This window comes from Sphingomonas sp. BLHR8 (genome assembly GCF_056821725.1).
Genome location: NZ_JBPDIM010000001.1, coordinates 55,664 through 277,227 on the forward strand (window position 1 = coordinate 55,664; position 221,564 = coordinate 277,227).

Here is a 221,564-nt window from a genome sequence, read left to right on the forward strand (position 1 = left end):
CTACAATTTCTCGGTGGGCGTGCGCGTGGAGGATCGGCTGCAGCTGACCTTTGGCATCCGCAATCTGTTCGACACCGACCCGCCCTTCGCTATCACCTACGACAGCAACACCGGCGCGGGGTCGAGCTGGGAGCCGCGCGTCGCCGACCCGCGCGGCCGCAGCTACACCATTCAGGCGCGCATCGACTTCTGATCCGGCGGGGAAGGGGCGGCGATGAACCGCCCCTTCCTTCCCCGGTCCGTCAGGCGTTGTTCCGGTCGGATGCGGGCGTCAGAACGCGCGCGGCGATGTCCTGCGCGATTCGCACCGGACGCAGCGTGTCGGCGGAAATGCAGCACCAGCTCGAGCGCACTTCGGCCAGCACCGTTTCGCCGCGGCGGATGACCGTGTCGTAAAAGGCGCGCGCGCCTTCGATGCGGTCGAGCACCACCGTCGCGATCACCTCGTCGTCGAGAAAGGCGGGGCGGCGGTAGGTGATCTCGTGCTTCAGCGCGACCCACAGGTGGCGGGCAACGTCCACGGGCGGCGCGATCCGCCGCCAATGTTCGAGCACCGCCTCCTGCACCCAGCTCAAATAATGGGCGTTGTTGACGTGCCCCATGAAATCGATCGCGTCGGCGCCGACGCGGATCGGATGCGCATGGTCGCGCGCGCTCGAAAGCGGCGAGGGGAGTTCGTCGGCCATTGCTACTGACATTAAGGTCAACAACTGCTCCGGGGAAGCCCCGTTGCGACGAAATCACCGCGCAAGCATCGGCCCCAGTGGCTTGCCGGCGAGGATATGGACATGGAGGTGCGGCACTTCCTGCCCGCCATGCCCGCCGACGTTCGCGAGCAGGCGATAGCCGGGTTCGACCAGCCCCGCCTCGCGCGCGACGCGTCCGACCGCACGAACGAACCCGGCGATTTCCGCCTCGCTCGCGCGCGCGGCGAAATCGTCCCAGCTGACGTAGGCGCCGGTTGGGATGACGAGCACGTGATGGGGCGCGACCGGGTTGATGTCCTCAAAGGCGAGCGCATGATCGTCGCGATAGACTTCGCGGCAAGGGATCTCTCCCCGCAGGATCTTGGCAAAGATGTTGTCGGGGTCATAACTCTGCGTGGCGTCGATGGGCATGATCGTCTCCGCTGAAGGGGGGAGTGTAGGCGCACTGTCGCTGCAAGCGCGCGTTGAACGGTGGAATCGCTTGTCACCTCTCGCCCGCCGGCTTGCAACGGCGGAGCATCGCGCTTGCTCCGTCGCGGCGGTTCTGGAACAAGGCGCCAGCGCGACGCACGGCGACAGGCCGGCGCGGGGGGAGTGACACATGGACCGGAAACTGACGCTCTACATCCTGATCGGGATGATCCTCGGCGTCGTGGTCGGTTTCGCAGTCAATCAGTTCGTGCCTGCGGGCACGCCAGGGTTCGATTACTGGACCAAGAGCTTCAAGCTCCTCAGCGACATTTTCCTCAATCTCATCAAGCTGCTGGTCGCGCCGCTGATCCTGTCGACCATCGTCGTCGGCATCGCGCACATGGGCGACAGCACCGCGCTCGGGCGCATCGGCTTTCGCGCCATCGCCTGGTTCATCACCGCGAGCTTCATTTCGATCGGGCTCGGCCTCCTGATGGTCAACCTGTTCCAGCCCGGCGTCGGCGCGGCAATCAATATCGGCCCGCAAGCGGCGAGTGTGGGAGAGGTCGCGCACCAGTCCGATTTCTGGAGCTTCATCCTCTCCGTCTTCCCCAAGAACGCGTTCGAGGCGCTGGCCACCAACAACATCCTCCAGATCCTCGTCTTCGCTCTGTTCGCGGGCGTCGCGCTGTCGGCGATCGGGGAAAAGGGCGCGCCGCTGGTGCGCGGGGCGGATGCGCTCGCCGAACTGATGCTGCAGATCACCGCTTATGTGATGCGCTTTGCGCCGTTCGCGGTGTTCGGGGCACTTGCTGCGGTGGTGGCGCGCAACGGGCTCGGCATCCTCGGCACCTACCTTGAGCTGCTGCTCGAATTCTACCTGTCGCTCGTCATCCTGTGGGTGCTGCTGCTGGGGATGGGCTTCATCTTCCTGCGCCAGCGCATCTTCACGCTGATCCGCTACATTCGCGAGCCGCTGCTGATCGCGTTCTCGACCGCCAGCAGCGAAGCGGCGCTGCCCAAGCTGTTTGAGCAACTCGACCGTTTCGGCGTGCCGCGGCGCATCTCGGGCTTCATGCTGCCGCTGGGGTACAGCTTCAACCTCGACGGTTCGATGATGTACATGAGCTTCGCGACGCTGTTCATCGCGCAGGCCTATGGCATCGACCTCAGCATCGGCACGCAGATCCTGATCCTGCTGACGCTGATGGTGAGCTCGAAGGGGATCGCCGCGGTGCCGCGCGCGAGCCTTGTCGTCATCACCGCGACGCTCGGCATGTTCGGGTTGCCGGTGGAGGGAATCGCGCTGATCTTTGCGATCGACCAGTTCCTCGACATGGGGCGCACCGCGACCAACGTGGTCGGCAACGCGGTCGCGACCAGCGTCATCACCAAATGGGAAGGCATGCTCGAGGTCCCGACCGACCCCGACGAAGAGCCCCCGCATGCGCCGAGCCACACGGCGGCGGGCGGCCTGCGTGGGCTCGACCTCGACGCGGCGTTCATCGAGGACGAGCGCACGCGCAAGCTCTGACCCGATGCCGACGCGCCACCCAAGCATCGTCATCCTGACCGGCGCGGGGGTCAGCGCCGAAAGCGGGATCGACACGTTCCGTTCGGCCGGCGGGCTGTGGGAGCGGCATCGCGTCGAGGATGTCGCGACCCCCGAAGCCTTTGCGCGCGACCCCGATCTCGTCCTGCGCTTTTACGATATGCGACGCGAGAACATCCAGCGCGCGCAGCCCAACGCGGCGCATGAGGCGCTGGCGCGGCTCGACGCCGAGTGGCCGGGCGAGTTGCTGATCGTCACGCAGAATGTCGACGACCTGCACGAACGCGCCGGCGCTCGGCGGCTGATCCACATGCATGGCCAGCACCTCACCGCCTGGTGCACCGCCTGCAACGCGCGGCCGGAGTGGCGCGCGCCGTTGATCGATCGCCCGCCTTGCCCGGAGTGCGGCGAAGCAGCGCTGCGTCCCGACGTCGTCTGGTTCGGCGAAATGCCCTACGACATGCCGCGCATCGAACGCGCCATCGCCAGCTGCGACCGGTTCGTCTCGATCGGGACGTCGGGGGCAGTCTATCCCGCTGCGGGCTTCGTCCGCTGGGCAAGGGCGGCAGGGGCGGCGACGCTTGAACTCAACCTCGAGCCGAGCGAAGGCACGCACTGGTTCGACGAGGCGCGCCACGGCCCGGCAACGGATCTCGTCCCGGTGTGGGTGGCGGAGGTGTTGGCCGCCACCCCTTTACATTAGCGTCGCGCCGGAATTGATCCGGGGCTGGGCTTCTACAGCGCGGTCCGCAGAAGAAAGCTCAGGCCCGGATCAAGTCCGGGCCGACGATGGGGGGTGTTACGGGTGGGGCGGGCTGAAGCTCCCGAGCTATTACCCGTTACTTAGGTCGACCTGAACGTGGTCGCCGGCTTCGCCGCGCTTCATGGTGATGCCGGTCAGCATCTTGAAATAGCCCTTGGCGCCCATGTCGGCGGTCCAGATTTCGGCATCGTCGAGGTCGTAGCGCAGGAGGAGGAGGTTGGGGTCGTCCTTGCCGCCTTCGTACCAGGTCTCGACGCTGTTGTTCCACAGCTTGTCCAGCACCGCGCGGTCGGTCTCAGCGGTCAGCGTGCCGTGGATGCAGGCGAACATCTCGTGACCCTTCGACACGAACTGCGACATCGCCATGCCACCGGGGGCAAGCCGGTTGTCCTTGGTCGTGAAAAACCAAAACGCGCCCTCGGCATCCTTGTCGAGCTGGGCGTTCATCGGGATCGCGTGCTCATGCGCATCGGTCCGAGCGACCATGACATAGGGGCTGTCGGCAAGCGCTTTCCAGAAGTCCTGCTTGATGTCGGTGGTCATGCCGTCGCGCTCCTCGTGTGGTTCCAGTCGGTGGACCAACGCACGCACGGCGAGGGCGTTGCGCCACCCAGGCCCTCAAACCTCCCGGCGCTTTGCGCCTCCTTCCCTCTCCCACGGGGAGAGGGAGGGCCCCGCGCGGAGCGCGCGAGGGTGAGGGCAACGGCGCTTGCCTCACGTAGCGCTCCGGCCTAGCCGGAGGGCCAAGGGCGCCTCGCAGGGGAGCTGCCCACGCGGGGGGGGGGGGGACGACATGGCGATGCAGCCGCTGGCGTGGGTGTCGCTGGGCGCCTATTTCGTGATGATGCTGGCGCTCGGCTTTTATGCCTGGCGAAAGGCGAACGCCGATGCCGAAGGGTACCTGCTTGGCGGGCGCGACCTTGGTCCGGCGGTGACCGCGCTTTCGGCGGGGGCGTCGGACATGTCGGGCTGGCTGATGATGGGGCTGCCGGGGGCGGTCTATCTGGGCGGGATCAGCGCGGCGTGGATCGGCATCGGCCTCACCATCGGCGCTTGGGCGAATTATCGCGTCGTCGCCGCACGGCTGCGCACCTATACCGAGCTCGCGGGCGATGCGATCACCATCCCCGACTTTCTCGCCGCACGCTTCGGCGATCCAGGGCACCTGCTGCGGCTGGTGAGCGCGGGGGTGATCATCCTGTTTTTCGCGCTCTACTGTTCGGCGGGCATGGTCGCTGCGGGCAAGTTCGGCGTGGCGGCGCTGGGGCTTGATTACCTCTCGGGCGTCGCACTCGCGACCGGGGTGGTCATCCTCTATGTCCTGTTCGGCGGCTTCCTTGCGGTCAGCCTAACCGATTTCGTGCAGGGCACGATCATGTTCGTCGGGCTGGTGCTGGTGCCGCTGGTCGCCATCGGAACGGTCGGCGGCTGGGGCGAGCTCGGCCCGGCGCTGCGTCAGGCGGAGGATGGGCAGGGCCTGCTGCCCGGCGCGCTGACCGCGCTGATCGGCACTGGCGGGGTGCTCGGCGTCATCAGCGCGGCGGCGTGGGGGTTGGGCTATTTCGGGCAGCCGCACATCATCGTGCGCTTCATGGCCATCCGCCGCGTCGCCGACCTGCCCACCGCACGGCGCATCAACATCGGCTGGATGGCGGTGAGCCTCGCGGGCGCGGTGCTCACCGGGCTGATCGGCGCTGCGTGGGCGGCGCGCGGCAACCCGGCGCCGGCGGACCCCGAAACCGTGTTCATCATGTTCTCGCGCGTGCTGTTTCACCCGCTGGTGACCGGCTTCCTGCTCGCCGCGATCCTCGCGGCGATCATGTCAACGATCAGCTCGCAGCTGCTGGTGACGGCCAGCTCGATCGCCGAGGACGTCTATCGCGGCATCGTCAAACCGACTGCGAGCGAGCGCGAAGTGGTGCTGCTCGGCCGGGTGGCGGTAGTGCTGGTAAGCGCGGTGGCGGGCTGGCTCGCGCTCGATCCGGAGCGATCGATCCTCGGGCTCGTTTCCAACGCGTGGGCCGGGTTCGGTGCGGCGTTCGGCCCCGTCATCATCGCTGCGCTGTGGTGGCGGCGGACGACGCGCGCAGGGGCGCTCGCCGGGATGGTGGTCGGCACGCTGGTCGTGGTCGGTTGGATGGCCGCAGGCCTTTCCGACACGATGTACGAGATCGTGCCCGGCTTCATCGCCGCATCCATCGCCATCTGGCTGGTCAGCCGCATGACCCCGCCGCCTTCGCCCGAGACGGTCGCGCAGTTCGACGAGGCGATCGGCATGGCGCAGCGCGGGGTGACCCCCGCCAACGCATGACCGCGCTGACGCTCAACGGGCGCGCGGTCGACATCCGGCTCGATCCGGCGACGCCGCTGGTCTTCGCGATTCGCGAGGCGGCGAACCTCACCGGCACCAAATACGCCTGCGGCACCGGCGACTGCGGCGCGTGCACCGTCGATATCGACGGGCAGGCGGTGATGAGCTGTCAGGTGACATTGGGCGCGTGCGAGGGCGCGGGGGTCACGACGATCGAGGGCCTCTCCCCCGACCGCAGTCACCCGGTGCAGCTCGCTTGGGAGGCGGAGCAGGTGACGCAGTGCGGCTTCTGCGATCCCGGCTTCATCATGGCCATCGCGGCGCTGCTGCGGCGCAACCCCGACCCGAGCGAGGCGGAGATTGCCGCGCTCCCCAACCTTTGCCGTTGCGGCACTTATCCCCGCGTGCGGCTGGCCATTGCGCGGGCGCGGGCGATCATGGCCGGGGAGCGCGTCACCCCCAGCGCCGCGGCACCGGGCACGCGGCTGGAGGATGCGGCGAGGGCGGCACCCGCGCTGCAGCCGAGAGGGGAGTGAGGGTTTGCCGACCCATCGTCATGCTGAACTTGTTTCAGCATCCGTGCGCTGCCCTTTGCCGCATGGACCCTGAAACAAGTTCAGGGTGACGGGGGTTGGGGGTGCATGGGAGAGCGCATGACCGACAGTTACACCCCGCCCGAAGTCTGGACCTGGGAGCCCGCCGAGACGAACAAGTTCGCAGCAATCAACCGCCCGACCGCGGGTGCGCGGCACGAGGCGGTGCTGCCGGTCGGCGAGCATCCGTTCCAGCTCTATTCGCTTGGCACGCCCAACGGGCAAAAGGTCACGATCCTGCTCGAGGAGCTGCTCGCCGCGGGACACGCCGGCGCCGAGTACGACGCCTGGCTGATCGACATCATGGCGCTCGACCAGTTTTCCAGCGGCTTTGTCGGGGTCAATCCGAACAGCAAGATCCCGGCGCTGGTCGACCGCTCCGGCGCCGAGCCGGTGCGGGTGTTCGAATCGGGCGCAATCCTGCTCCACCTCGCCGAGAAGTTCGGCGCCTTCCTGCCGGCCAGCGGCGCCGCCCGTGCCGAGGTGCTGTCGTGGTTGTTCTGGCTGCAGGGCGCGGCGCCGATTCTCGGCGGCGGGTTCGGGCATTTCTACGCCTACGCCAACGAAAAGCTGCGCTATCCGATCGACCGCTTCGCGCTGGAGGTGAAGCGGCAGCTGTCGGTACTCGACGGCCAGCTCGCGGCGAATGAATATGTCGCGGGCGCGGACTACAGCATCGCCGATGTGGCGATCTGGCCGTGGTACGGCGCGCTGGTGAAGGGCAAGGTTTACAACGCCGGCCGCTTCCTTTCGGTCGAGGAATATCCCCACGTCATTCGCTGGACCGACCAGATCGCGCAGCGCGCGGCGGTGAAACGCGGCCGGATCGTCAATCGCACCGAGGGCGGGCGCACCTTGCGCGAACGCCACAGCGCCGCCGACATCGACGCTGCGCTGGCGTAGGCCCCCCTCGTCACATTAGCTTGTTTCAGGGTCCACGCGGCGAGGCTCCGCCGTGGATGCTGAAACACGTTCCGCATGACGACAGGGGGCTTGTGAGCAACGGGGGCGGAGCGTCCCATAGCCAACCGCGCCGCCTTTTCTCCGCAGCTCCCGGCCGCTATCGCCGCCGCATGGCCAGCACCTCCCCGCTCGATGTCGTGGCGCTGACGCAGGCGCTGATTGCCGCGCCGTCGGTCACGCCCGCGCGGGGCGAGGTGTTCAACGTGCTCGAAGGCGCGCTGATCCCACTCGGCTTTGCGGTGCATCGCTTCGTCGATGGCTATGCGCCCGATGGCCCGGTCGAGAATATGCTCGCGACGCGGGCTGGAGGGGCGGCGCACCTTGCCTATGCCGGGCACCTCGACGTGGTGCCTGCGGGGGAGGGGTGGACCGGCAGCGCGTTCGAACCGCGCATCGCGAACGGCATCCTCTACGGTCGCGGGGCGAGCGACATGAAGGGTTCGGTCGCCGCCTTCGTCGCCGCGGCAGCGGCGGTGCCGGTGGAGGCGTTGACGCTGACGCTAATCATCACCGGCGACGAGGAGGGACCCGCGGTCCACGGCACGCGCGCGCTGATGCGGCACATGGATGCGCTCGGCATAGCGCCCGACGCGATCCTCACTGGCGAGCCGACCAGTGTCGCGCGGCTGGGCGATACGCTTAAGCTCGGGCGGCGCGGGTCGGTCAACATCTGGATCACCGTGCCGGGGCAGGAGGGGCACGTCGCCTATCCGCACAAGGCCGACAACCCGATCCCGCGGCTCGTCGCGATGCTGGCGGAGATCGACGCGCTGGTGCTGGATGAAGGAACGGCGGCATTCCAGCCTTCGAATATCGAGGTCACGACCATCGACGTCGGCAATCCGGCCGCCAACGTCATCCCGGCAGAGGCGCGCGCACGGTTGTCGATCCGGTTCAACGATCTGCACCGCGGCGAGGAACTGGGGGCACGCATCGCCGCGATCGTCCATCGCCACGACCCGCGAGCCACGGTGGAGGCCAAGGTCTCCGGCGAAGCCTTCCAATCGCGCCCCGGCCCGTTCGTGGACATGGTTGCCGCCGCAATCCGCGACGTGACCGGGCTCGAGCCCGAACGTTCGACCAGCGGCGGCACGTCGGATTCGCGCTTTCTCCACACGCTCGCGCCGATTTGCGATTTCGGGCCGCCGAACGCGACGATGCACAAGCGCGACGAGGCGATCGCACTCGACGATCTGCACGCGCTGGTGGCGATCTATCGCCGGCTGATCGAACGCTTTGCCGAGGGGCCGCGCAGCAGCACATAGACCGCGCCGGGGCCGCCGTGGCGCGGGTGCGCGGGGCGGACCGACAGCACGCGGTCGCCGAAGGGCCCGTGCGCGAGCCAAGCCTCGAGCTCTCGTCGGATGGCGCCGCGCGGCGCTTCGTCGGGGCTGCGACGCTTGCCCGCGATCACCAGCAGCACGCGCACGCCGTCGCCGATCGCCCGCTCGATCGCGCGGTGAAGGTGCGCGTGGGCGCCCGCCAGCGTTTGTCCATGGAGGTCGAGCGTGCGTTCGACCTCGACTCGCCCGCCGCGAAAGCGCCGCTCCCAATGGCCGTCGGGCGCGGCGTCGATGCCGCGAGTCGGAGGGAGCGCGCGCGCCGGGGGCGGCAGCGGCGGGGGCGGCACGCGCCCACGGACGCGTTTGGGCGGCGGCGAGGGAGGGGCAGGGGGCGGGGGTGGGGCCGGCGCGTCGCGGGGGCCAGTAATAGCCAGCGGCTTCACGTCAGCAACGACGCGGCGCCACAGCCGCTCGCCCGCTTCGTCACGCGAGCGCGCCATCGGCTCAGTCGGGCGCGGTGAGGCGGGCGACGCTCACCTTGGGCAGCAGCATCAGAGCATCGCCGCGCGCGGACATGCCGCCGGCGATACGCGCGGCTTCCGCGCCCGCGCCCCAGAAGGTGTCGAAGCGGTTGGCGCCGCGGATGGCGCCGCCGGTGTCCTGCGCGATCCACAGTCCTTCGACCGATGCGGTGGCGCCTGGCTCGGCGCGCAGCCACACGGGCGCGCCCAACGGCACGAAGGCGGGGTCGGCGGCGACGCTGGCCCGGGCGCGCACGGGGACGCCGAGCGCACCGATCGCGCCTTCGCCCTCCAGTTCGCGGAAGAAGACATAGCTCGGGTTGCGCTGCATGATGCTGCGCCCGCGATCGGGCTGCGCGCTCAGATAAGCGACGATCCCCTGCATCGTCGCCTGCCCCGGCTGCAGCGTCCCCGCCTCGCGCAACACCCGGCCGATGGCGACATAGTCGCGGCCGTTCTGCCCGGCATAGCCGATGCGCATGACCTGCCCGTCGGGCAGGCGGAGGCGGCCCGAGCCCTGCACCTGGAGAAAGAACAGCTCGATCGGGTCGGCCGCCCAGGCCAGCTCCAGGCCTCGGCCCGCGAGCGCGCCAGCGTCGATCGCCGCGCGGTCGTGATAGGGGACGAGTCGCTTACCATCGACCCGCCCGCGCACGCGCCGGCCCGCCAACTGGCTGTTGAATGCGCCCAGATCGACCTCGATCAGGTCCGTGGGCACGCGGTAGATCGGGGTGTCGTAACCGGGCGCGCGGCTGCGTGATGCGCGGATTTCCGGCTCAAAATAACCGGTGAAGAAAGCGCGCCCGTCACCGACGCGCACCGCGGCGAAATGATCGGCGAAGAAGGCGCGGGCGTCGGCTGCGATCGTCGCCGCCGCGCAGACCGGCGCCCAATCCTCGCGCTGGGTCAGCCCACTCGCATCGGCGCGGCGCAAGAGCGCAGGGCAGCTCGCGCGAAAGCTTGAAAGGGCAGCATCCGCATTGTCGAGCGATGGCAGCGGCGCCCGCGCTACCCCGGCGGCGGAGGCGGAGGCCGGGGGAGGTGCCGTGGACGTTGTCGGCGCCGGTGTCGCAGCGACACCTGTCTGAGGCGGCGGTGTGCGGGGCGAAATGCAACTCGACAGCGCGAGCATTACCGCCGTCACGACCAACGCCCGCCATCGCACGCCCGCGTCACCGCGCACCGCGGTCAGCCCGCGTCGGTTTCGTCGAGTCGCCAGTCGGGACTTGAGTCGCCCACGCGCCGCACGAAGCTCCATACGTCTTCGGTGACCACGGCGTCGGTGAGCGAGCCGGCGATAACCTTGCCTTCGGCGTCGCGCGTCACTGCGGCGATGTCGGCAACAAAATGCACCACCAGCCGAGCCAGTCCCCGATCCACCGACGCGTCCACGATCACCGCCTTTTCGATATAGACGACGCGGTTCTCGAGCGTCTCGCCGCGCGCCTCTCGTGCCGAGATCGCGGCGTCAAACGCTGCGTAGCTTTCGGGCGTCGTCAGCGCTTGGAGCGCATCGCGATCGCCGCGCCAGAATGCCGCGAGAATGAGCTTGTAAGCCTCGCGCGCGCCGTGGACGAAACGCCCTACGTCGAAGCCGCGTTCGGCCTGCAACAGCGCGCGAATGCCAAGTTCCGCCTGCGGCTCATAGACGGTCGGGAGTGGTGCGGCCGGCGCGGTCTGCTTGCCATGATCGGCGGTGCCTGCCCGCAATGCGGCGGCCGGCGCAGTGCGAGGCGCCTCATCCCGCCGCGGGAGCAGCGGCGTATCGCTATCCTGACCATGTTTGCCGAGCACCGCCCACAAACGCATGCCGAGGAACGCCGCGATCATGGCCAGAATGATGATGGTCGTGGTCATGAAACCCTCATGCGCTCGCTCGCCACGCTCCAGACGCGCACCGGCGGATTCAGGATGTAGGCGATGTGCGGGCGTGATTCAAATGCGAGCGTGCGAGAGGGGCGTTCTGACCTCGGCGACCCCGGCGGGCATTTGCAGGCCCACGTCTCCGCTGCTACGGCGCGCGCGAATTCCGGCGCGGCCTCCACGCGCCGCCCACGCTTCATAACGGACGCTTGATCATGGCTGAAGACACCGCCGCCGACCTCCCCTCGCAGAACGGCGGCCAGCCCAACGGCCTCGACGATGGTCCGGCGATCGGTCTGATCTCGCAATATGTGAAGGACCTCTCGTTCGAGAACCCGAGCGCGCCGCAGGTCTATCAGTGGACCAGCCAGCCGAACATCGATGTGCAGTTCGGCATCAGCGCCAATGCAGTGGCTGACGGCGTGCATGAATCGGTCATCAAGATCGACATCAGCGCCCAGCATACCGAAGGTCCGAGCTTCGTCATCGATCTCAGCTACGCCGGGCTGTTCGGGGTGCGCAACGTGCCGGCCGACCAGATTCAGGCATTCATGCTCGCCGAAGCGCCGCGCATCCTGTTTCCGTTCGCCCGCCGCCTCGTCGCCGACGCCGTGCGCGATGGCGGTTTCGCGCCGCTGCTGCTGGACCCGATCGACTTTCACGGTCTCTACCTCGCGCAACAGCAGCAGATGGCGGCGCAGGCAGGGGACCAGGGCGGCGACAATGGCAACGGCGGCGGCGGCGATTTCGTCGACACGCAGACCTTCGGCAACGCCTGATCGACAGGGCGGCGGCGCGCCCAGCGCCGCTTCGCCCGCCTGAGCGCGCGAGCCCATGTCGCTCATCCGCAAACTGGGTTCGGTCGGCGGGCTGACGCTGGTCAGCCGCGTGCTGGCGTTGGTGCGCGATTCGCTGCAGGCGAGTTACGTCGGCGCGGGGTTCGCCTCCGACGCCTTCCTCGTCGCCTTTCGCCTTCCCAACATGTTCCGCGCGCTGTTCGCGGAGGGCGCGTTTGCGGCGGCCTTCGTCCCGCAGTTCAATCGCAAGGTGGCGGAGGGCGGGGGACTCGCCGCCGGGGTGGACTTTGCGAGCCGCGCGCTTAGCGTGCTGCTGCCAGTGCTGGTGGCGATGACCGCAGCCATGATGGTTGCGGCCTGGCCCCTCACCTACGCGCTGTCGGGCGGTTTCAACGACCCGACGCAAGAGCAGTTCGCCTACGCGGTGATGCTCTCGCGGGTCACCATCCCCTATCTGCTGATGATCAGCCTGGTGTCGCTGCTCGGCGGCATCCTCAATTCGCTCGACCGGTTCTGGGCCAACGCAGCGGCACCGGTGCTGCTCAACGTGGCGATGATCGCGGGGCTGGTGCTGTTCAGGGGCGACACGCCCTACGAGACGGCAACGGTGCAGGCGCTGTCGGTCACCGCGGGCGGCGCGCTGCAACTGTTGTTCATGATCTGGGCGACACGCCGGGCGCGCGCGTCGCTCAAGCTGCAACGGCCGGTGTTCGACGGCGAGATGCGCGAGCTCCTGCGCAAGATCCTGCCCGTCGCCGCGGGGGCGGGGATCAATCAGATCAACCTGCTCATCTCCACCGCGCTCGCCGGAGCGTTGCTGGCGCAAGGGTCGATCAGCTACATTTACTACGCCGACCGGCTGAACCAGCTGCCGCTGGGGCTGATCGGCATCGCGCTGGGCACGATCCTGCTGCCGACGCTGTCGCGCCTGCTTGCGAATGGCGACGAAACGGGGGCGATGGAGACGCAGAACCGCGGGGTCGAGCTCGCGCTGCTGCTGACGCTGCCGGCGACGGTCGCTTTCCTCACCATCCCACAGCAGATCGTGCGCGGGCTGTTCCAGCATGGCGAGTTTACGGCCGCCGACACGCAAAGCGCGGCGATGGTGCTCGCCGCGTTTTCGGTCGGGCTCCCCGCCTACATCCTCGTGAAGCTGTTCACGCCGGGCTATTATGCGCGGCACGATACCGCGACACCGGTCAAGTTCGCGAGCTGGTCGGTGCTGCTCAACATCGGCGCCAACCTCGCGCTCATCCCGACCATCGGCGTGCTCGGCCCGCCGCTGGCGACGGCCCTCGCGAGCGTGCTTAACCTCAGCCTCCTCTACCGCGGCCTCGCGCGGCGCGGGCATTTCGCGATGGATGCGAGCCTCAAGCGCCGCCTGCCGCGCCTCGTCCTCGCCGCGCTGGCGATGGGCGTCCTTCTCTGGGCGATCGGCGACCGCTTCGACCCGTGGCTCGGCGGGCGGCTGGTCGAGCGCGGGCTGGCGCTCGGCGCCCTGGTCGGGTCGGGCGTTGCCATCTATGCCCTGGCGGCGCTGGCGTTCGGCGCGGTGCGCGTCGACGAGATCAAGGCGATCCGTCGCCGCCGCGCGCCCGCCACGCCCGCCCCGCCACCACAGGAATGACCATGCGCATCGTTTCGGGCATCCAGCCCACCGGACAGCTCCATCTCGGCAATTATCTGGGCGCGATCCGCAACTGGGTGGCGATGCAGGATGCGCATCCGGGGGAGTGCCTGTTCTTCCTAGCCGACCTCCACGCGATCACTGTGCGGATGGACCCCGCCGCGTTGCGGGAGGGCGTGCGCGACATGGCGGCGGCGCTGATCGCGAGCGGGATCGACCCCGCGCGCTCGATCCTGTTCAACCAGACGCGCGTCCCCGAACATAGCGAGCTGCAATGGCTGCTGATGTGCACCGCTCGTATCGGCTGGCTCAACCGCATGACGCAGTTCAAGGAAAAGTCAGGCAAGGACCGCGAAGGCGCCTCGATCGGCCTCTACGCCTATCCGGTGCTGCAGGCGGCCGATGTGCTCCTCTACCGCGCCACCCACGTTCCGGTGGGCGAGGACCAGAAGCAGCATCTCGAGCTCGCGCGCGATATCGCCACCAAGTTCAACCTCGACAGCGGCACGGAGACGTTCGTCCTGCCCGAACCGATGATCCCCCCGACCGCCGCTCGGGTCATGAGCCTGCGCGACGGCAGCGCCAAAATGTCGAAGTCCGATCCGTCCGACATGAGCCGCATCAACCTGTCCGACAGCGACGATGCGATCGCGCAGAAATTCCGCAAGGCGCGCACCGACGCCGAGCCGCTGCCCGGTGAGGCGGCCGGGCTCGCCGAGCGGTCCGAGGCGCGCAACCTGGTCGGTATCTACGCCGCGCTGGCGGGGGAGAGCGCGGACGCGGTGTGCGCGCGCTTTGCGGGGCAGGGGTTCGGCGCGTTCAAGCCGGCGCTCGCCGATGTCGCTGTCAGCGTAATCGGTCCGATTCGCGACCGCTACGTCGCGTTGCGGGATGACGCTGCTGCAATTGACGCGCATCTCGCGGCGGGGTCGGAGCGCGCTCGCGAGGTTGCAAAACCGACGCTGGCCGCGGCGCAGGCGGCGCTGGGGCTATTTGGCGCAAGCTAGGTTCCGGCACGCGTTCGGACATTCAACAACGGTTCACCGCGCATAGGGCACGTTTTGTGCAAGTCGCGCGTTGGTGCGTGGACCGTGATTGCGCAGCGGGCGGGGTTCTGCGCGCATCGAGGGGTTGAGTGTGATGTCGATCGTTACCCGTATCAAGACGGCGGGTCGGACCGTCCAAATCGTCGCCGGCGCACTCGCGCTCGGAACGCTGACTGCCTGCGCGACGCCTGGCTTCAATGCCGATGTGTCGCGTTTCTCGCGCATGCCCGTGCCGCAGGGCCAGACTTTTACGGTTGTTCCGCGCGACAACGCGATGGCCAACAGCCTCGAGTTCCAGAGCTACGCCGGCCTCGTCGCGCAGGCGATGGAGCGGCAGGGCTACCGCGTGATCGCGCCGGGGGCGAACCCTGACATGGTGGTGAAGATCGCCTATGGCGTCGACCAGGGCCGCGAGCGTGTGGTGAGCGACGCCGGTTGGTCGGACCCCTTCTGGGGTCCGGGCTGGGGCTACAACAGCTATTACAGCCGTCCCTACATCGTGCGCACGCCCTACGGCTACCGCTACGTCCGCGGCTTCTATGATCCGTTCCTCTATGGCCCGATGTTTGGCGACTATGGGCGGGTGCGCAGCTACACCGTCTACACCAGCGGCCTCGACATGGCGATCGAGAGCCCTGGCGGCGAGCGACTGTTCGAAGGTTCGGCGGAAGCGGTGTCGCGGACGAACGACCTGACGCGGCTGGTGCCGAACCTGGTGCAGGCGATGTTCACCGGCTTCCCGGGCAACACCGGCGAGCGGGTTCGCATCACCGTGGCGCCGGATCCGGTCGCCCGGCGCTAAGTCTCCGACCGTTTTGCTATCAAGGGGCGCGGTGGCGAAAGCTGCCGCGACCCTTTCTTTTGCGGATTAGCTGACCAGCCCGGCGCGGATGCGGCGGATGTCGGCGTCGAGGTCGGCATCGCCGGCGCGCAGCGTTTCGATCGTGCGGATGGCATGGATGACAGTCGAATGGTCGCGCCCGCCGAAGCGCCGGCCGATCTCGGGAAAGCTGCGAGGGGTCAGCTCCTTGGCGAGATACATCGCGACCTGCCGCGGCCGGGCGATGGCGCGGGTGCGCCGCTGCGAGGCCATCTCCGCCTTGTCGAGGCGATAGTGGGCGCAGACCGCCTTCTGAATCTCTTCGATGGTGATGCGTCGTGCGGCATGGCGCGCCTGATCTTCGAGCCGGGTGCGCGCGAAATCGAGCGTCACCGCTTCGCCCGTCAGCGTCGCATAGGCGATCAGCTTGTTGAGCGCGCCTTCGAGTTCGCGGACGTTGCGCGGGAAGGTGGCGGCGATCCACGCGAGCACGTCCTCGCCAACATTGGCGCCTCGCTCGGCATTCATGGCGGCAAGGATCGCGTGACGCAGCAGCTCGTCGGGCGCGTCGATATCGGCGACAAGCCCGCCGCCCAGCCGCGAGGCCAGCCGGGGATCGACGCCATCGAGCAGATGCGGCGCGCGGTCGGCGGCGAACACTAGACGCCCGCCGCCCGCAGTCACCTCGTCGATGGTGTGGAGAAGCTCGGCCTGAGTCGAGGTCTTGCCGATGACGAACTGCAGATCGTCGATCAGCAGCAGGTCGGTAGCGCGCAGCCGCGCCTTGAAATCGAGCGTGTCGCCAGCGCGCATGGCGGCGACGAACCCGATCATGAACTTCTCGGCGGACAGCATCGTCACGCGCGCATCCGCGTCACGCTCGATCGTGGCGGCAGCGATGGCGTGGAGGAGGTGCGTCTTGCCCTGACCGGTGTCGCCGCGGAGGTAGAGCGGCGCGAACGCCGGACGCTCCGGTGCTGCCATGCGCCGCGCCGCATTGGCAGCGAGAATGTTGCTGCGTCCGGTAACGAAGCGCGCGAAGCTGAGACGCGGGTCGACCTGCGGCGCGGGCGCGCGGGGCGGCGTCGGCGCGTCGCCGCGAATCGCGATGCTCGTCGCACCGTCTCGCGCCGCGACCGAAACCTTGATCGCCAGGATATCGCTGCGCTGCTGGCGCCATGCGAGCAGCAGGCGGTCGAGGAAACGCGCTTCGATCTGCTGCCCGGTGAATGCCGACGGGGCTGTGAGTTCCAGCGTGCCGGTGTCGTCAAGCGCGCCTAACTTCACATGTTTGAGCCAGTGATCGAAGGTGCGCGCGCCAAGGTCACGGCGCAGCCCGGCGGCGACCCCCTGCCACTGCGCGGACAAGGCCGCTGCGGGGCCGGCTTCGGGCGCCACCAAAGCCGTCATCCCTGTCGAGAGCAGGTCTTCACTCATAGTCTCCCGACGTCCTCCCACCGCGACCGCATCCGCCCCCTCCGACGGATTTTGGTCACAACCCGACCCGCCCAGGCCAACCGTGTCGGCCTCGGTCGATGGTCGCCCTATTGTTCGTGGCACGTCCCTGGCGCGGTCGGCGCGGGGTCGGTGCAGGGGGTTTGTAGGAAGGGATTTCAGAGTCGAGCAAGCGTGCCGAGCGTAAAAAATCTGAAATAAAGTCGTTGACGCGGATTCGCGCCGGGTTGCTGCTGAAGTGTCACAACGTGCTGATGTTGATCAGTTTTCACAAACCCTAACGATCCGGGGAGCGCTCGAATCGCGTGACTCCCGACCGTGCCGGATGGTGGCCGACCGACCCGAACGAATGTTCCACGAGAGCAGGGGAGGGACCAAAAAGCGAACCGCCGGCGCACCTGTGGGGTGGCCGGCGGCAGAGCCTCTTTCGAGGCGATTCGGATTGTCGCAGGGTCGGCCCCTGCGTGGTCGATCAGGCGAGCGAGCCGACCGCCTTGGTCAGACGCGAGAACTTCCGCGCGGCCGTGTTCTTGTGAATGACGCCCTTGGCGACGCCGCGCGCCATTTCCGGCTGCATCTGCGCCAGCGCAGTCGTCGCTGCCTCCCGATCGCCGGCGGCGAGTGCCGATTCGACCTTCTTCACCATCGTGCGGATGCGCGACACGCGCGTTTTGTTGACAATGGTGCGGCGCTCGTTGCGACGGATGCGCTTGCGCGCCTGGGGCGTATTGGCCATCGAATCCTCAAGAAGACGGTATGAACTGGGCGGGCGCGGGCCCGACGGGCCACGACAAAGTGGACACGCCCTGCGCTCGCGAAGCCGCGCCCTTAGCGGCCGACCCGCCAGAGGTCAATGAAAAGCCGCGGCAAAGCCTAGCGCTGGCATCGGGCGCACCAGAAGGTCGACCGCCCTCCCTGAACGAAGCGGGCAACCGGCGCAGCGCAGGTCGGGCATGCCTGCCCCTCGCGGCCATAGACCCGCCATTCATGCGCGAAATAGCCAAGCTCCCCGTCAGGCTGACGATAATCGCGGATGGTCGACCCGCCGACCTCGATCGCTCGGACGAGCACCGCTTTGATCGCACTCGCCAAGTCGTCGAGCCGCGCACGCGATATGCGCCCGCCCGCACGCTTCGGCGAGATATGCGCGAGGTGCAGCGCTTCGCAGACGTAGATATTGCCGAGTCCCGCGACGATGCGCTGGTCGAGCAGCAGCAGCTTGATGGCGGCGACGCGGCCGCGCAGCGCTTGATGAAGATAGGCGCCGTGGAACGCGTCCGACAGCGGTTCCGGCCCGAGCGCGGCGAATGGCGTGAACGCCGCCTCATTTTCGCCCTCGACCAGATCGACCGAGCCAAAGCGACGCGGATCGTTGAGCGCCACCCGGGCGCCACTGTCCATGGTCAGCACCAGATGGTCATGTTTGTCGAGCGGCGCATCGTCGGCGATCCCGGTCCGCCACCGTCCCGACATGCCGAGGTGAAAGATCAGGGTCGCGTCGCGGTCGGTGGCGATGATCCCATATTTCGCGCGGCGGCTGATGGTCGTGATGGTCGCTCCCGTCAGCCGCTGCGCGAGACCGTCGGGAAAACTTCGCCGCAGGTCTGCGCGCCGCACCTCCACCGCGGCGATGCGCTGACCCTCCAGCAGCGGGCGCAGGCCCCGGACGGTGGTTTCGACTTCGGGCAGTTCGGGCACGCCGCCGCCCTAGCAGGATGGCGGCGCGAGCCAATATCGCGCTCGACCCGTCACGCTTCCGTGTCTATCGGGCTTTCTATGTCAGAAACGGTATCGTTCGGTCACGAACAGGTGGCGCCCGAGGAAAAGACGCGGCGCGTCGGGGGGGTCTTTTCCCGCGTCGCGCGGCGCTACGACATCATGAACGATGCCATGTCGGGCGGCATGCATCGGCTGTGGAAGGACCGCTTCGTCGCGCAGGTCAATCCGCGTCCGGGCGAACGCATCCTCGATGTCGCGGGCGGGACGGGCGACATCGCCTTTCGCATGGCGGCGCGCGGCGCGGACGTGACCGTCAGCGACATCAACCCCGACATGCTCGCCGTGGGCATGGAGCGCGCGGGCAAGCGCGGCATCTCCGGCCTCGTCTGGCAGGAGGCCAATGCCGAGGAGCTGCCGTTCGCGACCGATCATTTCGACGCCTACACCATCGCCTTCGGTATACGGAATGTGACGCACATCGACCGCGCGCTGGCGGAGGCCCGGCGCGTGCTGAAGCCGGGCGGGCGGTTCTTCTGCCTCGAATTTTCGACCAGCGAATGGCCGGGGTTCAAGGAGAGCTACGACGTCTATGCGCGCAACATCGTGCCGCGCATCGGCGAAGCGATCGCGCAGGATCGCGATAGTTACCAGTATCTGGTCGAATCGATCGAACGCTTCCCGACGATGGAGGCGTTCCGCGCGATGATCGAGGAAGCCGGTTTCGTCCGCACCCGCGTGACTCCGATCCTCGGCGGGCTGGTGGCGATCCATTCCGGCTGGACGCTCGACTGATGCGCAGCGGAGACGTGCGGGCATGACCCGCCCCGCCACGCATATTGCGCGCCTGCTGCGCTGGGGCCGGGTGCTCGCCCGCCATGGTGCGCTGCGCGGGATCGAAGCGTCGCCGACGACGCCCGCGCCGGTGCGGAGGCTTACGCGGATCGCCCGCTTCGGCACCATCCAGCCGCGCGAGCCCGATTATGCCGCGGCCTTTCGCGCCATCGGTCCGGCGGCGATCAAACTCGGGCAAACGCTCGCCACGCGCCCCGACGTGATCGGCGAGGCGGGCGCGCGCAACCTCGTTTCGTTGCAGGACAGTCTGCCGCCGGTGCCCTTCGACGAGGTGCGCCCGCATATCGAATTCGCGCTCGGGCGACCGCTCGAGGCGCTCTATTCCGCGTTCGACCCCAATCCGGTGGGGTCGGCCTCCGTCGCGCAGGTGTATCGTGCCACCACCACCGACGGCCGTGAGGTGGCGGTGAAGGTGCTGCGCCCCGGCGTCAAAGAGAAGTTCGCGCGCGACATCGACACCTATGAATGGGCGGCCGCGCATCTCGAGGCGATGGGAGGCGAGGCCAGGCGGCTGCGTCCGCGGCTGGTCATCGCCAATTTCAAACGCTGGACACTGCGCGAGCTCGACCTGCGCCGGGAGGCTGCGTCGGCATCCGAGCTGTCCGAAGCGGCCGTCGCGACCGAAGGCTATCGTGTGCCCGCGGTCGACTGGGACCGCACGACGGGCAGTGTGCTGACGATCGAATGGATCGACGGCATCAAGATCTCCGATGTGGACGCGCTGCGCGCCGCCGGCCACGACCTGCCGCTGCTCGCGCGGCGACTGGTCAATGCGTTTCTGCGCCAGGCGATCGCGGAGGGGTTCTTCCACGCGGACATGCACCAGGGCAACCTGCTCGTCGCGCATGATGGCACCATCGTCGCCATCGATTTCGGCATCATGGGCCGGATCAACCATCAGGCGCGGCAGTGGCTCGCGGAAATCCTGTTCGGATTGATCACCGGCAATTACCGCCGCGTCGCCGAGATCCACTTCGAAGCGCAATATGTCCCTGCACACCACAATGTGGAGGAATTCGCGACCGCGTTGCGCGCCGTGGGCGAACCGATGCGCGGCAAACCGGTGAGCGAGCTGTCGGTCGGCATGATGCTCGACGGCCTGTTCGCCATCACCCGCGATTTCGACATGGAGACGCAGCCCCATCTGCTGCTCCTCCAGAAAACGATGGTGATGATCGAGGGCGTCGCCACCAGCCTCGACCCCACCATCAACATGTGGGAGACCGCCGGCCCGTTTGTGCGCGAATGGATGCGCGGTGAGCTGGGGCCGGAGGCGCGGCTCGCCGATCGTATCCGCACTGACCTTGAGACGATCAATCGCATCCCCGGCCTCCTCCGCCGGCTCGAGGATGCCTACCCCCCCGCCGGCGGCGCCCCCCCGCCACCGCCGCTTCCCGACGTGCCACTGATGTGGGAGCGGCGGGAGGCTGGCGTCGCGTGGTGGCGGTGGCTGGCGGTAGCGGCGCTCGGTGCGGGTGTCGGCGCGGCAGCGGTGGCGCTGCTGACCTAGCTTAGCTTTTCAGCGGCACGGTCTGCTGGTGCTGCACGACCTGCCAGTCATGATCGCCGCAGCGCTGATAGGTGCTCGTCGCATAGCAGGCACATTGCTCGTCGCCGCGAGTTGCTTCGACATGATAGGCGCAGACGATCATGCCATATTCGGGGCGCGCGATGCGCTGGTCGGAGAAGCGCACGTCCTCCCAGCGCGGCGTGTTGCTGACGGCATCGATCGCCTGTTCGCCGGACACCACATAGGGTTCGGCCGGGACGACCATCAGGCAGTCCTTGCTCACGAGCTTTTCATAGACGTCGCGGCCTCCCTTCCACAGGCTTTCCTCGGTCGACCAGAGCCGCGCATCTTCCATCAGCTTTACTCCATTTGATCTGTGCCGCGGCAACGGGCGACGGGGGAGGTTCCGCTTGGCATTCGGCGGTGCGATGGGCATGATCGATGCGCATTCCAGGAGACCCGACCATGAACGCTCCGATCCGCAAGCGTCCGACCAACGTGTCGCTAGACCCGGCGCTGGTCGACGCAGCGCGCGAACATGGTGTCAACATCTCGCGCGTCTGCTCCCAGGCGCTGGAGGCCGAGGTGCGCCGCGCACGCGAAGCGAAATGGCTTGAGGAGAATCGGGAAGCCATCGAGGCAACGAACCGTTGGGTTGACCAAAATGGCCTGCCCCTGGCCAAGTACCGGATGTTTTAGTTGGCCCGGCACGACGTGAGACGGGAGAAAGGCGGCGATGTGTTGCTGCTGGACTGTCAGGCAGATGTGCTCTCGCACCTGCACACGCGCTTCGTTGCACCGTTGCTGCCCGATGACAGCGCGCCCCGCATGGAGCGCTTCCAACCGATCTTCGATTTCGGCGGCGAACGCCTTTACCTGGCCACACATTTAGCAGCGAACGTCAATGTTCGGGTACTTGGGGAAGTCATTGGCTCGCTCGAACATGAGCATGATCGCATCATGGCGGCGTTCGACATGCTGTTGACGGGGGTGTGATGGCGCGCGTGTTGCTGATCGTCGGCGGGGGGATTGCCGCTTACAAGAGCGCCGAACTCGTGCGTGCGCTGCGCAAGCGGGGCGACACGGTGACGCCGGTGCTGACCCGGGGCGGGGCGCAGTTCGTAACAGCGCTGACGCTCGGCGCGCTCGCGGGGAGCCGCGTCTATATCGACCTGTTCGACCTCAAGGACGAGGTCGAGATGGGGCATATCGAGCTGTCACGCAGCGCCGATGCGATCCTCGTCTGCCCGGCAACCGCCGATCTGATGGCGAAGATGGCCGCCGGCATCGCCGACGATCTCGCCACGACGTTGCTGCTCGCAACCGACGCGCCGGTACTGGTGGCGCCCGCGATGAACGTGCGCATGTGGCAACACCCGGCCACGCTGCGCAACGTGGCGACGCTGCGCGCCGACGGCGTCGCCGTTATGGAGCCCGATGTCGGCGCGATGGCCTGCGGCGAATATGGCCCCGGACGACTGCCGGAGATCGAGCGCATCCTGACGGATCTGGACGCCGTGCTGGAAAAGGGCGCGCCGCTGCGTGGGTCGGAAGGCGTCTCCGCGCGCTTGGCCGGCCGGCACCTGCTCGTCACCGCCGGACCGACGCAGGAACCGATCGACCCGGTCCGCTATCTCGCCAACCGATCGAGCGGGAAGCAGGGTTTTGCCATTGCCGAAGCCGCGGCGCGAGCGGGAGCCAGGGTGACGCTGGTCGCGGGACCCGTCGGCCTCCCGACCCCCGCCGGGGTCGATCGTATCGATGTCGAGACCGCGGCGCAGATGGCGGCCGCGGTCAACCGCGCGCTCCCCGCCGATGCCGCGGTGATGGTGGCCGCCGTCGCCGACTGGCGCCCGGCGAACGCCTCCGCTTCCAAGCTGAAAAAGAATGGCATCGCGCCCGCGCCGATCGCGCTTGCGGAGAACCCGGACATCCTTGCGGGCTTGGCGGACTCGCCGCTGCGCCCGACCTTGGTCGTCGGCTTTGCCGCGGAAACCGACGATGTGCTCACACACGCGCAGGCGAAACTCGCGCGCAAGGGGTGTGACTGGATCGTCGCCAACGACATCCTCGCCGACCCGATGGGGGGCGAGCGCAACCGCGTCCACCTCGTCACCAAGGATGGCGTTGACAGCTGGGACCGGCTGCCGAAGGAGGAGGTCGCCCGCCGCCTGATCGACAGGATCGCCGATGCCCTTGGACATGTTGCCCGCGACTGACGTCGTTGCTCCGGACCTTCCGATCATGCGCCTACCCAATGGGGGAGGGCTGCCGCTGCCCGCTTACGCGACCGATGGCGCCGCGGGGCTCGACGTGGTCGCGGCGGAATCGCTGACGCTGCGGCCCGGGGCGCGCGCCGCGGTCGCGACGGGCCTCGCGCTGGCGGTGCCACGCGGGTGGGAGGTGCAGGTCCGTCCGCGCTCCGGCCTGGCGCTCAAATATGGCATCACCTGCCTCAATACTCCCGGCACGATCGACAGCGATTATCGCGGCGAGGTCAAGGTGATCCTCGCCAACCTCGGCGACGAGCATTTCGAGGTGAAGCGCGGCGAGCGGATCGCGCAGCTCGTGCTCGCCCCCGCGCCGCAAGCGCGGGTGCTGGAGGTCACGCAGCTCGACGCGACCGCACGCGGCAGCGGCGGGTTCGGCTCGACCGGCCGCTGACCGAGCAGAGCACAGAGCCATCCTCAGCGACGACGAACTCGACCGCTACGCGCGCCAGATCATCCTGCCCGACATCGGTGCGCGCGGGCAGGAGCGTCTGCGATCGGCGCGAGTGCTCGCGATCGGGGCGGGCGGAATCGGCTCGACCGCGCTGCCTGCGCTGGTCGGCGCCGGGGTGGGGCTGTTGCGCGTCGTCGATCCGGATGTCGTGGACGTAAGCAACCTTCACCGCCAACCGCTCTTCACCTCCGCCGACGTGGGGCGCGCCAAGGTGACGGTCGCAGCGGAGCGCCTGTCGGCGATCAATCCGCTCGTCGCGATCGAAGCGGTGGAGCGGCGGGCCGAAACCGCAACTCTGCCCGCGCTGCTCGATGGCATCGACCTCGTTATCGACGGCAGCGACAATTTCGCCACCCGGCTCGCGGTGAGCGATGCCGCGACTGCTGCGCATATTTCGCTGGTGAGCGCCGCGGTCGCGCGCTTCCAGGGACAGGTCGGCACCTTCACCGGCTGGCTGCCCGACCGACCCTGCTATCGCTGTTTCGTCGGCGATGCCCACGACAGCGACGACTGCGACACCTGCGCCGACCAGGGCGTGCTGGGGGCGATGGTCGCGATGGTCGCGGCGTTCGGCGCGCTCGAGGCGGTCCGCCACATCACCGGCTTCGGTGAGAGCGCGGAGGGGAAACTCCACATCATCGATGGTCTCGAGCCCCATTGGAGGACGATGGTCCTTCCGAAGGACCCGGCCTGTCGGGGCTGCCGATCCGCCTAGCGCAGCGTCGCGAGCGCCTGGTCGAGGTCGGCGATGAGGTCGGCGGGATCCTCCAGTCCGATCGAGAGACGGATGAGGGGGCCGCCGGTCCAGCGACACACCGTCCGCCGGGGATCGGCCGGGATGGCGAGGCTTTCATACCCGCCCCAGCTGAAGCCGATGCCGAAACGCTCCAGCGCATCGACGACCGCGTCGCGCTGTGCAGGACTGGTGTCGGCAAGCGCAAAGGCGAACAGCCCCGCAGAGCGAAGAAAGTCGCGCCGGTAGAGGTCATGGCCAGGCGCGCCGGGGAGGGCGGGGTGGAGCACCGTGGCGACCGCCGGGTGGGCCCGCAGCCACTCGGCGACGGCGAGGCTGCTTGCGGCATGGCGGGCGAGCCGGACGTCGAGCGTACGCAGCCCGCGGAGCATCAGCGCGCAGTCGTCGGCGCTGACCGATTGACCGAGTTCGTACGCGACCTCGCGCACGCGCGGCCAGAGATCGGGCGTGACCGTCAGCGATCCCATCAACGCATCCGAATGACCGCCGACATATTTGGTGAGGCTGAGCATCGCGATGTCCACGCCATGCTCGATTGCTCGAAAGCCGAGCGGCGACGCCCAGGTGTTGTCGATCATCGTCGCTACGCCCGCCGCCCTTGCCGCGGCGACGATGGCGGGCACGTCCTGCACCTCGAACGTCAGGCTGCCCGGGCTCTCCACCACGATCAGCGCGGTATTCGCCTGAATCAGCGCGGCAATATCGCTGCCCACCGCAGGGTCGTAGTAGCGCGTGGCGACGCCGCCCCGTTTCAGCAGGCCATCACAGATGGCCCGCGTCGGTTCGTAGGCGGAATCGACCACGAGGATGTCATCGCCCGGCTTGGTCATCGCAATCAGCGCGGTCGCGATCGCGGCAACCCCGCTCGGGAACAGCAGCGTCCCTGCGGCGCCGGGCTCGAGCTCTGTCAGCGCATCGCACAACGCCCACACGGTCGGCGTGCCGCGACGGCCGTAATAAAGCTTGTCATGGGTATCGCGGCCGCGGTCACGTAACGCTGCAACATTGTCATAGAGGATGGTCGACGCGCGCCAGACTGGCGGATTGACGATGCCGCCGCCAATGCGCTCGTCATGCGTCCATTCGTTGCGGCGCCCTGCGTTGGCGAGCCGGGTCGCGAGCCCTTCGCCCGCGCGATCGTCGGCCACGGTCAGGCGGCGGGGCCGGTCGCCTTCGGCGTGGCGGGGTCCATACCCCATTCGGCCCAGCTCCCGTCGTACACCGAGACGTTTTCGTTGCCGAGGAGGTGGGCGCCGAATGCCACCACGCTCGCGGTCATGCCGCTGCCACAGGTCGCGACGATCGGGCGCACGGGGTCGACGTCGGCGTCGGCGAAGGCGGCGCGCAGCGCTTCCCCTTGCTTCCACGTGCCGTCCGCATTGAACAGCTGCGCGTGGGGGAGGCTGCGCGAGCCGGGAATGTGGCCGGGGGCGATGCCCGGGCGGGGATCGCTCTCCTCGCCGGTAAAGCGCTTCGCGGGCCGTGCGTCAACGATCTGCGCGTCGTCACGACCGCCCTTCACGAGGTCCGCGACCTGATCCTTGGTCCGCACCGCACCCGCGTCATGCCAGGCGGTGAAATGCCGATGGCGAAGCTGCTGGTTACCGCTCTCCAGCGGCCGCCCTTCGGCGCGCCATTTGGCGAGACCGCCGTCGAGGATCGCCACCGAATGCGCGCCGAACAGTTTGAGCAGCCACCAGGCGCGCGCCGCGCTGTTGAGCGGGCTGTCGTCGTACAGCACGATGCGGCTGCCATCGCCAAGGCCGAGGCTTTGCATCCGGCTGGCGAACTTCTCCGCCTTGGGTGCCATGTTCGGAATGTCGCTCGTGCCATCGGTGAGTTCGCCGAGGTCCATAAACACCGCGCCGGGGATGTGCCCCGCCTCATACTCTGCGCGCGCGTCGCGATCGCCGTCACCCATGAAGCGCGTCGCATCGACCACGCGGAGGTCGCTGGCGCCCAGTTCCTTGGCAAGCCATTCGGTGGAGACGAGCGATTCCATGGGCCAACCTCGATCAATGAAAGACGCGTTTGTCCTATGGCGCGCACGGGACCTTGGCAAGAAACGCCACGCCGCACGCGCAGGCCATCACGCCACGCGTCCGATGCCGAGATCGCGCTGTGCCACCGCGTCGTAGCGCTGCGGACCCTGGTCGAGACGGAACGGAGCGAGCTTGCCGGTGCCCGCGCTGCCGCCCGCCTCACGCCCGATCACAAAGGCGCGGCCGACCTGCCCGTCGAGCGGCGCGGCGTCGGGGCCGTGGCCGTAGCGGACGTCGACGCCGACCAGCGGAATGGCGACCAGTCGCCCTTCAAGCGTAACGGGTTTCAGCGCATCGAGCGGCGCGGCGAGTTCGCCTTCGATCCGCTGCACGCCTCCGGCCCCGATCCGATCGATGCGATGATGCGCCGCCCCGTCATCCTGTGCGAACCAGCCGGCGATTCCTTGGGGATGCGAACCGCTGCCGGCGAACAGGCCGATGCGGACGCGCACGCCCTCCGCTGCGACTGCGCCGTCGTTCGCAATCTCAATCATATAGCGCGCGCGCAGGTTCATCAGCGTTGATTGTGCGTCGATCGGCTGAAAGCGAATCCGCAGGTCCGCGCGGCGGGGTGAGCCAACGCTTGCGGCCGAAGTCGGCGCGCTCGCCGGGACGGGCTGGCGCGGCGTCAGGCGCGTGGTGACGTGACCGGGGTCGGCACGCCTTGGCTCGACGGCCGGCGCGGGAGCCGGCGCGACGGCGATCGGCGAGGGAGGTACATTCGCTTCGAGCGCCGGAGGTGACGCCGGCTCCGCGTCCGGTTGGCGCCTCCGCCGACGCGCGACAACGACCCCTGCGACCGGCAGCGCCAGCAAGGCAAGCCACCAGGGCGAAAAACCGCCACCGTCGTCCGAAGGCGAGGCGAGGTCGGTGGTGGCCGCGGGTGCGGATGGTGCTTCCGGCACCGCCGCGGCGGGGAGCGACGGGACCGGGGCGGATGGCTGCTCTGCGCCCGGCGCGGCGCTCTGCGGCTGCGGCTGCAGCTGGGCCGGGGCAGGCGTTCGCTCGATGGGAGCAGCGCGCGAGCGATCTTGCGCGGTGTTGGCCGGCGGCGCGGCGCGTGGTCGCGATAATCTGGTGGTCGGCACCGCCTCCGGCGTCAGGTCAGGCCGAGCAGCGACGGGAGGGGGCGCTGGCGTGGCGGGCGGCGTCGGGCGCTGGGCCGGGAGAATGATCGGTGCCGGCGCCGGGGTCGGATTGGCGGGCGGCGGCGCGATCGCGCCATCGGGCGGCCCCTGCACCTGCTGGGCTTGCGCCGTGCCGATGCCGACGATCAGGAACGGCAGGGTGAGAGCGGTCAAGGGCAAAACAAGGCGCACGATCGCGATGGATACCTCAAAGCGGCCGGGACCATCGGTCGAACGGGCGGGATGGAGCGATACGAAAGCCTGCCGGTCTCGCCCATCGTCGCGCGCCGCCCGGCACGGTGCGGTGACAGGCGATGCGCGTGCGCTTAAAGCGCCGTCATGGTCAACCCCCTCCCACCGCACCCGGCGCAGTTTCCGGGCGCCATGCCGCCCGATCCGCCTGCCGCCCCCACCGCCACCCCGGCGCCGCGCTTTCTCGGCCAGCAGGTCGCCGCGCCGGTTTCTCCGGAAGAGGCGCAACTCGATTACGTGCCGAACCCGCGGGCCGACGATCTTTATTGCGTCCGCTTTGTCGCGCCGGAATTCACCTCGCTCTGTCCGGTCACCGGCCAGCCCGACTTCGCGCACCTGGTGATCGATTACGCGCCCGCGACAACCATCGTGGAGTCCAAGTCGCTGAAGCTGTTCCTGACCAGTTTCCGCAACCATTGCGCCTTTCACGAAGCGTGTACCGTGGGGATCGGGCGGCGGCTGTTTGATGAGATGCAGCCGCGTTGGCTGCGCATCGGCGGCTACTGGTATCCGCGCGGCGGCATTCCGATCGATGTGTTCTGGCAGTCGGGCGCGCCTCCCGAAGGGCTGTGGGTGCCCAACCAGGGGGTCGCCCCCTACCGCGGGCGCGGTTGAAGGCGTTCGCTCGCTGACACTGAAAAGCGCGAAAAGGCGATTGCGTCGCGCGAACTTCTGATTAGGGTCGCCCGCCAAAGTGACGGGCGCGCACAGTCTGGCTGTTGGCTGAAGCGCGCCGGGGGAGACAGTAATGATTTTCGATCGGATCAAGCCGCTCGACGCGATCCTGGCGACCGCTGAGAAGAAGTCGCTCAATCGCTCGCTGGGCGCGTTCCAGCTGACGATGCTCGGCATCGGCGCGGTGATCGGCACCGGTATTTTCGTGCTCACCGCCGAAGCCGCGCAAAAGGCAGGCCCGGGCATGATGATCAGCTTCATCATCGCCGGTGTCGTCTGCGCGGTGGCGGCGCTGTGCTACGCTGAAATGGCGTCGATGGTGCCGGTTTCGGGCTCCGCCTACACCTACAGCTATGCGGTGATGGGAGAGCTGATCGCGTGGATGGTCGGCTGGGCGCTGATCCTCGAATATGCGGTCGCGGCGGGCGCGGTCAGCGTCGGCTGGTCGGGCTACATGATCGGCTATCTCGAACATTTGCTGGGCACCGACATATCCGATGCGCTGACGCTGGGGCCGTTCGACGGCGGCGGCATTAACCTGCCCGCGATGGCCATCGCGCTGCTCGTCACCCTGCTGCTGATCCGCGGGACCAAGGAATCAGCAACCATCAACGCCATTCTGGTCGGCGTGAAGATTCTCGCGCTGACCGCATTCATCGTGCTCGCCGTTCCGGTCATGAACATGGAGAATTTCGAGCCGTTCAGCCCGCTTGGCATCGGCGGCATCAGCGCCGCAGCAGCATCGATTTTCTTTGCTTATGTGGGCTTCGATGCGGTCTCGACCGCCGCCGAAGAAACCAAGAACCCGCAGCGTAACATGCCGATCGGCCTGATCGGCAGCCTCGCCATCTGCACCATCTTCTACCTGCTCGTCGCCGCCGGCGTGATCGGTACCGTCGGCGCGCAGCCGGTCGGGGTCGCCAACGGCCACGCGCTCGAACCCGGCAGCCGCGAGCTCGCCGAAGCCTGTCGCGCGATGGGCGATCAGGCGGTGGTCTGCTCGAAGGAAGCGCTGGCGTGGACGCTACGTGAAATCGGCTGGCCGCAGATCGGCAATCTCGTCGGCCTCGCCGCGATCCTCGCGCTGCCGTCGGTGGTGCTGATGATGATGTTCGGCCAGACGCGCATCTTCTTCACGATGAGCCGCGACGGCCTCCTCCCCGCCGCGTTCAGCCGGATCCACCCGAAGTATGGCACGCCGCACTTCATCACGGTCATTACCGGCATCGCGGTGGCGCTGTTCGCCGGGTTCTTCCCGGTCGGCCAGCTTGCCAACATCTCGAACTCGGGGACGCTGTTTGCCTTCGCGGCGGTGTCGATCGCGGTGCTGATGCTGCGCCGCACCGACCCGAACCGTCGGCGCCCGTTCCGCACGCCGTTGGTCGGGCTGGTCGCGCCGCTGTCGATTGCGGGTTGCGCTTACCTGTTCTGGAGCCTCGATCAGAAGAGCAAGGTGTTGTTCGCGATCTGGGCGGCGATCGGGCTGGTGGTGTACTTCATCTACAGCCGCAACCGCAGCCATGTCGGGCAGGGCATTGTCGACGTGCCGGAGGACGACGCCGACGTTCCCCCGCAGCCCGTCCCGCCACTCCCGGGCATCCACACCCCCGGCGGCAAGGACGCCTGAGCCAAGGCGAGCGACGTAGCGAACGCTCCGTCGCGCTCCTGCCAACGGCAGGACGCCGCAGGCCGGCCGAGGGGCAGGGCAAACCCTGCCCCGTCGACGTCACGGGATTTGCTCCCGTGACGGCCTCCGCCCCCGATCGTAAATATCTCGCGCGTCAGGCGACGCCGCTCAGCTGGGCTCGCCCTCGGTGAGAAGCTTCCTGACGAAGCCGATCAGCCCCTGCTGGCGGCTGCGCTTGAGCCGCTCGGCGGCGAGGATCGCCGCGACGTCGGCGTAGCAACGTTCGACATCGTCGTTGACCAGCACATAGTCATAGCCGTCCCAGTGCGACACCTCGGCCGCGGCGCGGCCCATGCGGCGGGCGATGACTTCCTCCGCATCGGTGCCCCGCCCGCGCAGGCGACGGTCCAGCTCGGCCATCGACGGCGGAAAGATGAACACCCGCACGACGTCGCCGCCCGCCTGCTGGTAGAGCTGCTGCGCGCCCTGCCAGTCGATGTCGAACAGCACGTCGCGCCCGGTCCTGAGCGCGGCCTCAACCGGCGCGCGCGGGGTGCCGTAGCGGTGATCGAAGACGTGCGCCCATTCGAGGAACTCGCCGTCGCCGACCATGTCTTTGAATCGCGCGAGGTCGACGAAATGATAGTCGACGCCGTCCTGCTCGCCGGGCCGCGGCGGGCGCGTGGTGGCGCTCACCGACATGGTCAATTGCGCGTCGCCAGCGAGGAGCTTCCTGGAAATCGTCGATTTTCCCGCCCCCGACGGCGACGACACCACAAACAGAATGCCGCGACGGCGGAAATGGTCGGGGTGGGGCGCGCAGTCCATGCGACGCCGAGCCTTGGCGCGGGGGAGGCGCGAGGTCAATGTCGGCGCGGTCCTCCCCGGGACGGGGGAGGACCGCTGCCGCCCTAGAAGCGCAGCGCCGCGACGCGCCGCACGCCCTCCAGCCCGCGGATCGCCGCGAGGACGCTCTCGGGCACATGCTGGTCGATCGACAGCAGCAACACCGCTTCGCCCCCAGCCTCGCGCCGGCCGAGGTGGAAGGTGCCGATGTTGACGCCCGCTTCGCCCAACGCGGTGCCGATGCGGCCGATGAAGCCGGGTGCGTCGTCGTTGACGACGAACAGCATTTCGTCTGCCAGCTCGGCTTCGATCTTGATCCCGCGCAGCTCAACGAGGCGCGGGGTATCTTTGCCGAACACCGTCCCCGCGACCGACCGTTCGCCGCCCGCGCCCGCCGATCCAACGCGCAGCAGCGTCGCATAATCGCCCTCGCGATCGTGGCGCACCTCCTTGAGGTCGATGCCATGTTCGCGCGCAAGGTGCGGCGCGTTAACCATGTTCACGCTCGCCGACCACACCCCCATCAGCCCCGCGAGCACGCCCGCGACGATCGGCTTCTGGTTGAGCGCGGCCGCGGCGCCTTCGGTCTCGACCGACACCGCGGTGACGCCTTCGCCCTCGAGCTGGCCGACCAGTCGCCCCAGCTTTTCCGCCAGCGCCATGTACGGCTTCAGCTTTGGCGCCTCTTCCGCGCTGAGGCTGGGGACGTTGAGCGCGTTGGTGATGCCGCCGTTGAGCAGATAGTCGCTGATCTGCTCCGCCACCTGGATGGCGACATTGACCTGCGCTTCGTCGGTCGACGCGCCGAGGTGCGGCGTGCAGATGAAGTTGGGGGCGCTGAAGAGCGGGTTGTCGGGGGCGGGGGGCTCGCTCTCGAACACGTCCAGCGCCGCGCCCGCGACGTGGCCCGAATGCAGCGCCTCCGCGAGTGCGGCTTCGTCGATCAGCCCGCCGCGCGCGCAGTTGACGATACGCACCCCACGTTTCATTTTCGCCAGCGCCTCGCGAGAGAGGATGCCGCGGGTCTGGTCAGTGAGCGGGGTGTGCAGCGAGATGATGTCCGCCCGCGCCAGCAGCGCGTCCAGCTCCACCTTCTCGATCCCCAGCTCCACCGCGCGGTCGGGGGAGAGGAAGGGGTCGTAGGCGATGACCTTCATCTTGAGGCCCTGCGCGCGGTCGGCGACGATCCCGCCGATGTTGCCCGCGCCGATCAGCCCCAGCGTCTTGGCGCTGAGCTCCACGCCCATGAAGCGGTTTTTCTCCCACTTGCCCGCCTTGGTCGACGCGTCGGCCTCCGGCACCTCACGGGCGAGCGCGAACATCATGGCGATGGCGTGCTCGGCGGTGGTGATGGAGTTACCGAATGGGGTGTTCATCACCACCACTCCCTTCGCCGACGCGGCGGGGATATCGACATTATCGACGCCGATGCCGGCGCGCCCGACGACCTTCAGCCGGTCGGCGTGGGCGAGGAGGTCGGCGGTCACCTTGGTCGCGCTGCGGATGGCGAGGCCGTCGTAATCGCCGATGATCGCTGCCAGCTCGTCCTTGGACAGGCCGGGTTTTTCATCGACGGCGACGCCCCGCTCGCGAAAGATCGCGGCGGCTCGGGGGTCCATCTTGTCGCTGATGAGGACGCGCGGTTGAGTCATTTTCTTACTCCGTCTCCCTTGAGGGGAGGGGGCCGGGTCGAGGGTCCTTGCCGCTCCGTCCGGCCCGTTGTTGTCGAGGTTGGTGAGAGGCCCTCACCCAACCCTCTCCCGGGGGGAGGGGGCTTTTTGGTCAGCGCACCTGGCTCCACGCCCAGTCGAGCCACGGCCCCAATGCGCTAATGTCGGCGGCGTCGACCGTCGCGCCGCACCAGATGCGAAGGCCCGGCGGCGCATCGCGGTAGCCGGCGATGTCGTAGGCCACGCCCTCCTCCTCGAGCAGTGCGGCGAGGCGTTTGATCGTGCCCGCGTCCGCGCCCTCGACCGTCAGGCAGACGCTGGTAGTCGACCGCGACGCCGGGTCGCGTGCAAGGTGGCCAAGCCAGTCTCGTTCGCGTACCAGCGCATCCAGCGCCTCGGCATTGTCCTCACTGCGCGCGATCAGTGCGTCGAGCCCGCCCAGCCCCCGCGCCCATTCGAGAGCGAAGATCGCGTCCTCCACCGCCAGCATCGACGGGGTGTTGATCGTGTCGCCCTTGAACACGCCCTCGTTGAGCGCGCCCTTCGCCATCAAACGAAAGACCTTGGGCAGCGGCCAGGCGGGGACGTAGCTCTCCAGCCGTTCGATCGCGCGCGGGCCAAGGATGAGCACCCCGTGCGCGCCTTCGCCGCCGAGCACCTTTTGCCAGCTAAAAGTGGCGACGTCGATCTTGTCCCACGGGAGGTCATAGGCGAACGCCGCGCTGGTGGCGTCCGCGAAGGACAGCCCCTCGCGGTCGTTGGCGATCCAGTCGCCATCCGGCACGCGCACGCCGGAGGTTGTGCCGTTCCAAGTAAACAGCACATCGTTCGACCAGTCGACTGCGCTGAGGTCCGGCAGATCGCCATAATCAGCACGGATGACGGTGGGGTCGAGTTTCAGCTGCTTGACCGCGTCGGTCACCCAGCCCTCGCCGAAGCTTTCCCACGCGAGCGCGGTGACGGGGCGCGCGCCAAGCATGGTCCACATCGCCGTTTCGAACGCGCCGGTGTCGCTGCCGGGGACGATGCCGATGCGGTGCGTGGGCGGCAGCCGCAGCAGCTCGCGCATCAGGTCGATGCAATAGCCGAGCCGCTCCTTCCCGATCGCGCTGCGATGCGAGCGGCCGAGCGACTGGGTGGCGAGCTTTTCGGGGGTCCAGCCCGGCGGTTTGGCGCAGGGACCGGAGGAGAACCACGGCCGCGCAGGACGCACGTCGGGCTTGGGGGGAACGTCAGTCATGTACGACTCTCCTTGCAGAGAGCCCGCGCGGCGTTGGGACCGCGTGGCCCGTCGACCGGAGTAGGGCCTTCGAACGCGTTGTCAAATGCGGCTGATCGCTGGCGGAACCGGGGCGGAGCCTGCGCGCTGTGCACCTGTGCCGCGCGAGGGGCGTTGGGGCACCAAGGGAGACGATAAATGGAACAGCGCGGGGATGAAGTACGGGTCACCACGACCGAAGCGAGCGGCGGTCGCAAGCTCGGCGTAATGCGTTGGGTGCTCGGCATTTCGATCGTGCTGGCGGCGATCGCCATGTTCCTGATCTTTGCCGGCGGGACGCAGTCCGTCGGCTGATCCAACGGCGGGCGGGGTGCCACCCCGCCTTTTCCTCTTCGCCATGTTGGATTAGGGCCGGAGGCATCTCCCCCATTCGAGCGAAGAGGATACGCCCATGACCGCCACCCCGCAGGACAAGCTCGGCGCGCGATCGACGCTCGAGGTGGGCGGCCGCACCTACGATTATTACAGCATCGACAAGGCAGCGAGCGCGCTGGGCGGCGACCCGGCGCGGCTGCCTTTTTCGCTGAAGGTGCTGCTCGAAAACCTGCTGCGCTTCGAGGACGACGGGTTCACCGTTTCGACCGATCATATTTCGGCGCTGATGAACTGGGCGGACGATCCCGTCACCGGCCAGGAGATCCAGTATCGCCCGGCGCGCGTGCTGCTCCAGGATTTCACCGGCGTGCCATGCGTCGTCGACCTAGCCGCGATGCGCGACGCGATTGCGCGGCTCGGCGGCGATACGTCGAAAATCAACCCGCTCGTCCCCGTGCACCTCGTCATCGACCACAGCGTGATGGTCGACGAGTTCGGCCACCCCAAAGCGTTCGAGCGCAACGTCGAGATCGAGTATCAGCGCAATCTCGAACGCTACGACTTCCTCAAATGGGGTTCGAAAAGCCTCGACAAGTTCAACGCGGTGCCGCCGGGGACGGGCATCTGCCACCAGGTTAACCTCGAACATATCGCGCAGTCGGTGTGGACGCATGAGGACGAGAGCGGCCGCACGCTTGCCTACCCCGACACCTGCGTCGGCACCGACAGCCACACGACGATGGTCAACGGCCTCGGCGTGCTCGGCTGGGGCGTCGGCGGGATCGAGGCGGAGGCGGCGATGCTCGGCCAGCCGGTGAGCATGCTCATTCCCGAAGTGGTCGGCTTCAAGCTGACCGGCGCATTAAAGGAAGGCGTGACCGCGACCGACCTCGTGCTGACCGTCACGCAGATGCTGCGCGCCAAGGGCGTCGTCGGGCGCTTCGTCGAATATTACGGCCCGGGTCTCGACGCGCTGACGCTCAGCGACCGCGCAACGCTGGCCAATATGGCGCCCGAATATGGCGCGACCTGCGGCTTCTTCGGCATCGACGACAAGACCATCGACTATCTCCGCCTGACCGGCCGCGAAGAGCAGCAGATCGCGCTTGTCGAAGCCTATGCCAAGGCGCAGGGACTGTGGCGCCACGCCGACATGGAAGACCCGGTCTTCACCGACACGCTCGAGCTGGACATGGGGACGGTGGTGCCGAGCCTCGCCGGGCCGAAGCGCCCGCAGGACAAGGTTGCCCTGACCGAGGTGGACGAGACCTTCTGCAACGACCTCCACGCGACCTACCAGCGCGACCGCAGCAACCGCGTCGCCGTCACGGGCACCGATCATGACGTGGGCGATGGAGACGTCGTCATCGCGGCGATCACCAGCTGCACCAACACCTCCAACCCGGGCGTGATGGTCGCCGCGGGGCTAGTGGCAAAGAAGGCCAACGAACGCGGCCTGAAGCCCAAGCCGTGGGTCAAGACGAGCCTCGCGCCGGGGTCGCAGGTCGTCACCGACTATCTCGTCAAGGCTGGGCTGCAGCCGCACCTCGATGCGATCGGCTTCGACCTCGTCGGCTATGGCTGCACCACCTGCATCGGCAATTCCGGTCCGCTCGCCGAGCCGATCAGCAAAGCGATCAACGAAAACAACCTCGTCGCCGCGTCGGTGCTGTCGGGGAACCGCAATTTCGAAGGGCGCGTCAGCCCTGACGTGCGCGCGAACTTCCTCGCCTCGCCGCCGTTGGTGGTCGCTTATGCGCTCAAGGGCACGGTAGTGACCGACATGGTCGCGACGCCAATCGGCATCGGCAGCGACGGGCAGCCCGTGTACCTCCGCGACATCTGGCCTACCAACCAGGAGGTCCACGACACGATGACCGCGGCGATCGACCGCGGCATGTTCCAAGCCCGCTACGCCAACGTCTATCAGGGTGACGAACATTGGCGCGCGATCGAGGTCGAGGGGTCCGACACCTATAGCTGGCGGGCGGGCTCGACCTACATCGCCAATCCGCCCTATTTCGAGGGCATGACGATGACCCCCGAAGCGGTGAGCGACATCATCGGCGCCAAGCCGCTCGCCATCCTGGGCGACAGCATCACCACCGACCACATTTCGCCGGCGGGCTCGATCAAGCTCGACAGCCCGGCGGGCCAGTGGCTGACCGAGCATCAGGTCGCGCGCGCGGACTTTAACAGCTACGGCGCGCGCCGCGGGCATCATGAGGTGATGATGCGCGGCACGTTCGCCAACATCCGCATACGGAACGAGATGGTGCCTGGCGTCGAAGGAGGCATGAGCCGCTACGGCAGCGAAGTCATGCCGATCTACGATGCGGCGATGAAGCATCGCGACGACGGCACGCCGCTCGTGGTCGTGGCGGGCAAGGAATATGGCACCGGCTCCTCGCGCGATTGGGCGGCGAAGGGCACGCGGCTGCTCGGCGTCAAGGCGGTGATCGTCGAAAGCTTCGAACGCATCCATCGTTCGAACCTCGTCGGCATGGGCGTGTTGCCGCTGCAGTTCGTCGACGGCGCGACGCGGCAGACGCTCGGCCTCACCGGCGACGACAGCTTCACCATCCGCGGCGTCGCCGATCTGAAGCCGCGCCAGCGGGTTGAGGTTGAAGTGACGCGCGCCGACGGCACGAGCTTCAGCTTCCCGGCGCTGTGCCGCATCGATACCGAGAACGAGCTCGAATATTTCCGCCACGGCGGCATCCTGCACTACGTGCTTCGCAAACTCGCGGCGTAAGCAGGCGACGGGGGGGAGAGCAATGGACAACGGGGTCGGTGACGAACAGGGCGCCTCGCCGGGCGCGGACACGCTCATCTACGCCGATCTCGCGCTCGACGCCGCGGCGCGGTCGGAGCTCGCGAAGGGGGCAGTCGGTGAAGCGGTGAGCTTCGTTTCGGACAAGCAGGCCGACGACCCGCATGCGGTGCGCGTTCTCAGCGCGCGCAACGTCGATCTCGGCGCGCTCGACGCGCATCGCGAACTGGTGCGGCGCCGGCTCGATCGCGGGCAGCCGGTCACCGTCGAGCTGGCGGAGCTCGGCGACGACCGCGCGACGCTGCGGATCGACCTGGATGGGCGCGAGCGCAGCGCGGTCGGTCGCATGCGCGACCCGGTCCCTTACGACACGACGCGTCCGCCGCGGCAGGCGATGCGTGGCTGGAACGGGATCCTTCTGTTCGGCGGGCTCGCGGCGGCCCTTGTCCTCGCGATCTACTTTAACATGCCAGACCGGACATCGGCGCCGTTGAGAACGGTACCCGCCGAATCGAGCGGCTCGACTGCACCTTGAGTAGCGAGGCTCAGGAGAGCGCCGGCACGCTCAACCGCTGGTGGTGGTTCTTCCGTCGGCGGTGGGACCGCTCGCAGCGTCAGCTCGACCGCAGCGACGTCCTCGCCAAGGTCGCGAGCGACAGTCGCCTGACCGGCCGCTTCGTCCTGATGACCGTGGCCGCGGCGGGGATCGCCGTGCTCGGCCTGATCCAGAACAGCGTGGCGGTGGTGATCGGTGCCATGCTCATTGCCCCGTTGATGGACCCCATCATGGGTCTGGGATTCGGCATCTGTGTCGGCGACACGCGCTTCATTCGCCGAGCCGGCTCCACTTTGCTGATCGGCGTTGCCCTATCGATCGCCGTTACCGCGCTGATCGGCTGGGCCTCGCCCCTCGACGGCGTGACAAGCGAAATCGCCGCCCGCACCCAGCCGACGTTGCTCGATCTTGTCATCGCTCTGCTCGGCGGCGTCGCGGGCGCCTATGCGGTGGTCAAAGGGCAGCAGGGGCGGATGATCGGCGTCGCGATCGCCACCGCGCTGATGCCGCCGCTGGCCGTCGTGGGCTTTGGCCTTGCAACGCAGCGCTGGTCCGTGGCGGGCGGAGCGGCGCTGCTGTTCGCGACGAACTTTGTCGCCATCTCGCTCGTCACGACGATCGTTGCGCGTATCTACGGATTTCGCAGCAGCGATACGCCTTCGGCGCGCTGGCAGGGGATTGGCATCCTCGCCACCTTCGCCGTGCTCGCGACGCCCCTCGCGCTCGGTCTGTCGCGCATCGCCTGGACCGAGCGCGCGCAGGCGCAGGCCGATCGCGCGATCAAGGCGGCGTTTGGCCCACGCACGCGCGTCTCCGACCTCGCCGTCTCGCGCGATGGCGATGCGGCCGCGGTTCGCGCAACCGTGCTGACCGCGCAGGCGGAGCGGGTCGACCCGGACGTCGTGAAGGCGGAGCTCGAGCGTGAGTGGGGGCGGGAGGTGATGGTCGATCTCACCCAGCTGCGGGTCGCCAGTGCCGCAGCGCTGGAGCAGGTCGAGACGGCGCTCGCCAAAAGCGATGGCGCGGCCGCGCGCAGCCTCAAGGCTGATGGTGTGCGCGTTGCGCTCGCGGCAGTCGCCGGGGTGACCCCGGACGAGGTGCTCGTCGACAGCTCGGCGCAGCGAGCCATCGCACAGGCTGCTCCGGTAGCGGGCGCCGACCTCTCCTTTTACCGCGAACTTGAGCGGCGCGCGGCTGCGCAGGCGGGCACGGGCTGGGACGTCCGCCTCACGCCGCCGAGGCTGGAGCTGGAGTCGATCCCCGCTGCCAATGCCGACGGCCATGCAGAGGCGGTGGCTTTGGCGGCGTGGGCGAGCCAGCGAACCGGCGCGGCCCTCGAAATCGGCCCGGGCCCGCGCGCCGAGGCGCTCGCGGCGGCCGGGGCGAGGGTGGTAACCCGCGCCGGCGCATCGCCGACCCGCCCCCGCTGGGTCGAAGCGCCGCCACCCGCCGCACCTGCAGAGGCTGCGGCCCGGGCCGACAGGGAGCCGACGAAGGAATGATCAGGTTTGGAACGACGCGCTATGACAAGCGATTTCTGTCACTAGCGCCGAAGTTCCCCGTTTCGGTTCTTGGCCTGCCCGTCTTCCTAAACCTCGAACACAAAGCGAAGACAAAGCAACGGGTGCCCCTGGGCGATTCTACAGCAACCACTCGACCGGCAGCCGGGACAGGGTCGAGACCAGCAGCCGGCTCCAGACGGTTGTGCCCGGCTCGGTTCTATGCACGACCGTGCGGTCACCACGCCGTTCTACCCACTCGAGCTCGCCAGTGTCGTCGAGGCGAACCTGGTAGGCCGCGCCCGGCAGGGCGGCGCGGAGGCGCTGTTCGACGAAACCAGTCAGTTCGGGACTGTCGATAACAAAGCCCAATTCGGTGTTCAGCTGGGCGGAGCGGGGGTCCAGATTAAATGACCCGACGAACAAACGCCGCCCGTCGACGGTGAAGGTCTTGGCGTGAAGCGCCTGGCCGCCTCCTTGCGGCACGCCGCTCGTGGAACCTGCCCCGCTGCTGTCGGACCCACTCCCGCTTCCGCCCGAGCGCCAGCCGCGCTTCGCCGCGACGCCGCCAGCCTCCCTCTTGAGTTCCCAAAGCCGAACCCCAGCGCGAAGTAGTGCCGTCCGGTCGCCGGCATAGCCGGAATGGACGACCGGCACGTCCGTGGACTCATAGGCATTGGTGACGACTTGCACCGCTGCGCCTCGGCCGGTCACCGTGGCAAGCCGTTCAATCAACGGCTCGGTTGGTACGAAATAGCCGGATACGAGCCCTAGTCGCTCACGAGTGACCCCAAGTATTTGCTCGAGCTGCGTGATGAGCAGGTCGCTGCGTTGGGCGCGGCCGAGCGCCTTGCTGGGGTCGTCGCTGACCAGCGTGACGGGCGCCCATGTCAAAGGCATCCTCCCGCTCGAAAGCTGATCTACAAGGCCGGTCTCACGCAACGCCTCCAGATAGGCCTGCGCGACCGGCGTGGTTCGGTCCGCCCGTCTGAGCGGTGTTCGCACGGCGTCCGCAGCGAGGATCCGCTCGGCCGGGTAGGAGGAGGCGCTGTTCCAATAGGCATCGAAATCACGTGACGTTGCCTGCACCACCGGGCCGACAGCCAGCGTGTCGAGATCGACGAACAACGCTCCCCCGCCAGCCCCGAAATATTCGTCCCCGATGTTCCGGCCACCGATCACCGTGACATGATTGTCGACCGTGAAGGATTTGTTGTGCATGCGCCGGTTGAGGCGACCGAAGTCGGCCACCCAGCCAAGCAGGCGCGGCGACCGCACGGTAAACGGATTGAACAGACGCAGCTCGATATTCGGATGCGCGTTCAGCCTCGCCAGCAGCGGATCGAGCCCGGCCGTGTTGTTGTCGTCTAGCAGCAAACGCACGCGTACCCCGCGCTCCGCGGCTTTCAGCAATTCGTCGAACAGCAGCCCGCCGGTCAGATCGTCGTGCCAGATATAATATTGCGCATCGATGCTCCGCTCCGCGGTGCGGGCGAGCAGCATGCGCGTGGCAAAGGCTTCCCTTCCGTCCGCCAGGAGCCGCAATCCGGACTGATCTGGGTGCTCGGCGATGCTTTGCTTGATCGCCCTCCCCAAGATGCCGTCCTGGTCTGCCGAAACGGCAAAGGTCGCCTCACGCCCCGCGAGCGATGGGAGAGGGTTCAGCAAACGAACGACCACCACGACCGCGATCAGGCTTGCGACGGCCGCGCCGGACCAGGCCAGCCAGAGTTTCAATCCGGCCGCCCCAGTGCGTTTTCGAACGCGTCCAAGAGCCACGAGGTGGCCGGGCCGGGGAGGTGCGCTTTTCGCCAGAGAGCGTGCAATCGGTAATCGACGCTCGACCCTTCGGACAGGTTGAGGATCTTCAATCGGCCGCTGGCCAGATCGTCTTCGATCAAGTGCCGCGGCATGTTTCCCCATCCGCTCCCACCGATGAGCAACTGTCGCTTGGCCGCCAGGTCGGCGAGCCGCCATGTGCGCGGGCTGAGGACAGAGAATTCCTGACCCTCGGTGAAGGAGGAGCGATCGGTCAGCACCAGTTGCAGATAATTGTGCGCCTGGCCGGACGGGATGACCGTCGCTTTCGCCAGCGGGTGATTGGGCGATGCGACCGGAACGAGTTCGATCCGACCGATCTCCCTGCGTTCGAGGTCTGGACGATCGAGGATCACCGGGCCGGCAATGGCAAGGTCGGCACTTCGTTCGATAACATGGGCGGCAACGGCGCCCAGAGCCTCAACGTGAAGATGCAGGTCGGTCAGAGGAAAGAGTTGCTGAAATTCGTGGAGGATGGCGGAGACAGGTTTGAGCGGTACCATCACATCAAGCGCGATCGATACCTCTGTTTCGATCCCGGCATGGATGCTCCGCGCCCGTGCAATCAGGCTTTCGGCCTCATTTACGACTGCCCGTGCCCCGGCCAGCAGCGAACGGCCGGAAGGCGTTAAGTGCGGCCGCCGCGAACCCTGCCGATCGAACAGGACAACGTCCAACTGCGTTTCCAGAGCGGCGATACCATAGCTGATAACCGACACTGCCCGGCCGAGCTTGCGAGCCGCTGCATTGAAGCTGCCCTCGTCGTGCACGGCCAGGAATATACGCAACTGGTCGAGCGTCGGTTGACCAATATCCACTATTCAATTCCATCGAACAACAGCGTCGACTTTATCCGAGTTTTCCGGCCACGCGCAATCGCCATATTGGAGTTCGAGACATTGAACTCTGTGAGGTTGCTATGATCGAGGTGAGGAAATTCGAGACGCTCGGCGCCGCCAATCACGGCTGGCTCGACGCCCGCCATCATTTCTCGTTCGCCGGCTATCACGATCCTGCGCGCACCAATTGGGGCAGTCTGCGCGTCTGGAACGACGATGCCATTGCGGCCAAGTCGGGCTTTCCCGCTCACCCGCACAGCGACATGGAGATCATCACCTATGTTCGCGAAGGCGCGATTACGCATCGCGACAGCATGGGCAATGAAGGGCGCACCGAGGCCGGCGACGTCCAGGTGATGTCGGCCGGGACGGGCGTGACCCATTCCGAGTTCAACCTGGAAGACAGCACCACTCGCCTGTTCCAGATCTGGATCATCCCTGACGAACGCGGCGTCGCTCCGGGATGGGGCGCTCGACCGTTTCCGAAGGACGAGCGGGCGGGCCGCTTCGTGACGCTCGCTTCGGGATTTCCCGAAGACACCGACGCTCTGCCGATCCGCGCCCACGCCCGTGTCCTAGGCGCGACCCTACGTTCCGGCGAAAGCGTCACGTACGAAACCTCGCCAGACCGGCACCTCTATCTCGTCCCGGCAACCGGCGCGATCCGGATTGACCAGGAAGTGGCCCAGGCCCGCGACGGCGTCGCCATCACCGGGCTCGACCGCTTCACCGTGACTGCCATCGACGACAGCGAAATCGTCATGGTCGATGCTGCCTGACACCCATGCACTCATTTCTTTGAAAGGACCGTACCATGTCGAAATCATTCAAGGTAGCTGTCGTGGTCGGCAGCCTGCGCAAGGACTCGATCAATCGTAAAGCGGCGAATGAGCTCATCCGCCTCGCACCGGACCATCTGCAGTTCGATTTTCTCGAGATCGGCGACCTGGCGCTGTACGACGAGGATGTGGAGGCGGCGGGCCCCCCGCAGCCCTGGACCCGGTTTCGCGATCAACTCTCGGCGGCCGACGCGGTCCTGTTCGTCACCCCCGAATACAATCGCTCGGTGCCTGCGGCGCTCAAGAACGCCATCGACGTCGGCTCGCGGCCCTACGGCCAAAGCGCTTGGTCCAAAAAGCCGGCGGCCGTGATGTCCATATCGCCGGGCGGGATCAGCGGTTTCGGCGCCAACCATCACCTGCGCCAGTCGCTGGTCTTCCTCGACATGCCCGTGCTCCAGCAGCCCGAAGCCTATGTCGGAAACGGGTTCGACCTGTTCGACGAAGCCGGTCGGCTGAAGAACGACGGGACGGAAAAGTTCTTCCAAAGCTTCATCGAAGCCTTCGCCCAATGGATTGCCCGGACTTCAGGATAAGTCGCCGACCGGCGGTCGCTGCAAAATTCAAGGAGTAGCCCCATGACCCGGATGCCCGCGCTGTTCATCGGCCATGGGAGCCCGATGAATAGTTTGGAGACGAACGGCTACACCAGTTCGTGGCGCTCATTCGGGAAACGGCTCCCCCGTCCCCGGGCAATCCTCGTGGTCTCGGCGCACGCCGTGACCGCGATGCCCCGGCCTCGGACAATCCACGACTTCTACGGCTTCCCCAAAGAGTTGTTCGAGTTTGATTACTCCGCGGGGTCGGCAATCAGTCAGGCTACGCCGCGAGCAAGCACGGCGTCGTTGGCCTTACGCGCAACAGCGCGATCGAATACGGGCAGTTTGGCATTCAGATCAACGCCATCGCGCCGGGCGCGATCATGACTCCGATGGTCGAAGGATCGCTCCGGCAGATGGGTGGCGACGATTGGGAAGAGGTCGGCAAGGACTTCGTCGAACCCAACCCAATGAAGCGCTTCGGCAAGCCGGAGGAAGTCGCAGCGCTGGTTGCGTTCCTGCTGTCCGGGGAAAGCGGGTTCATCAACGGCGCCGTCATAACGATCGACGGCGGACAGTCCTACAAACATTAGTGTGGGGAGCTGCTCAGCGATTCTGGTGGGCGGTGACGGGCTCGAACCGCCGACCCTCTCGGTGTAAACGAGATGCTCTACCAACTGAGCTAACCGCCCGCGCCGCCCCCTTTGCCGGGCGCTGCGCGGGCGGGCAAGCCCTGCGTCAGATTGTCAGGCGCGCGTCGTGCAGGCGCGCGAAATATCGGTGCATCGCGTCGGTCGCGCCATCGGACAGCGCAACATAGATGCGTCGTCCGTCGAGCGGATCGCTTTGCCGCACGAACAGCCCGGAATCGGTCAGCGTCTTGATCCACCGCAGCGCGGTCGTGGCAGGGACGGCGGCGGCAATGCACAGCGACGACACCGACACGCGCAGCCGGTCGAGCTTTGCGGCATAGAGGTCGAGCAGCATGTCCCACGCGGGGTCCGCAAACAGCGCGCTGTCGAACAGTTCATCGCGCATGCGGCGCTGCCGGATCACCAGCCGGACATCGCCCGGCGTCACCGTGGCGCGAGCGTGGGCTTCGTCCTGTCCCTCGTAAGCGCGCGATGGGCTTTCGACCTGACAGTCCTCGATGAAGGGGGATGGCGGCGCTGCACTGCGCGCGGGCATGGGAGGGGGCGAGGGGTCCATGCTCATCCGGGCGAGCATGCGCGAGATGCGCTGCACTTCGTCCTGCAGGCTGCGGATCTCGCGGTCGCGATCCTGCGCTTCGACCGAATGGACGACACCGCGCGCCACGCGGAGCCGGTCCGCCAGCACGATCTCGATCTCGACAGGCGATGGATCGACGAGCAGGCTCACGTCATCGGACGCGTCGAACGCGGCATAGACGTCATCGAGACGTTCGATCGGGCAACTGACACACAACGGCAGCGCTTCTTCGAGCTGGCGGGCAGCGACTGTCGCCAGATCGGAATGCGACGTGCGATCGAGATCGAGCCACGCGACATCGCCGACCGGCCCATACGCAGCCTGATCGACGGGATGTTGGTTGAAGGCGATGCCAAGCCCCGCAGCGACGTCCGCGACGAGCGTTCCGTCGCCGTCGGCCCACAGCGTCAGCGACGCGCTTCGCACCGACGGCGCCCCTGCTCGGTTCAGAAATGGATTGGCAGCGGTCGTCGCCCCATCTTGCAGCATATTGGTCCCCTTTGGCGACGTTTGGTCCACGCACGCGCCAAGCCGGTGACTAACCGGATCCGGCGCGTTGGGAAGAGCGGGAAGCGGTCACGATATCGCCAGATTGAACCGGGTTGACGCGCGTTCCCGCGGAGCGCGGTCCGAAATGGACTATTTGCGCGCCACTGCCACACCTTTGCCTAGCGCGAGGACGTGGGCCCACTCCTCGTCGGTGAAGGGGACGACCGACAAGCGCGACTGTCGCACGAGCTTGTTATCCGCCATCGCCGGGTCGGCCTTGATCGTCGCGAGCGTGACCGGCTGACACAGCCGCGCCACGGGTTCGACCCGCACGGCGACCCAGGGGCTGCCGTCGCCGGCGGTCGGGTCTGCAAAGGCCGCTTCGACGATGCGCATCACGCCGACGACCTCCTTGCCGATCACGCTGTGATAGAAAAAGGCTTCGTCGCCGACCGCCATGTCGCGCAGGTTGCGCGCGGCGGCGTGGCTGCGCACCCCGTCCCACATCCCGTGCCCTTCGCGCACCAGATCGTCCCAGCTGTAGGCGTCGGGTTCCGATTTCATGAGCCAGTGGGCCACGGTCATTGCCTCCCCATATTGCCTGGAACGCCGGTTGCAGACGCGGCCCCGGCCGCCGCCGCCACCCCCGGCAAGGGCCCGACCCAATGGTCGAGGACGTAGGTCGCGCCGTTGCGCGTCTGGATATGCGTATCCCCCATCGTCGCGGTCGAACCGTCCGCGAGGGTGACGCGCAGCAGCGGTCCGTCGAGGGCGATCGTTACGTTCTCGCCCGCCCGGTTGCTCAGGACGAAGGGCATTGTCCCGGCGGCGCGGATTGCGCTCTTGAGTTCGTCGGCGCGCCAGGTGCGGTCGAACGACAGCCGGCGCATCGCGATCGCGGCGGCCGGGCCGGATGCCGCCGCCAGCGCGCGACGTTGCGCTTCGTCCATTTGCGCGAAGGCGGTATCGCGCGGGGCGAGCAACGTTGCCTGGGCCATGCGAGAAAGGCTCGCGCCCTCGCCGCTGTCACGCAGCAGGCGGTTGATCGTGGCGAACTCCGGCAGCGCCAGCGCGGCGACGACATTGGCCGGTTCCTGCGCCCGCGGCGGGGCGGGGCGGGGCGGGCGCGCAGCCGCTGCGCGCCGCGGCTCAGGCACAGGTTCGGCTTCCGTCGCCGGCGCGCCGCTGCACGCGCTAAGCGCCAGCGCGAGCCCGACCAGGCCGGTCATCGCGCGATGCTTGCGCCGGGCGAACCGGGCGTTAGGGGTCGTGACGTTCACGCGCCGCTCTTGCCTCGCGGCGCGTCGACAGGGAACCCCTGACCATGACCGATGTCGCGATGAACTCTGTTGAAGGCGCAGACGCGGTGCGCGCCGTCCCCGTTCTGTCGCTCGACGGGATGGACGACGCCACCTTCGCGCAGGCGTTCGGGAGCAGCTTTTCCACCTATGGCTTTGCGATGGTGAAGGATCACGGGCTCGATCCGGCGCTCGTCGATCGCGCCTGGGCGATGACCAAGGCCTATTTCGCGCTCGATGACGCGACCAAGCGCAAATATCACATCCCGGGCACCGGCGGCGCGCGGGGCTACACCCCGTTCGGGACGGAGATCGCCAAGGGGGCGGAGGTCGTCGACCTCAAGGAATTCTGGCACGTCGGCCGAGACCTGCCCGCCGGCCATCCGCTCAGCGGGCAGCAGCCCAACAATGTCTGGCCAAGCGAGGTGAACGGTTTCCGCGAAACGCTGGAAGCGATGTTCGCCGAATTCGACCGCGTCGGCGCGCGCCTGCTGGCGGCGATCGCGCGCTACCTCGACCTCGATCCCGACTGGTTCGTGGAGCCGACGCGCGACGGCAACAGCGTGCTGCGCCTGCTCCACTACCCCCCGGTCGAGGGTGGAGCGGTCGGCATCCGCGCGGAGGCGCATGAGGACATCAACCTCATCACCCTGCTGCTCGGCGCGGAGGAGGCGGGGCTCGAAATCCTCGAGCCCGACGGCAGCTGGCTGCCGGTGAGCCCGCCGGAAGGCGCGCTCGCGGTCAACGTCGGTGACATGCTGCAGCGGCTGACCAACCATCGGCTGCCGTCGACGACGCACCGCGTGCGCAACCCGGACGGCGCACGCGCCAGCCACAGCCGCTACTCGATGCCGTTCTTCCTGCACCTGCGCTCGGACTTCCCGATCGCGACGTTGCCCGGCTGCATCGATGCCGAACATCCGAACCGCTACCCCGAACCGATCCTCGCCGACGACTATCTGCAGCAGCGGCTGCGGGAGATCGGGCTGATCAAATAGCGCCGCGCGTCAGAGGTAGGCGAAATCGCGCGGATAGCCGCGCAGGTTGGCGCCGCCATCGACGCAGATCGTCTGTCCGCTGACTTCCTCGGCGCGCGCGAGGTACAGGACAGCGTCGGCGATCCCCTGCGGCGTCGAGAGGCGCTCGAGCGGCATGTGCGCGACCAGCCGCTCCATGCGTCCCTCCTCATAGTTATGCGCGGGGAGGGTGACGCCCGGCGCGACCGCGTTCACCCGCACATGCGGGGCGAGCGCCACCGCCAACGTGCGGGTCGCCTGCCACAACGCCTGTTTGGAGATGGTGTAGCCGATCTGGTCGGGCACCGGCATCGCCACACGCTGGTCGAGGATGTTGACCACCGCGCTGCCGCCCCGCCCAGCAAGGCGCCGGGCGAGCAGCACCGGCGCGATAGTGTTGACGGCCAGCGTCTGGGTCAACGTCTCCGCTTCGAGCCGGGACACCTCATCCTCCGCGAATATCGAGGCGTTGTTGACGACCAAGCGGGGCGTGCCCAGCCCTTCGCTCACCGCATCGAACAGCCGATCCGGCCCATCCGGCTCGGCGAGGTCGGCGAGGAACAGCTGTGGCGACTGGCCCGCGTCGGCGAGTGCGGCGACCAGAGCGGGGTCCAGATCATGCTGGTGCCGCGCGTGCAGCGCCACCGTCCAGCCGGCCCGCGCAAGCGTTGCGGCAATCGCCGCGCCGACGCGCTGCACCGACCCGGTGACGAGCGCGACGGGGCGGGGCTTGCTCACCGGCGGTACCTTTTGAGGCGGATGCCGATGCGCTCGCGCGCGGTGGCGATGGCGAGCTTCACGATCCGGACCTCCACCGACATGACGCGGTCGTCCTGCATGAACAGCGTGTCGATGATATGGTCGGCGACCGCCTCGACCAGCGTGAAATGCCCCTCCGCCGGCAGCGATGTCATCACCGCGTGGTGAAGGTCCATATAGTTCTTGGACGCGCTCAGCGGCGTCGTGGGCGCATAATGGTCGGCCACCGCGAGCTCGGCGGTTACGTCGATCCGCAGCGGTTGGGGAAGGTGCGTCTCCTCGGAATAAATGCCGGTGAGCACGTCGACCTCGAGGTCGCGCACCTCGAGCAGCAGGTGGTCTTCGCGATCGGTCACGAGCGGGCGCATTCTTTCCTGTCCGCGCGCGTGACAAGCTGTCCCGCGCTCCCTAAGCGCGAGCGCCTTTAGCGGTGGGGTGCGCGCTGGTCGAGATCACTTCCCTGGAACACGCCGCGCCGCATGAGGTCGAGGCGCTGCTGGATGCGGCGTTCGGCGTCGATCGGCGGACGCGCGCGGTGTATCGCGTGCGCGCTGGACTGGCGTGGCTGCCCGACCTCTCCTTCGCCGCAATGCACGGTGCGGATCTAGTCGCCAGCCTGCAAAGCTGGCCCGTGCGCTTGGCCGGCGACGGCGCGAGCGTCACGCCGCTCGTGCTGGTTGGTCCGGTGGCGGTCGCCCCGGCAATGCAGGGGCGCGGCCTCGGCACCGCCCTGATGCGTGCGCTGATTGCGGCGGCGAAGGCTGCGGACACACCACCGCTGATGATGGTCGGGGATCCCGAATATTATGCGCGCTTCGGCTTCTCCGCCGGTGCGACGCGCGGCTGGCGCCTGCCGGGATCGTTCGAGGCCCGACGACTGCTGGCGCGCGACGCGCCTGACGGGCGCAGCGGGATGCTCGTCGGCGGCTGGTGATCCCGCCCCCCTCGCGCCACGGCGCAGGCTCGGCTAAGCCCAAGCGCATGAGCGCCGACACGCCCGACTTCGCCGCGAGCCCGCTCGCCGATCTGCTCGCCGCAGCCAACCGGCCCGGCGCGTCGGTCGATCAGTGGAACCCCGAACATTGCGGGCAGATCGACATTCGCGTCGATGCTGCCGGACGCTGGTTTCACGAAGGTAGCGAGATCCGCCGTCCCGCGCTGGTCAAGCTGTTCGCGCGCGTCCTGCGCCGCGAGCCCGACGGCACCTACGTGCTCGTCACCCCGGCGGAGAAGATGGCAATCGAGGTCGAGGATGCGCCACTCGTCGCGGTCGAGGCGCGCTTCGATGGAGCGGGTGAGGGCGCCACGCTGACGCTTCGCTGCGCCACGGGCGAACTGGTGGCGGTCGACGACGCGCATCCGCTGACTCTGCGCGATGGTCCGGCGGGGCGGCTCCCCTACCTGCATGTGCGCGGTCCGCTCGACCGCGCGATCGAAGCCCGACCGACGCGCTCCTGCTACCTCGACCTTGCGACTCACGCCGATGCCGAGGGCATGGTGTGGAGCGGCGGGCGGCGCTGGGCGGTTGGCGATCCGGCGTGAGTGCGCTTGCTGCGGAGCTGTCGCGCCGGCTCGCCCTCTCCTCCACGGCGCCGCTGCACGAGGGCGATTCGGGCGTGGCGCCCGCGTCGTTGACGCCAGCGGCGGTACTGGTCGCCTTCGTCGAGCGACCGCGCCCGCATCTGCTGCTGACGCGGCGCCAGCCTCACTTGCGGCGGCACTCCGGGCAGACCGCCTTTCCCGGCGGGCGCATCGACCCGTCCGACCCCGACGCGGTTGCCGCTGCGTTGCGCGAGGCGTGGGAGGAGGTGGCGCTGTCGCCCGACGCCACGCACGTCGTCGGCACCGTCGCGCCTTATCGCACGGGGACAGGCTTTCACGTCACGCCGGTCATCGCGGTGATCGCCGCCGACCTGCCGCTCGCGCCGCAGGAGAGCGAGGTCGCGCACATCTTTGAAGCGCCCGCCGACCGCCTGTTCGATCCAGCGCATCAGATCGCCCGCTCGGCCATTTGGGAGGGGCGCGAGCGCCACTATTACGATATCGCCGTGGGGGAGGAGCGCGTGTGGGGCGCGACCGCGGGTATGATCCGCAACATCGGCGCCGCGCTCGGCCTCGACCGCGATCCGGGGGCGCTCAACCGGGCGGTGATCGGCGCGTGACCGGTCTGCCCGCCGCCGCGTGGCGCGAAGATCCGGCGCTCCACCGCACGCTCGAAGCGCTCACCGATGCGCGGTTCGGGCGGCCGCGCGCGGTGGGCGGGGCGGTGCGCGATACGCTGGCCGGGATCGCCGTCACCGACGTCGACCTCGCCACGCCGCTGCGCCCCGACGAGGTCGTGCGCCGGCTGGAGGCGGCGGGGCTGAAGGCGGTGCCCACCGGCATCGCCCACGGCACGGTCACGGCTGTGGCGGACGGAAAGCCGTTCGAGGTGACGACGTTGCGCCGCGATGTCGCCACTGACGGGCGCCGCGCGACGGTCGCCTTTGCCGACGACTGGGCGGAAGACGCGCAGCGGCGCGACTTCACGATCAACGCTATGTACGCCGACCCGGTGACGGGCGAGCTGTTCGATCCCGTCGGTGGCCGCGCCGACCTCGCCGCGGGGCGGGTGCGCTTCATTGGCGACGCCGCCACGCGGATCGCGGAGGACCATTTGCGCATCATGCGCTGGTTCCGCTTCGACGCGCGCTTTGGCGGCGGCGAGGGCGATCCGACGACGGAGGCGGTCATCGCCGCCCATGCCCGAACGCTGCGCGCTCTGTCGCGCGAACGCGTCGCCGACGAGCTGTTGCGTTTGCTCGCGCTGCCCGACCCCGCTCCTGCGGTTGCGCGCATGGCGCGGCTCGGCGTTCTTGCGGAAATCGCAGGCGAAGCGATGCCCGATGGCCCCGCCCGGCTCGAGCGGCTGGTGCGCGCTGAAGCAGCGGCACAGGTCGAACCGGACGCGCTGCGGCGGCTGATCGCGCTAGGGCCGGCCGATGCGGAACGCGCCGAGGGGCTCGCCGCCCGGCTGCGGTTGTCGACCCGGCAGCGCAAGCACATCGCCGCGACCCTGTCGGTGTCGGACGCGATGGGCGGGCGCGAATTGGCCTATCGCAACGGTGCGGGGGTCGCGCGCGATGCTGCACTGTTGCGCGGTGATGCGACCGCTGCCGCCGAGCTCGCGGCGTTCGAGCCGCCGCTTTTCCCGCTACGCGGCCGCGACCTTATCGCGCGCGGGGTGCCGGCGGGACCGGAGGTGGCGCGGCTCCTCAAACAGATCGAAGCGGCGTGGATTGCTAAGGGTTTTCCCGGGTCGGACGGCACCGCAGCCCTGGTCGACGCCGCGCTGGGTCAGGCGGCGACGGCGCGGTAGGCGTCGTGCGCGCTCAGCGGGCGCGCGAACAGATAACCCTGCCCCTGATTGCAGCCGAGTTGCGCGATTTCCCGCGCCACCCCCTCGCTCTCGATCCCCTCCGCCGTGGTCCGCATGCTGAGCGCTGACGCGAGATGCTGGATCGTGCGGACGATCGCCCGCGCTTCGTCGCGCGTGTCGACATCCCTGATCAGACTGCGGTCGATTTTCAGCGTGTCGATCGGCAGCCGCGCGAGGCTCGCAATGTTGGAATAGCCGGTGCCGAAATCGTCCATCGCCACGCCGATGCCGCGCAGCGCGAGCGCTCGAAACACCTCCGCCGCGCGGTCCGGATCGGTCACCACCGCGCTTTCGGTAATCTCGACGATCAACCGGTCGGGCGCGACCCCGGTCGCCTCAGCCGCGGCATCGACCGCCGCCGGCAGGTCGTCGCGCAACAGCTGCAGCGGCGACACATTGACGGCAACGCGCGTGTCGACCCGGCCGCCCGCCGCCGCATCCCAGCGACCGAGCGTCGCCAGCACATCGTGCAGCACCTGCCGGCCCAGTTCGACGATCAGCCCGCAGTCCTCCGCCACCGCGACGAATTCACCGGGCGGCACGGCCCGTCCATCGCGCGTCCAGCGAGCCAGCGCTTCGAAGCCGACGATGCGGCGCGAGGGGAGGTCGACCAGCGGCTGATAGGCGCAGACGATCTCCCGCCGCTCCAGTGCGCTGCGCAGTGCCGATTCGCAGTCGAGCCGCGCGCGCGCCTCCGACTGCTCGCCACGCGCGTAAAAGGCGGGCGCGAGACCCGCCTGCTTCGTCGTCTTCAGCCCGATCTGGGCAAAGCGCAGCCAGTCCTCGGGTCCGGTCCCGTCCTGCGGCGTCAATCGCGCGAGCCCACCGACCGCCGCGTCGATGCTGATGCGCAAGTCGCCGATGCGGAACGGATCGTCGAACAGCGCGCGCATGCGGCCGGCAAGCGTGGCGGCGTCCTCACCATCCACTTGCAGCAGCAAGGCAAATTCATTGCCTCCGATGCGCGCGAGAATGTCGCTTTGCCGGAGCGCGCGGCGCAACCGATTGGCCACCGCCAGCAGCAGTTCGTCAGCGGCGAGCGGGCCGAGGCTTTCGTTGATGCGGCTGAAGCGGGCGAGGTCGACCAGCAGCAGCATATGGCCGCCGTCCGCCACGCGCGGGGCCGCCATCGCCTCGATCAGCGCGGCGCGGTTGGGGAGGCCGGTGAGGTCGTCGCTCAGCGCTTCGCGCCGCAGCGCCGCCTCGCTGCGCCGCTGGCGCGTGAGATCGTTGAGCGCGAGGAGCACGCGGCCGTCGTTGAGCGTCCGCAGCGACACGTCGAAACTGCGCCCGGTCGGCCCCGGCTCCTCCCAGACGAACTCGTGCGTGACCGTCGGGCTGTGCCGACGGGGCATGTCCATCACCGCGCGCACGATGCCGGCGTGCGTTCGCCCGTCGAGGCCGCCTGCGCACAGCCCTTTGAAGGCGTCGTTCGCGGCGACGATGCGCGCGCCCGCCTGATCGGCCAGAGATAGGTCGAGGATCGCGCATGCACCCGGGAGCAGGCGCACGGGCACGGTCAACTCGCCGGTACGCCGCAAATACCTTTGAAGGTCGAGTTGACCTGGAAGTCCCATCGCGCCGCAGTCTTGCGCCAAACTGGTGAATCACCTCCTCGGCGAGATGGTTAGCGCACGGTCAATCGAAGCGATGGTCGCGGGGAAAGCCCGTCGGTGCGATGCGGCCCGCGCCGCCCCGCGCAGTGCGCCAGGGCGTGAGGTCGGCTTCGGTGCGGGTGCGTCCTTCGGCCCCGCCCATCGTCCATGAGAGGCCGTCTTCGAGCCGCAACGTGCGCGCGTCGGCGAGCCCACCGTCACGATAGCGTTGCAGCATGACGCCTTGACCGCGCGCCATCTCCGGTAGCTCTGCCAGCGCAAAGACCGAAAGTTTGCGGTTGTCGCCGACCACCGCCACGGCGTCGTCGCCCGGCGCGACCGGTCGCACGACGCTCAGCCGCGCGCCGGCGCGGGGGTTCACGACCTGCTTGCCCTTGCGGGTTTCGGCGATGCAATCGGCGGCGCGTACGATGAAGCCGTGGCCGCTGGTGGCAGCGACGAGCAGGCGGGTGTCGCTGCGCGGGCTCGCGGCGAGCATGGCGACGATGGCGCCCTCGCCTTCGATGTCGGCGAACAGCCGCACCGGCTCGCCAAAGCCCCGTCCGCCGGGGAGCTTGTCGCCCGCCAGACTGAAGCAACGCCCCTCCCCGGTGAAAAGTAGGATGCGATCGGTCGTCTGCGCGGTCGCCGCAAAGGCGAGCGCGTCGCCTTCCTTGAATTTGAGGTCGGCGGAGCGAGCCGCGTCGACATGTCCCTTCATCGCGCGCACCCAGCCGCGTTTCGACAGGACCACGGTGATCGGCTCGCGTTCGATCATCGCCTCGAACGGGATCTCGCGCGCCGCCGCGGCTTCGGCGATGATCGTGCGGCGCGCGCCGAGCGCCGTTTCCGGGCCATATTCCTCGCGCAGTTTGGCGAGGTCGCGTTTCATCCGCGTGCGCTGGCGCGCCGGGCTGTCGAGCAACGCCGCTAGGTCGCCGCGCTCTTTGATGAGCGCGTCGCGCTCCTTGATCAGCGCCATCTCCTCGAGCTTGCGCAACGACCGCAGACGCATGTTGAGGATCGCTTCGGCCTGGCGGTCGGTCAGCTCGAATTCCGCCATCAGCAGCGGTTTGGGTTCATCCTCGTTGCGGATGATCTCGATCACGCGGTCGAGGTTGAGGTAGGCGATGATATAGCCGCCGACGAGCTCCAGTCGGTCGTCGATGCGCGCGATGCGATGGCGCGTGCGGCGGACGAGCACCTCGAACTGGTGGGCGAGCCATTCGCTCAGCACCTGCTTCAGCCCCATCACGTGCGGGGTGCGTCTGGCGTCGAGCACGTTGAGGTTGAGCGGCAGGCGCGTTTCGAGGTCGGTCAGCCGGTAGAGCGACTCCTTCAGCACCTCGGCATCAACCGTGCGGCTGCGCGGCACGAACACGATGCGCAGGTCCTCGGCGCTCTCGTCGCGCACGTCCTCGAGAATCGGCAGCTTCTTGTCGGCGATGATCTGCGCGATCTGTTCGATCAGCTTGCCCTTGGCGACGCCGTAGGGGATTTGCGTCACGACCAGCTGCCAGGCGCCGGGGCCGTCGCCCTTTTCGGGCGTGTCGGTGAAGCGCGCGCGCACCCGGAACGATCCGCGCCCGCTGGCATAGGCGGCGGCGATGGCGGCGGGGCTGTCGACAATCTGCCCCCCGGTGGGGAGGTCGGGGCCGCGCACATGCTCGAGCAGCGCTTCCAGCGGCGCGTCGGGCTGGTCGATCAGCAGTGTCGCCGCGTCGATCAGCTCGGCGGCGTTGTGCGGGGGGATGCTGGTCGCCATCCCCACCGCGATCCCGCTCGCGCCGTTGGCGAGGAGGTTGGGGAACAGCCCCGGCATCACCTCGGGCTCGTGCTCTTCGCCGTTGTAGGTCGCGCGAAAATCGACGGTGCCTTCGTCGAGCCCGGCCATCAGGTCGATCGCGACCTTGGTCAGCCGTGCTTCGGTGTAGCGATAGGCAGCAGCATTATCGCCGTCGATGTTGCCGAAATTGCCCTGTCCGTCGACCAGCGGGTAGCGCAGGGCAAAATCCTGCGCGAGCCGGACCATCGCATCATAGGCGGCGGTGTCGCCGTGCGGGTGATATTTACCGATGACTTCGCCAACGATCCGCGCACATTTCTTGTGCCCGGTGGCGGGGTCGAGCCGCAGCCCGCGCATCGCCCAGAGAAGGCGGCGGTGGACCGGCTTCAGACCGTCGCGCAGGTCCGGCAGCGAGCGAGCTGTGATCGTGGAGAGCGCGTAGACGAGATAGCGGTCGCTGAGCGCGTCATCGAACGGCGTATCGGCAATGCCGGGCCCCGCCGGTTCATCCATCGGTTCTTGCGTCAGCACCCCGTCCATCGTCGCGCGGCACTAGCAGCGGGGGGCGGCGGGTCAATGCGAAGGCGGCAATTGGCCGCCTCCGCCCACATTCGCTTACTCGTCGGTCAGGCGCGGACCTTCCGCATCCTCCTCCTCGATCGCCTCCCCGTAAGCGTCTTCCTCGTCGTCGTGTGCAGGTTCACCGCGAAAGGCGCCATAATCGATGCGGCCCGAGCTCACCATCTGGTTCATCGTATCGACGAGGTCGGGCGCATCGCTTGGAGCGACGTCGTAACCGCCCGACACCTTTTCGCTGTCGACCGTGGGGTCCCCGCCCTCGATATTGGCCAAAGCCTCGTCGGCGACCGTCTGCGCCTGGCGGTCCTCATCATATTGTTCGTCGTTGGTCGTTTCATGGGCGAGGCCCGGGCGCGGATCGTTCATGGAAAGCTCCTTCGCCCGCTCAACCGCGCACAGGCGCCGTCGTTCCCTTTATCCGGCAGCTTGCGCGGTGGAGTGCCCACGCTATCGTCAGGGCATGACTGCTCGCTTTGCTGCACTGCTGGGTGCCCTCTCGCTATCCGCGTCGCCCGCCTTTGCCCAGGCACCACAGGCGGCTGCGTCCGCCCCGGGCGCGCAACTGGTTCCGACGGGCCGCTGGGTGCTCGACGTGGGCGAAACGCAGTGCACGATTTCGCGAGCCTTTGGCAGCGTTGAAGCGCCCATCACGCTGCGACTGGCGCGAAGTGTGGCGCCTGGGCTGATCGACACCGTCGTAGCCGGAGCGCCGCTCGCGCCGCTCACCACGGAGGTGGCGGTTCGCACGCGGTTCGGGGATGGAGCGTCCTTCGTATCGTCCCGCGGATATTCGATGCGCGTAGACGGTCCGCCCCGGCGGCTCGTGCGCTGGTACCTGTCCGATACGGCTTTCGCGAACCAGGATATCACGATGGACGTGGAAGCCGGGTCGGTGCGCCTGGTCTTCAATCAGGCCCAACTCCGTGCGGCGATCCGCGCGCTGAATAACTGTCAGGCCGATCTCCGGCAGCACTGGAACATGTCCGAAGACATGTTCGCCAGAGCGGAGGCTCCATGGACGGGGACTACGCAAACCCCCGGGTTGGCGACGGGGTCGAGGTTGCAGGATCACCTCACCTATTCGCCGGGTGAGCCGACGCCTGGGCGACCGCAGCCAAGCAGAAATCCGCTCGAATGGGTAACCTCGGACGACTTTGGAGACAATGAACGGCCTGGCCAAATGACGGCGTATCTGCTCGTTGGCACCGACGGGCGGGTTGCGGACTGCACCGTGTCGCGCGCCACACCCGACGCCATTCTCACAGCCCGGACGTGCCTGCTGATGCGAGAGCGGGCGCGCTTCCGGCCCGCGCGTGACGCTGCGGGGCAGGCCGTCCGATCGGTCTACTACCAGCGGATACAGTTCCTGCGCGAAGGCCATTAATCGGCGATCGGCAGGTGCTCAGGCGCGAGGGGCGGCACGTCGTTTCACCGCAAGTGACGCTGCGCACGACGCGGCGGGGCCGCGGTGGGGGCGCCGTCCGGCCCCCCCCCCGCGCTTTCCTTATAGCTTGGACGTCAACTCCGGAACGATGGTGAACAGATCGCCGACCAGGCCGACGTCCGCGACCTGAAAAATTGGCGCATCGGCATCCTTGTTGATGGCGATGATGGTCTTGGAGTCCTTCATCCCGGCGAGATGCTGGATCGCGCCGGAAATGCCGATTGCGATATAGACCTCCGGCGCGACGATCTTGCCGGTCTGGCCGACCTGATAGTCGTTTGGGACATAGCCCGCGTCGACCGCAGCGCGACTGGCGCCGACGGCGGCGCGCAGCTTGTCGGCGAGCGGGACGATGAGCTCGGTGAACTTGTCGCCGGACGTGAGCGCCCGGCCACCGGAGACGATGACGCGCGCGCTGGTGAGCTCCGGGCGTTCCGACTTGGCAAGCTCCTCGCCATCGAAGCGCGACAGCCCTGCATCGCCCGCCCCCGAAACCTGCTCGACCGTGCCGCTCCCGCCCTCACGCGAAGCCTTGTCGAAGCCGGTGGTGCGGACGGTGAGCACGAGCTTGGGATCACCCGCCTCGACCGTCGCGATGGCGTTGCCGGCGTAAATCGGCCGCTTGAACGTCCGCTCGCCTTCGACGGTGATGATGTCGGAGATCTGCATCACGTCGAGCAGAGCAGCGACGCGCGGCGCAATATTCTTGCCGGTGGTCGTCGCCGCCGCGACGAACGCGTCGTGGTGGCTCATCTGATCGGCAATCAGCGGGGCGACATTTTCGGCGAGGTCGTGGGCGTAGGCCGCGTTGTCGGCGACGTGGACCTTGCCGACGCCGGCGATTTTCGTCGCCGCATCGGCCACCGCACCGACGCCTTGGCCGGCCACCAGCAGGTGGACTTCACCGAGCTGCGAAGCGGCGGTGACGGCCGACAGCGTCGCGTCCTTGATCGCGCCGCCCTCATGCTCGACCCAAACGAGAGTCTTCATGGTCATGTGTTCCTGTCCGAGAAGGGGGAGGGGGCGTCAGGCGACGCCGAGCGACTTCAGCTTGGCGACCAGCTCGTCGACCGAACCGACCTTGCCGCCGCCTTGGCGAACGGGGGGTTCGTCCACGCGAAGCGTCTTGAGGCGCGGGGTCACGTCGACGCCGTAGTCCGCCGGCGTCTTCGCCTCCATCGGCTTGGCCTTCGCCTTCATGATGTTGGGCAGAGACGGATAGCGCGGCTCGTTGAGGCGCAGGTCGGTGGTGACCACCGCCGGCATGGTCAGCGTGACTGTCTGCAGGCCGCCGTCGATCTCGCGCTTCACGGTCACCTGATCGCCCGACACGCTGACTTCATTGGCAAAGGTGCCTTGCGGGCGACCGAGCAGCGCGGCGAGCATTTGACCGACCTGGTTCGAGTCATCGTCGATCGCCTGCTTGCCGAGGATGATCAGTCCCGGCTGCTCGGCGTCAACGACCCCTTCGAGGATCTTGGCGACGGCCAGCGGCTCGACCTCGGTGTCGCACTGGACGTGAATGGCACGATCGCCGCCCATTGCGAGCGCGGTGCGCAGCGTCTCCGCCGACTTGGCCGGACCGATCGAAGCGACGACGACTTCGGTCGCAACGCCCTTTTCCTTGAGCCGCACCGCTTCTTCGACGGCGATTTCGTCGAAGGGGTTCATGCTCATCTTGACGTTGGCGAGGTCGACGCCGGTGCCGTCCGACTTCACCTTGGGTTTCACGTTGTAATCGAGCACGCGCTTGACGGCCACGAGGATCTTCATGGGGTCACTCCGACGATGGTTCGGGCGGAAAGGGTCACAGCGCTGTGCCGCGAAAACTGCGGGCGCGCCAGCCCCTGCCGGTGATGCCGCGCAGGTAGTTGACGTTCACGTCAACGTCAACCGCAGGTCAGCTGCCTGCGCGATTGCGATAATCGAGCCGAGGCGGGTTGTCGCCGAGTAGCGAGCGATAGGTGAAGTTGGGCCCGCGCCGCTGCTCCAGCTCCGCCTTGGCCGCCGCCAGCGTGTCCGGGCTGGTCATCAACTGCGCCGCGGTCAGCGCCAGCGTGCGTGCCGCAGACCTCGCGCCGGTGAGGCCGATGCGGCTGCCGCTCGCCGCCACCGCCTGCCAGCTGTGCGCGGCGGTGCCCGGCGCCCAGGTCGCGACCGCCAGCCCGACGGTGGGTGTGGTGTAGCTGACGTCGCCCACGTCGGTGGAGCCGGTGCCGGGCTCACCCACGCTGTAGGGGCCGATCCCGTCGGGGAGCGTGATCGCGGCCGACCCGAGGGTTGGCGTGATGCGGCTGATGAAGGCGCGCTCCTCCGCGCCCCACTGAGGCGCACCGACGCGGCGCAGGTTCGCATCCATCACGCGCCCGAGCGTGTCGTTAGGGAGGAGGTCGAAGGTGCCGCCGACCTGATCGAAGCGCACTTGCGTGCCCGTTCCCGTCGCCGCGCCGTTGGCCGCCGCCTGCACCCGCTCGAAAATGGCGCGCACCTGGGCCTGATCCGGGTGGCGGACGTAGTAATAGACCTCGGCCGACGCCGGCACAACGTTGGGCGCCCGGCCGCCATCGGTGATGACGTAGTGGATGCGGGCCTGCGGCGGGACATGCTCGCGCATCAAATTGACCATCATGTTCATCGCCTCGACCCCGTCGAGCGCAGAGCGACCGCGCTCCGGCGCAGCTGCGGCGTGGGAGGCGACGCCGGTGAAGCGGAACTTGCCCGAGATGTTGGCGAGCGCCGTCGTCTGCGCCGCATGGGTCGCGCTGTTGGGGTGCCAGTGCAGCATCGCGTCGACATCGCGCGTGTGACCGCCGCGGACGAGAAAGACCTTGCCCGACCCGCCTTCTTCCGCGGGCGAGCCATAGACGCGGATTTCACCGGCGATGTTGTTGGCATCCATCCACTGTTTGACGCCGACCGCCGCGTTGACCGACGCGGCACCGAACAGATTATGGCCGCAGGCATGGCCGGCATCGCTCCCAGCGCGTGCGGTCTGCGCCGCATCCGCTGTCTGGCTCAGCCCGGGCAGCGCGTCGAACTCCGCCATGATGCCGATCACCGGCCCCGCGCCGCGGCGGTAGCGGGCGATGAACGCGGTCGGCATGCCGGCAACCCCGGCCTCCACGGTGAAGCCCGCGCGGCGTAGCTCCTCCTGCAGCAGCGCCGAGGAGCGCCGCTCCTGGAAGCCGACTTCAGCCGCGTCCCAGATCGCCAGCGCCGCGCGGTCGATGTCCGCATCGCGCGCCGCCATGCTGGCGATGATGGCGTTGGCCTGCGCATCGGGCAGCGGTCCCGCAACGGCCGGGGCGGCTAGGATGAGCGTGAGGGCGGCAGCGGCAAGGCGGGGCATGAACGTCTCTCTCTCCTTCGGTCTGAGCCACAGTGTCCTGCATTAGGCTGATCCGCAACCTCTCCCGAAGTGCGATCGCGGCGTGCGTGCGCTATTGCCGGGCGATGACCGAAGCTCGCCACACCCTGCAGCGCCCCGCCCGCCCAGCACTCGCCATTCGCGTGACCGAGGGGGAGGGGCCGACGGTTGTCTTCCTGCCCGGCTACGCCAGCGACATGGCCGGGTCGAAGGCGGAGGCGCTGGCGGCCTGGGCGGCGCGGAGCAGGCGACGGTTCGTGCGCTTCGACTATGCCGGCTGCGGCGAATCGGCCGGGTCCTTCGCCGACGAGACGCTGGTGAGCTGGAGCGACGATGCACTCGCGGTGGTGGAAGCTCATGCGGGCGAGGGGCCGGTAATCCTCGTCGGATCGTCGATGGGCGGGTGGCTGATGCTGCACGCAGCGCTGGGGCTGGGGGACCGCGTCGTCGGGCTGGTCGGCATCGCCGCTGCACCGGACTTCACCGACTGGGGCTTCGACGCCGAGCAGGTTGCCATGATCGAGCGCGATGGCGAGCTCCGCGAAGCCAATCCCTATGGCCCGGAGCCGACCCTCACGACGCGCGCGCTGTGGCGGTCCGGGGCGGCGTTGCGACTGTTGGACGGGGAAATCGCGATCGATGCGCCTGTCCGACTGTTGCACGGCGACGCTGACCCGGACGTGCCGCTGGAAGTTGCGTTACGCCTCGCAAGCGCGCTGCGTTCAGCGGACGTTGTGACGAGCGTGGTCAAGGGCGGCGATCACCGTCTGTCGGGCGAGCGCGATCTCGCGCGCCTGATTGCTACTGTCGAGAGCCTGTCATGATCGCAGCCCTGCTCATCGCCGTTCAAGCCGTGCCGGCGTTGCCCCCGCCCACGGCGACGACGGCTCCGACACGGACGCTCGGCGTGCTGGACGCGGACGAGCAGCGCCGCTGCCGACGCGCTGCAGAGGAGGACCCGGCCGGGGGGCTGGTCGCGGCCAATGACTGGCTGCGACGCGGTGGCGGGTTCCTCGCCCGCCAGTGCCTCGGCGTCGCGCAGCATCTCGCTGGACTCCACGACGCGGCGGAGCGCAGCTTCGCCGACGCGGCGCGCGAAGCGCAGGCCGCGGCCAATGCTGACATCGCTGCCGCGATGCTGGCGCAGGCCGGGAACGCCGCGCTCGCGGCCGGGCGAGCGGCGGAGGCGCGCGGCCATTTTGACGCAGCGCTTGCCGGCAGCGTGCTCGCGGGTGTGACGCGCGGCCAGGTGCTCGTCGATCGGGCGCGGGCGGCAGTGGCGCAGGGTGATGTCGCCGCCGCGCGCACCGATCTAACGACCGCCACCGAACTCGCGCCGCAGGACGCCACCGCGTGGTTGCTGCGCGCGACGCTCGCCCGGCGAACCGGAGATCTCACCGGCGCGCAGGCCTCGATCCGCACCGCCGCGGGGCTCGCGCCGCAAGACCCCGCGGTCGCGCTGGAGGCTGGCAACATCGCCGCGGCAGCCGGCGATGCGGCAGCGGCACGAGCGAGCTGGCAGAGCGCGGTGTCGATCGGCGGTGCGAGCCCGGCGGTGGAAACCGCGCGGCAGCGGCTCGCGGAACTGACCCGCGCCGTTCCGGCGACGGCCAGCGTGCCGGCGCCCGCGTCCGCTGCGCCACCCCAGCGGTAGTCGCTCTCACCTTGGCGCTTCCGGCAGCGCTGCTATGGTGCGGCGGCCATCCCGCAGCGGAGCCCGCCAGCCATGCTACAGTACCTCCACACGATGCTCCGCGTCTGCGATCCGGACGCGAGTGTCGGCTTCTTTCGCCTGCTCGGTCTCGAGGAGGTGCGGCGGATCGACAATGCCGCGGGTCGCTTCACGCTCATCTTCCTCGCCGCACCGGGCCAGGCGGGCGTGGCCGAGGTCGAGCTCACCTACAACTGGCCGCCGGAGGAAGGTGGGCCGTGCGAGGTCTATAGCGGCGGCCGCAATTTCGGCCATCTCGCCTATCGTGTCGACGACATCTACGCCGCGTGCCAACGGTTTATGGACGCCGGAGTGACCATCAACCGCCCTCCGCGCGACGGCCGGATGGCGTTCGTCAAAAGCCCGGACGGTATTTCGGTCGAGCTGCTGCAAGTCGGCGAAGCGCTCGAACCCGCTGAACCCTGGGCTTCGATGCCCAACAGCGGCACGTGGTGATGCCGATCGAGGTCCTCCGCATTCCGGCGCTGACCGACAATTACATCTGGCTGCTGCACGATACGGAAAGCGACGCCTGTGTCGTTGTCGATCCGGCCGAGGCGGATGTTGTTCTGACCGCAGCGAACGCGCGCGGCTGGCGGGTCGGTGAAATCTGGAACACGCATTGGCACCCCGATCACACTGGCGGCAACGCGGCGATCAAGGCCGCGACGGGTGCGATCGTTCGCGCACCCGCCGCCGAGGTCGCGCGCATCCCGACGACCGATGTGGCGCTGAACGACGGCGATGAGCTCCCTTTGGGCGCGCATCGGGCGGCGGTGCGGGCCGTGCCCGGCCATACGCTCGGTCATATCGCCTTTCACTTCGCGGCGAGCGGCCAGCTGTTCATCGGCGACACGTTGTTCGTGATGGGCTGCGGCCGGCTGTTCGAAGGAACCCCGGACCAGATGTTCGCCGCGATGCGCTGGATCGAGACGCTGGACGATGCAACCACCATCTATTGCGCGCACGAATATAGCCTCGCGAACGCCCGCTTTGCGGTGGGCGTCGAGCCGGGCAATGCGGCGGCCGTCGCCCGCCTCGCCGAGATCGAGGGCATTCGCGCGCGTGGGGAGCCGACCGTGCCCACCACGCTCATGCAGGAGCGTGCCACCAACCCCTTTCTACGCGCAGCCACGGTTGCGGAATTTGCCGCGCGACGAGCAGCAAAAGACGCCGCTTGAGCGTTCATCGCTGCGACAGTGAAGTTGGCGCACGTTCGCGTCGGGGACAAGCGGAGCGAAGAACATGAAACGGCTGGGATTTCTGACAGCGGGCCTCGGCGCCGCCCTTGTGCTCGGCGGGTGCGCCTATGGCGATCGGTCCGTCGATCAGAACGTGCTGACGCCGCAGCAGCTGGCGGTGCTCGATCGCGAACTGGGCGGTAAGGTCGCCGGCGAACCGGTCAGCTGCATCCCCACGACGATCGCCAACGATCTGGTTCGCGTGTCGGACAACATCCTGCTGTACCGGGCGGGCCGCAATCTCGTTTACAAGAACGAACTGCCGGGCCCGGGTTGCCCTGGCCTTGCCCGTGACAACGACATCATCGTCTCCGACGTGCGCGGGCCCGGGCCATGCCGCGGCGACATCTTGCGGCTGGTCGACCGTGGGAGCGGCATCGGCGGCGGGAGCTGCGTGCTGGGGTCGTTCGTTCCCTATCGAACCCCCAACTGAGCCGGGCGGCGCAGTCTAGGACGCACCACCCGCGCGCTGTCGCAGCCAGTCGAGCAGGAGCGCCTCAATCCGTTTGCGCGGCATGTCGTTGAGCAGTTCGTGACGCGCGTCCTTCACTAGTTCGAGGTGCTTGTCCCCGGCGGGGAGACGATCGAACAGGTGCTGGCTCTCGCGCGCGTCGGTGTAGCGGTCGGCGGTGCCGTGGAGGATCAGCGTGGGCACGCGCCACGCCGCCGCGCCATCGCGAACCTCCTGCGCGGCAATCAGCGCGCTCACGCCGGTCAGGGCCGGGATGCGGCGTTGGAACACCAGCGGGTCCTGCCGGTACGCCTCGACCGCGCTCGGGATGCGCGAGATGCCCGATGCGTCGCCTAGCGATACGGTGCCAAGACCGGGCGCGACGCGTGCGAGCATCTTTGCCACAGCCCGCAGAGGAAGCGGCGCGGCGACGGGCAGGGCGGGCGAACTCAGCACCACGCCTCGAACGTTGCTGGCGTCGCGGGCCACCGATAGCGCGGTGACGAGACCGCCGAGCGAGTGACCGAACAGGAACAGCGGCCGGCCGCGGGTCGCGAGCTCGGCGCGCGCCTTGCGTTGTGCCTGCGCCATCGCCCCCACGTCGGTCACGCCGCGGTCGCCGGGTGAGCGGCCATGCCCGATCATGTCGAAGGCAAAGACGTCGAAGCCGATGGCGTTCAGTTCGGGCACCAGTCTAGAGAAATGATCGACGTAACGCCCGGCATGCTCACCAAAGCCATGCTGCAACAGTAGGGTCGCGCGCGGGTTGTCGGCCAGCCAGTGATAGCCGAACAGGCCGTCCGGCGCCTCCCACCACTCAGCGCCCGCGGGCGTCGGTGCGGCGGCCTGCGCAGCCTGCGTCGTCAGCCGCGCCTGTTTGCGTCGGTGGGCGAGGATCCCTGCTCCAACCGCGCTCGCGGCGAGGCTCGCCATTAGCATCATTCGCGCCGGCGAACGTCGCGCCATCCTCGATCCTTTCAACTCTTGCGTTTGATCATTGAGAGAAACTTGCTGACGGGATGCCGGCGACTTGGCAAGACGGCGTCCGCAACGAGGATTTTCGACATGAATGAAGTCGCGACGCGCGGGCAGATCAGAATGGGGATGGCGCGCTGGCTGCTCGTCCTCGTGCCGCTGATCGTCGGACTGGGCAGCCTGATGGGCTATCTGTCGAACAGCGGCTACGGCAATCGCTGGTTTGCTGCGCTCGACCTGCCATGGTTCACGCCGCCCGGCTGGGTGTTCGGTCTGGTCTGGCCGATCCTCTACGTGATGATGGCCGTCGCGCTGGCGCTGGTCGTGACGGCACGCGGCGCGCGCTGGCGCGTCCCCGCCATCGCGGCGTTCGTCGTGCAATATCTCCTCAACCTCGCCTGGTCGCCGTTGTTCTTCGGCGCGCGACAGGTGAGCGCTGCGCTGTGGCTGCTGATCGTCATCTGGGTCGCTGCGCTGGGGACGACGCTGTTGTTTGGCCGGGTTCGCAAGACGGCGGCATGGCTGATGGTGCCCTACCTTGCGTGGCTGAGCTTTGCCGCCCTGCTCAATTTCACCATCGATCAGCGCAACCCCGCCGCCGAAACCCTTGTCCCGCCCGCGGCGCAAGCCGATATCCGCTGACGCCCCCCAAGGAGATTGACGCGATGCAGTCGCAGAACCGGTTTTTCGACGATCTTTCCAAAGTGCTTAACGGCGCAGCCGGCACCTTCGCGGGCGTGGCGCGCGAAGTGCAGGACGTGGCGCGCGAACGTGCGCAGGACTTCGTCGGCGGCGACTGGGTCCGGCGCGAAGAGTTCGAGGTGGTGAAGGACATGCTGGCCGCGACGCGAGCGGAGCTGGCGACGCTGCGCGCCCGGGTCGATGGCGCGGGCGCCACCACCGGTCCGGCGCACGCCGACCCGATGACGCCGCCCCAGACCTCCACCGAAGCGAGCGTGATCGAGGAACCGGGCCCGACCGAGTCCGCCGAAGGGCGCGCGCCCGAGGGCAGTTGACACCTGCGACGGCGAACGTCGCGCATATTTGCGCGGCGTGCGCCGAGGGCTATCATAGGCGGCGATGAACGACCCCTACGCCGACCTTTCCGAACATGATCCCGGCGAGCCGATCGAGGTGATCGAAAGCCTTTCGGCCGCCAGCGGCTGGCCCTACGAGCGTGTGGCGGACGACGAGTTGGTCGTCACGCTCGAGGGAAGCTGGGGCAAATATGAGCTGCGCGCCGTATGGGGGCGGGGCGTCGATCGCATCCTGCAATTGATGCTGTTCCCCGACCTCAAGCTGCTCGACGATCGCCGCAGCGCGCTGGCCGAAACATTGGGGCTCATCAACGAACATCTCTGGCTCGGTCATTTCGAGCTTTGGTCGCACGGCGATCTCGTCGTCTACCGCAACTCCGTGCTGCTTGCCGAGGATGGCACGCTGTCGCCGAACATGGCGGACACGCTGATCGGCGCCGCGCTCGAGGAGGCGGAGCGCTTCTTCCCCGTTTTCCAGTTCGTCCTGTGGGGCGGCAAGTCGCCGGCCGAGGCGATCGCTGCGGCGCTGATCGAAACGCGGGGCGAGGCGTGAGCGAAGCGGCGCTCGCGGCGTGGCCGCGACGAATGGTGTCGATCGGCTGCGGCAATATGGCGGGCGCGATGCTCGCGCGCTGGCTCGAGGTCGGGATGCCGGCCGACCGGGTCGAGGTTGTTCGCCCGTCCGGCGCTCCGGTGGCGGACGGCGTGCGCGTGGTGCAAGGCCATACCGAACTGCTCGACGGCCGCAGCACCGACGTGATCCTCATCGGCACCAAACCCCAACTGTGGGACGAGGTGCGCGATGCGGTTCGCGCCCTCGCGACGCCGGACAGCCTGATCCTGTCGATCATGTCGGGCGTCCGGCTTGATCGGCTCCGCCAGGAATTACCCGAAGGCTCCGTCGTGCGCCTGATGCCCAACCTCCCCGTCCGCTACGGCTCGGGGGTGGTGGCGCGGCTCGGCGATGGCCGCGGCCAGCAAGCGTTGCTGCTGAGCCGGCTCCTGTCCCCGCTCGGCCACGTCGAAACGGTCACCGATGAGTCGGTGTTCGAGGCTGTGACGGCGTTGGCGGGTTGCGGCCCGGCGTTCGTTTACCGCTTTGTCGATGCGCTGGCGGATGCGGGTGCGGATCTCGGCCTCGCGCCGGACCGGGCGGCGGCGCTGGCACGGGCAACGCTGATCGGCGCCGCCGCGCAGCTCGGCGCCGACTCGCAGGTCTCGCCGGCCGAACTGGCCGACCGCGTCGCCAGCCCCGGAGGGTCGACCCGCGCCGGTCTCGATCGGCTGGATGCGGATGCATCACTGTCGCGACTGATCGCCGAAACCTTGCGTGCAGCGCGCGACCGGAGCCGTGCGCTCGGCTGACACATCGCTCTGATTGACCCCCACGCGGGCGTTACCTAACGCCGCGCTCATGTCCGATGCCTCTGGCTTGTTTGCCCGCGTAGCCCATCCCGCGCCCGTCGCAGCCGCCGAGCGCGGCGCGCGCATCGCCGATCCGGGGTTTGGCAAAGTCTTCACCGATCACATGGCGCTCGTGCGGTATAATCGCGAACGGGGCTGGCATGACGCGCAGATTACCGCGCGCGGCCCGATCGCGCTCGATCCCGCCGCGGCCGTGCTGCATTACGCGCAGGAGATTTTCGAGGGGCTCAAGGCCTACCGTCTGGCGGACGGCAGCATGGCACTGTTCCGCCCCGATGCGAACGCTGCGCGCTTCGCCGCATCCGCCGAGCGCATGGCCATGCCGGAGCTGCCACGCGACCTGTTCCTGGGGTCGATCGAGGCGCTGGTCGATGCCGATCGCGACTGGTTCCCGACCTGCGAGGGCGGCAGCATCTACCTGCGCCCGTTCATGTTCGCATCGGAGGTGTTCCTGGGCGTGCGTCCCGCGAACGAATATCTGTTTATCACGCTCGCGGTGGCGTCGGGCGCCTATTTCAAGGCGGGGGCGAAGCCGGTGCGCCTGCTCGTATCGTCGCGCGACAGTCGCGCTGGCCCGGGCGGCACCGGTGCCGCCAAATGCGGCGGCAATTACGCGGCCAGCCTGCGGGCGCAGAGCGACGCGATCGCGCGAGGGTTCGACCAGGTCATCTTCCTCGACGGGGCGGAGCATCGCTGGATCGAGGAACTGGGCGGCATGAACCTGTTCTTCGTCATGGCGGACGGGAGCATCGTCACGCCCGCGCTCAACGGATCGATCCTTCCCGGCATAACCCGCGACAGTCTAATCACGCTCGCGCGGGATCAGGGCATTACCGTCCGCGAAGAGCGGTATGCCATCGACCAGCTGCGCGCCGATCTCGAAAGCGGGGATTGCCGCGAAATCTTCGCCTGCGGCACGGCGGCGGTGGTGACTCCCGTGGGGCACATCGCAGGCGACGGGTGGGCGTTCTTGGTCAGTGGCGGCGAACCCGGCGAGGTGACGCTGCGCCTGCGTCGCGCCCTCACCGACATCCAGTCGGGCGAAGCGCCGGACCCCCACGGCTGGGTCCATCGCATCTGATTCAGGCCAGCGGCGTTACCAGGTCGCCGTTTTCCTTGCGATATGGCTCGCGTAGCGGCGGATCGAGGATCTCCAGCACCTTTTCGATCGGCCGACACAGGCGGGTGCCCTTCGGGGTCACCACGATCGGCCGTTCGATCAGGATGGGCTGGTCGAGCATCGCCTGGATGAGCGCATCGTCTGTCAGCTGAGGGAGGTCATAGCCCAACTCGGCCAGCGGCGTACCCCGCCGCCGCATCAGGTCCCGCGGCGCCATGTCCATCGCCTCGAGCAAGCCCTCGAGCTCTGCGCGCTTCGGCGGGTTCTCAAGATAGAGGATGACCTCTGGTTCGACATCCGTCGCGCGGATGATCCCAAGCACGTTGCGTGACGTGCTGCAGCCGGGGTTGTGGTAGATTCGCGTCGCCATGATGGGCTTAACCCCCCAGCGCGGTCGAGGTTCACTGCTTGCGCGCGGCGCCTCACCTGATGCAATGCGCGGCCATGTCCGCACCGCTCGTCAGCGCCGCCTTTGACCCCGCCCCCTATGTCGACGCTGCAAAGGTTTCGAAAGCCTGGCCGTTCGAGGAGGCGCGCAAGATCATCCAGCGCTATCCCGACGGCAAACCGGGTGGCGAACCGGTCATTTTCGAAACCGGCTACGGACCGTCCGGGCTGCCGCATATCGGTACCTTTCAGGAGGTGCTGCGCACCACGATGGTCCGCCGCGCCTATGAAACGCTGGTTCCAGGGGCGAAGACGCGGCTGATTTCGTTCAGCGACGACATGGACGGGCTGCGCAAGGTGCCCGACAATGTGCCGCAGCGCGACATGCTCGCCCAACATCTCGGTCGACCCCTCTCCGCGATTCCCGACCCGTTCGGCACCCACGAAAGCTTCGCCGCGCACAACAACGCCCGTCTGCGCGCGTTTCTCGACCAGTTCGGCTTCGATTATGAATTCAAGAGCTCGAGCGAGGCGTACAGGAGCGGCGAGTTCGACGACCAGTTGCGCGAAGTGCTGCGCCGGTGGGACGCGATCCTTGCGGTGATGCTCCCGACGCTGCGGGAGGAGCGTTCCGCGACCTACGCGCCGGTGTTGCCGATCTCCCCGACCACCGGCCGCGTGCTTCAGGTTCCGGTCGAGGTGGTCGACGCCGATGCGGGAACCGTGCGTTTTCAGGACGAAGACGGCAGCACGATCGAGCAGTCGATTCTCGGCGGCCGCGCCAAGCTGCAGTGGAAGCCCGACTGGGGCATGCGCTGGGCGGCATTGGGCGTCGATTACGAGATGTATGGCAAGGACCTCACCGACAGCGGCGTACTCGCCGGGCGCATCGCCAAGATCCTCGGAGGACGGCGGCCGGAGGGCATGATCGTCGAGCTGTTCCTCGACGAGCGCGGTGAAAAGATTTCGAAGTCCAAGGGCAACGGGCTGACCATCGACGAATGGCTGTCCTACGCGCCGCCAGAGAGCCTCGCCGCCTATCTCTACCGCGAACCGAAGGCCGCCAAGGGCCTGCACGTCGGCCTCATCCCGAAAGCGGTCGACGATTATGAATCGCTGCGCGGCAACTGGGCGGAGCAGGCGCCCGACAAGCGGCTCGGCAATGCGGCACACCATGTCCATGGCGGCGTGGTGCCGGGCGAGGGCCTGCCGGTCAGCTACGCGCTGCTGCTGAACCTCGTCGGCGTCCTCGGCGCGGGGGCCAGCGTCGAGCAGGTGAAGGCGTACCTCGCGCGTTACCTGCCAGGTGCGGCGCCCAGCGTCCGCCTCGACGCGTTGATCGGAAACGCCATCGCCTATCACCGCGACGTGATCGCGCCGACGCTGCATCGGCGCGCGCCCACGGCGGCGGAGGCTGGGGCGCTACGCGCGCTCGATGCGGCGCTGGCAGAGTTGGGCGGGGGCGCCGATGCGGAAGCTTTGCAGAACGCGGTCTATGCTGTGGGCAAGGATGAAGCGCACGGCTTCGCGACGCTGCGCGACTGGTTCCGGGCGCTTTACGAAACTCTGCTCGGGTCCGAACAAGGCCCGCGCATGGGCAGCTTCATCGCCCTCTATGGCGTCGAGAATACGCGCCAGCTGATCGCCGAGGCGTTGCCGCAAAGCGCGTAACGCACCCCGCCCAGACGTTCGAAGCGCGGGGCCGTCATGGGCGTGAAGCCCATGACGTCGAAGGGGCCGGCTGCGCCAGCCCCCCGGCCGGCCGGGGCGGTCCGCTTTCGCGGATCGTCCAGTAACCTGCGTTACTGTCCTCCGCCCCGGGCGATCCAGCGGTTGATCTTGGCTTCGAGCACGGGGAGCGGCAGGCCGCCGGTGCCGAGCACCTGCGCGTGGAAGTCGCGGATGTCGAAGCGCGACCCAAGCTCGCTCTCCGCCTTGCGCCGCAGCCGCTGGATGGTCAGCGCGCCGATCTTATAGGCGAGCGCCTGCCCCGGAATGGCGATGTAGCGTTCGACTTCGGCGGTCGCGTCGGTGCGACCCATGTCGCTGTTGGCGAGCATATAGTCGATCGCCTGCTCGCGGCTCCATCCCTTGGCATGGAGGCCGGTGTCGACCACCAGCCGCATCGCGCGCAGCATCTCGTCCGACAGCGTGCCAAAGCGCTGATAGGGGTCGGTGAACAGCCCCATCTCGTAGCCGAGCGTCTCAGCGTAGAGCGCCCAGCCTTCGACATAGGCGGTGTTGCCGCCGAAGCGCATGAAGTTCGGCAGCGCCTCATTCTCCTGCGCGAGGCTGATCTGGAAGTGATGCCCCGGCGCGCCTTCGTGGAGGTAAAGCGTGGTCATCCCCGGCGTGGTGCGGCTGGGAAGATCGTAGGCGTTGAAATAGAAAGTGCCGGGCCGCGAACCGTCGGGGGTGCCACTGTCGTAGCTGCCGCCCGCCTCGAACCGTTCGCGGAACGGCTCATAGGGCCGAATTTCGAGCGCCGAACGCGGCACCTGTCGGAAGAAGCGCGGCACCAGTGCGTCGACCTGCCGGCCGATGTCGACATAGCCTTGGGTCAACGCTTCACGCGACGATTTCTTGAACTGCGGCGCGGTGCGCAGATGTTCAAAGAATGCGGGAAGTTCGCCCTGGAAACCGACCTCCCGCCGGACCTTGTCCATTTCGCCGCGGATCCGCGCCACTTCGCTGAGGCCGAGGTTGTGGATCTCGTCGGCGCTCATGGCGAGTGTTGTCGATGACCGGATACGCTCCGCGTAGGTCTGCGGGCCGCCGCGCATCGTCGACAGGCCGACCGTCGCGCGGGCGTGGGGAAGATATTCGTCCGCTAGGAACGTGCGCAGCTTGCGTAGCGACGGGAAGATGTTGCGGTCGATGCTGTCGCGCAGCTTCGCCGATTCGTCGACCCGCTGCGCCGCGGCGAAGTCGGCCGGGTAGCTTTGGGTCGGACCCCAGTAGGGCGAATCCTCCAACCGCTGCGCAAGCTGCGTATCGAGCTGGCTGATCATGTTGCGAACGGTCAGCTGCGATTCAACGACGCCGCTCGAGAGCCCCTGCCGCATGCGGGCGATAATCGCGTCGATGATCGCAGGCACTTCGGCATGGCGGGAGAGATTGTTGGCATAATCCTGCGCGGTGCGGAACGGGGCGCTGCCGCGGCCGCTCGCCAGCATCGGATAGCTCGTCTGGAAGCCGTAGAAGTGATTGATCGGCCGCACGACGCTGTACTGAAACAGTTCCGGCTCAAGCTGTCGCAGCGTTTCCTCGCGCTCATACGCGAAGACGTCGTAGGCGAGCTGGTCTGTTTCGGTGAGCTGTGCACGGTTGATTTGGCGCAGCGCCGCCAACTCCTCGCGCGCGGCGCGGCGTTCGGCGTCGTAGTGCGCATCGCTGTACATGTCGCCGAGCGAAGAGCCGAAGCGCGCGTCACCGCGATACAGGCCGGCGATCGGATTGCGCTGAAGCATCGCCTCGTCGCTCGCGGAGAACAGCGCGAACAGGCGGTCATGCGGCGACGTCGCAGCTGTTTCGTCAGCGGTGGTCGCGGCGGTGCGGGCAGGCTGAGTCGCGACGCACCCCGCCAGCAGCGCCAGCGGAGAGATGAGGGCGAGGGTCAGAGGAGCGCGCATCGATCGTCCTTTGCAGGAGGGGGTCACGCGCTGCTCTAACCCGTCGCCGTCATTTGCATAGCGGCAAGATGCGTGCCGTATTTCAGCCGCCGATCGACGTCCCGCCGTTGGGATGGAGCATCTGCCCGCTCATGTAGCTCGAATCGTCGCAGGCGAGGAACAGGAAGCAGGGCGCGACCTCATTGGGTTCGCCAGGCCGCTTCATCGGCGTGTCTTCGCCGAAGCTTTCGACCTTGTCCGCATCCGCGCCGCCCATCGGGTTGAGCGGGGTCCAGATCGGACCCGGCGCGACGCCGTTCACGCGAATTCCCTTCTCGGCAAGGTTCGCCGCGAGCGAGCGCGTGAAGGCTGCAATTGCGCCCTTCGTTGCGCTGTAATCGAGCAGGTTCTCCGAGCCGCGGAAGCTGGTGATCGACCCGCAGTTCACGATCGCGCTACCCTCCTTGAGGTGCTCGAGCGCCGCCTGGACGAGGTAGAACATGCCGAAGACGTTGGTGCGGAATGTCCTTTCGAGCTGCTCCTGCGTGATCGCGCGAATGTCCTCCGCCGGATGCTGCTCGCCCGCGTTGTTGACGAGAACGTCGATGCTGCCCCAGCGTTTCACGACAGCCTTGACGAGCTTGGCGCAGGCCTTTGCATCGCCGACATCGGCCTGCATGGCGACGCCTTCGCTGCCCTCCGCCTCGACGATGCGCACGGTTTCGTCGGCGTCGGCCTGCTGCGTGTGATAGACGACCGCGACCTTGGCGCCTTCGCGGGCGTAGAGTGCCGCGACCGCACGGCCGATGCCGCTGTCGCCGCCGGTAACGATCGCCACCTTGTCCTTGAGCCGGCCCGAGCCGGGGTAGCGCGGCTCCCATTTCGGCTGCCGCGCCATCGAGCTTTCCGGGCCGGTGCTCGACCCGTCCGGTCCGCCCTTCCTGCGTAGCTTCTGGGCGTCGGCCTTTTTCCCGCGCTTTTCTTCGGGCGTCTCGCCGACCTTCCCCCCGCGGGGCTGGGCGCGTTTGATCTGCTTGTCAGTATTGCTGCTCTTGTCCTTGGCCATGTCCGTCTCCACGCTGCTTCATGGGTGAGCGCGGGAGCTGGCGTCCGGTTCCCGCCTTGCAAGCGGGGCATCGAACGCACACGACATCGGCATGACCGATCTCCATCCGATGCTCGAAGCGGACCGCGGCCAACCGGCGGTCACGATCACCCTCGTCGACAAAGAGAGTTTCGATGCGTGGCGTGCCGGGCTTTCGACGCGTCAGCGCGCGACGGTGGAGGCGCAGCAGTTCAAGGCGGAGGGTTACGCCCATGCCATCGTGCCCGACACCAACGGCGACGGGTGGAGCGTCGCCGCGGTGGTCGCGAACACCAGAGAACTGTCGAGCTGGTGCATGGCAAAATTGCCGCGCGTGCTTCCCCCCGGACGCTATCGGCTTGCCGAAGGGGCATCGCCCGGTCCGGCGATGTTCGGCTGGCTGACGGCGCAGCATCGCTTCGAACGCTATCGCAAACCGAAAGATCGCGGAGCCGACGGGCCGCGCATCCTCGTGACCCCCGACGTTGCCCGCATCGACGAGACTGTGCGCGAGGCGGCGGCGGTGATCGCGGTGCGCGATCTCGTCGACACTCCCGCCAATGATTGCGGCCCCGAGCAGATCGAGGCGATCGCGCGCGACCTTGCCGCCAAGCATGGCGCCGATTGTACCGTCCTGCGCGGAGAGGCGCTGGAGCGGGAGGCGCCGATGATCGCCGCGGTCGGGCGGGCGGCTCCGAGCGGGCGAGCGCCGCGGCTCATCGAGCTGATGTGGGGCCGCGAGGACCATCCGCGTGTCGCGCTGGTAGGAAAGGGTGTCACGTTCGATACGGGCGGGCTCGATATCAAGCCGTCGGCGGCGATGGCGCTGATGAAGAAGGACATGGGCGGCGCGGCGCACGCGCTGTCGCTCGCTCGGCTGGCGATGGTAGCGCGACTGCCGGTGCGGCTGCATCTGCTGCTCCCGGTAGCTGAAAATGCCATCGCGGGGGGCGCGATGCGGCCGGGCGACGTACTGACCAGCGCCAAAGGCACCCGGGTCGAGGTGGACAACACCGACGCGGAGGGTCGCCTGATCCTCGCCGATGCGCTTCACCGCGCGAGCGAGGCGGGGGCGGAACTGATGATCGATTTCGCCACGCTCACCGGCGCGGCGCGCGTGGCGTTGGGGCCGGATCTGCCGGCGTTGTTCGCCAACGACGATTCGCTCGCCGACGCGCTGCTCGCGGGAGGCAAGGCGAACGACGACCCGCTGTGGCGCATGCCGCTGTGGGACGGGTATCGTGACATGCTGAAAGGTCAGGTGGCCGACCTCACCAACGCGCCCGCCGGAGCCTTTGCCGGCGCGGTGACCGCTGCGCTGTTCCTTCAGCATTTCGTGGGGGAGGGGATCGCCTGGGCGCACCTCGACACCTACGCGTGGAACCCGCACGATCGGCCGGGGCGGCCGAAGGGCGGTGCTGCGGGCGGGCTGCGCGCTGCCTGGGCCATGCTCCGCGACCGTTATCCCTCGCGATAGCCCGACGCGCGACGCAACCCGCGACGTCATGGAACGTTGGTCAGGGACAGGATGCCGCAAGCTTTGCAGCCACGGCGTCGAGGGGAGAGGTGAGGCCACGGGGCGATGAACAATATGGCGTGGATGCGTGCGCTGGTTCGCATCATCCAATCGGATCTTCCGGATCTCACGAACCGCCAGCTTGGCATCATGCTCAGCGTCGCCCTGACCGCTGGCCCGCACACCGTCCGGGGTCTCGCCCAGCGGCTTGGCGTGTCCAAACCCGTCGTAACCCGCGCCTTGAACAAGCTGGCCGCGCTCGGCTATCTGACCCGCCACCGCGATCGAGACGACGGGCGCAATGTGCTGGTCGAGTTGACGCAGGCGGGGAGAGTTTTTCTTGAACGGTTCAATCAGCTCATCGGCGGCGAGCCCGCAGTCGCCCGCGCCAGCTGAGTCCCCGCCCGAACGTCAGCGTTACCACCTTACCGGACCGTCGCGGGAATATGACCCCACGGTTCAGGCGATCCGGCCCGACCTCGCCGACATTGCCGAAGCGCATCATCATTTCGCGCCTCATTATGCCAAGCCGCTGGCCTTCGTCGTCACCCGGCCGACAAGCCTGCGCGCGGTCCCGGGCACGGACGATGTCGTGGCGGAGCTGGCGGAGGGCGATGTGGTGATGGTGCTCGACGTCACCGCGGAATGCTGTTGGGGATACGATGCCGCCCGGCATCGCGTAGGCTATGTCCCTCGCGCCGACGTTCGGCCCCACGAGCTACGGCCCGACGACGGCTGTTCGTGACCGCGCGGGTCTTCATCGACGGTGCGGCGGGGACGACCGGACTCGACATCGCCGAGCGTCTGTCCGGCCGCGCCGACATCGAACTGGTGGCCATCGCCGATGATTGCCGCAAGGACGCCGCGGCGAGGGCCGACGCCATGCAGGGCGCGGACGTCGCGATCCTGTGTCTGCCCGATGCCGCCGCGCGCGAGGCCGCCGATCTCGCCGCGCAGAGCGATGTCCGGCTGATCGACGCGTCGAGCGCGCACCGGGTCGACCCCGCCTGGACCTATGGCTTTCCGGAGCTTCGCGTAGGCCAGCGAGCGGAGATCGCGGCGTCGGCGCGGGTAAGTAACCCCGGATGCTACGCCATCGGTTTCGTGTCGCTGGTCGCGCCGCTGGTCAGCGCGCGCCTCCTGCCTGCGGACATTGCCCTCTCGTGCCACGCGGTCTCCGGATTTTCGGGCGGAGGCAAGGCGCTGGTCGAACGCTATGCGAACGATCGGACGATTGCCTGGCGCGGCTATGCGTTCACGCTCGATCACAAGCATCTGCCGGAAATGCGCGACCGGGCCGGCCTTCATCGCGCGCCCCTGTTTGCCCCGGCGGTGATCCCGGCGCACCGCGGGATGATCGTCGAAGTGCCGCTGCTGCGCGCCGCCGACGCGCGGATCGCGCCCCCGGACGAACTGCTGTCGGCATGGTGCGCGCACTACGCCGACGCGGCGACGGTGCGGGTCGGCGGGCTGCTGAGCGAGGGCGAATTGCTCCTCCGCGACGACGATCCGCCTACGGACCGTCTCGACATCGCCCTGTTCGCATCCGCCGACGGGCTCGACGTGCGGCTCGTGGCGCGTCTCGATAATCTGGGGAAGGGTGCAGCGGGCAGCAGCGTCCAGAACCTCAACCTGATGATCGGCGCCGAGGAGACGTGCGGCCTGCGGCTGTGACCTTCTGTTCATTCAGTCGCGCGACAGTCGCGGCGGCATAGCTTTCCGACTCGAACCGGACGGTCAACGCACGGTGTGGGAACATGCGATGATGAAGACTCGATGGCTGTTGGCCGCGCTTGCCGCGGCGAGCGCCCTAACCCCGGCCATAGCTGCGGCACAGTCGACCGGTGAAACGCGCGACAGAGCGGAGGCCAGGGCGGGGCGGGGCGACCGCGCCCGCGATTGGCGCGAAGGACGGATCGAACGGCGCGCGCCTGATGCCAGCGTCGCTCCCGCATGGACCCGGCCGGAACGCGGCCCGGTTCCGTCGATCGAAAACGCGCCGCGTTCGCCGCAGGCACAGCGGGAGCGTCCGTCCTGGCGGGGCGGCACCTGGCGTGGCGACAGCGGTGCGCCGCAGAACCCCGGCGCAAGCGCGCAGGCGCAGGATTGGGCAGCGCAACGCCGCGGCGGGTGGCGCGGCGACGACCGCCAGCCGCGCGCGAACGATGGCGCTCCGATCGGCGGCGGGTTCATGAACGACCGCTTCCGCGATCTCGCCCGCCAGCGCGACCCGCAGAACGGTCAGTATGACCGCAACAACAATGGTCAGTGGGATCGGTTTGAAGGTCGTCGCGATGACCGCCGTGACCGCGACACCAGCAACTGGCGCCGCGACCCACGCTACGGTTCGCCCCAGGGCTCCGTCTACGACCCGCGCTACGGCTCGCGTTACGGTGGTTATGACCCGCGCTACGGCTCTAATCACGGCACTGGCTGGAGCCGCGACTGGCGGCGGGACAGCCGCTACGACTGGTATGGCTATCGTCAGCGGTACAGCAATCTCTACCGGCTCCCTCGTTATTACGCGCCTTATTCCGGTTACGGCTATCGCCGGCTTTCGATCGGGTTGACGCTGGGATCGGGGTTCTTCGGCAGCCGATATTATATCAATGACCCGTGGGCCTATCGACTGCCACAAGCCTACGGCCCCTATCGCTGGGTGCGTTACTGGGACGATGCGTTGCTGATCGACCTGCGCAGCGGGCGCGTCGTCGACGTCGTGTACGGCATCTTCTGGTGAGGCAACGCTAGATCGAAAGGGGGGCGGGCGAATCGGTGCCGCCCCCTTTTCTTTTGCCGCAGCCCTCGTAACCTCCGCGCGCAAAGAGAGGGGGAGGGGTTCAATGCGTCAATGGACTAAGGCGGGTGTCGCGGCCGTCGCAGCGCTCATCGCGAGCAGCGCTGCACAGGCGGAGACGGTTATTGTCCACGCGGGGCGAGTCATCTCCGATCCCGCCGCCGCACCGCTGGGGCCGTCGACGATCACCGTCACCGATGGCCGCATCGTGTCGATCGCCAACGGGTTCCAACCTGCGCCCGACGGGGCCCGGGTCGTCGACCAGCGCAGCCGCACCGTCCTGCCTGGCCTCATCGACCTGCACGTCCATCTGACCGGCGATCCGTCAGGAGATTTCTGGCGCGAGGCGGTCGATCCTGACGAATGGGGGGTCGTGCTCGGCGTCCGCAATGCGCAGCGGACGCTTCGCGCGGGCTTCACCACCGTGCGCGAGGCTGGCTCCGCGCGTCAGACCGCGTTCGTGCTGCGGCGGGGAATAGACGCCGGTGTCATCTCCGGCCCACGCATCATTGCGGCAGGGCCGGCGCTGTCGATCATCGGCGGCCACGGCGACGTCACCGGCTTTCGCGAAGACGTGATCCATGCGCTGTCGAGCGGGTTCACCTGCACCGGCGCGCAGGAGTGCGCCGCCCGCGTGCGCGAAGCATCGCGCGCCGGTTCGGACGTGATCAAGGTCACCGTGACCGGTGGCGTCCTGTCGCAGCAGGGCCGCGGGCTGGAGGCACATTTCACTCCGGAGGAACTGTCGAGCATTGTCACCACCGCCCACAGTCTCGGCCTTCGCGTCATGGGCCACGCGCACGGCGCGCGCGGGATCGAGGCGGCGGCGCGGGCCGGGTTCGATACGATCGATCACGGCACGTTCCTCGACGATGCGGGCGCGCGGGAGATGCGGACGCGGGGCGGCTACCTCGTGCCGACGCTGCGCGCGCTGACACAGGTGCGAAGCGGTCTCGGGCGCAACATCTACACCCCCACGGTCGAAACGAAGATCCGCGAAACGCTCGAGCATCTCGGGCGCAATGTGCAGGCGGCGCGGCGAAATGGCGTGCCGGTGGCGTTCGGCACCGACGCCGGCGTATTTCCCCATGGCGAGAATGGACAGGAGTTCCAGCTGCTGGTCGATGCCGGCATGACCCCGCGGGAGGCACTGGTCAGCGCCACCACCACCGCCGCTCGCGCGCTCGGCATGGAGCGGGAGATCGGCCGACTGGCGCCGGGTTACGCCGGGGACATGATCGCAGTCGATGGCGATCCGCTCACCGACGCGCGCGTGCTTGAACGCGTGCAGTGGGTCATGGCGCGGGGACGGACGCCGGATCTCAGCGCGGTCCGATAACTTCAGAGTGGAGGGGGGCGCGGCGTGTCAGGGCGGGGAGGCGCGGCGTTCCACCTTGTCTTGCGCGGCGCCCCCGCCTAGCCGGGCGCCATGCATGATATCCGCTTCCTTCGTGACGATCCCGCGGCGTTCGATGCAGGGCTTGCCCGCCGGGGCTTGCCAGCGCAGGCGAGCGAGCTGGTCGCGATCGACGCGGAGCATCGCGCCAAGCTGACGCAAGCGCAGGAATTGCTCGCCCGCCGGAATGCCGCGTCAAAGGCGATCGGCGCCGCAAAGGCGGCGCGCGACGAGGCGCAGGCGAGCGCCTTGATGGCCGAAGTTGCGGAGCTCAAGCAGACGCTCCCCGCGCTGGAGGCGGAAGCGGAACGGCTTGGTCGCGACCTGCATGACCGCCTCGCCGCGCTCCCCAACCTCCCGGCGAGCGATGTGCCGGAGGGTGAGGACGAGAGCGGTAATGTCGAGCGGAAACGGTGGGGCAAGCCGGGCGCGTTCGACTTCACCCCCCAGGAGCACGCCGACTTCGCCCCCGCGCTGGGCCTCGATTTCGAGGCCGCGGCTAGAATGTCGGGCGCGCGCTTCGCCTTCCTGTGGGGCGACCTCGCCCGCCTCGAACGCGCGCTGGGGCAATATATGCTCGACATGCAGGTGCGCGAGGCGGGTTATACAGAGTGCGCCACGCCGCTGCTGGTCCGCGACGACGCTGCCTATGGCACCGCGCAGCTGCCGAAATTTCGCGAAGACCTGTTCCAAACGACTGACGGCCGCTGGCTGATCTCGACCGCGGAAATGTCCCTCACCAACGCGGTGCGCGAGCGTATTCTCGAGGCGGGCGAACTGCCGCTGCGGCTGACCGCGCTCACGCCGTGCTTCCGTTCAGAGGCGGGGGCGGCGGGGCGCGATACGCGCGGCTACATCCGTCAGCATCAGTTCTGGAAGGTCGAGCTGGTCAGCATCGTCGCCCCCGAGGACAGCGATGCCGAGCATGAGCGCATGACCCGCGCCGCCGAAGCGGTGCTTGAATCGCTCGAACTTCCTTATCGCCGTATGCTGCTGTGCGCCGGGGACATGGGCTTTTCCGCGCGCAAGACCTACGACCTGGAGGTGTGGCTGCCGGGGCAGGGCACCTATCGCGAGATTTCGAGCTGCTCCAACGTCGGCGATTTTCAGGCGCGCCGGATGGATGCGCGATACCGCCCGGCGGACGCGAAGGGCACCGCGTTCGTCCACACGCTCAATGGTTCGGGTCTTGCCGTCGGACGCACGCTGGTGGCGGTGCTCGAAAATTATCAGCAGGCCGACGGCAGCGTCACCATCCCGCCGCCGCTGCGCCCCTATATGGGCGGCGTCGAGCGCCTCGAGCCACGGAGCTGAGCAACCGATGCGCATCCTCCTCACCAACGACGACGGCATCCACGCCCCCGGCCTCAAGGTGCTGGAAGAGATTGCCGCGCAACTCAGCGACGATGTCTATGTCTGCGCGCCGATGGAGGAGCAGTCGGGCGCTGGGCACTCACTCACTTTGTCGCGCCCCGTGCGCGTGCGGCGGCACAACGATCGGCGCTGGTCGGTGTCGGGCACGCCCACCGATGCGGTGATGATGGCCATCGGCGAGCTTATGGGCGAGCGACCGGACCTCATCCTCTCGGGCGTCAACCGGGGCGCAAACCTCGGCGATGACATCACCTATTCGGGCACGGTCTCCGCTGCGATCGAAGGCACGCTCGCGGGCATCCGCTCCATTGCGCTCAGCCAGGTTTACGCGCGGCAGGGAATGGGCGACCGCGTGCCTTTCTCCGTCGCCAGCACGTGGGGCGCCCGCGTGCTGCGCCCGCTGCTCGACTATTCTTTTCCCGAACGCACGCTCATCAACATCAACTTCCCCGCGTGCGAACCGGACGAGGTCACCGGGGTGCGCGTCGTGCGGCAGGGCTTTCACGATTATGGCCGCGGCTCGATCGTTCGCGGCACCGACCCTCGCGGCTACCCTTATTTCTGGTTCGGGCTGCACGGGATCGAGCACACCCCGGGGCAGAACACCGACCTCGAAGCGATCGCCGAGCGAACCATCGCGGTGACCCCGCTGGGCGTCGATCTCACCCACGATGCATCGATCGGGGCGCTGACGCAGCGCATGAGCGAGGCCGGCTGAGCGATGAAGCGCCGCGTCACCCCGCCGCGCAAATTCAGTCCGCTCAAACGCGCGACGAACATTCCCGTCTGGGCGGATGTCGCGGCGCGGCTGGGGCTGGTGCTGTTTTTGATCGGCATCGTCGTCGCGGTGCACTGGGCCGACCGCGAAGGACTGAAGGACAATCACGACAATGTCGTGAGCTTCCTCGACGTCGTCTATTTCACGATGATCTCGATCACGACCACGGGATTTGGCGACATCGCCCCGATATCCGACCGGTCGCGATTGATCGAAGCGGTCATCGTGACGCCGATCCGCATGGCGGTGATCTTCGTCTTTGTCGGCACCGCCTATACCTTCGTCATCAAAAAGAGCTGGGAGAAATGGCGCATGGCGCGCATCCAGAAATCGCTCTCCGGCCATATCCTCGTGCTCGGCTTCGGCGTCAGCGGCTCCGAAGCGGTGCGCGAACTGATCGCGCGTGGCACCGAAGCGAGCAACATCGTCGTGGTGGAACGCGATCCCGAACGGCTCGAGGAGGCGGTGGCCATGGGCTGCGTCACGCTGGAGGGCGATGCGACGCGCGACGAAACCCTGCTCGACGTGCGCATCGAAACTGCGAGCGCGGTACTGGTGAGCGCGGGCCGCGACGATACGGGCATTCTCATCGTGCTCACGGTGCGGCACCTTGTCCCCACCGTCCCGATCACCGTCGTGGTGCGCGCGGCGGACAATGAATTGCTCGCGCGCCAGGCGGGGGCGACGACGGTGATCAATCCGGTGAGCTTCACCGGACTGCTGCTGGCCGGATCGGCGCAGGGGGAGCATGTCAGCGACTATCTCGCCGACCTCGCCTCCATCTCGGGCGATGTGCAGCTGGTGGAGCGCGAGGTGCGCCCGGAGGAAGTCGGCCGCAGCATCGACGAACTCACCGGCCGCGGGCGCGGCATGCGCATTTACCGCAGCGGACGCATGATCGGCTTCTGGGAACATGAAGCGCAGATGCTTCAGACCGGCGACCGCGTGGTCGAGGTGCTACCAATCAAGGGACCGCTCTAAGCCATCAGCTGCGCAGCGAGCGTGGCTGCGGCGTTGCGGATGTCGGGCACAGCCGTCACCTCCCACCAGCGCCCGCGCGTCGGCGGACCGATCAAGTAGAGCCACGGCACGCTTGCGCCTTCGCAGTCGACGCGCGGCTCTGTTCATCGCAGGCGATGCCCAGTCCGAGCGGGTCAGGCACGATCGCACCCTCTCCAGCGAGCTGCTCGATCAGCGCATTCCCTCGCCCGAATTCACTGCCCGCGCCGGTGCAACTGATGATCCGCGCAACAATCGCAGTTCCTTCGCCGCCGCCACGGCTTGCCCAACGCACGCGCACACCATCGCCGCTTTGGCTCACGGCCGTCAGGCGGCCCGCCCACACGCGCAGCGCGCCGTCGGCGATCTGCGCTTCGATCGTCGCCGCGACATCGGGGGCGAGGCGGTGACGGTGCACATCCCACCATGGGCGCAGGTGGCGAAGAAAGCGGCGACGGGTCGCATCGTCCGACTCTTCGCAGGCGGTCTGCGTGACCGGTCGCCACGCGTCGATCACACAGCGCCAGTCCGCGGCGCGCGACGCGGCCCGCGTCTCCCGCAGCATCAGCGACAAGGCACGTGGCGCAGGTGACGGCGGGTCGAGCGGCGGCTCGGGCGCGATTGCGTGCGCGCGCGGCAGCAACCCTCGCCGCGACAGCGCCCTAACCTCGCCTTGGTGTCCGCGCGTTGCCAGCGACAGCGCGAGGTCGACCATCGTCAGCCCTGTGCCGAGCAGCAATACCGGCGCATCGGTCGCAAGCTCGTCGAGCGCATCGGGCGCCCACGGATCGGGCGCGTACGACTCCAGCGGCAACGCGGCGTCGGCGATAATCGCCGGCGTATCCGGCGGCGCGTTGCCGGTTGCGACCACCACCACATCGGCATGCAACGGGGCTCCGCGATCCAAGGTCAGCGCCGCCGCGCCACCATATCTCGCCGCAACGACCTGCGCGTCGACGTGGCGCAGGCGGCCGTCGCTGCGGGCGACCAGCGCCGAAAAATCCTCCGCCAGGTAGCGTGCGTAGTTGGGCCTCGGAGCGAAGTTGTCGGCGACCTTGTGCGCAGCGCACCAGTCTCGGCGAACGCGGCAACCTCGCGTGCGTCGTTGCCCATCCGCGGTTGCGGCACGTTGAGCCGGTGCCACGCCTCCGCACGACCGTAAGCGAGCCCGGCGCCGACCGGCCCCGGTCCGATCACCGTCACGCGGACGTGCGGGGCTTCGATCAGTCGTCGCGCCAGCGCTAGCGCAGAAAAACCCGCGCCGACGATCGCGCCATGCCGCGCAGGCGCGCTCAGATCACCCAGGAGAAGCTGTCCGCGCCCTTCGCTCCGGCCTGCAGCCCGCGGGCGGCAGCGCGGCGCGTCATGTAGCCATACAGACCGACGACCGTCTTGCTCGCCGCATCGACGAACAGCGCCGGCACGACCGCATGAACGAGGCAGCGCACGCCGCCGGAGATCATCTTCACGCCAAACATGCCCGCGGTGCGGGCGTGCTCTCCATAGCTTTCGCCGATGGCCTCCGGATGTGCGATGAAGGTGCGGTGCAACAGGCTCATGACGCTATGAGATAGAGTTACACGCCCGCACGACGCAAGCGGCTTTCGTCACACCGGGCGCGTAAGGCGACGATGTGACATTTGGGCGCGAGCGCGTTACAGGCGGTCGCCTGCCATGAATCAGATCACCCTCCCCACGCCGCCCAAGGTCGGCCTGGTCAGCCTCGGCTGTCCGAAGGCGCTCGTCGATTCCGAGCGCATCCTGACGCGTCTGCGCGCCGATGGCTACCAGATGTCGCCCGATTATGCCGGGGCCGACGTGGTGCTGGTCAACACCTGCGGCTTCCTCGACAGCGCGAAGGAAGAAAGTCTCGAAGCGATCGGCGAGGCTATCGCCGAGAATGGTCGCGTCATCGTCACCGGCTGCCTGGGGCGCGAGGCTGAGGTGATCCGCGCCCGTTTCCCGCAGGTGCTCGCGATCACCGGCCCCCAGCAGTATGAGAGCGTGGTCGGCGCGGTGCATGAAGCCGCCCCGCCCGCGCTGTCGCCCTACCTCGACCTCATCCCGCAGGCGCGCGGCGATCTCGATGCGGCGACGATGAAGCTGACGCCGCGCCATTATGCCTATGTGAAAATCGCGGAAGGGTGCAATCACAGCTGCGCCTTCTGCATCATCCCCGACATCCGCGGCCGCCTCGCCAGCCGGCGGGTCGATGCTGTGCTGCGCGAATGCGAAAAGCTGGTTGCGGCGGGCACGCGCGAGCTTCTGATCATCAGCCAGGACACCTCCGCCTACGGGGTCGATGTGCGGCACGAGCCGCGCACTTGGCGGGGCCTGGAGGTCCGCACGCACATGACCGACCTCGCCCGCGCGCTGGGCGAGCTGCGCTGCCCCGACGGCACGCGGCCGTGGGTGAGGCTGCACTATGTCTATCCCTACCCGCATGTCGACGCAGTCATCCCGCTGATGGCCGAGGGGTTGATCACGCCGTACCTGGACATCCCGTTCCAGCATGCGAGCTCGTCGGTGCTGCGCGCGATGCGTCGCCCGGCAAACGAGGCGCGCGTGCTCGAACGCATCGCCGCATGGCGTGAGGTCTGCCCTGACATCGCCATCCGATCGTCGTTCGTGGTCGGCTTCCCGGGCGAAACCGAGGCGGACTTTCAGTATCTTCTCGATTGGCTCGAGGAAGCGCAGCTCGACCGCGTCGGCGGCTTCCGCTTCGAACCGGTCGAGGGCGCCGCGGCGAACCTCCTTCCCGACCCGGTGCCCGAGCCGGTCAAAGAGGAGCGCTATGCCCGGCTGATGGAGGTCACCGCTCGCATCAGCGCCGCCAAGCTCGCCGCCAAGGTCGGCCGGGTGCTGCCCGTCATCATCGACGAGGTGGGCGAGCCGGACGAGGACGGCAGCATCGGCGCCACCGGCCGCAGCCAGGCCGACGCGCCGGAGATCGACGGCCACGTCTACCTCCGCGACGTCGCGCCCACGCTCGCGCCCGGTGACGTGGTGCCCGTGCTGGTCGAAGACGCCGACGCGCACGACCTGTACGGAGCGGTGGTGGTCTGACCCGCCTAAGCGCGAGACCCCTCGCGATCTCACACCCGCCATGCTGAACTAGTTTCAGTATCCCCCGCTGGCAGTGCGGCATGGACCCTGAAACAACTTCAGGGTGACCGTTTCGTGGGAATTGCACCGTTCGCACTCGACGGTTGCATGCTGTGGTCGGACACTCTTGCATCGCCTCGCCAGTCGGTTACGCTCCACACCGCCCCCCTGAAAGGGGCTGGAGGACGACCATGGCCGAAGCCGACCCCGCCGCGCAGTTCAGCGCTTCTCGCGATCCGCATACGGTATCGCCTGTAGATACCGATGTTTTGATTGTCGGCGCGGGCATCTCCGGCGTCGGCATGGCGGTGCACCTGGGGCAACGCTGCCCCAACGAACGTTACATGATCCTCGAACGGCGCGCCGACCTGGGCGGCACGTGGGACCTGTTTCGGTATCCCGGCATCCGCAGCGACAGCGACATGCACACGCTCGGCTACATCTTCGAGCCATGGCGCGAAGAAAAGGCGATCGCCGACGGGCCGAACATCCTCGCATACCTCAATCGCGTTACCGACGAGCGGGGGGTGCGACCGCATATCCGCTTCCGCCACACCGTCGTCGCTGCACGTTGGTCGAGCGCCGAGGCGCGATGGTCGGTCGAGGTGGACGTCGAGGCTGAGGGCGCAGCCCCGCGGCGCGAAACCATCACCGCGCGCTGGCTTTACATGGGGTCCGGCTATTATGACTATGACCAGGGCCACGACCCGGTGTTCGAAGGGCGCGAGGATTTTCAGGGCGACATCATCCATCCGCAGTTCTGGCCGGAAAATTACGACTACAGCGGCAAACGCATCGTCGTGATCGGGTCGGGGGCGACCGCGGTGACGCTGGTGCCCAACCTGACCCGCGGCGGTGCGGCGCATGTCACTATGCTGCAACGCACGCCCACCTGGTATTTCATCCGGCCGTCGGAGGACCGCTTCGCCAACACGCTACGGCGGTTCCTGTCGCCGGAGCTCGCTTACAGGCTGACGCGCTTCAAGAATGTGCGGCTGCAGAACTACGGCTTCAAATTTGCCCGCTCCAAGCCCGACAAGATGGGCGAACGCCTGCTCGCCGGGGTACGCGAGGGCTTGGGCGAGGAAAAATATAACGCCGCCGACTTCACTCCGCCCTACGGCCCGTGGGAGCAGCGCCTGTGCCTCGTTCCCGACAACGATTTGTTCGCGGAAATCCGCGTCGGCCGCGCCGATGTCATCACCGATCACATCGAATGCTTCACCGCGACGGGCATTCAGCTGATGTCAGGTCGCCATCTCGACGCCGACGTGATCGTCACCGCCACCGGGCTCAAGCTCGCGGTGGCGGGGAAGGCGGCGTTCGAAGTCGATGGCCGCCCGGTCAGCTGGCACGATCATTTCTACTACAAGGGCACGATGTTCTCGAACATCCCGAACCTGTCGCTGGTGTTCGGCTACCTCAACGCGAGCTGGACGCTGAAGGCGGACATCGTGTCGATCTTCACCTGCCGCGTCATCAACGAAATGCGGGCGCGCGGAGCGGATATGGCGGTGCCCGAGCTCTCCGAAGCCGATGCTCAGGCCGACGACGTCGTGTTCGATTTCTCGAGCGGTTACGTCCAGCGCGCGCTCGATATGCTGCCGCAGAATGGTGCGGCCGACCCCTGGCGCCTCAACCAGGATTATCTCCACGACCAGTGGCTGTTGACGAAGGCACCGCTGAACGACGGCGCTCTGAAGTTTCGGGACGCCGGTGCCGGTCCGGTGCCCCACGTTCCGGTGCGCGCCGCCGACAGTGCCAGCATGGCGGAGGCGGTCCCCGCCTGAGGCTGGATGCAACGGGCCCTCCCGACGCGATGGCGTAGGGAGGGCCCGTTGTGCGGTCGCGCTGCGCCGAGTGGAGGCGCCAGCGGCGCGAACCGCGGGGGGGGGGGGGGCCGGGTCAGTCCTTCGCGCTGGACCGGCGCGCCAGCCGACCGCGTGCGATCAGACCGGCGGCACCGACACCGAACAGAAGGAGCATCGGCGGGGCCGGCACGTCGGTGGGCGTATCGCCGCTCGAACTGCCGCCCGACGACGAGGACGACGACGAACTGCTGCTGCTTGAGCTGCTGCTCGACGAGGACGACGACGAACTGGTCGTGCCGAAGCTCGACGAGGTCGAGGTGATCCCGGACGAGGTCGACGTCGATCCTCCCGAGGACGTCGATGATCCGGTCGAGGTCGAACCGCCGCTCGATGTCGTGCCGAAACTCGACGATCCGCCCAGGCCCGACGAGCTGCTGCTGGACGAGGAGCTGGAGGACGAAGAGCTCGACGACGACGAAGAGGACGTGCTCGACGACCCGCCCGTGGAGGTGGACACGCCCCCGGTCGAGGTCGACACCCCGCTCGAGGTCGACACACCCCCGGTGGAGGTCGACACCCCGCTCGAGGTCGAGACTCCGCCCGTCGACGTCGATACGCCACCCGTCGAAGTGCTCACGCCGCTCGACGTCGATACGCCGCCCGTGGAGGTGCTGACTCCGCCCGTCGATGTCGACACACCGCCGGTGGAGGTGCTCACCCCGCCGGTCGAGCTGGTCGAGCTGATCCCACCGGTCGATGTGCTGACGCCGCCCGAGGTGCTCGACGATGTCGACGAAACTCCACCGGTGGAGGTCGAACTGCCACCGCTCGACGTCGAGGTGGAGCTGCCGCCACTGGAGGTGGAGGTGCTGACCCCGCCAGTGGAGGTTGACGTCGACCCGCCCGTCGACGTGAGGCCACCGGTCGAGGTCGAGGTCGAGCCGCCGGTCGACGTCAGGCCGCCGGTGGAGGTCGAAATCGAGCCGCCGCTGCTGGTGGAGGAGATGACGATGCTACCCCCGCCGCCGCCACCGCCGCCGCCAAAGAAGCCGCCGATGAAACCACCGACCAGCCCGCCGCCAAAGCCGTTGCCGAAACCGCCGCCGACCACCACCGGCACGCCGCCACCGCCCCAGCTGTACGGCGGCGCTTCACTACGCATCGGGAAGCTGGGCGCTGCGGCATAGGGGACGCGCGTCACGGTCGGCTGGCCGGGGTAGATGGTCCGGCGGGTCACCACGCGCCGCACGCGCTGAACGCTGCGAGCGCGAGGCACGCTGCGGGCGACGCGGCGCACCGTGCGTGCCTTGGGCCGGGCCTGAGCGACACGGGCACGCACCCTCGGCGCTTCACGCACAACGCTGACGCGGGCCTTGCGCTCCACGGGTTGTGCAACATGCACCGCGCCGCCACCCACCAGGGCACCACCGCACGTGCAGGCACATAATCTAGCTAGCGCGCTCCGAACCGACATTTTCGAATCCAATGATCCATGATGATCGTGGTGAGACGATCGCAGGTCGGGACTGCCCATGAGGCAAATACCCTGCAACGCCCTTAACCAAATCCCGGCGAAAAAGACAGCATCGCCCGGCAAAACTTTGCTGTTTGCGCGAGCAGATGTGTCGATTCAGGACTCGTGCCATTCTCGACTCGACGCAGCGCTTCCAGATTCCGGCGCTTGCGGGGGGTGGGACCATCGTCTAGGCGCCGCATCGCCCATCTGCCTCCGGCGGGCAGGCAACGGGAGCCGAGGGATGAGTTCGAGCGCCAAGCGAAAGCCGGGGGGCGGGGCCCTCGACGGTCCGGCCGCCGACGCCATGGCCGGTGATGATGGCTACCGGCCCAGTGCGGACGAAGAATTCATGAACGAACGCCAGCAGGCGTTCTTTCGACAGCTCCTGACCAACTGGAAGCGCGACATCGTCACCGAATCCGAGGCGACGCTGGCGCAATTGCAGGACGGTCCGATGCGTGAGCCGGACCTCACCGATCGCGCCTCGAGCGAAACCGATTGGGCAATCGAGCTGCGCACCCGCGATCGCCAGCGCAAGCTGATCGCCAAGATCGACGCGGCGCTGCGCCGGCTCGATGAAGGCGAATATGGTTATTGCGAAGTGACCGGCGAACCGATTTCGATCGGCCGCTTGATCGCGCGACCGATCGCGACGATGACGCTCGAAGCGCAGGAGCGGCACGAACGCCAGGAGCGGGTCTCCCGCGACGACTGACGCGAAAGCGTGCATCGATCGACCCGTTGGGCTAAGGCCCGCGGCGATCATGTCCGTCTTCGACCTGCAGCTGCCCGAGCCGCTCCATGCGCGCCGGATTGTCGTCGCCATGTCCGGCGGGGTGGATTCGAGCGTGGTGGCCGCGCTCGCGCACGCCAGCGGCGCGGAGGTGATCGGGCTGACTCTGCGGCTCTATGACAGTCCGTCCGGGCCGCGTCGCCCCGGCGCTTGCTGCGCTGGGGACGATATTCGCGATGCGGCATCAGTGGCCGGTCGGCTGGGCTTTCGTCATCATGTGATCGACCATGCCTCGGCATTCCATAGCGACGTCCTCGAACAGTTCGCCGACGCCTATCTCAGCGGGCGGACGCCCATTCCCTGTGTCAGTTGCAACGAAGGGCCGAAATTTACCGATCTTCTCGCCTACGCCCGCGAACTGGGTGCGGATGCCCTGGCGACGGGACATTATGTCCGCCGCGTGGTGGGGCCGGGCGGGGTCGAGCTGCATCGGGGGAGCGACCCGGCGCGCGATCAGAGCTACTTCCTATTCGCGACCACGCGCCCGCAGCTCGACTATCTGCGCTTTCCGCTGGGGGATTTGCCCAAGTCGCGCGTGCGGGAGATTGCCGCCGAGCTGGGGCTGCGCGTTGCTGCGAAGCCCGACAGCCAGGACATCTGCTTCGTGCCCGACGGCGATTATGCCGCGGTGGTCGATCGAGTGCGCCCCGGACGCATCGTGCCGGGGCCAATCGTCACCCGCAGCGGCGAGCGTATCGGCACACATCGCGGGATCGTGCATTACACCGTGGGTCAGCGGCGGGGACTGGAGATCGGTGGCCTCAGCGAACCGCTGTACGTGATCGCCATCGACGCTGCGGCCAATGCGGTGATCGTCGGCCCGCGCGAGGCGCTGGCGGTGCGCAGCGCACGGCTCGTCCGGTTCAACGCGCTGGCCGCGGCGGATGAGCTTGCCGGCCCGCTCGAGGTGAAGGTGCGCTCGCTCGCCAGGCCAGCGCCCGCGCGGTGGGACGGCACTCACGTTCACTTCGCCGCGCCCGAATATGGCGTGGCGCCGGGGCAGGCGGCGGTGCTGTATCGCGGCGACCGGGTGCTCGGCGGCGGGTGGATCGACGGCACCGAGCCGTGGGCGGGTGCAGCTCAGTCGGTGTCGAGCAGGCAGCCGGTTCCGGCGACGTAACGCGCCCGCGCGCTGGCGAGCAGCGGCACGCTCGCCTCGACCCCGGGCGGATTCGTCGTCTCCTCGATCGAGACCAGCGCCATGCCGGGTTCGAAGTCGGTCGCGCAGCTCGCAAGGTCGCGGCCCTGCACGAAACGGCAGGAGCAGCCGATCCGCGCGCCGTAATTGGCGCCAGTCTGCGCCTGCGCCAGCCAATAGGGTCCGCGCGCGATCAGCAGGGCGACGACCAGCAGCGCGATGAGCAATGCGATCATGCGCATGTTCGAGCGACGGGTTGAGGCGGAAGCGGGGGCTGGGCTACGCACCGGCGCCATGAACCGCAAAGCAATGATCGTGGCAAGTGGCGTCCTGCTGGCGACCGCCCTCGGCGGTTGTGGGGGCGGCACCGTCGCGCCGGCCGCGGCGCCGCGCGTGCTGACCGCGGAGGCGGCGCTCAATGCAGCTTCCCGCGCCGCGATCGAGCAGCTGTTCGCCGATCCCGCGACGATGGGCGAAACCCGTGCCCTGCTGGTGCTGCGCGACGGGCAACCCATCTACGAGGGCTATGGCGCGGGATTTGGTCCCGACAGCCGCCTGATCAGCTGGTCGATGGCCAAAAGCATCACTGCGGTGATGGTCGGGCAACTGGTCGCCGATGGGCGGCTTGCGCTCGACGAGCCGGCGCCGGTGCCGGCATGGCGGCGGCATGGTGACCCGCGCGGGCGGATCACGCTGCGGCATTTGCTGCACATGTCTTCCGGGCTCGACCATGTGGAGGAGAGCGATCCGCCGTGGAACGCGGACACGGTAGCCATGCTGTTCGGCGGCGAGGCGGACGACATGGCCGGCTTCGCCGAAGGCAAGCCCGCGGTGGCGACGCCGGACGAACGCTTCGTCTATTCGAGCGCCACCAGCGTGATCCTGGCGGACATCGTCGCCCGCGCACTGACCGACAGCGACGACCCGGGCGTACGGCGGCAGGCGGTGCTCGAATTTCTGAACGGTCGGCTGTCGGGGCCGCTCGGCATGACCAGCCTCGTTCCCGAATTCGACGCGAAGGGCACGATGATCGGCGGGTCGATCATGCACGCGACCGCGCGCGATTATGCAAAGTTCGGCGAGTTCCTGCGGCGCGGCGGGGTTACACCCGACGGAACACGGTTGCTGCCCGAAAGCTGGGTCCGGTTCATGCGCACGCCGTCGCCGCGCGATGCCGGCTATGGCGGGCACATCTGGCTCAACCGTCCGCGCCCGACGAGAAGCGAACCGGCGCTGTGGCCGGGGCGGGGACCGGCCGACCTGTTCGCCTGCATTGGCCACCAGGGGCAGTATATCATCGTCAGCCCGTCGCAGCGGCTCACCGTCGTGCGGCTCGGCATTTCGACGGACCAGCAGATCCCGAACGTCCGCACCGCGCTGCAGCGAGCGATTGCCGGTCTCTAGGCGAGCAGCCGACCCGCGATCACGGTGACCGCCCCGCCAGTCAGGACGACGCGGTCTCCGTCCACGCGGCATCCGACATAACCTCCACGCCGGCTTGCCTGATAGGCGAGCAGCCGATCGCGACCGAGCCGCTGCGTCCAATATGGCGCCAGCACCGCGTGAGCGGAGCCGGTCACCGGGTCTTCGTCGACCCCCGCGGCGGGCGCGAAGACGCGGCTCACGACCTCCGCCGGACCGGCACGGTCGCAGCCGGCGGCGGGCGCGGTGGCGATGTTGAGCGTGTCGCCGAACGCCGCCAGCGCAGCGAAGTCGGGTGTCAGCGCCAGCACCTCGTCCGCGGTGGCATAGACGAGCAGCGCGTAGCCGGCCGGATGGTGAAGCGTCTCGACCGGAGCGCCCCCCATCGCTGCGGCCATGGCGGACAAGGGCGTCGGATCGGGCGGGTAGGCTGGGAGGGACATGGCATAACCACGGCCGTCGCGCGCCACCTCGAGCAGCCCGGCGCGGCGCGTGGCGAAGCGCACGTTCGGGCGATCGGGCTCGTCGCAGAGGTGGACGTGCCCCGCTGCCAGGGTCGCGTGGCCGCAAAGCGCGACCTCGCAGGTCGGGGTGAACCAGCGCAGTTCATAGTCGGCATCGGCGGAGCCATCGGGCACGGTGAAGGCAGTTTCGGAAAGGTTGTTCTCCGCCGCCACCGCCTGCAACCACGTGTCGTCGGGCCAGGCGTCGAGCGGCACCACTGCCGCCGGATTGCCGCCGAACGGCTGGTCGGTGAACGCGTCGACCTGAACGAAGCGGTGAGAGGCGGGAGTCATCCGACCATCCGCGCCGGACCGTGGAGATAGCCCTCCGACGGTTCGTAGTCGATGGTGTCGACGTGCCCTTCGGGATCGGGGTGGATGATGATGTTGACCCCCGGGAAGGCCGCGTGGAGGCGGGCTTCGACGCGGTCCATCACCTCGTGCGCGGCGGCGACGGTCATGTCGTGCGGCAGCCACAGGTGCAGCTGGACGAAATCATGCGTGCCGCTGGTGCGCGTCCGCAGATGGTGGATGCCGCGCGCTTCAGGCTCCTTGAGCGCGACCTCGATGAAGGCGCGCTTGCGCTCGGTCGACCATTCCTTGTCCATCAGCTGGTCGACGACCTCGCTCGCCGCGCGCCACGCGCCCCACAGCAGCCAGAGCGCGATGAGGACGCCAAACACGCCATCGGCGCCGGTCAGCCCGCCCCAGGTTTCGAGCGCCAGCGCTGCGATCACCGCGAAGTTGAGGAGGAGGTCGGAGCGATAATGCAGGCTGTCCGTCGCGATCGCCACCGACGCGGTGCGCTTCACCACACGCGTTTGATAAGCGATCAATCCCAAGGTCGTGAAGATTGCCAGCACGGAGACCGCAATGCCCGCTTCGGGTGCGCCGACGCTGCCCCCTTCGATCAGCCGATTGACCGCGCGCCAGCCGAGAAACAGTGCAGAGATGCTGATCAGCACCACCTGCACCATTCCCACCAGCGCCTCCGCTTTGCCGTGGCCGAAGCGATGATCCTCGTCCGCAGGGATGGCGGCGATGCGCACGCCGATCAGTGTGATGACCGACGCGACGAGGTCGAGTGTCGTATCGGCGAGGCTGCCAAGCATCGCGGTCGAGCCGGTGCGCCACACCGCCCACAGCTTCACCAGCCCGAGCAGCGTGGCCACCGCGACGCTCAGCAATGCCGCGCGGCTGGTCAGCGCGCCGCGTTCGGTGAGGTCACCGGGGGCGTGGGTCGGCGTCACGGATAGAGCAGGCCGCTGCGCCACGGCGCGTGCACGTCGGCGCGCTCGAAGCGGCGGCGCTCGTGGAGGCGGTGCTCGCGATCGAGCCAGAATTCCATCGCGCGCGGGGTCACGCGCCAGCCCGACCAGCGCGGCGGGCGGGGGACGTCCTGACCCTCGAAGCGGGCCTGCACCTCGGCGAAGCGCGCCTCGAACGTTGCACGGTGGTCGAGCGGTCGCGATTGTTCGCTCGCCCACGCGCCCAGCTGGCTGTCGCGGCTGCGGCTGGCGAAATAAGCGTCGGCTTGGCGCTCGGCGACCGGGGCGACGGGGCCTTCGATGCGGATCTGGCGGCGCAGGCTTTTCCAGTGAAACAGCAGCGCCACTTCAGGGTTGGCCGCAAGCTCCGCGCCCTTGCGACTGTCGAGGTTGGTGTAGAACACAAACCCGCCGCCCTCACCCTCGTTGGGGCCGTGGCCCTTCAACAGCACCATCCGAACCGACGGTCGGCCCATCGCGTCCGCCGTGGCCAGCGCCATCGCATTGGCATCGTTGATCTCGCTCGCGCGCGCCTCGGCGAACCAGCGGTCGAACAGCGCAAAGGGTTCGGCGGAGTCGGCAAAGGGATCGATGGCGGTCATATTGCGCGCTTTAGCGCTGTGCCTCGGGCGGGTCGAGCGGGGGGCGACGGTCAGGCCATTGCCCCCCGCGCGGGCAGGCATTAGCTGTACGCGCATGGCTGCCGACCCCTATACGCTGCTCGGCGTGTCCCGCACCGCGAGCGATGACGAGATCAAGAAGGCGTATCGCAAGCTCGCCAAGCAGCTGCACCCCGACCGCAACAAGGACAATCCGAAGGCGGCGGAGCGATTTTCGCAGGTGACCGGCGCTTACGACCTCCTCTCCGACAAGGACAAGCGCGGCAAGTTCGACCGCGGGGAGATCGACGCGGACGGCAACCCAAGCTTCGCGGGCTTCGGTGGCGGCGGCTTCCCCGGCGGCGGCGCGCGTTATTCGACGCAAGGCCGCGGCGGCTATGCGGGCGGGCCGTTTGCGGGGAATGCGGGAGAGGCCGACTTCGGCGGCATCTTCGACGAGCTGTTTGGTCAGGCGCGCGCCCGTCAGCGGGCGCAGGCGGCGCCGCCACGCAAGGGCGCGAATGTCGCTTATCGCCTGGCGGTGAGCTTTGTCGACGCGGCTCGGCTCGCCCCGCAGCGCATCACGCTGGGCGACGGTTCGACGGTCGACCTGAAACTTCCGGCAGGGGTCGAGACGGGAACGCAGATGCGGCTCGCGGGCAAGGGTGAGGCGGGGACCGGCGGCAAGGGCGATGCGCTGATCACCGTCGAGATCGAGCCGCACGCGCATTTCCGCCGCGACGGCGACGACATCCGCCTCGACCTTCCCGTGACGCTCAAAGAAGCCGTCGAGGGTGCATCGGTGCGCGTGCCAACGGTGGACGGCGCGGTCATGCTGAAGGTGCCGGCGGGGTCCTCCTCCGGGCGCGTGCTGCGCTTGAAGGGCAAGGGTTTCACCCGCAAGGGCGGCGCGCGCGGCGACCAGCTCGTGACGCTCGAGATCGACCTCCCGGCGGGCGATGCGAAGCTTGCGGAGTTCGTCGCGGGCTGGGACGACTCCCGCGACGTTCGGGCAGCGCTCGGGTGAGCTTCGCGCCGAAGGGCGGGGATGGGGGAGGGCGGCATGAGCGCGCCTGAGAGTCCGGAAGTGCTCGAGGATCTCGCCACGGACCGCGAGGTCATTGCCACCGAAGCCATCACTGCCGAGGTTCAGGCGGAGGTGTGCGAGGAGTTCGCCGCCCGAGGCCGCTCGCCCAACTCGCCTGAAGCGCGGCGCGAAGCCGCGCGGCGGGTGGAGGAGGAGCATCGACGCCGCCACCGCAAGCGCGTCATCGCCCGCGTGCGCCCTGGCACCCGCCCGTTCGAGATCACCAAACGCGTGCTGACCGGCGCCTATTTCGACGGCTTCATTCACGCCGGCAATCTCGCCTACATGGCGCTGATCGCGCTGTTCCCCTTCTTCATCACCGCGACCGCGCTGATGAGCGCGTTCGGGCGGACCAACGAAGGACTGCACGCGCTGCAAGTGGTGCTCGACACGATGCCACCCTCGGTCGCCGACACGCTCGAAAAGCCGGTGCGCGACGTGCTCGCCGGGCGGAGCGGGCTGTTTCTGTGGCTTGGCGCGGCGATCGGACTGTGGACCGTCGGCAGCCTCATCGAAACCATCCGCGACATCCTGCGCCGAGCCTATGGCACGACCGCGCGCAAAAGCTTTTTCGCCTATCGCCTCTATTCGATCGGCATCATCGTCGCGGCGGTGCTTCTGCTGCTGATTTCGTTCAGCCTGCAGGTGGTGACGACCGGTGTGCAGCAGCTGATGGAGCGCGTGCTGCCGCCCGAGCTCGACGCGTTCGGTGCCGTGGCGCTGTCGCACGGCCTGTCGGCGGGGGGGTTGTTCGTGTCGCTCTACCTGCTGTTCTACTCGCTGACCCCCTCCACCTATCGCAAGCGCCGCTATCCCAAGTGGCCGGGCGCGCTGGTCACCACGCTGTGGTGGGTGGCGGTCACGCTGGCACTCCCGCCGTTGCTGGCGAGCATCCTCAATTACGATAGCACCTACGGCAGCCTTGCGGGGGTGATGGTCGCGCTGTTCTTCTTTTATCTCATCGGTCTGGGCGTCGTCGTCGGCGCCGAACTCAACGCCGCGCTGGCGGAGACGCCGGAGGAAGCGCAGAACTGGATCGGGCAGCACGACGAGCGGTCCCGGAAGACGAAAACGACGGAGACGACGGCATGAGCGATTTGATGGCGGGCAAGCGCGGGCTGATCATGGGCCTCGCCAACGATCGCAGCCTCGCCTGGGGGATCGCGCAGGCGCTTGCGCGTGAGGGCGCGGAGCTCGCCTTTTCCTATCAGGGGGAAGCGCTCGAAAAGCGCGTGCGGCCGCTGGGCGAGAGCCTCGGCGCCAGCATCTTCCTCGACTGCGACGCTGGCGACGCCGCGTCGCTCGATGCGACCTTTGCCGCACTGAAAGAGCAATGGGGTGAGCTCGATTTCGTCGTCCACGCCATCGGCTATTCGGACAAGAACGAACTGCGCGGGCGCTATGTCGACACCAGCCTCGACAACTTTTTGATGACCATGAACATCAGCGCCTACAGCCTCGTCGCCGTCGCCAAACGTGCGAGCGCCATGATGCGCGAAGGCGGCTCGATCCTGACGCTCAGCTATTATGGCGCGGAGAAAGTCATCCCGCACTACAACGTCATGGGCGTCGCCAAGGCGGCGCTGGAGGCGAGCGTGCGCTACCTCGCCAACGACCTCGGCCCCGACGGCATCCGCGTGAACGCGATCAGCGCCGGCCCGGTGAAGACGCTCGCGGCGAGCGGCATCGGCGACTTCCGCTACATCCTCAAATGGAACGAACTGAACGCGCCGATGCGCCGCACGGTGACGATCGAGGACGTCGGTGGCGCCGGGCTTTACCTCCTTTCCAACCTCTCGAGCGGTGTCACCGGCGAGGTGCACCACGTCGATAACGGCTATCACGTCGTCGGCATGAAGCAGGAGGACGCACCGGACATCGCGCTGGCATGAGCCACAACAGCTTCGGGCACCTCTTCCGCGTCACCACCTGGGGCGAGAGCCACGGGGCGGCAATCGGCGCGGTGGTGGACGGGTGTCCGCCGGGGGTCGCGCTGGGCGAGGCGGACATTCAGCCGTGGCTCGACCGGCGGCGACCGGGCAGCTCGCGCTTTACCACGCAGCGGCAGGAGCCTGACGCGGTGCGCATCTTGTCGGGAGTGTTCGAGGGGCGCACCACCGGTACGCCGATCAGCCTGGTGATCGACAATGTCGACCAGCGCTCGAAGGATTATGACGCGATCGCGGGCGCCTACCGGCCCGGACATGCCGACTACGCCTATGACGCGAAATACGGCCATCGCGACCATCGCGGCGGCGGGCGGTCGAGCGCGCGCGAGACGGCGATGCGCGTCGCCGCGGGCGCGATCGCGCGGAAATTGCTTCCCGGCGTGACGATCACCGGCTGGGTCGCGGAGATCGGCGGCGACGCAATCGATCCGGCGACGTTCGACGCAGACGAGATCGAGCGCAACCCCTTCTGGTGCCCCGACGCCGCAGCCGCGGCGCGCTGGGCCGAGCAGGTCGATGCCGCGCGGTGCGCAGGCTCCTCGCTCGGCGCGGTGGTCGAGGTCGAGGCGCGCGGAGTGCCCGCCGGCTGGGGCGCGCCGATCTATGCCAAGCTCGACGCCGAGATTGCGCACGCGATGATGGGCATCAACGCGGTCAAGGGGGTGGAGATCGGCGACGGGTTCGCCGCCGCGCGCCTCACCGGCGAGGACAATGCCGACGCGATGCGCCCCGGCGCCGACGGCGCGCCGACATTCGACAGCAACCATGCGGGCGGGATCGCGGGGGGCATCTCCACTGGCCAGCCGATCCGCGTGCGGGTCGCGTTCAAACCGACCAGCTCGATCCTCACCTCCATGCCCAGCATAACCCGCGACGGCGCGGCCGCCGAGGTACGCACCACCGGGCGCCACGACCCTAGCGTCGGCATTCGCGGCGTGCCCGTGGTCGAGGCGATGCTCGCGCTCGTCCTCGCCGACCATCGCCTGCGCCACCGCGCGCAATGTGGAGAATGATGATGCGATCGATCCTGCCCTTGGCGCTGACGTTGCCCGCCCTCGTGCTCGCAAGCTGTGATCGCTCGGCGGAGACGTCGACCACTACGACGACAGTACAGCGAACCGAAGGCGACGCCGGACGTGAGGTTGGCGGGACTTTGCCGCCGGCGCCGCCGCCCCCGACGCCCGTGAGCGCGCCGCCCGCCGGACCACGCCCGTTCGAACGCCTGACGGCCGACGGGATCGGCGATTTCACCCTCGGTGCGAAGCTCGACGATGTCCGGCGCGCCATCCCGGCACTCAAGGTCGACGAGGCGATGGACGGCAGCGTCTGCCGGTATATCAACGACCCGCGTCGCGAAGGCGTGTGGGCCATGCTCGGGGCGGGGGATCGCATTGTCCGCGTCGACATCGACCGTCGCGACGTCGCCACCGACCGAGGGATCCGTGTCGGCTCGACCGAAGCCGAAGTGCGCGCAGCCTATCCCAACCTGACCGTCGAACCCCATACTTACGTCGAGAACGCCAAGTATCTTAAGGTTCTCGGTCCCGAGGGCACCGATGGACTCGTCTTCGAAACCGACGCGAACGGCCGCGTAGAGCGATATCGCGTCGGTCGCTGGGACGAAGTGCAATGGGTCGAGGGCTGCTCATGAAGGCCCACGGCGCTTCTCGACGCCGCTGCGAACGCTTAGCGCATTAGCGACGAGAGGAGTTTTCATGCGCAAGTGGCATCGCTGGTTTGGCCTGGTGGCCGGCCTGTTTTTGTTGGTCATGGCGATCAGCGGCACCGTCCTTCAGTTTCACGAAATCGAGGAAGCGACAGAACGGGAGGAACCCGCGGCGTTATCCCAGGTCGCGATTGCCGATCCGGGCGCTGCGATCGCGCGCGCGGCTGCGCTCGCTGGCGGCGGCGATGTGGCGGAGGCGCTGCTCAAGGGTGGCGAGCGCGGCCCGGAGGTCCTGCTGCGGCGTGTCGGACAGACCGACTGGCAGCGCGTCGACCTGTCAGCGGGAACGGTGAGCCCCGGTCTCGCCCCGGGGGCGCGGCCCCGGCCCGAGGGCTTCAGCGCGACCCGCCTTGCCAAGCAGGTTCACACGGGCGGCATCCTCGGGCTGCCGGGGCATATCTTTGGCCTGCTGTTGGCGGCGGTGCTGATGTTCTTCGTGATCAGCGGGTTCAAGATGTGGCTCGACCTGTATCGCGCCCGCAAGGCGCGCGGGCGCGGCGAGCTGTTCTGGGACTGACGCACGCGATCTGGCCGGAGAGTGGCGTTGGGGGATTCCCCTTGCGCCTCTCCCCGGCTAGAGCCGCGCGCGATGGTTAATCCCGCTCCCCCTGCGGGCCGGTTCGACGGCAGCCTTCACCGCTTCCCGGTGCGCGTCTATTTCGAGGACACGGACCTCTCGGGCGTCGTCTACCACGCCAACTATCTCCGCTTCATGGAACGCGCGCGGTCGGACATGCTCGAGCGTGTCGGCATCGATCAGCGCGCGGCCTATGAAGCGGGTGACGGCGCCTGGGTGGTGACCGACATCGCCATGCGCTTTCTGTCGCCAGCGCGCCTCGGTGACGCGATCATTGTGGAAAGCCGCACGCGCCGGGTGCGTGGGGCCAGCGTCGAGATCGAACAGCGCATCGTCCGCGACCGCACACGGCTGATCGACGCGCGGGTGACGGCGGCCTTTGCCTCCCCCACCGGTCGCGCACGGCGGATGCCGCCCGGATGGGCCGACGCCTTTCGCACAGTCATTGCTGACGAGGAAACATGACCCAGCCCAGTCTTGCACTCGATGCGGCGAGCCTGTCGCCGATAGCGCTGTTCTTGCAGGCCGACATCGTCGTCAGAGCGGTGATGATCGGGTTGTTGCTCGCGTCGGTGGCGGTGTGGGTGGTAATCCTCGTCAGCGGCTGGCAACTGCGGCGCGCCCGGCGCGAGACCGAGCGGTTCGAACGCGATTTCTGGAAGGCGAGCGACGTCGAAGGCTTTGCCAAGGAGGCGGGCGGGCGTGACGTTGCGGCGGCGCGGGTCCTGCAGGCGGGGCTGGCGGAGTGGAAACGCTCGACCGCGCGCGGGGTGGTGGACCGCGCGGGCGTGCGCGAACGGCTGCTTGGCGCGCTCGACAGCGCGACCGCGCACGAAGTCGACCAGCTTGGCGAGCGGTTGAACCTGCTCGCGACGGTCGGGTCGGTAGCGCCGTTCGTCGGCCTGTTCGGCACAGTATGGGGGATCATGCGCAGCTTCGCCGCGATCGCCGGAGCCAAGGAGTCGAGCCTCGCGGTTGTCGCGCCGGGCATCGCCGAAGCGTTGTTTGCGACCGCCATCGGCCTGTTCGCGGCGATCCCGGCAGTCATCGCCTACAATCGGTTCCTGCACGCGCTCGGGCGGATCGAGAGCCGGCTCGGACGCTTCGTCGACGGGTTTCACGCGATGATGAGCCGCGAGCTCGAGCGCAGCTGATGGCGATGGGGCTCCACGGCGCCGGATCGGCCGGGCGCGGGCGCCGCGGTCGCGCCAGTCGCCGCGCGCCGATGGCGGAGATCAACGTCACGCCGTTCGTGGACGTCATGCTGGTGCTGCTGATCATCTTCATGGTCACCGCGCCGCTGCTGACAGCGGGGGTGCCGGTGGATCTGCCCGACAGCAACGCGCGCCCCCTGTCGCAGCCCGAGGAACGACCGATCGACATCGCCCTGGATGCCAACGGGGTGTTGTTCGTCGATGAGATGCCGACCGACCCCGGCAACCTCGCGATCGCGCTGGCAGCGCGGGTCGAAACGGCGGAGAGCGGGCGAACACCGGCGGTAACGCTGCGCGCCGACAAAGGCCTTCCTTACGAGCGGGTCATGGCGGTGATGGGTGACATAAACCGCGCGGGACTGACGCGCGTCGCGCTGGTCACCACGCGTTCAGCGGCCACGCCGTAGCGGCTGGCCATGGCGGGGGAGCGAGGCAGCCGCGTACGTCGCGAATGGCCGGTGTGGGCGGCGGTGATCGCTGCGCATGCCGGGATTGCCGTGCTGCTGTCGACGAGCTGGCGCGACCAGCCGCCGCGCAAGCTCGAAAATGCGCCGATCGCGGTCGAGATCGTCGCTGAGGCGGCGCCCGTTTCGACCGCGCCCGACCCGAGCCCCGCCGCTCCCCTGAGCCAGGGTTCGCCCGATGGCGAGCCGGTGACGACGCCGCCGGACGAGCTGCCGGTCGAAGCGCCGACGCCTGCACCGCCGCCGCCCGCACCGAAGCCGTCAACGCCGCCGCCGCCTGCCGAGGCTCCCGCTGAACCGAAGAAGCGGCCGGTGCCGCCCCGGCCGGCGCCGCAACGCCCGACGCCCCCGCGGCCCGAGGCGAAAGCTCCCACGCCAGCGCCGACCCCCCGTCCAAGGCCTGCTCCAGCGCCGCGGGCACAGCCTGCGCCGACGCCGCGCCCTCAACCGGCCCCCCCGGTCGCCAAAAAGGCGGCGCCGCAACCCGCCCCTCGGCCTAACCGGAGCCCCGCGCCGACGCCGAGCCCGCGGCCCGTGGCAAAGGCGCCGACCCGACCCGCGCCTGCGCCGACCGCGCGATCGGCTCCCCGTGCGGCCCCGACCGCGAACAGCAGCGCGCGATCGACCGCATCGTCGGCATCCCGCGCGCCTGCCTCGCCGCGCGCAACCCCCCGACCGGTGGGCGACCCGCTCGGCGACATCGCGCGTTCGGTGCGCGCAACGCCGGCCCCCCGCGCAGCGAGCGGCACCCCGGCACAGGCGACCGCGGCGACGGTGCGCCGGGCCATCTCGACCAGCATCAATGCCGAGGTCGCGCGGCCGTGGGACGCCTGCCGCGTGTCGGGGGTCGATGTCGATCGGCTGCGCACGGCGGTGGTGTTTCGACTGACCGAGAGCGGCGCGCTCGACCGGGTGGTCAGCGTCACCACGCGCGGCGTGAACGACAGCAACCGCCCGCAAGTCGCGCGGTTCGAGGAGTGCGCGCGGCGGGCTATCGCGCTCGCGGCACCGTTCAACCTTCCGCGCGAGCATTACAGCTACTGGCAAACCTATACGCTCGACTTCGAGAAATGAGGGAATTGATGCGCTTACAGGGCTCTTTCGCCGTGATTGCCGCGCTGATCGGGACGGCTGTCTCGGCCCAGCAGACGGAGGTGGCTCCGCCGCCGGCGGAGGCGACGCAGCAGCCCGCGCCGCGCGAAACGGTGCGTGGGACCACGCAGACCGCCGAGCGCACCGCCATCCTTATTCCAGCGTTCGCAGGCGGCGCCCGCGGCGGGGAGGGCGGTGAGATCAGCGGTGCAGCGGTCGCCGGCGTCGTCGCCGCGGACCTCGAACGGTCGGGGCTCTATGCTCCGCGCGGGCCGTCGGGGCTGCCCGCCGTATTGCGCGGCGAAGTGACCGCACCGCGCTTCGACCAGTGGCGCCCGAGCGGGGCGGAGAGCCTGGTCCACGGCTTCGTTCAGCAGGACAGCGCGGGCAACATGACCGTCGGCTGCTACCTCTACGATCTCGCGCTCGGCGCCGAACTCGTCCGGCAGGGCTATGTCGTGCAGCCGCGCGACTGGCGCCGCGCCGCGCACCGCTGCGCCGACGCAATCTACTCCCGCCTGTCGGGAGAGTCGCCGTTCTTCGACAGCCGCATCGCCTATATCGCCGAAAGCGGGCCCAAGGATCGCCGCGTCAAACGCCTCGCGATCATGGATTCGGATGGGGCGAACCACCGTTTCTTGACCAATGGCCAGTCGATCGCGCTGACCCCGCGCTATTCGCCCGACTACAGCCGCATTGCCTATGTCAGCTATCTCGGCGCGATGGCGCGGGTGTTTGTCTATGATGTGGGCACTGGGCGCCAGCGCGCGGTGTTCGAAAGCCGCAACCCGACCTTTGCGCCGCGCTGGTCGCCGGACGGGCGCAGCCTGCTGTTTTCGATGGCGGTAGCGGGCAACACCGACATCTATCGCGTCAGTGCCGACGGGGGCGCGCCGCAGCGGCTGACCAACTCGCCCGCAATCGACGTCGGCGGCAGCTTCTCCCCCGACGGCCGCCGCATCGTGTTCGAAAGCGACCGTTCGGGCGGGCAGCAGCTGTACGTCATGAACGCCGATGGTTCTAACCAGCAGCGCATCAGCTTTGGCAGCGGGCGCTATGCGACGCCGGAATGGAGTCCGCGCGGTGACCTCATCGCCTTTACCCGCATCGCGGGCGCGTTCCGCATCGGGGTGATGACCCCGAACGGCAGCGGCGAGCGATTGCTCACCGACGCCTGGCAGGACGAAGGGCCGACCTGGTCGCCCAACGGCCGCGTCATCCAGTTTTTCCGCACCTCACAGGGGCGGGAGGGCCGGTCGAGCATCTATCAGGTCGACGTGACCGGGGTGAACCTGCGGCAGGTGCCGACCCAGCTCGACGCATCAGACCCGGCCTGGGGCCCAGTGCAAAACTGATTGAGGAGAGAGACCATGCCCCATCACACCCGCCTGCTACTCGCCACCACGGTCGGCGCAGCGCTGATGCTCGGGGGGTGCGGGCGCACGCGCGTCGCCTCCGCCGACCTGCCGCCGCCGGTGAGCGCCGACCAGACCGGCCAGAGCGGCGATGTCCTGAGCGGTGGCGCGGGCGATGGCGGCTACCTCGCCCCGCGCACCGGGCCGGGAAGCCAGCAGGATCTGATCGCGCAGGCCGGGGCGGACAGCGTCTATTTCGAGCTCGACAGCTCGACGCTCGACGAGACCGATCGCGCGACGTTGCAGCGGCAGGCGCAGTGGTTGCAGCAATATCCGCGCACGCGGGTGACCATCGAGGGCCATTGCGACGAACGCGGCACGCGCGAGTATAATATCGCGCTGGGTGAGCGGCGTGCGACCGCGGCGCGCAACTACCTCGCGAGCCTGGGCGTCGATGCGTCGCGCATGCAGGTCGTCAGCTACGGCAAGGAGCGCCCGATCGCGCTCGGGTCGGACGAGGCGAGCTGGGCTCAGAACCGCCGCGCAGCGACGATCACCATCTCTTAAAGCAGCACGTCGACGGCGTGGATCACCACGCCGACGAGGCCGCCGACGAGCGTGCCGTTGATGCGGATATACTGGAGGTCGCGGCCAACCGCGCCCTCCAGCCGCTCTGTCACGGTGCTCGCGTCCCAACTGCGGACCGTATCGCTGATCAGGCGCAGCGCATTTTCGCCGTAGCTGTCCACCGCGCCGATCGCAGCACGGCGGGCGAAGCGATTGATCGACGTGCGCATGCGCGGGTCGTCGGTGAGCATCGCGCCAATGTCCTTGAGCGCATCGCCCAGCCGCCCGGCCATCAGCGCATCGGGATTGCGCGCAGCCTTGAGCAGCGCCCCCCGCGCCTGTTCCCAGAGGCCATCGAGCCAGCGCGTGACCGCCTGATTGGCGAGCATCTCGTCGCGGATCTGTGCCACGCGGGCCTGCATCGCTGGGTCATGCTGCAGCTCGTCGGCGAGCCGGGCGAGCCGCGCTTCGATCTGGCCGCGGAAGGGGTGGTAGGGGTCCTCGGCCATCGCGGCGGTCAGCTTTTGCAGGCCGGCGATGATGCGGTCGGCGATCACCGTGTCGAGCGCGGCGACGCGGATCCAGGTGTTGCTGTTGTCGCGCACGACCTGGCGGATGGTCGCCTCATTGTCCTCGAGCAGCTTGGCGAGCCACTTGACCGCGGCGTCTAGGACGGGCCGGTGGCGACCGTCGACCATCGCGGCCGCCAGCGCCTGACCGAGCAGCGGCGCGACGTCCATCGCGCGAATCCGGTCGGCCACCGCACCTTTCAGCATGCCGCCCAGCCGCGCCGGATCGAGGCTCGCGAGCGCATCCGCGATCATGCGCGACGCCCCTCCGCGCATCCGCCCGGCATCGCCCGACGGCTGGCTGAGGAAGCGGCCGAGCGCCCCGGCCACATCGACATGCTGCATCTTGCGCGCGATCAGGCGGGGGAGGAGGAAATTCTGCTTGATGAACACGGCGAGCGTATCGCCAATGCGGTCCTTGTTGCGCGGCACGATGGCGGTGTGCGGGATCGGCAGCCCGAACGGATGCCGGAACAGCGCCGTGACCGCGAACCAGTCGGCGAGGCCCCCGACCATTGCGGCTTCCGCAAAGGCGCGGACGTAGCCGACGGCGGGGTGGGCATCCTCGTAAAATGAGGTTCCGATGAATACCGCGGCAGCGAGCAGCAACAGGCCCGTCGCCACTGCGCGAATGTCGTGTGCGCCGTTTTGCGTCGGCATGGCGAGCGCCACGCCCCCCGCATCGAGGCGCACACGGGGGGGCGGGGGGGCGGTCATGCGATGGCTTGTGCGGCAGGACGGCCCGCCCCGCAACTACTCCGCGGGCTGAAGACGCTGACCCTCACGTTCCATGTTCAGTCGGTCCTGTGCGTCGTCGCCCGGCTTGAAGGTCAGCAGGCGTCGCTGCAGCTTGGGCCCGATCCGCGTTTCGAGGCCGATCGCGAGGCTGAACAACGCCGGCACGATCAGCAGGGTCAGAAGCGTGGAGACCAGCAAACCCCCGATGACGACGATTCCCATCGGCTGACGCCAGGCTCCGTCCGATGATAGTGAGAGCGCAGTCGGAACCATGCCTGCGGTCATGGCGACCGTCGTCATGACGATCGGCTGCGCGCGTTTATGGCCCGCGTCCATGATCGCCGTGAATTTGTCGACGCCCTTGCTAATCTCCTCGAGCGCGAAATCCACCAGCAGGATCGAGTTTTTGCCGACAATGCCTAACAGCATCAGGATGCCGATATAGACCGGCAGCGAGATCGGCATGTCGAACAGCATCAGCGCCAGCATGCCGCCCAGTGGGGCCAGCAGCAGTGAGAACATGTTGACCAGCGGCGGCATCAGGCGCCGGTACAGCAGCACCAGCACCGCGAACACGAGGCCCAGCCCCGACAGCACGGCGACGATGAAGTTCTGGATCAGCTCACCCTGCCATTTGGCCATGCCAAGCGTCACCTTTTCAACGCCGACAGGCAGATTGCGCATGGTGGGGAGGGCATCAATGCGCTTCCAGGCATCACCACTGACCACCCCGGGGGCGAGGTCGGTGCCGATCGTCACCCGGCGCGCCATGTTGGTGCGCTCGATCCGCGTCGGGCCGGAACCGTAACTGATCTCCGCGACCAGTTTGAGCGGGACCGACCCGCCGGTGGTCGTCGGAACCTGCAAATTCTCGATCGTCGCCAACCGGGTTCGTGCGTCTTCGGCTAGGCGGACGCGGATCGGCACCTGCCGGTCCGAGAGCGAGAAGCGCGCGCTGTTCTGATCAATGTCGCCGAGCGTGGCGATGCGGATCGCCTGGCTGAGCGCCGCCGTCGACACCCCAAGATTGGCCGCGAGATCGAGCCGTGGACGCAGCAGGATTTCGGGTCGGCGAAGGTCGCCGGAGATGCGCGGCGCCACCAGCTCCGGCACGCCTTCCATCTCGGCGAGGATTTTTTCCGCGGTCTCCTGCAGCAATACAGGATCGTCCCCGCCGAGCGTGAGGTCGAGCTCGCGCCCGGTGAAGCCGCCAAACTGCGAACGCACGCTGACCCGCGCGTCGGGGATCTGCGCCAGCTTGGGCGCGAGCTCGCGCTCAAACTCGAAGCTCTTCTTCGTGCGATCCTCGTCCAGGCGGGCGACGACCGACCCGCCGCCAACCCAGATGCGACTAAACAGCGCGTCGACCTCGGGTTCGCCCCGCAGCAATGTCTCGACGCGACGTACTGCCGCCGTGCTTTGAGCGAGGGTCGAGCCAGGTGCCATTTCGACGCGGATGAGGCTTTCATCGGCGTCCTGCGCCGGCTGGAACGTCTGAGGCACGATGAAGAATGTGCCGATTGTCAGCGCCAGGCAGGCGACCGCGCCGACCACGACCCAGCGGCGATGCGACAAGGTCCAGCGCAGTACCTTCATATACTGGTCCATCAGCCAGCCTTCGCCGTGGCTGGCGTGGCCCTTGGCCTTCAGGAAATAGGCCGCGAGCATCGGCGTCACCATCCGCGCAACCGCGAGGCTCATGAGCACCGATGCGACGACGGTCAGGCCGAAGTTCTTAAAGAATTCGCCCGAAATCCCGGGCATCAGCCCGACCGGCAGGAACACCGCGACGATGACCGACGTCGTCGCCAGCACCGCCAGCCCGATTTCGTCGGCGGCGTCGATCGACGCCTGATAGGCGCTTTTGCCCATCCGCATGTGGCGGACGATATTCTCGATCTCGACGATGGCATCGTCGACGAGCACGCCCGCGACGAGGCCAAGCGCAAGCAGGGTGAGCCCGTTCAGCGTGAAACCGAACAGCTCCATGAACCAGAATGCCGGGATCGCCGACAGAGGGATCGCGAGCGCGGAAATGATCGTCGCACGCCAGTCGCGCAGGAAGATGAACACCACCAGCACCGCGAGGACAGCGCCTTCGATGAGCGCGGCCATCGAGCTTTTATATTCCGCCCGGACCGGATCGACGTTGTTCTGCAACGGTTCGAAATGGACCTCCGGGTTGCGCTCCTCAAGCTTGCGAAGCGCCTCGCTCGCGGCGTCGAATACGGTGACGTCGCTTTCGCCCTTGGCGCGCTGGAAGCTGATCGAGAGGACCTGCTGCCCGTTGAAAGTCCCGTAGCGGCGCTGTTCGCCGTAGCCATCGCGCACGTTCGCAATGTCGGCGAGCTTGACTGTCCGGCCGCCGCCGACCGCGATCTGCGTCTGGCTCAAATCATAGGCGTTGCGGGCATTGCCGATGACGCGGACCGACTGTTCGCTGTTGGCAATCTCCGCCCGTCCGCCGGCCGCATCGAGGTTCACCTGGCGCAGCTGCTGATTGACTTGCGCGGCCGTGATGCCGAGGCTGGCGAGCTTCGCCGCGTCCAGGTCGACGCGAATCTCACGATCGACGCCGCCGTTGCGCTCGACCGCAGCCATGCCGGGAACCGCCAGCAATTCACGCGACACGACGTTGTCGACATACCAGCTCAGCTGCTCGAGCGTCATCGACGTCGATACGACCGCAAAGGATCCGAGGTCGTTACCGCTGGTATTCTGGCGCGAGATATTCGGCTCGAGGATGCCTTCGGGAAGGTCGCCGCGGATTTGCTGGATGGCGTCGCGAATGTCGTTGACGGTGCGGTCGATCGGCGTGCCGATGTCCATTTGGACCATCGTCATCGAATTGCCTTCGCTGATGGTCGAGTTCAGCTCGTCAACACCCGGGATGGACCGTAGCGCGCTTTCGACGCGCCGCGTCACCTGATTCTCCAGCTCAGACGGCGCTGCGCCCGGCTGGCTGATCTGGACGATCGCCACCGGAAAATCGACGTCGGGCTGCCCCTGCACCTCGAGCTTGTTGAAACTGACCAGCCCGGCGATCGTCAGCGCCAAGAACAGCACGATCGGCGGAACCGGGTTCCGGATCGACCATGCGGAAATATTGCGGAAGTCCATCGGTCGAGCTGACCTTTATCGCTTGCGCTGCGCAGGTGCCGCTGCCGCGGATGGGGCGGGCGTCGACGGGCTCTGCGGTGATGACGGCGCCGCCGCGGCTTCCCGCACCGGCACGACCGTCTGGCCGACAGTCAGGAAGGGCGCGGCGGACTGGACGATCGCTTCGGTGCCATCGAGGCCTGCGGCAATTGCGACCCCATTGTCGGTAACGGTGCCGATCTGCACGTTGCGGCGCTCGACCTTGTTGTTGGCGCCGACGATGTAAACGTAGCTTCCGTCGTCATCCGATTGCACCGCCGATTGCGGAAGGAGCGGCGCGTTGGCCCCGCCGGCCATGATACGCGCCTCCGCAAAGCCACCCGGTCGCAATCCGGCTGCGTAGGGGACGGCAATTCGTGCCGTCCCCTGCCGCGTCGCCGGGTCGATGATCGGCGCGATTTGCCAGACCTGGCCGTTGAAGCTGCGATCGCTGCCGACCGGCGTGATTTCGGCGCGGACACCGGTCGAGATGGCGGCAAGGTCGCCTTCGCTGACCTGCGCGCGCATTTCCATCTCTCCGCCGCGCGCGATCCGGAACAGGACGCCGCTACCGGGGCTGACGACCTGCCCCGGTTCGACCGAGCGCGACAGGACCAGGCCGTTGTCGGGCGCGCGAATGTCGAGACGACCGGTGCGCGCCTGGGCTTCGGCGAGCTGCGCCCGCACGACATTGACTCGCGCCGCTGCAGCGTCGCGCTGTGCGGTCCGACGTTCGATGTCGGCGCGCGAGACGAACCCGCGTGCAACGAGCTGCGACGCGCGGGCGAGTTCTGACTGAGCGAGATTTGCGTCGGCCTGTGCCACAGCAATCTGCGCCCGCAACTGCGCGAGCTGCTGGGTCTGCACCTGCCGGTCGACGGTGGCGAGCACCTGGCCGGCGCGCACCCACTGGCCGGGTTCCACCCAGACACGCGTGACCTGACCGCCTTCACCGGCGACGCCAACCGGCATCTCACGTCGGGCCGCGAGCGAGCCGGTGGCGGACACGATGCGTGCGACCTGTGTCCGGCCAGGCACGATGACGGTTACGCGCGGCGCTGTCTGCCGTCCCTTTCCGGCATCACCGCCGGCTTTTGAAACGGTCGTTGTCGTTGTGCTGCTCGTTTCCGTCCGCTCGGCGGGCTTGGCGAACACGAAATAGCCCGCGACGAGCGCGGCGGCCACTGCGGCACCGATCCCCGCTCGCTTGATGCTGCGCCGGCGTCGCGCCACCGCAGCCGGGTTGTCGGCGTTGGTGATGCCCGGCGTTTCGGTGGAGAGCGGCTCGGCGCTGATCGCGCTCGGTTCGTAGTTCATGCCCGGACAGAACCTTGTGGAAGCAGGGAGACCAACTTGGTCGGCGTGTATTATAGCCCTAAATCACCACCCGCAAGCCGGCAATGCAGAAAGGGCGATCGGTTCCCGATCGCCCTTTCTCTATCCTGTCTGTCAGACTGGTGGTGAATTAACGCACCGACCCGCGACGGACGAGGTTCACGATCGCCAGCAGGATCAGGGCGCCGATAAAAGCGCTGATCAGCGACATAATGTCAAAGGCGTTGTTGTTGATCGAGTTGCCGCCGATCAACGGGCTGATCAGGTAGCCACCAACGAACGCTCCGACGATGCCGACGATGATGTTGAGGAAGATGCCCTGCTGCGCGTCGGTACGCATCACGATGCTCGCGAGCCAGCCAATGATCCCGCCGACAATGAGCCAAATAATGAAGTTCATGCTAACCCTCCTTGCGACCCCCTATTTCACCGGGCCGGATTGCACCATCCACATCCTGTGGAAGTTGCCGGAAAAACGTATCGTCGCCGAAACGGTTCCGCCAGTCGCAAGTGCAACGATTTGATACGAGCTGCGGGGATGAGCTTTTGTTCGTGGATCGCTGGTCAGTACCGCTGCATGCGATCGTAAAGATCGCGATACTGCCGGATGCGCGTTACCCGCAGCCCGGGCATGCCGGCACGATCGATCGCGCGCTGCCAGCCGGCGAATTCCTCAAGCGTCAGCGAATAGCGCGCGCATGCTTCGTCGACGGTGAGGAGACCGCCGTTCACCGCCGCCACCACCTCTGCCTTGCGTCGAACGACCCAGCGGCGCGTCTCAGGCGGCGGCAGGGTTTCAAGCGTGAGCGGTTCGCCGAGCGGTCCGATGACATGTTCGGGGCGGATGGACGAGTCGTGTTTCATAATGTCCTCGGCAAACGTGTCGCAGCATCCTCGTGGAGCGCTGGGTCGACGTCGGTCGTAGCGGCGGGCGCATCAACCGGGGTTGAAGCGCGATAGTTAACGGTGGCTTCAGCCTGACAGCTGGTTCCCGTGACGGTTGCCGACTTCGGCGGGAGGAACGAGCCGCTGCGGACGTCGCGCCCCATCGTCAGCCGGGCCCGGGGCGGGTGGAGACCCGCCGCCCTGCGCGCGAGCGCAAGCACCGTGGGGGTGGCACGGCGCTGCTCGGCGACCAATGCGCGCAGCAGGTCGAAGGGCACCGATTCAAGGGCGTCCGCCCGGTCACTGTCGACATCCGGAAAACGGCTAATATGCATCCCGCGACCATTAGCCGCAACATGCTGAAGGGAGAGTAAAGGCCCGCGCCGTAACCGGGTTCACCCGGCGACCGAGCGGGCCCGAAAGATCATCAGCGGCGGGAAATCTGATCCTTGAGCTGCAACTTCATCTTCTTCAGCCGCGCGATAAGCCGTTCGTCCGGTCGCGGCCGGGCTGCCTCGGCGGACAGTTCGGCGTCCACCTCGGCATGGCGCGACTTGAGCGCGCTGAGGTGAGAATTCTGGGCCGCGGACATGCTCATCGAAGGCGTCTCCTTGCTGGCGATCCGCTCCGACAGTCGAAGCGGCCGGATCGTGCACCGCGCTCGGGAGCGACTGGGCTCCATCGAGTCGCGTTCACGGCCGTCACGGAAATGAAACACGGATCGCTGGCGATGTCTCCCTTGTTTTCGGTGGCGGTGCGACCAGCCGCCATGCGCGGTCGCCAGACGGTGACGCTTGCCCGACGGCGGGGCGACGATAGGGTGCCGCCGCATGACCGCCGACGAACTCGAACGCCGCCTGGAGCGACTGCGGAGCGAACATCGCGATCTCGACACGGCGGTTGCGGCGATTTCCGGTCAGGCCAACCCCGACATGCTCGCGATCGCGCGCCTCAAGAAGCGCAAGCTCCTGCTGCGCGACGAGATCGCGTGGATCGAGGATCAGTTGGTTCCGGACATCATCGCATGATGGACCCATCGCTGCGGTCGGCAATGGTGGAAAGCCTTCATCACGAGGCTTTGGACCTCGCCCAATCCGTGCGCGACTGGTTCACGTCCGCGGCGTCGCCGCGGACGGACGGAGTTCCGCATGTGTTCGATGGGTGGGCGGGGCAGAGTGATCGCGAACTGGGTGTCCTGCTGTCCTGCGAATCCCTCCGCCTGACCAGCCGCCTGATGCATGTGATCGCGTGGACGATGGAGCAGATGAGCGAGCCGCACGACAGCGTGCCGGAGGCGGTAGCGACGGCCGACGAAGACACGCTCCAACGTCTGCCCGGTCCGGTCCGAACGATGGTTTCCGCGTCGCTCCGATTGCACGAACGGGCGGTGCAGATCGCATGCCCCCAAGCTGAGGTCGCCGCAGGCGCTCCCGCCCTCCAGTCGCTGTTGGCTGCCAGATTGAACGACCTTCACGCGAACTAAATGCCGCGCGGGGTTGATCGGCAGGGCATTTTTCGCGACGGTGCCCATCGTTTGATCGCGAACCGTCGCGAAGCAGGCGCGCTGCGGCGCCAAGAGCGTGGTGTTTTGAACGAGTTGCAATCCCTCGGCACCGTCCGCCGCCTGCGTCACCCTGCATTGCCGAGCGTTGCCCTTCGCGCGCTGCTCGGTTCGGTCGCGGTCGGGTGCGCACTGACCGGCGCCAGCGCGAGTGCGCAGACCAGCGCGAGCTCGCCGCAAGCTGAGGCGCCGCCGCCGATCGACCCGGACGCCCCGCTCCCGCCGTTGGCCCCGATCGGAGACGATCCGTTCGGCGATCTCGACCCGAACGCGCCGCTCGCGGAACTCCCGGCCGTGCCAGGGCTGCCGGAGGTGGCATGGCCCGATCCCGCAGCTCCGATCCCGCCGCTGCAGCCGCTTACGCCGCCGCAGCTCGCGAACGAAGGGGCCGTGTCCAATCTGCCGGGCAGCGCCGAGGACCCGCTGGTTGCGCAGCTTCCTCCGCCGGTCGACGGGAGCCGCGCCGCCGAGGCGGGAGAGGTGGTGCCAATCCCGCCAGCGGTGAAGCTCGCGCCGCCGTCGGATGCGCCAACTCTCGACGCCGACGAAACGCAGACCGCGGTCGCGCCCATCGGCGAGACGCGGCGTTATTCGGTCGCCGTGCAGGGCTTCGCCGACCTGCCTGAGGAGGATTGGCTGGAGGAGCGGTTCGACGAATTGTCCGCGTTGCGCGCGGCGGACGGCGACAGCGCGAACGGCGCGCAGATCAACCGCCGACTGCGAGAAGACATCGAACTCGCCACGCAATTGTTACGCAACGCCGGATATTATGATGCCGAGGTTGCCGCGGAGGTCCGCCGCTCCGGTGATCGCTGGCAGATTGTGCTGAACAGTGAGGCGGGCCGGCAATATATCTATCGCGAAGTGACCGTGGCCGGCCTCGACGCCGCCGGCGAAGCGGAAAGCTCACGGCTTCGGCCGGCGTTCGGCAATCCGATCGGCGATCCGATTGCGGTCGGCGACCCGATTGATGCCGACATCCTGATCGGCAGCCAGAAGAACCTGCGCTACGAGATGCGCGAGACGGGTTATCCTTTCGCCGAGATCGGCGAGGAGACAGTGGTCGTCGATCACGAGACGTTCGACGGAACGCTCAACCAACCCGTCACGCCGGGCGCGCGTCTGCGTTTTGGCGAAATCATCGCCGACGACGGGGGTCTGCTGGGTTCGCGTCACCTGCAACAGATCGCGCGCTTCTCGCCCGGCGAATGGTATCGGGCCTCGAGTGTCGAAGATTTGCGGCGCGCGCTGATCGCGACCGGGCTGGTCAGCTCGGTCGAGATTGCGCCGCGAGCGGCGATCGATGGCGAGACCGTCAATCTCAACGTCGGCATCACGCCGGGGCCGCAGCGCACGCTCGCGGGGCTGCTGGGCTACTCCACGGGTCAGGGGTTGCGGGCCGAAGCGAGCTGGGAGCATCGCAACCTGTTCCCGCCGGAAGGCGCGCTGATCCTGCGCGGCATCATCGGTACGCGCGAACAGCTCGCCAGCGTCACCTTCCGCCGCAACAATTGGCGCGAACGCGATCGTGTGCTCACCGCGCAGGCGCTGGTTAGCAACATCGAAAGCGACGCCTTCACCGCGCAGACAATCCACCTGTCCGGCCGCATCGAGCGTCCATCGACGCTGATCTACCAGAAGATCTGGTCCTGGGCCGTCGGCGCGGAAGTGCTCGGCACCGACGAACTGGCGTTTGTGCCTGCGCTCAATGGCGAAGCAAAGCGGCGTTATGTCATCGCCGGGGCGTTCGGGTTGGTCAGCTACGATCGGTCGAACAGCCTGCTCGACCCCACGCGCGGCTTCCGCCTCACCGCGCGTCTGGCGCCGGAAATCAGCTTTCTTCAGGGAACGTTCGGCTACGTCCGGGGACAGCTCGACGGCACCTATTACCGGCCGATCAATGATCGGATTGTCCTCGCCGGGCGCGCGCGCGTGGCGGGCATCGTCGGTGCATCGCGCGACGATATTGCGCCGTCGCGACGGCTCTATGCGGGTGGCGGCGGTTCGGTGCGCGGATATGGGTATCAGCGGATTGGCCCGCTTGCGCCCAACGGCCGCCCGATTGGTGGTACGAGCCTGATCGAGGTCGCTGCCGAGGCGCGTATCCGGGCGTTCGGCAATTTCTCGATCGTGCCGTTCATCGACGCGGGCAATGTGTATCCGACCGCGCTGCCGAGCTTCTCCGATCTCGGTGAAATGCGCTTCGGCGCAGGGATTGGCGTGCGTTACGCGACAAATTTCGGCCCGATCCGCGTTGACCTCGGCACGCCGCTCAACCCGCGCCCGGGTGACAGCCGCATCGCCGTATATGTAAGCCTGGGGCAGGCGTTCTGACCATCGACGCCGCCCCCATGTCCCCGCTCGACCAACGACCCGCACCGGCTGAGCCGCCCGCGGTGCGACGTCGCCGCGCGCGAGCGGTGCGCTGGCTGCTGATCGCTTTGGCGGCGCTCGCGGCGCTGGTCGGGGTGGCCTATTATGGCGCCGACAGCAGCGTCGGACGGCGCTTCCTGACCGACCGTATCGCAGAGATCGCGCCGGAAAGCGGGCTACGCATCCGCGTCGGCCGGATCGAAGGGTCGATCTACAAGGACGCCGTGCTGCGCGACGTGCGGCTCTACGATCCGAACGGCCTGTTCGCGACAATTCCAGAGGCGCGGCTCGACTGGTCGCCCTTCGACTTTCCGATCCGCCGCCGGCTGACGATCGATTCGCTGGTCATCCCGACCGCGGACATGGTGCGTGTCCCCGAACTCAATCCGGGTGACCCCAACAAGCCGATCCTACCCGACTTCGACATCCGCATCGGCAACCTCGTCGTCGGGCGGCTCAATCTGCCGGCGACGATCACCGGACGGCCTGAGGTCGCTTCGCTTCGTGGGCGCGCCGAAGTGCGCACGGGGACCGCCGATATCGACGTCGACGCCCGGGTTGAGCGCGGCGACATGCTGGCTGGCAAGCTCCTCGTCGCCCCCGATCGCGGCGATTTCGACATCGACGCTCGCATGACCGCGCCCCGCGACGGCGTGCTCACCAACATGCTCGGCATCCAACGGCCGATCGATGCGATCATCCGGGGTCAGGGCCGATACCGCGACTGGCGCGGAGCGCTGCTTGCGGAAAGCGAGGGGACATCCATCGCGCGGCTCCAGCTTGGTGCCCAGAGCGGTCGATACACCGCCGTCGGACGGGTGCGGCCGGATCTGTTCACGACCGGTGTCGTGCAGCGGCTCACCAGCGGCGGGGCGGCGGTCGACATCGACGGGCGGTTCGAACGGCGCCGGTGGACGGGACGGTTCAACGCGGTGTCCGAGCAGCTGACGCTCGACACCGACGGCACGGTCGACCTCGCCAACAATCGTCTGTCGGGTTTTTCCGCGGATGCGTGGCTGCGTCGTCCGCAGGCGTTGGTGCGGAACCTCAACGGCCAGAACATCCGCCTGTCGGTTCGTGCGGACGGGCCATTTCAGGGTCCGCGCATCGACTATCGCGCAACAGCGGCGTGGGCGTCGCTCGGCAATATTCGCGGGGATCGGATCACGGCGCAGGGGGAGGGCGTGGTCGGTCGACTGGCGACCCGCTTGCCTTTGTCGCTGCGGGTCGCCCGGGTCACGGGCGTCGGGACGTTCGCGGAACGGATTGTTGCCGATTTGCGTGCGGATGGCGTGATCCGGATTGTCGGTCAGACGCTTACCACCGACCTGATGCGCATTCGCGGCGCCGGGATCGACGGGCGCATCGGACTGACCGCCAATCTGCGGACCGGGGTCGCGCGCGGAGCTTTTGACGGAGCGTTGCCGGGTCTCGAAATCCCGGGGCTGGGGCGCATCGACCTCGTTACCTCGCTCACCGGACGGCAGGATCGTGGGCTGGCGTTCGCGGGGCGGGCACGGGCGACGGTTCGCCGGCTCGACAACGGCTTCCTCCGCACGCTGACCGGCGGGCTGCCGGTGGTGGAGGGTGACCTCAACTTCGGCACCGATGGAGTGGTGCGCTTCCCCCGGTTTACCGTGCGCTCGCCGCTGCTGAACCTGACCGGCAGCGGGTTGCGGCGGGCCGACGGGACATTTCAGTTGAGCGGACGCGGCCGCCACGCGCGTTACGGCCCGGTCGTGGCAACGCTTGACGGACCGATCAATCGCCCGCGCGTCCGACTGCAACTTGCCAACCCGTTGCCCGCCGCAAAGCTTGGCAACATCCGGCTCGACCTCGTACCGCGCGCGGACGGATTTGACTTTACCTCCAGCGGGCAATCGTTGCTGGGACCGTATCAGGCGTCGGGGCGCATCCTGCTGTCGCAGGGCCCGGTCGTCATCGATCTCGCCCGGCTTGCGGTCGGCGGCACGACCGCACGGGGCCGCATCTCGGTGGTGAGCGGCGGGCTGGTCGGACCACTAACGCTGGCGGGCGGCGGGCTTGACGGCACGGTCCGGCTGGACGTGCTGCGCGGGGTGCAGCGCGCCGCGCTCGCGCTGGCGCTTTCCAATGCGCGCTTCCCCGGACCGCCCGAGATTTCGGTCGCGCGCGGGCGTGTGGACGGCTCGTTACTGTTCGACCCGCGCGGCCTCGCCGTGCAAGGCCGTTTCGATGGCAGCGGCGTCCGTTATGGTACGACGAGCTTCGACCGGTTTGTGGCCGACGCCAATCTCGTCGGCGGGCGCGGTCCGGTTCGCGCGAGCTTCGTCACGGGTGGCAACCGCCTGCTGTCCCTGCGCGTCGCGGCCGACGTGACGCCGGATCGCATTCGCGCCTTCGCCGCGGGCACGCTCGCGCGGCGCCCGATCCGCATGGTCAACCCGGCGAACATCGTGAAGGTGCGCGGTGGCTGGCGGCTCGAGCCGGCGGAACTGGTGTTCGAGGGCGGGCGGGTGCGCGTCGCCGGGACGAGCACCACCGCGGGTCTGGATGTCGACGCGACGCTTCAGAACTTGCCACTGAGCCTCGTCGCCGCATTCCGGCCCGACCTTGGGCTCGACGGCCGGGTCAGCGGAACGGTGAACTATCGTAGCCTCGGCGGGCTTCCCACCGGGACCGCTCAGCTCAACCTCCGCAATCTGACCCGGGCAGGCCTCACCGACGGGAGCGGTCCCGTCGACGTCGGCCTCAACGCCGCGCTGTCCGAAACCGGCGCAGCAGCGCGCGCGGTCGTGTCACGCGGCGGAACGGTCATCGGCCGGGCGCAGGCGCGAGTGGCGCCGCTCGCGCGCGGCGGCGACATCATCGCGCGGATTACGAATGCGCCGCTGCAGGCCCAGCTGCGCTACAATGGCGAAGCCGGGGTGCTGTGGCGGCTGACCGGTATCGAGAATCTGGTGATGTCGGGGCCGCTCGGAATTGCCGCCGACGTTACCGGCACGATTCGCGATCCGCGCATCCGCGGGGCGATGCGGACGAGCGACGCGCGCTTTGAAAGCATCGCCACCGGGACGATCGTCACGGGCATCAGCGCGGTCGGACGGTTCGATGGCTCACGGCTGCAGTTGCGCAACATCTCGGGCTCGACGCGCGGGGGTGGTACCGTCACCGGCGAAGGCGATATCGACCTCGCCGCCGCCAACGGGTTCGGAATGGACATGCGGCTACGGGCAACGCGCGCGTTGCTGATCGAACGTGACGACCTGACCGCGCGCGTGACCGGGGCGGGACGTCTGCTCAGCAACGGCGCCGGCGGCACTCTGTCGGGCAACTTCAACATCGATGAGGGCACTTACGTGCTCGGCCGCGCGACGGCGGCGGAGGCGTTGCCGGTCATCAACGTCATCGAACGCAATGCGCGCAATGGGTCGCGCCAGGCGGCGCGCGCATCGACGCCTTGGCGGCTCGATGTCGTGGCTCGAGGGACCAACAGCCTGCACGTGACCGGCATGGGCCTCGACAGCTGGTGGTCGACCGACGTGCGCGTGCGCGGACCTGTGAACGAGTTCGGGATTTTGGGCACGGCGGAGCTGGACCGCGGCGATTACACCTTTGCCGGGCGCCGGTTCGAGCTCACCACCGGGCAGATTCGTTTCACCGGCTCGACCCCGGTCGACCCGGCGCTCAACATCGTCGCCGAAGACGACATCAGCGGCATCGACGCGCAGGTTCGCGTGCGCGGCACCGGCCAGCGCCCCGAGATCAGCTTCACTTCGTCGCCCGCGCTGCCCGAGGACGAGCTCCTCTCGCGCATCCTGTTCGGCAGTTCGATCACCGACATCAGCGTCACCGAAGCGGCGCAGCTCGGCATTGCGCTGGCGTCGCTGCGCAGCGGCGGGGGCGGGCTCGACCCGATCAACGCAATCCGCCGCGCCGCCGGGCTCGACCGGCTGCGCATCCTGCCTGCCAACACCGAGCTTGGTGCCGGGACGAGCATCGCCGCCGGTAAATATCTCACACGGCGGCTGTTCGTGGAGGTCATCACCGACGGCCAGGGGTACAGCGCGACGCGGGTGGAATTCCAGGTGACGCGCTGGCTGGCGATCCTGGGCGCGATTTCGACGCTCAACAACGAAAGCATCAACGTCCGTATCAAGCGGGACTATTGATGCGTCCCAACCGACCCGACCTTGCCATCGCGGGCGGCGGCCTCGCGGGCGCGCTTGTGGCGCTCGCCTTCGCCAAATGGCGGCCCGAGGTTGAGGTTGCGCTGTACGAAGCGGGGCCGACCTTTGGCGGCAATCACATCTGGTCATTGTTCGACAGTGATCTCTCCGGCGACGCGCGCGCGCTGGTCGAGCCGCTGATCGTCGCGCGCTGGGACAGCTACGACATCGCTTTTCCGGATCGGCGACGGACGTTGCCGACCGGTTACGCCAGCATAACGTCGGAGCGACTGGACGCGGTGGTGCGCGAGGTGCTGGGGGCGCGTGCGCTGAGCGGAGTGATCGCGTCGCCGGAGGAGGGGGAGCTAAAGCTCTTGGGGGAGACGCTGCCCGCCGCCGCCGTGCTCGACGCGCGCGGGCCTGGGGTGGATGACCAGCGCTTTGACGCCGGGTGGCAGAAGTTCGTCGGCCAGATGCTACGGCTAGAAGTGCCGCACGGCCTTACTCGCCCAATCGTCATGGACGCGACCGTCGAGCAGATCGACGGTTATCGCTTCGTGTATGTGCTGCCGTTCGGGCCCGACACATTGTTCGTGGAAGACACATACTACAGCGACACGCCCGACATCGACAGGCTGGCGCTCCGGCAGCGCATCGCCGACTATGCCACCGCGAGAGGTTGGCGCATTGCCAAGATCGAGCGCGAGGAAAGCGGCGCGCTCCCCGTCACCAAGGGCGGGCGGTTCGACAGCGTCTGGCCCCATCGCGATCGCATCGCTCGCGTCGGTGCCCGTGCGGGCGCGTTCCACCCGACCACCGGCTATTCGCTTCCCCGCGCCGCCGAAACGGCGGTTGCGCTGGCGAAGGGATGGCCTTTCGACAACCTCGCCGCGACCACGCGCACCATGGCGGAGGCGCACTGGAACGGCGGCTGGTTCTACCGCCTGCTCGACCGCATGCTGTTCGACGCCGCGCCGCCCGAACAGCGTTACCGGGTGCTCCAGCATTTCTACCGCCTGCCGGTCGATGTCGTTGAGCGATTTTATGCGGGCAAAACCACGCGCACCGACGTGCTGCGCATCTTGTCGGGGCGTCCGCCGGTGCCCATAGCAGCGGCTCTCCAGACGATGATGAGGCGATAATGGGTACGGCCGGCGGAAGCCAAGCGATCGTGGTCGGTGCAGGCTTCGGCGGCCTCGCGCTCGCCATCCGGCTGCAATCGGCGGGGATCGCCACCACCATCGTCGAAGGCCGCGACAAGCCGGGCGGGCGCGCCTACCACTGGAAACGCGAGGGCTTCACCTTCGACGCCGGGCCGACGGTCATCACCGACCCCAACTGCCTGCGCGAGCTATGGGCGCTGACTGGTGCGGACATGGCCCGCGACGTCGAGCTGATGGAGGTCAAGCCCTTCTACCGCCTGACTTGGCCCGACGGCTCCGCGTTCGATTACACCAACGACGAACGGACGCTCTACGACGGCATCGCGCGCTTCAATCCCAAGGACGTCGAGGGCTACCGCCGCTTTCTCGATTATAGCGCGGGGGTGTATGAGGAGGGCTACGTCAAGCTCGGCCACGTCCCGTTTCTCGACTTTGGCGCGATGATCAAGGCGGCTCCGGCGCTCGCCAAATATCAGGCGTGGCGCAGCGTCTACGGCATGGTCAGCGCCTTTATCGAGGACGAGCGACTGCGTGAGGCGTTCAGCTTTCACACGCTGCTGGTCGGCGGCGACCCGCGCAAGACGTCGAGTATCTACGCGCTTATCCACAAGCTCGAGAAAGACGGTGGCGTCTGGTTCGCCAAGGGCGGCACCAATGCGCTGGTCGCCGGGATGGTCGCGCATTTCGAGCGACTGGGCGGTGTCCTCCGGCTCGATGACCCGGCGGTGGAGATCGTGACCGAGGGCGATCGCGCGACCGGCGTCGTCACGCGCAGCGGCTGGCGCGGTCCGGCGAACATGGTCGCCACCAACGCCGATGTGATGCACAGCTATCGCGATCTCCTGAAGGGGCATCGCCGCGGCGCCAAGGCCGCGCGCGGGCTCGCGCGCAAACGCTGGTCGCCCTCGCTGTTTGTGGTGCACTTCGGGTTGAAGGGCGACTATCCCGACATCGCGCACCACAGCATCCTCTTCGGGCCGCGCTATGCCGGGCTGCTCGATGACATCTACAATAACGGGGTGCTGCCTGAGGATTTCTCGCTCTACCTCCACCACCCGACTGCCACCGACAAGGATATGGCGCCGCCGGGGCACGCGACCTTCTACGCGCTCGCCCCGGTGGGGCACATGGGCAAGCTCGACATCGACTGGAGCGTGGAGGGGCCGAAGCTCGAACGCCGCATCATCGACGCGGTAGGGGAGCGCTGCGGCATCGCCGACATTCATGAGAAGGTGGTGACGAGCTTTCACTACGCGCCGCCCGACTTCGGCCGCGACCTCAACGCGTACCACGGCAGCGCCTTCAGCCTCGAGCCGTTGTTGTGGCAAAGCGCCTGGTTCCGCACCCACAATCGCGACGATGTGATCGGCAACCTCTACTTCGCCGGCGCCGGCACGCACCCCGGTGCCGGCATTCCCGGCGTGGTCGGCAGCGCCAAGGCGACCGCTCGGCTGATGATTGGCGAGCGGGTGCCGGCGTGAGGCGGCTCGCGGTCTATTGCGGGTCGGCGACGCCGGAAAACCCGCTCTATATGGCGCTTGCGCATGAGGTGGGGCGGACGCTGGCGGAGCGGGGGATTGGCGTCGTTTATGGCGGCGGGCGGCTGGGGCTGATGGGGGCGGTGGCGGATGCGGCGCTGGCTGCAGGAGGCGAGGTGATCGGGGTGATCCCCGAAGCGCTCACCGGTGCCGAGGTGGCGCATCGCGGGTGCACCGAGCTGCACGTCGTGCCCGGCATGCACGAGCGGAAGAAGGCGTTCACTGACCTCTCCGACGGTTTCGTCACCCTCCCCGGCGGGGTGGGGACGATGGACGAGCTGTGGGAGGCGATCAGCTGGGCGCAGCTCGGCTATCACAACAAGCCGGTCGGCCTGCTCAACGCCGCGGGTTTCTATGACGAGCTGATCGGCTTCTACCGGCACATGGCGGAGGTCGGTTTCGTCCGCCCCGCGCACCGCGACATCATGATCGTGCGCGACACGCTGCCCGACCTGCTCGACGCGATGGCGAGCTATCGACCGCATCGCACCATCTTTGCGATGAGCGCGGACGACCTGTGACCGCCGCGCCGCCCGCGACGCTGGATCGGGCGGCGCTGGTCGCCTTCGCCCGCGACAGCATCGCGCGCGGTTCGCGCAGCTTTCGCTTCGCGAGCAAGCTGTTCGATCCCGTCACCCGGGAGCGCGCATGGCTGCTCTACGCCTGGTGCCGCGCCTGCGACGACATTGCCGACGGGCAGGACCACGGCGGCAACATGACCCCGCCGACCGACGCCGAAGCGGCGGAGCGCGCCGCGCGGGTGCGCTCGCTCACCGACCGGGCCTGGGCGGGGAAACCGACCGGCGAACCCGCGTTCGACGCGCTCGCGCAGTTGCGCCGAGAGGTGCCAATCGAGCGCCGCTTCATCGATGCGCTGCTCGAAGGGTTCGATCGCGATGCCGACGGCTGGCGACCGCGCAGCGAAGCGGATCTGTTCTCCTATTGCTACAATGTCGCCGGATCGGTCGGCTGCATGATGGCGCAGGTTATGGGGGTATCGGCGACCGACGAGGACACGCTCGACCGTGCCTGCGACCTCGGCATCGCCTTCCAGCTTGCCAATATCGCGCGCGACGTCGCTGAGGATTACGCCGGCGACCGGCTCTACCTCCCCGAAGAGTGGCTGACCGACACCGACATCCCGCCGGGGATGCATATGCACCCGATGTATCGCAAGCGGCTGGCGGTAATGGCCAAATGGCTTGCTGAGTACGTCGACATGTACGAAGCCTCTGCCCGCATCGGTGCTGCGCGGCTGCTGCTCCGCTCGCGCTGGGCGGTGCTGTCGGCGGCGGGCATCTATGGCCGCATCGCGCGCGAGGTGCATGCCCGCGGCGAAAAGGCGTGGGACCATCGCGTCACCACCAGCAAGGCGGAAAAGCTCGAGGATGTCGCCCGTGCCGCGGTGCGCGCGCTGCGACCACGGGCGACGACGCGCGAGGCCCGCAGACGCGTCGACCTCTGGACCCGTCCGCGCTGACCGGTCGCGCCGACCCGTTCGTCTTGCGCAACTGACATCAAGTCGAAATGCTCGGCCGCCATCGGAACTCTCGTCGCCCCCTTCCGTTCGCCTTCCCGAGCCCGGCGGACCGCTGGTGCGACCCATCCCAAGGAGAGAAACATGAGCGACGCCCCCGAAAGCCTCGAGGACATCTACGAGCACGAACTCCAGGATTTGTGGTCGGCCAATGACCAGATGAAGAAGGTCGTCGAGCAGCTCGCCAAGAAGGCGACCGACAGCGACCTCAAAAACCGGCTCGAAAAGTCGGTGCAAGGCATCCAGAAGCACACCGACACGATCAAGTCGCTGCTCGAAGACTTCGGCGGTGAAGTCTCGAAGGAGCATTGCAAGGGCATGGAAGGCCTCTGCAAGGAAGCTCTCAAGCATGCCGTCGAGGAAGACATCGACGACGGCGCGGTGCGCGACGTGATCATCATCGCCCAGTATCAGCGCATGTGCCACTATGGCATCGCCGGCTTCGGCACCGCCAAGGCCTATGCCGAAGCGCTGGGTGAGGAAGAGGCGGCAGAAACGCTCGAGCAGATCACCGCCGACATCTACGACACCGACGAGAATATGTCGCAGCTCGCCGAGATGTGCGTGAACCTGCGCGCGGCCGACGAAGAGGGCGACGCGGAGGATTGATCCCCTCGCACCCACTGCGGCTGTAGGGCAGGGCGGGGGGCAACCTCCGCCCTGTTCGTATGTGCCGCAGCCGCATGACACCGCCGTTCGCGCTTGCTAGTGGCGCGGGCGATATGACTGACCTTTCCCGCATCCGTAATTTTTCGATCATCGCCCACATCGACCACGGCAAGTCGACGCTGGCGGACCGGCTGATCCAACGCACCGGGGGCCTCTCCGACCGCGAGATGACGAGCCAAGTCCTTGATAACATGGACATCGAGAAGGAGCGCGGGATCACCATCAAGGCGCAGACGGTGCGCCTCAACTACACCGCGCGCGATGGCGAGACTTATGAACTCAACCTCATGGACACGCCGGGGCACGTCGATTTCGCCTATGAGGTGAGCCGCTCCCTCGCCGCGTGCGAGGGCGCGCTGCTGGTGGTGGACGCGGCGCAGGGGGTCGAGGCGCAGACGCTCGCCAACGTCTATCAGTCGATCGAGCACAACCACGAGATTGTGCCGGTCATCAACAAGATCGACCTTCCCGCCGCCGAGCCCGAAAAGGTGCGCGCGGAAATCGAGGACATCATCGGCCTCGACGCGTCGGACGCGGTGCTCGCCAGCGCCAAATCGGGCATCGGCATCGACGATGTGCTGGAGGCGGTGGTGGCCAAGATCCCGCCCCCAACCGGCGACCGTGCGGCGCCGCTCAAAGCCATGCTGGTCGACTCCTGGTACGACCCCTACCTCGGCGTCGTCATCCTCGTCCGGGTGATCGATGGGGTCATCAAGAAGGGCCTGCAGGTCAAGTTCATGCAGGGCGGCACCGAGCACCTGATCGACCGCGTCGGCGCCTTCACCCCCAAACGCATCGACCTCGACGAGATCGGCCCGGGCGAGATCGGCTTTATCACCGCGCAGATCAAGGAGGTCGAACAGGCCCGCGTCGGCGACACCATCACCACGGTGAAGGGCGGCGCCACGGAGGCGCTCCCCGGCTACAAGGAGGTGCAGCCGGTGGTGTTCTGCGGGCTGTTCCCGGTGGATGCAGCGGATTTCGAAAAGCTGCGCGAGAGCATCGCGCGGCTGCGGCTCAACGACGCCAGCTTCTCGTTCGAGATGGAATCGAGCGCGGCGCTGGGGTTCGGCTTTCGCGCGGGCTTCCTGGGGCTGCTCCACCTCGAGATCATCCAGGAGCGGCTGTCCCGCGAATATGACCTCGACCTCATTACCACCGCGCCGAGCGTCGTCTATCGCCTGAAGCTGGGGAAGAGCCGCACCGAGGACGCGCGCGAGCTCATGCTCCACAACCCCGCCGACTGGCCCGACCAGAACCGCATCGAAAGCGTCGAGGAGCCGTGGATCAAGGCGACGATCTACACCCCCGACGAATATCTCGGGCCGATCCTCAAGCTGTGCCAGGACCGTCGCGGGGTGCAGACGGGCCTCACCTATGTCGGCGGGCGCGCGCAGGTGAATTACGAGCTGCCGCTGAACGAGGTGGTGTTCGATTTCTACGACCGGCTGAAAAGCATCAGTCGCGGCTATGCGAGCTTCGATTACGAGCAGATCGGGCTGCGCGAGGGCGACCTCGTCAAGATGAACATCCTCGTCAACAACGAGCCGGTCGACGCGCTCTCCCTCATCGTCCACCGCGCCAACGCGGAGGCACGCGGCCGCGGCATGTGCGAGCGGCTGAAGGACCTGATCCCCCGCCACCTGTTCAAGATCCCGATTCAGGCGGCGATCGGCGGCAAAGTCATCGCCCGCGAAACCATCGCCGCGCTGCGAAAGGACGTGACGGCGAAATGCTACGGCGGCGACATCACGCGAAAGAAGAAGCTGCTCGAGAAGCAGAAGAAGGGCAAGGCGCGCATGCGCGAGTATGGCAACGTCAGCATCCCGCAGGAGGCGTTCATCGCGGCGCTAAGGATGGGGGAGGAGTGAAGCCTCGCGCCTAGCGCCGGCGTTTGCGCACCAAACTACAACCTAGAAGCGAGGGGCTGTAATCCCGGCCGGGGGCCGGCGAGCCCCTGCCAAGCCGAGCCCTTCGACGACGCGTCTTTGCCGCGCCGGTGCTTCCTTTCTTCTCTTGACTATTAAACGCCACTCCGGTGCAAAAACCATATGAAAGCAAACGCGTTCGTTTGTAGGGGGGCGGAATGGACCTGGAAGCTAGTATCGCAGACTTGGCGTCGAAGCTCCGTCAGCATCGTGAAATTCTAGCCACCGAGGAAGCAGCCAAGACAACGCTGGTTTTGCCGTTTCTGCGGGCCTTAGGTTATGATATCTTCGATCCGGCAGAGGTGAAGCCCGAGTTCACTTGTGACGTTGGGACGAAGAAGGGTGAAAAAGTCGACTACGCGATTTGCGTTGGCGGGGACGTCACTTTCCTTGTCGAGTGCAAACCGGTCACGAGTGAGCTTTCGATCAAGCACGCAAGCCAGTTGTTTCGTTATTTCACGGCGACCACCGCCCGCGTTGCCTTGCTGACAAACGGGGTTGTTTACCAATTTTTCACTGACTCCGATCGTCCGAACGTTATGGACGAGAAGCCGTTCTTCACGCTGAACCTAGAAAATTACAGGAAGAACGATCTTAAGCATCTCGCGGCCTTTGCCCGCGTCGATTTCAACGTCGAACAGATCGTCAACCAAGCGGGGGCTCTAAAGCTCCATACACAGGTTCTCGCCGAGCTCAGGAGAGAGTTCTCGCAGCCTTCTGAGGAGTTCGTTCGACTGATTGCTACTAGACTTCACGACGGGCGTTTAACGGAACAGGTGCGCGAACGATTCTCGTCGGTCATCGTGCAGGCAATTGGCAATTTGATCCGTGAGGGGATCAATGAGCGCTTGGAGACTGCGATCAGCCAGGGCGAGCCTGTGCCGACTGATGCGAGTCTCCCAGAGCCGGAGGCGATCGAGACGACCCAGGTTGAAATCGACGGGTTCAACATCGTCCGTGCAATTTGCTCAAAATTGGTGGCGCCAGAGCGGGTCACAATGCGGGACGCGAAATCATATTGTGCAATCCTTCTGGATAACAACAATCGCCGCACTCTCGCACGCTTGCACTTTAACAGCCCGACGGCCAGATACCTTGGCTTGTTTAGCGGCAAGGATGAGGAAAGACGCACTGTGAGCGGCCCGGTCGACATCTACCAGCATGCCGATGCGTTATTGACGCGCGTAGCCGAGTTGGAAGGCAGCAAAGGTTGAGCGATGGCCATATCCGAAGCGGATGTGAAGCTCCTGTGGGGTCGCGCTGCTGGCATGTGCTCCCGCCCGGGATGCGGAACCGATCTGACGAGTCTTCCTGAAGGAAAGAAAGCCTATTCCGTTGGCGAGATGGCGCATGTCATCGCTCGTGCTGCACATGGTCCAAGGGGCAATGGGACGGGCGGCGATGATAGCTACGCAAATCTCATATTGCTGTGCCCGACCTGCCATCGACACGTCGACAAAGCTCCTGACGGTGAGTTTACTGCTGAGATACTACATCAGTGGAAGGATGAGCACGAGGCACATGTCCGCACGCTAGGAAGCGGCCAGCGATTTTCCACCAATGACGATTTGTCTCGTGTGGTGCGCTCCAGACTCGCCATAAATCGGGCGGTTTGGCGCGACTTCGGTCCCGAATGCGAAGCTGCACAAGACGATCCTGGTTCCAACGCGTTTGAGATATGGAAATTGAGGCGAACAGACACAATCGTTCCCAATAATCGATTTATTATAAACGTGATTGAGGCCAACGAGAATTTGCTTACGGACGAGCAGGTGTCAGCGTTTGCTGACTTCCGCTCTCACGCAGAAGCTTACGAAGCTCACATGGAAAGTGCGATTGATCGGTATCCCACCTTTCCAAAGCACTTCGAAAAGGCGTTTGCGAATGTTGAATAATGGAGAGAATGCGTACGGAGTGACTTACGGGCGGATCATGTTCCTACAAAGGATCATTGAAGGTCACGGTAATGTGGCATCTTTCGAGCGACACGATGACGTTGCATTTGATATTGAACGTGTTGAGCAAAAGGATATCATTCAAGTCATATGCGTTGAGGAATATGTCCTATCGGACGCAATGGCTCGGCAGGTTTGGGCTGACTTTCCAAAAGTCGACATTATCTTCGTGGGTGGGAAATGGAATCATACTTCCACTCCCGCCAGCGCGTTTTGTCGAGCAAAAAAGATCGGCGTATATAATGCAGGTGGTATAAATGCCGGGCTTCTTAAGACCAGATTTTGGCTTTAGAAGGTCGCGACTAGAATCTCTAGTTCGGCATAGCGTGAGTGGGCTCAGGTCCGTAATCTCCGTTTGGGTGTTCGGATCATATCTTCGAATTGGCCCGTTTAACGATGTTGACCTCTTGGTCGCCCTTGCATCTACGGACTCAAAGCTCGTGCATGACGCGAAACTGGTAAAGCGATCACTGCGCGACAGTTTTAGGCGGAGGGGTCTTCCAGTTCATATACTGACTCTTCGCTCGAATGAAATTCGAGAACGTCCGCTCCGAGATATGCACACGCTGGAAATCTTGTTTGAGAGGGCCGGGCCGTCGCGAATTCGTCTCAAGTTGTGAGATCGAAAGGTTCGGCGCAAGGATTGGTCGAACGGACGGCGCTCGATTGTCACGTTGATACTCCCCGCCCCGCGCAATCAACGCCAACGCCGTCTCCAGATCCGCATCCACCATCGCCAACAGCATGCGCGCCGGGGCGTCGGGGGAGCGGCGGTGTTGTTCTCAGTCGCGCGCGGTGGCGACGGGCACGCGCAGTCTGTCGGCGAAGCCGGTCTGGCTGAGCTTGGTCTTGGCGCGGATCGCCTTGACGTCGGGGCCGGCGGAGACGCGGCCCTTGGTGGTGTCGCCTTCGGCGTAGGCGATGGCATCGGCGAGGCCGGCGGCGATCTTGCTAAACGCGTTGGTCATGATGTGTCCTTGCTTGCTCATGGTGGAGCCGGAGCAGCAAGCCCTGATACGAGATTTCTTTGTCGGGTTGCGCCGAGCCATCCGCTATATCTTGCTATCCTCCCCGACCTCATCCCACTCCGCGTCCTCGTCACCCAAGCGGGTCGGGTTGCGCTGGTCGTAGAGCCGCGCGGCTTCGCGGTCGCAGGTGAGTTCCCAGCCGTGGCGCCATAGGGGGCCGCTGGCGGGGGCGCCTTTGGCTTTTTCGGCCTGGACAGCGGCGTGGTAGGCTTCGTAGGCGACGCGGACGGCGGGGCTCATCTGCTGTTCGCACGCTTGCGCCGCGTGATAGCCCGCGATCACGCCGCGCATCGACAGCGCCTCGCACATCTCGCTCTCCAGTTCGGCGCGGGCGTTGGCTTCGGCAAGCTCGCGCAGCTCGGGGTAAATCTCCTCCACGATCTCCTCGACCAGCTCCTCGCGCCACTGCGCCTTCAGCTTGGCGAGCCGCTGCTTGTCGAGCCCGCTCATCGCGCGGGCGCGCCGCATCCCGTATTTCTCCGGCATGCGCGACTGGAGGATGAGCAGCGCCACGCGCTCGTTGAAGACGCGGCGGGTGCCAAAGCTCTTGCCGGCGGACAGCACCGGCACCTCGACCCCGTTGATGGCGCGGTCCATCATGCTCGCTTCAAGGAGGCGAACCCCGCAGTCGAGCGCGGCGTCCCACGCGGCGCGAAAGCTTTCCGCGCCCGGCTGGCGGCGCAGGGCATAGGCGCCGACGGTGGTCATACCGACCGCGCGGCAAGCGTCCTTGACGCTGCCGGTGTCGGCGAGCGCTTCGATGAAGCCGCGCTGGCGCTGCTCGGTCCAGCCGTCGTGGCGATTGCGCTGGCGGGGCACGGGGTCGAAGGCGGGGAGCTCTCCGACCGGAGGGGCGGTAGAAGCGAGGGGGGTGGCCTTGGGTGCGCTGCTCATGCGCGCGGGTGGATCACAGGCGCGGCGCTGTAGGACAGCTGCGGCGCCGCGGCGCTGCGGGCGGCGGGGCGGGCGGCGGGGCGGAAAAGCGTCGCGCTGCGCGTTGACACCGCCGCGCCCGCTCCTCTAGGAGCCTCCGCGACCGGAGACGTGGGTGAGTGGCTGAAACCAGCGGTTTGCTAAACCGTCGTAGTCTTTAAGGGGCTACCGAGGGTTCGAATCCCTCCGTCTCCGCCAGTTCCCGACTGTATCAGCACGGCGCAGGTCGTTGAGGACCGCGGTCGGATAGGTCGTGGCTCGGCGCGGCGGGGCTGTCGCGATCCGCAGCTATCCGGTGGCTTCTTGCGCCGCGGCGGATCGTGTTTCCGGACGGTTGACAAAGCTTTGTTTCCGGCAATGCGAAAGCCGGTGACCCACTCCTCACGCCTTTCGCCGACTGCGTGCCTGCCCGGCTGCCGGGCGGGGTCGATCATTATTGCCATCATTACCGTCGCGCCCGGCGCGAGGGTGGATGACGACTAGCGAACGGCGATCCGCCGCTAGACCGAGTTCTTCGACCCCCGCGCCGACCCCGGCGCGGGGGTTTTTCTCTGCCTGAAAGACCCCCGACATGCTTCGAAGCCACGCCGTTACCCAAGGCCCCGCCCGCGCCCCAGCCCGCGCCATGCTGCGCGCGACGTGCCTCGACGACGCCGCACTCGTTCGCCCGATGGTGGGCATCGTCGCGAGCCGGTCGGACGTGTCGCCCTGCAACCTCACCCTGCGGGAGCTTGCCGGCGACGTCCGCGAGGGGGTCCAGGCGGCGGGGGCACCGCGTTCGAGTTCGGGACCATCGTCGTCACCGACGGCATCGCGATGGGCACCGAAGGCATGCGCGCGAGCCTGCCGTCGCGCGAGAGACGATCGCCGATTCGATCAGGCTCGCGGTCGCGGGGCACTGCCTCAATGCGCTGGTGATGCTGGTCGGCTGCGACTAAACGCTGCCCGCAGCGGCGATGGCCGCGGTCCGGCACGAGCAGGGCGCTGCCTTTGCCGCCAACGGGCAGGCTTGCGAGCGGGCGCGTCGGGGTGTGCGTCGCGACGTCAGGGCCGGGCGCCTCCAACGTCGTCACCGCGCTCGCCGACGCTCTTCCTGCTCGACAATCAGGCGCTGGGGAGGGTGCGGCAGTGGCAGGACCTGTTCTTCGCCGCGCGCTTTTCCGAGGTCGATCTGAGCGACAACCCCGACTTCGTCGCGCTCGCGCGGGGTTCGGGATTGCGGCGCGCTCGATCGACCGCGCGGATGAGGTGGACGGCGCGCTCGACGAACTGCTTGCCGCGCCGGCGCCGATGCTGCTGCACGTCGCCATTCCGGCCGAGGCAGCGGTCTGGCCGCTCGGCCCGCCCGGGCGGAGTAGCGCCGAGATGCCGGACGCGCCTGCCTTGGCCGCCGCTCCCACATCCCCGACTTCGCCCGAACGCCGCCATGCCCTGCTTCCGGCTTGAGCTTCGCCGGCGCGTGGTGGAGGGCGCGTTGGCGCGAGTGCTCGACCTGGTCGAGCGGCGCGGGCTGACGCTGGTCAGCCTCGTCGCGACGACGCGGGGCTGCGCCGGTCAGCTCGACTGCGTGCTGGTGGCAAGCCGCGCGACCCGGCCCGAGATGTTCGAGGCGCAGCTGCTCCGCCTCGCCGACTGCCGCTGGGCGGAGTGCCGCCCGGCCCCGCCGACGATGGGAGATCTGCGGCCGCCTCGCTGAACCGATGCCCGCGCTCGCGCATCGCGACGTCGTGGAGCGCAGGGCGAAGGTTAGCGCGCTTGCGTTTCATATCAGTTACGGCAAGACGACGTCCGTGCAGACGGGGTGCGCACCGGTGGGGCGGGGCGCATCGAGGGGTTGAGGCGGTGTGCTGCGGGTCCGCGCGTGGTCTGGGGCTTGATTAGGGATGTTGGAATCGGACGCGGGTGCTCACCCGTTCGTCGTGACGTCGCAGCGCGACGCACCCGCACACGTCGTCGAACCGACTACCCCCGCGCGGACAGCGCGGGTGCCGTCACGACGGCTCGATTTTCTGCGTGGCGCGGCGGCCCTGTATGTCGTCATCGGCCATGCCCGCGGGCATCTGTTCGCCGGGGGAGCGCATCTCTCTCAGGTCAGAGAGCTTGGCGTGCTCGACTATGTCGCACTGGCGCTGCTGCAGTTGACGAGCCTCGGCACCGAGGCGGTCATCCTGTTCTTCGTGATGAGCGGGTTCGCGATGGCGCACAGTTTTCGCCAATCGGAGTCGACGCTCAGCTTTTACAAGAAGCGGCTCATCCGCATCTGGCCGCCCTATGCGGCGGCGGTGGCGGTGGCATTTCTGTTCGCCGCGATCATCCTGCGATCGCCCGAACCGAATACGATCGCGACCGAGGTGGCGCGCACGGGCTGGGGACCGCTCGATGCCATATTGATGCTGCTATACGTCAAGGTCAGCTCGTGGCTGACCGCGCCCTTCTGGTCATTGCCGCATGAGGTCATGTTCTATGCGCTGTGTCCGTTGCTGCTGGCGGGTCGATCGCGGACGATGTTGATCCTTGGTCTCTCGGTCGCGATGGCCATCGGGGGGATGCTGATCCTCGGCATATACGAGGACCCGACGCGCTTCGGCGCCGTATTCTACCAATATTTCTTTGGCTTGCTCGTGTTCTTCATGATCGGCGCGGCGGCCTATCATCATCAGGATCGGATACCGCGCCTCGGCGGGCGGCAGCTGTTGCTAGTGTTTGCAGTCAGCTTCGTCGTAATCTGGTTCCTCAAGAACCAGGTTCTGGGCGGGTGGAATACGATCACCAGTTTGATGACCGCGCCCATTGCCGTCCTTTTGATCGGCAACGTCCCTTCAAGTCTTTACGATCGCAAGTGGCTCAATTGGGGCCATTTCAGCTATTCGCTCTACATCGTCCACATGCAGATCATCGCGTTCGCGAGCTTTCTGATCGAGCGTATGTTCGGCGTGTCGCAGCGCGACATGACCAGTTACTGGATGTGGATGCTGGCGATCCCGCCGACCGTCGCGCTGAGCTACCTGTTCTACCTCGCCATCGAGAAACGCTGCGATGCGGCGCTGTCCCGCATCCGCCTGCGCGAGCGCGTGCAGGCCGACGCGGCGGGGATTACCGCACCGGGCGTCCGTTGAGCGTGACTTCGCCTTCGACGCGGGTGGAGGCGAGAACGGCCGGGCCGCGGATGGTGCTGCGCCCGCGATAGACGCCGCGCGGATAGGAGGGCGTGGCGCTCGCCTGGTTCATGGTCACGCTGTCGTAGATGGTGCCCGCGGTCCACGGCAGCTTGCCGCCGTGCACGAGATCGAAGGTGCAGCGCACGAACGCGACATTGAGCCCCGCCTGGTGGCTGCCGCCCAAGTCGACGATCGGGGTCGAGCCGTCCGCGCCGTAGCCGCGGCGGCCGCTCGCGGGGTCGCGATCGGTGAAGCGGCAGTCGACGAACTGCGTGGCGAGCGCCGGGTTGGGGCTGGCAAAGGCGCGCACAACGGCCCCGACGAACAGGCACTGGTCGAAACGGAAGCGCGGCTTGGATGGCCACGCCGCCCAGTTGGTGATGCCGACAAAGCGGCAGCGGGTGAAGCTGACGCCTTCGCTCGGACCGCTGTCGGCGACCATGCCGGCGCCCATATTGTCGTCGAAGACGCAGTCGGCGAAGGCGATGTCGCGCACCTGCTTGCCCGCTTCGGCTTCGATGTCGACGCCGGCGCCGGGGTTGCTGGCGACGGGCCCGCGCCCGGTGCGGCTGAATTCGCAAGCCGAGAAGCGATAGCCACGGCCGCCGATGATGCTGCAGCCCTGCCGCCCGTTGCCGATCGCGCGCACGCGTTCGATGCGGCGGGTGGTCTGCGCGCCGGCATTTGGCCCGTCGATCAGCAGCCCGTCCTGGCCGTGATTGATGAGCTCGAGGTCGGCCAGGAGCTCGCTCCCCGCATTGTCGATCAGCGCGACGCCGGTCATCGGGATCTGCCAGCCGGTGTCGCCCCATTCGCCGCCCAGCCGCATGGCGGCGATGTTGCCGTCGAGCTTGAGGTTGCGGATGACGACCGGGCCGCGACTGCGCGCGACGCGGATCATGAAGCGGTAGGGGCTGGCGAGCGCGCGGCCGTCGTAGAATGGCATGCGCGGGCGCAGGGGCGCGCCGCGTTCGTCGAAGCTGCCGTAGCGCGCGCCCGGATTGGCGCGCAGCGTCGCGCCGTTGCCGTCGATGGTGACCCCGGAGCGCAGCCCTTCAAGATCGATGATCGGTGAGGGTTCGTAGCGATATTGCGGGGGGCGGCCGGGCGTTTGCCGACCGACCATGTAGGTCTTGCGCGACAGGATGATGCGCCCGCCGCCCGCGGCGACCACTGCGCGCGACATGCGGGCGAAGGCGTCGGTATCGTCGCTGCGACCGTCGCCGCGCGCGCCGAAATCCTCGGGGCGAAAATCGCCCGCCGCGCGCGCCGCGGAGGGGATCGCGCTGGCGGCGAGGCCGGCGGCGCCGGAGAGGAGGAACAGGCGGCGGTCGAGCGTCGTGGTCACATCGTCCCTTTCATGTGCGCCGCGCAGCATTGCCGCCGGGCCGATGAGCAACGTCTGAACTGCGCGATCAGTGACGCGCGGCCCCTGGAGCCGCCGGGCCGCCATGCTTCGGGCGCCAACTTGCGGAGCGAAATGGCGTCGGCTAGTGCGAGCCGCCACTGCGAAGCGGCCCGAAGCATTGAGGACTACGCGTGCAATCCCCAAAGAATTTCGCTCTGATCGGCGCCGCCGGTTATATCGCCCCGCGCCACATGCACGCCATCAAAGAGACCGGAAACCGGTTGGTGGCCGCGCTCGATCCTTCGGATTCGGTCGGCGTGATCGACGGCTACTTTCCCGACAGCAGTTTCTTCACGGAATTCGAGCGGTTTGACCGGCACGTCGACAAGATGCGGCGCTCGGCTTCGGGCGATGCGGTCGATTATGTCTCGATCTGTTCGCCCAATTACCTCCACGATTCGCACATCCGCTTTGCCCTGCGGTCGGATGCCGACGCGATCTGCGAGAAGCCGATCGCGCTCAACCCGCGCAACATCGAAGGGCTGATCGAGGCGGAGCGCGCCACCGGCCGGCGGGCGTGGACCATCCTCCAGCTGCGGCTGCACCCGGAGATCATGCGCCTGCGCGAGAAGTTCGCCGCCGACGCCCCCGATGCGCCCAAGCGCGAGGTGGAGCTGACCTACATCACCGGGCGCGGCACCTGGTACATCCATTCGTGGAAGGGCGACGACAAGAAGTCGGGCGGCATCGCCACCAACATCGGCGTGCATTTCTTTGACATGTTGGGGTTCCTGTTCGGAGCGCTGCAGGACAACCGCGTCCATGTCAGCGAGCCGACGCGGGCAAGCGGCTACCTCGAATATGAGCGCGCGCGGGTGCGCTGGTTCCTGTCGATCGACGTCGCCGACATTCCCGAGGCGGCGCGCTCGGCCGGGCAGCGCACGTTCCGGTCGATCACCGTCGATGGCGACCAGATCGAATTTTCGGGCGGGTTCACCGACCTTCACGTCGCCAGCTATCAGCAGATCCTGGCCGGCAACGGCTTTGCGCTGGCGGACACGCTGCCCGCGATCGAGACGGTCGCCGCCATCCGCGAGGCGGTTCCGCAGAGCGGCTCGCTGAGCGGCGACCGCCACCCGCTCATCGCGCGTTCAGCCGGCTGAGGGTGAAGGCGCGCGCGATGCAATTCATCGATCTCAAGTCGCAATATGCGGACCTCAAAAGCGACGTCGACGCCGCCATTCAGGGCGTGCTCGACCATGGGCAATATATCATGGGGCCCGAGGTCGCGGCGATGGAGCAGGCGCTGTGCGACTATACCGGCGCGCCGCACTGCATTTCCGTCGCGAGCGGGACCGAGGCGCTGCTGATCAGCATGATGGCGCTCGGCATCGGGGCGGGCGACGAGGTTATCACCACGCCGTTCACCTTTGCCGCGACGGCGGAGACCATCGCGCTGCTCGGTGCAACGCCGGTGTTCGCGGACATTCACCCCGACACGTGCAACATCGACCCGGAGGCGATCGCGCCGCTGATCACGGATCGCACCCGCGCGATCATCCCGGTCAGCCTCTACGGCCAGCCGGCGGACATGGACGAGATCAACTCCATCGGCGAAGCGCATGGTCTCCCCGTGATCGACGATGCGGCGCAAAGTTTCGGTGCGGAGTATCGCGGGCGCGGCAATGAAACGCGGCGGATCGGCAATCTCGCGCCGATCACCTGCACCAGCTTTTTCCCGTCCAAGCCGCTCGGTTGTTATGGCGATGGCGGCGCGATCTTCGCGCACGACCCCGACATCGCGCAGGCGTGCCGCGAGATCCGCGTGCACGGCCAATCGAAGCGCTACACCCACACCCGGATCGGCGTCGGCGGACGGATGGACACGCTGCAATGTGCGGTGGTGCTGGCGAAGCTCAAACGGTTCGACTGGGAGGTCGAGCGGCGGCTGGCGATCGGCGCGCGCTACAACCGGCTGCTCGACGACGCGGGGATCGCGCGCGTGCAGCAGCGGCCCGGCCGGACCAGCGTGTTCGGCCAGTACAGCGTCTTCGTCGACGACCGCGCCGGCGTGCAGGAGCGGCTGAAGGCGGCGGGGGTGCCGACCGCGGTGCACTATCCGATCCCGCTCAACCGCCAGCCGGCCTATGCGGGTCGCTGCGGCGGCGGCGAAACGCCGCGTGCGGATGCGGCGGCGGCGCGGGTGATGAGCCTGCCGATGCACCCGTACCTCGAAGACGCGCAGCAGGACGCGATCGTCGCCGCGCTGGTGGAGGCGGTGAAGGCCCGCTGATGCGCAGCGCGGACTTTCTGATCATCGGCGGCGGCATCGTCGGCCTGACGCTGGCGCTCGAATTGAAGCGCCGCGAGCCGGGGGCGCACGTCGTCGTGCTCGAGAAGGAGCCGGAGCCGGGGCGTCATTCGAGCGGGCGCAACAGCGGCGTGCTGCACAGCGGCATCTATTATCCTGCCGCCTCGCTCAAGGCGCGGGTGTGCCGGCAGGGGATGTTCGAATGGATTGCCTATTGCGAGGAGCGCGGCCTGCCGCTCAATCGCATCGGCAAGCTGCTGGTGGCGGCTCACGACGACGACCGCCCGCAGCTCGACCTGCTCGAGGCGCGCGGGCGCGAGAATGGCGTCGATGTCGAGCGCATCGGTGCCGACGATCTGCCGCGGGTCGAGCCGGAAGCGCGCTCCGCCGGGGGCGAGGCGCTGCTGGTGCGCTCGACCTCCGTCGTCGACAGCGCGGCCTGCTTCGCATCGGTGCTGGGCGATGTTCGCGCGGCAGGGATCGAGGTGCTGTGCGGGGGCACGCTGGGGCGGGTCGACGCGGCGGCGTGCACGCTCGAGTGGGGGGGCGAGACGGTCAGCTACGGCCACGTCATCAACACCGCCGGGCTGCATGCCGACAGCGTCGCGCACAAGTTCGGGGTGGGCGACGATTACGAGCTGCTGCCGTTCAAGGGCCTCTACTGGAAGCTCGACCCGGCGGCGGGTTTCGACATCCGCCACCTGATCTATCCCGTGCCCGACCTGCGCGTCCCGTTCCTGGGCGTGCACACGACGACGGCGATCAACGGCACCGTCTATATCGGCCCGACCGCGGTGCCTGCGTTCGGCCGCGAGAATTATCGCGGGCTCCAAGGGGTGAGCGCGGGGGAGCTCGGGCGCATCGGCGGGCATCTCACCCGCCAGTTCGTCGCCGGACGCAACGGTTTCCGCCGGCTCGCCTGGGTCGAGGGGCGGCGTTACTTCAAACCGTGGTTCGCCGACGCGGCGCGCGCGATCCTGCCGCGCCTGCGTCCCGAGCATTTGAAACCGTGCGATAAAGTCGGCATCCGCGCGCAAATGCTGCGGCGGTCGACCGGCGAACTGGTGACCGACTTTCTGGTCGAGGCTGGACCCTCATCGACACATGTGCTTAACGCCATCTCGCCCGCGTTCACGAGCGCTTTTCCGCTCGCGCGTCACATCTGCGAAACCTTCGTCCTGAAGTGAGATCCCATGAATATTGATGGCAAGAAGCTGGTCGTCGTCGGCGGCGCCGGCCTGATCGGCTCGCACACGGTCGACCGCCTGCTGCAGCACGACGTGGGCGAAGTCCTGATTTACGACAATTTCGTCCGTGGACGGCAGGAAAACCTGGCCGACGCGCTGCGCGATCCGCGGGTGAAAATCTACGACGTCGGCGGCGACATCCTGCAGACCGACATCCTCGATTCCGCGATCAAGGGCGCCGACGGGGTGTTCCACTTCGCCGCGCTGTGGCTGCTGCAGTGCCACGAATATCCGCAGACGGCGTTCGACGTGAACGTGAAGGGCACGTTCAACGTCATGCAGGCGTGCGTGAAGAACGACGTAAAGCGGCTGGTCTATTCATCGTCCGCGTCGGTCTATGGCGATGCGGTGACCGAACCGATGGCCGAGGACCATCCCTTCAACAACCAGAACTTCTACGGCGCGACCAAGATCTGCGGCGAAGCCATGCTGCGCGCGTTCCACCACCGCTACGGCCTCGACTATGTCGGGCTGCGGTACATGAACGTCTATGGCCCGCGGCAGGATTATCGCGGGGCGTATATCGCGGTGATCATGAAGATGCTCGACGCGATCGACCGGGGTGAGGCGCCGACGATCCTCGGCGACGGGTCCGAAGCGTTCGATTTCGTGGCGGTGGAGGATTGCGCGCTCGCCAATGTCCGCGCGATGCAGGCCGACGCGACCGACGAATTCTACAATGTCGGCACCGGTCGCCGCACCTCGCTCAAGGAGCTGGCGGAGCAGCTGATCGTGCTGACCGGCTCCAACCAGCCGGTCCAATATGCGCCGCGCAGCACCGCGACGCTGGTGCGCAACCGCATCGGCGATCCCGCCAAGGCAAGCCGCGAGATCAACTTCACCGCCGAGATCGAGCTGCGCGAGGGCCTCGAAAAGCTGATCGCCTGGCGCGCCGCGCACAAGGCCGAGGTCGAGGCGCGCCGTGCCGCCGCGGGAGTCGAAGCATGAGCCAGGATAGCATGCGCAAGATCCACATCGCCCTCCCGCACACCGGGGAGGATGAATGGCAGGCGTGCCGCGAGCCGCTGATGAGCGGCTGGCTGACGCAGGGGCCGGCGGTGGCAGGGTTCGAGAAGGCCTTTGCCGAGCGGCATCAGGTCGATCACGCGCTGGCGGTGACGAGCTGCACCACCGGGCTGCACCTCGTCCTCGCAGCGATGGGAATCGGGCCGGGCGACGAGGTGATCGTGCCGTCCTTCACCTGGGTCGCTACGGCCAACGTCGTCGTCTATTGCGGCGCGACGCCGGTGCTGTGCGACGTCGATCCGACCACCTACAACATCTGCCCCAAGGACCTCGCCCGCAAGGTGACCGAGCGCACCAAGGCGGTGATTCCGGTGCACCTGTTCGGGCTGTGCGCGGACATGGACGCGGTGCGCGCGGCGGTGCCGGCGCACGTCAAGCTGGTCGAGGACGGTGCTTGCGCGGCGGGTGCATCCTATCGCGGCACGCCGGCGGGCGGGCTCGGCGAAGCGGCAGTGTTTTCGTTCCACCCGCGAAAGTCGATCACGACGGGTGAAGGCGGCATGGTCACGACCAACGACGCGGAGCTCGCCGACGTCGCCAACATGCTGCGCAACCACGGTGCGTCGATCTCCGAAGAGCAGCGCCACAACGGCCCGCAGCCCTATCTGCTGCCGGAGTTCAACCTGCTCGGCTACAACTACCGCATGACCGACCTGCAGGGCGCGGTGGGGCAGGTGCAGCTGACCAAGCTCGACCAGTTCATCGACGAACGGCAGCAGTGGGCGGAATATTATCGCGACCAGCTCGCGGCGATCGACTGGCTGCGGATGCCCGTATTTCCGGAAAACGGCCGGCATGCCTGGCAGGCGTTCGTCACCTATGTCGACCCCGACAAGGCGCCGATGCCGCGCAATCGCATCATGGACATCCTGCAGTCGAAGGGGGTCGCAACCCGCCCCGGCACGCACGCGGTGCACATGCTCGGCTATTATCGCGACCGGCTCGGCCATGGTGCCGACGATTTCCCGGGCGCCAAGGCGTGCGACGCCAACACCATGGCCATCCCGCTCCACAACCGCATGGAGCGCGAAGATTACGCCTATGTCGTCGATGCGCTGCGGGCGATCTGATCGCCCGACGCTGACTTTGCGCTTCGGCGCCTGAAAGGATTGGGAAAGATGGCGACCATCGCTGACGAGGCGCTTTTTAGGGACCTGCCCGAAAAGCAGGACAACCTGTATCGCGCGTCGCTGGCGGGGGCGTCGGACAATGAAGTCCACACCAACGACGCCTTCTCCGAAAAATGGGTGGCGATCGATCAAGGTCTCGACGACGAGGACGAGGAGTGGAAGCGGTTCCAGCTCGACTGGTACTGCCGCAGCTACGGCTTCGCGAACGAAGGCGAAGTGGCGGCATTCCTCGCCGACAAGAAAGTGATTCTCGATGCTGGCTGTGGCGTCGGTTTCAAGGGGGCATGGATGGCGCGGCTGGCGCCGCATGCGACGGTCATTGCGATGGACCTGTCGGAGTCGGTCCGGCTGGCGGCGCAGCGGTACGCCGACTATCCCAACATGCTGTTCGTGCAGGGCGACATCGCCAAGACGCCCTTCCGCGACGGCACGATCGATCTCGTCAGCTGCGACCAGGTGCTGCACCACACCGACAGTCCGCCGGCGACCGTGCGCGAATTTGCGCGCATTCTGAGCGCCAACGGCGTGCTCAATACCTACGTCTATTCCAAGAAGGCGCTGCCCCGCGAATTGCTCGATGAACATTTCCGCGAGAAGTCGAAGGAAATGTCGCGGGCGGAGATTTGGGATCTGAGCCGTCAGCTGACCGACCTCGGCAAGATCCTGACCGACCTCGACGTCACCATCGACGTGCCGGACATGCCGGCGCTGGGGATCAAGGGCGGGCCGCAGGATCTGCAGCGTTTCATCTACTGGAACTTTATCAAATGCTTCTGGAACGAAGACATGGGCGATGAAGCGTCGTTGATGACCAATTTCGACTGGTATGCGCCCAGCACGGCATTCCGCTACAGCGCGGATGAATTCCATGCGATGCTGGCCGACGCTGGTTTTCGGCCGGATTTCGTCCACAGCGAGGAAGCCTGCCACACCGGCCGGTTCGTGAAATAACGCCATGTGCGGCATCGCCGGACTGATCGGCGTCGACGGTCGGCCGGTATCGCCGGCAGTCCTTCAGCGCATGACCGATGCCATTGCCCATCGCGGGCCGGATGGCGAAGGGCACTGGGTCGACGGCAATGTCGGCTTCGGCCACCGGCGGCTGGCGATCATCGACCTGTCGCCGGCGGGCCATCAGCCGATGCTCAGCGCCGACCAGCGCTATGTCCTTATTTACAATGGCGAGATCTACAATTTCCGCGAGCTGCGCGCGGAGCTGGAGACGCACGGCCATCAGTTCCGCTCGCGCACCGACAGCGAAGTGGTGCTCAACGCGCTGGTCCAATGGGGCACCGGGGCGCTCGAACGGTTCAACGGCATGTTCGCCTTTGCGCTGTGGGATCGCAAGGAGCGTAAGCTGCTGCTCGCGCGCGACCGATATGGCATAAAGCCTCTTTACTATGCGCTGACCGGCCAGTGGCTGGCGTTCGGGTCGGAGCAGAAGGCGATCCTCGCCAGTCGGCAGGTGGAGGACAAGCTCGATACGGCCGGGCTGTTCGAATATCTGACATTTCAGAACATCTTCACCGACCGCACGCTGGTGGACGGGGTGCGGCTGCTGCCGCCGGGGCATTATGCGACGTTCGACGTCGGCGGTGGCGCCAGCTCGCTGAAGGTCGAGCAATATTGGGATTTCGATTTCCACGAGCCCGGCGATCCGGCGCGCGACGAGGAATATCGCGAGGAGCTCGACCGGCTGTTCCGCAAGGCGGTGACGCGCCAGATGGTTACCGACGTCGAACTCGGCAGTTACCTGTCGGGGGGCATGGATTCAGGCTCGATCACCGCCATCGCGGCGACCTCATATCCCTGTCTCAAGACCTTCACCTGCGGCTTCGATCTGTCCTCGGCGAGCGGCATCGAGCTTGCCTATGACGAGCGCGCGCGGGCGGAGCGCATGAGCTATCGTTTCGGCACCGAACAATATGAGATGGTGCTGAAGGCGGGTGACATGGAGCGCGCCATGGGGCGGCTCGCCTATCATCTCGAAGAGCCGCGGGTTGGCCAGTCCTACCCCAATTTCTACGCAGCGCAGCTCGCCTCCAAATTCGTCAAGGTGGTGATGAGCGGCGCGGGTGGCGATGAGCTATTCGGCGGCTATCCGTGGCGTTATTATCGCGCGGTCAACGTCGCGGGCTTCGACGATTATGTCGACCGCTATTATGCCTTCTGGCAGCGCATGTTGACCGATGAGGAGCGGTCGGCGGTGTTCGCCCCGATCGCGGGCGAAGTCGCCGACGTCGACACGCGCGAGATTTTCCGCAGCGTGTTCCGCCATCACGACGATCGCCTCAACGCGCCCGAAACCTATATCAACCACTCGCTCTATTTCGAGGCGAAGACGTTCCTGCACGGGCTGCTGGTGGTCGAAGACAAGCTGTCGATGGCGCACAGCCTCGAAAGCCGGGTGCCCTTCCTCGACAACGACCTCGTCGATTTCGCGATGCGCTGTCCAGTCCACCTCAAGCTCAACAATCTCGCCGACGTGATGCGCATCGACGAGAATGAGCCGGGCGACAAATCCGCGAAGTTTTTCGGCAAGACCAAGGACGGCAAGCAGATCCTGCGCGACGTGATGCGGTCGTTCATCCCGCCCGAAATCGCCGATGCGGAAAAGCAGGGCTTCTCCGCGCCCGATGCGAGCTGGTTCAAGGGCGAGAGCATCGACTTTGTGCGCGAGCGGCTGCTCGACCGCGACAGCGCGCTGTACGACGTGCTCGATCGCGGCGCGGTGCACCGGCTGGTGGGCCAGCACCTCGACGGGGAAAAGAACCGGCGGCTGCTGATCTGGTCGCTGCTCAATCTGAGCCAGCTGATGGAGTCATCCAAATGAACCGTCTGATGCCAGGCGAATTTGCGCGCGCGCAGATTTCGGACAACGCGAAGATCCTGTGCGAGCATGCGACGATCGGCGATGGCGCCGTCATCGGTCCGGATGTCACGATCGAAGCGCGCGAAGTCCACATCGGTGCGGGCACGATCATCGAGCGCGGAACGACGATCAAGGGTCTCGGAAAGCCCTGCGCTCGGTTGTGGGTCGGGGACCAATCATTTGTGGGCTTCGCGAACCAGATACTGGTCCCGGATTTCGTGATGGGGGACTATGCTCAGCTTCACAACAGTTCGCTCACGTCGGGATACCAGCCGATCCGGATCGGACACAACTGCTGGATCGGGCAACAAAGCATCCTGAATTGCACCGAGACGCTGACGCTGGGAAATAATGTTCGCGTCGGCACCGGAAGTCATATCTGGACTCACGTGGCAAGCGGCGAACTGCTTGAGGGGTGCACCCTTTATGGTGAGCACCCCGTCACCGTCGAGGACGACGTCTGGATCGTCGGAGGTGCGGTCATTTCTCCGGGGCTGACGCTGGGACGGCGCGCTGTAATCATGACCGGTGCCGTTTTGACAAAGTCCGCAGAGGCTGGCCACACCTACGCCGGCGTTCCGGCGAAGGACGTGACCGACAAGCTCAATTTTTGGAAGACACCGACGCTCGGCGACAAGATTGAGATGATGAAAGACTTCATCCAAGAATATAATTCAGCCGCAGCGGGCGCTCCCGTTATTTGGGTGGATGATCCCGCTGAAGTTTCTTTCGACGATCAGCATCTCTATGTCGTTGGTGAATTGGCCGACTGGGACGGCGTTCGTTCGAGAAACATTAGTCTGTTCGATCTAGCAAGCAAACGCTACCACAAGACCGGTCGGAGGAACGAGGTGGCCTTCGTTCGCTGGATGGTTGGTTTTCGCGCGCGCTTCCTGCCCGTTAACGACGCCCTGCCGGCGCGGTTCAATGACTGAGTTCGCGACAGACGACCAACCGTCCTGCCTCTATATCGATCAGGCCTATACCGTCAGCGAGTTGCTGCGCCGTCAGCATCGGCAGTTTTTCGATGCGCGTCACAGCGGCGGCTTCTTTAAAAGGGTTATAGGGCTTCACCCTTTTGCTGACCGCGTCCGCGAAATGGCCGCGCCGGTAGAAACAATCCGCTTTAGCGAACGTCAGGTGGTTGTCGAAGCCAAGGCGATGGCGCTGAACCTGCCGCGCGTTCTCGCGCCGATCAATCTGATCGTTACGCAAGCACGGCTGCTTCGCCGTATCGCGCGGCTTATTCGGGACGAAAAGCTGTCTTTGATCTCGGCGACTGACCCGCTTTATTCAGGCTTGTTTGGGTACTGGTTGAAACGGCGGACGGGTCGGCCGCTGGTCGTACACATCTACGCCAATTTTGAACTCAACTACCAAAATACTGGCCGAACGGCCTATCCCAAGCTCATCCCGTGGCGCTGGCTGGAACAAGCGTTGTTTGGGTATGTCTTGCGGCGTGCGGACAAGGTGGCGGCTGGAAGCCACACCGTGGCCGAGCAAGCGGAGCGGTGCGGCGTTCCGGCGCCGCGGATATTCGTCCTTCGCGTCGGCAAGAACCTCGTGCCCGAGCATCGCGTGCCCCCGCTGGAGCGCGCGCGACTGACGGAGGACGAACGACGCCGCCTCGGAATTCGTCCGAATACGAAATTACTGTTGACGGTCGCCCGGCTAGAGCCCGAAAAATTAGTCGGGGATGCTATCCGCGCGTTCGCGATCGTCGCCAAACACGTATCAGATGCGGTGCTGCTAATCGCCGGGCAAGGTTCCGAACTGGGGCGGTTGCAGGCTCTTGCCGAGACGCTCGGTGTCGCTGAACGCGTGAACTTTCTTGGTCTCATGGGACAATCCGTGCTCACCCGACTCGCGCCGGAGTGTGTGGTCCTCTCACCTGTCACAGGGATAGCGCTACTCGAGACGTCGATGTCCGGCGCGCCGCCTATCGCCTACGATATCGATTCATCCATCTCTGACCTTGTCGAAAGCGATGTGACCGGATTTCTGATTCAGCAAGGGGATTGGCAGGCCATGGGCGAGGCCGCTCTCGCCGTCATGCAAGATCCGGCGCTCCGGCAACGCTTGTCGACCGCCATCCGTTCGCGTGCCGAGGCTTTGACCGACTCCGACACGATCGTGGCCGCAGAGCAGGCGGCCTATCGCCCGCTCATCGCGAACGGCTAGCCATGAGGTTCGGCGCCAGCGTCGCCGTTTATAGCGTGGCGACCCTGATCGCGCGGAGCGGTCAGGTGGCGATGCTGGCGATCTTCCCGTTTTTCCTCAGCCCGACGCAATATGGCGTGCTGGGGCTGCTCAACGCGGTCGCCGCGTTCGTCAACATGCTCCCGCTCGAGGTAAGCCAGGGGATGGCGCGCAACCTCGCCGATAGCGAGGGGACGGAGCGCGCTTCGTTCGTCGGGACGGCCTGGTGGTTCACGCTGCTGACGATGGCCGGCGGGGGGATCGTCATGCTGGTCGCGGCGCCCACGTTGGGCGGCTGGCTGAGTGCCGATACGGACATTGCGCTCTATCTCCGGCTGGCGGCGGGCTTCTTCGTCGCGACGACGCTCGTCTATTTCACGCAGACGCTGTTCCGCTGGGAAATGCGGGTGTGGGATTTTTTCTGGGCAAGCGTCGCTCAGGCGCTGCTGCCGCTCGGTCTCGCGGTGGCCGGAGCGTTCCTGGCCGACGACCGGCTGGCGGGCGTCATCGCCGGCCAGACGATCGGCATCATGCTGGTGCTGGCGTGGTCGCTGTGGCGGCTGCGCGGAGCGTTGTGGGCGCGCATCGACCGGGCAAAGCTGTCCGACATGCTGCGCTTTTCGCTGCCGTTGGTGCCGGGGAGCCTCGCCGTGCTGCTCGGGGTTTATGGATCGCGCTTTGTCGTCAATGACGAAATGCCGCTGAGCGATGTCGGCCGGTTCTTTTTCGCAAGCCAGCTGGCGACGATTCCCAGCCTCGTCATCCTCGGCGTGCAGGCCGCGCTGATGCCGCACGTCTATGCGCACCATCAGCACCCCGACACGCCGCGGCTGGTCTCGCGGGTGTTCGAGATCGTCACTGCGGTCGGGCTGCTGATGGCGCTGGCGATGGGGCTGTTGATCGACCCTGTTCTCCACGCATTCGGATACGATCGCTATGCGGGGGTCGGGCTGATCGTGCTACTGCTGGCGCCGGCCTTCCTCATGCAGCAAATGTATATTTTCGGTCCCGGTTTTGCCCTGGCGCGGCGCACGATCGAACAGATGTGGGTGGCAATTCTCGGCGGCGTTTCGAGCGTCGCCTTCAGCGTCGCGATGGTGAAGCCGTTCGGGCTGCTCGGCGCGGCGCTGGCGACCATGGCGTCGGCGGCGCTGTTCCTGGGGATCTGGCTGTGGCGGTCGGGCCGCCATTATCCGGTCCCCATGCGCGGCGTGCGCATCGGGCTCGCCCTGCTCGTCTTCGCGGCGCTCGCCGCCGTCGGGTTCGAAGTGGCGGGGGGCGGCGTGTTCGCGGGCGTCGGCCTGGTGCTCGTCTTTGCGCTGGCGGTCGCGGCGCTCGGCCTGGTCCACCTCGCCCCGCTGCGTGGTGCGATCGCGGCGCGGCGCAATGCGCGCAAGCCCACGTAAGAACCTCCCTGACTGACGGAGTGACAAGTGCCGCATACCGCTGACTGGCCCGTCGCGACCTGGCGACTGCTGTTCCTTGTCAAATCCATCGCGTCGGAGGGCGGTGGCGCTGAAAAAGTGTTGTCGGTGGTGGCGAGTGCGCTGGCGCGCCGGGGCCATGCCGTCACCGTGGCATCGTTCGACCCGCAAGGGACTACGCCCTTCTACCCCTATGACGCGCGCGTGCAGTTCCGGTCGTTGCACCAGGGCGCGGTCGACCAGCCTGCGACGGTCGCCGACGCGCTACGCCGTATCCCCGCACTCCGCCGGCTGTTGGTCGAGCTCCGTCCGGATTGTGCGATCGGCTTTCTGCACAGCTCGTATGTTTTTCTCGCGATGGCGGCGGTGGGGACCGGCGCTCGGCTGATCGGCAGCGAACATACGGTGCAGGCGCATTATGCGGGGCGACCCGTCGAGTGGGCACTGCTGCGCGCGACGTCGTGGCGCCTGGCGGCGATGACCGCCGTTTCGGAGGCGATGAAGCGCACTTTCCCAGCGTCCATGCAGCGGCGCATGACGGTCATCCCGAACCCGGTCGATGTGCAACCTTCCCAGGAAGGTCAGGTGGTCACAGAGAAGGCGGGGCGGCCTCGCCTGTTATGCGTTGCTGGTCTGCGGCCGGAAAAGGATTTGTCGACGCTGGTCGAGGCCTTTGCGCGGATCGCTCCCGCGCACCCGGACTGGGATCTGCGGATCGTGGGCGAAGGCGCCATGCGGGACGCGCTGGAGGCGCAGGTCGCGGCGGCGGGGCTGGCCGGGCGGGTGACGTTGCCGGGCTCGGTCCGGGAAATTTCGCGCGAATACGGCTCCGCTTCGGCGTTCGTGCTGCCCTCGCTCTACGAAAGTCAGGGCCTTGCGCTCGCCGAGGCGCTGACGGCGGGGCTGCCGAGCGTCGGCTTCGCGGCGTGTGACGGGGTGCGCGACCTGATCGACGATGGACGCAATGGCCTGCTCGCATCCGACACGCCCGACCGGGTGAGCGGCCTCGCCGTCGCGCTTGGGGAACTTCTGAGCAACGACGAACGCCGCGCGGACATGGCACTTTCGGCACGGGACAGCGTCCGAGTCTTCGATGTCGAGCGGATTGCCGCGCAGTGGGAAGCCCTGATCGCGCGGGTCATCGCCCGCGCCGCCTAGACGCGCGTCAGGCGGCCCTCCGCAAGCCGGTAGCGTTCGGCGGTGGCGGGGCATTGGGTTTCGCCGGTGCCTTCGGCGGGGAGGTCGAGCCGTTCGCCGTGGCGGCTGACCCAGCCGATCACGCGGGCGGGCACGCCGGTGACGAGCGCGTGGTCGGGCACGTCGCGGGTGACGACCGCGCCTGCGCCGACGAGTGCGTAGGCGCCGATGGTGACGCCGCAGACGACGGTGCAATTGGCGCCGAGCGAAGCGCCGGCGCGGACGCGGGTTTCGCGATATTCGTCCTTGCGCTCGACCTGCGCGCGCGGGTTGATGACGTTGGTGAAGACTGCGCTCGGCCCGACGAACACGCCATCCTCGAGGATGACCGCGTCGTAGAGCGAGACGTTGTTCTGGACCTTGCAGTGATCGCCCACCACCGCGCGGCTGCCGACATAAACATTCTGGCCGAGCGAACAGGCACGCCCGATCCTTGCGCCAGGAGACACGTGGCTGAAGTGCCAGACCTTGGTGCCTTCGCCGATGTCTGCGCCGTCGTCGATGACCGCGGTGGGATGGGCGAAATAGCTCATGCGCACTCCTCGCGACGCGCTGGGGAGGGGCCGGGGGGCTGCGCGACGACCGGCGGGCGGTAACATCGGCGCAGGGCCACTGCAAACCCGGGCGTGCGGCGGCGTCGGCATGTTGCTTCGCGACGCGCGCTGCGCTAGGTGCGGCGCACGGCACGGAGCGATTCGTGGCGCTCGGGCGTTTGCGTCGGGTCTGTGGGCCGACGCCGAGGCCTCGCTCCGGTGGCTGCGCGACGCGTGGCGAAGTCTATTTTCGAAAGGTGTGTGGCGGTTTTATGCAGATTGTGGTTCGCGAAAACAACGTCGATCAGGCGCTTCGGGCTCTCAAGAAGAAGCTGCAGCGTGAAGGCGTGTATCGCGAGATGAAGCTGCGCCGCCACTATGAGAAGCCAAGCGAGCGTCGTGCCCGTGAGCGCGCTGCCGCGGTGCGTCGCGCGCGCAAGATGGAGCGCAAGCGGCTCGAGCGCGACGGCGTTCGTTAAGCTCGACGACCTGGTCGCCCCCACGGTGGGGCGGCACGGTCATGATGCGGCGTCCCGATCGGGGCGCCGTTCTCGTTTGCGCTGATGGCCAGGAAGGCGCTGGCGTCAGTCCATCGCGCTCTCGCCGGCAAGAGCGGTGGTCGGAAGACCCCCGGCTTGCCCCCGTCGCCGCCACCGCTATAGCGGCGACCGCGGCGCGTGGGTGCGCGCTCGACAAGGAGAAGTGCGTCGATGTCCGCCACGGCTGTTCCGCTGCGACCGGTGAGCAAATCGGGTCTGACATGGCTGTGGGCGGGGCTCGGGCTGCTGATTGCGGCGGCGCTGGCCTATGCCCTTCTCCTGTCGAACCCGGCGCGCATCGGCTTCACCACGGTGCAGGAAGGCACGGGGCGCGCGATCAACGCCGATGACATCGTCCTCGTCAAATATGAAGGCAAGCTCGACAACGGCACGGTATTCGATGCCAACGAACAGGCCCCGCTCGAAGTCGCGGGCGTCGTTCCCGGGTTCCGTCAGGCGCTGATGCGGATGCGGATCGGTGGCCAGTATCGCGTGCGCATCCCCGCAGCACTGGGCTACGGCGACCGGCAGACCGGCGCGATCCCGGCCAACAGCCCGCTCAATTTCACGGTGGAAGTGAAGGACGCGAAGAGCCGGGCGGAAGTCGAACAGCTTATCGCGCAGCAGCGGATGATGCAGCAGATGATGCAGGGGACGCCCGGAGTCGATGGTCCGCAGGGACCGCGGAGTCGTCCATAATCACCTGATATTCGCAGCGGCGGCGGTCACGTTTGGCGGCGTACATGGCGGCGTCGGCGCGTCCGAGCAGATCCTCCGCGCTGTCGTCCCCGTCGATCATGGTGACGCCGAACGAGGCCTTCAGCGCGATCTGGGCCCCGTCGTAGCAGCAGTCGGTATTGTCGATCTGCTCCATCAAGCGGGTGAGTTTGTCCTCCGCCTCCTTTATCGTCACCTGTTCGAGGATGAGCCCGAATTCGTCGCCGCCGATGCGGGCGAGCACGTCGACCGTACGCACCGACGAGGAGATGATCCGCGCGATTTCGATGAGCGCAAAGTCGCCCGCCCCGTGGCCGTGCGTGTCGTTGATGTGCTTGAGGCCGTCGACGTCCACATACACCAGCGCCATGCTGTCGCCATAGCGCGACACGCGGGCGAGACGCTGATGCAGCGCGGACAGGAAGTAACGCCGGTTATGGAGCGGCGTCAGCATGTCGCGTTCGGCGATGCGCTCCATCTCCGCCAGCGCGATCGACAGCGAGCGGTTCTCCCGCCGGAGTGCGGCGTTTTCTTCGCGTAGCAGCGCGAATTCGTCGGCCGACGAACTCCCAGCCTTTGCTACCTCAGACCCCGCTATTGGACGCACCAGCCCCTGCCCAAATCAACCCATCGCAGGCGGGTATAGCAGATAGGCTTAAGGATTGGTTCCCGGCGTAACTTATGTGGAGCGTTCGCCTTGCGAAGCGAGGGCGGGGCTTGCTAGGCGCGATGGGGAGAGAGGGGCAGCGCCATCGGGGCGGCCGCCTGCCGATCGGATCGCGGAGGACAAAGGTGCCCCAGCCGTTGCCACCCACCACCGACCCGCAACCGGCGGTGGCCGTGGTTATGGGCAGCCAGTCCGACTGGGCGACGATGGCGCGCGCGGTCGAGGTGCTGGATGAACTGGGCATCGCCAGCGACGTGCGCATCGTTTCGGCGCACCGCACCCCCGAGCGCATGTATGATTTCGCGCGTGGGGCGGCCGGGGCGGGCTATTCTGTCATCATCGCGGGCGCCGGCGGGGCGGCGCACCTGCCCGGCATGATCGCCGCGCTGACCCGCGTGCCGGTGCTGGGCGTGCCGGTCGAGAGCAAGGCGCTGTCGGGCATGGATTCGCTGCTGTCGATCGCGCAGATGCCCGCGGGCGTGCCGGTGGGGACGCTCGCCATCGGCGAGGCGGGAGCGGCCAATGCCGGCCTGCTCGCCGCAGCGATCCTCGCAACCACCGACGCGGAGCTCGCGCAGCGGCTCGACGCGTGGCGCGGCGCGCGCACGGCGGCGGTGCGTGACCGGCCGGAACGCGCGGGATGAGCCATCAGCCGCTACCCCCCGGTTCGACCATCGGCATTCTCGGCGGCGGCCAGCTCGGCCGGATGCTGGCCATCGCCGCCGCGCAGATCGGATACCGCTGTCATATCTACGCACCCGAAGACGCGCCGGTCGCGGGGAGCGTCGCCGACCGGGTGACGCGGGCGGCGTGGAACGATGAAGCGGCGCTCGACGCTTTTGCCGCCGCGGTCGATGTCGTGACGCTCGAGTTCGAGAATGTGCCGCTGGCGGCGGTGGAGCGGCTGGCGGCGCGCGTGCCGGTTCGGCCGGGCGCGACGAGCCTGCGCATCGCCCAGGATCGCGTCGAGGAAAAGCGCTTCGCGGAAAGCGAAGGGGTGCGGGTCGCCAAATATGCGGTGATCGAGCGCGCCGACGACATCGCACCGGCGCTGACGCGGCTGGGCGGGGCGGGCATCCTCAAGAGCGCGCGCGAGGGATATGACGGCAAGGGGCAGGTGCGGCTTACGTCGTCGGATGACGCGGCGGGCGCATGGGCGGCGATCGGCGAACGCCGGGCCGTGCTCGAGGCGGTGGTGCCGTTCGTCGGCGAGTTTTCGGTGCTGATCGCGCGCTGTCTCGACGAAAATACTGCGCTATGGGAGTGCCCGCAGAACCGTCACGACGGCGGCATTTTAGTGCGCTCGAACGTGCCCGCCGAGTCCGCCGTCGCGCGCCACTGCGCTGCGGCGATCGAGCAATCGATGCGGCTTGCCCACGCGCTCGACCATGTCGGCGTGCTCGCGGTGGAGTGGTTCGCGTGCGAGGACGGCGCGGTGTTCAACGAAATGGCGCCGCGCGTGCACAACAGCGGCCACTGGACGATCGAGGGCGCGGTCACCAGCCAGTTTGAAAACCACATTCGCGCAGTGGTTGGGCTGCCCGTGGGCGCGGCCGATCGCATCGGCACGGCGGTCGAGATGCGCAACCTGATCGGCGACCAAGTCGACCGCTGGCGGGAGCTGTTCGCGGACAGGCAGGCGCACCTCCACCTCTACGGCAAGGGCCATGGCCGGGCCGGGCGCAAGATGGGGCACGTCACCTGGGTGCGCGGGGCGGCGCGGGGGGCATGAACCGGCCGGAGATCGTGCTGCTGCTGGCGCGGGCCGACAATGGCGTGATCGGTCACAACGGCAGGCTGCCCTGGCGCGTCCCCGAAGACCTCCGCCGGTTCAAGCGGCTGACGATGGGGCGGCCGATGATCATGGGCCGCAAGACGTTCGAATCGCTGCCGGGTGTTCTCGAGGGGCGGCGCCACATCGTGCTCACCCGCAATCCCGACTGGAGCGCGGACGGGGCGGAGGTGGTGCACGACGTCGAAGGCGCCCTGCGGCTGGCCAACGCGCCGCATGTGTTCGTGATCGGCGGTGCCGAAATCTACCGCCTGTTCCTGCCGGTGGCCGATCGCATCGAACTGACCGAGGTGCATTGCGCGCCGGAGGGCGATGCCGCCATCGACGCGCCCGATCCGCGGCAGTGGCGCGAGACCGCGCGCGAATCCTTCGCAGCCGAGGAGGGGCGTCCGGCGTTCGAATTCGTGACATTGCTTCGAGCCGATGCCGCCTGACCTTGCGCGCGTGACTGGCCGCCCCCCCTTGATCCTGCATGCGCGCGACACGCTGCCCGCCGAGTTTCGCGGCGGAGCGGTCGCGCTGGGCAATTTCGACGGCTTCCATGCCGGGCATCAGGCGGTGGTGGCGGGGGCCGTCGCCCTCGCGCGGCGGCAGGGCGTGCCAACGATGGTCGCGACCTTCGATCCGCATCCGGTGCGGCTGTTCCGTCCCGATGCACCGCCCTTTCGCCTGACCACCATCGACCAGCGCGCGCGACTGTTTGCCGAGGCGGGGGCGGATGCGACGCTGGTGATCGACTTCAACGGAGCCTTCGCGAGCCTCGACGCCCCCGCATTCGAGCGGCAGTTTCTGATCGAGCGGTTGGCGGTCGCCGGCGTCGTCACCGGTGAGGACTTTGTTTACGGGCGCGGGCGCGGCGGCAATGGCGATACGCTCGCCCGGGCGGCGGAGCGGGGCGGATTCGCCTACACCCGTGTGGCGGCGCTGGCGGATGTGGAGGGGGCGATCTCCTCCAGCCGCATTCGCGAGGCGCTGCGCCGGGGCGATTGCGACTCCGCGACGCGGCTGCTCACCCGACCCTTCGCCATCGAGGGGGTGGTGGAGCATGGCGCGAAGCTCGGGCGGCAGCTCGGTTATCCGACCGCCAACCTCAGTCTCGGCGACTATTTGCGCCCCCGCTACGGCATTTATGCGGTGCGCGCGCGAATGGCGGGGGAGGGGACGTGGCGCCCGGGCGTTGCCAACATCGGCGTCCGTCCGACGATCGAGCCGCCGGTCGAGCTGCTCGAAACCTATCTCTTCGATTTCCGCGGCGACCTCTATGACCGCGCGATGGAGGTGCAGCTGATCGCGCATCTGCGTGACGAGGCGAAGTTCGACGGCCTCGACGCGTTGGTCGAACAGATGCGCCGCGATGAAGCGCAGGCGCGCTCGCTGCTCGGCGCCTGAGCTGCGACGTTGACGGGGGTTTGCGCGAGCGCGCGGCGCCCCTAAAGCGCCGGGCGATATGACTGAAACGCCCGACTATCGCTCCACGGTCTTCCTGCCCGCGACCGACTTTCCGATGAAAGCCGGGCTGCCGCAGAAGGAACCGGGCATTCTCGCGCGGTGGGAGAGCGAGGGGCTGTACCAGCGCATCCGCGAGGCGCGCGCCGGTCGCGACAAGTTCATCCTCCACGACGGCCCGCCCTACGCCAACGGCGCGATCCATATCGGCCATGCGCTGAACCACATCCTCAAGGACATGGTCGTCCGCACGCAGACGCTGCTGGGCAAGGATGCGCCCTACGTCCCCGGCTGGGACTGTCACGGCCTCCCCATCGAATGGAAGGTCGAGGAGCAGTATCGCAAGAAGAAGCTCGACAAGGATCAGATCGACCCCGTCGAATTCCGGGCAGAATGCCGCGCCTATGCGCAGCAGTGGGTGGAGGTGCAGCGCGAACAGCTGAAGCGGCTGGGCGTCAGCGCCGACTGGGACAACCCCTATCTGACGATGGATTATGCCGCCGAGGCGACCATCGTGTCGGAGCTCCTAAAGTTCGCCGAAAGCGGCCAGCTCTACCGCGGCGCCAAGCCGGTGATGTGGAGCCCCGTCGAGAAAACCGCGCTGGCGGAGGCGGAGGTCGAGTATGAGGAGATCGTTTCCACCCAGATCGACGTCGCGTTCGAAATCACAGACTCGCCGATTCCGGAGCTGATCGGCGCTTATGCGGTGGTTTGGACGACCACGCCGTGGACCATCCCGGTCAATCAGGCGATCGCTTATGGGCCGGAGGTTGAGTATGTTTTGCTGCGAGGACTTTCAGTAAACCAAACCGCAATCGTCGGAGCAAATGGGGCACCGCCGTACCCCTTCCACCTTCTTAACCTCTTGGCTGGCAAAAGCTTTCTAGTTGCAAGCGAACTAGTTCAAAACTTTCGCGATCGTCTCGAATCTGCGTTCACCCGCGAGGCCGATGGGATTGCGGCGCCTATCTTGCTCGAAAGTTGGCGCGGTCGGGGAAGTGACCTCGCCGGCACCGTCGCGCGGCATCCGATGGCCGAGCACTTTTCCTCCCCCCTCCCCTTCAGGGGAGGGGCCGGGGGTGGGGTCTCTCCGGCTGGCGCTGAGCAAACCGCGACACCCCACCCCAACCCCTCCCCTGAAGGGGAGGGGTTTGTCGGCATCGACTCCGCCTCCCCCCTCGCCGAATTCTTCCTTCGCCCGCGGCCGTTCCTGCCTGGCGACTTCGTTACGACTGACAGCGGCACGGGGCTTGTCCACATGTCGCCTGACCATGGCGAGGACGATTTCGATCTGTGCAAGGCGCACGGCATCGAACCGGTGTTCGCGGTCGAGGGCGACGGGAAATATCGCGCCGACTGGGCGTGGCTCGGTGGACAGGGGTCGGTCATCAACCCCAAGTTCAACGCGCCCGGTGGGCCGATCTGCTCCGACTTGCGCGCGGCCGGGGCACTGCTGGCGGCGAGTGCCGACTACCGCCACAGCTATCCGCATTCGTGGCGGTCCAAGGCGAAGGTGATCTATCGCTGCACGCCGCAATGGTTCGTGCCGATGGATCGGGAGAGAACCCCTCCACCAGCTTCGCTGACCCCTCTCCCCGGCGGGGCCGGGGAGGATCGATCCTCCCCATCCATGGATGGGGAGGGGGACCATCCGCAGGATGGTGGAGGGGTTCCCACCCTCCGCCAGACCGCGCTGACTGAGATCGACCGCGTGCGCTGGGTGCCGGCGAAGGGGCGCAACCGCATCGCCAGCATGGTGGAGGGGCGGCCCGACTGGGTGCTGAGCCGTCAGCGCGCGTGGGGCGTGCCGATCACGCTGTTCGTCGATCGCCGCACCGGGCAATATCTGGTCGACCCAGAGGTGAACGAACGCATCGTCGCGGCGGTGCGCGAGGGCGGGGTGGACGCGTGGAGCGACGCCAACGCCGCCGCGCTGCTCGGCCCGGAGCGCGACCCCGCGGACTATGAGCGCGTCACCGACATCCTCGACGTGTGGTTCGATTCGGGCTGCACGCACGTTTTCACGCTGGAAAGCGGCCGCTGGCCCGAGCTGCGCTGGCCCGCCGACCTATATCTCGAAGGGAGCGACCAGCATCGCGGCTGGTTCCAGTCGTCGCTGCTGCAAAGCTGTGCCACCCGCGGCCGCGCGCCCTATGACCAGGTGCTGACCCACGGCTTCACGATGGACGCCAAGGGGCTCAAAATGTCGAAGAGCCTCGGCAACACGGTCGATCCATTGAAGGTCATGGAGACGAACGGCGCGGACATCATCCGGCTGTGGGCGCTGTCGGTCGACTATACCGAGGACCACCGCATCGGTGACGAGATCCTGAAAGGGGTGGCCGACCAGTATCGCAAGCTCAGGAACACGTTCCGCTATCTGCTCGGGGCGCTGGCGGGGTTTGACGAGGCGGAGCGGGTCGAGGTCGCGGCGATGCCCGAACTTGAACGTTATGTGCTGGCGCTGCTCGAGCGCGTCGATGCGACGCTGCGGCAAGCGGTCGAGGATTATGACTTCAACCTCTATACCCGCACGCTGATCGACTTCTGCAACAACGACCTTTCGGCCTTCTACTTCGATATCCGCAAGGACAGCCTCTATTGCGACGCGGCGGACGACCCGCGTCGGCGGGCGTGCCGAAGCGTGCTCGATACGCTGTTCCACGCGCTGGTCCGCTACGCCGCGCCGGTGCTGGTGTTCACGAGCGAAGAGGTGTGGGGGATGCGCTACCCCAACGGCGTCAGCGTGCACCTGCTCGAATGGCTCGACCTGCCGAGCGCGGGCGCGGACGACATGTTCATCGCGCGGTGGAATGCCATCCGCGGGCTGCGCACCGAGGTCAACGAAGCGATCGAGCCGCTGCGCCGGGACAAGGTGCTGGGTTCCGGCCTCGAGGCCGAGGTGACGCTGCCGGGCGACGCCAGCGGCACGGCGGGGGCGACCGACCTCTCCGAGATGTTCATCACCGCCGCGGTCGTTCCGGGGAGCGGCGAAGCGGTGACGATCCGCCGCACTGACGACGCAAAATGCGGTCGCTGCTGGCGGCATCGGCCGGAGGTTCCGGCGGACGGCGGCTTGTGCGAGCGGTGCGCGACGGTATTGAGCACGGCGTGACCGACCGCCGCCGCCTCTCCGCGCCCGCGCTGGGCTTTGGCCTTGCCGCCGTCATCGCGCTGGTCGACCAGATCGTGAAATGGGTCATCGTCTATCCGCTGTCGCTGGAGACGATCGGCCAGATCCGGCTGGTGTCGTTCTTCGACCTCACCTTCATGCGCAATTTCGGGGTGAGCTTTGGCGCGCTGTCGGCGAGCACCGACACCGGGCGCTGGCTGCTGGTGGCGCTGACCGCCGGGATTGCCATCGCCATCGCGGTGTGGCTGCGGCGGGAACGGGTGCGCGCCGATGCGATCCCCTTGGGGATGATCCTCGGCGGGGCGATCGGCAACATCATCGACCGCGCGCGGCTGGGCTATGTCATCGATTATGCCGACCTGCATTTCGGCGAGTTTCGACCGTTCGCCATCTTCAATGTGGCGGATGCCGCGATCAGCATCGGCGTGCTGCTTTTGATTGCGCGCTCGCTGCTGGTGCGCGACAAGGATGCCAACACCGGCGCGGCCACCCCCCGCGCGACAGAGGAAGTGACCCGATGAACTCCAAGTCCACCGCTGCGCTGATCGCGCTGACCGGCGCTGCGACGCTGTTGACGGCGTGCGGTTCGACCGGCCTCTTTTCCCGCAGTCGTCCCGACGAATTCGCGGTGACGCGCGCGGCGCCGCTGGTGATCCCGCCGGATTACGGACTGCAGCCGCCGCAGCCCGGCGCGCCGCAGCCGACGCAGAACAATACCGCCCAGGAAACGCTGCGCGCGCTGTTCGGCGGTCCGGCCCCGCGCAGCCAAGTCGAAACGTCGATGCTGAACGCGATCGGCCGGTCGGAAGACGGCATCCGCTCGAACGTCGGCGATCCAGCGACGGCGGTGGTCGACAAGGGCACCGTCACCCGCGACATTCTGGCCGCACCGGTGGGCGCGGGTCAGAGCGCGCGTGCGGTGGCTGGCGCTGTCGCTGCGCCGGCGACGCCGACCGCAGGCTGACACGGGCCGCGGGCGCGGCGGCGGACCGCCGCACCCGGCTACTTCCTCAGTCGCGAAACACGCTCGAGACGCGGCGCACGGTGCCGCTCGACGCGCGCATGACGATGCTTTCGGTGGTCGTGCTGCCGTCGCGGCGGCGCTTGACCCCGTCGAGCAGCGATCCGTCGGTGACCCCCGTCGCGGCGAAGATCACGTCGCCCTTGGCCAGCTCTTCCAGATCATAGACGCGGTCGAGGTCGTCGATACCCCATTTCGCCGCACGCGCCCGCTCATCATCGTTGCGGAACAGCAGCCGGCCCTTGAACTGCCCGCCCACGCACCGCAGCGCCGCCGCCGCGAGCACGCCCTCGGGTGCGCCGCCCGAACCCATGTAGAGGTCGATGGTGGTGTCGGGGTCGGTGGTCGCGATGACACCGGCAACGTCGCCATCGGGGATGAGCATGATGCCGCACCCCATGCTCCGCAGTTCGGCGATGATGTCGGCGTGACGCGGGCGGTCGAGCACGCAGACAATGACGTCCGACGGCTCCACGCCCTTGGCGGCGGCGATCGCCTCGACATTGCCGCGCACGCCCTTGTCGAAGCCGATCGTACCGGCGGGGTAGCCCGGCCCGCAGGCGAGCTTGTCCATGTAGACGTCGGGCGCGTTGAGGAGGCCGCCCTCCTCGGCAATCGCCAGCACCGCGAGCGCGTTGGGACCGGCTTTGGCGGTGATGGTCGTGCCTTCGAGCGGGTCGAGCGCGATGTCGATGCGCGGGCCGCTGTCCTGCGCCCGGCCAACCTTTTCGCCGATATAGAGCATCGGCGCCTCGTCGCGTTCGCCCTCGCCGATGACCACGGTGCCGTCGATGTCGAGCTCGTTGAGTGCGGCACGCATCGCTTCGACCGCAGCATGGTCGGCGGCCTTTTCATCGCCGCGACCGATCAGTTCCGACGCGCCGATCGCGGCCGCTTCGGTGACGCGCACCATTTCGAGCACCAGCACACGGTCGAGAATCGAGCTTGCCTCGGTTGGCATCGGCGGACATCCTTGTTCGATCAGGGAAAACGGGTTCGCGCGCCCGTTAGGCGAGGGGGATGCCCGTGTCGAGCCGACCGATGATCCGTAGCCTGGCCCGCCCGTTGCCACCGGCGATCGCCGCGCCGCTGCTGTTGGCGGGGAGCGCCGCGCTGGCGCAGAGCGAACCGCGTCCCACCGCGCAGGCACTGGTCGAGCAGGCGCGACAGCTGGGGCGCTCCGGCCAGTGCCGACCGGGCGACGTCGCGGCCAATGGCGACATCCTCGTCTGCGGTCGCGCCGAGCCGCAGGGGCTGCCGCTGCCGGAGATTGCCGGCCCGCGTCTCGCTCAGACCGACGGCGCGGCGGTGGATCCGAGCGGCGTACCCTGCGCCGACAGCGGCGGCGTGCGCGACTGCTTTGCGGGCATCAACATCCCGCAAATTGCCATCGGGGCAGTGAATGTCGTCCGCTCGCTGATCGACCCCGACCGCAATCTGGGGGAGGGCGGGCGAATCCCGCGCCGTATTCGCGGCAGCAATCGCTAGAGCGCGAGGATCGGCATCACCATTGGCGGCGCCAGCAGGCTGGCGGATGAAGACAGGCGCGCGACCACATCGTCGATGCAGCTTGCAGCGCCCGAATGCGTGACCATCGCCAGCAGCGCGCTGCCCTCACCGTGCACGCGCTGGTGGAAGCTCTCCACCGAAACGCCGGCGTCGCGCATCGCCGTCGCAATCTCCGCCAGCACACCGACGCGGTCGGCGACGATCATGCGGACATAGGTTTTGCCGACCCAAGTCCCCGCATCGGCGACGGGCAGGGCCTCCAGCGCGTCGACCGGCATGGCGAAAGCGGGGCCATATTCGTCGCGCGCCACGTCGATGAGGTCGGCGACGACCGCGCTCGCCGTCGGACCCGCGCCGGCGCCGGCGCCCTCGAGGAACAGCCGCCCCACGAAATTCCCTTCCGCCACCACCGCATTGAGCGCGCCGGGGACATACCCCAGCGGGTGGTCGGCGGGGACGAGGCAGGGCCCGACCCGCTGCGCCAGCCCGGCCGGCCCTTGCTCCGCCCAGCCGATCAGGCGCACGCGGTGGCCGAGCGCGTGCGCTTCGGCGATGTCGGCGGCGGTGACATCGCGAATCCCGCGCGTCGTCACCGCACCGAGGTTCACCTGCGAGCCGAAGCAGATCGCGGCGAGGATACTTAGCTTGTGCGCGGTGTCATGACCGTCGATGTCGGTCGATGGGTCGGCTTCGGCGTAGCCCAGCGCCTGCGCCTCGGCGAGCGCGTCGGCAAAGTCGAGCGGCACGCCCTGCTCGCGCGCGGCCTCCATCCGGGTCAGGATGAAATTGCAGGTGCCGTTGAGGATGCCGTAGACGCGGTCGATACGATTGGCCGACGCGCCCTCGCGCAGCGCCTTGATGACCGGAATGCCGCCCGCGACCGCAGCCTCGAACTTGAGCGGAACGTCGCGCGCATCAGCGCTCGCGGCGAGGCGCATGCCGTGCCGGGCAAGCATCGCCTTGTTGGCGGTGATGAGCGGCTTGCCCGCCGCGAGCGTCGCTTCGGCCAGCCCCAGCGCCGCCCCCTCCGCCCCGCCGATCACCTCGATCACCGCGTCCACGTCGGCGCGTGCGGCGAGAGCGGCGGCGTCTCGCTCGAACGGAACGCCGCGTGTGTCGACGCAGCGCTCCGCAGCCGGATCGCGCGCACTGACGGCGGCAAGCGCGATCGGGCGGCCGGCGCGCCGCTCGATCAGCGCGGCGTTCTCCCGCAACAGCGCGATCACGCCGCAGCCGACCGTGCCGAGCCCGGCGACGGCGACCCGCAGCGGCGCTTTCGACGGAGCGGCGCCCCCCCGCGCTGGACTCATCGGCTCGCGTCGCAGGGACCGAGTGCGGACCGAACGAGCGCGTAATCCGCCGCCACGGCGCTCCGCTCGGCCGGGCCGAGATCGACCATCGCCGCATCCGGCACGATGTCGGGGAGTCCGCAGGCGAGGCGGTACCAGGCGATGGTGCGGCGCTCGGGGGCGCGTGCGGCTTCGTCGATGACCTCGCCGAAAGCGACCGACCAGGCGGGCGCCAGCCCGGGGCGGCGCACGACGCCGAGCGAGACGGGTGCGCCGTCGGCGGTGCGCAGGAACAGCTGCGTCTCACTCTCGCCCGCGACCGTGCCCTGAGTATGAAAGGCCTGGGTGATGCCGGTTACCACCGGCGGCACGGGGCCGCTCGTGCGCTCGGCGAGGATTGCGGACAATGTGGCGTCGGTCGCCGGATCGGCGGGCATCAGCGCGTCGGGCGCGACCAGCTGCAGCACATCCGCGCGTGCCGGCGTGGTCGCAAAGGCAAAAAAGCGCGCACGGTTGAGCCGCACCATGCGCCCCCGCGGGTCGGCCGGCACGTCCGCGATCAAGCGCACCCGTTGCGCGACCGGCACCGCGGCGAAGCGCACCGCCACCACGTCTGCCTCGATCGCAGCACGGACGCGGCCGGGAAGCGCGGTCTGCGGCAAGGCTTCGGCGCGGCGCACGCTCAGCTCGACGATAGCCGGCGCGTCGGCCGCCCAGCGGGCGACGTCGGCGTAGCTGCCGGGCGCCGCGCTGCCGATTTCCGCCACCGGCTGGGCTGGGCCTTGCGCGATTGCCGCACAACCGGCGATCGCCAACGCACTCACCGCCGCCGCGTGCACAACCAGCCGTCTCGTCATTCCATCCTGCTCCACGTTTCCGGGCAATTTTCGACCTTCAGGGCGAGGTAGCGCCAAGCTCGCACCGCGTCGAGAAAGCGTTTGCGGAAGGTCCAAGGCGGCGATAGTAACGTGAATCGAAGCCGAAAAGGCACGAGGAAGGGGTTCGGGTCGAGATAGCGGTTCCGCGCAAGCGGCACCGCGTTTTGCACCGACGCTCCGACACCCAGATTTCGAGGCGCAGGCTATGCGCCCGACACGTAAAGGAGTGTGGTTGCGGGATGGCTTATGGTGATAGGGTCGACCCAACCTCCAGGGTTGTGTCGTTGGTTCTTGTCGGCATCGTCACCGCCCTGCTCGGCTGGTTGCTGATCAGCGGCATGGCGATTCAGGCCGTCAAGCAGATCGCGGAAAAGGTGAACGCGGTGAACGTGGAAGAACCGCCGCCGCCGCCCCCGGAGGAACCACCGCCCCCGCCGCCGGACACGAAGCTGCCGCCGCCGCCGCCGGTCGTGATCCCGCGCTCTCCGATCAAGACGGTGTCGCCCAACGTCATCCGTGACTCGACGCCGACGCCGCCGCCGCCGTCACCGCCGACGATGACGGCCACGCCGCAGCCGCCGGCGCCGCCGGCCCCGCCCGCGCCGCCGCCCCCGCCGCCTCCGCCGCCGCCTGCGGTCGACAAATCGCGTGCCGTTCGCTCGCAGGGCAATGAAGCGCGCTGGGTGACCACCGACGACTATCCCTCGTCGGCGTTGCGTGAAGAGGCGCAGGGCACGACCGGGACCAGCCTGTCGATCGGTGCGAACGGGCGGGTGACCAACTGTTCGGTCACGTCGTCGAGCGGGAACAGTGCGCTCGATGCGGCTGCCTGTCGTTATCTGACGCAGCGTGCCCGGTTTGAACCGGCGCTCGATCGCGAAGGCAACCCGACGACGGGCACTTTTTCGAAGCGCGTGGTCTGGCGTCTGCCGGCCAACTGAGCCATCAACCAGTTACCGTCCCCGTCGGCTGCGCGCCGCGTGTGACACGATAATCGAGAGGGAAGGACACGCATGACCATCAATCTCTTCGCGGCCGCCGCCGGCGCTGCCGAAGCCGAGAACAAGTACGGGTTCGTCGCGGCAATGCGCGAAGGCGGCCCGGTGACCTGGGCGACCTTCACCGTGCTGCTGCTGATGTTCATCGGCTCGCTCTACATCCTGTTCACCAAGCTGTTCGAGCAGAACCGCGTGATGAAGCAGGGCCGTGAAGTTCAGCAGAGCTTCTGGCGTCACAACTCGCTCATCGACGGCATGAACAAGCTCGAGCGGGACAGCGCCTATCGCCAGGTGGTCGAGGATGGCCTTCGCGCGCAGCAGGACCACGGCAAGCTCAGCGATCCGGTCGAAGCGCATGACTGGATGCACGGCACGATGGAGCGTTCGCAGAACCTCGTGAACTCGAAGCTCAACAGCGGCCTGTCGTTCCTTGCGTCGGTCGGGTCGACCGCTCCGTTCGTCGGACTGTTCGGCACCGTGTGGGGCATTCTCCAGGCGCTCGTGAAGATCGGTGCGTCGGGTCAGGCGTCGATCGACACCGTCGCCGGTCCGGTCGGTGAAGCGCTGATCATGACCGCCATCGGTCTGGTCGTCGCGGTGCCGGCAGTGCTTGCGTACAACTGGCTGCAGGCGCGCAACAAGGTGATCGCCCGCAACCTGTCGACCTTCTCGAACGACGTGCTCGGCTACATCATGTCGAACGGCCGCGTCCGTCCGGCGATGGCGAGCGCGACGGCGACCACCGGGTCGCCGCCGGCTGCGACCACGACCGGCACCGCCGCTTCGCCGACGGCCCGTCCGGCGCAGGTGGGCAGCACGCCGCGCACCTGATCTCCTGTGGCGGCCGATTGGCAGGGCGGGTCATCCGCACCTCGCCAATCGGCCCCGCACCGGGGCGTCGCCGGTCCGCGATACGGCAACGCGACGTCTGAAGATTTCAGGTGGGCCACCGCCCGCCTCATCAGGAACGAACAACCATGGCCATGAGTGTGGGAGAGGGCGGCGGCGAAGACGCCCCGATGAACGAAATCAACACCACGCCGCTCGTCGACGTGATGCTGGTGCTGCTCATCATCTTCCTGATCACCGTCCCGGTGGTGCTCGACACGGTGGAGGTCAACCTTCCCGAAGTCGTGTCCGAGCCGACGACGACGAAGCCCGAGAACGTGCTTCTCACGATCCGGTCGCCTGACAACAATCAGTGTGAAGTCTATTGGGGTCAGACGCTGGTCGATTCCGAGCGCCTGCTCGACATGAGCAAGACGCGACTTGACGAACTGCTGGCGCGCATCGGCGGTCCGGACAATGTCACCGAGGACAATATGCCCGAAGTGCATATTCGCGGCGACGTCGACACGCCGTGGAAATGCATCGGCGGCGCGATCTACACGATGCAGTTCGCTGGCTTCCAGAAGGTCGGCTTCATTTCGCAGCCAGCGCCCGGTTCGGCGACGCTGGGCCGCCTCTAAACCCGCAGCTGATTTGAAAGGATAGCCGCAATGGCCATTTCCATGGGTGGCGGGGGTGCCGAAGCACCGATCGGCGATATGAACACCACGCCGCTGATCGACGTGATGCTGGTGCTGCTGATCATGTTCATCATCACCATTCCGATTCAGACTCATGCGGTGAAGGTCGACCTGCCGGTCCCGCCTGACGTGCCGGTCAACGCCCCGGATCCGGTGAAGAACAAGATCTACATCTCGCCCGAAGGCGTGGTGAACTGGAACGGAAATCCGGTGAACATGACCCAGCTCGCCGACCTGCTGCAGCAGACGGCGACGATGCAGCCGGCACCGGAACTGCAGCTCGAGCCCGACCCGCAGTCGCGCTATGTCGTGACGGACCAGGTGATCGACGTGATCAAGCGTGCGGACGTCCCGTCGCTGGGCTTCGTCGGCAACGAGCGATACGCGCGGGCGTTCTGACGCGGGTTGGAGGACGCTTCGTCGGGAGCGCGTTCATCTGTTATCGCCGAGAGGGGGTCGGATTTCCGGCCCCCTTTGTCGTTGGCCGGCGGCGATTCGCCTGCAGCAGCTTCTCTCCCTCCATCCGAGGCAACGTTGAGGGCGCGCACGCGTTGATCGATACACTTGCAGGGATGGAGTCTGGATCGTGCGTCAGGCAGTTATGAAATTCGCGGTGGCCGCGGTCGCGGTCGTGGGACTGAGCGGCTGCGTCACCGGCTACGGCAGTGATCGTAACACGCTCGCCAACGGCACCTTCATCGATACGATGGGCCGCAGCGTGGGGACGGTTCGGCTGGCCCAGGCTCCGAGCGGCGGCATGTGGCTGACGACGGACGTGCGCATGGCGCCCGGCACCTATGGCATCCACGTCCATCAGGTCGGGCGTTGCGAGCGGCCGGGTTTCACGAGCGCGGGCGCCCACTGGAATCCGACGACCCGTCAACATGGGCGGCTCAACCCACAGGGGAGCCATCATGGCGACCTCCCCAACCTCGTCGTTGGCGGCGATGGGCGCGGTCAACTCTCCTCCGCGCTGGTCGGTTCGGTGAGCGGTTTCGACGGTGTCCTCGACGCCGACGGCGCGGCCGTGGTGATCCACGCCCGGCCGGACGACGAACGCACCGACCCGGCCGGCAACAGCGGTGATCGCATCGCCTGCGCTGTGCTCACCCGGCGCTGAGCTTCAGCGCCTAGGTGGGGCGGCGTCCGAGCTGCGATGCCCCGCCGACCTTCGTGATCAGGCCGCGCGAGCGAGCGCGGCCTGACGCCGCAGCGCTGCCGGCACGAGCTTCCAGGCCATGATCAGCGCGACAAGGCCAAGCGGCACGATGGCATAGGTCGACCGCACGCCGAACGACAGGTCGCCGCCGTTCGCCTTGCTGACGGCGCCGGCAATATACGGTCCGAGCGCAAGGCCGATCAGCGTGGTCGCGAGGAAGAAGGTGGCGGTTGCCGTACCCCGCATACGCGGCAGGACGAGGTCCTGCGTGGTCGCCGCCGCGGCTCCAAGCGCCGAGCTGGCCAACACGGTGGCGATCGCGTTGAGGATGATAAAGCGCGTGAAGTCGCCTGATCCGGCAACGGCTTCGGTGCTGAACGCCGCCCAGGCGAACGGCAGAGGCGCGAGGAGGCCGAACAGAACGACGAGGATCCGGCCCGCCTCGAACCGCTTGAGGAGGAGGTCGGACATGCGGCCGCCGAGGATAACACCTAGGAACCCTGCTGCCGCAGCGGTGCCGCCGACCCACAGGCCCACCGCGCCGGCGGGCTCGCCGAGCGTGCTGCGGGCATAGACCGGGGCGAAGGCGGAGGTCGCGTAGTTTACGAAGGCGACGGTGCCGTAGCCGACGATCGTCGCGAGAAACGCGGGCGAGCGCCAGATCATTGCGAAGGTTTCGGCATCGCGCGCGCGCAACGACGTCGCCCAGCTATAGACAGCGTAATAGCCAAAAGCGACGCAGGCCCATTGCAATGCGTCCCCGGTCCATTGTGCCAGCAGCCACGCCGCGGCTGCCAGTGCTGCGGCGACAGCGAGGTTGGCGATCAGCGCGCCGGCACCGCGCCGCCCCGCGCTGAGCAGCGTGAGCGGCGGGACCACGGCGTAAAGCTCGTCGAAAAAGCCGCGGAACGGCGCAGGCGACGGCGGTGTGGGGATGCCGTCGACGGCGCCGCGCACGGGCTCGCGCAACGTCGCGACCCATGCCGCGAGCAGCAGCCCCGGCACCCCGACGGCGAGGAATGCCGCTTGCCATCCGACCAGCCCCATCGGCCCGCCCGCCGGGTAGGCAAGGTTCCAGCGTTCGACGATGACGCCGCCGATCATCAGCGAAATCCCCGCGCCCAAGTAGAGGCCGGCCGAGTAAATCGCGAGCGCGGTTCCGCGCAGCCGCCTCGGGAACAGGTCGGAGATGAGCGAATAAGCGGACGGGCTCGCCGTTGCCTCGCCGACGCCCACCCCCATCCGCGCGAGGCCAAGCTGGGTGCCGGTCTTGGCAAGGCCCGACAGCGCGGTCATCCCCGACCACAGCGCGAGGCCCACCGACAACAACCGAACGCGCTTCCATTCGTCGGCGAGACGCCCGAGCGGAATGCCGAACAGCGCGTAGAAGACCGCGAAGGCTGTGCCGTAGAGGAAGCCAATGTCCGCGTCCGAGAGGCCAAGGTCGCGCTTCAGGTCGGGCGCGAGGATGGTGATGATCTGCCGGTCGATGAAATTGAGGACATAGACGAGGAACAGGATGCCGAGCGCATACCAGGCATAGGGCGATGCCTTCGCCTCCTCCGGCGGCACCACCGGGGCAGGGGCGTCGTGGTCGGCGGGGGGCAGATGGTCGGTGCGCGCGTTCATCGGCGCCGTGTATCAGCTTCGCCGCGGCAGGGAAGCGTCGTAGCGCGCCAGCTCGTCATAGCGCGCGCCGTCCGGGTGGAGCTGGCTCGCGTAAAGGCGGAAGTCGCGCACGGACCAGGGGGGCGCGGTGAAATTGCGGTTGGCCGCGAGCCACGCTTCGCTGGAGCCGGACTCGCGCGACAGGCGCGCGACGGTGACGTGCGGTACGAAGCGCCGCCTCTCGACGGCAAGCCCCGCTCGCCGCACCGCATGTGCGACGCGACCTGCCAGATCGGACAGCATGTCGGAGGGGGCGACGGCAGCGTAGAGCGCGCCCCCTGCTTGTCGCTCGAACCGGCCGACCGACGCTAGCGCGAGGTCGAACGGCGCGAAGGCAATCGCGCCCAGCGCGTCATGCAGCAACGCCGCCTCCCGCTCCGGAACGTCGCCGAGGAAGGCGAGCGTGAGGTGCAGTTGCGCGTCATTCTGCCACCGCGCCCGGTCCACCGACCCGCGCGCGAGCTGGAGCAGGGCTTCACGAACGTCCGAAGGCGGGCGAAGAGCGACGAAAACGCGCATGGCGGTATGTTGGTCGCGCGCGGGCTCCTCGGCAAGTCCGCGGACCCGCCCGTCTTTCGCTCACTCCGACCGGAGCCCGGCGGGCTAGGGCTCTCTATCGGAAATGTCGCGGTGCCCCCGGTCCTAAACCGGGCCAGCGCCCTTGAATTCCCCAGGGGCGGCGGCATATTTGCAGGGAGAGGCGTTGGCGGGATCGCTGGCGCGAATGATGGAGAGACGCACGATGGCCATCTGGTCAGACCCTAGCGGCCCGACCACCACGGTCCGTCCGGACCTGCGGCACGACGCGCTGCCCGCGGATGCGGGGCTGCGGCGGTACATGCTGCAGGTTTACAACTATATGGCGTCGGGGGTGCTGTTGACCGGCATCGTCGCGATGCTGTTTGCGAACAGTGACTTCGGTCAGCAGGTGATGCTGAACGGTGGTGCGCTGCGCTGGGTGATCATCCTCGCCCCGCTGGCGTTCGTGATCGCGCTCAGCTTCGGCGCGATGCGCATGTCGGTCGGCGCGATGCGGATGACCTTCTGGGCGTTCGCGATCGTCATGGGCCTGTCGATGTCGACGGTGTTCATGGTCTACACCGGCGCTTCGATCGCTGCGGCGTTCTTCTCGGCGGCGGCGGCGTTTCTGGGGCTGAGCCTCTACGGCTACACCACCAAGCGGGACCTCAGCGGTTTCGGCACGTTTTTGGTGATGGGCGTGATCGGCCTGCTGGTGGCCATGCTGATCAACATGTTTGTGGGGTCGGGACCGATGGCGCTGGTCATCTCGGTCATCGGTGTGCTGCTGTTCGCGGGGCTCACCGCCTATGACACGCAGAAGATCAAGCAGACCTATTATGCGGTCGCGGGGTCGGACTTTGCGGGCAAGGCGGTCGTGCTCGGTGCGCTGACGCTTTACCTCGACCTCATCAACATGTTCACCTTCCTGCTCAACCTGATGGGCAGCCGCGACTGATCGGTCGCTGGTGAAGCAAGCGAAGACCCCGGCGGAGCGATCCGCCGGGGTCTTTCTTTGCCGGCTCAGTGGGCGGCGTTGGCCTCTGCGACCAGCGCGTTATCGATGTCCTTTGCGCGGATGTAGGCCGGGCGCGCCCGAAGCCGCGCGGCATATGCCTCGAACGCGGGGCGGGTCGGCAGGGAGCCGAACTGCAATCCCAAATCGACCTGTGAGCCGACATAGACGTCGGCGGCGGTGAAGCGATCGCCGGCAACCCACTCGCGGCCTTGCAGCCAGCCCGACAGGGTTTCGACCACCGCGTCCAGGGTGCCGTACCCGGCCATCGGCGCCTTGTCGGCGGGCGCCTCCAGCCCCAGCGCCCGCGCGGTGACCGCCTGTTCGACCGGACCCGCGGCGAAGAACAGCCACCGATAATAGTCGGCGCGCTCGGTCGGCGGAGGCGCGAGGCCGGCCTGCGGGAAGGCGTCGGCGAGGTAGGCGCAGATCGCCACAGCTTCGGTCACGACGCGGCCATCGTGGACGATCGCCGGCACCTTGCCCATCGGGTTGATCGCCAGATATTCGGGCGACTTCATCGCCTCGCCATAGCCGAGCAGATGCTGTTCGTAGGGTTCGCCCACTTCCTCGAGCATCCAGCGCGCGATTTGCCCGCGGGACATGGGGTTGGTGTAGAAATGGATCATCGCGACTCTCCTCCGCGTCGAAGGCTAGATCGCCTCCGTGACAGGCGGAAGTCGTCGCGGCTCAGCCGTCGCTGACGCGTTCGATGTCGGCGCCGACCGCGGCGAGCTTTTCCTCCAGCCGCTCGTAACCGCGGTCGAGGTGATAGACGCGGCTGACGCGGGTCTCTCCCGCGGCGGCTAGTCCGGCGATGATCAGGCTCATCGATGCGCGCAGGTCGGTCGCCATCACTGGCGCGCCGATCAACCCCTCAACCCCGCGCACGACCGCGCTTCGGCCAGTGACCGCGATGTCGGCACCCATGCGCGCCAGCTCGGGCACGTGCATGTAGCGGTTCTCGAAGATGGTTTCAGTGAGCACGCTCGCGCCTTCGGCCAGCGTCAGCATGGCCATGAACTGCGCTTGCATGTCGGTGGCAAAGCCGGGGTAGGGGGCGGTCGAGAGGTTGATGCCGCGCGGGCGGCCCTCCGCGCGTACGCGCAAGCCGCGGTCGTGCGATTCGACCTGGGCGCCCGCTTCGACCAGCGCGTCGATGGTCGCCTCCATCTCGTCCGCACGCGCGCCGATGAGGTCCACCTCGCCGCCAGTGGCCATCACCGCGCAGGCATAGCTGCCCGCTTCAATGCGATCGGGCATGACCTGGTAGGTGGCGCCGTGCAGGCGATCGACGCCTTCGATCGTCAGCGTTTCGCTGCCGATGCCGTCGATCTTCACCCCCATGGCGACGAGGCAGCGGCAGAGGTCGACGATTTCGGGCTCACGAGCGGCATTGTGAATGACGCAGGTGCCTTTCGCGCGAGCGGCGGCCATCAGCGCATTTTCGGTCGCGCCAACGCTAACGACCGGGAAGTTGATGCGACCGCCCGGCAGGCGCCCGCCGGGGGTGCGCGCGTGGACGTAGCCCGACACCATCTCAATCTCGGCGCCGAAGGCCTCGAGCGCTTTCAGGTGAAGGTCGATCGGGCGGTTGCCGATGGCGCAGCCGCCCGGGAGCGACACGCTCGCTTCGCCGGTGCGGGCGAGCAGCGGGCCGAGCACGAGGATCGACGCGCGCATTTTCCGGACGATATCGTAGGGGGCAATGTTCGCGGTCACGTTCGTCGACCGCGCGGTCATCACGCGCCCGAAGTCCTCTGGGCGCGAGCCTTCGATGGTGGTCGAACAGCCGAGCTGGTTCAGGAGGTGGCCGAAACCGTCGACGTCGGCCAGTCGCGGCAAGTTGCGCAGCGTCAACGGCTCGTCCGTCAGCAGCGCGCAGGGGAGCAGCGTCAACGCGCTGTTTTTTGCGCCCGAAATGGGCATGCGGCCGTGGAGCGGCTTGCCGCCGCGGATGACGATCTGATCCATCGCGGTGCTGTAACGAGCGCCGTCCGGGCGGGGAAGGGGGTCAGCTGCCGGGGAGGAGTTCGACCTGCATAGTCTGGTCGGCGACGGGCTTGCTGGCAGCGCCGGTCGCGCGGGCGTCGAGCCCGCCCCCGCGGCGGTGGGCGAAGCGGCCTTCGACCTGGCTGCCCTGTTCGATGGTCAGATTCTCGTAGGTGACATCGCCGGTGACGCGCGCGCTCGCCTGGATGGTGAGGTCGCGCGCGCAGATCGAGCCGTCGACGGTTCCGGCAAGCCGCGCGCTTTCGGCAACGACCGCGCCCTTAATCAGGCTTTCGGGCCCCTGGACCAGATTGGCGCAAGCGAGGTCGCCCTCGATCCGGCCGTCGACGTGGAGGTCGACGCTCGCCGAGACGTTGCCGACGATGACCACGTCGGCGCCCAGCACCGAAAAGGGCGTATGCCGCGCGCCGGTCGCCATTTTAGCCGGCGCGGGTGGGGGCGACTGGGCCGGTTCGTCCGCGCCGTAGGTCGGCTTTGACTTCGAGAACATGGCGGTTGGCCTCCAGGAAGCGGCGCGGATTGACGGCGGCGCCGTCCATCCGGACCTCGAAATGCAGATGCGTGCCGGTCGACCGGCCGGTGCTGCCCATGCGACCGATATGATCGCCGGCCTCGACCGCCGCGCCGGGGCGCGTCGTGAAGCTGGACAAATGGGCGTAACGGGTGACGATCCCGTGGCCGTGATCGACCTCTACGACATTGCCGTAGCCGCCCATGGTCCCGACGAAGCGGACCGTTCCGCGCGCTGCGCTGCGGATCGGTTCGCCATGGGCGCCGGTGAAGTCGAGGCCGGCGTGCATCGTGGGCGTGCCGTTGAACGGGTCGTAGCGAACACCGAAGGCGCTGCTGAGGCTCATCTGCGCGGCCGGCATGCTCGACGGCAGGGCGGCGACCAGCTCTTCGAGTTCGGCCATGCGGGTCAGCGCATCGTCGAGCCGAGCGAGGAGCGTGTCGCCACGCGGCGCGCGCAGGGCTGGGGGCAGGGCCGGGCCGCCGCGCGCCGCGGTGTTGGCAGGAATGCCGAGCGTGCGAAGCGCGATCTCCGCGCGATCGAGGCGAGCGCGCGCGATCGCTTCGAGGCGCAGCACCGTGGCGCGCTGTCCGGCGTCGACCCGCGCCAGCGTCGCGCGATGATCGCCCAGCGCGGACACCTCGGCGCCGGCGGCAGCCGGTGCAGGTGCGGCGCTCGCCTGGTCGATGGCCTCGGCGTTGAGGTAGGTCTGGACCGCGGCGTCGAGATATTGCTGGCGGCGCGCGAGCGCCTCGACTTCGCTGGCGATGCGGCCGCTTTCGCGTTCGACGCGGCTTTCGAGCTTCGCGACCGCGACGGCGCGGCTGATGACGTCCTGCCGTTCCCAGCGAGCGAAGGCCTGCCACGCCACGAGCGCGACCGTGACGGACGCCCAAAGCGCCAGCAGGGACAGGGCGATCAGGGCGATGCGATGCTGCACGTTCGCACGCAGGGTCACGAAGCGCACTTCGCCGCCGGTGCGCACGAAGATCTCGTGATCGCGGAACAGCTGACTCCAGCGCGCCCGCCAAGTCTGGCGCGACGCGCCAAGCGGCACGAAAGCGGATTTGCGAAATGGGGAAATCATGTGGTCGACGCGGCGCTTAGCGATGACGACGTGACCGATCGAATCCAGGAGGCGGAATCCAAGACGACTCGAAAGAGACTCGCGATGAGTCGTTCAATCGCGTTGCAACTTTGGGTCAGTTGGCTTTCACGTGACGTTGAGCTTTGTCGATTAAATGGCCATTCGCATGGTGGTGATCGACGCTCAGCCTATACCGGGTCAGACCCTCCGAGCGGCTGAGCTAGTCGAGTCGCGGCCTGTTTCGGCCGTTTCGAGCGCGGTCGGATGGGTCGGGCTTGCAACCCTCGTCGCATGGTTGCTGCTGTCGCGGCATTTCGGCTTTGCCGGCCCCAACAGCGCGTTGATGAGCGTGTTTCTGTGCGGGATTGCGATGGCGCTGTGGTCGTGGGGCGTCGACAAGGTGCACCGCAATCCGTCGACGGGGATCGACTGGCATGCCCCGGCACGCTCGACGGATGCGGCGTTGGCGACCGCCAAGGTGAAGACTGCCGGGCTGTTCGTTACCTGGGCGCTGATCGGCGCGGCATACGGCGCTTTCTCCTGGTATTGGTCGGGCAATTACCGCTTCGCGATGGCGGTGTTCGGGTGGGTGCTGGTCCCGCTGGCGTTGGTCACGCTTCCCTATTGCGTCTGGCTCGACCGGCGCATGGCCGAGCCGCGCGACGGCAGCTGGCACTTCGGCCACTGGCTGCTCGGTGGCGAAGGGGCGGACGGCGCGGCGATCGCGCGGCACTGGCGCGCGTGGGGGGTGAAGGGGTTTTTCACCGCCTTCATGGTGTCGATCGTGCCGGGGCTGTTCATTGACCTGGTCCAGCGCCCGGTCGCGCAGATCTTCGCCGGACCGGTCGAGCTGGCGGGGGCGGGAATCGCCTTTCTCTACATCGTCGACGTCCACCTCGCGACCGTCGGCTATGTGCTGACGTTGCGACCGCTCGACAGCCATATCCGCACCGCCAACCCCTATGGCATGGCGTGGCTGGCGGCACTGATGTGCTATCCGCCGTTCGTGCTGATGAACCCGGGCGGGGTGCTCTATTACGAGGGCGGCAGCCGGCCGTGGTCGCAGTGGTTTGCGGGCAGCGAGTCGCTGCTGTGGCTGTGGGGCGCGGCGCTGGTCCTCCTTACCGCGATCTATGCCTGGGCGACGGTCGCGTTCGGGCCGCGCTTTTCCAACCTCACCCACCGCGGGGTGATCACCCACGGCCCCTACCGCTTCACGCGGCACCCAGCCTATCTCGCCAAGAACAGCTTCTGGTGGCTGGCGTCGTGCGTGTTTCTGCCGTGGGAGGGCGGGTGGACGCAGGTCGCGCGCAACTGCATCCTCCTCGCGCTGGTCAACGGCGTCTATTACTGGCGCGCCAAGACCGAGGAGCGGCACCTGTTCGCCGACCCCGCCTACCGCGCCTACTGGTCTTGGGCACAGCGCCATGCGCTGGTGCCGCGGTTGTTCGCGAAGCTGAGCGGGCGCGACCGCCCGCTGATTGTGCTCGAACCTGCGCCCGGCGCGATCGCGATCGACCCGTCGAGCGCGCGGCTGGACCGACCCAGCGGCGCCTAGAAACTATAGTCGGAATAGACCCGCGAGAGGTCGCCCTCCCATTCGCCATGATAGGCGTCGAGGAGGCGCTGCGCGGGCACTTTGCCGCTGTCGACGATGTCGAACAGTGGCCGCAGGAAGCCTGCTTCGGTTTCGCCCATCGAATTGACCTCTCCGCGCGCGGTGAGGCCGCGGCTGGCGATGTCGAGAATGTCGCGGGCGACCGCGCGCAGCGTCCGCCCGTCTGGTGCGGTGGCGTCGAGCCCGCGCGCCGGCACTTCGTCGCGCAGGTGCTGCTGCGCCTCGAGGCTCCAGTCCTTTACCAGCTGCCAGGCGGCGTCGAGCGCGGCCTGATCGTAGAGAAGTCCGACCCATAGCGCAGGAAGCGCGCAGATGCGGTTCCAAGGACCGCCGTCGGCACCGCGCATTTCGAGAAAGCTTTTCAGCCGCACTTCGGGGAAGGCGGTCGAGAGATGGTCGTTCCAGTCGTCGAGCGTCGGTCGCTCGCCCGGTAGAGCGGGGAGTTTTCCGGCGAGAAAATCGCGGAAGCTCATGCCCGCGGCGTTGATGTAGCGACCCTCGCGGTAAACGAAGTACATCGGCACATCGAGCATGTACTGCGCGTAGCGTTCATAGCCGAAGCCATCCTCGAACACGAACGGCAGCATGCCCGTGCGCGCGGGATCGGTGTCGGTCCAGATGTGGCTGCGGTAGGAGAGAAAGCCGTTGGGCGCGCCGTCGGTGAAGGGTGAATTGGCGAACAGTGCCGTCGCCAGCGGCTGCAGCGCCAGGCTGACGCAGAACTTCTGTACCATGTCCGCCTCGCTCGCATAGTCGAGGTTGGTCTGGATGGTGCAGGTGCGCAGCATCATGTCGAGCCCGAGGCCGCCCACGCGCGGCATGTGGTCGAGCATGATCGCGTAGCGGCCCTTGGGCATGACCGGCAGGTCTTCGCGGCGCTTGTCGGGCCACATGCCAAGGCCTAGAAACCCGAGGCCCAGTTCCGCGCCAACCTCCTTCACCTGTTTAAGGTGGCGACCGGTTTCGGCGCAGGTCTGGTGGAGGTTGGCGAGCGGCGCGCCCGACAGTTCGAGCTGTCCCGCGGGCTCCAGGCTGACGGCGCCGTCCTCCCCCGTGAGCGCGATGATGTGCCCGCCCTCCTCGACCGGCTCCCACCCGAAGCGGGTGAGACCGACGAGCAGGTCGCGAATGCCGCCCGGCTCGTTATAGCTGGGCGCGCGGTGGTCGGCGGTGCGATAAACGAGCTTTTCATGCTCGGTGCCGATCCGCCACCGTTCCCGCGGTTTTTCCCCGCGCACCATCGGCACGATCAGGTCGTCGATGCGCTCGACGGTCGGGCTCGTCGTGGAGAAGCTTGTGCGGGTCGTCATGCGGTGTCGGTAGCCCGGCTTTTGCCGCCGTGCCAGCTAGTTGATCGTCGCCTCGAAGGTGAAGGCGGCGGTGGCGCCGGGTGCCAGCGTCGCCGCCCGCGCGGTGGCGGTCGTTCCGCCAAAGCTCATGCCGAACGGGTCGCTTTCGTCGGCGCCGACATTGTCGGCGTCCTCGACCGATGTGGCCGTCGCGCAACTGGTGCCGCTGCGCATCGAGCCGGCGACGAAGCTGGTCGCGGCGGGCAGCACGTCCGACGCGGTCACCGCCGTTGCCGTGCCGCTGCCGCTGTTGGTGACGAGGATGCAGTAGCGCACGCGCGCGGCCGGCGTCGCAAAGCGCGCGCCCGCCCCGCCGAAGGGGCTCTCAACCACCTCGCTCGACTTCGCGACGGTGATGGTCGTGGTGGCGTCGCACAGTTTGGAAAAGCCGCCCCAGGCGATGAATTGCGCCGCCGGATTGGCGATGGTCTGGATGCGCGTATGATTGCCGTAGGTGAAGGTGATCGTGTCGAACGGCTGGCCGATGGTTACCCAGCCATTGCCGTTGGCTTGCGTGTCCGACGATGCGCCGTCGCCGTAAAAGGTGTCGCCGATGACATAGTTGGCGACCCCGGAGGAGAGGGTGACGGGCACCGGCTGCCCCTGAAAGGTCGCGCTGACGCGCACCATGTCGGCCCACGCATTCGCGCTATAGTCGATGTCGTAGAGCTGGAACTGGGCCCCCGGAACCGCCGTCGGCAGGACATAGGTCGCGGTCATGAATTGCGTCGGCCCGCTGAAATCGACGTCCGCGATCAGAAAGGTGGGGTTGGGCGCCAACCCAAAGCTCAATGCGCTGCTGACGTAGGGCGTGTTCATCGTCCCGATGCTCGTCTTGGGCGCCCACGCGCCGCCGGACAGGCTGAAGCCGACCTGCGTCGGCCCGACATAGGGGATGTCGATGACGTTGCTGGTGCTCCCTGCAGGCCAGCTCGACGGCTGCCAGTTATAGGGGCGAGCGGTCGAACCGGCGGGGCAGATGAGCGGCGGCGGCGTCTGCGCAACGCGCGTGGTAACGCTGTTGATATCGCTCGCACTGTTGTTGCCGGTGATCGCGTCGGGATTGCCCGCGGGGTCGGCGATGGTGGCGCTGTTGGTGACGCTCGACCCGGCCGCCGCGGTGATGGTCACGGTGACGGCGAGTCGATAGCTCTGCCCCGGCGCAAGCGTCGGCAGGGCATAACCCGCTTCGAGCTCGGCGATGGTCGGGGTCGAGGACGGGGTGCAGGCCCCGGGCGTCGGAGCGCATTGTGCCGCTGCCTTGGTCATGCCGGTGGCGGCCGGATCGCGCAGGATCGCGCCCGTGACCGAAGCGGTTCCGGCGTTGACGACCTCGACGATATAGGTGGTCGACCCCCCCGACATCACCGACGCCACCCCGTCGCTTTTGCTGACGCCAAGGTCGAGCGGCGGCGGGTTGGTGAAGATCAACTGCACCGACCGCAGCGTGCCGGTGTCGGACGCAAAGGAATCGCAGATCGAAAGGGTCCAGGTGCCGTTCATGGCGCGGCCGGCGAACGCATCGTTGAGCGACGATTGCGGCCTGAAATTCCGCTGATAGCTGTAGGCTGTGGTCGCCGAGGCGGGCTCGGTTGTCGCCGTATCATTCTGTCCGGTGTGGCTCGTGATCGACTGAGCCGCTTCGTCGTCGAACAGGACATTCAGATTGTTGCTGCCGTCGGTGACGTTGGTCATGAGCGCAACGGTGGTGTCGACCCCGCCCTGACTATGGGTGAGGCTGATGCGGAGGTCGGCGCGATAGCTGTGGGCGAGGACGATGCCGACGTTGAGGTCGCTGATCGTGCGCGTGTCGCTGATCGTGAAGACGCGCGTGGTTCGCACCGCGCAGTTCGTCGAATCGACGATCGCACTGTCGCTGTTGTCGAGATAGTTTTCGGCTCGCGCAGCGACCGACCAGCTGAGGGCGGCGAGCGCTGCCAGGGCCAACCGGATCGCGCGCGCCGATGCGCGCAGCCCAAATCGGTCTGCAGTCTGGTCCATCGAGCAGCCGATACGCCCGGCAGCATCGATAAATGGTTAAATCGGCGACAAATGTGGCCGGCCCGGTGGTCCGAGCGGATCAGTCGCGCGCGTCGTCCACCGCGGTCCACAAGGTCGCCGCAGCGATTGCCGCCGTCTCGGCACGCAGGATGCGGGGGCCGAGGCCTATGCCGATGGCGGCGGGGTGGGCGAGGATCTGTGCGCGTTCCGCGGGGTCGAAGCCGCCCTCCGGCCCGATCAGGATCGCCGCGCTGGCCGGCCCCGCCGCAAAAGCCGTCAGTGCCGGCGCGCCGCCGGTTTCATCGGCGAAGTAGAGCGCGCGGCTGCTCGGCCAGTCATCGAGAGCGTCCTCCAACGGTCGCGCGTCGGCGATCTGAGGGAGTGCGGTGCGCGCGCATTGCTCGGCCGCTTCGCGCGCGATGGCGGCGAGCCGCTCCGGCTTGACGCGGTCCACCACCGACCGACGGGTGAGCACCGGCACGATGCGGTCGACGCCGAGCTCGGTCGCCTTTTCCACCAGCCATTCGAACCGTGCCCGGCGCACCGGCGCGACGAGCAGCCACAGGTCGGGCACCGGCTCGCGCGGACGAAGCTGCTCCTCGACGGTGAGCGACACCGCTTTCTTGCGGACCTCCTCGATCGTCGCGCGCCACTCTCCGGTGTCATCGTCGCACAGCAGCAACGGCGCCCCTTCGCCGAGCCGCATGACGTGCGCGACATAGTGCGACGCATCGGCATCGAGCACGACGCGCGCGCCGAGCGATAGCGTATCGGGGACAAACAGCCGCGGGGTTGAGCGCGGTGGCCAGGCAGGGGTGGCGATCATGTCGCGGCTGTGCGTCAAGGCAACGCTCGCATGCAAGGGGGGCGCCGCGCTCCACGAGGTCTTGCTCCGGCGGCGGCGATGGGCTTTGGACGCTGCCATGGCGATCGAGCGCTCCCTCCCCGACAGCGAGCATGATGTCGCCGCCGCACCCGCGTCGCTCCGCGATTTCGTGCTGCTGGCACGGCTCGACCGGCCGATCGGCTGGTGGCTGCTGTTCTGGCCCTGCGCCTTTGCGGTGGGGCTGGCGGGCGGGCTCGCGTCCCATTGGCTGCTGTTTCCCGCGATGCTGATTGGCGCGATCGCCATGCGCGGCGCGGGCTGCGTCTATAACGACATCGTCGACCGCGACCTCGACGCGCGGGTCGCCCGCACCCGCGATCGACCGCTGGCGAGCGGCCGCGTGTCGCTGCGGGCGGCGTGGATCTGGCTCGGCGCGCTGTCGCTGATCGGCCTCGGCGTGCTGCTGATGCTGCGGCGGGAGGCGCAAGTGATCGCGCTCGCGAGCCTGCTGCTGGTCGCCGCCTACCCGTTCATGAAGCGCATCACCTGGTGGCCGCAGGCGTGGCTGGGGCTGGTATTCAGCTGGGGCGCGCTGGTCGGGGGCGCAGCGGTGAGCGGTACCATCTCGCCCGCGATCGGCTGGCTCTACGGCGGCTGCGTCGCGTGGGTGATCGGCTACGATACGATCTACGCGATCCAGGACATCGAGGATGATGCGATCGTCGGCATCCGCTCATCGGCGCGGGCGATGGGTTCGCGCGTGCGCGGCGGCGTAGCGCTCTGTTACGCGCTGGCACTTGGCGGCTGGGGGTTGGCGCTGTGGCAGGTCCGCCCGGAGCCGATCGCACTGCTGGCGCTGCTGCCCGCGGCGGCGCACCTCCTCTGGCAGGTCGCGGCGCTGACGCCCGGCGATGGCGCGGGCGCGCTGCGCCTGTTCCGCGCCAATCGCTTCACCGGCTTTCTCGTCGCGCTCGCCTGCATCACCGTCGGCAGCACGGCGTAAAGGTCGCGACTGTTCGCTTGGCGTTCAGGCGCGGCGTCATTATAGCGCGCGGCATGTCGTCCGCTCGCCTTCGCTCCGCCCGCCGTTTCGGACCCGTACTCATCGCCGCGACGCTGGCGCTGCCGCTCGCAGCCTGCGCCGGCGGGCGTGGCGGCGGCGTCACCGACACACGCTACGTCGCGCGCGACGTGAACACGCTCTACACCGCCGCGCGTGAGCGGCTCGACGCGGGTGACTATCAGGTGGCGGCAGCGCTGTTCGACGAGGTCGAGCGCCAGCACCCCTATTCGCCCTGGGCGCGCCGTGCGCAGCTGATGAGCGCGTTCAGCAATTACGCGGCGGCCGACTATCCGAAGGCGATCGAAACCGCGCAGCGCTTCCTGCAGCTGCATCCGGGCAATCGCGATGCGCCCTACGCCTATTATCTCGTCGCGCTCAGCTATTATGAGCAGATCAGCGACGTCACCCGCGACCAGCGCATCACGCTGCAGGCGCAGGAGGCGCTGACCGAGCTCGTCCGCCGCTATCCCAACACCGAATATGCGAGCGACGCGCGGTTGAAGCTCGACCTCGTCAACGACCATCTCGCGGGCAAGGAGATGGAGATCGGCCGGTTCTACCAGCGCTCCTCGCGCTGGCTGGCGGCGACGTTGCGGTTCCGTCAGGTGGTCGACCGATTCCAGACGACCAGCCATGCGGCCGAAGCGCTCTATCGCCTGACCGAAAGCTATCTGGCGCTGGGCGTGCCGCAGGAAGCGGTCAAGGCCGCGGCGGTGCTCGGCAACAACTACCCCGGCAACGAGTGGTATGAGCGCGCCTATCGCCTGGTTCAGCGCAATGCCGCGGACACGGCGCAGCAGCTCGCCGCGCCGGGCGCGGTGACGGTGCCGGCGGCGACGAGCGCGCCCGCGGCGCCGCCCGCTGTACCGGCTTCGCGTGCGCTGCCGCCGCCGGCGGAGGCACCGGCGCTACCCACGCCGACCACCGCGGGCTGACGCCCAGGCGCGCGGGGCCGGGCGCGTGCTGACCCAGCTATCCATTCGCGACATCGTGCTGATCGAGTCGCTCGAGCTTGACCTGCGCGATGGGCTGGGCGTGCTCACCGGCGAGACTGGCGCGGGCAAATCGATCCTGCTCGACGCGCTCGGGCTGACGCTCGGGGCCCGCGCGGACAGTGGGCTGGTGCGGCAAGGCGCGCGGCGCGGACGAGTGAGCGCGAGCTTTGCGCCGCTGCGCGACAGGCACCCGGCGATGGCTCTGCTCGACGACGCGGGCATCGAGGTCGAGCCGGGCGAGCCGCTGGTGATCCGCCGCGAGTTGCGCGCAGACGGAGGCAGCCGCGGCTTCGTCGCCGACCAGCCGGCGAGCGCGGCGCTGCTGCGCGATCTCGGCGCGATGCTGGTCGAGGTGCACGGCCAGCACGACGAGCGCGGTCTGCTCAACCCGCGCGGGCATCGCGCGCTGCTCGACGCCTATGGCCGCGTCGACCGCAGCGCGCTCGCCAGCGCGCACGCGGCGTGGCGCGCGGCGGACGAGGCGCTCGAAACAGCGCGCGCGCAGGTCGAGCGCGACGCGGCAGAGCTCGAATATCTCGACCACGCTGTCGCCGAACTGACCGCGCTCGCGCCGGAGGAAGGCGAAGAGGCGAGCCTCGCGGAAGCGCGCGCAGCGATGCAAAAGGGCGCCCGGCTGGCGGAGGATATGGCCGGAGTCGACGCGCTGCTCGGCGGGCCCGCGGGCGCGCTGGCGCAGCTGCGCGCGGCAACGCGCAGGCTCGACCGGTTGGCGGGTGAGCATGATGCCTTTGCCGACGCGCTGGCGGCGTTCGACCGCGCGCTGATCGAGGCCGGGGAGGGCGAGGAGGCGCTGGAACGCGCGGGCGAGGCGCTGCGGCATGACCCGGCCGAGCTCGACCGAATCGAGACGCGGCTGTTCGACCTGCGCGGCCTTGCGCGCAAGCACCGGGTCGAGCCGGACGCGCTCTCCGCGTTGCTCGCCGACATGACCGCGCGGCGCGACGCGGCGGCGGGGGGTGCGGGGACGCTCGCGCAGCTGGAAGCGGAGCGCGACGCGGCGCGCGCAACCTATGTCGCGGCGGCCGAGGCGGTGAGCGCGGCACGCACCGAGGCGGCCGCTCGGCTCGACGGCGCGGTCGCAGGGGAGCTCTCGCCGCTGAAACTCGACGCCGCGCGTTTCCGCACCGACGTGGCGCGGCTCGATGAAGGGCAGTGGGGGCCCGATGGCGCCGACCGCGTCGAATTTCTCATCGCCACCAACCCCGGCGCGCCGTTTGCGCCGCTGATGAAGATCGCCAGCGGCGGCGAATTGTCGCGCTTCCTGCTCGCTTTGAAGGTCGCGCTGGCGGAGGTCGGCGGCGCGGATACGATCATCTTCGACGAGATCGACCGGGGCGTTGGCGGCGCGGTCGCGAGCGCAATCGGCGACCGGCTGGCCGCGCTGGCGGAGAGCCGCCAGGTGCTGGTCGTGACGCACAGCCCGCAGGTCGCGGCGCGGGGCGGGCACCACTTCCTCATCGCCAAGGCCAGCGACGGCACCGTCACCCGCACCGGCGTGCGCGGACTCGACGCCGCCGACCGCCGCGAGGAAGTCGCGCGGATGCTCTCCGGCGCCGAAATCACCGACGAGGCGAGGGCGCAGGCGGAGAGGTTGCTGAGCGTATGAAAACCGACCCCGCCGCGCGCATTGCCGAGCTCTCCGCACAGGTCGCGCGGCATGCGGCGCTCTATCATGATCAGGATGCGCCGGAGATTTCGGACGCGGACTATGATGCGCTGGTGCGCGAGCTGACGGCGCTGGAGGCGGCGCATCCGGCGCTGGCGCGGGCGGATAGTCCGTCGCAGCGCGTCGGGGCGGCGCCGACTTCCTCGCTCACCAAGGTCGCGCATGCGAAGCCGATGCTCAGCCTCGACAATGCGTTCAACGCGGGGGAGGTCGAGGAGTTCGTCGCACGGGTGCGGCGGTTCCTGTCGCTGAGTGAGGACGAGCCGGTCGCGCTGCTGGCGGAGCCGAAAATCGACGGGCTCAGCTGCTCGCTGCGTTACGAGGACGGCGCGCTGGTGCTGGCGGCGACGCGCGGCGACGGCGCGGTGGGGGAGGATGTCACCGCCAATGTGCGGACGATCGCCGGGGTGCCGCAGCGATTGGCTGCGACAAGCCCCTCCCCTTCAGGGGAGGGGTTGGGGTGGGGTCTATCGTTTGACGCCACGCCCGCCGGAGACACCCCACCCCCAGCCCCTCCCCTGAAGGGGAGGGGGGAAGGAGGCGTGCCCCATATCTTCGAAATCCGCGGCGAGGTGTATCTCGACAAGGACGCGTTCGCGGCATTGAACCAGCGGCAGGCGGAGATAGGGGCCAAGCTCTACGCGAACCCGCGCAATGCGGCGGCGGGGTCGCTGCGGCAAAAGGACGCGAGCGTCACCGCGGGGCGCGGCCTCAAATTTTTCGCGCATGGCTGGGGCGAGGCGAGCGAGCTTCCCGCCGACACCCAGAGCGGGGTGATGGCGGCGATCGCCGCATGGGGTTTCGACGTCGCCCCCGGCGCGGCGCGGGTAGAGAGCGTGGCAGGCGCGCTCGAGACCTACGCCGCCATCGAGCATCAGCGCGCCGACCTCCCCTTCGACATCGACGGGGTGGTGTACAAGGTCGACCGGCTCGACTGGCAGGCGCGACTGGGCTTTGTGGCGAAGGCGCCGCGCTGGGCGATCGCGCATAAATTCCCGGCGGAGCGGGCGGAAACGACGCTCGAGGCGATCGACATCCAGGTCGGGCGCACGGGGAAACTCACCCCCGTCGGGCGGCTGACCCCGGTGGGCGTGGGCGGGGTGATCGTCGCCAATGTCACCCTGCACAATCGCGACGAAATTACGCGGCTGGGGCTGCGGGTCGGCGACCGGGTGCGCATCCAGCGCGCGGGCGACGTGATCCCGCAGGTGGTCGAGAACCTGACCCGCGAGGTAGGTCGCGAGCCTTACCACTTCCCCGACCACTGCCCGCAATGCGGCAGCGAGGCGGTGGCGGCGGAGGGAGAGGTCGATGTGCGCTGCACCGGCGGTCTGATCTGCCCGGCGCAGCGGTTCGAGCGGCTGCGGCACTTCGTCAGCCGCGGCGCGCTCGACATCGAAGGACTGGGCGAAAAGGCGATTGCGGAGTTCATCGGCCTTGGCTGGCTGGAGGCGCCGGCGGATATCTATCGCCTGCGCGACTATCGCGAGGCGCTCATTGGGCGCGAGGGGTGGCAGGCGAAGTCGGTCGACGCGCTGCTCGCGGCGATCGAAGCCAAGCGGTCGCCCGACGCGGCGCGGCTGCTGTTCGGGCTCGGCATCCGCCACGTCGGTATCGTCACGGCGCGCGACCTGCTGCGCAGCGTGGGGTCGCTGGACGAGATGCGGCGGCTCGCGGAGGCGGCGCGGGCGGGGGATGAGGAGGCGCGCGCAGCGCTGACGGCAGCGGACGGTGTTGGTCCCGCGGTGGTCGAGGCGCTCGGCGACTTTTTCCACGAACCGCACAATGTTGCGCTGTGGGAAGATCTGCTCAGCGAGGTCGAGCCGCAGTTGGTGGCGCGCGCGACCCGCGAGACCGCGTGGACGGGCAAGACGATCGTCTTCACCGGCAAGCTCGAAACGCTGTCGCGCGACGAGGCCAAGGCGCAGGCCGAGGCGCTCGGCGCGCGCGCGGCGGGGTCGATCAGCAAGGCGACCGACCTGCTTGTCGCGGGGCCGGGCGCGGGGTCGAAGCTCAAAAAAGCGGAGGAGCTTGGCGTCCGCGTGGTCGATGAGGCCGGCTGGGCGGCGATCGTTGCTGCGGCGGGGGCATAGAGCGCAGGGTGCGCCTGATTTTCTCCGTCCGGGGCGACGGGGCGTGAGTGAAAGACGTGACGACCGATCGTTACACGCGCAACCTCTTCCCCTTCCGGAGCCGTCGTCGTAACCTGCGGCCCATGAACGCCGAACCCGCTCTCCACGTCTTCGACTCCCCGCCGCCCGGCGCCAATGCCGACTGGACCATCCCGCAGGAGTGGGAGCGATTTACTCCCGAGGAGCACTCGGTCTGGGATACGCTGTTCGAGCGCCAGTCGAAGATGCTCCCCGGCCGCGCGAGTGAGGCGTTCCTGCGCGGGATTGATGTGCTAAAGCTCGAAAAACCTGGCATTCCCGACTTCCGCGACCTCAACGCGCGGCTGATGGATGCGACGGGGTGGCAGGTTGTGGCGGTGCCGGGGCTGGTGCCTGACGATGTGTTCTTCGACCACCTTGCCAACCGGCGCTTCGTCAGCGGCAACTTCATCCGCCGCGCCGACCAGCTCGATTATCTGCAGGAGCCGGACGTTTTTCACGACGTGTTCGGCCATGTGCCGATGCTCGCCGACCCGGTGTTCGCCGATTATATGGAGGCCTATGGTCGCGGCGGGCTGCGGGCGCTGGAGCATGGCAGCCTCAAGAATCTCGCGCGGCTCTACTGGTACACGGTCGAGTTCGGGCTGGTGCGCGAGGCGGAAGGGCTGCGCATCTATGGTGCGGGAATCGTGTCGTCCTATGGCGAGAGCGTGTTCGCGCTCGGCGATCCGAGCCCAAACCGCATCATGCTCGACCTCGAGCGGGTGATGCGGACCGATTATCGCATCGACGATTACCAGCAGGTCTATTTCGTCATCGACAGCTTCGACGATCTGTTGCGCCAGACGGTCGAGACGGATTTCGCGCCGCTCTATGCGCGGCTGGCGGGGGCGGAGACGATCGCGGTCGACGCGATCCTGCCGGGCGACGAGGTGCTGACGCGGGGCACGCAGGCTTACGCCAAGAGCAAGGCCGCGAGTTCCTGAGCCTACGTCGCCCCGGACTTGATCCGAGGCTGGGCATTTTATCGAGCGGCGGCGGCTTCCCAAGCCCGACCCCGGATCAAGTCCAGGGGGACGACATGGAGGGGACTCGCGCCGCCCGGGCTCACCACTCGCCCGTGTCGCCGGCGTGGGCGGCGGCGCGTGAACGCCGGGCGGGGCGTTGCCAGCCGTAGCGGCGGCGGCGGGTGAGGCGGAGGACGGGCCAGTGCGCGCCCAGCTCCCCCGCATCGTCGAGGCGGAAGCCGGCGCGGCGGTAGGCAGCGATCACGGCTGCGCGCTGGTCGCTGGTGAGTCCTGCGAGCAGCAGGGTCCCGCCCGGTGCGGCGATCTGGGCGATAGCGGGCGCCAACGCGATCAGCGGCCGCGCGAGGATGTTGGCGACGATCAGGTCGAACGGCGCCGCCGCGCGGATCAACGGCGCGTCGGTGCCGTCGGCGACGGTCAGCGCAAGCTCGCCCGCGCCGGGGCCGAGTGTCACGCCGTTGACCAGCGCATTTTCGGCCGACACGGCGACGCTGACCGGGTCGATGTCGCTCGCCAGCGCGTGCGCACGCGGCCACAGGTGCAGCGCGGCGAAGGCGAGCAGGCCGGTGCCGGTACCAATGTCCGCGATGTGACGATAGCGGCGCCCACGGCGCGCGAGCGCGTCCAGCGCCGCGAGGCACCCCGCGGTGGTGTCATGGTGCCCGGTGCCGAAGGCGCGGCTCGCCTCGATGCGGAAGCTGGTGACGCCGGGGTCGGCGCTTGGCGGATCGGCGTGGGTGTGGACGAAGAAGCGCCCGGCGCGCACCGGCTCCAGCCCCGCCTGAGACAGCGTCACCCAGTCTTCATCGGGCAGCGCCTGCGCCCGCGGTGCCGTAGCCGCGCCGACCAGCGCCGCGAGCGCGCGTCGTGCGGCCGCATCCGGGGCGTCGGCATAGTAGGCGTCGATCACCCAGTCGTCGCTGTCCTCCTCGACCTCCCGCGCGACCAGCGTCGGGGTGCCAGGCAGCGCGGCCAGCGCCTCGTCATCGTCGAGCAGCGCCTCGGCGCGCGCACGGTCGACGGGCAGGGTGAGGAGATGCCCGCTCATGTTGGTCAGCGAACGTAGCTGGCGCCGTTGGCGTCGATCACCGCGCCGGTCATCGACGGCGGCGCGTCGAGTGCGCACCAGCGGGTGATCTCGCCGATCTCCGCCGGATCGGCGACGCGCCCGAGCGGGATGTCGGCGAGCAGCTTGTCACCGCCACGGCTCGCCAGATAATCGTCGGCCATGCCCGTCATGGTGAAGCCGGGGCAAACGGCAAATGCGAGGATGTCCTGCGCCGCATAGCCGCGGGCAATGGTCTTGGTCATCGCCACCATCCCGGCTTTCGACGCGGCATAGTGCCAGTGCGCGGGCGAATCGCCACGGTAGGCGGCGCGGCTGGCGATGTTGACGATGCGCCCCCCACGCCCCGCCCGTTGCCAGGCGAGGATCGCGCGGCGCGACAGTTCGGCGGCGGCGGTCAGGTTGATCTGCATGGTGCGCGCCCAGTTGGCGCTCCACGCTGCATCGTCGGCGTCGATGGGGTTGGCTTCGAACACGCCCGCATTGTTGACGAGAACGTCGATCCGCCCGTCGAGGCGGTCGTCCGCCATGGCCCACAGCCGCTCGGGTGCGGACGGGTCGGCAAGGTCCGCGTCCGCGCTCGAGGTTGCGACGAGGCGGATGTCGTCGCGATCGAACGCGGCGGCGATCGCAGCGCCAATGCCGCGGCTGGCGCCGGTGAGGAGGATGTGGGTGGCCATCCCCGCCCCTTAACGGCTTCGGCGACGCTATGCCACGCGGCGGGTAAAATCGGTGGCGGAGCGGCTGAGGTCCGCGAAGCTCTGATTGACGGTGCTGAACGCGCTTTCAAGCGCGCTGATGTCGTCGACCACCTGATGCGTGTCGGTGCGGATAGCGGCGATGGTGCCGGACATCGAGTCCGCGGCCAGCGCGGTTTCGTCGACCGCGGCGGTGATCGTCGTGACGGTGCGCGCCTGCGTGTCCATCGCGTCGCGGATTCGCCCGGCAAAGGCCTTCACCTCCTCGACGGTCTCGCGGATCGAGCTGTTCGCTTCGAGCGTGGTGCGGGTGGCGGACTGGATCGCGGCGATCTTGGACGCGATGTCGTCGGTCGCGCGGCTGGTTTGGTTGGCGAGGCTCTTCACCTCCTGCGCCACGACGGCGAAACCGCGCCCCGCATCCCCCGCGCGCGCGGCTTCGATGGTCGCATTGAGGGCGAGGAGATTGGTCTGACCGGCAACGTCGCGAATGAGGCCGAGGATCGATTCGATCGTCTGCGCATGTTCGCTCAGCGCCATCGACGTATCGAGCGCCGACTGCGCCTGTTCGGCGGCGCGCTCCGCAATGGTCGTCGCGCCCTCCACCTCGGTGCGGGTGGTATCGATGGCGCGGATCAGCCCTGCGGCGGTGTGCGCCGCCTCGCGCATGGCGAGCGCGGACTGCTCTGCGGCCGCAGCCACCTCGGATGCCTTGCCGAGCATGCCGCGCGCCGCCTCCGCCGCGTTGCTGGTCTGCGTGCCGAGCTGGGCGCCGACCGCCGATGCGCCGAGCATGCCGCTGGCGATGGTGGTTTCGAACTGCAGCGCGATTTCTTTGCGCTCCTCACGCGTCACATGCGCGTTCAATTTTTCGCGATAGCTGGTCAGCAGCTCGGCTTCGAGCAACGCGAGATGCGCGTCCGTGTGGAGGAGGTCGAGCAGTCGGTCCTTATCCTCGCCCGCAGCTTCGATGATGAGCCGCTCGGTCTCGCGGTAGCTCGCGGAAAAACAGGAGAAGACGATGCCGAGCCCTATTTTTGCCTTGATTGCGCGCAGGGCGAACCTCGATGCGCAGTCCGCCCACTCCTGTTCCGACGGCGCATGCATTTTCGCTTTGATATAGGCTTCGCCTTCGTCGAGGCGTCCGGGGAGTTGCTCCGCGGTAACGCGAAATTGTGGCGGAGAAAGCCGGTTGTACATCTCCCAGAATGCGGCCGCGATGCCACGCTCGTTGCCGCGCACGACATCACTCAGTCGACCGACGCGTTCCAGCAGTTTGCCGTCATGGTCGAACTGAGGCAGTTTTTCCGCGATCGAGATCGGCGTCACGACATTGAGGTCGATGTGGCTGAGCGGCATCTTCACGGTCCCCGTTGTGATCAACGGCGACTAGCGAAAACTGGTGAACGTTTCGTTAGAGACTGGTTTTAGGGTTGGCGCCGCGCCGCTGGCGCACCTACAGGCGCGGACAAGATGGACGCCCGCGCCCTCGCGCTGCGGGCCTCGCTGGAGACGACGATGCGCATCGGCTGCCCGAAAGAGATCAAGAACCACGAATATCGCGTAGGCCTCACGCCGGAAAGCGCACGCGAACTGGTCACGCATGGCCACGAGGTGTGGGTGGAAACGGGCGCGGGCAACGGCATCGGCGCGACCGACCGCCACTATGACGCGGCGGGTGCCAAGGTGGTCGGCGATGCCGCCACGATCTTTGCCGAATGCGAGATGATCGTGAAGGTGAAGGAGCCGCAGGCAGCTGAGCGCGCCATGCTGCGCGAGGGGCAGATCCTGTACACCTACCTCCACCTCGCGCCCGATCCCGAGCAGACCGAGGACCTGCTGAAGCAGAAAGTGGTCGGCATCGCTTATGAGACGGTGACCGGGCGCAACGGTGGGCTGCCGCTGCTCAAGCCGATGAGCCAGGTCGCGGGGCGGATGTCGATCCAAGCCGGGGCGAGCGCGCTCGAAAAGGCGCACGGCGGGCGCGGGGTGTTGCTCGGCGGGGTGCCGGGCGTCGCCCCGGGCAAGGTGACGGTGATCGGCGGCGGGGTCGTCGGCTTCAACGCGGCACAGATGGCGGTCGGTCTCGGCGCGGACGTGACCATCCTCGACCGCGACCCGGAAGTGCTCGAAAGGCTCGGCATCCATTTCGAATCGCGTGCCAAGACGCGCTTCTCCAACGCCGCCAACATCGCCGAATGCGTGGCGGAGGCAGACCTGGTGATCGGCGCGGTGCTGGTGCCCGGCGCCGCTGCGCCGCGGCTCGTCACGCGCGAGATGCTGAAGACGATGTGCGCCGGGTCGGTGCTGGTCGACGTCGCCATCGACCAGGGCGGCTGTTTCGAGACGAGCCGACCGACGACGCACAGCGACCCGACCTATGTCGTCGACGACATCGTCCATTACTGCGTCGCCAACATGCCCGGCGCGGTGGCGCGGACCTCGACCTATGCGCTCAACAATGTGACGCTGCCGCACGCGCTGCGCATCGCCGACCTCGGCTGGCGCGAAGCATTGCGCCGCGATCCGCATCTTGCCGAAGGGCTGAACGTTCTGCTCGGCGACATCACCTGCGCGCCGGTGGCCGAAGCGCTCGGCCGCCCCTATCTGTCGCTGGAGCAGGCGCTCGCCTGACAGGGAGTCGATGATGAGCGACGAAGCCAAGCCTCCGGTCGACGAAAAGGCGACGGAAAACACCACCCTTCAGGTCGCACGCACCGCCGGCGAGGTGCGGGAGAAGGGCGACCGCAAGGTCACGGGGGCGACCGACAAATCGCCCTCGATCGGCTGGAAGACCGCTGCCGGGATCGGCATCGGATCGGCGGCGCTGGTCGCTGCGCTGCTTTACAGCCGCCGGCGCTGATCGCGCATCAGCGCACCGCCGGGGCGGGGCGGATGCGAAAGATTTGCGGCCGGTCGTGCGTCCACGGCCCTACACGTTCGAGCCAGCCCGGCGGCAACCCGCGACTGAGCGCACCGGCGAGCGAGCCCGGGCCGCCCCACCGTTCGTAATGGCCGGACCCGTCGGGTTCGGCGCAGTAGATGAGGTGGGTCGCCGACCCCATCGCCCCGCGCGCCTGTTCGGCTGGCGCAATCCAGGCTCGGATGCTGCGTTCCATTGTCGCGGCTTCGCGATGATGACCGGTGGCCAGGACCGACGCCCCGCTGTTGGCGAGGACCATCGGCCCATAGTCCATCTGGTTGAAGAACAGCGCCCGGTCATAGCCGCGTAGCGCGCTCGCGATGCTCGCATCGTTGCACGCGGCGTGCGCCTTGCGATCGCCGCGGGTTATCGTGGGCGCGTTGCCGATCACACCGCGATCGGCGAGTGACAGGATGATGCCGAGCATGACGGGCGTCGTCGCCAACGCCAGCAAAAGAGAGGCAGCCTGCGGGAGCGCGCGCGACTGCCGGCGGCTCCAGTCCCGCAGGGCGACGAAACCATAGGTAAAGCCGGGCAGCAGCAGCATCGCGGCAATCGCGCTCGCCCGCAACAGCACCACCGCGAGCACGCTGCAGGCGATCGCGACGAGCATCAGGTCGAAGCGAGCCGCTCGCTCGCGCGCGTTGCTGGCCCCGCGCCAGGCGGCGATCGTCCAGGCGCAGCCGATCAGGAGCGGAATGCCGAAGAGCATCGCTTCGTCGAAGGGCAGGCGCCAGATCGGCAACCCCTCGAGCACGATCGCATGCCAGTGGGTGCGCAGGAAGGGGGAGATCATCTCGAACGGCCCGGCGGCGCAGCGCGGCTCGACGAGAAGGAGACTTGCGACGCCCGCGGCTCCCGCCGCGACAAGTGCGATGATCAGCATTGCCGGCGAGGTCCGCAACCAGCGCGCGCTGAGGCCGAGGACCACGAGCGCGGCCGCGATTGCCGCAAGGTACGGGGCGGACACCGCGTCGCAATAGCTGGCGAGAGGGGCGCTCAATCCGCGCGTCAGCGCCAACCCCGCGGTGAGTGTCAGCAGCAGACTGGCGAGGAAGGCGAGAAGGCGCGACGCGCCGCCTCGTCCGCCGAGGGCTTGCATCACCAGGAGGCCGCCGACGATCGCGGCATAGGCGATGCCCTCGATCGAGATCAGCGCCTGCAAACCGAGCGGGACGGCAGCGAGGATCGCGCTGCGCATGTCGCTGCGACCGATGATCGCGACCATGGCGAGCATGAAGCAAAGCTGCTGCGCGCTGTGGTGGTCGATGCGCATCGGCGTGAACTGGAACAGCGCCGACGTGGCGGTAGCGGCGATGATCATGCCGGGCAGGCGGGCGTCCTCGCCGAGCGTGCGCCGGATGATGCGGTCGACCGCCCAGAAACAGCCGGCCAGCAGCAGCAGGGGCCACAGCAGCATCGCCAGACGTTCGGCGTTGGCAACGCTCGTGAACAGGTCGAAAAAGCGGATCAGCGCGCCGACGGGCGCGTCGATCAGCCGCGACCAGTGGATGTCACCACCCGACGGGGGATCGATGCGGTGCTGGATCGTGTCGAACCAGCTCTGCCCCGCCAGCCAGTCACGGATCTGCACGAGCCGCAGCGCGTCGTCGGGATCGCCCGAAGCGATCCGCCCGTCGGCATATTGCGACCATTTGCCGCCGCCGAGCAACGCATAGGCAAGGAGCGCCGCGGGCAGGAAAGCATAATCGAGCGGCAAGCGCGCGCGGCGGTCGCGCGCCGCGCTGCCGGTCATCGAAACACCACGATCTTGCGCATGAGATAGGTCGCCTGAAAGCTGATGACGATGGCGAGCAGTTTGGCGAGGCGAGGGTCGAGGCCAAGGTCGGTCGTGCCCGCGACGATGGCCGCGGTGAGTGCGAGACCGACCAGCGCCGAGCCGACGAACAGCGATCGGCGATCGCCTCTGCTGCGCGCGAAACGATCCTCGCCGCGTCCGAATACGAGCCGGTTGGACAGCTGCCAGTGGACGGCGATCCCGACACAATAGCCTAGGATCGCGGCCGGCGTGGGGCGTGTCCCCGCTTCCAGCGCGGCGAGGTAGGTGGCGGCGTCAATGCCGAGCGCCACCACGCTCGCCGCAAGGTAGCGGATATAGGTCGGGGCAAACAGGCGCTGGATGGCCAACACTGGCAAGCTGATCGCCCCCGTTCGCGCGGTCATCGGCGGTCAGGCCGCGCGCGCGACGGCGCCGCCGGCCACGCGCGTCGGCACCTCGCGCACCGAATTGAGCGCGGCGCGCCGCCCCTCCCAGTCCACCGCGCCTTCTTCGCCATCCTCATGATATTCGGCGTCTTCGTTGACCTGCCAGATATCGTAGAGCTTCTCCCCCGCGACGATGTTGCGGACCGTCAGCATGGCGGTCATCATCGCATGGTCCTGATTATTGTAGCGGTGCATGCCGTTGCGCCCGACGAGGTGCAGCGTCGGATAGGCAGCTTCGAGCTCGGCGCGCATCGCATCCACGTGGGCGGCATAGTCCTCGTCGTAAACGGGGTAGGCCTTTTCCTGCCGCACCACCGCGCCGCCGACGACCTGCGCCGGATCGCACAGCCCCAGCGTCGCCATCTCGCGCGTCGCCTGGGCTATCAGATCCGCATCGGAGCTGTCCCACAGATCATCGCCTTCGAAGCAGAAATATTCGAGCCCGACGCAGGCAAGGCTGGGGTCGGGCACCATCTCGGGCGACCAGCTGCGGAAATTCTGGATGCGGCCGACCTTCACCTTGGAATCGTGGATGTAGATCCAGTTGTCGGGAAACAAATCGTCCGAGCGGATCATCAGCGCGACGGTGAGGAAGTCACGATATTTGAGCTTTGCAGCGTTGAGGCTGGTCTGCGGCAGCGGATGCAGCCGCGCGGCGAGTTCGCGCATGGGTGCGGAGGAAATGACGTGCTCCGCCTCGATCGCGAAGTCGCCGTCGGCACCGGTGGCGAGCATCGTCCATGTGCCCTTGGGTGCCTGCTTCAACTGCTTCAGGCAGGCGCCCATGATTACCCGGTTGCCGCCGGCGACGACATGATCGCGCGCTGCCTCCCACATCATGCCGGGGCCGAGGCGGGGATAACGGAAGCTTTCGAGCAGGGACTTGGTCGCCATGCCGTCGTTCGGACGTTTGTTGAGGCCGAGGCTGCGCTTCAGCCCGTCGATCACCGCCTTGCCGAGGCTCAACCCCTTGATGCGCTGCGCCGCCCAGTCGGCGGACATTTCGTTGCAGGGCATCCCCCACACCTTCTCGGTGTAGGTTTTGAAAAAGATCGAGTAGAGCTTCTTGCCGAACTGGTTCGACGTCCAGTCCTCGAAACTGCGGACATTGCGGTTGGGGAACAGCTGCGCCCAGGCGTAGCTCGCCATGCACATGGTCGAGCGCCACAGCCCCAGGTTGCGCAGCGCCTCGAACGCGCGCAGCGGGTAGCTGTAGAATTTGCCCTCATAATAGATGCGGCTCATCCGCGGGCGCTCGATGAAATCGTGCGGGAGGATCTCGTTCCAGAGATCGACGACTTCGCGCGACTTCGAAAAGAACCGGTGCCCGCCGATATCGAAGCGAAAGCCGTCATGCTCCACCGTGCGACTGATCCCGCCGACATAAACCGGGTCCTTTTCGATGACCGTGACCGTATAACCCTCCTGCGTGAGGAGGTAGGCCGCGGTCAGGCCGGCTGGCCCCGCCCCGATGATCGCCACGTCGACGCGATGGTTGTTCATGAAGTCCGGCCCCTCCCCATTCGATGAGGAAGGCCATGGCGGATCGGCCGTAAAGAATTGGTTAGCGGGGCGGTAACCCACCCCGCCCCGTTGCATCCCGCACTTGCTGCGTTAAAGGCAGGGCTGCCTCCCTCGCTGGCGCGCCTGCGGGGACTCAAAGCCTTTCATGGGGACGAGCGTTCATGGCCGTGGCCGGCAAGCGACCGATTTCGCCGCATCTGCAAGTCTATAAATGGGGACCACACATGCTGGTCTCCATCCTTCACCGCCTGACCGGTGACGGGCTGGGCATCGGCGGGGCGCTGATTTTTCTGGGCTGGCTCGGCAGTGCGGCGGCGGGGGCCGAGGCCTATGCGCGCTTCGTCGATCTGGCGACGTCGATCCCGGGGCGGATCGTGCTGGTCCTCCTCACGTGGGGCGTGCTGCAGCATGCCGCAAGCGGCGTCCGCCACCTGCTGCTCGATACGGGGGCGGGCTATGCGCTGCCGACCAATCGCAGCTGGTCGCGCGTGGTGGCGATCGCGCCTGCGGTCATGACCGCGCTGTTGTGGGCGTTCATTCTGTGGAGGCCGATGTGAGCCGCGCCGGAACCGAACTCGGCCGCGTCCGCGGTCTGGGTGCCGCCAAGAAAGGCGCGCGCGACTGGATGCTGCAACGCATCACCGCGGTCGCCAACCTGGCGCTGCTGACCTGGCTCGCGGCGTCGTTGATCCTCGGCGACGTCGGCACTTACGAAGGGGTGCAGCGCTGGCTCGGCTCGCCGCTCGCGGCGGCGCCGCTGGCGTTGCTGGTCGTCAGCGTATTCACGCACGTTCGGCTCGGGCTGACGGTCCTGATCGAGGATTACGTCCACGCCGAGGGTGCCAAGATGGCCGCCCTCCTCGCCAATATCTTCTTCACCTGGGGCGGGATGATCTTCGCCCTGTTTTCGATCCTCAAGATCGCGTTCGGAGCGGTTACGAATGTCGGCCAGTAACGCCACCACCCAGCCCGCCTACAAGATCATCGACCACGCCTATGACGTGGTGGTGGTGGGGGCGGGCGGCTCCGGCCTGCGCGCGACGATGGGCGCGGCCGAAGCGGGGCTCAAGACCGCCAACATCACCAAGCTGTTCCCGACGCGCAGCCACACCGTCGCGGCGCAGGGCGGCATCGCGGCGAGCCTTGGCAACAACACCCCTGACCACTGGTCGTGGCACATGTACGATACGGTCAAGGGCTCCGACTGGCTCGGCGACCAGGACGCGATCGAATATATGGTGCGCGAGGCGCCGGCGGCGGTGATCGAACTCGAGCACGCGGGCGTGCCGTTCAGCCGCAACGACAACGGCACTATCTACCAGCGGCCGTTCGGCGGGCACATGCAGAACATGGGCGAAGGCCCGCCGGTGCAGCGCACCTGCGCCGCCGCCGACCGCACCGGCCACGCGATCCTGCACGCGCTCTACCAGCAGAGCCTGCGCTACGCCGCGGACTTCTTCATCGAATATTTCGCGCTCGACCTGATCACGGTCGACGGCGAATGCCGCGGCGTCATCGCCATGTGCATGGAAGATGGCTCGATCCATCGCTTCCGCAGCCATGCCGTGGTGCTGGCGACCGGCGGCTACGGCAAGGCCTATTACACCGCGACCAGCGCGCACAGCTGCACCGGCGATGGCAATGCGATGGTGCTGCGCGCTGGCCTGCCGCTGCAGGATATGGAGTTCGTCCAGTTCCACCCGACCGGCATCTACGGTGCGGGCGTGCTCATCACCGAAGGCGCGCGTGGGGAGGGCGGCTACCTTACCAACAGCGAGGGTGAGCGCTTCATGGAGCGTTACGCGCCGAGCGCCAAGGATCTCGCCAGCCGCGACGTCGTGTCGCGTTCGATGGCGCTAGAGATGCGCGAAGGGCGCGGGGTCGGGCCGGAGAAGGACCACATCTACCTCCACCTCGACCACATCGATCCCAATGTGCTGGCGGAGCGGCTGCCCGGCATCACCGAGAGCGGCAAGATCTTCGCGGGCGTCGACCTCACCCGCCAGCCGCTGCCGGTGACGCCGACGGTGCATTACAACATGGGCGGCATTCCCTGTAACTATTGGGGCGAGGTCGTGACGCTGAAGAACGGCGACCCGGAGACGATCGTCCCCGGCCTGTTCGCGGTGGGTGAGGCCGCCTGCGTCAGCGTTCACGGCGCCAACCGGCTGGGCTCCAACAGCCTGATCGACCTCGTCGTGTTCGGTCGCGCGACCGGCCACCGGCTCAAGGAGCTGATCAAGCCGGGCACCCCGCACCAGAGCCTGCCGAGCGATGCCGCCGACCTGCCGCTGGCGCGCGTCGACCGCTTCCGCCACGCCAACGGCGGCACTTCGACCGCGCAGGTGCGGCTTAACATGCAGAAGACGATGCAGAAGCACTGCGCGGTGTTCCGCGACAGCGCGCTGCTGAGCGAAGGCGTGGCGCAGATGCGCGACAACGTCGCGCGCATGCAGGACGTCCGCATCACCGACCGCGGGCTCGTGTGGAACACCGACCTCGTCGAGACTTTGGAGCTCGACAATCTGCTGGCGCAGGCGGCGGTGACGATGGCGAGCGCGGAAAACCGCAAGGAAAGCCGCGGCGCTCACGCGCACGAAGACTTCCCCAATCGCGACGATGCCAACTGGATGAAGCACACGGTCGCGTGGTTCTCCGGCTGGGGTGGCGAGGCCAGCGACGTCAAAATCGACTATCGCCCGGTCCACGAATACACGCTCAGCGACGACATCGACTACATCAAGCCCAAGGCGCGGGTGTACTGATCTTCGCCAGTGGCTTGGTGGCCTGCCGCCATTGCCACTCGCGGGGGCGGGGGATATGAGGCGGGCCGCTCCCCAGCGCCGTCAGGAAAGCTTGTCCGCATGATCAGTCGCTCCGTTGCCCTCGTCGCCCTCGCCGGTTCGGCGCTCGTGCTGGGCGGGTGTGCGCGTAATGGTGAGCTCGATGTGACGAGCGGCGTAGGCATTACGGCTTCGCGCACGGTCTGCCCGGCGGTCGGCATCCCCGCGCACACGGGTGATATCACCCTGTTCGATCCGCCGCAGAGCCGCGATGCTGCGGCGATCGACGTGGTGGCGACGATCACCAATTTGCGGACCAACTGCAATCCCGACGGGGCGCAGGTTTATTCGACGACCAGCTTCGACGTGGTCGCGACCCGGCTGCGCGCCGGTCCCGCGCGTGAGGTGGTGCTCCCTTACTACAGCGCGGTGGTGCAGGGCGGCACGCAGATCGTCTCCAAGGACGAAAGCCGGCTGGTGGTGCGGTTCGAGGACGGCCAGACCCGCGCAACCGCGCGTGGTGCGGTGAGCGCCTATGTCGACCGCGCTGCGGCGACGCTGCCCGACGAGATCCGCGAGCGCATCACCCGGCGACGACGCGCGGGCGATGACGACGCGGCGGTCGACCCCCTCGCCGATCCCGAGGTGCGCGCGGCGGTCGCTCGCGCAACGTTCGAGCAGTTTCTGGGCTTCGCGCTGACGCGCGACCAACTCGCCTATAATGTGACGCGCTGACGACTCGATCCTCCCCGGGGCGGGGAGGGGGACCGCCGACGCAGTCGGGGGTGGAGGGGCACCCGCGCGATGGGACTCGCTTCGCCCGGAGCCTCTGCCGCGGCGCGACCCCACCACCATCCTGCGGATGGTCCCCCTCCCCGCCCGGGGGAGGATCGGCCCAGCAGCCAACCGACAGGTTCAATCATGCCGATTTTTGCTGACATCGCCGCGCTTGTGGACGGCGCGCTCGATCGTCTGACCGCTGCCGGCACGCTCCCGGCCGGGCTCAACCGTGACGCTGTCACCGTCGAGCCGCCGCGCGATGCGAGCCATGGCGACATGGCAACCAACGCCGCGATGGTGCTGGCCAAGCCCGCCGGCACCAATCCGCGCGCGCTGGCGGAGGCGCTGGTCGCCGAGCTCACCGCCGACCCGCGCGTCGCTGCGGCGAGCGTGGCCGGGCCGGGGTTCATCAACCTGACGCTCGTCCCCAATGCCTGGACCGAAGAACTGCGCGCGATCCATGCGAGCGGCGCGGACTACGGCCGCTCCGACCTCGGCGGGGGGAGCGGGGTTAACATCGAGTATGTCAGCGCCAACCCGACCGGGCCGATGCACATGGGGCATTGCCGGGGGGCGGTGGTCGGCGATGCGCTTGCCAACCTGCTCGCCTTCACCGGCCACCGCGTGGTGCGCGAATATTACGTCAACGATGCGGGCGCGCAGGTCGACGTGCTCGCTCGTTCGGCGCATCATCGCTATCGCGAAGCGCTGGGCGAAGAGGTCGGTGACGTCGCGGAGGGGCTCTACCCCGGCGACTATCTGAAGCCGGTGGGCGAGGCGCTCGCCGCGGACTTCGGCGACCGCTACGCCGCCGCGCCAGAAGCGGAGTGGCTGGCGCTGTTCCGTATGCGCGCGGTGGCGGCGATGATGGAACTCATTCGCGGCGACCTCGCGCTGCTGGGCGTGCGGCACGACGTGTTTTCGTCGGAAGCGGAGTTGCAGGCGGCGGGGAAGCCCGATGCGGCGGAGGCGGAGCTGCGCGGGCGGGACCTCGTCTATGATGGCGTGCTCGAAGCGCCCAAGGGCAAGACGCCGGAGGATTGGGAGCCGGTCGAGCTGCCGCTGTTCCGCTCGTCGGCCTATGGAGACGACCAGGACCGGCCGATCAAGAAGAGCGACGGCAGCTGGACCTATTTCGGCGCCGACCTCGCCTACCACCTGCAAAAGGCGCAGGGGGTCGATGCGCTGATCGACATCTGGGGCGCCGATCATGCCGGCACGGTCAAGCGCATGGCGGCGGCGATGCAGGCGCTAACCGGCGGGGCCAAGCGCTTCGACGTCAAGATCGTGCAGATGGTTCAGCTGCTGCGCGACGGCGTGCCGGTGAAGATGTCCAAGCGCGCCGGCAATTTCGTGACGCTTGCCGACGTCGTGCGCGAAGTGGGCAAGGACGTGGTCCGCTTCACCATGCTCACCCGCAAGGCGGATGCGATGATGGACTTCGACTTCGCGAAGGTAGTGGAGGCGTCGAAGGATAATCCCGTGTTCTACGTCCAGTACGCTCACGCGCGGGTCAAATCGCTCGGACGGCGCGCGGCGGAGGCGGGGATCGCGCCCGACGGTGCGCCCGACCTGTCCCGGCTCGATACAGACGAGCTGGATCTCGTGAAACTCGCGGCGACGTTCCCGCGCGTGGTCGAAGCTGCGGCCCAGGCGCGCGAACCGCACCGCATCGCCTTTTTCCTCGGTGATCTGGCGGCGGCGTTCCACGGCTGGTGGAACGCCGGCAACGACGACCCCGCGCGACGGGCGGTGCAGCCCGACGATCCAGCGCTCACCCGCGCGCGTCTTTTCATGGCCGACGCAATCGGGCAGGTAATCGCCAACGGCTTGGCGCTGATGGGGGTGGAGCCGGTCGAGGAGATGCGCTGATGCAAAGCCAGAGTCAGGGCGGGGGCGGGCCGGGGCGCGACTGGTCGAACGGCGACACACCGGTCGAGCCCGGCTTGAGCGATACGCCGGAGCACTCGCCCTCGTCGATGGACGAGGGCGGGCGTGGCCCCGCCTTCAATGCCGATCGGCGCGACCAGCTGAGCGGTGGCGAAGCCGAATGGACGCACGACCGCGCACTCGACCCGAACAACGCGCGGATCGCCATGGAAGAGCCGCTGGTGGTCGACGCGCCGACGCATGATGCGCCGTCCGCTGCGCCGTGGCTCGAGCCGGCTGCGGAGGAGGAGGTCGAAAGCGGCGCCAACGGCGGCCGGCTGGTGGCACTGGTGGTCGCCGGGCTGGCGCTGATCGGCCTCGTCGTGGGCGGCCTCTACGCCTGGCAGAACCGGGCGCTGGAGGGCGACGGCACGCTGATCGCGGCGCCCGCCGGTCCCTACAAGACCGCACCTGCGCCCGAGCGCGGCCGTTTCGAGGGTGAGGCCGACGCTGCAGTTGCCGCGACGGAAGGGGCGGCACCGGTGGGAACCGTCGATACGTCACGTCTCCCGGAAACGCCGACCTCGCCGACGCCGGTGCGTACGGCGCAGGCGCCCGCGCCGGCGACCGCGACGATGGCGGCACCGCGGGGAGTGGCCGCCGCTGCGCCGGTGACCCGTGCGGATGCGGCGCCCGTCGCTTCGGCGGCGCCGGTTTCGAACGCCGCTTCTGCGGCTGCGGCGCCCGCGAGCGCTGGCGGCACTGCGCAGCTTGGCGCCTTTGCCAACGAAGCGTCGGCGCGGCGCGCATGGTCGCAGCTCGAAACGCGCTTCGAGTGGCTCAAGGATACCGGGCACAGCATCGTCCCCGCGACGGTCAACGGACGCACCGTGTACCGGCTGACCGCGGCGGGCGGCGCCAATCTGTGCGCACGGCTGCGCGTCGCTGGCGAGACCTGCATCGTCCGCTGACAGAGATCGGCGTGGCTGCTAGGCCGGCGGCATGACGATCCACACGCCCGCCTTTTTCGGCCTGTCCGGCCTCGCGCTCACCGCCGAGGAGCGAGCGCTGTTTGGCGACGCGGCGCCCGCGGGCTACATTCTCTTCGCGCGCAACATCGCCGACCGCGTCCAGCTGCGCGCGCTGACCGACGATCTGCGGACCTTGTCGGGACGCGAGGATGTGCCGATCCTGATCGACCAGGAGGGGGGCCGTGTGGCACGCATGCGCGCGCCCGAATGGCCGAGTTTCCCGGCGGGTAACGCCTACGCCGCGCTTTACGAGCGGGCTCCGGCGAGCGCGATCGCCGCCGCGAGGGCCAATGCCGAAGCGATCGCGCTGACGCTCGCCGAAGTCGGGGTCAACGTGAACTGTTTGCCGGTGCTGGATGTGGCGAGCGATGTCACCCACGCGGCGCTGGGCGACCGGGCGATGAGCGACGATCCCATGCGCGTCGCGGCGCTCGGGCGCGCGGTGTTGGAGGGACTCCAGACGGGCGGCGTGGTCGGCGTTGCCAAGCACATCCCCGGACATGGCCGTGCCGCGGTCGACAGCCATCACGAATTGCCCGTGGTCGACGCGAGCGAGGCGGAGCTGGAACGCGACATCACGCCGTTCCGCACGCTCAACTGGGCGCCGATGGCGATGACCACGCACGTCCTCTACCCGGTGTGGGACGGCGAGCGGCCGGCGACACAGAGCCCTCGCATCGTCGGCGACATCATTCGCGGGCGCATCGGCTTCGACGGCCTCCTGATGACCGACGACCTTGACATGCATGCGCTGACTGGGACCAAGGGCGAGCGCGCGGCGCTGGCGCTCGACGCGGGCGTGGACATCGCGCTGCAATGCAACGGCGACATCGCGGACATGCGCGACGTCGTCGATCACGTCGGCGGGCGCATGACCGACGCGGCGCAGCGGCGGTTGGGGGCGGCGATGGCAGGCGTCAGCTCTGGCCCTGAATTTCGCGCCGACCGGCTCGCCCAGGCGACCGAGACGCGCGACGCGCTGCTCGCGCTGGCGTGACGTGATGGCGGGGGCGGCGTTGGACGGCGACCTGTTCGACGCTGCTCTCCCCGCGTCGTCGCCTGAGCGGCTGCATGTCGAATTCGACGCATGGGAGGGGCCGCTCGACCTGTTGCTGACGTTGGCCCGCGCGCAAAAGGTCGACCTCGCGCAGATTTCGATTCTCGCGCTCGCCGACCAGTATCTCGCCTATCTCGATCATGCGGCGGCGCGCGCGATCGAAGTGGCGGCAGACCACCTCGTGATGGCGGCGTGGCTGGCGCAATTGAAATCGGCGCTGTTGCTGCCGCGCGCGGAGCAGCCGGACCCCGACCCGCAGGAGATCGCGGATCAATTGCGCCATCGCCTCGCCCGGCTGGCGGCGATGCGCGACGCGGGGGCCCGCCTGATGGCGCGCGACCGGGTGGGGCGCGACGTGTTCCTGCGCGGCGCGCCGGAGGGCCTCGCCACCGTCCGTCATCGCGTGTGGGAGGTGACCCTGATCGACCTCGTCCGCGCGCTGGGCGACGTCGAGGAACGGTCGCGCCCAGTGCTGCATCAGGTGAAGCCGCGCGACGTAGTGACGCTCGAGGACGCGCTCGAACGGTTGCGCCAGTTGCTGCCGACGCTCGCGCAATGGACACCGCTTGAGCGGACCGTGGAGCCGTCCCCGCGTTCGTCGCGGCGGCGCTCGGCACGCGCGTCCGGGCTGGTGGCGGCGCTGGAGTTGGCGCGGCTCGGCCGGGTTGCGCTGCGGCAGGACGAGGCGTTTGCTCCGCTGCTGCTGCGGGCCGAGCGATGAGCGTCGATCCGCTGCGACGCTCGGTCGAAGCGATGCTGTTCGCCAGTCCCGAGCCGCTGTCCGTCGCGGACATCGCCGAGCGAGTCGGGAAGGATCGCAACGCCATTGCCGAGGCGCTGGAGGCGATCGCAGCACGGCACGCAGGGAGCGGCATCGAGCTCGTCGAGCGGGGCGGGCGCTGGCTGTTTCAGACGCCTGCCGACCTCGCCTGGCTGTTGCGGCGGGAGGAAGATGCGCCGCGGCGGTTGTCGCGGGCAGCGGTCGAGACGTTGGCGATCATCGCCTATCAGGAGCCGGTCAGTCGCGCGGAGATCGAGGCGATCCGCGGCGTGCAGACCGCGCGCGGGACGCTCGACGTGCTGCTGGAGGCGGGTTGGGTGCGGCCGGCGGGGCGGCGGGAGGTGCCGGGACGGCCGCTCCTCTACGCGACCACGCCCGCGTTCCTCACGCATTTCGGGCTCGCCAGGCGCCGCGATCTGCCCGGCCTGGCGGAGATGCGCGCGGCGGGTCTGCTCGATCCGGTCAGGGCCGGCGAACCGGTGCAAGGCGTGCTGGCGCCGGACGGCGAAGGCGACTAAGATCAACCGAAACTCGAAAGAGTCCCGTTTCGGTTTAGGCGGAGTTCGCTCATGGGTTCGTTCAGCATCTGGCACTGGCTGGTGCTCGGCATCATCATCCTGCTGCTGTTTGGGAAAGGCCGCTTCTCCGACATGATGGGGGATGTCGCCAAGGGCGTGAAAAGCTTCAAGCGCGGGCTCGCCGATGACGAGGATGCGGCCGGCACGACCACGACTGTGGTGACGCCGCCGGTGCAGCGGATCGAAGGTCAGGCGGTGCCGCCGGTGACGACCACCACCGCCGAGGCCAACCGCGTCGAGCCGCGCGTCTGAGCCGCCCTCCGCTTTCCGTCGCCACCCGCGGCTGAACGCCGATGTTCGACGTCGCCCCCACCGAATTGCTGCTGGTCATCATCGTCGCCGTGGCGGTGATCGGACCCAAGGACTTGCCGCGCGTGGCGCGCACGGTCGGCAACTGGGTCGGCAAGGCGCGCGGCATGGCGCGCCATTTCCGCAGCGGGCTCGACACGATGATGCGCGAGGCGGAGCTCGAGGAACTGGAGAAGCAGTGGCGCGAGCATAATGAGGCGATCATGCGGGCTTATCCGCGCTTCGGCCCGGCCTCGCTCGGACCTGCGCCAGGGACGGTGATCGACGGGGTGGCGACCCCCGTGGCGCCCGTCGGCCCCGGTGCAGCGCTGCCCGATCTTGCAGCAGATCGGCCCGCTGCCACGGGTCCGGTCGAGGCCGCTTCCGCGCCCCCTCGGCCGGCGCCGCCCGCCCCAGTGCCGCCGCGGGATTGAGCGATGGCCGAGGCCGATCCGATCCCGCCGCCGCTCAGCCCTGAAGAGGCTGACCGCGCCGCGGTCGATTCCACCAAGGCACCGCTGATCGAACATCTGATCGAACTGCGGCGGCGGTTGCTGTGGAGCCTCGCCGCGCTCGGCATCGCCTTTGCGGTGTGCTTCTACTTCGCGCGGCCGATCTTTGCCGTGCTGGTGCAGCCGCTGCTCGCGGCAGGGCAGGGCAGGCTGATCTACACGCAGCTGTTCGAGGCGTTCTTCGTCGAGGTGAAGGTCGCGCTGTTCGCGGCGTTCATGATCGCCTTTCCGGTGATCGCGACGCAGATCTGGCGGTTCGTCGCCCCCGGGCTCTATCGTAACGAGAAGCGCGCCGCGCTGCCGTTCCTGCTCGCGACTCCGCTGTTGTTCGGGCTCGGAGCCGCAGGTGCTTATTATGGCGCGGTGCCGGTGGCGCTGAAGTTCCTGCTGGGGTTCGAGGGCAATATCGGCGGAGTGCAGCAGGATGCCTTGCCCGCGGTCGGCAATTACCTCGACTTCGTCATGAACTTCATGCTGGCGTTCGGCATTTCGTTCCAGTTGCCGATCCTGTTGCTGTTGCTCGAGCGGGTGGGGATCGTCACGCTTGAGCAGCTTCGGGCCGGACGCCGCTATGCGATTGTCGCCGCGTTCGCGATTGCGGCGGTGGCGACGCCGCCGGACGTGGTGAGCCAGCTGCTGCTCGCGGTGCCGCTGTGCCTGTTGTACGAAAGCGCGCTGGTGGTGATTGCCCTCACTCGGCGACGTGCAGCCAAAGCCCAGAATTGACGGGCGGCGCGGGCAAAAAAATTGGGCCCGGCGCGCGAAGGGGGGATGCGCTACCGGGCCCAAACAATAGGACAGCGAAAGCGGGGGCTGTTATTCGCTGTCCGAAGTTATAACCGCCGCCCGCAACAGCGGTTCCGGCGGCGGAAACAATTTTATAATGACCGCAGCGACTAGAAGCTGAGCCGCGCAGTGAGGCGGATGTCGCGGCTACCGAGGGGCACGAAATCCTTCGTGAGGCTCGCATGGCGCCGGGCTTCGACGTCGAACAGATTGTCGGCCGATGCGATCAACGTCAGCCCACGCGGGCCGAGCGGCTTCCAGCTCGCCGACACGCCGACGAGGGTGAAGGCATCGGTCGGCGTCTCGTTGGCCGCAACGTCACGCTGAGCGACGTTGTGCTCGACCTCGCCGCGAAGCGTCAGCGCGTCGCTGGCCCATTCGAGCCCGCCGCGCAGCCGCATCGGCGGGATGCGCGGCAGGTTGGTGCCATCGCTGAGTTTCGCGCGAACATAGTCGGCGCTCGCCTCGGCGCGGAGCAGCCCGGCATCCGTGCGAACCAGCGGCACGGTCGCGCTCGCCTCGGCGCCCCAGATGCGCGCCGGCGCCTGCGTGTAGCGGAACACCGGCAGCCCGTCCTCGACCTCTCCGGTCTGGCGGCGGTAGGTGAACCGTTCGTAGCGATCGTGGAACCCGGTCAGGCTGATCTCCGCCCCGTCCGCCGGGGTCAGCCGAGCGAAGGCTTCAAAGCTCCACGCCTGCTCGGTGCCGAGCGACAGGTCGCCGATTTCGTAGGCCTGGGTGGCGGCGTGCGGTCCGTCCGACAGCAGCTCCTCCGCGCTCGGGGCGCGGCTGGTGCGCATGACATGTCCGCCGATGCGCAGCGCGTCGCCGACGTCGAAGGCCGCGCTTAGCCCGCCCGACAATGTGCTGCGCTGGCTGGCATAGGCGATGGTCGGCGCATCGATGCTCTGCCGCTCCCAGCGCAGCGCGCCTTCGATGTCGAGCGCGCCGAGCCGGACCTCCTGCAGTGTGAACAGCGCCAGTGTGCGCATGTCGTTGGGCGGCAGGAACGCTTCGTCGCCGATCGCTTCAAAGCTGTGCGCCGAATATTGAACGCCGCTGGCCCCGCGCCAGCCGCCGCGGTTGGCCTGCACCAGCTCGCTGCGCAGCTCGATGCCGCGGTTGAGGAAGCGGGTTCCCACCTCGTCGCCCTCGAATTCGGTGTGACCATAATCGCCATATCCCGCGCGAACGCGCAGCGCGCTGAACATGTCGCCAGCGAATTTGACCTCGCCGCGAGCGTCCGCCCGCCACTGGCGCGCAGCGATGGTCACATCGCCGTGATGGTGGTCGCCGCCATGGTCATGCTCGACCTGCGGGCGGCTCGGGACGCCATAGTCCGAGGACAGCCGAGCCACCGAGACCCCGAGCGAACCGCCGTCGTTGATCACCGAGAGGCCGCCGCCGACGGACCAGTTGCTGACCGCGCTGTTGGCGAGGCGGCCGCGACGGTCGGCGAGCTCGCGCAGTTCGGCGGCCTCCTCCGTGTGGCCTTCGGCTGCGGCCTCGTCGGCCGCCGAGCGCACCTGCGCCCGCAGCGAAGGGGCGAGCTGATAGCCGCCGATGCGCAGGTCGCCCGCGTCGAGCCAGCCGCCGTCGGCGTGCGCGACGATTCCCTGCCCGAGCGGCACGTCGACCGAGCCGCCCACGGATTTGGCGTTGTTGACGCTGGCGTAGCTCGCCAGCGCGTCGAGGTGCACGCGCTCATCGGGGACGCGGCGGGGGATGCGGCGTTCGATGATGTTGACGGCGCCGCCGACGGCTGCGGGCGCGTAGAGCAGGGTAGCGGGACCGCGCACCACTTCGACACGGTCGGCGACGAGCGGATCGACCGCGACGGTGTGGTCGGCGCTGGCGCCCGACGCGTCGATGCTCGCGACGCCGTCGATCAGCACCGGCACCCGCTCGCCATCATAGCCGCGCACGACGGGCCGGGAGGCGCCGGGGGTGAAGCTCGACGCGCTGATACCTGGCTGCTTGGCGAGGATGTCGCCGATCTGCGGCTTGATATCGCGGGCGAGATCGTCGGCTCGCACGACCGAGACGGAACCGAATTGCGTCACGGCGCGGCCGAACGGCGCGGTAACGACGATGTCCGCCTCCTCCGCATGCACGTCGTCGACCGACTGCGCGGGCGTTTGGACCTGCTGGGCGAGCGCGGGGGAGACGCACAGCAGGGCGGCAAGGGACGTCGTACGAAACAGGCTGGCGTGCATTAAGATCCTCGTTGGTTATGAGATAACATAACATGAGTGGCGTGCGGCGCAACCGTGCGCTGCTAAAACCAGCGCGGTATTTCAAAGCTGGGCTTTGGCAATCCAGTCGTGGAACAACCGTACCGCCGGCCGCCGCAGCGCCGCCGGGCGGCACAGGAACCAGTAGCTGTAGGGGCTGTCGATCTCGTAATCGAACAGCCGGACAAGTCGCGGGTCGTGCGCATCGTCGAGATGGTGGCCGTGCATGAACGCCACGCCCACGCCCTGCGCGGCCGCCTCGAGCATCAGCGCGCCCGAATCGAACAGGTCGATCGAACTCGGCTGCAACTCCGGCTGACCGATGACGGCGGCCCATTCCTGAAAGGTTTCCGGCATCTCACGATGAATCAACACCGTATGCCGCGCGAGGTCCGCCGGGGTCCGGATGCCGCCCTGGTCGCGTAGGTCCGGCGAGGCGATGGGGTAGATGCGGTCCTGGTCGAGCCGGACCGCGTGGAGAGTCGGGTCGACATTCCGCGCGATGACGATGGCCGCATCAATGCCGTCGCCGAGCCGCGCCTCACCAAGTCCGCCGGTGTCGATGTCGATGTGGAGGTCCGGATGCAGCCGCCGCAGCTCGGGCAGGCGCGGGAACAGGCGCTGCTGCGCGAACAGCGGGAGGACATTGAGCCGCAGCCGCAGCGACGCGCGTTCGCCGACACTTTCAACGGCAGTGTGAAGCGCGTCGAGCGCGGGGCCGAGCGCAGCGTGAAGCTGATCGCCGGCCCTGGTCAGGCGCATGCCGCCGCCGGTGCGTTCGAACAGCGGCACGCCGACGTGCCGTTCGAGCCCTTGCACTCGCCGCGACAGCGCCGGCATCGACAGCGCCAGCGCGGCAGCGGCGGCCTTCACCGATCCCGTGCGCGCCACCGCGACAAAGGCTTCGAGGCCGGACAGCGGCGGCAATCGGCGCAAAGATCGGCCCGCGGCGGGCATGGTATCTCTCTCGTCAGAAGGTGCAGGGTCGGCCCTGTCTTGCGCCGCGCCTTGTCGCGGAATTGGTGCCCAGTGGAAAGGGGGTTGATCGCAATCGGCGGACGGACCGGCGTTTTTCATGCCCCTCGCTTCGCGCGCTGCAGCACCCTATCTGTGCTTGATCGACAATGACGAACGAGGCGTTTCATGGCCGATCTGGCGGCGGGTGAAATCAGATTGCAGGTCGCCAACGCGCGTCCGGAAGACCTCGGCAGCGGGCTTGCCCGGATGCCACGGCGGGCGCTGGCCGCGCTCGGGATCGGCGAGGGCGAGCCGGTCGAGCTTGTCGGCAAACGCAGCACCGTTGCGGTCGCGGTCGGCCCCTATGATGAGGACGAGGGGCTCGAGGTTGTCCGCCTCGATGGCCTCCAGCGCGCCAACGCGCAGGCCGGCACCGGCGACCAGATCGTCCTCCGCAAGGCGGAGGTGCGACCCGCCAAGTCGATCCGCTTTGCCCCGGCGCAGAATAATGTGCGTCTGTCGGGTTCGCCCGAACAGCTAAAGCGCAGCTTCTTTCGCCGGCCCCTGACGCAGGGGGACGTCATCGCGACGCGCGGCCAGCAGCGGGTCGGCCCCACCGACATGCCGCCGCAGCTGGCGCAGATGCTCGCCGCGCCGGCCTACGCCCTCCAGGAAATTCGCCTTGTCGTCGTCTCGGCGAACCCGAAGGGCGCGGTGTTCATCGACGAGAATACCGAGGTCGAGCTGCTCCCCGAAGCGGTCGATCAGGCGGAAATCGCGCGCGGCACCATCACATACGACGATATCGGCGGCATGGGCGAGACGATCGACCAGCTGCGCGAGATGGTCGAGCTGCCGCTGCGCTACCCCGAGCTGTTCCAGCGACTGGGCGTCGATCCGCCGCGCGGGTTGCTGCTCTATGGTCCGCCCGGCACCGGCAAGACCCGGCTCGCCCGCGCTGTCGCGAGCGAGAGCGAGGCGCGCTTTTTCCTGATCAACGGACCAGAGATCATGGGCTCCGCCTATGGCGAGTCCGAGAAGCGGCTGCGCGACATTTTCGAGCAGGCCGCCAGCGACGCGCCGTCGATCATCTTCATCGACGAGATCGACGCGCTCGCGCCGAAGCGGGGGCAGGTGTCCGGCGAGGCCGAGAAGCGCCTCGTCGCGCAGCTGCTGACGTTGATGGATGGACTAGAGCCGCGCGCGAACCTGGTGGTCATCGCCGCGACCAATCGCCCGGACGCGATCGACGAAGCGCTGCGGCGGCCCGGCCGCTTCGACCGCGAGATCGTCGTCGGCGTGCCCGATGAACGCGGGCGGCGCGAAATCCTGACCATCCACACGCGCGGGATGCCGCTGGCGGAGGATGTCGACATCGATGAGCTGTCGCGCACCACCTATGGCTTCGTCGGCGCCGACATCGCGGCGCTGACGCGGGAGGCCGCGATCGAGGCGGTGCGGCGGATCATGCCCAAGCTCGACCTCAGCGCCGGCACGATCCCGGCGGAAATCCTGGATACGCTGACCGTCACTCGCGAGGATTTCGTCGGCGCGCTGAAGCGCGTCAGCCCTTCGGCCATGCGCGAGGTGATGGTGCAGATGCCGACGGTGCGCTGGGCCGACATTGGCGGCATCGACGAGGCGATGAACCGGCTGAAGGAGGGCGTCGAACTTCCCTTCAAGGCGCCCGAAGCGTTCCGCCGCATGGGCATCCGGCCGGCCAAGGGCTTCCTCCTGTACGGTCCGCCGGGCACGGGCAAGACGCTGCTCGCCAAGGCGGTAGCGCGCGAGGCGGAAGCGAACTTCATCGCCGTCAAATCGAGCGACATTCTCTCCAAATGGTACGGCGAGAGCGAGGCGCAGATCGCGCGTCTGTTCGCCCGCGCCCGTCAGGTGGCGCCCTGCGTCATCTTCATCGACGAGCTTGATGCGCTAGTACCTGCGCGCGGCGGCAGCATGGGTGAGCCGCAGGCGACCGAGCGCGTCGTCAACACGCTGCTCGCCGAAATGGACGGGATCGAGGAGATGCAGGCGGTGGTCGTGATCGGCGCCACCAATCGCCCCAACCTGATCGACCCGGCGCTGCTGCGACCCGGACGGCTCGACGAGATGATCTATGTCGGCGTGCCCGACCAGGCGGGGCGGCGGCGCATCCTCGGCATCCATACGGCCGACATGCCGCTGGCGAGCGACGTCAACCTTGATGACATCGCTGCGCGGACCGACCGCTTCACCGGCGCGGACCTTGAGGATCTGACGCGCCGCGCCGGGATGATCGCGCTACGCCGCTCGCTCGAAGCGCAGCAGGTGACGCGGACGGATTTCGACGAGGCGCTGGAGGACGCGCGAGCGACCGTGACGCCGGAGATGGAAAAGGATTATCAGAAGATCGCGGGCGAGATCAAACGCAACGCGGCGTCGCTCAACCCGATCGGCTTCGTCGTGCCGGGGCAGGTGACGCCGCTGCGTCCGGTCAAGCACGCCGCTGCGGCGACGGGCGAGGCCGCGGCGCAGAACTGAGTGTGGTCAGGCGGCGTCGGCGCCGACGTCGGGCAGCGCGCGAAGGCTCCACAGCCCGAGCAGGATGGTGGCAGTGCCTATCGCGGTGAAGGTCGCGATCGGCGCCATGCCATAAGCGAGCACGCCGAGCGCGGGCGCGACCACGTAGCTCGCGCCCGCGATGGACGCGTTCTGGCCCGCCACGGCGCCCTGCAGGTTGCGGGGCACCGACAGCGATGCGCCGCTAGTGAAGCCCGGTCGCAGCAGCCCGAAGCCGAGCGAGGCGAGCGCGAAGGCGAGCGCCATGGTCTCCTGCCGCCCGGCAAAGGCGAGGGCGATGATCCCCGCGCCCGCAGCCGCCCCCCCCAACGCAACCGCCGCCTTGGGCCGAAGCGACAGCATCGGGATCAGCCCCCACTGGCTCAGCAGTGTCGCCAGCGCGCCGACCCATAGCACATGGCCGGTGGGCGCTGCCGCGGCCTCCGGCGTCGCCCGCAACGCCAGCCGGTCGAGCACGAGAAAGCCGATCACCCCCAGCGTCATCGCTTGCGCGTGGCCACTGACGAGGCCGACGACCGTCCAATTGCGCACGCGCGGATCGAACCAGCTGATGCGTGGCGGCTCGGGCGCAGTGAGTTGGTCCTCGCCTTCGTCGTCATCGTGCGCGTGGCGATGCGCGTGCGGCGCGCCCGACGCGGCAGCGGGGTAGTGATGTGTGCTCCCCCGCGCGGCAAAGCGAGGCGTGTCGTCGGGCAAGCCCAGGCGAATGGCTGCGATCACCGCCACGCCGATGGCGCTGAACACGAGCATCGGCCCGGCCAGCCCGACGTGCGGCAGGATGAACCACGGCGCGAGCGTCGGCCCGATCACCGTGCCGAGGCCGAAGGAGGATGCGACGAGGCTCAACGCCTTGGTCCGTTCCGCGGGGTCGGTGCGCGCTGCGACATAGGCTTGCACCGCCGGCGGCGCGGCGGAGCCGAACCCGCCATAGAGGCTGCGGAACAGCGAGAAGAGGCCGAAGGTCAGCAGCGCCCCGAACCAGCCTTCGATTCCCGCCCAGAGGGTGAGCCCGCACAGCAGCATCGATGCGGAGAAACCGGCGATGCCGGTGACCATCAGCGCCTTGCGTCCGCGCCGCTCCGAGACGCGCGCCCAGCGCGGCGCGGTGATCATCCACAGCAGCGCCGACCACGAAAAGGCGAGGCTGATCAGCACGTCGGCGATGCCGAGCCTTGTGCCGAGCGCGGGCAGGATCGACTGCATCGCCGTATTGCCCGCTGCGGCGACGAGCATGACCGCGAACAGCACCGCCATGCGCTGGCGCGGCAGCCGGGACGCGGCGGTAGGCGCGTCCGGTTGGGGGGCGGGGGTCGGGGCGTGCATCACCTGACGGGTTGGCATAGGTTGCGCGAAGTCGCCACACCTCAACGCGCCCTTTTCTCCGGGGCGCCGGGGCCCTATGCGCGGCAGCACGCACGGCAGCGCGAAGGTTCCCCATGGCAAGACGTTTCTTTGGCACCGACGGCATCCGCGGCCTGACCAACGCGCACCCGATGACTGCCGAAGTCGCTATGAAGGTGGGCATGGCCGCTGGCGCGCATTTCCTGCGCGGCGACCACAAGCATCGCGTGGTGATCGGCAAGGACACGCGCCTGTCGGGCTATATGCTCGAGAACGCGATGGTCGCGGGGTTCACTGCGGTTGGCATGGACGTGGTGCAGGTGGGGCCGATGCCGACCCCGGCGGTGGCGCTGCTCACCCGATCGATGCGCGCCGATTTGGGCGTGATGATCTCGGCCAGTCACAACCCCTATCACGACAATGGCATCAAGCTGTTCGGCCCCGACGGCTACAAGCTGTCCGACGCGGACGAACTGGCGATCGAGGCGCTGCTGGAGGAAGCTCCCCCGCTCGCCGAACCCGCCAACATCGGCCGCGCACGCCGGATCGAGGACGCGCGCGGGCGATATATCCATGCGGTCAAGGCGAGCCTGCCCGAACGCGTCCGCCTCGACGGGCTCAAGATCGTCGTCGATTGCGCCAATGGCGCTGCCTACAACAGCGCGCCCACCGCGCTGTGGGAACTGGGCGCGGAGGTGATCACGCTCGGCGTCAATCCGAACGGCATCAATATCAACGACCGCTGCGGTTCGACGCACCCGCAGGCGCTCTGCGAGACGGTGGTGGCGAGCGGGGCGAATATCGGCATCGCGCTCGACGGCGATGCCGACCGCCTGATCGTCGCCGACGAACGTGGCGAGATCGTCGATGGCGACCAGATCATGGCGGCGCTCGGACTCGCTTGGGCGGCGGACGGACGGCTGCGCGGCGGCGGGATCGTCGCCACGATCATGTCAAACCTCGGCCTCGAACGGCGACTGGCGAGTGAGGGGCTGACCCTCGAGCGGACCAAGGTCGGCGATCGTTACGTGCTCGAACGGATGCGTGAGGGCGGCTTCAACGTCGGCGGCGAACAGTCGGGGCACATGATCCTCTCCGACCACGCGACCACGGGCGATGGCACCATCGCGGCGTTGCAGCTGCTCGCGGCGCTGATCGACAGCGGCAAGCCGGCGAGCGAATTCCTTCACCTGTTCGACAAGGTGCCGCAGCTCCTCAAGAATGTCCGCTATGCCAAGGGCCAGCGGCCGCTCGACGCCGACGCGGTGAAGACGGCGATCGCCGACGGCGAACACGAGCTTGGCGGTGCAGGCCGGGTGGTAATCCGCGCCTCGGGCACCGAACCCGTCATCCGGGTCATGGCGGAGGGCGACAACGCCGATCGCGTGACGCAGGTCGTGGACCGGATCTGCGCGGCGGTCGAGCAGGCGGCGGCATGAGCCTCGCCATGAAGGCGGCGTGCGAGCGCTGCGAAACGCCGCTCCCCGCGCACCTCCACGGCGCGTTCATCTGCTCGTTCGAGTGCACCTTTTGCGCCGAGTGCGCCGACGCGCTGGACGAGGTGTGCCCCAACTGCCGGGGTGAACTGGTCGACCGTCCAACGCGCTCGAAAAAAGCGCAGGCCGGAGTGGGCGGGGAATGAGAGGCTCCCGGCCGTTTATCCTGCTCCGTCACCCTGAACTTGTTTCAGGGTCCATGACGTGCCCTCCGCAGATGATGCTGAAACAAGTTCAGCATGACGGATTTTCGGAGGGGCCGCGCAAATGACCGCGCGTGTCCTCATCATCGCGGGCTCGGATTCCGGCGGGGGAGCCGGGATCCAGGCGGACATCAAAACGGTCACCCTGCTTGGCGCGCACGCTATGACCGCGATCACCGCGCTGACGGCCCAGAATACGCTCGGCGTGCAGGGGGTGCATCCGGTGCCGACCGACTTCGTTCTGGCGCAGATCGACAGCGTGGTGGGCGACATCGGCGTCGATGCGGTCAAGATCGGCATGATCGGCAGCGCCGAGACCAGCGCCGCGGTCGCCGAGCGGCTCGCCCGCGACGATCTGCGCGGTGTGCCGGTGGTGTTCGATCCGGTGATGGTCGCGACCAGCGGCTCCGTGCTCGCTGACGATGCGACCATTGCCGCGTTCGGCGCGCTGATGGATCGCGCGACGATCGCCACCCCCAACCGCGAGGAGCTGACCGCGCTGGGCGGGGTCGATGCGGTGCTGGCGCATGGCTGTGCGCTCCTCGAGAAGGGCGGGCATGACGAGGGCGAGCTCCTCACCGACACGCTGCATGTGGGCGGCGTCGACGCGCCCGAGCCGCTCATCTGGGAAGCGCCGCGCATCGACACGCGCCACACCCACGGCACCGGTTGCACGCTGGCGAGCGCGATCGCGACGGGGCTCGCGCAGGGCATGGCGCTGGTGCCCGCGGTAGCGCGCGCGCGCGATGTCGTCCGCCTCGCGCTTCACGCGGCGCCGGGGCTGGGGCAGGGCGCCGGGCCGATGGGCCATGCCGACCTCCGGACCGATGGCATCTTCACCGGACCCGCACCCAACCACGTCACGCTTCCCGCGCACGACGTCGATGTGAGCGTCGCGTTTTATCGCCGCCTCGGCCTCAAGCAGATCGTTGCCGCGCAGCATTATGCGCGGTTCGAGGCGGCCAACGGCGTCACGCTGTCGGTCGAACTCTCCGACGCGCCCGCCGGCGGGGCCGTCACCTACATCGAAAGCGGCGCGCTAGATGCGTGGACAGCCTATCTTTCGCGCAAGGGCGTCGCCTTCGACCAGCAGCCGCGCGACGAAGAGTGGGGCTGGCGCGAGGCCCGCCTGACCGACCCCGCGGGCAACGCGCTGTGCCTGTATCAAGCGGGCGAATATCGCCGTTTTCCGCCGTGGCGGGTCCAATGATCGTAGGCGTCGACGAAGCGGGGCGGGGGCCGCTGGCGGGGCCGGTGGTCGCGGCGGCGGTGGCGCTGTGCAAGCCGCGGCCATCGGGCATCGGCGATTCCAAGGCGCTCAACGCCGCCGCGCGTGCCAAGGCCGAGGCTGCGATCCTGCGGCGGTGCACGGTCGGCGTCGGCGTCGCGAGCGTCGAGGAAATCGACGCGCTCAACATCTTTGGTGCAACGATGCTGGCGATGACTCGCGCGGTGCTGAGCCTGTGCGAAGCCGCGGGTGCGGAGCCCGACGAGGTGCGCGTGGACGGCAACCTCACCCCGGCCGGACGGCGCGCGGAGTGGCGCTGGCGGGCGGTGCCGCTGGTCGGCGGCGATGCCCGCGACGCCTCGATCGGCGCCGCCTCGATCATCGCCAAGCAGCACCGCGACCGGCTGATGGCCGCCGCCTGCTCGACCTTCCCGGCCTATGGCTTCTCGCGGCACAAGGGTTACGGCACGCCGGACCACCTCGCCGCGCTTCGCGAACACGGTCCGTGTCCCCTCCACCGTCGCGGCTTCGCGCCCGTCGCTCAGCTTGAGCTGATGCTTTAGCGAAGGACCCGAATTCCCCTCCCCCCTGTGGGGAAGGGGAGGAGTAGGGGTGGGGGTCCGCTCGCGTCGGCGAGCGGAAAAGACGCTCAGCGGCGCCGCGATTCTGATCCTTCACGAGCCGTAGACGCGGCTCGGCCCCACCCCCGGCCCCTCCCCACAAGGGGAAGGGGAGGGTTGCCGTCAGTCCCGACCCCACAATGGGAAGGGGAATCAGAACAAATCCTCGTTCTGCTGAGTCTTTCGAGTCACACCACAACCGTTGGTGGCGCCGGGCATCTGCGACCCACCCGATGTTGCGCTTAGCCTCTCACGTGGTGAATCCTTTGGTAACCCTCGCTCGCTACTCTCGATCTCACCCAACTTGACCGGGAGTCCCCGCGGACTCACCATGCGCGGCGACACGGGGGGACGACGACGATGGGCGCTTTGACGAAGCTGCGACGACCGACCGCAGCGCGCGTGGTGGAGGCGACGGCGCCCGTGCTGCCACTCGACACCATCCTCGCCGGCGATTGCATCCAGCGCATGCGCGAACTGCCTGCCGCCAGCGTCGACATGATCTTTGCCGACCCGCCCTATAATCTACAGCTCGGCGGCGACCTGTTCCGGCCAGAAGGGGGCCGCGTCGACGCGGTCGACAACGACTGGGACAAATTCGACAGCCTCGCCGCCTACGACCGCTTCACCCATGCGTGGCTAGCGGAGGCGCGCCGCATCCTGAAGCCCGACGGCACAATCTGGGTGATCGGCAGCTACCACAACATCTTCCGCGTCGGGGCGGCGCTGCAGGATCAGGGCTACTGGATTCTCAACGACATTGTCTGGCGCAAGGCCAACCCGATGCCCAATTTTAAGGGCACGCGCTTCACCAACGCGCATGAGACATTGATCTGGGCTGCGATGGGGGAGGGGGCGCGCTACACCTTCAACTATCGCGCGATGAAGACGATGAACGACGAGCTGCAGATGCGCTCGGACTGGCTCATCCCGATCTGCGGCGGGCAGGAGCGCCTGCGCGACGGCAAGGTGAAGACGCACCCCACGCAAAAGCCCGAGGCGCTGATCTACCGCGTGCTGCTCGCCTGCACCCAGCCCGGGGACGTGGTGCTCGACCCGTTCTTCGGCACCGGCACCACCGGCGCCGTCGCCAAGCGGCTCGGGCGGCGCTGGATCGGCATCGAGCGCGAGGACAGCTACATTCGCGCCGCGGAAACGCGCATCGCCAGCGCACTCCCGCTCGACGAACGCGCGCTCAAGACCATGCAGGCGCCCAAGGCGGCGACGCGGGTTGCGTTCGGCACGGTGGTGGAGGGCGGGCTGATCCCCGCGGGCACGACCATAGCCGATGCGAAGCGCCGCTGGCAGGCGGAGGTGCGCGTCGATGGCAGCCTCGTTTGTGGCGAGGAGACGGGTTCGATTCACCAAGTGGGCGCACGGCTCCAAGGGGCGCCGTCGTGCAACGGCTGGACCTTCTGGCATTATGACCGCGGCGGGGAGTGGGTCCCGATCGACCGCGCGCGGCAGGACTGGCTGCTCGCCAACGAGTATTGAGCGCGATGTGGGGCGCGGCCGCTGCGGAATTGCTGGCGCTGGCGCAGCGCGCGCCCGACGCGCGGCTGTACCTCCAGCCAACCGCCTTTGTGGAGCGCCCGCACGGCCTCGACGATGAGGTCGCGCGGATCGGTGGGAGCGCGCGCTGGTTTGCGGCGTGGCATGTCACACTGCGGCACGAGGGTGGCCGCGAGGAGGGGCAGGTCGCCGTCGCCGCCTTCGCCGATTGGTGCGCGCGGCTGCCTGACGCGCTGGCGGCGCGGGCGCAGCGGCTCGCCGGCAATGTCGCGATGATGCACGCTCCGTGGCAATTAGGGTCGCGCACGCTGCGCTTTGACGAGCCGCGGATCATGGCGATCCTCAACGTGACGCCGGACAGCTTCTCCGACGGCGGACGCTTTGCGGATGCATCCGCTGCAATCGGGGCGGGCCACGCCGCCGCGAGTGCGGGCGCGGACCTGCTCGACGTCGGCGGGGAAAGCACGCGCCCGGGTGCGCCGCTGGTTTGGGAGGGCGAGGAAGCCGAGCGTGTCGTGCCGGTGATCGAAGCGCTCGCCGCCGCGGGTCACGCGGTCAGCGTCGATACGCGCAAGGCCGGGGTAATGCAGGCCGCGCTCGCGGCGGGGGCGGCGATGGTCAACGACATCAGCGCGCTCGGCTATGACGACCGCGCGAGCGAGGTGGTCGCGGCGAGCGGCGCGGCGCTGTGCCTGATGCACGCGCCCAGCCAGTCCAGCGACCCGCATAAGGGGGCGACCTATGACGATGTCGCGCTCGACGTGTACGACTTCCTGGAGGCGCGGCTGGTGCATGCGCGCGCGGCGGGGATTGAGCACCTGTGCGTCGATCCGGGGCTCGGCTTCGGCAAGAGCGTCGCGGAAAATCTGCGGCTCGTGACCGCGTTGCCGATGCTGCACACGCTCGGCGCGCCGCTGTTGTTCGCCGCCAGCCGCAAGCGGATGATCGGGGCGCTCGATAACGAAGCTCCCGCCGACGCGCGGCTCGGCGGCAGCATCGCGCTCGCGGTGATGGCGGCACAGGCGGGGGCGAATATCATCCGCGTGCACGATGTCGCCGAGACCCGGCAGGCGCTTCGCGTCGTGCGCGGGGAGCGTGACGCGGCGCTCAGCCGGCGCTGACGGAAACTCCCCGCGTCGCGCGCGTTCAGCCAACGACTTTCACAACCAGAGGATCATCATGCTGCTGCCCCACGGAGCCGTCGTTGCCGTTATCGATGGCGAACATCTTAACCTGTTCAAAAACAGCGGTAACGAACAGGAGATGAAGCTGACGGCGATGGATTCGCCCAAGCTTTCGACCGAAGGCGGCCCGTCGGCCAGCAAGAGCTCGGGAAGCGCCAACCCGGAGGCGGGCGAGCATGGCGAGGATGCCTATGTCCGCCACGCGGCCGATTACCTCAACAATCAGGTGCTCGGACACAAGATCGAGAAGCTGGCGGTCATCGCGGCGCCCCGCGCCCTTGGCGAACTGCGCAAGCATTGGCACAAGCAGACCGAAGCGGCGATCGTCACCGAACTGTCGAAGACGCTGACCAATGCCAGCGTCAGCGACATCGAAAGCGCGCTGCACGCCGCGCGCTGATCGCCGAGCCGAAACCTCCTGACATAAAAGGCCGCCCGGGGTCGCCCGGGCGGCCTTTTCATTGCCGCGATCAGTCGGTCAGTTCGTCGGTCGGTTCGGCGCCCTCGCCGAGCGCGGCGGGGTCGGTCCGCCCCTTGCGACCGGCTTTCGGCGAGCGCGGCGGGGCCGGGGTGATCTCGAACGCCGGCGCGCCATCCTTGAGCGTCACCTTCACCTCGCCGCCGTTGGTGAGCTTACCGAACAGCAGTTCCTCGGCGAGCGGCTGCTTGATCTTCTCCTGGATCAGCCGCGCCATCGGCCGGGCGCCGTAGAGCTTGTCATAGCCCTTCTCGACCAACCAGGCGCGCGCCGGTTCGTCGAGGGTGACGTGCACGTTGCGATCGGCCAGCTGCGCTTCGAGCTGCACGACGAACTTGTCCACCACCCGCGAGACGACCTCCGGCGGGAGATAGCCGAACGGCACGATCGCATCGAGGCGGTTGCGGAACTCGGGCGTGAACATCCGCTTCACCGCGTCCTCCTGCACATCCTCACGCGAGGAGGCGCCGAAGCCGATGCCCTCGCGCGCCATGTCGGCGGCGCCCGCGTTGGTGGTCATGATCAGCACGACGTTGCGGAAATCGACGGTCTTGCCGTGGTGATCGGTGAGCCGCCCGTTATCCATCACCTGCAGCAGGATGTTGAACAGGTCGGGGTGCGCCTTTTCGATCTCGTCGAGCAGCAGCACGCTGTGCGGGTTCTGGTCGACCGCGTCGGTGAGGAGGCCGCCCTGATCGTAACCGACATAGCCCGGCGGCGCGCCGATGAGCCGGCTGACCGAATGGCGCTCCATATACTCGCTCATATCGAAACGCTGCATGGGGATGCCCATGATCGACGCGAGCTGTTTGGCGACCTCGGTCTTGCCGACGCCGGTGGGGCCGGTGAAGAGGTAGTTGCCGATCGGCTTGTCGGGATCGCGCAAGCCCGCACGGCTCAACTTGATCGCCGAGGACAGCACCTCGATCGCGCGGTCCTGGCCGAACACGACGCGCTTGAGGTCGGTTTCGAGCGAGGACAGCACCTTCTTGTCGTCGCTGGATACGGACTTCGGCGGGATGCGCGCCATGGTCGCGATGACCGCCTCAATGTCGCGCGCGGTGATCGTCTTGCGCCGCTTGTTGGGCGGCACGAGCATCTGCATCGCGCCCACCTCGTCGATCACGTCGATCGCCTTGTCTGGGAGCTTGCGGTCGTTGATGTAGCGCGAGGACAGGTCCACCGCCGCCTTGATTGCGTCGGGGGTGTATTTGACCCCGTGGTGGCTTTCGAACGCGGTGCGGAGGCCGGTCAGGATCTTGATGCTGTCCTCGACCGTGGGCTCGACCACGTCGATCTTCTGGAACCGCCGCAGCAGCGCGCGATCCTTTTCGAAATGGTTGCGGAATTCCTTGTAGGTGGTCGAACCGATGCAGCGGATCTGCCCGCCCGACAGCGCGGGCTTGAGGAGGTTCGATGCGTCCATCGCCCCGCCGCTGGTCGCGCCCGCGCCGATGACCGTGTGGATTTCATCGATGAACAGGATCGCGTGCGGCAGCGCTTCAAGCTCCGACACGACCTGCTTCAGCCGCTCCTCGAAATCGCCGCGATAGCGCGTACCAGCGAGCAGCGCGCCCATGTCGAGCGAGTAGATCACCGCCTCCTTGAGCACCTCGGGCACCTCGCCTTCGATGATCTTGCGCGCGAGACCCTCCGCGATGGCGGTCTTACCGACGCCGGGGTCGCCGACGAACAGCGGGTTGTTCTTGGAACGGCGGCAGAGGATCTGAATCGTGCGGTCGACCTCCGCCGAACGCCCGATCAGCGGGTCGACGCGGCCGTCCTTCGCCTTTTCGTTGAGGTTGACCGTATACTGGTCGAGCGCGCTTTCCTTCTTGGCGGCGCGTTCCTTCTTGCCCTCGTCGCGGGCGTCGTCGCGGCTCTCCTCCGCGGCGCCGCGTGGGACCGAACGCGTCGTTCCGTGCGCTAGGAAGCTCTTGACGCTGAGGCTCGTCATATCCTGCTCCTGCAGGAAATAGACGGCGTAGCTGTCCTTTTCATGGAATAGCGCGACCAGAACGTTGGCGCCGGTCACCTCGTCGCGCCCGGACGATTGCACGTGAAAGATCGCGCGCTGAACGACGCGCTGGAAGCCGGCGGTGGGCGACGGTTCGGTCACCGCGTTGAGCTTCAAACTGTCGAGGTCGTTGTCGAGATAATGCACGACCGTCTCGCGCAGCTCGTCGAGGTTGACCTCGCAGCCGATCATCACCGGCCGCGCATGTTCATCATCGATCAGCGCGAGCAGCAAATGCTCGAGCGTCGCGTGCTCATGGCGGCGGTCGGCGGCGTAGCGCAGCGCCTGGTGGATGGATTTTTCAAGACTTTCCGCGAACGACGGCATGTTGAGCCACTCCTGCCGGAGGGCCAGGCCGGTATCGTCGCCCCATGGTCGGGCGCGCCGTGGCTTCTCGATCGGGCCGTGGGTCGCGCGGATATGATCCCTTGAACCCCCAATATGTCGGAAGCGGGGCGCGGATTGGCAAGAGCTTTTGTCGCGGTTCGCGTGCGATCAGCTGCGAAACAGGGCTTCGGCGTCGAGCCGGGTGCTGCCGGCGCTCTCCAGCCGCCGCCGGGTGCGGGCGATCTCCGCCTCCAGCGCGGCAATGCGCGCCTCACATTCATGCGCGGACAGGCGGTCGAGATCCTCGCGCGCAAGGTCGGCGAGCGGTCCTTCGCGGCGGATGGGTTCGTCGTCGTCGAACATCGCGCGAGCCTCGCCCTCGCGTCGAGCGTCGTCAAGGGGGCGGGCGGTTGACCTCCCCGCCTGTGCGGCGCATTCCGCCGCGGCGAGGGACGCAGAAGGGGCAGCGGGGATGACTATTCCGAGGACAATGCGCGGGGTCGAAATCACGGCGCCGGGCGGGCCGGAGGTGCTGCGCGTCGCCGAACTGCCGGTGCCCACGCCCGCCGCCGGTAAGGTGCTGGTCCGCGTCGCTGCTGCCGGGGTCAACCGGCCCGACGTGCTGCAGCGCCGCGGCCTCTACCCCCCGCCGCCCGGTGCATCGCCGCTGCCGGGGCTGGAGATCGCCGGCGAAGTGGTGGCCACGGGCGAGGGCACTGGGCCGGAGTGGATGGGGCAGCCGGTCTGCGCGCTGATCGCGGGGGGCGGCTATGCCGAATATGCGACGGTCCCCGTCGGCAGCATCCTGCCCGTGCCGGCAGGGCTCGACATGGTCGAAGCGGCCGCGATGCCCGAGACGCTCTACACCGTTTGGAGCAACCTGTTCGAACGCGCCTTCGCTTCGGAAGGGGATACGGTGCTGGTGCACGGCGGGACCAGCGGCATCGGCACGATGGCGATCGCGCTCGGTCGCCTGTTCGACCTCACCACGATCGTCACGTGCGGCAGCGAGGAAAAGTGCGAGGCTGCACGGGCCTGGGGCGCAAGCCACGCCATCGACTACAGCCGGCAGGATTTCGTGGCGGAGGTGCTGCGCATCACCGACGGCAAGGGCGTGGCGGCGGTGCTGGACATGGTCGGCGGCGACTATGTGCCGCGCAACCTTCAGTGTCTCGCCGACGACGGGCGGCACGTGTCGATCGCTTTTCAACGCGGGGTGAAGGCCGAAATATCGATCACGGACATCATGCGCCGCCGCCTGACGCTCACCGGCTCGACGCTGCGAGCGCGGTCCGACGCGTTCAAGGCGAGCCTCACCGACGAAATCGCGCGCTCGGTCTGGCCGGCGGTGGCCGAAGGGCGGCTGCGCCCGGCGATCGACATGACGTTCCCGCTGAGCGAAGCGCCCGCCGCGCACGCGCGGATGGAGGCGGGCTCACATGTCGGAAAGATCGTTCTGACCGTCTGACGCGAGACTGTCCGTCGGGCCGACGGACGCGTCGGAACGCTTGGGCAGGCGACGCGCAGGGGGGCTGAGCACCTTGGCCTTGTAGTCGCACTGCGCGACCACGGGGCAGCGCCAGCATTCGGGCAGCCGCGCCTTGCAGGTGTAGCGCCCGAGCAGGATCAGCCAGTGATGCGCGTCGCGGCGGAAGGGCTTGGGCACGCGCTGCTCGAGCGCGGCTTCGACGGCGACGACATCCTTGCCGGGCGCGAGGCCGGTGCGGTTGGCGACGCGGAACACATGCGTATCGACCGCGAAGGTTTCCGCACCGAAGGCGCAGTTCATCACGACGTTGGCGGTCTTGCGCCCCACGCCCGGGAGCCGCTGCAACGCGTCGCGGTCGGTCGGCACCTTTCCGCCATGGTCCGCCAGCAGCGCCGCGGACATGGCGATGGTGTTCGCGGCCTTGGTGTTGAAGAGACCGATGGTGCGGATGTAGGTTTTGAGCCCCTCCTCGCCGAGCGCGAGCATGTCCTGCGGCGTTTTGACGCGCTCGAACAGCGGCGCTGTGGCGCGATTGACGCCGGCATCGGTCGCCTGCGCGGAAAGCAGTACCGCGACCAGCAGCTGGTAGTCGCTGCCATAATCGAGCTCGCTCTGCGGCTCGGGGTCGAGATCGCGCAGGATCGTGAAAAAGGCTTCGATCTGGGCGCGCTTCAAGCGGTTTCGAGCCCTAGCACGTCGTCCATCCGGTAACGACCGGGCGCTCGGCCGACCAGCCATTGCGCCGCCCGCAGCGCCCCGCGAGCGAAGATCATGCGGTCCTCGGCACGGTGGGCAAGGACCAGTCGCTCGCCATCACCGGCGAAGATGACGTCGTGATCGCCCGCCACGCTCCCGCCACGCATCGCAGCA

At 67.9% G+C, this 221,564-nt stretch carries 220 protein-coding genes, 2 tRNA genes and 3 pseudogenes (2 of these 225 running past the window's edge); 147 read left to right on the forward strand and 78 right to left on the reverse strand.

Translation table 11 applies throughout. The features are described 5' to 3' along the window. Positions 1 to 193, forward strand: partial view of a TonB-dependent receptor domain-containing protein gene (locus ACRYJK_RS00295; protein ID WP_482665604.1) — the 3' portion only. It extends 2,870 nt beyond the left edge of the window; only the last 193 of its 3,063 coding nucleotides appear in the window; the start codon falls outside the window, past its left edge; its stop codon occupies positions 191 to 193. A 49-nt stretch (positions 194 to 242) separates the two neighbouring features. Here ACRYJK_RS00295 and ACRYJK_RS00300 read toward each other — a convergent pair whose 3' ends face one another. Then, a complete protein-coding gene (locus ACRYJK_RS00300) occupies positions 243 to 686 on the reverse strand; it encodes an acyl-CoA thioesterase (RefSeq protein WP_482665605.1) in 444 nt (147 codons plus the stop codon). Positions 687 to 740: 54 nt separating this feature from the next. Continuing rightward, a complete protein-coding gene (locus tag ACRYJK_RS00305) occupies positions 741 to 1,118 on the reverse strand; it encodes a histidine triad nucleotide-binding protein (RefSeq protein ID WP_482665606.1) in 378 nt (125 codons plus the stop codon). Positions 1,119 to 1,308: 190 nt separating this feature from the next. Here ACRYJK_RS00305 and ACRYJK_RS00310 point away from each other — a divergent pair, with 190 nt between their 5' ends. Beyond that, positions 1,309 to 2,652 (forward strand): dicarboxylate/amino acid:cation symporter, encoded by a 1,344-nt coding sequence (locus tag ACRYJK_RS00310; protein ID WP_482665607.1) that lies wholly within the window; start codon positions 1,309 to 1,311, stop codon positions 2,650 to 2,652. A 4-nt stretch (positions 2,653 to 2,656) separates the two neighbouring features. After that, complete coding sequence (locus tag ACRYJK_RS00315; RefSeq protein ID WP_482665608.1) at positions 2,657 to 3,373, forward strand: NAD-dependent deacylase; 717 nt, start codon at positions 2,657 to 2,659, stop codon at positions 3,371 to 3,373. Between the two features lie 129 nt (positions 3,374 to 3,502). Here ACRYJK_RS00315 and ACRYJK_RS00320 read toward each other — a convergent pair whose 3' ends face one another. Continuing rightward, positions 3,503 to 3,976: a pyridoxamine 5'-phosphate oxidase family protein gene (locus ACRYJK_RS00320; protein ID WP_482665609.1), complete on the reverse strand. Its 474-nt coding sequence runs from the start codon at positions 3,974 to 3,976 to the stop codon at positions 3,503 to 3,505. A gap of 250 nt (positions 3,977 to 4,226) precedes the next feature. Here ACRYJK_RS00320 and putP point away from each other — a divergent pair, with 250 nt between their 5' ends. From putP to dapE, 4 genes are all read left to right on the forward strand, one after another. Further along, positions 4,227 to 5,744, forward strand: coding sequence for a sodium/proline symporter PutP (gene putP, locus ACRYJK_RS00325; RefSeq protein WP_482665610.1), 1,518 nt, complete (start codon positions 4,227 to 4,229; stop codon positions 5,742 to 5,744). Next, positions 5,741 to 6,280: a (2Fe-2S)-binding protein gene (locus tag ACRYJK_RS00330; protein WP_482665611.1), complete on the forward strand. Its 540-nt coding sequence runs from the start codon at positions 5,741 to 5,743 to the stop codon at positions 6,278 to 6,280. The genes putP and ACRYJK_RS00330 overlap by 4 nt, the downstream gene beginning before the upstream one ends. Positions 6,281 to 6,397: 117 nt before the next feature. After that, positions 6,398 to 7,240 carry a glutathione-dependent disulfide-bond oxidoreductase gene (gene yghU / locus ACRYJK_RS00335; protein ID WP_482665612.1) on the forward strand — a complete coding sequence of 281 codons (843 nt, stop codon included), beginning with the start codon at positions 6,398 to 6,400 and terminating at the stop codon, positions 7,238 to 7,240. A 170-nt stretch (positions 7,241 to 7,410) separates the two neighbouring features. Continuing rightward, positions 7,411 to 8,565 (forward strand): succinyl-diaminopimelate desuccinylase, encoded by a 1,155-nt coding sequence (dapE, locus tag ACRYJK_RS00340; RefSeq protein ID WP_482665613.1) that lies wholly within the window; start codon positions 7,411 to 7,413, stop codon positions 8,563 to 8,565. On the opposite strand, the gene ACRYJK_RS00345 is transcribed toward dapE, so the two are convergent. The 3 genes from ACRYJK_RS00345 to ACRYJK_RS00355 are packed head-to-tail and all read right to left on the reverse strand — an operon-like array spanning position 8,514 to position 10,961. After that, a complete protein-coding gene (locus ACRYJK_RS00345; protein ID WP_482665614.1) occupies positions 8,514 to 9,083 on the reverse strand; it encodes a Smr/MutS family protein in 570 nt (189 codons plus the stop codon). The genes dapE and ACRYJK_RS00345 overlap by 52 nt on opposite strands. 4 nt (positions 9,084 to 9,087) lie before the next feature. Next, entirely contained in the window at positions 9,088 to 10,236 is a 1,149-nt protein-coding gene (mltA, locus tag ACRYJK_RS00350; RefSeq protein WP_482667354.1) for a murein transglycosylase A, read from the reverse strand. A gap of 56 nt (positions 10,237 to 10,292) precedes the next feature. Beyond that, positions 10,293 to 10,961, reverse strand: coding sequence for a Tim44/TimA family putative adaptor protein (locus ACRYJK_RS00355; protein ID WP_482665615.1), 669 nt, complete (start codon positions 10,959 to 10,961; stop codon positions 10,293 to 10,295). A 221-nt stretch (positions 10,962 to 11,182) separates the two neighbouring features. On the opposite strand from ACRYJK_RS00355, the gene secB reads away from it, so the two are divergent. The 4 genes from secB (at position 11,183) to ACRYJK_RS00375 (ending at position 15,239) form a co-directional block, all read left to right on the forward strand. Continuing rightward, a complete protein-coding gene (secB, locus tag ACRYJK_RS00360; RefSeq protein WP_482665616.1) occupies positions 11,183 to 11,746 on the forward strand; it encodes a protein-export chaperone SecB in 564 nt (187 codons plus the stop codon). Positions 11,747 to 11,801: 55 nt separating this feature from the next. Continuing rightward, positions 11,802 to 13,391: a murein biosynthesis integral membrane protein MurJ gene (gene murJ, locus ACRYJK_RS00365; protein ID WP_482665617.1), complete on the forward strand. Its 1,590-nt coding sequence runs from the start codon at positions 11,802 to 11,804 to the stop codon at positions 13,389 to 13,391. Between the two features lie 2 nt (positions 13,392 to 13,393). Beyond that, entirely contained in the window at positions 13,394 to 14,398 is a 1,005-nt protein-coding gene (trpS, locus tag ACRYJK_RS00370) for a tryptophan--tRNA ligase (protein WP_482665618.1), read from the forward strand. Between the two features lie 133 nt (positions 14,399 to 14,531). Continuing rightward, positions 14,532 to 15,239 (forward strand): DUF4136 domain-containing protein, encoded by a 708-nt coding sequence (locus ACRYJK_RS00375; RefSeq protein WP_482665619.1) that lies wholly within the window; start codon positions 14,532 to 14,534, stop codon positions 15,237 to 15,239. A gap of 66 nt (positions 15,240 to 15,305) precedes the next feature. On the opposite strand, the gene dnaA is transcribed toward ACRYJK_RS00375, so the two are convergent. The 3 genes from dnaA to mutM form a co-directional block, all read right to left on the reverse strand. Then, a complete protein-coding gene (gene dnaA / locus ACRYJK_RS00380) occupies positions 15,306 to 16,694 on the reverse strand; it encodes a chromosomal replication initiator protein DnaA (protein ID WP_482665620.1) in 1,389 nt (462 codons plus the stop codon). A gap of 490 nt (positions 16,695 to 17,184) precedes the next feature. Next, complete coding sequence (gene rpsT / locus ACRYJK_RS00385; RefSeq protein WP_482665621.1) at positions 17,185 to 17,448, reverse strand: 30S ribosomal protein S20; 264 nt, start codon at positions 17,446 to 17,448, stop codon at positions 17,185 to 17,187. A 137-nt stretch (positions 17,449 to 17,585) separates the two neighbouring features. After that, positions 17,586 to 18,410, reverse strand: coding sequence for a bifunctional DNA-formamidopyrimidine glycosylase/DNA-(apurinic or apyrimidinic site) lyase (gene mutM / locus ACRYJK_RS00390; RefSeq protein ID WP_482665622.1), 825 nt, complete (start codon positions 18,408 to 18,410; stop codon positions 17,586 to 17,588). Positions 18,411 to 18,488: 78 nt separating this feature from the next. On the opposite strand from mutM, the gene ACRYJK_RS00395 reads away from it, so the two are divergent. Together ACRYJK_RS00395 and ubiB are read left to right on the forward strand one after the other, a co-directional pair. Next, a complete protein-coding gene (locus tag ACRYJK_RS00395; protein WP_482665623.1) occupies positions 18,489 to 19,223 on the forward strand; it encodes a class I SAM-dependent methyltransferase in 735 nt (244 codons plus the stop codon). 22 nt (positions 19,224 to 19,245) lie between these two features. Then, on the forward strand, positions 19,246 to 20,793 hold the full coding sequence (ubiB, locus tag ACRYJK_RS00400) for a 2-polyprenylphenol 6-hydroxylase (RefSeq protein ID WP_482665624.1): 1,548 nt from the start codon (positions 19,246 to 19,248) through the stop codon (positions 20,791 to 20,793). A 1-nt stretch (position 20,794) separates the two neighbouring features. Here ubiB and ACRYJK_RS00405 read toward each other — a convergent pair whose 3' ends face one another. Continuing rightward, complete coding sequence (locus ACRYJK_RS00405; RefSeq protein WP_482665625.1) at positions 20,795 to 21,148, reverse strand: DUF4440 domain-containing protein; 354 nt, start codon at positions 21,146 to 21,148, stop codon at positions 20,795 to 20,797. Positions 21,149 to 21,258: 110 nt separating this feature from the next. Here ACRYJK_RS00405 and ACRYJK_RS00410 point away from each other — a divergent pair, with 110 nt between their 5' ends. Genes ACRYJK_RS00410 through ACRYJK_RS00430 form a run of 5 tightly spaced genes read left to right on the forward strand, consistent with a single transcriptional unit; the run spans position 21,259 to position 24,232 of the window. After that, positions 21,259 to 21,492 carry a type II toxin-antitoxin system CcdA family antitoxin gene (locus ACRYJK_RS00410; RefSeq protein WP_482665626.1) on the forward strand — a complete coding sequence of 78 codons (234 nt, stop codon included), beginning with the start codon at positions 21,259 to 21,261 and terminating at the stop codon, positions 21,490 to 21,492. A gap of 39 nt (positions 21,493 to 21,531) precedes the next feature. After that, the gene (locus tag ACRYJK_RS00415) at positions 21,532 to 21,789 is read left to right on the forward strand and encodes a CcdB family protein (RefSeq protein WP_482665627.1); all 258 of its coding nucleotides are present in this window, start codon (positions 21,532 to 21,534) and stop codon (positions 21,787 to 21,789) included. Then, positions 21,789 to 23,012: a bifunctional phosphopantothenoylcysteine decarboxylase/phosphopantothenate--cysteine ligase CoaBC gene (coaBC, locus tag ACRYJK_RS00420; RefSeq protein ID WP_482665628.1), complete on the forward strand. Its 1,224-nt coding sequence runs from the start codon at positions 21,789 to 21,791 to the stop codon at positions 23,010 to 23,012. The genes ACRYJK_RS00415 and coaBC overlap by 1 nt, the downstream gene beginning before the upstream one ends. Then, positions 22,996 to 23,457 (forward strand): dUTP diphosphatase, encoded by a 462-nt coding sequence (dut, locus tag ACRYJK_RS00425; RefSeq protein ID WP_482665629.1) that lies wholly within the window; start codon positions 22,996 to 22,998, stop codon positions 23,455 to 23,457. The genes coaBC and dut overlap by 17 nt, the downstream gene beginning before the upstream one ends. A gap of 58 nt (positions 23,458 to 23,515) precedes the next feature. Beyond that, positions 23,516 to 24,232: a HesA/MoeB/ThiF family protein gene (locus tag ACRYJK_RS00430; protein ID WP_482667355.1), complete on the forward strand. Its 717-nt coding sequence runs from the start codon at positions 23,516 to 23,518 to the stop codon at positions 24,230 to 24,232. On the opposite strand, the gene metC is transcribed toward ACRYJK_RS00430, so the two are convergent. The 3 genes from metC to ACRYJK_RS00445 all read right to left on the reverse strand — a co-directional run bounded on the left by metC (position 24,229) and on the right by ACRYJK_RS00445 (position 27,614). After that, positions 24,229 to 25,470, reverse strand: a complete 1,242-nt coding sequence (metC, locus tag ACRYJK_RS00435; protein WP_482665630.1) for a cystathionine beta-lyase — start codon at positions 25,468 to 25,470, stop codon at positions 24,229 to 24,231. The two genes, ACRYJK_RS00430 and metC, sit on opposite strands and share 4 nt — an antisense overlap. Next, positions 25,422 to 26,273 carry a 3-mercaptopyruvate sulfurtransferase gene (sseA, locus tag ACRYJK_RS00440; protein WP_482665631.1) on the reverse strand — a complete coding sequence of 284 codons (852 nt, stop codon included), beginning with the start codon at positions 26,271 to 26,273 and terminating at the stop codon, positions 25,422 to 25,424. Before sseA ends, metC begins: the two co-directional genes overlap by 49 nt. A gap of 87 nt (positions 26,274 to 26,360) precedes the next feature. After that, the gene (locus ACRYJK_RS00445; RefSeq protein ID WP_482665632.1) at positions 26,361 to 27,614 is read right to left on the reverse strand and encodes a hypothetical protein; all 1,254 of its coding nucleotides are present in this window, start codon (positions 27,612 to 27,614) and stop codon (positions 26,361 to 26,363) included. Between the two features lie 210 nt (positions 27,615 to 27,824). On the opposite strand from ACRYJK_RS00445, the gene queF reads away from it, so the two are divergent. Together queF and ACRYJK_RS00455 are read left to right on the forward strand one after the other, a co-directional pair. After that, complete coding sequence (queF, locus tag ACRYJK_RS00450; RefSeq protein ID WP_482667356.1) at positions 27,825 to 28,307, forward strand: preQ(1) synthase; 483 nt, start codon at positions 27,825 to 27,827, stop codon at positions 28,305 to 28,307. A 133-nt stretch (positions 28,308 to 28,440) separates the two neighbouring features. Beyond that, on the forward strand, positions 28,441 to 29,994 hold the full coding sequence (locus tag ACRYJK_RS00455) for an amino acid permease (RefSeq protein ID WP_482665633.1): 1,554 nt from the start codon (positions 28,441 to 28,443) through the stop codon (positions 29,992 to 29,994). A gap of 168 nt (positions 29,995 to 30,162) precedes the next feature. Here the strand turns inward: ACRYJK_RS00455 and gmk are convergent, their stop codons facing one another. The 3 genes from gmk to ACRYJK_RS00470 all read right to left on the reverse strand — a co-directional run bounded on the left by gmk (position 30,163) and on the right by ACRYJK_RS00470 (position 33,750). Continuing rightward, on the reverse strand, positions 30,163 to 30,822 hold the full coding sequence (gmk, locus tag ACRYJK_RS00460) for a guanylate kinase (protein ID WP_482665634.1): 660 nt from the start codon (positions 30,820 to 30,822) through the stop codon (positions 30,163 to 30,165). 83 nt (positions 30,823 to 30,905) lie between these two features. Further along, entirely contained in the window at positions 30,906 to 32,492 is a 1,587-nt protein-coding gene (gene serA, locus ACRYJK_RS00465; protein WP_482665635.1) for a phosphoglycerate dehydrogenase, read from the reverse strand. Positions 32,493 to 32,622: 130 nt separating this feature from the next. Beyond that, positions 32,623 to 33,750 carry a phosphoserine transaminase gene (locus ACRYJK_RS00470; RefSeq protein WP_482665636.1) on the reverse strand — a complete coding sequence of 376 codons (1,128 nt, stop codon included), beginning with the start codon at positions 33,748 to 33,750 and terminating at the stop codon, positions 32,623 to 32,625. A gap of 177 nt (positions 33,751 to 33,927) precedes the next feature. Between ACRYJK_RS00470 and ACRYJK_RS00475 the strand changes: the two genes are divergently transcribed. The 4 genes from ACRYJK_RS00475 (at position 33,928) to ACRYJK_RS00490 (ending at position 38,935) form a co-directional block, all read left to right on the forward strand. Further along, positions 33,928 to 34,083, forward strand: coding sequence for a hypothetical protein (locus tag ACRYJK_RS00475; RefSeq protein WP_482665637.1), 156 nt, complete (start codon positions 33,928 to 33,930; stop codon positions 34,081 to 34,083). A 97-nt stretch (positions 34,084 to 34,180) separates the two neighbouring features. Further along, positions 34,181 to 36,859 (forward strand): aconitate hydratase AcnA, encoded by a 2,679-nt coding sequence (gene acnA, locus ACRYJK_RS00480; protein WP_482665638.1) that lies wholly within the window; start codon positions 34,181 to 34,183, stop codon positions 36,857 to 36,859. 22 nt (positions 36,860 to 36,881) lie between these two features. After that, positions 36,882 to 37,412, forward strand: coding sequence for a hypothetical protein (locus ACRYJK_RS00485; RefSeq protein ID WP_482665639.1), 531 nt, complete (start codon positions 36,882 to 36,884; stop codon positions 37,410 to 37,412). Next, complete coding sequence (locus ACRYJK_RS00490; RefSeq protein ID WP_482665640.1) at positions 37,409 to 38,935, forward strand: TIGR00341 family protein; 1,527 nt, start codon at positions 37,409 to 37,411, stop codon at positions 38,933 to 38,935. The genes ACRYJK_RS00485 and ACRYJK_RS00490 overlap by 4 nt, the downstream gene beginning before the upstream one ends. A 138-nt stretch (positions 38,936 to 39,073) precedes the next feature. On the opposite strand, the gene ACRYJK_RS00495 is transcribed toward ACRYJK_RS00490, so the two are convergent. After that, on the reverse strand, positions 39,074 to 40,711 hold the full coding sequence (locus tag ACRYJK_RS00495) for a phospholipase D family protein (protein WP_482665641.1): 1,638 nt from the start codon (positions 40,709 to 40,711) through the stop codon (positions 39,074 to 39,076). Then, on the reverse strand, positions 40,666 to 41,568 hold the full coding sequence (locus ACRYJK_RS00500) for a LysR family transcriptional regulator (protein WP_482665642.1): 903 nt from the start codon (positions 41,566 to 41,568) through the stop codon (positions 40,666 to 40,668). The genes ACRYJK_RS00495 and ACRYJK_RS00500 overlap by 46 nt, the downstream gene beginning before the upstream one ends. Before the next feature lie 101 nt (positions 41,569 to 41,669). Here ACRYJK_RS00500 and ACRYJK_RS00505 point away from each other — a divergent pair, with 101 nt between their 5' ends. The 3 genes and pseudogenes from ACRYJK_RS00505 to ACRYJK_RS00515 all read left to right on the forward strand — a co-directional run. Continuing rightward, positions 41,670 to 42,368 carry a pirin family protein gene (locus tag ACRYJK_RS00505; RefSeq protein ID WP_482665643.1) on the forward strand — a complete coding sequence of 233 codons (699 nt, stop codon included), beginning with the start codon at positions 41,670 to 41,672 and terminating at the stop codon, positions 42,366 to 42,368. Between the two features lie 62 nt (positions 42,369 to 42,430). Continuing rightward, the gene (locus ACRYJK_RS00510) at positions 42,431 to 42,964 is read left to right on the forward strand and encodes an NADPH-dependent FMN reductase (RefSeq protein WP_482665644.1); all 534 of its coding nucleotides are present in this window, start codon (positions 42,431 to 42,433) and stop codon (positions 42,962 to 42,964) included. A gap of 320 nt (positions 42,965 to 43,284) precedes the next feature. Then, positions 43,285 to 43,560: pseudogene (locus tag ACRYJK_RS00515) on the forward strand (SDR family oxidoreductase); the annotation flags it as partial. Between the two features lie 23 nt (positions 43,561 to 43,583). Here ACRYJK_RS00515 and ACRYJK_RS00520 read toward each other — a convergent pair. The 4 genes from ACRYJK_RS00520 to ACRYJK_RS00535 all read right to left on the reverse strand — a co-directional run bounded on the left by ACRYJK_RS00520 (position 43,584) and on the right by ACRYJK_RS00535 (position 45,966). Next, a tRNA-Val gene (locus ACRYJK_RS00520) sits at positions 43,584 to 43,659 on the reverse strand. 46 nt (positions 43,660 to 43,705) lie between these two features. After that, complete coding sequence (locus tag ACRYJK_RS00525) at positions 43,706 to 44,686, reverse strand: MarR family transcriptional regulator (RefSeq protein ID WP_482665645.1); 981 nt, start codon at positions 44,684 to 44,686, stop codon at positions 43,706 to 43,708. Between the two features lie 150 nt (positions 44,687 to 44,836). Further along, the gene (locus ACRYJK_RS00530) at positions 44,837 to 45,250 is read right to left on the reverse strand and encodes an EVE domain-containing protein (protein WP_482665646.1); all 414 of its coding nucleotides are present in this window, start codon (positions 45,248 to 45,250) and stop codon (positions 44,837 to 44,839) included. 17 nt (positions 45,251 to 45,267) lie between these two features. Continuing rightward, positions 45,268 to 45,966, reverse strand: coding sequence for a fasciclin domain-containing protein (locus ACRYJK_RS00535; protein WP_482665647.1), 699 nt, complete (start codon positions 45,964 to 45,966; stop codon positions 45,268 to 45,270). A gap of 44 nt (positions 45,967 to 46,010) precedes the next feature. Between ACRYJK_RS00535 and ACRYJK_RS00540 the strand changes: the two genes are divergently transcribed. Continuing rightward, the gene (locus tag ACRYJK_RS00540; protein ID WP_482665648.1) at positions 46,011 to 46,982 is read left to right on the forward strand and encodes an isopenicillin N synthase family dioxygenase; all 972 of its coding nucleotides are present in this window, start codon (positions 46,011 to 46,013) and stop codon (positions 46,980 to 46,982) included. Between the two features lie 9 nt (positions 46,983 to 46,991). On the opposite strand, the gene ACRYJK_RS00545 is transcribed toward ACRYJK_RS00540, so the two are convergent. Both ACRYJK_RS00545 and ACRYJK_RS00550 read right to left on the reverse strand, forming a co-directional pair. Next, the gene (locus tag ACRYJK_RS00545) at positions 46,992 to 47,738 is read right to left on the reverse strand and encodes an SDR family oxidoreductase (protein WP_482665649.1); all 747 of its coding nucleotides are present in this window, start codon (positions 47,736 to 47,738) and stop codon (positions 46,992 to 46,994) included. Next, entirely contained in the window at positions 47,735 to 48,115 is a 381-nt protein-coding gene (locus ACRYJK_RS00550) for a dihydroneopterin aldolase (RefSeq protein ID WP_482665650.1), read from the reverse strand. The genes ACRYJK_RS00545 and ACRYJK_RS00550 overlap by 4 nt, the downstream gene beginning before the upstream one ends. Before the next feature lie 74 nt (positions 48,116 to 48,189). On the opposite strand from ACRYJK_RS00550, the gene ACRYJK_RS00555 reads away from it, so the two are divergent. Genes ACRYJK_RS00555 through ACRYJK_RS00570 form a run of 4 tightly spaced genes read left to right on the forward strand, consistent with a single transcriptional unit; the run spans position 48,190 to position 51,117 of the window. Next, positions 48,190 to 48,693, forward strand: a complete 504-nt coding sequence (locus ACRYJK_RS00555; protein WP_482665651.1) for a GNAT family N-acetyltransferase — start codon at positions 48,190 to 48,192, stop codon at positions 48,691 to 48,693. A gap of 47 nt (positions 48,694 to 48,740) precedes the next feature. Continuing rightward, positions 48,741 to 49,301, forward strand: a complete 561-nt coding sequence (locus ACRYJK_RS00560; RefSeq protein ID WP_482665652.1) for a DUF1285 domain-containing protein — start codon at positions 48,741 to 48,743, stop codon at positions 49,299 to 49,301. Continuing rightward, on the forward strand, positions 49,298 to 49,921 hold the full coding sequence (locus ACRYJK_RS00565) for a CoA pyrophosphatase (RefSeq protein WP_482665653.1): 624 nt from the start codon (positions 49,298 to 49,300) through the stop codon (positions 49,919 to 49,921). Before ACRYJK_RS00560 ends, ACRYJK_RS00565 begins: the two co-directional genes overlap by 4 nt. Beyond that, positions 49,918 to 51,117: a CCA tRNA nucleotidyltransferase gene (locus tag ACRYJK_RS00570; protein WP_482665654.1), complete on the forward strand. Its 1,200-nt coding sequence runs from the start codon at positions 49,918 to 49,920 to the stop codon at positions 51,115 to 51,117. The genes ACRYJK_RS00565 and ACRYJK_RS00570 overlap by 4 nt, the downstream gene beginning before the upstream one ends. Here ACRYJK_RS00570 and ACRYJK_RS00575 read toward each other — a convergent pair. The 3 genes from ACRYJK_RS00575 to ACRYJK_RS00585 all read right to left on the reverse strand — a co-directional run bounded on the left by ACRYJK_RS00575 (position 51,096) and on the right by ACRYJK_RS00585 (position 55,503). Continuing rightward, entirely contained in the window at positions 51,096 to 52,688 is a 1,593-nt protein-coding gene (locus tag ACRYJK_RS00575) for a putative bifunctional diguanylate cyclase/phosphodiesterase (protein WP_482665655.1), read from the reverse strand. The two genes, ACRYJK_RS00570 and ACRYJK_RS00575, sit on opposite strands and share 22 nt — an antisense overlap. A gap of 127 nt (positions 52,689 to 52,815) precedes the next feature. Beyond that, entirely contained in the window at positions 52,816 to 55,098 is a 2,283-nt protein-coding gene (parC, locus tag ACRYJK_RS00580; RefSeq protein WP_482665656.1) for a DNA topoisomerase IV subunit A, read from the reverse strand. Positions 55,099 to 55,173: 75 nt separating this feature from the next. After that, positions 55,174 to 55,503: a hypothetical protein gene (locus tag ACRYJK_RS00585; RefSeq protein WP_482665657.1), complete on the reverse strand. Its 330-nt coding sequence runs from the start codon at positions 55,501 to 55,503 to the stop codon at positions 55,174 to 55,176. A gap of 94 nt (positions 55,504 to 55,597) precedes the next feature. Between ACRYJK_RS00585 and ACRYJK_RS00590 the strand changes: the two genes are divergently transcribed. Further along, positions 55,598 to 56,521, forward strand: a complete 924-nt coding sequence (locus ACRYJK_RS00590) for an energy transducer TonB (RefSeq protein ID WP_482665658.1) — start codon at positions 55,598 to 55,600, stop codon at positions 56,519 to 56,521. Positions 56,522 to 56,641: 120 nt separating this feature from the next. Here the strand turns inward: ACRYJK_RS00590 and ACRYJK_RS00595 are convergent, their stop codons facing one another. From ACRYJK_RS00595 to ACRYJK_RS00605, 3 genes are all read right to left on the reverse strand, one after another. After that, entirely contained in the window at positions 56,642 to 57,571 is a 930-nt protein-coding gene (locus ACRYJK_RS00595; RefSeq protein ID WP_482665659.1) for an electron transfer flavoprotein subunit alpha/FixB family protein, read from the reverse strand. A 36-nt stretch (positions 57,572 to 57,607) separates the two neighbouring features. Then, positions 57,608 to 58,354: an electron transfer flavoprotein subunit beta/FixA family protein gene (locus tag ACRYJK_RS00600; RefSeq protein WP_482665660.1), complete on the reverse strand. Its 747-nt coding sequence runs from the start codon at positions 58,352 to 58,354 to the stop codon at positions 57,608 to 57,610. A gap of 127 nt (positions 58,355 to 58,481) precedes the next feature. Further along, positions 58,482 to 59,930, reverse strand: a complete 1,449-nt coding sequence (locus tag ACRYJK_RS00605) for an amidohydrolase (protein WP_482665661.1) — start codon at positions 59,928 to 59,930, stop codon at positions 58,482 to 58,484. A 104-nt stretch (positions 59,931 to 60,034) separates the two neighbouring features. Here ACRYJK_RS00605 and ACRYJK_RS00610 point away from each other — a divergent pair, with 104 nt between their 5' ends. The 5 genes from ACRYJK_RS00610 (at position 60,035) to ACRYJK_RS00630 (ending at position 63,333) form a co-directional block, all read left to right on the forward strand. Next, on the forward strand, positions 60,035 to 60,772 hold the full coding sequence (locus ACRYJK_RS00610) for an alpha/beta fold hydrolase (RefSeq protein ID WP_482665662.1): 738 nt from the start codon (positions 60,035 to 60,037) through the stop codon (positions 60,770 to 60,772). Further along, entirely contained in the window at positions 60,769 to 61,602 is an 834-nt protein-coding gene (locus ACRYJK_RS00615; RefSeq protein WP_482665663.1) for a tetratricopeptide repeat protein, read from the forward strand. Before ACRYJK_RS00610 ends, ACRYJK_RS00615 begins: the two co-directional genes overlap by 4 nt. Positions 61,603 to 61,674: 72 nt before the next feature. Further along, on the forward strand, positions 61,675 to 62,115 hold the full coding sequence (locus ACRYJK_RS00620; RefSeq protein ID WP_482665664.1) for a VOC family protein: 441 nt from the start codon (positions 61,675 to 61,677) through the stop codon (positions 62,113 to 62,115). Beyond that, positions 62,115 to 62,840 (forward strand): hydroxyacylglutathione hydrolase, encoded by a 726-nt coding sequence (gene gloB / locus ACRYJK_RS00625; RefSeq protein ID WP_482665665.1) that lies wholly within the window; start codon positions 62,115 to 62,117, stop codon positions 62,838 to 62,840. The genes ACRYJK_RS00620 and gloB overlap by 1 nt, the downstream gene beginning before the upstream one ends. 64 nt (positions 62,841 to 62,904) lie before the next feature. Beyond that, complete coding sequence (locus ACRYJK_RS00630; RefSeq protein WP_482665666.1) at positions 62,905 to 63,333, forward strand: hypothetical protein; 429 nt, start codon at positions 62,905 to 62,907, stop codon at positions 63,331 to 63,333. Positions 63,334 to 63,348: 15 nt separating this feature from the next. Here the strand turns inward: ACRYJK_RS00630 and ACRYJK_RS00635 are convergent, their stop codons facing one another. Next, positions 63,349 to 64,317, reverse strand: a complete 969-nt coding sequence (locus ACRYJK_RS00635) for a lysophospholipase (protein WP_482665667.1) — start codon at positions 64,315 to 64,317, stop codon at positions 63,349 to 63,351. 99 nt (positions 64,318 to 64,416) lie between these two features. Here ACRYJK_RS00635 and ACRYJK_RS00640 point away from each other — a divergent pair, with 99 nt between their 5' ends. The 5 genes from ACRYJK_RS00640 (at position 64,417) to ACRYJK_RS00660 (ending at position 67,869) form a co-directional block, all read left to right on the forward strand. Beyond that, positions 64,417 to 64,968 (forward strand): TspO/MBR family protein, encoded by a 552-nt coding sequence (locus ACRYJK_RS00640; RefSeq protein ID WP_482665668.1) that lies wholly within the window; start codon positions 64,417 to 64,419, stop codon positions 64,966 to 64,968. 23 nt (positions 64,969 to 64,991) lie between these two features. Further along, complete coding sequence (locus ACRYJK_RS00645) at positions 64,992 to 65,342, forward strand: accessory factor UbiK family protein (RefSeq protein WP_482665669.1); 351 nt, start codon at positions 64,992 to 64,994, stop codon at positions 65,340 to 65,342. 64 nt (positions 65,343 to 65,406) lie between these two features. Next, complete coding sequence (locus tag ACRYJK_RS00650; protein WP_482665670.1) at positions 65,407 to 65,916, forward strand: type III secretion system chaperone family protein; 510 nt, start codon at positions 65,407 to 65,409, stop codon at positions 65,914 to 65,916. Continuing rightward, positions 65,913 to 66,728 carry a pyrroline-5-carboxylate reductase family protein gene (locus ACRYJK_RS00655; protein ID WP_482665671.1) on the forward strand — a complete coding sequence of 272 codons (816 nt, stop codon included), beginning with the start codon at positions 65,913 to 65,915 and terminating at the stop codon, positions 66,726 to 66,728. Before ACRYJK_RS00650 ends, ACRYJK_RS00655 begins: the two co-directional genes overlap by 4 nt. 49 nt (positions 66,729 to 66,777) lie before the next feature. Then, entirely contained in the window at positions 66,778 to 67,869 is a 1,092-nt protein-coding gene (locus tag ACRYJK_RS00660; protein WP_482665672.1) for a branched-chain amino acid aminotransferase, read from the forward strand. A gap of 1 nt (position 67,870) precedes the next feature. Here the strand turns inward: ACRYJK_RS00660 and arsC are convergent, their stop codons facing one another. Further along, on the reverse strand, positions 67,871 to 68,278 hold the full coding sequence (arsC, locus tag ACRYJK_RS00665) for an arsenate reductase (glutaredoxin) (RefSeq protein ID WP_482665673.1): 408 nt from the start codon (positions 68,276 to 68,278) through the stop codon (positions 67,871 to 67,873). Between the two features lie 74 nt (positions 68,279 to 68,352). Between arsC and ACRYJK_RS00670 the strand changes: the two genes are divergently transcribed. Beyond that, positions 68,353 to 69,966 carry a lysine--tRNA ligase gene (locus ACRYJK_RS00670; protein ID WP_482665674.1) on the forward strand — a complete coding sequence of 538 codons (1,614 nt, stop codon included), beginning with the start codon at positions 68,353 to 68,355 and terminating at the stop codon, positions 69,964 to 69,966. A gap of 131 nt (positions 69,967 to 70,097) precedes the next feature. On the opposite strand, the gene ACRYJK_RS00675 is transcribed toward ACRYJK_RS00670, so the two are convergent. Both ACRYJK_RS00675 and ACRYJK_RS00680 read right to left on the reverse strand, forming a co-directional pair. Beyond that, complete coding sequence (locus ACRYJK_RS00675; protein WP_482665675.1) at positions 70,098 to 71,927, reverse strand: DUF885 domain-containing protein; 1,830 nt, start codon at positions 71,925 to 71,927, stop codon at positions 70,098 to 70,100. An 82-nt stretch (positions 71,928 to 72,009) separates the two neighbouring features. Beyond that, entirely contained in the window at positions 72,010 to 72,804 is a 795-nt protein-coding gene (locus tag ACRYJK_RS00680) for a glucose 1-dehydrogenase (protein ID WP_482667357.1), read from the reverse strand. Positions 72,805 to 73,063: 259 nt separating this feature from the next. On the opposite strand from ACRYJK_RS00680, the gene ACRYJK_RS00685 reads away from it, so the two are divergent. The 9 genes from ACRYJK_RS00685 (at position 73,064) to ACRYJK_RS00725 (ending at position 81,832) form a co-directional block, all read left to right on the forward strand. After that, on the forward strand, positions 73,064 to 74,467 hold the full coding sequence (locus tag ACRYJK_RS00685) for a leucyl aminopeptidase family protein (protein ID WP_482665676.1): 1,404 nt from the start codon (positions 73,064 to 73,066) through the stop codon (positions 74,465 to 74,467). A 105-nt stretch (positions 74,468 to 74,572) separates the two neighbouring features. Then, complete coding sequence (locus ACRYJK_RS00690; protein WP_482665677.1) at positions 74,573 to 74,902, forward strand: MarR family transcriptional regulator; 330 nt, start codon at positions 74,573 to 74,575, stop codon at positions 74,900 to 74,902. Beyond that, complete coding sequence (locus tag ACRYJK_RS00695; RefSeq protein ID WP_482665678.1) at positions 74,847 to 75,251, forward strand: hypothetical protein; 405 nt, start codon at positions 74,847 to 74,849, stop codon at positions 75,249 to 75,251. Before ACRYJK_RS00690 ends, ACRYJK_RS00695 begins: the two co-directional genes overlap by 56 nt. Then, a complete protein-coding gene (argC, locus tag ACRYJK_RS00700; protein WP_482665679.1) occupies positions 75,248 to 76,180 on the forward strand; it encodes an N-acetyl-gamma-glutamyl-phosphate reductase in 933 nt (310 codons plus the stop codon). The genes ACRYJK_RS00695 and argC overlap by 4 nt, the downstream gene beginning before the upstream one ends. Positions 76,181 to 76,268: 88 nt before the next feature. Then, positions 76,269 to 77,246, forward strand: a complete 978-nt coding sequence (locus ACRYJK_RS00705; protein ID WP_482665680.1) for an RcnB family protein — start codon at positions 76,269 to 76,271, stop codon at positions 77,244 to 77,246. A gap of 103 nt (positions 77,247 to 77,349) precedes the next feature. After that, positions 77,350 to 78,642 carry a metal-dependent hydrolase family protein gene (locus ACRYJK_RS00710; RefSeq protein ID WP_482665681.1) on the forward strand — a complete coding sequence of 431 codons (1,293 nt, stop codon included), beginning with the start codon at positions 77,350 to 77,352 and terminating at the stop codon, positions 78,640 to 78,642. A gap of 90 nt (positions 78,643 to 78,732) precedes the next feature. Then, entirely contained in the window at positions 78,733 to 80,013 is a 1,281-nt protein-coding gene (gene serS, locus ACRYJK_RS00715) for a serine--tRNA ligase (RefSeq protein WP_482665682.1), read from the forward strand. Positions 80,014 to 80,020: 7 nt separating this feature from the next. Beyond that, a complete protein-coding gene (gene surE, locus ACRYJK_RS00720; protein WP_482665683.1) occupies positions 80,021 to 80,791 on the forward strand; it encodes a 5'/3'-nucleotidase SurE in 771 nt (256 codons plus the stop codon). 3 nt (positions 80,792 to 80,794) lie between these two features. Next, the gene (locus ACRYJK_RS00725) at positions 80,795 to 81,832 is read left to right on the forward strand and encodes a potassium channel family protein (protein WP_482665684.1); all 1,038 of its coding nucleotides are present in this window, start codon (positions 80,795 to 80,797) and stop codon (positions 81,830 to 81,832) included. A 91-nt stretch (positions 81,833 to 81,923) separates the two neighbouring features. On the opposite strand, the gene ACRYJK_RS00730 is transcribed toward ACRYJK_RS00725, so the two are convergent. The 3 genes and pseudogenes from ACRYJK_RS00730 to ACRYJK_RS00740 all read right to left on the reverse strand — a co-directional run bounded on the left by ACRYJK_RS00730 (position 81,924) and on the right by ACRYJK_RS00740 (position 83,409). Continuing rightward, positions 81,924 to 82,994: an FAD/NAD(P)-binding protein gene (locus ACRYJK_RS00730; RefSeq protein ID WP_482665685.1), complete on the reverse strand. Its 1,071-nt coding sequence runs from the start codon at positions 82,992 to 82,994 to the stop codon at positions 81,924 to 81,926. Continuing rightward, positions 82,985 to 83,155: pseudogene (locus ACRYJK_RS00735) on the reverse strand (FAD/NAD(P)-binding protein); the annotation flags it as partial. The pseudogene ACRYJK_RS00735 and the gene ACRYJK_RS00730, both read right to left, overlap by 10 nt. Next, entirely contained in the window at positions 83,143 to 83,409 is a 267-nt protein-coding gene (locus ACRYJK_RS00740; RefSeq protein ID WP_482665686.1) for a DUF6356 family protein, read from the reverse strand. The gene ACRYJK_RS00740 and the pseudogene ACRYJK_RS00735, both read right to left, overlap by 13 nt. A gap of 115 nt (positions 83,410 to 83,524) precedes the next feature. Here ACRYJK_RS00740 and rimO point away from each other — a divergent pair, with 115 nt between their 5' ends. From rimO to mnmA, 5 genes are all read left to right on the forward strand, one after another. After that, positions 83,525 to 84,916, forward strand: coding sequence for a 30S ribosomal protein S12 methylthiotransferase RimO (gene rimO, locus ACRYJK_RS00745; protein ID WP_482665687.1), 1,392 nt, complete (start codon positions 83,525 to 83,527; stop codon positions 84,914 to 84,916). Positions 84,917 to 85,146: 230 nt separating this feature from the next. Beyond that, the gene (locus ACRYJK_RS00750) at positions 85,147 to 86,745 is read left to right on the forward strand and encodes a flavin-containing monooxygenase (protein ID WP_482665688.1); all 1,599 of its coding nucleotides are present in this window, start codon (positions 85,147 to 85,149) and stop codon (positions 86,743 to 86,745) included. A 215-nt stretch (positions 86,746 to 86,960) separates the two neighbouring features. Then, positions 86,961 to 87,953, forward strand: coding sequence for a hypothetical protein (locus ACRYJK_RS00755; RefSeq protein WP_482665689.1), 993 nt, complete (start codon positions 86,961 to 86,963; stop codon positions 87,951 to 87,953). 633 nt (positions 87,954 to 88,586) lie between these two features. Next, positions 88,587 to 88,997 carry an RNA polymerase-binding protein DksA gene (gene dksA / locus ACRYJK_RS00760; protein ID WP_482667358.1) on the forward strand — a complete coding sequence of 137 codons (411 nt, stop codon included), beginning with the start codon at positions 88,587 to 88,589 and terminating at the stop codon, positions 88,995 to 88,997. A 49-nt stretch (positions 88,998 to 89,046) separates the two neighbouring features. Beyond that, entirely contained in the window at positions 89,047 to 90,195 is a 1,149-nt protein-coding gene (gene mnmA, locus ACRYJK_RS00765) for a tRNA 2-thiouridine(34) synthase MnmA (RefSeq protein WP_482665690.1), read from the forward strand. Here the strand turns inward: mnmA and ACRYJK_RS00770 are convergent. After that, on the reverse strand, positions 90,156 to 90,449 hold the full coding sequence (locus ACRYJK_RS00770) for a hypothetical protein (RefSeq protein ID WP_482665691.1): 294 nt from the start codon (positions 90,447 to 90,449) through the stop codon (positions 90,156 to 90,158). The two genes, mnmA and ACRYJK_RS00770, sit on opposite strands and share 40 nt — an antisense overlap. A 58-nt stretch (positions 90,450 to 90,507) precedes the next feature. Between ACRYJK_RS00770 and ACRYJK_RS00775 the strand changes: the two genes are divergently transcribed. After that, positions 90,508 to 91,617, forward strand: coding sequence for a serine hydrolase domain-containing protein (locus ACRYJK_RS00775; protein ID WP_482667359.1), 1,110 nt, complete (start codon positions 90,508 to 90,510; stop codon positions 91,615 to 91,617). Here the strand turns inward: ACRYJK_RS00775 and ACRYJK_RS00780 are convergent. Genes ACRYJK_RS00780 through pdxH form a run of 3 tightly spaced genes read right to left on the reverse strand, consistent with a single transcriptional unit; the run spans position 91,614 to position 94,008 of the window. After that, positions 91,614 to 92,432: a PhzF family phenazine biosynthesis protein gene (locus tag ACRYJK_RS00780; RefSeq protein WP_482665692.1), complete on the reverse strand. Its 819-nt coding sequence runs from the start codon at positions 92,430 to 92,432 to the stop codon at positions 91,614 to 91,616. The genes ACRYJK_RS00775 and ACRYJK_RS00780 overlap by 4 nt on opposite strands. Continuing rightward, positions 92,429 to 93,388: a cation diffusion facilitator family transporter gene (locus tag ACRYJK_RS00785; protein WP_482665693.1), complete on the reverse strand. Its 960-nt coding sequence runs from the start codon at positions 93,386 to 93,388 to the stop codon at positions 92,429 to 92,431. Before ACRYJK_RS00785 ends, ACRYJK_RS00780 begins: the two co-directional genes overlap by 4 nt. Continuing rightward, on the reverse strand, positions 93,385 to 94,008 hold the full coding sequence (pdxH, locus tag ACRYJK_RS00790) for a pyridoxamine 5'-phosphate oxidase (protein ID WP_482665694.1): 624 nt from the start codon (positions 94,006 to 94,008) through the stop codon (positions 93,385 to 93,387). The genes ACRYJK_RS00785 and pdxH overlap by 4 nt, the downstream gene beginning before the upstream one ends. Positions 94,009 to 94,102: 94 nt before the next feature. Between pdxH and ACRYJK_RS00795 the strand changes: the two genes are divergently transcribed. From ACRYJK_RS00795 to pal, 12 genes are all read left to right on the forward strand, one after another. Next, positions 94,103 to 95,032: a DnaJ C-terminal domain-containing protein gene (locus tag ACRYJK_RS00795; RefSeq protein WP_482665695.1), complete on the forward strand. Its 930-nt coding sequence runs from the start codon at positions 94,103 to 94,105 to the stop codon at positions 95,030 to 95,032. 36 nt (positions 95,033 to 95,068) lie between these two features. Next, entirely contained in the window at positions 95,069 to 96,184 is a 1,116-nt protein-coding gene (locus ACRYJK_RS00800; RefSeq protein WP_482665696.1) for a YihY/virulence factor BrkB family protein, read from the forward strand. Beyond that, positions 96,181 to 96,984 carry an enoyl-ACP reductase FabI gene (fabI, locus tag ACRYJK_RS00805; protein ID WP_482665697.1) on the forward strand — a complete coding sequence of 268 codons (804 nt, stop codon included), beginning with the start codon at positions 96,181 to 96,183 and terminating at the stop codon, positions 96,982 to 96,984. The genes ACRYJK_RS00800 and fabI overlap by 4 nt, the downstream gene beginning before the upstream one ends. Further along, complete coding sequence (gene aroC / locus ACRYJK_RS00810; protein WP_482665698.1) at positions 96,981 to 98,054, forward strand: chorismate synthase; 1,074 nt, start codon at positions 96,981 to 96,983, stop codon at positions 98,052 to 98,054. Before fabI ends, aroC begins: the two co-directional genes overlap by 4 nt. A gap of 2 nt (positions 98,055 to 98,056) precedes the next feature. Next, positions 98,057 to 98,692, forward strand: coding sequence for a hypothetical protein (locus ACRYJK_RS00815; RefSeq protein WP_482665699.1), 636 nt, complete (start codon positions 98,057 to 98,059; stop codon positions 98,690 to 98,692). 64 nt (positions 98,693 to 98,756) lie between these two features. After that, positions 98,757 to 99,284 carry a PepSY domain-containing protein gene (locus tag ACRYJK_RS00820; RefSeq protein ID WP_482665700.1) on the forward strand — a complete coding sequence of 176 codons (528 nt, stop codon included), beginning with the start codon at positions 98,757 to 98,759 and terminating at the stop codon, positions 99,282 to 99,284. A gap of 72 nt (positions 99,285 to 99,356) precedes the next feature. Beyond that, positions 99,357 to 99,809, forward strand: coding sequence for a YbgC/FadM family acyl-CoA thioesterase (locus tag ACRYJK_RS00825; RefSeq protein ID WP_482665701.1), 453 nt, complete (start codon positions 99,357 to 99,359; stop codon positions 99,807 to 99,809). Beyond that, positions 99,806 to 100,498: a protein TolQ gene (gene tolQ / locus ACRYJK_RS00830; protein WP_482665702.1), complete on the forward strand. Its 693-nt coding sequence runs from the start codon at positions 99,806 to 99,808 to the stop codon at positions 100,496 to 100,498. The genes ACRYJK_RS00825 and tolQ overlap by 4 nt, the downstream gene beginning before the upstream one ends. Next, positions 100,498 to 100,965 carry a protein TolR gene (tolR, locus tag ACRYJK_RS00835; RefSeq protein WP_482665703.1) on the forward strand — a complete coding sequence of 156 codons (468 nt, stop codon included), beginning with the start codon at positions 100,498 to 100,500 and terminating at the stop codon, positions 100,963 to 100,965. The genes tolQ and tolR overlap by 1 nt, the downstream gene beginning before the upstream one ends. A 9-nt stretch (positions 100,966 to 100,974) precedes the next feature. Then, the gene (locus ACRYJK_RS00840) at positions 100,975 to 102,096 is read left to right on the forward strand and encodes a hypothetical protein (protein ID WP_482665704.1); all 1,122 of its coding nucleotides are present in this window, start codon (positions 100,975 to 100,977) and stop codon (positions 102,094 to 102,096) included. 8 nt (positions 102,097 to 102,104) lie between these two features. Next, on the forward strand, positions 102,105 to 103,469 hold the full coding sequence (gene tolB, locus ACRYJK_RS00845; protein WP_482665705.1) for a Tol-Pal system beta propeller repeat protein TolB: 1,365 nt from the start codon (positions 102,105 to 102,107) through the stop codon (positions 103,467 to 103,469). A gap of 15 nt (positions 103,470 to 103,484) precedes the next feature. After that, positions 103,485 to 104,036, forward strand: coding sequence for a peptidoglycan-associated lipoprotein Pal (gene pal / locus ACRYJK_RS00850; protein WP_482665706.1), 552 nt, complete (start codon positions 103,485 to 103,487; stop codon positions 104,034 to 104,036). On the opposite strand, the gene ACRYJK_RS00855 is transcribed toward pal, so the two are convergent. The 4 genes from ACRYJK_RS00855 to ACRYJK_RS00870 form a co-directional block, all read right to left on the reverse strand. Then, the gene (locus tag ACRYJK_RS00855) at positions 104,033 to 105,265 is read right to left on the reverse strand and encodes a DUF445 domain-containing protein (protein WP_482667360.1); all 1,233 of its coding nucleotides are present in this window, start codon (positions 105,263 to 105,265) and stop codon (positions 104,033 to 104,035) included. The two genes, pal and ACRYJK_RS00855, sit on opposite strands and share 4 nt — an antisense overlap. Positions 105,266 to 105,358: 93 nt before the next feature. Continuing rightward, positions 105,359 to 108,463 (reverse strand): efflux RND transporter permease subunit, encoded by a 3,105-nt coding sequence (locus ACRYJK_RS00860; protein WP_482665707.1) that lies wholly within the window; start codon positions 108,461 to 108,463, stop codon positions 105,359 to 105,361. Between the two features lie 15 nt (positions 108,464 to 108,478). Continuing rightward, positions 108,479 to 109,798 carry an efflux RND transporter periplasmic adaptor subunit gene (locus ACRYJK_RS00865; RefSeq protein ID WP_482665708.1) on the reverse strand — a complete coding sequence of 440 codons (1,320 nt, stop codon included), beginning with the start codon at positions 109,796 to 109,798 and terminating at the stop codon, positions 108,479 to 108,481. A gap of 148 nt (positions 109,799 to 109,946) precedes the next feature. Next, positions 109,947 to 110,216 (reverse strand): GlsB/YeaQ/YmgE family stress response membrane protein, encoded by a 270-nt coding sequence (locus ACRYJK_RS00870; RefSeq protein WP_482665709.1) that lies wholly within the window; start codon positions 110,214 to 110,216, stop codon positions 109,947 to 109,949. On the opposite strand from ACRYJK_RS00870, the gene ACRYJK_RS00875 reads away from it, so the two are divergent. Next, a complete protein-coding gene (locus tag ACRYJK_RS00875) occupies positions 110,215 to 110,340 on the forward strand; it encodes a hypothetical protein (RefSeq protein WP_482665710.1) in 126 nt (41 codons plus the stop codon). The two genes, ACRYJK_RS00870 and ACRYJK_RS00875, sit on opposite strands and share 2 nt — an antisense overlap. Before the next feature lie 40 nt (positions 110,341 to 110,380). Here the strand turns inward: ACRYJK_RS00875 and sciP are convergent, their stop codons facing one another. From sciP to ACRYJK_RS00890, 3 genes are all read right to left on the reverse strand, one after another. Then, a complete protein-coding gene (gene sciP / locus ACRYJK_RS00880) occupies positions 110,381 to 110,680 on the reverse strand; it encodes a CtrA inhibitor SciP (RefSeq protein WP_482665711.1) in 300 nt (99 codons plus the stop codon). After that, the gene (locus ACRYJK_RS00885; RefSeq protein ID WP_482665712.1) at positions 110,677 to 111,036 is read right to left on the reverse strand and encodes a hypothetical protein; all 360 of its coding nucleotides are present in this window, start codon (positions 111,034 to 111,036) and stop codon (positions 110,677 to 110,679) included. Before ACRYJK_RS00885 ends, sciP begins: the two co-directional genes overlap by 4 nt. Before the next feature lie 92 nt (positions 111,037 to 111,128). Then, the gene (locus ACRYJK_RS00890; RefSeq protein ID WP_482665713.1) at positions 111,129 to 111,299 is read right to left on the reverse strand and encodes a YdcH family protein; all 171 of its coding nucleotides are present in this window, start codon (positions 111,297 to 111,299) and stop codon (positions 111,129 to 111,131) included. 232 nt (positions 111,300 to 111,531) lie between these two features. Between ACRYJK_RS00890 and ACRYJK_RS00895 the strand changes: the two genes are divergently transcribed. From ACRYJK_RS00895 to ACRYJK_RS00955, 13 genes are all read left to right on the forward strand, one after another. Continuing rightward, positions 111,532 to 111,729, forward strand: a complete 198-nt coding sequence (locus ACRYJK_RS00895) for a YdcH family protein (protein WP_482665714.1) — start codon at positions 111,532 to 111,534, stop codon at positions 111,727 to 111,729. After that, positions 111,729 to 112,184, forward strand: coding sequence for a DUF1465 family protein (locus tag ACRYJK_RS00900; RefSeq protein WP_482667361.1), 456 nt, complete (start codon positions 111,729 to 111,731; stop codon positions 112,182 to 112,184). The genes ACRYJK_RS00895 and ACRYJK_RS00900 overlap by 1 nt, the downstream gene beginning before the upstream one ends. 105 nt (positions 112,185 to 112,289) lie before the next feature. Then, positions 112,290 to 114,596, forward strand: a complete 2,307-nt coding sequence (locus ACRYJK_RS00905; RefSeq protein ID WP_482665715.1) for an autotransporter assembly complex protein TamA — start codon at positions 112,290 to 112,292, stop codon at positions 114,594 to 114,596. 62 nt (positions 114,597 to 114,658) lie between these two features. Next, on the forward strand, positions 114,659 to 118,786 hold the full coding sequence (locus ACRYJK_RS00910) for a translocation/assembly module TamB domain-containing protein (RefSeq protein ID WP_482665716.1): 4,128 nt from the start codon (positions 114,659 to 114,661) through the stop codon (positions 118,784 to 118,786). Next, entirely contained in the window at positions 118,786 to 119,925 is a 1,140-nt protein-coding gene (gene crtY, locus ACRYJK_RS00915) for a lycopene beta-cyclase CrtY (RefSeq protein WP_482665717.1), read from the forward strand. The genes ACRYJK_RS00910 and crtY overlap by 1 nt, the downstream gene beginning before the upstream one ends. Then, positions 119,925 to 121,427 carry a phytoene desaturase gene (locus ACRYJK_RS00920; RefSeq protein WP_482665718.1) on the forward strand — a complete coding sequence of 501 codons (1,503 nt, stop codon included), beginning with the start codon at positions 119,925 to 119,927 and terminating at the stop codon, positions 121,425 to 121,427. Before crtY ends, ACRYJK_RS00920 begins: the two co-directional genes overlap by 1 nt. After that, complete coding sequence (locus tag ACRYJK_RS00925) at positions 121,424 to 122,005, forward strand: LOG family protein (protein ID WP_482665719.1); 582 nt, start codon at positions 121,424 to 121,426, stop codon at positions 122,003 to 122,005. The genes ACRYJK_RS00920 and ACRYJK_RS00925 overlap by 4 nt, the downstream gene beginning before the upstream one ends. Then, entirely contained in the window at positions 122,002 to 122,964 is a 963-nt protein-coding gene (locus tag ACRYJK_RS00930) for a phytoene/squalene synthase family protein (RefSeq protein WP_482665720.1), read from the forward strand. The genes ACRYJK_RS00925 and ACRYJK_RS00930 overlap by 4 nt, the downstream gene beginning before the upstream one ends. Positions 122,965 to 123,105: 141 nt before the next feature. Continuing rightward, the gene (locus tag ACRYJK_RS00935; RefSeq protein WP_482665721.1) at positions 123,106 to 123,630 is read left to right on the forward strand and encodes a YciE/YciF ferroxidase family protein; all 525 of its coding nucleotides are present in this window, start codon (positions 123,106 to 123,108) and stop codon (positions 123,628 to 123,630) included. A gap of 113 nt (positions 123,631 to 123,743) precedes the next feature. Further along, complete coding sequence (lepA, locus tag ACRYJK_RS00940; RefSeq protein WP_482665722.1) at positions 123,744 to 125,561, forward strand: translation elongation factor 4; 1,818 nt, start codon at positions 123,744 to 123,746, stop codon at positions 125,559 to 125,561. Between the two features lie 215 nt (positions 125,562 to 125,776). Continuing rightward, positions 125,777 to 126,832: a type I restriction endonuclease gene (locus tag ACRYJK_RS00945; RefSeq protein ID WP_482665723.1), complete on the forward strand. Its 1,056-nt coding sequence runs from the start codon at positions 125,777 to 125,779 to the stop codon at positions 126,830 to 126,832. A 3-nt stretch (positions 126,833 to 126,835) separates the two neighbouring features. Beyond that, the gene (locus ACRYJK_RS00950; RefSeq protein ID WP_482665724.1) at positions 126,836 to 127,513 is read left to right on the forward strand and encodes an HNH endonuclease signature motif containing protein; all 678 of its coding nucleotides are present in this window, start codon (positions 126,836 to 126,838) and stop codon (positions 127,511 to 127,513) included. After that, positions 127,503 to 127,865, forward strand: coding sequence for a hypothetical protein (locus ACRYJK_RS00955; protein WP_482665725.1), 363 nt, complete (start codon positions 127,503 to 127,505; stop codon positions 127,863 to 127,865). Before ACRYJK_RS00950 ends, ACRYJK_RS00955 begins: the two co-directional genes overlap by 11 nt. Before the next feature lie 490 nt (positions 127,866 to 128,355). Here the strand turns inward: ACRYJK_RS00955 and ACRYJK_RS00960 are convergent, their stop codons facing one another. Both ACRYJK_RS00960 and ACRYJK_RS00965 read right to left on the reverse strand, forming a co-directional pair. Beyond that, positions 128,356 to 128,541, reverse strand: coding sequence for a helix-turn-helix domain-containing protein (locus ACRYJK_RS00960; protein WP_482665726.1), 186 nt, complete (start codon positions 128,539 to 128,541; stop codon positions 128,356 to 128,358). A gap of 84 nt (positions 128,542 to 128,625) precedes the next feature. Continuing rightward, entirely contained in the window at positions 128,626 to 129,495 is an 870-nt protein-coding gene (locus tag ACRYJK_RS00965) for a hypothetical protein (RefSeq protein WP_482665727.1), read from the reverse strand. A gap of 144 nt (positions 129,496 to 129,639) precedes the next feature. Here ACRYJK_RS00965 and ACRYJK_RS00970 point away from each other — a divergent pair. The 6 genes and pseudogenes from ACRYJK_RS00970 (at position 129,640) to ACRYJK_RS00995 (ending at position 132,650) form a co-directional block, all read left to right on the forward strand. Continuing rightward, positions 129,640 to 129,732 (forward strand) — tRNA-Ser (locus ACRYJK_RS00970). 441 nt (positions 129,733 to 130,173) lie between these two features. Then, entirely contained in the window at positions 130,174 to 130,452 is a 279-nt protein-coding gene (locus tag ACRYJK_RS00975; RefSeq protein WP_482665728.1) for a dihydroxy-acid dehydratase domain-containing protein, read from the forward strand. Positions 130,453 to 130,654: 202 nt separating this feature from the next. After that, positions 130,655 to 130,708: pseudogene (locus ACRYJK_RS00980) on the forward strand (hypothetical protein); the annotation flags it as partial. 74 nt (positions 130,709 to 130,782) lie between these two features. Continuing rightward, on the forward strand, positions 130,783 to 130,980 hold the full coding sequence (locus tag ACRYJK_RS00985) for a hypothetical protein (RefSeq protein ID WP_482667446.1): 198 nt from the start codon (positions 130,783 to 130,785) through the stop codon (positions 130,978 to 130,980). A gap of 28 nt (positions 130,981 to 131,008) precedes the next feature. After that, positions 131,009 to 131,230, forward strand: coding sequence for a hypothetical protein (locus ACRYJK_RS00990; RefSeq protein ID WP_482667447.1), 222 nt, complete (start codon positions 131,009 to 131,011; stop codon positions 131,228 to 131,230). 187 nt (positions 131,231 to 131,417) lie between these two features. Further along, complete coding sequence (locus tag ACRYJK_RS00995; RefSeq protein WP_482665729.1) at positions 131,418 to 132,650, forward strand: acyltransferase family protein; 1,233 nt, start codon at positions 131,418 to 131,420, stop codon at positions 132,648 to 132,650. Here the strand turns inward: ACRYJK_RS00995 and ACRYJK_RS01000 are convergent. Next, positions 132,628 to 134,040 (reverse strand): pectate lyase family protein, encoded by a 1,413-nt coding sequence (locus tag ACRYJK_RS01000; protein WP_482665730.1) that lies wholly within the window; start codon positions 134,038 to 134,040, stop codon positions 132,628 to 132,630. The two genes, ACRYJK_RS00995 and ACRYJK_RS01000, sit on opposite strands and share 23 nt — an antisense overlap. Positions 134,041 to 134,231: 191 nt before the next feature. Between ACRYJK_RS01000 and ACRYJK_RS01005 the strand changes: the two genes are divergently transcribed. Genes ACRYJK_RS01005 through ACRYJK_RS01055 form a run of 11 tightly spaced genes read left to right on the forward strand, consistent with a single transcriptional unit; the run spans position 134,232 to position 147,407 of the window. Continuing rightward, positions 134,232 to 135,203, forward strand: a complete 972-nt coding sequence (locus ACRYJK_RS01005) for a Gfo/Idh/MocA family oxidoreductase (protein WP_482665731.1) — start codon at positions 134,232 to 134,234, stop codon at positions 135,201 to 135,203. 17 nt (positions 135,204 to 135,220) lie between these two features. After that, complete coding sequence (locus ACRYJK_RS01010) at positions 135,221 to 136,333, forward strand: DegT/DnrJ/EryC1/StrS family aminotransferase (RefSeq protein ID WP_482665732.1); 1,113 nt, start codon at positions 135,221 to 135,223, stop codon at positions 136,331 to 136,333. After that, positions 136,333 to 137,538, forward strand: coding sequence for an L-2-hydroxyglutarate oxidase (gene lhgO, locus ACRYJK_RS01015; RefSeq protein WP_482665733.1), 1,206 nt, complete (start codon positions 136,333 to 136,335; stop codon positions 137,536 to 137,538). The genes ACRYJK_RS01010 and lhgO overlap by 1 nt, the downstream gene beginning before the upstream one ends. A gap of 6 nt (positions 137,539 to 137,544) precedes the next feature. Beyond that, entirely contained in the window at positions 137,545 to 138,546 is a 1,002-nt protein-coding gene (locus tag ACRYJK_RS01020) for an NAD-dependent epimerase/dehydratase family protein (protein ID WP_482665734.1), read from the forward strand. Next, on the forward strand, positions 138,543 to 139,694 hold the full coding sequence (locus tag ACRYJK_RS01025) for a DegT/DnrJ/EryC1/StrS family aminotransferase (protein WP_482665735.1): 1,152 nt from the start codon (positions 138,543 to 138,545) through the stop codon (positions 139,692 to 139,694). Before ACRYJK_RS01020 ends, ACRYJK_RS01025 begins: the two co-directional genes overlap by 4 nt. A gap of 48 nt (positions 139,695 to 139,742) precedes the next feature. Beyond that, a complete protein-coding gene (locus ACRYJK_RS01030; RefSeq protein WP_482665736.1) occupies positions 139,743 to 140,705 on the forward strand; it encodes a class I SAM-dependent methyltransferase in 963 nt (320 codons plus the stop codon). A gap of 4 nt (positions 140,706 to 140,709) precedes the next feature. Then, positions 140,710 to 142,587 (forward strand): asparagine synthase (glutamine-hydrolyzing), encoded by a 1,878-nt coding sequence (gene asnB / locus ACRYJK_RS01035; RefSeq protein ID WP_482665737.1) that lies wholly within the window; start codon positions 140,710 to 140,712, stop codon positions 142,585 to 142,587. Beyond that, positions 142,584 to 143,561 carry an acyltransferase gene (locus tag ACRYJK_RS01040; protein ID WP_482665738.1) on the forward strand — a complete coding sequence of 326 codons (978 nt, stop codon included), beginning with the start codon at positions 142,584 to 142,586 and terminating at the stop codon, positions 143,559 to 143,561. Before asnB ends, ACRYJK_RS01040 begins: the two co-directional genes overlap by 4 nt. Beyond that, positions 143,554 to 144,807, forward strand: a complete 1,254-nt coding sequence (locus ACRYJK_RS01045) for a glycosyltransferase family 4 protein (RefSeq protein ID WP_482665739.1) — start codon at positions 143,554 to 143,556, stop codon at positions 144,805 to 144,807. Before ACRYJK_RS01040 ends, ACRYJK_RS01045 begins: the two co-directional genes overlap by 8 nt. Before the next feature lie 2 nt (positions 144,808 to 144,809). Beyond that, positions 144,810 to 146,231 (forward strand): lipopolysaccharide biosynthesis protein, encoded by a 1,422-nt coding sequence (locus tag ACRYJK_RS01050; RefSeq protein WP_482665740.1) that lies wholly within the window; start codon positions 144,810 to 144,812, stop codon positions 146,229 to 146,231. Positions 146,232 to 146,258: 27 nt separating this feature from the next. Next, positions 146,259 to 147,407: a glycosyltransferase family 4 protein gene (locus tag ACRYJK_RS01055; RefSeq protein WP_482665741.1), complete on the forward strand. Its 1,149-nt coding sequence runs from the start codon at positions 146,259 to 146,261 to the stop codon at positions 147,405 to 147,407. Here ACRYJK_RS01055 and ACRYJK_RS01060 read toward each other — a convergent pair. Beyond that, positions 147,404 to 147,979: an acyltransferase gene (locus ACRYJK_RS01060; protein WP_482665742.1), complete on the reverse strand. Its 576-nt coding sequence runs from the start codon at positions 147,977 to 147,979 to the stop codon at positions 147,404 to 147,406. The two genes, ACRYJK_RS01055 and ACRYJK_RS01060, sit on opposite strands and share 4 nt — an antisense overlap. A 272-nt stretch (positions 147,980 to 148,251) precedes the next feature. Here ACRYJK_RS01060 and rpsU point away from each other — a divergent pair, with 272 nt between their 5' ends. After that, entirely contained in the window at positions 148,252 to 148,458 is a 207-nt protein-coding gene (rpsU, locus tag ACRYJK_RS01065; protein WP_482667362.1) for a 30S ribosomal protein S21, read from the forward strand. Between the two features lie 231 nt (positions 148,459 to 148,689). Beyond that, positions 148,690 to 149,217: an FKBP-type peptidyl-prolyl cis-trans isomerase gene (locus tag ACRYJK_RS01070; protein ID WP_482665743.1), complete on the forward strand. Its 528-nt coding sequence runs from the start codon at positions 148,690 to 148,692 to the stop codon at positions 149,215 to 149,217. On the opposite strand, the gene ACRYJK_RS01075 is transcribed toward ACRYJK_RS01070, so the two are convergent. Next, positions 149,132 to 149,842 carry a GGDEF domain-containing protein gene (locus ACRYJK_RS01075; protein ID WP_482665744.1) on the reverse strand — a complete coding sequence of 237 codons (711 nt, stop codon included), beginning with the start codon at positions 149,840 to 149,842 and terminating at the stop codon, positions 149,132 to 149,134. The genes ACRYJK_RS01070 and ACRYJK_RS01075 overlap by 86 nt on opposite strands. A gap of 239 nt (positions 149,843 to 150,081) precedes the next feature. Here ACRYJK_RS01075 and purE point away from each other — a divergent pair, with 239 nt between their 5' ends. The 7 genes from purE to ACRYJK_RS01110 are packed head-to-tail and all read left to right on the forward strand — an operon-like array spanning position 150,082 to position 157,237. Next, positions 150,082 to 150,546 (forward strand): 5-(carboxyamino)imidazole ribonucleotide mutase, encoded by a 465-nt coding sequence (gene purE, locus ACRYJK_RS01080; protein WP_482667363.1) that lies wholly within the window; start codon positions 150,082 to 150,084, stop codon positions 150,544 to 150,546. Next, on the forward strand, positions 150,543 to 151,634 hold the full coding sequence (locus ACRYJK_RS01085; RefSeq protein WP_482665745.1) for a 5-(carboxyamino)imidazole ribonucleotide synthase: 1,092 nt from the start codon (positions 150,543 to 150,545) through the stop codon (positions 151,632 to 151,634). The genes purE and ACRYJK_RS01085 overlap by 4 nt, the downstream gene beginning before the upstream one ends. Continuing rightward, entirely contained in the window at positions 151,631 to 152,128 is a 498-nt protein-coding gene (locus ACRYJK_RS01090; RefSeq protein WP_482665746.1) for a dihydrofolate reductase, read from the forward strand. The genes ACRYJK_RS01085 and ACRYJK_RS01090 overlap by 4 nt, the downstream gene beginning before the upstream one ends. A 28-nt stretch (positions 152,129 to 152,156) precedes the next feature. Then, entirely contained in the window at positions 152,157 to 153,083 is a 927-nt protein-coding gene (locus ACRYJK_RS01095) for a bifunctional riboflavin kinase/FAD synthetase (RefSeq protein ID WP_482665747.1), read from the forward strand. Positions 153,084 to 153,141: 58 nt separating this feature from the next. Then, positions 153,142 to 156,255 (forward strand): isoleucine--tRNA ligase, encoded by a 3,114-nt coding sequence (locus ACRYJK_RS01100; RefSeq protein ID WP_482665748.1) that lies wholly within the window; start codon positions 153,142 to 153,144, stop codon positions 156,253 to 156,255. After that, complete coding sequence (gene lspA / locus ACRYJK_RS01105; protein ID WP_482665749.1) at positions 156,252 to 156,794, forward strand: signal peptidase II; 543 nt, start codon at positions 156,252 to 156,254, stop codon at positions 156,792 to 156,794. Before ACRYJK_RS01100 ends, lspA begins: the two co-directional genes overlap by 4 nt. After that, the gene (locus ACRYJK_RS01110; protein ID WP_482665750.1) at positions 156,791 to 157,237 is read left to right on the forward strand and encodes a DUF3035 domain-containing protein; all 447 of its coding nucleotides are present in this window, start codon (positions 156,791 to 156,793) and stop codon (positions 157,235 to 157,237) included. Before lspA ends, ACRYJK_RS01110 begins: the two co-directional genes overlap by 4 nt. 46 nt (positions 157,238 to 157,283) lie before the next feature. Here ACRYJK_RS01110 and glpX read toward each other — a convergent pair whose 3' ends face one another. Beyond that, entirely contained in the window at positions 157,284 to 158,255 is a 972-nt protein-coding gene (gene glpX / locus ACRYJK_RS01115; protein ID WP_482665751.1) for a class II fructose-bisphosphatase, read from the reverse strand. A gap of 80 nt (positions 158,256 to 158,335) precedes the next feature. Between glpX and ACRYJK_RS01120 the strand changes: the two genes are divergently transcribed. Continuing rightward, on the forward strand, positions 158,336 to 158,782 hold the full coding sequence (locus ACRYJK_RS01120; protein WP_482665752.1) for a hypothetical protein: 447 nt from the start codon (positions 158,336 to 158,338) through the stop codon (positions 158,780 to 158,782). Here the strand turns inward: ACRYJK_RS01120 and ACRYJK_RS01125 are convergent. Both ACRYJK_RS01125 and ACRYJK_RS01130 read right to left on the reverse strand, forming a co-directional pair. After that, the gene (locus tag ACRYJK_RS01125; RefSeq protein ID WP_482665753.1) at positions 158,779 to 160,113 is read right to left on the reverse strand and encodes a homoserine dehydrogenase; all 1,335 of its coding nucleotides are present in this window, start codon (positions 160,111 to 160,113) and stop codon (positions 158,779 to 158,781) included. The genes ACRYJK_RS01120 and ACRYJK_RS01125 overlap by 4 nt on opposite strands. Further along, on the reverse strand, positions 160,110 to 160,949 hold the full coding sequence (locus ACRYJK_RS01130; protein WP_482665754.1) for a hypothetical protein: 840 nt from the start codon (positions 160,947 to 160,949) through the stop codon (positions 160,110 to 160,112). Before ACRYJK_RS01130 ends, ACRYJK_RS01125 begins: the two co-directional genes overlap by 4 nt. A 299-nt stretch (positions 160,950 to 161,248) precedes the next feature. Here ACRYJK_RS01130 and ACRYJK_RS01135 point away from each other — a divergent pair, with 299 nt between their 5' ends. The 5 genes from ACRYJK_RS01135 (at position 161,249) to ACRYJK_RS01155 (ending at position 164,617) form a co-directional block, all read left to right on the forward strand. After that, positions 161,249 to 161,911, forward strand: coding sequence for an energy transducer TonB (locus ACRYJK_RS01135; RefSeq protein ID WP_482667364.1), 663 nt, complete (start codon positions 161,249 to 161,251; stop codon positions 161,909 to 161,911). 72 nt (positions 161,912 to 161,983) lie between these two features. Then, on the forward strand, positions 161,984 to 162,799 hold the full coding sequence (locus tag ACRYJK_RS01140) for a MotA/TolQ/ExbB proton channel family protein (RefSeq protein ID WP_482665755.1): 816 nt from the start codon (positions 161,984 to 161,986) through the stop codon (positions 162,797 to 162,799). Positions 162,800 to 162,945: 146 nt separating this feature from the next. After that, a complete protein-coding gene (locus ACRYJK_RS01145) occupies positions 162,946 to 163,437 on the forward strand; it encodes an ExbD/TolR family protein (RefSeq protein ID WP_482665756.1) in 492 nt (163 codons plus the stop codon). 30 nt (positions 163,438 to 163,467) lie between these two features. Next, on the forward strand, positions 163,468 to 163,896 hold the full coding sequence (locus ACRYJK_RS01150; RefSeq protein ID WP_482665757.1) for an ExbD/TolR family protein: 429 nt from the start codon (positions 163,468 to 163,470) through the stop codon (positions 163,894 to 163,896). A gap of 187 nt (positions 163,897 to 164,083) precedes the next feature. Next, entirely contained in the window at positions 164,084 to 164,617 is a 534-nt protein-coding gene (locus ACRYJK_RS01155) for a superoxide dismutase family protein (protein ID WP_482665758.1), read from the forward strand. Positions 164,618 to 164,674: 57 nt separating this feature from the next. Here ACRYJK_RS01155 and ACRYJK_RS01160 read toward each other — a convergent pair whose 3' ends face one another. Then, a complete protein-coding gene (locus ACRYJK_RS01160; RefSeq protein WP_482665759.1) occupies positions 164,675 to 166,285 on the reverse strand; it encodes a spinster family MFS transporter in 1,611 nt (536 codons plus the stop codon). Positions 166,286 to 166,297: 12 nt separating this feature from the next. Next, on the reverse strand, positions 166,298 to 166,843 hold the full coding sequence (thpR, locus tag ACRYJK_RS01165; RefSeq protein ID WP_482665760.1) for an RNA 2',3'-cyclic phosphodiesterase: 546 nt from the start codon (positions 166,841 to 166,843) through the stop codon (positions 166,298 to 166,300). A 223-nt stretch (positions 166,844 to 167,066) separates the two neighbouring features. Here thpR and ACRYJK_RS01170 point away from each other — a divergent pair, with 223 nt between their 5' ends. Beyond that, complete coding sequence (locus ACRYJK_RS01170) at positions 167,067 to 167,801, forward strand: Bax inhibitor-1/YccA family protein (RefSeq protein WP_482665761.1); 735 nt, start codon at positions 167,067 to 167,069, stop codon at positions 167,799 to 167,801. Between the two features lie 65 nt (positions 167,802 to 167,866). On the opposite strand, the gene ACRYJK_RS01175 is transcribed toward ACRYJK_RS01170, so the two are convergent. The 4 genes from ACRYJK_RS01175 to ACRYJK_RS01190 form a co-directional block, all read right to left on the reverse strand. Further along, entirely contained in the window at positions 167,867 to 168,487 is a 621-nt protein-coding gene (locus tag ACRYJK_RS01175) for a glutathione S-transferase family protein (RefSeq protein ID WP_482665762.1), read from the reverse strand. A gap of 61 nt (positions 168,488 to 168,548) precedes the next feature. Next, positions 168,549 to 169,832, reverse strand: a complete 1,284-nt coding sequence (gene murA / locus ACRYJK_RS01180; protein WP_482665763.1) for a UDP-N-acetylglucosamine 1-carboxyvinyltransferase — start codon at positions 169,830 to 169,832, stop codon at positions 168,549 to 168,551. Between the two features lie 40 nt (positions 169,833 to 169,872). Further along, positions 169,873 to 170,289 carry a bactofilin family protein gene (locus ACRYJK_RS01185; protein ID WP_482665764.1) on the reverse strand — a complete coding sequence of 139 codons (417 nt, stop codon included), beginning with the start codon at positions 170,287 to 170,289 and terminating at the stop codon, positions 169,873 to 169,875. Position 170,290: 1 nt separating this feature from the next. Beyond that, positions 170,291 to 171,469 carry a M23 family metallopeptidase gene (locus tag ACRYJK_RS01190; RefSeq protein ID WP_482665765.1) on the reverse strand — a complete coding sequence of 393 codons (1,179 nt, stop codon included), beginning with the start codon at positions 171,467 to 171,469 and terminating at the stop codon, positions 170,291 to 170,293. Between the two features lie 154 nt (positions 171,470 to 171,623). Between ACRYJK_RS01190 and ACRYJK_RS01195 the strand changes: the two genes are divergently transcribed. Next, positions 171,624 to 173,027 carry a methyltransferase family protein gene (locus ACRYJK_RS01195; protein WP_482665766.1) on the forward strand — a complete coding sequence of 468 codons (1,404 nt, stop codon included), beginning with the start codon at positions 171,624 to 171,626 and terminating at the stop codon, positions 173,025 to 173,027. Here ACRYJK_RS01195 and ACRYJK_RS01200 read toward each other — a convergent pair. The 3 genes from ACRYJK_RS01200 to ACRYJK_RS01210 form a co-directional block, all read right to left on the reverse strand. After that, positions 173,024 to 174,397: a glutamate--cysteine ligase gene (locus tag ACRYJK_RS01200; RefSeq protein ID WP_482665767.1), complete on the reverse strand. Its 1,374-nt coding sequence runs from the start codon at positions 174,395 to 174,397 to the stop codon at positions 173,024 to 173,026. The genes ACRYJK_RS01195 and ACRYJK_RS01200 overlap by 4 nt on opposite strands. A 36-nt stretch (positions 174,398 to 174,433) precedes the next feature. Further along, positions 174,434 to 176,437: a proprotein convertase P-domain-containing protein gene (locus ACRYJK_RS01205; protein ID WP_482665768.1), complete on the reverse strand. Its 2,004-nt coding sequence runs from the start codon at positions 176,435 to 176,437 to the stop codon at positions 174,434 to 174,436. 79 nt (positions 176,438 to 176,516) lie between these two features. Next, positions 176,517 to 177,263: a 16S rRNA (uracil(1498)-N(3))-methyltransferase gene (locus ACRYJK_RS01210; RefSeq protein ID WP_482665769.1), complete on the reverse strand. Its 747-nt coding sequence runs from the start codon at positions 177,261 to 177,263 to the stop codon at positions 176,517 to 176,519. 97 nt (positions 177,264 to 177,360) lie between these two features. On the opposite strand from ACRYJK_RS01210, the gene ubiA reads away from it, so the two are divergent. From ubiA to phhA, 5 genes are all read left to right on the forward strand, one after another. Next, positions 177,361 to 178,266 carry a 4-hydroxybenzoate octaprenyltransferase gene (gene ubiA, locus ACRYJK_RS01215; RefSeq protein WP_482665770.1) on the forward strand — a complete coding sequence of 302 codons (906 nt, stop codon included), beginning with the start codon at positions 177,361 to 177,363 and terminating at the stop codon, positions 178,264 to 178,266. A 53-nt stretch (positions 178,267 to 178,319) separates the two neighbouring features. Next, complete coding sequence (locus ACRYJK_RS01220) at positions 178,320 to 179,261, forward strand: outer membrane protein assembly factor BamD (RefSeq protein WP_482665771.1); 942 nt, start codon at positions 178,320 to 178,322, stop codon at positions 179,259 to 179,261. 25 nt (positions 179,262 to 179,286) lie between these two features. Continuing rightward, positions 179,287 to 180,948 (forward strand): DNA repair protein RecN, encoded by a 1,662-nt coding sequence (recN, locus tag ACRYJK_RS01225; protein ID WP_482665772.1) that lies wholly within the window; start codon positions 179,287 to 179,289, stop codon positions 180,946 to 180,948. Beyond that, positions 180,945 to 183,101, forward strand: a complete 2,157-nt coding sequence (ligA, locus tag ACRYJK_RS01230; RefSeq protein WP_482665773.1) for an NAD-dependent DNA ligase LigA — start codon at positions 180,945 to 180,947, stop codon at positions 183,099 to 183,101. Before recN ends, ligA begins: the two co-directional genes overlap by 4 nt. A 122-nt stretch (positions 183,102 to 183,223) precedes the next feature. Further along, positions 183,224 to 184,105 carry a phenylalanine 4-monooxygenase gene (gene phhA / locus ACRYJK_RS01235; protein ID WP_482665774.1) on the forward strand — a complete coding sequence of 294 codons (882 nt, stop codon included), beginning with the start codon at positions 183,224 to 183,226 and terminating at the stop codon, positions 184,103 to 184,105. Between the two features lie 121 nt (positions 184,106 to 184,226). On the opposite strand, the gene ACRYJK_RS01240 is transcribed toward phhA, so the two are convergent. Genes ACRYJK_RS01240 through ACRYJK_RS01250 form a run of 3 tightly spaced genes read right to left on the reverse strand, consistent with a single transcriptional unit; the run spans position 184,227 to position 187,270 of the window. Continuing rightward, positions 184,227 to 185,195: a 50S ribosomal protein L11 methyltransferase gene (locus tag ACRYJK_RS01240; protein ID WP_482665775.1), complete on the reverse strand. Its 969-nt coding sequence runs from the start codon at positions 185,193 to 185,195 to the stop codon at positions 184,227 to 184,229. Positions 185,196 to 185,200: 5 nt separating this feature from the next. Next, positions 185,201 to 185,893: an SDR family NAD(P)-dependent oxidoreductase gene (locus ACRYJK_RS01245; RefSeq protein WP_482665776.1), complete on the reverse strand. Its 693-nt coding sequence runs from the start codon at positions 185,891 to 185,893 to the stop codon at positions 185,201 to 185,203. A gap of 27 nt (positions 185,894 to 185,920) precedes the next feature. Next, positions 185,921 to 187,270: a methyl-accepting chemotaxis protein gene (locus tag ACRYJK_RS01250; RefSeq protein ID WP_482667365.1), complete on the reverse strand. Its 1,350-nt coding sequence runs from the start codon at positions 187,268 to 187,270 to the stop codon at positions 185,921 to 185,923. Positions 187,271 to 187,429: 159 nt separating this feature from the next. On the opposite strand from ACRYJK_RS01250, the gene ald reads away from it, so the two are divergent. Both ald and ACRYJK_RS01260 read left to right on the forward strand, forming a co-directional pair. Next, positions 187,430 to 188,545: an alanine dehydrogenase gene (ald, locus tag ACRYJK_RS01255; RefSeq protein WP_482667366.1), complete on the forward strand. Its 1,116-nt coding sequence runs from the start codon at positions 187,430 to 187,432 to the stop codon at positions 188,543 to 188,545. Between the two features lie 13 nt (positions 188,546 to 188,558). Further along, positions 188,559 to 188,774: a hypothetical protein gene (locus ACRYJK_RS01260; protein WP_482665777.1), complete on the forward strand. Its 216-nt coding sequence runs from the start codon at positions 188,559 to 188,561 to the stop codon at positions 188,772 to 188,774. A 7-nt stretch (positions 188,775 to 188,781) separates the two neighbouring features. Here the strand turns inward: ACRYJK_RS01260 and ACRYJK_RS01265 are convergent, their stop codons facing one another. The 3 genes from ACRYJK_RS01265 to ACRYJK_RS01275 are packed head-to-tail and all read right to left on the reverse strand — an operon-like array spanning position 188,782 to position 192,563. Next, complete coding sequence (locus ACRYJK_RS01265; protein ID WP_482665778.1) at positions 188,782 to 190,590, reverse strand: hypothetical protein; 1,809 nt, start codon at positions 190,588 to 190,590, stop codon at positions 188,782 to 188,784. After that, positions 190,587 to 191,018, reverse strand: a complete 432-nt coding sequence (locus ACRYJK_RS01270) for a GtrA family protein (RefSeq protein ID WP_482665779.1) — start codon at positions 191,016 to 191,018, stop codon at positions 190,587 to 190,589. Before ACRYJK_RS01270 ends, ACRYJK_RS01265 begins: the two co-directional genes overlap by 4 nt. Positions 191,019 to 191,024: 6 nt before the next feature. Beyond that, on the reverse strand, positions 191,025 to 192,563 hold the full coding sequence (locus ACRYJK_RS01275) for an NAD(P)/FAD-dependent oxidoreductase (protein WP_482665780.1): 1,539 nt from the start codon (positions 192,561 to 192,563) through the stop codon (positions 191,025 to 191,027). Between the two features lie 182 nt (positions 192,564 to 192,745). Between ACRYJK_RS01275 and sdhC the strand changes: the two genes are divergently transcribed. The 12 genes from sdhC to tatC all read left to right on the forward strand — a co-directional run bounded on the left by sdhC (position 192,746) and on the right by tatC (position 202,989). Beyond that, positions 192,746 to 193,141 (forward strand): succinate dehydrogenase, cytochrome b556 subunit, encoded by a 396-nt coding sequence (gene sdhC / locus ACRYJK_RS01280; protein ID WP_482665781.1) that lies wholly within the window; start codon positions 192,746 to 192,748, stop codon positions 193,139 to 193,141. Then, positions 193,138 to 193,539: a succinate dehydrogenase, hydrophobic membrane anchor protein gene (gene sdhD / locus ACRYJK_RS01285; RefSeq protein WP_482665782.1), complete on the forward strand. Its 402-nt coding sequence runs from the start codon at positions 193,138 to 193,140 to the stop codon at positions 193,537 to 193,539. The genes sdhC and sdhD overlap by 4 nt, the downstream gene beginning before the upstream one ends. Continuing rightward, positions 193,526 to 195,349 carry a succinate dehydrogenase flavoprotein subunit gene (gene sdhA, locus ACRYJK_RS01290; protein WP_482665783.1) on the forward strand — a complete coding sequence of 608 codons (1,824 nt, stop codon included), beginning with the start codon at positions 193,526 to 193,528 and terminating at the stop codon, positions 195,347 to 195,349. Before sdhD ends, sdhA begins: the two co-directional genes overlap by 14 nt. Before the next feature lie 99 nt (positions 195,350 to 195,448). Beyond that, complete coding sequence (locus tag ACRYJK_RS01295; RefSeq protein WP_482665784.1) at positions 195,449 to 196,102, forward strand: hypothetical protein; 654 nt, start codon at positions 195,449 to 195,451, stop codon at positions 196,100 to 196,102. Between the two features lie 186 nt (positions 196,103 to 196,288). Further along, the gene (gene argS / locus ACRYJK_RS01300) at positions 196,289 to 198,019 is read left to right on the forward strand and encodes an arginine--tRNA ligase (RefSeq protein ID WP_482665785.1); all 1,731 of its coding nucleotides are present in this window, start codon (positions 196,289 to 196,291) and stop codon (positions 198,017 to 198,019) included. After that, positions 198,019 to 198,987 carry an SPOR domain-containing protein gene (locus ACRYJK_RS01305; RefSeq protein ID WP_482665786.1) on the forward strand — a complete coding sequence of 323 codons (969 nt, stop codon included), beginning with the start codon at positions 198,019 to 198,021 and terminating at the stop codon, positions 198,985 to 198,987. Before argS ends, ACRYJK_RS01305 begins: the two co-directional genes overlap by 1 nt. Before the next feature lie 31 nt (positions 198,988 to 199,018). Then, positions 199,019 to 200,044, forward strand: a complete 1,026-nt coding sequence (gene nagZ / locus ACRYJK_RS01310) for a beta-N-acetylhexosaminidase (RefSeq protein ID WP_482665787.1) — start codon at positions 199,019 to 199,021, stop codon at positions 200,042 to 200,044. Positions 200,045 to 200,048: 4 nt separating this feature from the next. After that, positions 200,049 to 200,825 (forward strand): segregation and condensation protein A, encoded by a 777-nt coding sequence (locus ACRYJK_RS01315; RefSeq protein WP_482665788.1) that lies wholly within the window; start codon positions 200,049 to 200,051, stop codon positions 200,823 to 200,825. Further along, positions 200,822 to 201,403, forward strand: coding sequence for an SMC-Scp complex subunit ScpB (gene scpB / locus ACRYJK_RS01320; RefSeq protein ID WP_482665789.1), 582 nt, complete (start codon positions 200,822 to 200,824; stop codon positions 201,401 to 201,403). Before ACRYJK_RS01315 ends, scpB begins: the two co-directional genes overlap by 4 nt. A gap of 51 nt (positions 201,404 to 201,454) precedes the next feature. Beyond that, on the forward strand, positions 201,455 to 201,715 hold the full coding sequence (locus tag ACRYJK_RS01325) for a twin-arginine translocase TatA/TatE family subunit (protein ID WP_482665790.1): 261 nt from the start codon (positions 201,455 to 201,457) through the stop codon (positions 201,713 to 201,715). A gap of 41 nt (positions 201,716 to 201,756) precedes the next feature. Further along, a complete protein-coding gene (gene tatB, locus ACRYJK_RS01330; protein WP_482665791.1) occupies positions 201,757 to 202,185 on the forward strand; it encodes a Sec-independent protein translocase protein TatB in 429 nt (142 codons plus the stop codon). A 3-nt stretch (positions 202,186 to 202,188) separates the two neighbouring features. After that, positions 202,189 to 202,989 (forward strand): twin-arginine translocase subunit TatC, encoded by an 801-nt coding sequence (gene tatC, locus ACRYJK_RS01335; RefSeq protein ID WP_482665792.1) that lies wholly within the window; start codon positions 202,189 to 202,191, stop codon positions 202,987 to 202,989. Positions 202,990 to 203,159: 170 nt separating this feature from the next. On the opposite strand, the gene ACRYJK_RS01340 is transcribed toward tatC, so the two are convergent. Next, positions 203,160 to 205,265 (reverse strand): TonB-dependent receptor, encoded by a 2,106-nt coding sequence (locus tag ACRYJK_RS01340; RefSeq protein ID WP_482665793.1) that lies wholly within the window; start codon positions 205,263 to 205,265, stop codon positions 203,160 to 203,162. Positions 205,266 to 205,346: 81 nt separating this feature from the next. Continuing rightward, complete coding sequence (locus tag ACRYJK_RS01345) at positions 205,347 to 206,240, reverse strand: LysR substrate-binding domain-containing protein (RefSeq protein ID WP_482665794.1); 894 nt, start codon at positions 206,238 to 206,240, stop codon at positions 205,347 to 205,349. Positions 206,241 to 206,426: 186 nt separating this feature from the next. Between ACRYJK_RS01345 and ACRYJK_RS01350 the strand changes: the two genes are divergently transcribed. Next, entirely contained in the window at positions 206,427 to 208,760 is a 2,334-nt protein-coding gene (locus ACRYJK_RS01350) for a CDC48 family AAA ATPase (RefSeq protein WP_482665795.1), read from the forward strand. 6 nt (positions 208,761 to 208,766) lie between these two features. Here the strand turns inward: ACRYJK_RS01350 and ACRYJK_RS01355 are convergent, their stop codons facing one another. Next, positions 208,767 to 210,140: an MFS transporter gene (locus ACRYJK_RS01355; RefSeq protein WP_482665796.1), complete on the reverse strand. Its 1,374-nt coding sequence runs from the start codon at positions 210,138 to 210,140 to the stop codon at positions 208,767 to 208,769. A gap of 95 nt (positions 210,141 to 210,235) precedes the next feature. Here ACRYJK_RS01355 and glmM point away from each other — a divergent pair, with 95 nt between their 5' ends. From glmM to ACRYJK_RS01390, 7 genes are all read left to right on the forward strand, one after another. Then, entirely contained in the window at positions 210,236 to 211,579 is a 1,344-nt protein-coding gene (glmM, locus tag ACRYJK_RS01360) for a phosphoglucosamine mutase (protein ID WP_482665797.1), read from the forward strand. Continuing rightward, a complete protein-coding gene (locus ACRYJK_RS01365; RefSeq protein ID WP_482665798.1) occupies positions 211,576 to 211,782 on the forward strand; it encodes a DUF1272 domain-containing protein in 207 nt (68 codons plus the stop codon). Before glmM ends, ACRYJK_RS01365 begins: the two co-directional genes overlap by 4 nt. Before the next feature lie 121 nt (positions 211,783 to 211,903). Continuing rightward, a complete protein-coding gene (thiD, locus tag ACRYJK_RS01370; protein ID WP_482665799.1) occupies positions 211,904 to 213,049 on the forward strand; it encodes a bifunctional hydroxymethylpyrimidine kinase/phosphomethylpyrimidine kinase in 1,146 nt (381 codons plus the stop codon). After that, positions 213,046 to 213,630, forward strand: coding sequence for a ribonuclease HII (locus ACRYJK_RS01375; protein WP_482665800.1), 585 nt, complete (start codon positions 213,046 to 213,048; stop codon positions 213,628 to 213,630). Before thiD ends, ACRYJK_RS01375 begins: the two co-directional genes overlap by 4 nt. Before the next feature lie 417 nt (positions 213,631 to 214,047). Beyond that, on the forward strand, positions 214,048 to 215,181 hold the full coding sequence (locus ACRYJK_RS01380; protein ID WP_482665801.1) for a DNA methyltransferase: 1,134 nt from the start codon (positions 214,048 to 214,050) through the stop codon (positions 215,179 to 215,181). Positions 215,182 to 215,186: 5 nt separating this feature from the next. Continuing rightward, positions 215,187 to 216,320, forward strand: coding sequence for a dihydropteroate synthase (folP, locus tag ACRYJK_RS01385; RefSeq protein ID WP_482667367.1), 1,134 nt, complete (start codon positions 215,187 to 215,189; stop codon positions 216,318 to 216,320). Positions 216,321 to 216,378: 58 nt separating this feature from the next. Then, positions 216,379 to 216,783, forward strand: coding sequence for a baeRF12 domain-containing protein (locus ACRYJK_RS01390; protein WP_482665802.1), 405 nt, complete (start codon positions 216,379 to 216,381; stop codon positions 216,781 to 216,783). A 70-nt stretch (positions 216,784 to 216,853) separates the two neighbouring features. On the opposite strand, the gene clpA is transcribed toward ACRYJK_RS01390, so the two are convergent. After that, on the reverse strand, positions 216,854 to 219,205 hold the full coding sequence (clpA, locus tag ACRYJK_RS01395) for an ATP-dependent Clp protease ATP-binding subunit ClpA (RefSeq protein ID WP_482665803.1): 2,352 nt from the start codon (positions 219,203 to 219,205) through the stop codon (positions 216,854 to 216,856). A 168-nt stretch (positions 219,206 to 219,373) separates the two neighbouring features. Next, a complete protein-coding gene (locus ACRYJK_RS01400; RefSeq protein WP_482665804.1) occupies positions 219,374 to 219,568 on the reverse strand; it encodes a DUF1192 family protein in 195 nt (64 codons plus the stop codon). A 109-nt stretch (positions 219,569 to 219,677) separates the two neighbouring features. On the opposite strand from ACRYJK_RS01400, the gene ACRYJK_RS01405 reads away from it, so the two are divergent. Continuing rightward, positions 219,678 to 220,673, forward strand: coding sequence for an NAD(P)H-quinone oxidoreductase (locus tag ACRYJK_RS01405; RefSeq protein WP_482665805.1), 996 nt, complete (start codon positions 219,678 to 219,680; stop codon positions 220,671 to 220,673). On the opposite strand, the gene nth is transcribed toward ACRYJK_RS01405, so the two are convergent. Together nth and dapB are read right to left on the reverse strand one after the other, a co-directional pair. Beyond that, on the reverse strand, positions 220,641 to 221,369 hold the full coding sequence (gene nth, locus ACRYJK_RS01410; RefSeq protein ID WP_482665806.1) for an endonuclease III: 729 nt from the start codon (positions 221,367 to 221,369) through the stop codon (positions 220,641 to 220,643). The genes ACRYJK_RS01405 and nth overlap by 33 nt on opposite strands. Further along, positions 221,366 to 221,564 carry the 3' portion of a 4-hydroxy-tetrahydrodipicolinate reductase gene (dapB, locus tag ACRYJK_RS01415; protein WP_482665807.1) on the reverse strand. The gene runs 536 nt beyond the window's last position, so 199 of the gene's 735 nt are visible here — the last part of the coding sequence; its start codon lies beyond the right edge, outside the window; the stop codon is at positions 221,366 to 221,368. Before dapB ends, nth begins: the two co-directional genes overlap by 4 nt.

Coding starts and splice junctions, on each gene's coding strand:
- ACRYJK_RS01345 (WP_482665794.1), bottom strand. CDS start 206,240: ATGCCCGCCGCGGGCCGATCTTTGCGCCGATTGCCGCCGCTGTCCGGC.
- ACRYJK_RS00875 (WP_482665710.1), top strand. CDS start 110,215: ATGCTAACCCTCCTTGCGACCCCCTATTTCACCGGGCCGGATTGCACC.
- ACRYJK_RS01010 (WP_482665732.1), top strand. CDS start 135,221: ATGCAATTCATCGATCTCAAGTCGCAATATGCGGACCTCAAAAGCGAC.
- ACRYJK_RS00405 (WP_482665625.1), bottom strand. CDS start 21,148: ATGGAAGATGCGCGGCTCTGGTCGACCGAGGAAAGCCTGTGGAAGGGA.
- ACRYJK_RS01145 (WP_482665756.1), top strand. CDS start 162,946: ATGGCCATGAGTGTGGGAGAGGGCGGCGGCGAAGACGCCCCGATGAAC.
- ACRYJK_RS00540 (WP_482665648.1), top strand. CDS start 46,011: ATGACCGATGTCGCGATGAACTCTGTTGAAGGCGCAGACGCGGTGCGC.
- ACRYJK_RS01140 (WP_482665755.1), top strand. CDS start 161,984: ATGACCATCAATCTCTTCGCGGCCGCCGCCGGCGCTGCCGAAGCCGAG.
- sciP (WP_482665711.1), bottom strand. CDS start 110,680: ATGAAACACGACTCGTCCATCCGCCCCGAACATGTCATCGGACCGCTC.
- ACRYJK_RS01270 (WP_482665779.1), bottom strand. CDS start 191,018: ATGACCGCGCGAACGGGGGCGATCAGCTTGCCAGTGTTGGCCATCCAG.
- yghU (WP_482665612.1), top strand. CDS start 6,398: ATGACCGACAGTTACACCCCGCCCGAAGTCTGGACCTGGGAGCCCGCC.
- ACRYJK_RS01355 (WP_482665796.1), bottom strand. CDS start 210,140: ATGCCAACCCGTCAGGTGATGCACGCCCCGACCCCCGCCCCCCAACCG.
- ACRYJK_RS00675 (WP_482665675.1), bottom strand. CDS start 71,927: ATGCGCGCTCCTCTGACCCTCGCCCTCATCTCTCCGCTGGCGCTGCTG.
- murJ (WP_482665617.1), top strand. CDS start 11,802: ATGTCGCTCATCCGCAAACTGGGTTCGGTCGGCGGGCTGACGCTGGTC.
- ACRYJK_RS00705 (WP_482665680.1), top strand. CDS start 76,269: ATGATGAAGACTCGATGGCTGTTGGCCGCGCTTGCCGCGGCGAGCGCC.
- pal (WP_482665706.1), top strand. CDS start 103,485: ATGCCCCATCACACCCGCCTGCTACTCGCCACCACGGTCGGCGCAGCG.
- purE (WP_482667363.1), top strand. CDS start 150,082: ATGGGCAGCCAGTCCGACTGGGCGACGATGGCGCGCGCGGTCGAGGTG.
- ACRYJK_RS01380 (WP_482665801.1), top strand. CDS start 214,048: ATGGGCGCTTTGACGAAGCTGCGACGACCGACCGCAGCGCGCGTGGTG.
- parC (WP_482665656.1), bottom strand. CDS start 55,098: ATGGACGGGGTGCTGACGCAAGAACCGATGGATGAACCGGCGGGGCCC.
- ACRYJK_RS00345 (WP_482665614.1), bottom strand. CDS start 9,083: ATGGCGCGCTCGCGTGACGAAGCGGGCGAGCGGCTGTGGCGCCGCGTC.
- clpA (WP_482665803.1), bottom strand. CDS start 219,205: ATGCCGTCGTTCGCGGAAAGTCTTGAAAAATCCATCCACCAGGCGCTG.
- ACRYJK_RS01405 (WP_482665805.1), top strand. CDS start 219,678: ATGACTATTCCGAGGACAATGCGCGGGGTCGAAATCACGGCGCCGGGC.
- ACRYJK_RS00330 (WP_482665611.1), top strand. CDS start 5,741: ATGACCGCGCTGACGCTCAACGGGCGCGCGGTCGACATCCGGCTCGAT.
- folP (WP_482667367.1), top strand. CDS start 215,187: ATGTGGGGCGCGGCCGCTGCGGAATTGCTGGCGCTGGCGCAGCGCGCG.
- ACRYJK_RS00860 (WP_482665707.1), bottom strand. CDS start 108,463: ATGGACTTCCGCAATATTTCCGCATGGTCGATCCGGAACCCGGTTCCG.
- rimO (WP_482665687.1), top strand. CDS start 83,525: ATGAATCAGATCACCCTCCCCACGCCGCCCAAGGTCGGCCTGGTCAGC.
- dut (WP_482665629.1), top strand. CDS start 22,996: ATGTTGCCCGCGACTGACGTCGTTGCTCCGGACCTTCCGATCATGCGC.
- tatC (WP_482665792.1), top strand. CDS start 202,189: ATGGCCGAGGCCGATCCGATCCCGCCGCCGCTCAGCCCTGAAGAGGCT.
- ACRYJK_RS00770 (WP_482665691.1), bottom strand. CDS start 90,449: ATGATCGCATTGCTCATCGCGCTGCTGGTCGTCGCCCTGCTGATCGCG.
- secB (WP_482665616.1), top strand. CDS start 11,183: ATGGCTGAAGACACCGCCGCCGACCTCCCCTCGCAGAACGGCGGCCAG.
- sdhC (WP_482665781.1), top strand. CDS start 192,746: ATGGCCGTGGCCGGCAAGCGACCGATTTCGCCGCATCTGCAAGTCTAT.
- ACRYJK_RS00395 (WP_482665623.1), top strand. CDS start 18,489: ATGTCAGAAACGGTATCGTTCGGTCACGAACAGGTGGCGCCCGAGGAA.
- ACRYJK_RS00945 (WP_482665723.1), top strand. CDS start 125,777: ATGGACCTGGAAGCTAGTATCGCAGACTTGGCGTCGAAGCTCCGTCAG.
- nagZ (WP_482665787.1), top strand. CDS start 199,019: ATGACGATCCACACGCCCGCCTTTTTCGGCCTGTCCGGCCTCGCGCTC.
- arsC (WP_482665673.1), bottom strand. CDS start 68,278: ATGGCGACGCGAATCTACCACAACCCCGGCTGCAGCACGTCACGCAAC.
- queF (WP_482667356.1), top strand. CDS start 27,825: ATGCCGCCCGATCCGCCTGCCGCCCCCACCGCCACCCCGGCGCCGCGC.
- ACRYJK_RS00305 (WP_482665606.1), bottom strand. CDS start 1,118: ATGCCCATCGACGCCACGCAGAGTTATGACCCCGACAACATCTTTGCC.
- ligA (WP_482665773.1), top strand. CDS start 180,945: ATGAAAACCGACCCCGCCGCGCGCATTGCCGAGCTCTCCGCACAGGTC.
- ACRYJK_RS00895 (WP_482665714.1), top strand. CDS start 111,532: ATGACCGCCGACGAACTCGAACGCCGCCTGGAGCGACTGCGGAGCGAA.
- scpB (WP_482665789.1), top strand. CDS start 200,822: ATGAGCGTCGATCCGCTGCGACGCTCGGTCGAAGCGATGCTGTTCGCC.
- ACRYJK_RS01390 (WP_482665802.1), top strand. CDS start 216,379: ATGCTGCTGCCCCACGGAGCCGTCGTTGCCGTTATCGATGGCGAACAT.
- asnB (WP_482665737.1), top strand. CDS start 140,710: ATGTGCGGCATCGCCGGACTGATCGGCGTCGACGGTCGGCCGGTATCG.
- ACRYJK_RS01195 (WP_482665766.1), top strand. CDS start 171,624: ATGGCCATTCGCATGGTGGTGATCGACGCTCAGCCTATACCGGGTCAG.
- ACRYJK_RS00800 (WP_482665696.1), top strand. CDS start 95,069: ATGAGCGCGCCTGAGAGTCCGGAAGTGCTCGAGGATCTCGCCACGGAC.
- ACRYJK_RS00900 (WP_482667361.1), top strand. CDS start 111,729: ATGGACCCATCGCTGCGGTCGGCAATGGTGGAAAGCCTTCATCACGAG.
- ACRYJK_RS00635 (WP_482665667.1), bottom strand. CDS start 64,317: ATGGCGCGACGTTCGCCGGCGCGAATGATGCTAATGGCGAGCCTCGCC.
- ACRYJK_RS01090 (WP_482665746.1), top strand. CDS start 151,631: ATGAACCGGCCGGAGATCGTGCTGCTGCTGGCGCGGGCCGACAATGGC.
- sseA (WP_482665631.1), bottom strand. CDS start 26,273: ATGGAATCGCTCGTCTCCACCGAATGGCTTGCCAAGGAACTGGGCGCC.
- ACRYJK_RS00870 (WP_482665709.1), bottom strand. CDS start 110,216: ATGAACTTCATTATTTGGCTCATTGTCGGCGGGATCATTGGCTGGCTC.
- ACRYJK_RS00455 (WP_482665633.1), top strand. CDS start 28,441: ATGATTTTCGATCGGATCAAGCCGCTCGACGCGATCCTGGCGACCGCT.
- ACRYJK_RS01020 (WP_482665734.1), top strand. CDS start 137,545: ATGAATATTGATGGCAAGAAGCTGGTCGTCGTCGGCGGCGCCGGCCTG.
- mltA (WP_482667354.1), bottom strand. CDS start 10,236: ATGCTCGCGCTGTCGAGTTGCATTTCGCCCCGCACACCGCCGCCTCAG.
- ACRYJK_RS01175 (WP_482665762.1), bottom strand. CDS start 168,487: ATGATCCATTTCTACACCAACCCCATGTCCCGCGGGCAAATCGCGCGC.
- ACRYJK_RS01125 (WP_482665753.1), bottom strand. CDS start 160,113: ATGAGTCCAGCGCGGGGGGGCGCCGCTCCGTCGAAAGCGCCGCTGCGG.
- ACRYJK_RS00505 (WP_482665643.1), top strand. CDS start 41,670: ATGATCGAGGTGAGGAAATTCGAGACGCTCGGCGCCGCCAATCACGGC.
- ACRYJK_RS01150 (WP_482665757.1), top strand. CDS start 163,468: ATGGCCATTTCCATGGGTGGCGGGGGTGCCGAAGCACCGATCGGCGAT.
- ACRYJK_RS01315 (WP_482665788.1), top strand. CDS start 200,049: ATGGCGGGGGCGGCGTTGGACGGCGACCTGTTCGACGCTGCTCTCCCC.
- ACRYJK_RS01070 (WP_482665743.1), top strand. CDS start 148,690: ATGTCCGCCACGGCTGTTCCGCTGCGACCGGTGAGCAAATCGGGTCTG.
- ACRYJK_RS01240 (WP_482665775.1), bottom strand. CDS start 185,195: ATGAGCGGGCATCTCCTCACCCTGCCCGTCGACCGTGCGCGCGCCGAG.
- ACRYJK_RS00300 (WP_482665605.1), bottom strand. CDS start 686: ATGGCCGACGAACTCCCCTCGCCGCTTTCGAGCGCGCGCGACCATGCG.
- ACRYJK_RS00775 (WP_482667359.1), top strand. CDS start 90,508: ATGAACCGCAAAGCAATGATCGTGGCAAGTGGCGTCCTGCTGGCGACC.
- ACRYJK_RS00640 (WP_482665668.1), top strand. CDS start 64,417: ATGAATGAAGTCGCGACGCGCGGGCAGATCAGAATGGGGATGGCGCGC.
- ACRYJK_RS01060 (WP_482665742.1), bottom strand. CDS start 147,979: ATGAGCTATTTCGCCCATCCCACCGCGGTCATCGACGACGGCGCAGAC.
- ACRYJK_RS00585 (WP_482665657.1), bottom strand. CDS start 55,503: ATGAACGATCCGCGCCCGGGCCTCGCCCATGAAACGACCAACGACGAA.
- ACRYJK_RS00355 (WP_482665615.1), bottom strand. CDS start 10,961: ATGACCACGACCATCATCATTCTGGCCATGATCGCGGCGTTCCTCGGC.
- ACRYJK_RS00950 (WP_482665724.1), top strand. CDS start 126,836: ATGGCCATATCCGAAGCGGATGTGAAGCTCCTGTGGGGTCGCGCTGCT.
- murA (WP_482665763.1), bottom strand. CDS start 169,832: ATGGATCAGATCGTCATCCGCGGCGGCAAGCCGCTCCACGGCCGCATG.
- argS (WP_482665785.1), top strand. CDS start 196,289: ATGCCGATTTTTGCTGACATCGCCGCGCTTGTGGACGGCGCGCTCGAT.
- ACRYJK_RS01025 (WP_482665735.1), top strand. CDS start 138,543: ATGAGCCAGGATAGCATGCGCAAGATCCACATCGCCCTCCCGCACACC.
- coaBC (WP_482665628.1), top strand. CDS start 21,789: ATGGCGCGCGTGTTGCTGATCGTCGGCGGGGGGATTGCCGCTTACAAG.
- ACRYJK_RS01265 (WP_482665778.1), bottom strand. CDS start 190,590: ATGACCGGCAGCGCGGCGCGCGACCGCCGCGCGCGCTTGCCGCTCGAT.
- fabI (WP_482665697.1), top strand. CDS start 96,181: ATGAGCGATTTGATGGCGGGCAAGCGCGGGCTGATCATGGGCCTCGCC.
- glmM (WP_482665797.1), top strand. CDS start 210,236: ATGGCAAGACGTTTCTTTGGCACCGACGGCATCCGCGGCCTGACCAAC.
- serA (WP_482665635.1), bottom strand. CDS start 32,492: ATGACTCAACCGCGCGTCCTCATCAGCGACAAGATGGACCCCCGAGCC.
- ACRYJK_RS00840 (WP_482665704.1), top strand. CDS start 100,975: ATGGCGGGGGAGCGAGGCAGCCGCGTACGTCGCGAATGGCCGGTGTGG.
- ACRYJK_RS01170 (WP_482665761.1), top strand. CDS start 167,067: ATGGCCATCTGGTCAGACCCTAGCGGCCCGACCACCACGGTCCGTCCG.
- ACRYJK_RS00595 (WP_482665659.1), bottom strand. CDS start 57,571: ATGAAGACTCTCGTTTGGGTCGAGCATGAGGGCGGCGCGATCAAGGAC.
- ACRYJK_RS00820 (WP_482665700.1), top strand. CDS start 98,757: ATGCGCAAGTGGCATCGCTGGTTTGGCCTGGTGGCCGGCCTGTTTTTG.
- ACRYJK_RS00560 (WP_482665652.1), top strand. CDS start 48,741: ATGAGCGCCGACACGCCCGACTTCGCCGCGAGCCCGCTCGCCGATCTG.
- ACRYJK_RS00710 (WP_482665681.1), top strand. CDS start 77,350: ATGCGTCAATGGACTAAGGCGGGTGTCGCGGCCGTCGCAGCGCTCATC.
- sdhA (WP_482665783.1), top strand. CDS start 193,526: ATGTCGGCCAGTAACGCCACCACCCAGCCCGCCTACAAGATCATCGAC.
- ACRYJK_RS01250 (WP_482667365.1), bottom strand. CDS start 187,270: ATGCCGCTCAGCCACATCGACCTCAATGTCGTGACGCCGATCTCGATC.
- ACRYJK_RS00670 (WP_482665674.1), top strand. CDS start 68,353: ATGTCCGCACCGCTCGTCAGCGCCGCCTTTGACCCCGCCCCCTATGTC.
- phhA (WP_482665774.1), top strand. CDS start 183,224: ATGAACGCCGAACCCGCTCTCCACGTCTTCGACTCCCCGCCGCCCGGC.
- ACRYJK_RS01275 (WP_482665780.1), bottom strand. CDS start 192,563: ATGAACAACCATCGCGTCGACGTGGCGATCATCGGGGCGGGGCCAGCC.
- tolQ (WP_482665702.1), top strand. CDS start 99,806: ATGACCCAGCCCAGTCTTGCACTCGATGCGGCGAGCCTGTCGCCGATA.
- ACRYJK_RS01110 (WP_482665750.1), top strand. CDS start 156,791: ATGAACTCCAAGTCCACCGCTGCGCTGATCGCGCTGACCGGCGCTGCG.
- tolR (WP_482665703.1), top strand. CDS start 100,498: ATGGCGATGGGGCTCCACGGCGCCGGATCGGCCGGGCGCGGGCGCCGC.
- ACRYJK_RS00725 (WP_482665684.1), top strand. CDS start 80,795: ATGAAGCGCCGCGTCACCCCGCCGCGCAAATTCAGTCCGCTCAAACGC.
- ACRYJK_RS01030 (WP_482665736.1), top strand. CDS start 139,743: ATGGCGACCATCGCTGACGAGGCGCTTTTTAGGGACCTGCCCGAAAAG.
- ACRYJK_RS00375 (WP_482665619.1), top strand. CDS start 14,532: ATGTCGATCGTTACCCGTATCAAGACGGCGGGTCGGACCGTCCAAATC.
- ACRYJK_RS01085 (WP_482665745.1), top strand. CDS start 150,543: ATGAGCCATCAGCCGCTACCCCCCGGTTCGACCATCGGCATTCTCGGC.
- ACRYJK_RS00780 (WP_482665692.1), bottom strand. CDS start 92,432: ATGACTCCCGCCTCTCACCGCTTCGTTCAGGTCGACGCGTTCACCGAC.
- metC (WP_482665630.1), bottom strand. CDS start 25,470: ATGGGGTATGGACCCCGCCACGCCGAAGGCGACCGGCCCCGCCGCCTG.
- ACRYJK_RS01200 (WP_482665767.1), bottom strand. CDS start 174,397: ATGACGACCCGCACAAGCTTCTCCACGACGAGCCCGACCGTCGAGCGC.
- ACRYJK_RS01210 (WP_482665769.1), bottom strand. CDS start 177,263: ATGATCGCCACCCCTGCCTGGCCACCGCGCTCAACCCCGCGGCTGTTT.
- ACRYJK_RS00610 (WP_482665662.1), top strand. CDS start 60,035: ATGACCGAAGCTCGCCACACCCTGCAGCGCCCCGCCCGCCCAGCACTC.
- ACRYJK_RS00470 (WP_482665636.1), bottom strand. CDS start 33,750: ATGACTGACGTTCCCCCCAAGCCCGACGTGCGTCCTGCGCGGCCGTGG.
- ACRYJK_RS00685 (WP_482665676.1), top strand. CDS start 73,064: ATGACCGATCTCCATCCGATGCTCGAAGCGGACCGCGGCCAACCGGCG.
- ACRYJK_RS01325 (WP_482665790.1), top strand. CDS start 201,455: ATGGGTTCGTTCAGCATCTGGCACTGGCTGGTGCTCGGCATCATCATC.
- ACRYJK_RS01130 (WP_482665754.1), bottom strand. CDS start 160,949: ATGACGAGACGGCTGGTTGTGCACGCGGCGGCGGTGAGTGCGTTGGCG.
- ACRYJK_RS00750 (WP_482665688.1), top strand. CDS start 85,147: ATGGCCGAAGCCGACCCCGCCGCGCAGTTCAGCGCTTCTCGCGATCCG.
- ACRYJK_RS00885 (WP_482665712.1), bottom strand. CDS start 111,036: ATGCATATTAGCCGTTTTCCGGATGTCGACAGTGACCGGGCGGACGCC.
- mnmA (WP_482665690.1), top strand. CDS start 89,047: ATGTCCGTCTTCGACCTGCAGCTGCCCGAGCCGCTCCATGCGCGCCGG.
- gmk (WP_482665634.1), bottom strand. CDS start 30,822: ATGGACTGCGCGCCCCACCCCGACCATTTCCGCCGTCGCGGCATTCTG.
- ACRYJK_RS01160 (WP_482665759.1), bottom strand. CDS start 166,285: ATGAACGCGCGCACCGACCATCTGCCCCCCGCCGACCACGACGCCCCT.
- ACRYJK_RS00320 (WP_482665609.1), bottom strand. CDS start 3,976: ATGACCACCGACATCAAGCAGGACTTCTGGAAAGCGCTTGCCGACAGC.
- ald (WP_482667366.1), top strand. CDS start 187,430: ATGCGCATCGGCTGCCCGAAAGAGATCAAGAACCACGAATATCGCGTA.
- glpX (WP_482665751.1), bottom strand. CDS start 158,255: ATGCCAACCGAGGCAAGCTCGATTCTCGACCGTGTGCTGGTGCTCGAA.
- ACRYJK_RS00475 (WP_482665637.1), top strand. CDS start 33,928: ATGGAACAGCGCGGGGATGAAGTACGGGTCACCACGACCGAAGCGAGC.
- ACRYJK_RS01245 (WP_482665776.1), bottom strand. CDS start 185,893: ATGGCCACCCACATCCTCCTCACCGGCGCCAGCCGCGGCATTGGCGCT.
- ACRYJK_RS01040 (WP_482665738.1), top strand. CDS start 142,584: ATGAACCGTCTGATGCCAGGCGAATTTGCGCGCGCGCAGATTTCGGAC.
- ACRYJK_RS01350 (WP_482665795.1), top strand. CDS start 206,427: ATGGCCGATCTGGCGGCGGGTGAAATCAGATTGCAGGTCGCCAACGCG.
- ACRYJK_RS01190 (WP_482665765.1), bottom strand. CDS start 171,469: ATGATTTCCCCATTTCGCAAATCCGCTTTCGTGCCGCTTGGCGCGTCG.
- thpR (WP_482665760.1), bottom strand. CDS start 166,843: ATGCGCGTTTTCGTCGCTCTTCGCCCGCCTTCGGACGTTCGTGAAGCC.
- dnaA (WP_482665620.1), bottom strand. CDS start 16,694: ATGAGTGAAGACCTGCTCTCGACAGGGATGACGGCTTTGGTGGCGCCC.
- ACRYJK_RS01365 (WP_482665798.1), top strand. CDS start 211,576: ATGAGCCTCGCCATGAAGGCGGCGTGCGAGCGCTGCGAAACGCCGCTC.
- dksA (WP_482667358.1), top strand. CDS start 88,587: ATGGCCGGTGATGATGGCTACCGGCCCAGTGCGGACGAAGAATTCATG.
- ACRYJK_RS00310 (WP_482665607.1), top strand. CDS start 1,309: ATGGACCGGAAACTGACGCTCTACATCCTGATCGGGATGATCCTCGGC.
- ACRYJK_RS00890 (WP_482665713.1), bottom strand. CDS start 111,299: ATGAGCATGTCCGCGGCCCAGAATTCTCACCTCAGCGCGCTCAAGTCG.
- ACRYJK_RS00680 (WP_482667357.1), bottom strand. CDS start 72,804: ATGGCGCGGCAGCCGAAATGGGAGCCGCGCTACCCCGGCTCGGGCCGG.
- ACRYJK_RS00740 (WP_482665686.1), bottom strand. CDS start 83,409: ATGAGCCTGTTGCACCGCACCTTCATCGCACATCCGGAGGCCATCGGC.
- ACRYJK_RS00660 (WP_482665672.1), top strand. CDS start 66,778: ATGTCCGATGCCTCTGGCTTGTTTGCCCGCGTAGCCCATCCCGCGCCC.
- surE (WP_482665683.1), top strand. CDS start 80,021: ATGCGCATCCTCCTCACCAACGACGACGGCATCCACGCCCCCGGCCTC.
- ACRYJK_RS01400 (WP_482665804.1), bottom strand. CDS start 219,568: ATGTTCGACGACGACGAACCCATCCGCCGCGAAGGACCGCTCGCCGAC.
- ACRYJK_RS00605 (WP_482665661.1), bottom strand. CDS start 59,930: ATGCCCCGCCTTGCCGCTGCCGCCCTCACGCTCATCCTAGCCGCCCCG.
- ACRYJK_RS00530 (WP_482665646.1), bottom strand. CDS start 45,250: ATGAAATCGGAACCCGACGCCTACAGCTGGGACGATCTGGTGCGCGAA.
- ubiB (WP_482665624.1), top strand. CDS start 19,246: ATGACCCGCCCCGCCACGCATATTGCGCGCCTGCTGCGCTGGGGCCGG.
- ACRYJK_RS00865 (WP_482665708.1), bottom strand. CDS start 109,798: ATGAACTACGAACCGAGCGCGATCAGCGCCGAGCCGCTCTCCACCGAA.
- ACRYJK_RS00485 (WP_482665639.1), top strand. CDS start 36,882: ATGGACAACGGGGTCGGTGACGAACAGGGCGCCTCGCCGGGCGCGGAC.
- serS (WP_482665682.1), top strand. CDS start 78,733: ATGCATGATATCCGCTTCCTTCGTGACGATCCCGCGGCGTTCGATGCA.
- tolB (WP_482665705.1), top strand. CDS start 102,105: ATGCGCTTACAGGGCTCTTTCGCCGTGATTGCCGCGCTGATCGGGACG.
- tatB (WP_482665791.1), top strand. CDS start 201,757: ATGTTCGACGTCGCCCCCACCGAATTGCTGCTGGTCATCATCGTCGCC.
- ACRYJK_RS00620 (WP_482665664.1), top strand. CDS start 61,675: ATGCTACAGTACCTCCACACGATGCTCCGCGTCTGCGATCCGGACGCG.
- ACRYJK_RS00315 (WP_482665608.1), top strand. CDS start 2,657: ATGCCGACGCGCCACCCAAGCATCGTCATCCTGACCGGCGCGGGGGTC.
- ACRYJK_RS00965 (WP_482665727.1), bottom strand. CDS start 129,495: ATGAGCAGCGCACCCAAGGCCACCCCCCTCGCTTCTACCGCCCCTCCG.
- ubiA (WP_482665770.1), top strand. CDS start 177,361: ATGGCGATCGAGCGCTCCCTCCCCGACAGCGAGCATGATGTCGCCGCC.
- putP (WP_482665610.1), top strand. CDS start 4,227: ATGGCGATGCAGCCGCTGGCGTGGGTGTCGCTGGGCGCCTATTTCGTG.
- ACRYJK_RS01340 (WP_482665793.1), bottom strand. CDS start 205,265: ATGCACGCCAGCCTGTTTCGTACGACGTCCCTTGCCGCCCTGCTGTGC.
- ACRYJK_RS01205 (WP_482665768.1), bottom strand. CDS start 176,437: ATGGACCAGACTGCAGACCGATTTGGGCTGCGCGCATCGGCGCGCGCG.
- ACRYJK_RS01305 (WP_482665786.1), top strand. CDS start 198,019: ATGCAAAGCCAGAGTCAGGGCGGGGGCGGGCCGGGGCGCGACTGGTCG.
- ACRYJK_RS00855 (WP_482667360.1), bottom strand. CDS start 105,265: ATGCCGACGCAAAACGGCGCACACGACATTCGCGCAGTGGCGACGGGC.
- ACRYJK_RS01050 (WP_482665740.1), top strand. CDS start 144,810: ATGAGGTTCGGCGCCAGCGTCGCCGTTTATAGCGTGGCGACCCTGATC.
- ACRYJK_RS00920 (WP_482665718.1), top strand. CDS start 119,925: ATGGGTACGGCCGGCGGAAGCCAAGCGATCGTGGTCGGTGCAGGCTTC.
- ACRYJK_RS01185 (WP_482665764.1), bottom strand. CDS start 170,289: ATGGCGACCGGCGCGCGGCATACGCCCTTTTCGGTGCTGGGCGCCGAC.
- rpsU (WP_482667362.1), top strand. CDS start 148,252: ATGCAGATTGTGGTTCGCGAAAACAACGTCGATCAGGCGCTTCGGGCT.
- ACRYJK_RS00600 (WP_482665660.1), bottom strand. CDS start 58,354: ATGAAGATCCTCGTGGCCGTCAAGCGCGTGCTCGATTACAACGTGAAA.
- ACRYJK_RS00815 (WP_482665699.1), top strand. CDS start 98,057: ATGCGATCGATCCTGCCCTTGGCGCTGACGTTGCCCGCCCTCGTGCTC.
- lhgO (WP_482665733.1), top strand. CDS start 136,333: ATGCGCAGCGCGGACTTTCTGATCATCGGCGGCGGCATCGTCGGCCTG.
- crtY (WP_482665717.1), top strand. CDS start 118,786: ATGCGTCCCAACCGACCCGACCTTGCCATCGCGGGCGGCGGCCTCGCG.
- ACRYJK_RS01120 (WP_482665752.1), top strand. CDS start 158,336: ATGATCCGTAGCCTGGCCCGCCCGTTGCCACCGGCGATCGCCGCGCCG.
- ACRYJK_RS01220 (WP_482665771.1), top strand. CDS start 178,320: ATGTCGTCCGCTCGCCTTCGCTCCGCCCGCCGTTTCGGACCCGTACTC.
- ACRYJK_RS00690 (WP_482665677.1), top strand. CDS start 74,573: ATGAACAATATGGCGTGGATGCGTGCGCTGGTTCGCATCATCCAATCG.
- ACRYJK_RS00645 (WP_482665669.1), top strand. CDS start 64,992: ATGCAGTCGCAGAACCGGTTTTTCGACGATCTTTCCAAAGTGCTTAAC.
- ACRYJK_RS01295 (WP_482665784.1), top strand. CDS start 195,449: ATGATCAGTCGCTCCGTTGCCCTCGTCGCCCTCGCCGGTTCGGCGCTC.
- acnA (WP_482665638.1), top strand. CDS start 34,181: ATGACCGCCACCCCGCAGGACAAGCTCGGCGCGCGATCGACGCTCGAG.
- ACRYJK_RS01260 (WP_482665777.1), top strand. CDS start 188,559: ATGAGCGACGAAGCCAAGCCTCCGGTCGACGAAAAGGCGACGGAAAAC.
- lepA (WP_482665722.1), top strand. CDS start 123,744: ATGACTGACCTTTCCCGCATCCGTAATTTTTCGATCATCGCCCACATC.
- ACRYJK_RS01375 (WP_482665800.1), top strand. CDS start 213,046: ATGATCGTAGGCGTCGACGAAGCGGGGCGGGGGCCGCTGGCGGGGCCG.
- ACRYJK_RS00410 (WP_482665626.1), top strand. CDS start 21,259: ATGAACGCTCCGATCCGCAAGCGTCCGACCAACGTGTCGCTAGACCCG.
- ACRYJK_RS00650 (WP_482665670.1), top strand. CDS start 65,407: ATGAACGACCCCTACGCCGACCTTTCCGAACATGATCCCGGCGAGCCG.
- pdxH (WP_482665694.1), bottom strand. CDS start 94,008: ATGACCGCCATCGATCCCTTTGCCGACTCCGCCGAACCCTTTGCGCTG.
- ACRYJK_RS00615 (WP_482665663.1), top strand. CDS start 60,769: ATGATCGCAGCCCTGCTCATCGCCGTTCAAGCCGTGCCGGCGTTGCCC.
- ACRYJK_RS00525 (WP_482665645.1), bottom strand. CDS start 44,686: ATGCTGCAAGATGGGGCGACGACCGCTGCCAATCCATTTCTGAACCGA.
- ACRYJK_RS00995 (WP_482665729.1), top strand. CDS start 131,418: ATGTTGGAATCGGACGCGGGTGCTCACCCGTTCGTCGTGACGTCGCAG.
- gloB (WP_482665665.1), top strand. CDS start 62,115: ATGCCGATCGAGGTCCTCCGCATTCCGGCGCTGACCGACAATTACATC.
- aroC (WP_482665698.1), top strand. CDS start 96,981: ATGAGCCACAACAGCTTCGGGCACCTCTTCCGCGTCACCACCTGGGGC.
- ACRYJK_RS00795 (WP_482665695.1), top strand. CDS start 94,103: ATGGCTGCCGACCCCTATACGCTGCTCGGCGTGTCCCGCACCGCGAGC.
- ACRYJK_RS00825 (WP_482665701.1), top strand. CDS start 99,357: ATGGTTAATCCCGCTCCCCCTGCGGGCCGGTTCGACGGCAGCCTTCAC.
- dapE (WP_482665613.1), top strand. CDS start 7,411: ATGGCCAGCACCTCCCCGCTCGATGTCGTGGCGCTGACGCAGGCGCTG.
- ACRYJK_RS00590 (WP_482665658.1), top strand. CDS start 55,598: ATGACTGCTCGCTTTGCTGCACTGCTGGGTGCCCTCTCGCTATCCGCG.
- ACRYJK_RS00955 (WP_482665725.1), top strand. CDS start 127,503: ATGTTGAATAATGGAGAGAATGCGTACGGAGTGACTTACGGGCGGATC.
- ACRYJK_RS00630 (WP_482665666.1), top strand. CDS start 62,905: ATGAAACGGCTGGGATTTCTGACAGCGGGCCTCGGCGCCGCCCTTGTG.
- ACRYJK_RS00935 (WP_482665721.1), top strand. CDS start 123,106: ATGAGCGACGCCCCCGAAAGCCTCGAGGACATCTACGAGCACGAACTC.
- rpsT (WP_482665621.1), bottom strand. CDS start 17,448: ATGGCCAATACGCCCCAGGCGCGCAAGCGCATCCGTCGCAACGAGCGC.
- trpS (WP_482665618.1), top strand. CDS start 13,394: ATGCGCATCGTTTCGGGCATCCAGCCCACCGGACAGCTCCATCTCGGC.
- thiD (WP_482665799.1), top strand. CDS start 211,904: ATGACCGCGCGTGTCCTCATCATCGCGGGCTCGGATTCCGGCGGGGGA.
- ACRYJK_RS01045 (WP_482665739.1), top strand. CDS start 143,554: ATGACTGAGTTCGCGACAGACGACCAACCGTCCTGCCTCTATATCGAT.
- ACRYJK_RS00960 (WP_482665726.1), bottom strand. CDS start 128,541: ATGACCAACGCGTTTAGCAAGATCGCCGCCGGCCTCGCCGATGCCATC.
- ACRYJK_RS01100 (WP_482665748.1), top strand. CDS start 153,142: ATGACTGAAACGCCCGACTATCGCTCCACGGTCTTCCTGCCCGCGACC.